The organism is Streptomyces fradiae (assembly GCF_041270065.1).
Lineage (GTDB): Bacteria > Actinomycetota > Actinomycetes > Streptomycetales > Streptomycetaceae > Streptomyces.
The window spans coordinates 3,141,552-3,369,015 of record NZ_CP065958.1 but is presented as its reverse complement, the minus strand read 5'-3'; the positions used below and the strand labels follow the sequence as shown (position 1 = coordinate 3,369,015).

Annotated in this window: 206 protein-coding genes, 3 tRNA genes and 1 pseudogene (2 of these 210 only partly in view); 127 read left to right on the top strand and 83 right to left on the bottom strand. The window is 71.9% G+C overall.

From position 1 onward, the window contains the following. The 8 genes from hemL to JAO84_RS15120 form a co-directional block, all read left to right on the top strand. Positions 1–491: the 3' portion of a glutamate-1-semialdehyde 2,1-aminomutase gene (hemL, locus tag JAO84_RS15155; protein WP_265866426.1), read on the top strand. 817 nt of this gene lie to the left of the window's left edge; only the last 491 of its 1,308 coding nucleotides appear in the window; the start codon falls outside the window, past its left edge; the stop codon is at positions 489–491. After that, entirely contained in the window at positions 488–1,192 is a 705-nt protein-coding gene (locus tag JAO84_RS15150; protein WP_370413365.1) for a histidine phosphatase family protein, read from the top strand. The genes hemL and JAO84_RS15150 overlap by 4 nt, the downstream gene beginning before the upstream one ends. A 212-nt stretch (positions 1,193–1,404) precedes the next feature. Further along, positions 1,405–2,658 (top strand): hypothetical protein, encoded by a 1,254-nt coding sequence (locus JAO84_RS15145; RefSeq protein WP_370413364.1) that lies wholly within the window; start codon positions 1,405–1,407, stop codon positions 2,656–2,658. 78 nt (positions 2,659–2,736) lie between these two features. Beyond that, positions 2,737–3,342 carry a TlpA family protein disulfide reductase gene (locus tag JAO84_RS15140; RefSeq protein WP_370413363.1) on the top strand — a complete coding sequence of 202 codons (606 nt, stop codon included), beginning with the start codon at positions 2,737–2,739 and terminating at the stop codon, positions 3,340–3,342. Between the two features lies 1 nt (position 3,343). Further along, a complete protein-coding gene (locus JAO84_RS15135) occupies positions 3,344–4,081 on the top strand; it encodes a cytochrome c biogenesis CcdA family protein (protein ID WP_370413362.1) in 738 nt (245 codons plus the stop codon). Positions 4,082–4,084: 3 nt separating this feature from the next. Further along, complete coding sequence (locus JAO84_RS15130; protein WP_370413361.1) at positions 4,085–5,830, top strand: cytochrome c biogenesis protein ResB; 1,746 nt, start codon at positions 4,085–4,087, stop codon at positions 5,828–5,830. Next, positions 5,827–6,915, top strand: coding sequence for a c-type cytochrome biogenesis protein CcsB (gene ccsB / locus JAO84_RS15125; RefSeq protein WP_265866420.1), 1,089 nt, complete (start codon positions 5,827–5,829; stop codon positions 6,913–6,915). Before JAO84_RS15130 ends, ccsB begins: the two co-directional genes overlap by 4 nt. Before the next feature lie 51 nt (positions 6,916–6,966). After that, positions 6,967–7,497 carry an SRPBCC domain-containing protein gene (locus tag JAO84_RS15120; RefSeq protein ID WP_370413360.1) on the top strand — a complete coding sequence of 177 codons (531 nt, stop codon included), beginning with the start codon at positions 6,967–6,969 and terminating at the stop codon, positions 7,495–7,497. Between the two features lie 32 nt (positions 7,498–7,529). On the opposite strand, the gene JAO84_RS15115 is transcribed toward JAO84_RS15120, so the two are convergent. The 5 genes from JAO84_RS15115 to JAO84_RS15095 all read right to left on the bottom strand — a co-directional run bounded on the left by JAO84_RS15115 (position 7,530) and on the right by JAO84_RS15095 (position 13,308). Continuing rightward, positions 7,530–9,089, bottom strand: a complete 1,560-nt coding sequence (locus JAO84_RS15115; protein WP_370413359.1) for a hypothetical protein — start codon at positions 9,087–9,089, stop codon at positions 7,530–7,532. A 4-nt stretch (positions 9,090–9,093) separates the two neighbouring features. Beyond that, positions 9,094–11,202 (bottom strand): hypothetical protein, encoded by a 2,109-nt coding sequence (locus JAO84_RS15110; RefSeq protein WP_370413358.1) that lies wholly within the window; start codon positions 11,200–11,202, stop codon positions 9,094–9,096. 99 nt (positions 11,203–11,301) lie between these two features. Next, positions 11,302–12,216 carry an isopenicillin N synthase family dioxygenase gene (locus JAO84_RS15105; protein WP_370413357.1) on the bottom strand — a complete coding sequence of 305 codons (915 nt, stop codon included), beginning with the start codon at positions 12,214–12,216 and terminating at the stop codon, positions 11,302–11,304. Next, complete coding sequence (locus JAO84_RS15100; RefSeq protein WP_370413356.1) at positions 12,213–12,674, bottom strand: nucleoside deaminase; 462 nt, start codon at positions 12,672–12,674, stop codon at positions 12,213–12,215. Before JAO84_RS15100 ends, JAO84_RS15105 begins: the two co-directional genes overlap by 4 nt. Before the next feature lie 31 nt (positions 12,675–12,705). Further along, positions 12,706–13,308 (bottom strand): flavodoxin family protein, encoded by a 603-nt coding sequence (locus JAO84_RS15095; RefSeq protein WP_370413355.1) that lies wholly within the window; start codon positions 13,306–13,308, stop codon positions 12,706–12,708. A gap of 194 nt (positions 13,309–13,502) precedes the next feature. Between JAO84_RS15095 and JAO84_RS15090 the strand changes: the two genes are divergently transcribed. After that, on the top strand, positions 13,503–13,994 hold the full coding sequence (locus JAO84_RS15090; protein ID WP_370413354.1) for a hypothetical protein: 492 nt from the start codon (positions 13,503–13,505) through the stop codon (positions 13,992–13,994). A gap of 1,865 nt (positions 13,995–15,859) precedes the next feature. On the opposite strand, the gene JAO84_RS15085 is transcribed toward JAO84_RS15090, so the two are convergent. Then, on the bottom strand, positions 15,860–16,249 hold the full coding sequence (locus JAO84_RS15085; RefSeq protein ID WP_370413353.1) for a VOC family protein: 390 nt from the start codon (positions 16,247–16,249) through the stop codon (positions 15,860–15,862). Between the two features lie 1,030 nt (positions 16,250–17,279). Beyond that, a complete protein-coding gene (locus JAO84_RS15080; RefSeq protein ID WP_370413352.1) occupies positions 17,280–17,696 on the bottom strand; it encodes a VOC family protein in 417 nt (138 codons plus the stop codon). Between the two features lie 138 nt (positions 17,697–17,834). On the opposite strand from JAO84_RS15080, the gene JAO84_RS15075 reads away from it, so the two are divergent. Next, on the top strand, positions 17,835–19,058 hold the full coding sequence (locus JAO84_RS15075; protein ID WP_370413351.1) for an FAD-dependent monooxygenase: 1,224 nt from the start codon (positions 17,835–17,837) through the stop codon (positions 19,056–19,058). Positions 19,059–19,163: 105 nt separating this feature from the next. On the opposite strand, the gene sigJ is transcribed toward JAO84_RS15075, so the two are convergent. Continuing rightward, positions 19,164–20,084 (bottom strand): RNA polymerase sigma factor SigJ, encoded by a 921-nt coding sequence (gene sigJ / locus JAO84_RS15070; RefSeq protein WP_370413350.1) that lies wholly within the window; start codon positions 20,082–20,084, stop codon positions 19,164–19,166. Between the two features lie 82 nt (positions 20,085–20,166). Between sigJ and JAO84_RS15065 the strand changes: the two genes are divergently transcribed. Together JAO84_RS15065 and JAO84_RS15060 are read left to right on the top strand one after the other, a co-directional pair. Next, a complete protein-coding gene (locus tag JAO84_RS15065) occupies positions 20,167–20,625 on the top strand; it encodes a hypothetical protein (RefSeq protein WP_370413349.1) in 459 nt (152 codons plus the stop codon). A gap of 10 nt (positions 20,626–20,635) precedes the next feature. Further along, on the top strand, positions 20,636–21,640 hold the full coding sequence (locus JAO84_RS15060; RefSeq protein ID WP_370413348.1) for a DMT family transporter: 1,005 nt from the start codon (positions 20,636–20,638) through the stop codon (positions 21,638–21,640). Here JAO84_RS15060 and JAO84_RS15055 read toward each other — a convergent pair. Together JAO84_RS15055 and JAO84_RS15050 are read right to left on the bottom strand one after the other, a co-directional pair. Next, positions 21,552–22,427, bottom strand: a pseudogene (locus JAO84_RS15055) (LysR family transcriptional regulator); the annotation flags it as partial. The gene JAO84_RS15060 and the pseudogene JAO84_RS15055 sit on opposite strands and share 89 nt — an antisense overlap. Positions 22,428–22,440: 13 nt before the next feature. Beyond that, positions 22,441–22,827 (bottom strand): PLD nuclease N-terminal domain-containing protein, encoded by a 387-nt coding sequence (locus tag JAO84_RS15050; protein ID WP_370413347.1) that lies wholly within the window; start codon positions 22,825–22,827, stop codon positions 22,441–22,443. A gap of 91 nt (positions 22,828–22,918) precedes the next feature. On the opposite strand from JAO84_RS15050, the gene JAO84_RS15045 reads away from it, so the two are divergent. The 3 genes from JAO84_RS15045 to JAO84_RS15035 are packed head-to-tail and all read left to right on the top strand — an operon-like array spanning position 22,919 to position 25,971. After that, entirely contained in the window at positions 22,919–24,370 is a 1,452-nt protein-coding gene (locus tag JAO84_RS15045) for a menaquinone biosynthesis decarboxylase (protein WP_370413346.1), read from the top strand. Continuing rightward, positions 24,367–25,269, top strand: a complete 903-nt coding sequence (gene mqnP, locus JAO84_RS15040; RefSeq protein WP_370413345.1) for a menaquinone biosynthesis prenyltransferase MqnP — start codon at positions 24,367–24,369, stop codon at positions 25,267–25,269. Before JAO84_RS15045 ends, mqnP begins: the two co-directional genes overlap by 4 nt. A 21-nt stretch (positions 25,270–25,290) precedes the next feature. Further along, entirely contained in the window at positions 25,291–25,971 is a 681-nt protein-coding gene (locus JAO84_RS15035; protein WP_370413343.1) for a UbiX family flavin prenyltransferase, read from the top strand. On the opposite strand, the gene JAO84_RS15030 is transcribed toward JAO84_RS15035, so the two are convergent. Further along, positions 25,968–26,108 carry a hypothetical protein gene (locus tag JAO84_RS15030; RefSeq protein WP_265866401.1) on the bottom strand — a complete coding sequence of 47 codons (141 nt, stop codon included), beginning with the start codon at positions 26,106–26,108 and terminating at the stop codon, positions 25,968–25,970. The two genes, JAO84_RS15035 and JAO84_RS15030, sit on opposite strands and share 4 nt — an antisense overlap. Positions 26,109–26,221: 113 nt before the next feature. On the opposite strand from JAO84_RS15030, the gene JAO84_RS15025 reads away from it, so the two are divergent. Both JAO84_RS15025 and mqnE read left to right on the top strand, forming a co-directional pair. Next, positions 26,222–26,677 (top strand): Lrp/AsnC family transcriptional regulator, encoded by a 456-nt coding sequence (locus tag JAO84_RS15025; protein ID WP_370413342.1) that lies wholly within the window; start codon positions 26,222–26,224, stop codon positions 26,675–26,677. A 59-nt stretch (positions 26,678–26,736) separates the two neighbouring features. Then, positions 26,737–27,900 (top strand): aminofutalosine synthase MqnE, encoded by a 1,164-nt coding sequence (gene mqnE / locus JAO84_RS15020; protein WP_265866399.1) that lies wholly within the window; start codon positions 26,737–26,739, stop codon positions 27,898–27,900. Positions 27,901–27,958: 58 nt separating this feature from the next. On the opposite strand, the gene JAO84_RS15015 is transcribed toward mqnE, so the two are convergent. Then, the gene (locus JAO84_RS15015) at positions 27,959–28,492 is read right to left on the bottom strand and encodes an N-acetyltransferase family protein (RefSeq protein WP_370413341.1); all 534 of its coding nucleotides are present in this window, start codon (positions 28,490–28,492) and stop codon (positions 27,959–27,961) included. 122 nt (positions 28,493–28,614) lie between these two features. Between JAO84_RS15015 and JAO84_RS15010 the strand changes: the two genes are divergently transcribed. From JAO84_RS15010 to JAO84_RS14995, 4 genes are all read left to right on the top strand, one after another. Then, complete coding sequence (locus JAO84_RS15010; protein ID WP_370413340.1) at positions 28,615–28,881, top strand: DUF4229 domain-containing protein; 267 nt, start codon at positions 28,615–28,617, stop codon at positions 28,879–28,881. 349 nt (positions 28,882–29,230) lie between these two features. After that, entirely contained in the window at positions 29,231–30,553 is a 1,323-nt protein-coding gene (locus JAO84_RS15005; RefSeq protein WP_370413339.1) for a dicarboxylate/amino acid:cation symporter, read from the top strand. A gap of 119 nt (positions 30,554–30,672) precedes the next feature. Beyond that, positions 30,673–31,269, top strand: coding sequence for a TetR/AcrR family transcriptional regulator (locus JAO84_RS15000; protein ID WP_370416768.1), 597 nt, complete (start codon positions 30,673–30,675; stop codon positions 31,267–31,269). Positions 31,270–31,320: 51 nt separating this feature from the next. Further along, a complete protein-coding gene (locus tag JAO84_RS14995; RefSeq protein ID WP_370413338.1) occupies positions 31,321–33,237 on the top strand; it encodes a long-chain fatty acid--CoA ligase in 1,917 nt (638 codons plus the stop codon). A 41-nt stretch (positions 33,238–33,278) separates the two neighbouring features. Here JAO84_RS14995 and JAO84_RS14990 read toward each other — a convergent pair whose 3' ends face one another. The 4 genes from JAO84_RS14990 to JAO84_RS14975 form a co-directional block, all read right to left on the bottom strand. Continuing rightward, on the bottom strand, positions 33,279–33,944 hold the full coding sequence (locus JAO84_RS14990; protein WP_370413337.1) for a pyridoxal 5'-phosphate synthase: 666 nt from the start codon (positions 33,942–33,944) through the stop codon (positions 33,279–33,281). Between the two features lie 60 nt (positions 33,945–34,004). Then, positions 34,005–37,409: a hypothetical protein gene (locus tag JAO84_RS14985; RefSeq protein WP_370413336.1), complete on the bottom strand. Its 3,405-nt coding sequence runs from the start codon at positions 37,407–37,409 to the stop codon at positions 34,005–34,007. Positions 37,410–37,524: 115 nt separating this feature from the next. Further along, a complete protein-coding gene (locus JAO84_RS14980; protein ID WP_370413335.1) occupies positions 37,525–38,808 on the bottom strand; it encodes an FAD-dependent monooxygenase in 1,284 nt (427 codons plus the stop codon). 112 nt (positions 38,809–38,920) lie between these two features. Next, complete coding sequence (locus JAO84_RS14975) at positions 38,921–40,090, bottom strand: acetyl-CoA acetyltransferase (protein WP_370413334.1); 1,170 nt, start codon at positions 40,088–40,090, stop codon at positions 38,921–38,923. A 113-nt stretch (positions 40,091–40,203) separates the two neighbouring features. Here JAO84_RS14975 and JAO84_RS14970 point away from each other — a divergent pair, with 113 nt between their 5' ends. Both JAO84_RS14970 and JAO84_RS14965 read left to right on the top strand, forming a co-directional pair. Next, entirely contained in the window at positions 40,204–41,493 is a 1,290-nt protein-coding gene (locus tag JAO84_RS14970) for an acyl-CoA dehydrogenase family protein (RefSeq protein WP_370413333.1), read from the top strand. Further along, positions 41,493–41,963 (top strand): nitroreductase family deazaflavin-dependent oxidoreductase, encoded by a 471-nt coding sequence (locus JAO84_RS14965; protein WP_370413332.1) that lies wholly within the window; start codon positions 41,493–41,495, stop codon positions 41,961–41,963. The genes JAO84_RS14970 and JAO84_RS14965 overlap by 1 nt, the downstream gene beginning before the upstream one ends. Positions 41,964–42,094: 131 nt before the next feature. On the opposite strand, the gene JAO84_RS14960 is transcribed toward JAO84_RS14965, so the two are convergent. Further along, positions 42,095–42,742 carry a TetR family transcriptional regulator gene (locus JAO84_RS14960; RefSeq protein ID WP_265866389.1) on the bottom strand — a complete coding sequence of 216 codons (648 nt, stop codon included), beginning with the start codon at positions 42,740–42,742 and terminating at the stop codon, positions 42,095–42,097. Positions 42,743–43,041: 299 nt separating this feature from the next. Between JAO84_RS14960 and JAO84_RS14955 the strand changes: the two genes are divergently transcribed. After that, complete coding sequence (locus tag JAO84_RS14955) at positions 43,042–43,917, top strand: VOC family protein (RefSeq protein WP_370413331.1); 876 nt, start codon at positions 43,042–43,044, stop codon at positions 43,915–43,917. Positions 43,918–43,998: 81 nt separating this feature from the next. Then, the gene (locus JAO84_RS14950; protein ID WP_370413330.1) at positions 43,999–46,479 is read left to right on the top strand and encodes a PQQ-binding-like beta-propeller repeat protein; all 2,481 of its coding nucleotides are present in this window, start codon (positions 43,999–44,001) and stop codon (positions 46,477–46,479) included. Positions 46,480–46,493: 14 nt separating this feature from the next. Here JAO84_RS14950 and JAO84_RS14945 read toward each other — a convergent pair whose 3' ends face one another. Further along, positions 46,494–47,090 carry a hypothetical protein gene (locus JAO84_RS14945; protein ID WP_370413329.1) on the bottom strand — a complete coding sequence of 199 codons (597 nt, stop codon included), beginning with the start codon at positions 47,088–47,090 and terminating at the stop codon, positions 46,494–46,496. Positions 47,091–47,239: 149 nt separating this feature from the next. On the opposite strand from JAO84_RS14945, the gene JAO84_RS14940 reads away from it, so the two are divergent. After that, positions 47,240–47,812 (top strand): hypothetical protein, encoded by a 573-nt coding sequence (locus tag JAO84_RS14940; protein ID WP_370413328.1) that lies wholly within the window; start codon positions 47,240–47,242, stop codon positions 47,810–47,812. Positions 47,813–47,904: 92 nt separating this feature from the next. Next, a complete protein-coding gene (locus JAO84_RS14935; RefSeq protein WP_370413327.1) occupies positions 47,905–48,408 on the top strand; it encodes a hypothetical protein in 504 nt (167 codons plus the stop codon). Between the two features lie 25 nt (positions 48,409–48,433). On the opposite strand, the gene JAO84_RS14930 is transcribed toward JAO84_RS14935, so the two are convergent. From JAO84_RS14930 to JAO84_RS14920, 3 genes are read right to left on the bottom strand one after another with little or no spacing between them, the layout of a single operon-like run. After that, on the bottom strand, positions 48,434–49,231 hold the full coding sequence (locus tag JAO84_RS14930) for an enoyl-CoA hydratase/isomerase family protein (RefSeq protein WP_370413326.1): 798 nt from the start codon (positions 49,229–49,231) through the stop codon (positions 48,434–48,436). Beyond that, positions 49,228–49,653, bottom strand: coding sequence for a Zn-ribbon domain-containing OB-fold protein (locus JAO84_RS14925; protein WP_370413325.1), 426 nt, complete (start codon positions 49,651–49,653; stop codon positions 49,228–49,230). Before JAO84_RS14925 ends, JAO84_RS14930 begins: the two co-directional genes overlap by 4 nt. A gap of 1 nt (position 49,654) precedes the next feature. Continuing rightward, entirely contained in the window at positions 49,655–50,809 is a 1,155-nt protein-coding gene (locus tag JAO84_RS14920) for a lipid-transfer protein (RefSeq protein ID WP_370413324.1), read from the bottom strand. Between the two features lie 154 nt (positions 50,810–50,963). Between JAO84_RS14920 and JAO84_RS14915 the strand changes: the two genes are divergently transcribed. After that, positions 50,964–52,511 carry a FadD3 family acyl-CoA ligase gene (locus JAO84_RS14915; protein WP_370416767.1) on the top strand — a complete coding sequence of 516 codons (1,548 nt, stop codon included), beginning with the start codon at positions 50,964–50,966 and terminating at the stop codon, positions 52,509–52,511. 409 nt (positions 52,512–52,920) lie between these two features. Here the strand turns inward: JAO84_RS14915 and JAO84_RS14910 are convergent, their stop codons facing one another. Next, positions 52,921–53,109, bottom strand: coding sequence for a hypothetical protein (locus JAO84_RS14910; protein WP_370413323.1), 189 nt, complete (start codon positions 53,107–53,109; stop codon positions 52,921–52,923). A 248-nt stretch (positions 53,110–53,357) separates the two neighbouring features. Next, positions 53,358–56,378 (bottom strand): BTAD domain-containing putative transcriptional regulator, encoded by a 3,021-nt coding sequence (locus tag JAO84_RS14905; protein WP_370413322.1) that lies wholly within the window; start codon positions 56,376–56,378, stop codon positions 53,358–53,360. Positions 56,379–56,544: 166 nt separating this feature from the next. Between JAO84_RS14905 and JAO84_RS14900 the strand changes: the two genes are divergently transcribed. The 7 genes from JAO84_RS14900 (at position 56,545) to JAO84_RS14870 (ending at position 65,947) form a co-directional block, all read left to right on the top strand. Next, complete coding sequence (locus JAO84_RS14900) at positions 56,545–57,762, top strand: amidohydrolase family protein (protein ID WP_370413321.1); 1,218 nt, start codon at positions 56,545–56,547, stop codon at positions 57,760–57,762. A 116-nt stretch (positions 57,763–57,878) separates the two neighbouring features. Then, complete coding sequence (locus JAO84_RS14895) at positions 57,879–58,805, top strand: TIGR03619 family F420-dependent LLM class oxidoreductase (RefSeq protein ID WP_370413320.1); 927 nt, start codon at positions 57,879–57,881, stop codon at positions 58,803–58,805. A gap of 17 nt (positions 58,806–58,822) precedes the next feature. After that, the gene (locus JAO84_RS14890; protein WP_370413319.1) at positions 58,823–59,584 is read left to right on the top strand and encodes an SDR family NAD(P)-dependent oxidoreductase; all 762 of its coding nucleotides are present in this window, start codon (positions 58,823–58,825) and stop codon (positions 59,582–59,584) included. Positions 59,585–59,690: 106 nt separating this feature from the next. After that, the gene (locus JAO84_RS14885; RefSeq protein WP_370413318.1) at positions 59,691–60,815 is read left to right on the top strand and encodes an LLM class flavin-dependent oxidoreductase; all 1,125 of its coding nucleotides are present in this window, start codon (positions 59,691–59,693) and stop codon (positions 60,813–60,815) included. A 127-nt stretch (positions 60,816–60,942) separates the two neighbouring features. Then, complete coding sequence (locus tag JAO84_RS14880) at positions 60,943–62,670, top strand: amidohydrolase family protein (RefSeq protein WP_370413317.1); 1,728 nt, start codon at positions 60,943–60,945, stop codon at positions 62,668–62,670. Further along, positions 62,667–64,142, top strand: a complete 1,476-nt coding sequence (locus JAO84_RS14875; RefSeq protein WP_370413316.1) for an aldehyde dehydrogenase family protein — start codon at positions 62,667–62,669, stop codon at positions 64,140–64,142. Before JAO84_RS14880 ends, JAO84_RS14875 begins: the two co-directional genes overlap by 4 nt. A 239-nt stretch (positions 64,143–64,381) precedes the next feature. Next, positions 64,382–65,947, top strand: coding sequence for an APC family permease (locus JAO84_RS14870; protein WP_370413315.1), 1,566 nt, complete (start codon positions 64,382–64,384; stop codon positions 65,945–65,947). Positions 65,948–66,041: 94 nt separating this feature from the next. Here the strand turns inward: JAO84_RS14870 and JAO84_RS14865 are convergent, their stop codons facing one another. Next, positions 66,042–66,269 (bottom strand): hypothetical protein, encoded by a 228-nt coding sequence (locus tag JAO84_RS14865; protein ID WP_370413313.1) that lies wholly within the window; start codon positions 66,267–66,269, stop codon positions 66,042–66,044. 58 nt (positions 66,270–66,327) lie between these two features. Between JAO84_RS14865 and JAO84_RS14860 the strand changes: the two genes are divergently transcribed. Beyond that, positions 66,328–66,870: an N-acetyltransferase family protein gene (locus tag JAO84_RS14860; RefSeq protein WP_370413312.1), complete on the top strand. Its 543-nt coding sequence runs from the start codon at positions 66,328–66,330 to the stop codon at positions 66,868–66,870. On the opposite strand, the gene JAO84_RS14855 is transcribed toward JAO84_RS14860, so the two are convergent. Next, the gene (locus JAO84_RS14855; protein WP_370413311.1) at positions 66,798–67,565 is read right to left on the bottom strand and encodes a GNAT family N-acetyltransferase; all 768 of its coding nucleotides are present in this window, start codon (positions 67,563–67,565) and stop codon (positions 66,798–66,800) included. The genes JAO84_RS14860 and JAO84_RS14855 overlap by 73 nt on opposite strands. Positions 67,566–67,638: 73 nt before the next feature. Here JAO84_RS14855 and JAO84_RS14850 point away from each other — a divergent pair, with 73 nt between their 5' ends. Then, the gene (locus JAO84_RS14850) at positions 67,639–68,172 is read left to right on the top strand and encodes a GNAT family N-acetyltransferase (protein ID WP_370413310.1); all 534 of its coding nucleotides are present in this window, start codon (positions 67,639–67,641) and stop codon (positions 68,170–68,172) included. On the opposite strand, the gene JAO84_RS14845 is transcribed toward JAO84_RS14850, so the two are convergent. Beyond that, a complete protein-coding gene (locus JAO84_RS14845; RefSeq protein WP_370413309.1) occupies positions 68,153–69,676 on the bottom strand; it encodes a CehA/McbA family metallohydrolase in 1,524 nt (507 codons plus the stop codon). The genes JAO84_RS14850 and JAO84_RS14845 overlap by 20 nt on opposite strands. Before the next feature lie 150 nt (positions 69,677–69,826). Here JAO84_RS14845 and JAO84_RS14840 point away from each other — a divergent pair, with 150 nt between their 5' ends. The 3 genes from JAO84_RS14840 to JAO84_RS14830 all read left to right on the top strand — a co-directional run bounded on the left by JAO84_RS14840 (position 69,827) and on the right by JAO84_RS14830 (position 74,576). Further along, entirely contained in the window at positions 69,827–70,666 is an 840-nt protein-coding gene (locus tag JAO84_RS14840) for an LLM class F420-dependent oxidoreductase (protein WP_370413308.1), read from the top strand. Positions 70,667–70,690: 24 nt separating this feature from the next. After that, positions 70,691–73,309 carry a bifunctional FO biosynthesis protein CofGH gene (locus JAO84_RS14835; RefSeq protein WP_370413307.1) on the top strand — a complete coding sequence of 873 codons (2,619 nt, stop codon included), beginning with the start codon at positions 70,691–70,693 and terminating at the stop codon, positions 73,307–73,309. Positions 73,310–73,457: 148 nt separating this feature from the next. After that, positions 73,458–74,576, top strand: a complete 1,119-nt coding sequence (locus JAO84_RS14830; protein ID WP_370413306.1) for an ADP-ribosylglycohydrolase family protein — start codon at positions 73,458–73,460, stop codon at positions 74,574–74,576. On the opposite strand, the gene JAO84_RS14825 is transcribed toward JAO84_RS14830, so the two are convergent. Together JAO84_RS14825 and JAO84_RS14820 are read right to left on the bottom strand one after the other, a co-directional pair. Next, positions 74,561–76,099 (bottom strand): sodium:solute symporter family protein, encoded by a 1,539-nt coding sequence (locus tag JAO84_RS14825; RefSeq protein ID WP_370413305.1) that lies wholly within the window; start codon positions 76,097–76,099, stop codon positions 74,561–74,563. The genes JAO84_RS14830 and JAO84_RS14825 overlap by 16 nt on opposite strands. Positions 76,100–76,273: 174 nt before the next feature. Further along, positions 76,274–77,056, bottom strand: coding sequence for an SDR family oxidoreductase (locus tag JAO84_RS14820; protein WP_370413304.1), 783 nt, complete (start codon positions 77,054–77,056; stop codon positions 76,274–76,276). An 82-nt stretch (positions 77,057–77,138) separates the two neighbouring features. Between JAO84_RS14820 and JAO84_RS14815 the strand changes: the two genes are divergently transcribed. Continuing rightward, the gene (locus JAO84_RS14815; protein WP_370413303.1) at positions 77,139–77,975 is read left to right on the top strand and encodes a hypothetical protein; all 837 of its coding nucleotides are present in this window, start codon (positions 77,139–77,141) and stop codon (positions 77,973–77,975) included. 106 nt (positions 77,976–78,081) lie between these two features. On the opposite strand, the gene JAO84_RS14810 is transcribed toward JAO84_RS14815, so the two are convergent. The 3 genes from JAO84_RS14810 to JAO84_RS14800 form a co-directional block, all read right to left on the bottom strand. Next, the gene (locus JAO84_RS14810; protein ID WP_370413302.1) at positions 78,082–78,282 is read right to left on the bottom strand and encodes a DUF397 domain-containing protein; all 201 of its coding nucleotides are present in this window, start codon (positions 78,280–78,282) and stop codon (positions 78,082–78,084) included. Positions 78,283–78,544: 262 nt separating this feature from the next. Further along, entirely contained in the window at positions 78,545–79,408 is an 864-nt protein-coding gene (locus JAO84_RS14805) for a helix-turn-helix transcriptional regulator (RefSeq protein ID WP_265866359.1), read from the bottom strand. 242 nt (positions 79,409–79,650) lie between these two features. Beyond that, positions 79,651–80,367, bottom strand: a complete 717-nt coding sequence (locus JAO84_RS14800; RefSeq protein ID WP_370413301.1) for a GPP34 family phosphoprotein — start codon at positions 80,365–80,367, stop codon at positions 79,651–79,653. Between the two features lie 170 nt (positions 80,368–80,537). Between JAO84_RS14800 and JAO84_RS14795 the strand changes: the two genes are divergently transcribed. The 3 genes from JAO84_RS14795 (at position 80,538) to lepB (ending at position 85,650) form a co-directional block, all read left to right on the top strand. Further along, on the top strand, positions 80,538–82,772 hold the full coding sequence (locus JAO84_RS14795) for a D-alanyl-D-alanine carboxypeptidase (protein ID WP_370413300.1): 2,235 nt from the start codon (positions 80,538–80,540) through the stop codon (positions 82,770–82,772). A 135-nt stretch (positions 82,773–82,907) separates the two neighbouring features. Beyond that, on the top strand, positions 82,908–84,773 hold the full coding sequence (locus tag JAO84_RS14790) for an MFS transporter (RefSeq protein ID WP_370413299.1): 1,866 nt from the start codon (positions 82,908–82,910) through the stop codon (positions 84,771–84,773). Between the two features lie 118 nt (positions 84,774–84,891). After that, complete coding sequence (lepB, locus tag JAO84_RS14785; RefSeq protein WP_370413298.1) at positions 84,892–85,650, top strand: signal peptidase I; 759 nt, start codon at positions 84,892–84,894, stop codon at positions 85,648–85,650. A 181-nt stretch (positions 85,651–85,831) separates the two neighbouring features. Here the strand turns inward: lepB and JAO84_RS14780 are convergent, their stop codons facing one another. Both JAO84_RS14780 and JAO84_RS14775 read right to left on the bottom strand, forming a co-directional pair. Next, positions 85,832–86,068, bottom strand: coding sequence for a hypothetical protein (locus tag JAO84_RS14780; protein ID WP_370413297.1), 237 nt, complete (start codon positions 86,066–86,068; stop codon positions 85,832–85,834). A gap of 344 nt (positions 86,069–86,412) precedes the next feature. Further along, positions 86,413–87,168: a GntR family transcriptional regulator gene (locus tag JAO84_RS14775; protein ID WP_370413295.1), complete on the bottom strand. Its 756-nt coding sequence runs from the start codon at positions 87,166–87,168 to the stop codon at positions 86,413–86,415. A gap of 78 nt (positions 87,169–87,246) precedes the next feature. On the opposite strand from JAO84_RS14775, the gene JAO84_RS14770 reads away from it, so the two are divergent. The 6 genes from JAO84_RS14770 to JAO84_RS14745 are packed head-to-tail and all read left to right on the top strand — an operon-like array spanning position 87,247 to position 89,131. Continuing rightward, positions 87,247–87,525 (top strand): hypothetical protein, encoded by a 279-nt coding sequence (locus tag JAO84_RS14770; RefSeq protein WP_370413294.1) that lies wholly within the window; start codon positions 87,247–87,249, stop codon positions 87,523–87,525. Positions 87,526–87,537: 12 nt separating this feature from the next. Next, entirely contained in the window at positions 87,538–87,726 is a 189-nt protein-coding gene (locus tag JAO84_RS14765) for a hypothetical protein (protein WP_370413293.1), read from the top strand. Further along, entirely contained in the window at positions 87,726–87,896 is a 171-nt protein-coding gene (locus tag JAO84_RS14760) for a hypothetical protein (RefSeq protein WP_370413292.1), read from the top strand. The genes JAO84_RS14765 and JAO84_RS14760 overlap by 1 nt, the downstream gene beginning before the upstream one ends. Then, positions 87,893–88,117 carry a hypothetical protein gene (locus JAO84_RS14755; protein WP_370413291.1) on the top strand — a complete coding sequence of 75 codons (225 nt, stop codon included), beginning with the start codon at positions 87,893–87,895 and terminating at the stop codon, positions 88,115–88,117. The genes JAO84_RS14760 and JAO84_RS14755 overlap by 4 nt, the downstream gene beginning before the upstream one ends. Positions 88,118–88,124: 7 nt before the next feature. Beyond that, a complete protein-coding gene (locus JAO84_RS14750; protein ID WP_370413290.1) occupies positions 88,125–88,790 on the top strand; it encodes a GntR family transcriptional regulator in 666 nt (221 codons plus the stop codon). Then, positions 88,787–89,131, top strand: coding sequence for a hypothetical protein (locus JAO84_RS14745; RefSeq protein ID WP_370413289.1), 345 nt, complete (start codon positions 88,787–88,789; stop codon positions 89,129–89,131). Before JAO84_RS14750 ends, JAO84_RS14745 begins: the two co-directional genes overlap by 4 nt. Before the next feature lie 93 nt (positions 89,132–89,224). Here the strand turns inward: JAO84_RS14745 and JAO84_RS14740 are convergent, their stop codons facing one another. The 3 genes from JAO84_RS14740 to JAO84_RS14730 all read right to left on the bottom strand — a co-directional run bounded on the left by JAO84_RS14740 (position 89,225) and on the right by JAO84_RS14730 (position 90,611). Then, the gene (locus JAO84_RS14740) at positions 89,225–89,473 is read right to left on the bottom strand and encodes a hypothetical protein (protein WP_370413288.1); all 249 of its coding nucleotides are present in this window, start codon (positions 89,471–89,473) and stop codon (positions 89,225–89,227) included. 86 nt (positions 89,474–89,559) lie between these two features. Beyond that, positions 89,560–89,847, bottom strand: coding sequence for a hypothetical protein (locus JAO84_RS14735; protein WP_370413287.1), 288 nt, complete (start codon positions 89,845–89,847; stop codon positions 89,560–89,562). Between the two features lie 245 nt (positions 89,848–90,092). Then, complete coding sequence (locus JAO84_RS14730; protein ID WP_370413286.1) at positions 90,093–90,611, bottom strand: hypothetical protein; 519 nt, start codon at positions 90,609–90,611, stop codon at positions 90,093–90,095. 392 nt (positions 90,612–91,003) lie between these two features. On the opposite strand from JAO84_RS14730, the gene JAO84_RS14725 reads away from it, so the two are divergent. Continuing rightward, on the top strand, positions 91,004–92,797 hold the full coding sequence (locus JAO84_RS14725) for a DUF262 domain-containing protein (RefSeq protein WP_370413285.1): 1,794 nt from the start codon (positions 91,004–91,006) through the stop codon (positions 92,795–92,797). Positions 92,798–93,370: 573 nt separating this feature from the next. Here the strand turns inward: JAO84_RS14725 and JAO84_RS14720 are convergent. Then, a complete protein-coding gene (locus JAO84_RS14720; RefSeq protein WP_370413284.1) occupies positions 93,371–93,847 on the bottom strand; it encodes a hypothetical protein in 477 nt (158 codons plus the stop codon). Then, positions 93,844–94,314, bottom strand: a complete 471-nt coding sequence (locus tag JAO84_RS14715; protein WP_370413283.1) for an NUDIX hydrolase — start codon at positions 94,312–94,314, stop codon at positions 93,844–93,846. Before JAO84_RS14715 ends, JAO84_RS14720 begins: the two co-directional genes overlap by 4 nt. An 18-nt stretch (positions 94,315–94,332) precedes the next feature. On the opposite strand from JAO84_RS14715, the gene JAO84_RS14710 reads away from it, so the two are divergent. The 11 genes from JAO84_RS14710 (at position 94,333) to JAO84_RS14660 (ending at position 101,415) form a co-directional block, all read left to right on the top strand. Continuing rightward, entirely contained in the window at positions 94,333–95,112 is a 780-nt protein-coding gene (locus JAO84_RS14710) for a GntR family transcriptional regulator (RefSeq protein ID WP_370413282.1), read from the top strand. A gap of 138 nt (positions 95,113–95,250) precedes the next feature. Further along, positions 95,251–95,607, top strand: a complete 357-nt coding sequence (locus JAO84_RS14705) for a hypothetical protein (protein ID WP_370413281.1) — start codon at positions 95,251–95,253, stop codon at positions 95,605–95,607. 2 nt (positions 95,608–95,609) lie between these two features. Beyond that, positions 95,610–96,956 (top strand): FtsK/SpoIIIE domain-containing protein, encoded by a 1,347-nt coding sequence (locus tag JAO84_RS14700; protein WP_370413280.1) that lies wholly within the window; start codon positions 95,610–95,612, stop codon positions 96,954–96,956. A gap of 89 nt (positions 96,957–97,045) precedes the next feature. After that, positions 97,046–97,684: a DUF2637 domain-containing protein gene (locus JAO84_RS14695; protein WP_370413279.1), complete on the top strand. Its 639-nt coding sequence runs from the start codon at positions 97,046–97,048 to the stop codon at positions 97,682–97,684. Positions 97,685–97,700: 16 nt separating this feature from the next. Beyond that, positions 97,701–97,877 carry a hypothetical protein gene (locus JAO84_RS14690; protein WP_370413278.1) on the top strand — a complete coding sequence of 59 codons (177 nt, stop codon included), beginning with the start codon at positions 97,701–97,703 and terminating at the stop codon, positions 97,875–97,877. 3 nt (positions 97,878–97,880) lie between these two features. Beyond that, positions 97,881–98,075: a mobile element transfer protein gene (locus JAO84_RS14685; protein ID WP_370413277.1), complete on the top strand. Its 195-nt coding sequence runs from the start codon at positions 97,881–97,883 to the stop codon at positions 98,073–98,075. A 13-nt stretch (positions 98,076–98,088) separates the two neighbouring features. Continuing rightward, positions 98,089–98,247 carry a hypothetical protein gene (locus JAO84_RS14680; RefSeq protein WP_370413276.1) on the top strand — a complete coding sequence of 53 codons (159 nt, stop codon included), beginning with the start codon at positions 98,089–98,091 and terminating at the stop codon, positions 98,245–98,247. Between the two features lie 26 nt (positions 98,248–98,273). After that, the gene (locus tag JAO84_RS14675; RefSeq protein WP_370413275.1) at positions 98,274–98,615 is read left to right on the top strand and encodes a SpdD-like protein; all 342 of its coding nucleotides are present in this window, start codon (positions 98,274–98,276) and stop codon (positions 98,613–98,615) included. 90 nt (positions 98,616–98,705) lie between these two features. Next, positions 98,706–100,076, top strand: a complete 1,371-nt coding sequence (gene repSA, locus JAO84_RS14670) for a replication initiator protein RepSA (RefSeq protein WP_370413274.1) — start codon at positions 98,706–98,708, stop codon at positions 100,074–100,076. Beyond that, complete coding sequence (locus tag JAO84_RS14665; protein ID WP_370413273.1) at positions 100,073–100,261, top strand: helix-turn-helix domain-containing protein; 189 nt, start codon at positions 100,073–100,075, stop codon at positions 100,259–100,261. The genes repSA and JAO84_RS14665 overlap by 4 nt, the downstream gene beginning before the upstream one ends. Next, positions 100,261–101,415 (top strand): tyrosine-type recombinase/integrase, encoded by a 1,155-nt coding sequence (locus JAO84_RS14660; RefSeq protein ID WP_370413272.1) that lies wholly within the window; start codon positions 100,261–100,263, stop codon positions 101,413–101,415. Before JAO84_RS14665 ends, JAO84_RS14660 begins: the two co-directional genes overlap by 1 nt. A gap of 68 nt (positions 101,416–101,483) precedes the next feature. Here the strand turns inward: JAO84_RS14660 and JAO84_RS14655 are convergent. Beyond that, positions 101,484–101,559 (bottom strand) — tRNA-Arg (locus JAO84_RS14655). 115 nt (positions 101,560–101,674) lie between these two features. After that, a complete protein-coding gene (locus tag JAO84_RS14650; RefSeq protein WP_370413271.1) occupies positions 101,675–103,507 on the bottom strand; it encodes an acyl-CoA dehydrogenase in 1,833 nt (610 codons plus the stop codon). 42 nt (positions 103,508–103,549) lie between these two features. On the opposite strand from JAO84_RS14650, the gene JAO84_RS14645 reads away from it, so the two are divergent. From JAO84_RS14645 to JAO84_RS14625, 5 genes are all read left to right on the top strand, one after another. Then, the gene (locus JAO84_RS14645) at positions 103,550–103,747 is read left to right on the top strand and encodes a hypothetical protein (protein WP_370413270.1); all 198 of its coding nucleotides are present in this window, start codon (positions 103,550–103,552) and stop codon (positions 103,745–103,747) included. 149 nt (positions 103,748–103,896) lie between these two features. Next, complete coding sequence (locus tag JAO84_RS14640; protein ID WP_370413269.1) at positions 103,897–104,586, top strand: ScbR family autoregulator-binding transcription factor; 690 nt, start codon at positions 103,897–103,899, stop codon at positions 104,584–104,586. A gap of 318 nt (positions 104,587–104,904) precedes the next feature. Continuing rightward, positions 104,905–106,284, top strand: coding sequence for a cytochrome P450 (locus JAO84_RS14635; RefSeq protein WP_370413268.1), 1,380 nt, complete (start codon positions 104,905–104,907; stop codon positions 106,282–106,284). A gap of 114 nt (positions 106,285–106,398) precedes the next feature. Next, positions 106,399–107,073, top strand: a complete 675-nt coding sequence (locus JAO84_RS14630) for a ScbR family autoregulator-binding transcription factor (RefSeq protein WP_370413267.1) — start codon at positions 106,399–106,401, stop codon at positions 107,071–107,073. 101 nt (positions 107,074–107,174) lie between these two features. Next, positions 107,175–108,869 (top strand): class I adenylate-forming enzyme family protein, encoded by a 1,695-nt coding sequence (locus JAO84_RS14625; protein WP_370413265.1) that lies wholly within the window; start codon positions 107,175–107,177, stop codon positions 108,867–108,869. Here the strand turns inward: JAO84_RS14625 and JAO84_RS14620 are convergent. After that, positions 108,856–110,130, bottom strand: coding sequence for a M6 family metalloprotease domain-containing protein (locus JAO84_RS14620; protein ID WP_370413264.1), 1,275 nt, complete (start codon positions 110,128–110,130; stop codon positions 108,856–108,858). The two genes, JAO84_RS14625 and JAO84_RS14620, sit on opposite strands and share 14 nt — an antisense overlap. A gap of 287 nt (positions 110,131–110,417) precedes the next feature. Between JAO84_RS14620 and JAO84_RS14615 the strand changes: the two genes are divergently transcribed. Both JAO84_RS14615 and JAO84_RS14610 read left to right on the top strand, forming a co-directional pair. Then, a complete protein-coding gene (locus JAO84_RS14615; RefSeq protein WP_370413263.1) occupies positions 110,418–111,128 on the top strand; it encodes a TetR/AcrR family transcriptional regulator in 711 nt (236 codons plus the stop codon). A gap of 152 nt (positions 111,129–111,280) precedes the next feature. Continuing rightward, positions 111,281–112,834 carry an MFS transporter gene (locus JAO84_RS14610; RefSeq protein ID WP_370413262.1) on the top strand — a complete coding sequence of 518 codons (1,554 nt, stop codon included), beginning with the start codon at positions 111,281–111,283 and terminating at the stop codon, positions 112,832–112,834. Between the two features lie 72 nt (positions 112,835–112,906). Here JAO84_RS14610 and JAO84_RS14605 read toward each other — a convergent pair whose 3' ends face one another. Then, entirely contained in the window at positions 112,907–113,395 is a 489-nt protein-coding gene (locus tag JAO84_RS14605) for a MarR family winged helix-turn-helix transcriptional regulator (protein ID WP_370413261.1), read from the bottom strand. A gap of 151 nt (positions 113,396–113,546) precedes the next feature. On the opposite strand from JAO84_RS14605, the gene JAO84_RS14600 reads away from it, so the two are divergent. Beyond that, positions 113,547–114,338 carry a dioxygenase gene (locus JAO84_RS14600; protein WP_370413260.1) on the top strand — a complete coding sequence of 264 codons (792 nt, stop codon included), beginning with the start codon at positions 113,547–113,549 and terminating at the stop codon, positions 114,336–114,338. Positions 114,339–114,678: 340 nt separating this feature from the next. Beyond that, positions 114,679–115,677 carry an RNA polymerase sigma factor RpoD/SigA gene (locus JAO84_RS14595; protein ID WP_265866345.1) on the top strand — a complete coding sequence of 333 codons (999 nt, stop codon included), beginning with the start codon at positions 114,679–114,681 and terminating at the stop codon, positions 115,675–115,677. Positions 115,678–115,986: 309 nt separating this feature from the next. Here the strand turns inward: JAO84_RS14595 and JAO84_RS14590 are convergent, their stop codons facing one another. After that, entirely contained in the window at positions 115,987–116,952 is a 966-nt protein-coding gene (locus JAO84_RS14590) for a helix-turn-helix transcriptional regulator (RefSeq protein ID WP_370413259.1), read from the bottom strand. A gap of 62 nt (positions 116,953–117,014) precedes the next feature. On the opposite strand from JAO84_RS14590, the gene JAO84_RS14585 reads away from it, so the two are divergent. Next, positions 117,015–118,607, top strand: coding sequence for an MFS transporter (locus tag JAO84_RS14585; protein ID WP_370413258.1), 1,593 nt, complete (start codon positions 117,015–117,017; stop codon positions 118,605–118,607). Between the two features lie 106 nt (positions 118,608–118,713). Here JAO84_RS14585 and JAO84_RS14580 read toward each other — a convergent pair whose 3' ends face one another. From JAO84_RS14580 to JAO84_RS14560, 5 genes are all read right to left on the bottom strand, one after another. Continuing rightward, positions 118,714–119,502, bottom strand: a complete 789-nt coding sequence (locus JAO84_RS14580; RefSeq protein ID WP_370413257.1) for a DUF6227 family protein — start codon at positions 119,500–119,502, stop codon at positions 118,714–118,716. A gap of 171 nt (positions 119,503–119,673) precedes the next feature. Continuing rightward, on the bottom strand, positions 119,674–120,771 hold the full coding sequence (locus tag JAO84_RS14575) for a P1 family peptidase (protein WP_370413256.1): 1,098 nt from the start codon (positions 120,769–120,771) through the stop codon (positions 119,674–119,676). Between the two features lie 48 nt (positions 120,772–120,819). Then, positions 120,820–121,671 carry an SDR family oxidoreductase gene (locus JAO84_RS14570; protein WP_370413255.1) on the bottom strand — a complete coding sequence of 284 codons (852 nt, stop codon included), beginning with the start codon at positions 121,669–121,671 and terminating at the stop codon, positions 120,820–120,822. Positions 121,672–121,791: 120 nt separating this feature from the next. Continuing rightward, complete coding sequence (locus tag JAO84_RS14565; RefSeq protein ID WP_370413254.1) at positions 121,792–124,407, bottom strand: BTAD domain-containing putative transcriptional regulator; 2,616 nt, start codon at positions 124,405–124,407, stop codon at positions 121,792–121,794. A gap of 94 nt (positions 124,408–124,501) precedes the next feature. Then, positions 124,502–125,680: a low temperature requirement protein A gene (locus JAO84_RS14560; protein WP_370413253.1), complete on the bottom strand. Its 1,179-nt coding sequence runs from the start codon at positions 125,678–125,680 to the stop codon at positions 124,502–124,504. 270 nt (positions 125,681–125,950) lie between these two features. Between JAO84_RS14560 and JAO84_RS14555 the strand changes: the two genes are divergently transcribed. From JAO84_RS14555 to JAO84_RS14515, 9 genes are all read left to right on the top strand, one after another. Continuing rightward, positions 125,951–127,375: an MFS transporter gene (locus JAO84_RS14555; RefSeq protein ID WP_370413252.1), complete on the top strand. Its 1,425-nt coding sequence runs from the start codon at positions 125,951–125,953 to the stop codon at positions 127,373–127,375. A gap of 45 nt (positions 127,376–127,420) precedes the next feature. Further along, positions 127,421–129,691, top strand: coding sequence for a formate C-acetyltransferase (pflB, locus tag JAO84_RS14550; protein WP_370413251.1), 2,271 nt, complete (start codon positions 127,421–127,423; stop codon positions 129,689–129,691). Between the two features lie 104 nt (positions 129,692–129,795). Further along, positions 129,796–130,596, top strand: coding sequence for a pyruvate formate-lyase-activating protein (gene pflA / locus JAO84_RS14545; protein ID WP_370413250.1), 801 nt, complete (start codon positions 129,796–129,798; stop codon positions 130,594–130,596). Between the two features lie 67 nt (positions 130,597–130,663). Beyond that, entirely contained in the window at positions 130,664–131,830 is a 1,167-nt protein-coding gene (locus tag JAO84_RS14540; RefSeq protein ID WP_370413249.1) for an MFS transporter, read from the top strand. Continuing rightward, positions 131,827–134,124 (top strand): molybdopterin oxidoreductase family protein, encoded by a 2,298-nt coding sequence (locus tag JAO84_RS14535; RefSeq protein ID WP_370413248.1) that lies wholly within the window; start codon positions 131,827–131,829, stop codon positions 134,122–134,124. The genes JAO84_RS14540 and JAO84_RS14535 overlap by 4 nt, the downstream gene beginning before the upstream one ends. A 7-nt stretch (positions 134,125–134,131) precedes the next feature. After that, positions 134,132–134,731: a 4Fe-4S dicluster domain-containing protein gene (locus tag JAO84_RS14530; RefSeq protein ID WP_362531622.1), complete on the top strand. Its 600-nt coding sequence runs from the start codon at positions 134,132–134,134 to the stop codon at positions 134,729–134,731. Beyond that, positions 134,728–135,414, top strand: a complete 687-nt coding sequence (locus JAO84_RS14525) for a Rieske (2Fe-2S) protein (protein WP_370413247.1) — start codon at positions 134,728–134,730, stop codon at positions 135,412–135,414. The genes JAO84_RS14530 and JAO84_RS14525 overlap by 4 nt, the downstream gene beginning before the upstream one ends. Then, positions 135,411–135,830 carry a hypothetical protein gene (locus JAO84_RS14520; RefSeq protein ID WP_370413245.1) on the top strand — a complete coding sequence of 140 codons (420 nt, stop codon included), beginning with the start codon at positions 135,411–135,413 and terminating at the stop codon, positions 135,828–135,830. Before JAO84_RS14525 ends, JAO84_RS14520 begins: the two co-directional genes overlap by 4 nt. A 105-nt stretch (positions 135,831–135,935) precedes the next feature. Then, complete coding sequence (locus JAO84_RS14515; RefSeq protein WP_265866330.1) at positions 135,936–136,148, top strand: hypothetical protein; 213 nt, start codon at positions 135,936–135,938, stop codon at positions 136,146–136,148. 43 nt (positions 136,149–136,191) lie between these two features. Here JAO84_RS14515 and mscL read toward each other — a convergent pair whose 3' ends face one another. From mscL to JAO84_RS14485, 6 genes are all read right to left on the bottom strand, one after another. Then, positions 136,192–136,713, bottom strand: coding sequence for a large conductance mechanosensitive channel protein MscL (mscL, locus tag JAO84_RS14510; protein ID WP_370413244.1), 522 nt, complete (start codon positions 136,711–136,713; stop codon positions 136,192–136,194). Between the two features lie 72 nt (positions 136,714–136,785). Then, the gene (locus JAO84_RS14505) at positions 136,786–137,322 is read right to left on the bottom strand and encodes a hypothetical protein (protein ID WP_370413243.1); all 537 of its coding nucleotides are present in this window, start codon (positions 137,320–137,322) and stop codon (positions 136,786–136,788) included. A gap of 252 nt (positions 137,323–137,574) precedes the next feature. Continuing rightward, the gene (locus JAO84_RS14500) at positions 137,575–138,459 is read right to left on the bottom strand and encodes an S-methyl-5'-thioadenosine phosphorylase (protein WP_370413242.1); all 885 of its coding nucleotides are present in this window, start codon (positions 138,457–138,459) and stop codon (positions 137,575–137,577) included. Positions 138,460–138,601: 142 nt separating this feature from the next. Next, positions 138,602–138,931, bottom strand: coding sequence for an FmdB family zinc ribbon protein (locus JAO84_RS14495; protein WP_265866326.1), 330 nt, complete (start codon positions 138,929–138,931; stop codon positions 138,602–138,604). 68 nt (positions 138,932–138,999) lie between these two features. Continuing rightward, positions 139,000–140,280, bottom strand: a complete 1,281-nt coding sequence (locus JAO84_RS14490) for an MFS transporter (RefSeq protein WP_370413241.1) — start codon at positions 140,278–140,280, stop codon at positions 139,000–139,002. A gap of 246 nt (positions 140,281–140,526) precedes the next feature. Then, positions 140,527–142,155, bottom strand: coding sequence for a potassium/proton antiporter (locus JAO84_RS14485; RefSeq protein ID WP_370413240.1), 1,629 nt, complete (start codon positions 142,153–142,155; stop codon positions 140,527–140,529). A gap of 177 nt (positions 142,156–142,332) precedes the next feature. Between JAO84_RS14485 and JAO84_RS14480 the strand changes: the two genes are divergently transcribed. Then, on the top strand, positions 142,333–145,071 hold the full coding sequence (locus JAO84_RS14480) for a penicillin acylase family protein (protein WP_370413239.1): 2,739 nt from the start codon (positions 142,333–142,335) through the stop codon (positions 145,069–145,071). A 21-nt stretch (positions 145,072–145,092) separates the two neighbouring features. On the opposite strand, the gene JAO84_RS14475 is transcribed toward JAO84_RS14480, so the two are convergent. After that, positions 145,093–145,659 carry a 5-formyltetrahydrofolate cyclo-ligase gene (locus JAO84_RS14475; protein ID WP_370416766.1) on the bottom strand — a complete coding sequence of 189 codons (567 nt, stop codon included), beginning with the start codon at positions 145,657–145,659 and terminating at the stop codon, positions 145,093–145,095. A 190-nt stretch (positions 145,660–145,849) separates the two neighbouring features. Between JAO84_RS14475 and galU the strand changes: the two genes are divergently transcribed. From galU to JAO84_RS14440, 7 genes are all read left to right on the top strand, one after another. Beyond that, positions 145,850–146,749, top strand: a complete 900-nt coding sequence (gene galU, locus JAO84_RS14470; protein WP_370413238.1) for a UTP--glucose-1-phosphate uridylyltransferase GalU — start codon at positions 145,850–145,852, stop codon at positions 146,747–146,749. Between the two features lie 157 nt (positions 146,750–146,906). Continuing rightward, the gene (glp, locus tag JAO84_RS14465) at positions 146,907–148,184 is read left to right on the top strand and encodes a gephyrin-like molybdotransferase Glp (RefSeq protein ID WP_370416765.1); all 1,278 of its coding nucleotides are present in this window, start codon (positions 146,907–146,909) and stop codon (positions 148,182–148,184) included. An 82-nt stretch (positions 148,185–148,266) separates the two neighbouring features. Then, the gene (moaC, locus tag JAO84_RS14460) at positions 148,267–148,761 is read left to right on the top strand and encodes a cyclic pyranopterin monophosphate synthase MoaC (protein ID WP_265866322.1); all 495 of its coding nucleotides are present in this window, start codon (positions 148,267–148,269) and stop codon (positions 148,759–148,761) included. Next, positions 148,758–149,393, top strand: coding sequence for a molybdenum cofactor biosynthesis protein B (locus JAO84_RS14455; RefSeq protein ID WP_370413237.1), 636 nt, complete (start codon positions 148,758–148,760; stop codon positions 149,391–149,393). The genes moaC and JAO84_RS14455 overlap by 4 nt, the downstream gene beginning before the upstream one ends. Further along, positions 149,390–150,007, top strand: coding sequence for a GNAT family N-acetyltransferase (locus JAO84_RS14450; RefSeq protein ID WP_265866321.1), 618 nt, complete (start codon positions 149,390–149,392; stop codon positions 150,005–150,007). The genes JAO84_RS14455 and JAO84_RS14450 overlap by 4 nt, the downstream gene beginning before the upstream one ends. Before the next feature lie 146 nt (positions 150,008–150,153). Further along, positions 150,154–151,248: a gephyrin-like molybdotransferase receptor GlpR gene (gene glpR, locus JAO84_RS14445; RefSeq protein ID WP_370413236.1), complete on the top strand. Its 1,095-nt coding sequence runs from the start codon at positions 150,154–150,156 to the stop codon at positions 151,246–151,248. A 73-nt stretch (positions 151,249–151,321) separates the two neighbouring features. After that, positions 151,322–151,395: transfer RNA gene (locus JAO84_RS14440), tRNA-Ala, on the top strand. Between the two features lie 69 nt (positions 151,396–151,464). Here JAO84_RS14440 and JAO84_RS14435 read toward each other — a convergent pair. Continuing rightward, entirely contained in the window at positions 151,465–152,451 is a 987-nt protein-coding gene (locus JAO84_RS14435) for a serine protease (protein ID WP_370413235.1), read from the bottom strand. 151 nt (positions 152,452–152,602) lie between these two features. Continuing rightward, a complete protein-coding gene (locus JAO84_RS14430; protein WP_370413234.1) occupies positions 152,603–153,094 on the bottom strand; it encodes a GNAT family N-acetyltransferase in 492 nt (163 codons plus the stop codon). A 68-nt stretch (positions 153,095–153,162) separates the two neighbouring features. On the opposite strand from JAO84_RS14430, the gene JAO84_RS14425 reads away from it, so the two are divergent. Further along, on the top strand, positions 153,163–153,966 hold the full coding sequence (locus JAO84_RS14425) for an exodeoxyribonuclease III (RefSeq protein ID WP_370413233.1): 804 nt from the start codon (positions 153,163–153,165) through the stop codon (positions 153,964–153,966). A 62-nt stretch (positions 153,967–154,028) separates the two neighbouring features. On the opposite strand, the gene JAO84_RS14420 is transcribed toward JAO84_RS14425, so the two are convergent. Next, positions 154,029–154,715 carry a MerR family transcriptional regulator gene (locus JAO84_RS14420; protein WP_370416764.1) on the bottom strand — a complete coding sequence of 229 codons (687 nt, stop codon included), beginning with the start codon at positions 154,713–154,715 and terminating at the stop codon, positions 154,029–154,031. Between the two features lie 235 nt (positions 154,716–154,950). Here JAO84_RS14420 and JAO84_RS14415 point away from each other — a divergent pair, with 235 nt between their 5' ends. From JAO84_RS14415 to JAO84_RS14395, 5 genes are all read left to right on the top strand, one after another. Next, the gene (locus JAO84_RS14415) at positions 154,951–156,474 is read left to right on the top strand and encodes a flavin-containing monooxygenase (protein WP_370413232.1); all 1,524 of its coding nucleotides are present in this window, start codon (positions 154,951–154,953) and stop codon (positions 156,472–156,474) included. 11 nt (positions 156,475–156,485) lie between these two features. Continuing rightward, entirely contained in the window at positions 156,486–157,385 is a 900-nt protein-coding gene (locus JAO84_RS14410) for an alpha/beta fold hydrolase (protein ID WP_370416763.1), read from the top strand. Next, complete coding sequence (locus JAO84_RS14405; protein WP_370413231.1) at positions 157,382–158,275, top strand: SDR family oxidoreductase; 894 nt, start codon at positions 157,382–157,384, stop codon at positions 158,273–158,275. Before JAO84_RS14410 ends, JAO84_RS14405 begins: the two co-directional genes overlap by 4 nt. Before the next feature lie 125 nt (positions 158,276–158,400). Then, positions 158,401–158,589 (top strand): hypothetical protein, encoded by a 189-nt coding sequence (locus JAO84_RS14400; RefSeq protein WP_370413230.1) that lies wholly within the window; start codon positions 158,401–158,403, stop codon positions 158,587–158,589. Between the two features lie 117 nt (positions 158,590–158,706). Further along, a complete protein-coding gene (locus JAO84_RS14395) occupies positions 158,707–159,294 on the top strand; it encodes a GNAT family N-acetyltransferase (RefSeq protein ID WP_370413229.1) in 588 nt (195 codons plus the stop codon). Here the strand turns inward: JAO84_RS14395 and JAO84_RS14390 are convergent. Then, positions 159,237–162,761, bottom strand: a complete 3,525-nt coding sequence (locus JAO84_RS14390) for a S41 family peptidase (protein WP_370413228.1) — start codon at positions 162,759–162,761, stop codon at positions 159,237–159,239. The genes JAO84_RS14395 and JAO84_RS14390 overlap by 58 nt on opposite strands. A 204-nt stretch (positions 162,762–162,965) precedes the next feature. Here JAO84_RS14390 and JAO84_RS14385 point away from each other — a divergent pair, with 204 nt between their 5' ends. Both JAO84_RS14385 and JAO84_RS14380 read left to right on the top strand, forming a co-directional pair. After that, entirely contained in the window at positions 162,966–163,541 is a 576-nt protein-coding gene (locus JAO84_RS14385) for a TetR/AcrR family transcriptional regulator (RefSeq protein WP_265866311.1), read from the top strand. Between the two features lie 100 nt (positions 163,542–163,641). Continuing rightward, on the top strand, positions 163,642–165,834 hold the full coding sequence (locus JAO84_RS14380; protein WP_370413227.1) for an MMPL family transporter: 2,193 nt from the start codon (positions 163,642–163,644) through the stop codon (positions 165,832–165,834). Positions 165,835–165,946: 112 nt separating this feature from the next. Here the strand turns inward: JAO84_RS14380 and JAO84_RS14375 are convergent, their stop codons facing one another. Next, complete coding sequence (locus JAO84_RS14375; protein WP_265866309.1) at positions 165,947–166,309, bottom strand: SsgA family sporulation/cell division regulator; 363 nt, start codon at positions 166,307–166,309, stop codon at positions 165,947–165,949. A 161-nt stretch (positions 166,310–166,470) separates the two neighbouring features. Here JAO84_RS14375 and JAO84_RS14370 point away from each other — a divergent pair, with 161 nt between their 5' ends. The 4 genes from JAO84_RS14370 to JAO84_RS14355 all read left to right on the top strand — a co-directional run bounded on the left by JAO84_RS14370 (position 166,471) and on the right by JAO84_RS14355 (position 170,329). Then, a complete protein-coding gene (locus tag JAO84_RS14370) occupies positions 166,471–167,526 on the top strand; it encodes an energy-coupling factor ABC transporter permease (protein WP_370413226.1) in 1,056 nt (351 codons plus the stop codon). Between the two features lies 1 nt (position 167,527). Beyond that, on the top strand, positions 167,528–168,289 hold the full coding sequence (gene cbiQ / locus JAO84_RS14365; protein WP_370413225.1) for a cobalt ECF transporter T component CbiQ: 762 nt from the start codon (positions 167,528–167,530) through the stop codon (positions 168,287–168,289). A gap of 2 nt (positions 168,290–168,291) precedes the next feature. Then, complete coding sequence (locus JAO84_RS14360) at positions 168,292–169,071, top strand: energy-coupling factor ABC transporter ATP-binding protein (protein ID WP_370413224.1); 780 nt, start codon at positions 168,292–168,294, stop codon at positions 169,069–169,071. 94 nt (positions 169,072–169,165) lie between these two features. After that, the gene (locus JAO84_RS14355) at positions 169,166–170,329 is read left to right on the top strand and encodes a serine hydrolase domain-containing protein (protein ID WP_370413223.1); all 1,164 of its coding nucleotides are present in this window, start codon (positions 169,166–169,168) and stop codon (positions 170,327–170,329) included. Here JAO84_RS14355 and JAO84_RS14350 read toward each other — a convergent pair. Genes JAO84_RS14350 through JAO84_RS14335 form a run of 4 tightly spaced genes read right to left on the bottom strand, consistent with a single transcriptional unit; the run spans position 170,274 to position 173,872 of the window. After that, positions 170,274–170,777, bottom strand: a complete 504-nt coding sequence (locus JAO84_RS14350; protein ID WP_370413222.1) for an NUDIX hydrolase — start codon at positions 170,775–170,777, stop codon at positions 170,274–170,276. The two genes, JAO84_RS14355 and JAO84_RS14350, sit on opposite strands and share 56 nt — an antisense overlap. 12 nt (positions 170,778–170,789) lie before the next feature. After that, positions 170,790–171,644 (bottom strand): EamA family transporter, encoded by an 855-nt coding sequence (locus JAO84_RS14345; protein ID WP_370413221.1) that lies wholly within the window; start codon positions 171,642–171,644, stop codon positions 170,790–170,792. Continuing rightward, positions 171,641–172,180 carry a YbaK/EbsC family protein gene (locus JAO84_RS14340; RefSeq protein ID WP_370413220.1) on the bottom strand — a complete coding sequence of 180 codons (540 nt, stop codon included), beginning with the start codon at positions 172,178–172,180 and terminating at the stop codon, positions 171,641–171,643. Before JAO84_RS14340 ends, JAO84_RS14345 begins: the two co-directional genes overlap by 4 nt. Positions 172,181–172,234: 54 nt before the next feature. Further along, entirely contained in the window at positions 172,235–173,872 is a 1,638-nt protein-coding gene (locus JAO84_RS14335; RefSeq protein WP_370413219.1) for a penicillin-binding transpeptidase domain-containing protein, read from the bottom strand. Positions 173,873–174,058: 186 nt separating this feature from the next. Between JAO84_RS14335 and JAO84_RS14330 the strand changes: the two genes are divergently transcribed. Further along, on the top strand, positions 174,059–174,742 hold the full coding sequence (locus JAO84_RS14330; RefSeq protein WP_370413218.1) for a hypothetical protein: 684 nt from the start codon (positions 174,059–174,061) through the stop codon (positions 174,740–174,742). Positions 174,743–174,749: 7 nt separating this feature from the next. Here JAO84_RS14330 and JAO84_RS14325 read toward each other — a convergent pair whose 3' ends face one another. Further along, positions 174,750–176,567: a dolichyl-phosphate-mannose--protein mannosyltransferase gene (locus JAO84_RS14325; RefSeq protein ID WP_370413217.1), complete on the bottom strand. Its 1,818-nt coding sequence runs from the start codon at positions 176,565–176,567 to the stop codon at positions 174,750–174,752. A 60-nt stretch (positions 176,568–176,627) separates the two neighbouring features. Here JAO84_RS14325 and rsmI point away from each other — a divergent pair, with 60 nt between their 5' ends. From rsmI to JAO84_RS14295, 6 genes are all read left to right on the top strand, one after another. Further along, on the top strand, positions 176,628–177,527 hold the full coding sequence (gene rsmI / locus JAO84_RS14320) for a 16S rRNA (cytidine(1402)-2'-O)-methyltransferase (RefSeq protein WP_370413216.1): 900 nt from the start codon (positions 176,628–176,630) through the stop codon (positions 177,525–177,527). 139 nt (positions 177,528–177,666) lie between these two features. After that, the gene (locus tag JAO84_RS14315) at positions 177,667–178,095 is read left to right on the top strand and encodes a hypothetical protein (RefSeq protein WP_370413215.1); all 429 of its coding nucleotides are present in this window, start codon (positions 177,667–177,669) and stop codon (positions 178,093–178,095) included. Between the two features lie 89 nt (positions 178,096–178,184). Continuing rightward, entirely contained in the window at positions 178,185–179,054 is an 870-nt protein-coding gene (locus tag JAO84_RS14310) for a TatD family hydrolase (RefSeq protein ID WP_370413214.1), read from the top strand. Positions 179,055–179,126: 72 nt separating this feature from the next. Beyond that, positions 179,127–180,284, top strand: a complete 1,158-nt coding sequence (locus tag JAO84_RS14305) for a ubiquitin-like domain-containing protein (protein ID WP_370413213.1) — start codon at positions 179,127–179,129, stop codon at positions 180,282–180,284. Between the two features lie 52 nt (positions 180,285–180,336). Continuing rightward, positions 180,337–181,224, top strand: coding sequence for a 16S rRNA (adenine(1518)-N(6)/adenine(1519)-N(6))-dimethyltransferase RsmA (gene rsmA, locus JAO84_RS14300; protein ID WP_370413212.1), 888 nt, complete (start codon positions 180,337–180,339; stop codon positions 181,222–181,224). After that, the gene (locus tag JAO84_RS14295) at positions 181,221–182,144 is read left to right on the top strand and encodes a 4-(cytidine 5'-diphospho)-2-C-methyl-D-erythritol kinase (protein ID WP_370413211.1); all 924 of its coding nucleotides are present in this window, start codon (positions 181,221–181,223) and stop codon (positions 182,142–182,144) included. Before rsmA ends, JAO84_RS14295 begins: the two co-directional genes overlap by 4 nt. A gap of 1 nt (position 182,145) precedes the next feature. Here the strand turns inward: JAO84_RS14295 and JAO84_RS14290 are convergent, their stop codons facing one another. Next, entirely contained in the window at positions 182,146–183,156 is a 1,011-nt protein-coding gene (locus JAO84_RS14290; RefSeq protein WP_370413210.1) for a hypothetical protein, read from the bottom strand. Between the two features lie 222 nt (positions 183,157–183,378). Here JAO84_RS14290 and JAO84_RS14285 point away from each other — a divergent pair, with 222 nt between their 5' ends. After that, on the top strand, positions 183,379–184,662 hold the full coding sequence (locus tag JAO84_RS14285) for an acyltransferase (protein WP_370413209.1): 1,284 nt from the start codon (positions 183,379–183,381) through the stop codon (positions 184,660–184,662). A gap of 21 nt (positions 184,663–184,683) precedes the next feature. Here the strand turns inward: JAO84_RS14285 and JAO84_RS14280 are convergent, their stop codons facing one another. Together JAO84_RS14280 and JAO84_RS14275 are read right to left on the bottom strand one after the other, a co-directional pair. Next, complete coding sequence (locus JAO84_RS14280; protein WP_370413208.1) at positions 184,684–185,844, bottom strand: hypothetical protein; 1,161 nt, start codon at positions 185,842–185,844, stop codon at positions 184,684–184,686. Beyond that, positions 185,841–186,635 (bottom strand): hypothetical protein, encoded by a 795-nt coding sequence (locus JAO84_RS14275; RefSeq protein ID WP_370413207.1) that lies wholly within the window; start codon positions 186,633–186,635, stop codon positions 185,841–185,843. Before JAO84_RS14275 ends, JAO84_RS14280 begins: the two co-directional genes overlap by 4 nt. Before the next feature lie 439 nt (positions 186,636–187,074). Here JAO84_RS14275 and JAO84_RS14270 point away from each other — a divergent pair, with 439 nt between their 5' ends. The 8 genes from JAO84_RS14270 to JAO84_RS14235 all read left to right on the top strand — a co-directional run bounded on the left by JAO84_RS14270 (position 187,075) and on the right by JAO84_RS14235 (position 197,860). Next, on the top strand, positions 187,075–188,880 hold the full coding sequence (locus tag JAO84_RS14270) for an ABC-F family ATP-binding cassette domain-containing protein (RefSeq protein ID WP_265866290.1): 1,806 nt from the start codon (positions 187,075–187,077) through the stop codon (positions 188,878–188,880). 134 nt (positions 188,881–189,014) lie between these two features. After that, complete coding sequence (locus JAO84_RS14265) at positions 189,015–190,832, top strand: PQQ-binding-like beta-propeller repeat protein (RefSeq protein ID WP_370413206.1); 1,818 nt, start codon at positions 189,015–189,017, stop codon at positions 190,830–190,832. A 115-nt stretch (positions 190,833–190,947) separates the two neighbouring features. Further along, entirely contained in the window at positions 190,948–192,735 is a 1,788-nt protein-coding gene (locus JAO84_RS14260; RefSeq protein WP_370413205.1) for a PQQ-binding-like beta-propeller repeat protein, read from the top strand. Positions 192,736–192,875: 140 nt separating this feature from the next. Beyond that, a complete protein-coding gene (locus JAO84_RS14255) occupies positions 192,876–193,562 on the top strand; it encodes a LuxR C-terminal-related transcriptional regulator (RefSeq protein ID WP_370413204.1) in 687 nt (228 codons plus the stop codon). Between the two features lie 144 nt (positions 193,563–193,706). After that, positions 193,707–194,759: a galactose-1-phosphate uridylyltransferase gene (gene galT, locus JAO84_RS14250; RefSeq protein ID WP_370413203.1), complete on the top strand. Its 1,053-nt coding sequence runs from the start codon at positions 193,707–193,709 to the stop codon at positions 194,757–194,759. Beyond that, on the top strand, positions 194,756–195,718 hold the full coding sequence (gene galE / locus JAO84_RS14245) for a UDP-glucose 4-epimerase GalE (protein ID WP_265866285.1): 963 nt from the start codon (positions 194,756–194,758) through the stop codon (positions 195,716–195,718). The genes galT and galE overlap by 4 nt, the downstream gene beginning before the upstream one ends. 3 nt (positions 195,719–195,721) lie before the next feature. Continuing rightward, positions 195,722–196,867, top strand: coding sequence for a galactokinase (gene galK, locus JAO84_RS14240; protein WP_370413202.1), 1,146 nt, complete (start codon positions 195,722–195,724; stop codon positions 196,865–196,867). Positions 196,868–197,119: 252 nt separating this feature from the next. Further along, positions 197,120–197,860 carry a LuxR C-terminal-related transcriptional regulator gene (locus JAO84_RS14235; RefSeq protein WP_370413201.1) on the top strand — a complete coding sequence of 247 codons (741 nt, stop codon included), beginning with the start codon at positions 197,120–197,122 and terminating at the stop codon, positions 197,858–197,860. Here the strand turns inward: JAO84_RS14235 and JAO84_RS14230 are convergent. Continuing rightward, complete coding sequence (locus tag JAO84_RS14230) at positions 197,819–198,316, bottom strand: MarR family winged helix-turn-helix transcriptional regulator (RefSeq protein ID WP_265866282.1); 498 nt, start codon at positions 198,314–198,316, stop codon at positions 197,819–197,821. The two genes, JAO84_RS14235 and JAO84_RS14230, sit on opposite strands and share 42 nt — an antisense overlap. A 163-nt stretch (positions 198,317–198,479) precedes the next feature. On the opposite strand from JAO84_RS14230, the gene JAO84_RS14225 reads away from it, so the two are divergent. Further along, entirely contained in the window at positions 198,480–199,313 is an 834-nt protein-coding gene (locus JAO84_RS14225; RefSeq protein ID WP_370413200.1) for a trans-aconitate 2-methyltransferase, read from the top strand. Then, the gene (locus JAO84_RS14220) at positions 199,313–199,435 is read left to right on the top strand and encodes a hypothetical protein (protein ID WP_370413199.1); all 123 of its coding nucleotides are present in this window, start codon (positions 199,313–199,315) and stop codon (positions 199,433–199,435) included. Before JAO84_RS14225 ends, JAO84_RS14220 begins: the two co-directional genes overlap by 1 nt. 53 nt (positions 199,436–199,488) lie before the next feature. Here JAO84_RS14220 and JAO84_RS14215 read toward each other — a convergent pair whose 3' ends face one another. Continuing rightward, entirely contained in the window at positions 199,489–200,178 is a 690-nt protein-coding gene (locus JAO84_RS14215; RefSeq protein WP_265866279.1) for a TetR/AcrR family transcriptional regulator, read from the bottom strand. Continuing rightward, the gene (locus JAO84_RS14210) at positions 200,175–201,155 is read right to left on the bottom strand and encodes an acyl-CoA desaturase (protein ID WP_370413198.1); all 981 of its coding nucleotides are present in this window, start codon (positions 201,153–201,155) and stop codon (positions 200,175–200,177) included. The genes JAO84_RS14215 and JAO84_RS14210 overlap by 4 nt, the downstream gene beginning before the upstream one ends. Positions 201,156–201,417: 262 nt before the next feature. Between JAO84_RS14210 and ppc the strand changes: the two genes are divergently transcribed. After that, positions 201,418–204,147 (top strand): phosphoenolpyruvate carboxylase, encoded by a 2,730-nt coding sequence (gene ppc, locus JAO84_RS14205; RefSeq protein ID WP_370413197.1) that lies wholly within the window; start codon positions 201,418–201,420, stop codon positions 204,145–204,147. Between the two features lie 78 nt (positions 204,148–204,225). On the opposite strand, the gene JAO84_RS14200 is transcribed toward ppc, so the two are convergent. The 9 genes from JAO84_RS14200 to JAO84_RS14160 form a co-directional block, all read right to left on the bottom strand. Then, entirely contained in the window at positions 204,226–204,948 is a 723-nt protein-coding gene (locus JAO84_RS14200) for an LPXTG cell wall anchor domain-containing protein (RefSeq protein ID WP_370413196.1), read from the bottom strand. A 132-nt stretch (positions 204,949–205,080) separates the two neighbouring features. Next, the gene (locus tag JAO84_RS14195) at positions 205,081–205,524 is read right to left on the bottom strand and encodes a hypothetical protein (protein WP_370413195.1); all 444 of its coding nucleotides are present in this window, start codon (positions 205,522–205,524) and stop codon (positions 205,081–205,083) included. Positions 205,525–205,565: 41 nt separating this feature from the next. After that, a complete protein-coding gene (locus tag JAO84_RS14190) occupies positions 205,566–206,090 on the bottom strand; it encodes a DUF4232 domain-containing protein (protein ID WP_370413194.1) in 525 nt (174 codons plus the stop codon). Between the two features lie 96 nt (positions 206,091–206,186). After that, positions 206,187–206,783, bottom strand: a complete 597-nt coding sequence (gene pth / locus JAO84_RS14185) for an aminoacyl-tRNA hydrolase (protein ID WP_370413193.1) — start codon at positions 206,781–206,783, stop codon at positions 206,187–206,189. A 115-nt stretch (positions 206,784–206,898) separates the two neighbouring features. Further along, entirely contained in the window at positions 206,899–207,498 is a 600-nt protein-coding gene (locus JAO84_RS14180; RefSeq protein WP_370413192.1) for a 50S ribosomal protein L25/general stress protein Ctc, read from the bottom strand. A 262-nt stretch (positions 207,499–207,760) separates the two neighbouring features. Beyond that, positions 207,761–208,735, bottom strand: a complete 975-nt coding sequence (locus JAO84_RS14175; protein ID WP_265866271.1) for a ribose-phosphate diphosphokinase — start codon at positions 208,733–208,735, stop codon at positions 207,761–207,763. Positions 208,736–208,856: 121 nt separating this feature from the next. Continuing rightward, positions 208,857–210,305, bottom strand: a complete 1,449-nt coding sequence (glmU, locus tag JAO84_RS14170; RefSeq protein WP_370413191.1) for a bifunctional UDP-N-acetylglucosamine diphosphorylase/glucosamine-1-phosphate N-acetyltransferase GlmU — start codon at positions 210,303–210,305, stop codon at positions 208,857–208,859. Between the two features lie 120 nt (positions 210,306–210,425). Next, positions 210,426–210,501, bottom strand: a tRNA-Gln gene (locus JAO84_RS14165). Between the two features lie 14 nt (positions 210,502–210,515). Further along, positions 210,516–211,376, bottom strand: a complete 861-nt coding sequence (locus tag JAO84_RS14160; RefSeq protein ID WP_370413190.1) for a hypothetical protein — start codon at positions 211,374–211,376, stop codon at positions 210,516–210,518. A gap of 153 nt (positions 211,377–211,529) precedes the next feature. On the opposite strand from JAO84_RS14160, the gene JAO84_RS14155 reads away from it, so the two are divergent. Further along, positions 211,530–212,891, top strand: a complete 1,362-nt coding sequence (locus JAO84_RS14155; protein WP_370413189.1) for a sensor histidine kinase — start codon at positions 211,530–211,532, stop codon at positions 212,889–212,891. A 100-nt stretch (positions 212,892–212,991) separates the two neighbouring features. Here the strand turns inward: JAO84_RS14155 and JAO84_RS14150 are convergent, their stop codons facing one another. Both JAO84_RS14150 and JAO84_RS14145 read right to left on the bottom strand, forming a co-directional pair. Then, on the bottom strand, positions 212,992–213,504 hold the full coding sequence (locus tag JAO84_RS14150) for an SUKH-3 domain-containing protein (RefSeq protein WP_370413188.1): 513 nt from the start codon (positions 213,502–213,504) through the stop codon (positions 212,992–212,994). A gap of 9 nt (positions 213,505–213,513) precedes the next feature. Beyond that, positions 213,514–214,038 (bottom strand): YwqJ-related putative deaminase, encoded by a 525-nt coding sequence (locus tag JAO84_RS14145; RefSeq protein WP_265866266.1) that lies wholly within the window; start codon positions 214,036–214,038, stop codon positions 213,514–213,516. 295 nt (positions 214,039–214,333) lie between these two features. On the opposite strand from JAO84_RS14145, the gene JAO84_RS14140 reads away from it, so the two are divergent. The 3 genes from JAO84_RS14140 to JAO84_RS14130 all read left to right on the top strand — a co-directional run bounded on the left by JAO84_RS14140 (position 214,334) and on the right by JAO84_RS14130 (position 218,963). After that, entirely contained in the window at positions 214,334–215,338 is a 1,005-nt protein-coding gene (locus JAO84_RS14140) for an SMI1/KNR4 family protein (protein ID WP_265866265.1), read from the top strand. Positions 215,339–215,345: 7 nt separating this feature from the next. Then, positions 215,346–217,928, top strand: coding sequence for an SUKH-4 family immunity protein (locus JAO84_RS14135; protein ID WP_370413187.1), 2,583 nt, complete (start codon positions 215,346–215,348; stop codon positions 217,926–217,928). Positions 217,929–218,063: 135 nt separating this feature from the next. Beyond that, positions 218,064–218,963: a cellulose-binding protein gene (locus JAO84_RS14130; RefSeq protein ID WP_370413186.1), complete on the top strand. Its 900-nt coding sequence runs from the start codon at positions 218,064–218,066 to the stop codon at positions 218,961–218,963. A gap of 3 nt (positions 218,964–218,966) precedes the next feature. Here JAO84_RS14130 and JAO84_RS14125 read toward each other — a convergent pair whose 3' ends face one another. Further along, positions 218,967–220,520, bottom strand: coding sequence for an MFS transporter (locus JAO84_RS14125; RefSeq protein ID WP_370413185.1), 1,554 nt, complete (start codon positions 220,518–220,520; stop codon positions 218,967–218,969). Between the two features lie 329 nt (positions 220,521–220,849). On the opposite strand from JAO84_RS14125, the gene JAO84_RS14120 reads away from it, so the two are divergent. From JAO84_RS14120 to mfd, 3 genes are all read left to right on the top strand, one after another. After that, positions 220,850–221,638, top strand: coding sequence for an ABC transporter ATP-binding protein (locus JAO84_RS14120; RefSeq protein WP_370413184.1), 789 nt, complete (start codon positions 220,850–220,852; stop codon positions 221,636–221,638). Beyond that, a complete protein-coding gene (locus tag JAO84_RS14115) occupies positions 221,635–224,238 on the top strand; it encodes an ABC transporter permease (RefSeq protein WP_370413183.1) in 2,604 nt (867 codons plus the stop codon). Before JAO84_RS14120 ends, JAO84_RS14115 begins: the two co-directional genes overlap by 4 nt. Before the next feature lie 157 nt (positions 224,239–224,395). Further along, positions 224,396–227,464 carry the 5' portion of a transcription-repair coupling factor gene (gene mfd / locus JAO84_RS14110; RefSeq protein WP_370413182.1) on the top strand. 468 nt of this gene lie beyond the right edge of the window, so 3,069 of the gene's 3,537 nt are visible here — the first part of the coding sequence; its start codon is at positions 224,396–224,398; its stop codon lies off the right edge, out of view.

Here is a 227,464-nt window from a genome sequence, read left to right as displayed (position 1 = left end):
TGGGCGGCGGCTTCCCGGCGGCGGCCTTCGGCGGCCGCGCCGACGTCATGGGCCACCTGGCCCCGGCCGGCCCGGTCTACCAGGCGGGCACCCTGTCCGGTAACCCGGTCGCCACCGCCGCCGGACTCGCGCAGCTGAAGCTGCTCGACCCCGCCGCGTACGAGAAGGTCGACGCGGTCTCGAAGGAGATCCAGGGCCTGGTCACCGGCGCGCTCGCCAAGGAGGGCGTGGCGCACCGGCTGCAGACCGCCTCCAACATGTTCTCCGTGTTCTTCACCGACGGTGAGGTGCGGAACTACGACGACGCGAAGAAGCAGGAGGCCTTCCGCTTCAACGCCTTCTTCCACTCGATGCTCGCGGACGGCGTCTACCTGCCGCCGTCGGCCTTCGAGTCCTGGTTCGTGTCCACCGCCCACGACGAGCGCGCGGTCGAGCGGATCGCCGCCGCGCTGCCGGCCGCCGCCCGCGCCGCCGCGGAGGCCACCGCATGAGCGACCTGACGAGCCTGCCGAAGAGCGACGAGGACATCACCGTCGTCCACCTGATGCGGCACGGCGAGGTGCACAACCCGGACGGCGTGCTGTACGGGCGCCGGGCCGGCTACCACCTGTCCGAGCTGGGCCGGCAGATGGCCGACCGGGTCGCCGAGCACCTGGCCGACCGCGACATCACCCATGTCGTGGCCTCCCCGCTGGAGCGGGCGCAGGAGACGGCGGCGCCGATCGCCACGACGCACGGTCTGGGCCTCGCCACGGACGCCCGGCTCATCGAGGCGGAGAACGTCTTCGAGGGCAAGACCTTCGGCGTCGGCGACGGCGCGCTGAAGAAGCCGGCGAACTGGAAGCACCTCACCAACCCCTTCAAGCCGTCCTGGGGCGAGCCGTACGTCGAGCAGGTCGTCCGGATGATGGGCGCCCTGGACGCGGCGAAGGACGCGGCGCGCGGCCACGAGGCGGTGTGCGTGAGCCACCAGCTGCCGATCTGGATCGTGCGCAGCTTCGTGGAGAAGCGGCGGCTGTGGCACGACCCGCGGCGCCGGCAGTGCACGCTGGCCTCGCTGACCTCGTTCACGTACCGCGGCGACAAGATCGTCTCCGTCGGGTACAGCGAGCCGGCCCTCGACCTGGTCCCCGTCCACCTGCGCGCGGGCGCGAAGCCGGTGCCGGGCAAGGCGAAGGCCTTCGGTGCGTAAGGCGTAAGGCGTAAGGCTTAAGGCGAAGGCTTCGGGGCGTAGACACCGAGGCTCCCGCCGCAGTACACCCTCAGGGCGGTCGGACGACAGCACGTCGTTCGACCGCCCTGAAATTTGTGCTATTTCCCGGAACCTCCGTGTTCCTCCCGTCATCTCACTCATTGTCGGTTTGGATGACGTTCAGGTCTTACGTCAGCGCGAATGGGGAAGTCATGCGCGGGATCAATCGGAGGAGTCTGCTCGGGGCGGGAGTCGGTGCCGCCGCCGCGATGGGGCTGGCCGCCTGCAGCACCAACAACAAGGACAACACGGGACGTTCCGGACCCGGCAAGGGGGGAGACGCCACCGGCGCCCCGGACCCCTCCGCCAAGCCCACCCAGGACGACGGCCGACCGATCGGTGACGGTTCCACCTCCGACACCGGAAAGCAGCCGAACCAGCCCGACGCCCCCGTCCCGCTCGAACCCGGTCAGACCCCGCCGCAGTTCGTCATCTTCTCCTGGGACGGTGCCGGCGAGGTCGGCAACGGCCTCTTCCCGCGCTTCCTCGAGCTCGCCAAGAACCACGACGCGGCGATGACCTTCTTCCTCTCCGGCCTCTATCTGCTGCCCGAGTCCAAGAAGGACCTCTACCGCCCGCCGAACAACCGCGTCGGCGCCTCCGACATCGGCTACCTCACCGACGACCACATCAAGGAGACGCTGAAGAACGTCCGGCAGGCCTGGCTCGACGGCCACGAGATCGGCACGCACTTCAACGGGCACTTCTGCGGCGGCTCCGGCTCCGTCGCCCACTGGACCCCCGCGCAGTGGCAGAACGAGATCGACCAGGCCGTGGGCTTCGTCACCCAGTGGCGGACCAACACCGGCTGGACCGACCTGCCGTCGCTGCCCTTCGACTACTCCAAGGAGCTCGTCGGCGGCCGCACCCCCTGCCTCCTCGGCCAGGACAACCTGCTGCCCACCGCCAAGCGCCTCGGCTGGCGCTACGACGCGAGCTCGCCCGGCGGCCGCCAGATGTGGCCGGTCAAGCGCGGCGGCGTCTGGGACCTGCCGCTGCAGGCCGTGCCCTTCCCCGGGCACTCCTTCGAGGTCCTGTCCATGGACTACAACATGCTCGCCAACCAGTCGAAGAACACGACCAAGGGCATGCCCTCGCGCTATCCCGGCTGGCGCAAGCAGGCCGCCGAGGCGTACCTCAACGGCTTCAACCGCGCCTACGAGTCCAACCGCGCCCCCTTCTTCGTCGGCAACCACTTCGAGCAGTGGAACGGCGGCATCTACATGGACGCCGTCGAGGAGGCCCTGAAGGGCATGGCCGGCAAGAAGGACGTGCGGCTCGTCTCGTTCCGCCAGTTCACCGACTGGCTGGACGTCCAGGACCCCAAGATCCTCGCCAAGCTGCGTACCCTGGAGGTCGGCCAGTCCCCGGCCGGCGGCTGGAACACGTTCCTCCGCCCGGCTTAGACGATCTTGACAAGGGGCGTTACGGGCACGTAGTGGGGGTGCCCAAGATCGGCGAAACGCCCATGCGAAACTTTTCACATGTGCCTCAGCCATGCCCCTCGTCGCGCCCTGCCGGCGGTCGCCCTCGTGGCCGCCGCGCTCGTGCTGACCGCATGCAGCTCCGACTCCAAGGGCAAGTCGGGCGGCGGCGGCGACACCAACTTCGTGACCAACACGGGGGGTATCGCCACCGTCGCCAAGGGCGAGCGCAAGGCGGTGAACGAGCTCGCCGGCGAGACCCTCGAAGGCAAGCAGCTCGACGTCGCCGGCTTCAAGGGCAAGGTCGTCGTCCTCAACGTCTGGGGCTCCTGGTGCGCGCCGTGCCGTGCCGAGGCGCCGCACTTCGCCAAGGTCTCCAAGGAGTACCAGGCCAAGGGCGTGGAGTTCGTCGGGATCAACACCCGCGACTTCCAGAAGTCGAACGCCGTCAACTTCGAGGCGGACTACGACATCACGTACCCGAGTCTGTACGACCCGGCCGGGAAGATCATCCTCGGCGCCTTCCCCAAGGGCTCGCTGCCGCCCCAGGCCATCCCCTCCACCATCGTCCTCGACAAGCAGGGCAAGATCGCCGCGCGCTCCCTCATGGCGCTCGACGAGGACAAGCTGAAGTCCGTGATCGACCCGCTGGTCGCGGAGAAGTGACGTGAACGAGACGGTCTTCAGCGGAGCGCTCCTCCTGGCGGTCCCCATCGCCGTGCTCGGAGGACTCGTCTCCTTCTTCTCGCCCTGCGTGCTGCCCCTCGTCCCCGGCTACCTCAGTTACGTGACCGGGGTCACCGGCACCGACCTCGCCGAGGCCCGGCGGGGCCGCATGGCGGGCGGGGCCGCGCTCTTCGTCCTCGGCTTCACCGTCGTGTTCGTCTCCGGCGGCGCCCTGTTCGGCGGCTTCGGCAGCGCCCTGCAGATGCACCGCGAGATCATCTCCAAGGTGCTCGGCGTCCTCACCATCGTCCTCGGCGCCTTCTTCATGGGCGCCATGCCCTGGCTGACCCGCCGCGAGTTCCGCTTCCACAAGCGCCCGGTGGCCGGCCTCCTCGGCGCCCCCATGCTCGGCGTGCTGTTCGGCCTCGGCTGGGTCCCCTGCATCGGACCCACCCTCGCCGCCGTCCTGGCCCTCGCCTCCAACGAGGCCAGCGCGGGCCGCGGCGCACTGCTCACCGTCGCCTACTGCGTGGGCCTCGGGCTGCCGTTCATCCTCACCGCGATCGCCTTCCGGCGGGCGCTCGGTGCCTTCGGCTGGGTGAAGCGGCACTATGTGTGGGTCATGCGCACCGGCGGCATCATGCTGATCGTCACCGGACTCCTGCTCGTCACCGGGGCCTGGGACGGAATCGTCTCCGCGATGCAGTCCTGGGCGGCCGACTTCACTCCGGGAATCTGATCCATGAGCAAGACCGAAACGAGCAAGACCGAGACGAGCCAGGCCGAGACGACAGGGCACACGGCGGAGCAGCAGGACGGCCTCGGCGCCGCCGGGGAACAGCTGTCCACCGCCCCCCGCGAGGAGACCGCGCTCGGCGGCCCCACCCTCGGCGTCATCGGCTGGATCCGCTGGTTCTGGCGGCAGCTGACCTCCATGCGGGTCGCGCTGATCCTGCTCTTCCTGCTCTCCCTGGGCGCCGTGCCCGGCTCGCTCATCCCGCAGACCAGCGCGGACGAGCTGAAGGTCGAGCAGTTCAAGCAGGCCCACGAGACGCTCACGCCGCTCTACGAGAAGCTCCAGCTCTTCGACGTCTACAGCTCGGTGTGGTTCTCCGCGATCTACATCCTGCTGTTCGTCTCCCTCATCGGCTGCATCGTGCCCCGCACCTGGCAGTTCGTCGGCCAGCTCCGCGGCCGCCCGCCGGGCGCCCCCAAGCGCCTCACCCGGCTCCCCGCGTACGCCACCTGGCGCACCGAGGCCGATCCCGAGGAGGTCAGGGCCGCCGCGCTCGCGACCCTCAAGGGGCGCCGCTTCCGCGCCCACATCGCGGGTGACGCCGTCGCCGCCGAGAAGGGCTATCTGCGCGAGGCGGGCAACCTGCTCTTCCACGTCGCCCTGATCGTCATCCTCGTGTCCTTCGCCGTGGGCCAGCTCTTCAAGTCCGAGGGCGGCAAGCTCATCGTCGAGGGCGACGGCTTCTCCAACACGCTCACCCAGTACGACGACTTCAAGTCCGGCTCCCAGTTCTCCGTCGAGGACCTGGCCCCGTTCGGCTTCAAGCTCGACAGCTTCACCGGCACGTACGAGAAGAACGGCCCCCAGCGCGGCACCCCGCGCACCTTCGAGGCGGCCGTCACCTACTCCGAGAACGGCGGCCCGGACAAGAAGGCGGTCATCCGGGTCAACGAGCCGCTGGAGGTCGACGGCTCCAAGGTCTATCTGATCGCCCACGGCTACGCGCCCGTCGTCACCGTCCGGGACGGCCGCGGCAAGGTCGTGACCAGCGGCCCCGTGCCGCTGCTGCCGATCGACAACAACATCACCTCGTCCGGTGCGATCAAGGTGATGGACGGCTACCGCGACAGATTCGGCAAGAAGGAGCAGCTGGGCTTCCAGGCCTTCTTCGTGCCGACCTTCGCCGGCGCCGGCAAGGGGACGATGTTCTCCCAGTTCCCGGCGCTCGACTTCCCGGTCATGGCGCTCACCGGCTTCCACGGCGACCTGCGGGTCGACTCCGGTCTGCCGCAGAACGTCTACCAGCTCGACACCGCGAAGATGAAGCAGTTCGCGGTCGCCGGCGGCACCGGCAAGGCCAACCGGCTGCTGCCCGGCGAGACCATGACGCTGCCCGACGGCGCCGGCTCGATCACCTTCGAGAAGGACATCAAGGAGTGGGCGAGCTTCCAGATCTCCCAGCAGCCCGGCAACGGCCTCGCGCTCACCGGCGCGGTCGCCGCCATCGCCGGACTCGCCGGCTCGCTGTTCATCCAGCGCCGCCGGGTCTGGGTCCGGGCGGTCCGCGGCGAGGACGGTGTCACCGTCGTCGAGATGGCGGGCCTCGGCCGCAGCGAGTCCGCCAAGCTGCCCGAGGAGCTGGCCGAGCTCGCGGCCACGCTCCACGCGAAGGCGCCCACGGCGCCGGAACCCGAATCCGCAGAAGACCCTGCCGCGGAACCTGCCGCAAAGTCCGAAGGGGCTGAGAAGTGATCCTCGCCGCCGAGACCAACGAGAGCCTGGCGCAGCTGAGCGACCTGCTCGTCTACTCGTCCATGGCCGTCTACACACTGGCCTTCTTCGCCCACATCGCCGAGTGGGTGTTCGGCAGCCGCAGCAAGGTCGGCCGCACCGCCGCCGCCCTCACGCAGCAGCAGCCGAAGGCGGCCGCCGCCGCCCCGGCCGTCCAGGTGAAGACGGCCGGCGGTGGCACCGCCGTGCTCGACAAGCCGCAGGTCGTCACCCGCTCCGCGGCCGGCGCCCGGGACGTCCCGGACGGCCCCGGTGCGGCCGGCGGCACCGTCCAGGGCGACCTGTACGGCCGGATCGCGGTCTCGCTGACCGCGCTCGCCTTCCTCATCGAGGCGGCCGGCGTGATCACCCGCGCGCTCTCCGTGCAGCGGGCCCCCTGGGGCAACATGTACGAGTTCTCCACCACCTTCTCCACGGTGGCGGTCGGCGCGTACCTCGGCTTCCTCGTCGCCAAGAAGAACGTGCGCTGGATCGGCCTGCCGCTGGTCACCACGGTCCTGCTCGACCTGGGCATGGCGGTCACCTGGCTGAAGACGCCCAGCGACCAGCTGGTGCCGGCGCTCGACTCGTACTGGCTGTGGATCCACGTCTCCACCGCGATCTTCTGCGGCGCCGTGTTCTACCTGGGCGCCGTCGCCACCCTGCTCTACCTGTTCCGCGACTCGTACGAGAACAAGCTCGCCACCGGCGGCAACCCCGGCTCCTTCGCCCGCTCCGTCCTGGAGCGGCTGCCCGCCGCGGCCAGCCTCGACAAGTTCGCCTACCGGGTCAACGCGGCGGTCTTCCCGCTGTGGACCTTCACGATCATCGCCGGCGCGATCTGGGCCGGCGACGCGTGGGGCCGCTACTGGGGCTGGGACGCCAAGGAGGTCTGGTCCTTCATCACCTGGGTCGGCTACGCGGCGTACCTGCACGCCCGCGCCACCGCCGGCTGGAAGGGCCGCAAGGCCGCGTACATCGCGCTCATCGCCTTCGCCTGCTTCCTCTTCAACTACTACGGCGTCAACATCTTCGTCAGCAGCAAGCACTCGTACGCCGGAGTGTGACCGCCGGCGTCTGAGCTGGCACCCGCCCCGCCCCGGGGCCACGCTGGAGGTATGAGCGAGATACCCCGGGGCCGGAGCGAGACCCACGACGGCGACGCGCACCTGCTGCGCTACGTGGTCGAGCTGCCACACCCGCCGATCGCGGTGTGGGCCGCCGTCGCCACCCCCGAGGGCCTGCCCGCCTGGCTGTGCGCCGCGGACCCGCTGGAGCCCCGGCTCGGCGGCCGGGTCACGCTCCGCTGGCTGAACAGTGACACGGTCGTCTCCGGGCAGGTCACCGCCTGGGACCCCGAATACGTCGCCGAGTACACGGTCGACCCGCCGCACGGCCGGATCCGCTTCCACCTGGAACCGGGCCCGGACCACGACGTGTCGACCGTGCTGCGTTTCACGGCCGAGTTCACCGGCCCGAAGGAGGCCATGCTCGACATGCTGGCCGGCTGGCACGAGCACCTGGAACGGCTGGTCAGGGCCCTGAACGGGCACCCCACGGACTGGCGCGACTGGACGCCCGACCGCTGGCGCGAGCTGCGGGAGCTGTACGAGCGGGACGAGGCGCCCTGGCCCAAGTGGGAGCCGTAGCCGGACCCGTATCCGTATCCGTATCCGTACGGTCAGCCCTTCTTCGGCGGCAGACAGCTCGTGGCCGGCGGGCCGCCCGCCGGCCAGGCGATCGCCACGAAGCGCTGGGTGCCGTCCCCGGCGAGCTCCACGATCGGGACCGCCTTGTTGTACGGGTTGCCGAAGTTGTCCAGACAGATCCAGCCGCTCGCCCCCTGCACCCGCAGCGAGCCCTTGACCTGCGGCCACTGGGTGGCCACGTCGTCCAGCTCCGGGAAGGCCGCGCCGTCCGGGGTGGCCTGGCGGATCGCGTGGACGGCGGTCGCCATCGCGTCGTACGCGACGATCGCCTGCCCGTCCGCGAGCGCCACCGGCTTCTCGTCCGCGCGGGCGATGTCCGTCAGGAAGGTGTCGTACGCGACCGTCGACCCGCCCGTCGCCGGCACCGGCCGCCCCGGCGCGGCCCGCCAGGCGTCCGGGTGCGCGAGCGAGGCGTAACGCACGGTGAGCCGCGCCTTGAGGGCCCGCCGGTCGAGCTTGGGGTCGGCGCCCAGGTAGGAGCCCTCGTCGCCGGTGAGGATGGTGAAGGAGCGCTCGGCGCAGCCGCGGGCGCCGAGCGCGTTGATGAACTGGCGCAGCTGGGTGTGCCGGCCCGCGAAGAACACCGTCTCGGCGCGGGTGTCGCAGATGAGGTGGGTGATCTGCCGGAAGGTGTTGGCGGTGGTGCCCTCCTCGGTGGGGTCGGCGGGCGAGGTGAACAGCTGCGGCTCGTAGGGGGCGCCCTGCAGGGACTTGGCGAAGGCCGACTTGAGGGTGTCGGTGTAGTGGTCGCCGGTGCGGGTGTCCTGGACGAGGAGGGCCTTGGCTGCGTTCACCCTGCCGAAGTGGGCCAGCGCGTCGGCCTCGTCGCTGTTGGTGGGGGAGACCCGGGCGAGGCCGGGGAAGCGGTTGTCGCCGGGGCCGGGGCCGTTGGCGATGTCGTCGGCGGTGATGGTGGTGCCGACGACGGCGAGGCCGGCCTCGTGGGTGAGGGCGGTGACGGCCTGGCGTACCTCGGTGGAGGAGGTGGCGACGCCGGTGACCGCGCGCAGCTGGTCCGGGGCGCCGGTCATGCCCTTGAGCTGGTCGACGGTGGCCCGCCAATGGGCGTTGTTCTTCCCGGTGTTGGCGAGGACCAGGCGGATCTTCGGGGTCTCGCTGTTGGACTCGTGGTTGGCCCGGTGCTGGCGGGCGTACGCGCCCTGGAGCTCGTGCAGCACCTTGACCCGCATGCCCGCGTCGGGCGAGGTGAGCGGCAGCAGGACGGCGACCGTGGCGTACTCGCCGGGCTTCAGGGTGGCGTTCTCGCGGCCGATAAGCCCGGCGATGTGGGCGAGTTCGGGGATCCGGAAGGCGAAGCCGTCGCCGTTGACGCCGACGCACTCGTCGGAGCCGGCGGGGCGGGCGACCCCCGCCGCACAGGAACGGTTCTCCGGAGTCGTCCAGGTCTTGATCGCCCAGCCGAGCGGCAGCCCGATCACGAGCAGGGCGAGCACGGCGGCGAAGAACCGCTGTCTCGGGGTGTAGAGATGGCGGGCGAGGAAACGGTTGCGCGGGTGCAGCGGGTCGGTCATCGCCTCAGACTCCGTCCTGGCGGCCCGGCGGCAGCGAGGGGCGCCGCCAGGCGTGAATGTCCCTGGGCCAGTGGGTGGCCGCGTCCCACAGCGGGCTGTTGCCCGTCAGATGGCGCCCGGACAGCTGCCGCAGCTCGTGCGCCAGCTTCTCGGTCACCTCCTCGTCGGGCAGCGCCAGCGGATCGGTCAGCAGCCACACGGCGTGCAGCAGCCGGCGTACGGACAGGTGCAGGGCGGTCGCGTCCGCGTCGAGCCCGGCGGGGAGCGGGTCCTGCGCCTGGCCGTCCGGTGCCTGGCGGCCGAGCGCGGCGGCCCGGCGCGGATCGGGCCCGCCGGCCGTCGGTCCGCCGCTGCCCGCCTCGCGCGGGTACGGGGCGGAAGCCACGAACCGCAGCCGCCCCAGCCAGCCCACCACGTCCGGCTCCGGGAACGTGGTCCGCAGATGCGTCACCGCGTCCTCGGTCCGGCCCAGGGCGAGTTCGTGGAACAGCCGGTACGGCAGCTCGGCGGCGGGCGCGCCGGCCCGCCCGTAATGCCGGTGCAGCGTCTCGTGCACCGCCCGCCAGGCCGCGTGCCGCGGATGGTCGGCGTCCTCGAAACGCAGCCGGTGCAGCAGCAGGGCCCGGAGCAGCGGGTCGGCGACGAAGTGCTCGGGGCCCTCCGCCCAGTCCTCGGCGCGCAGCCGGTCCCGTACGAGCAGCGCCATGTCACCGTCCCGGTTCTCGGCGCGCAGCCGGGTGTGGGCGAGCAGCCGGGCCGACTCCTCGTCGTGCGCGGCGGCGAGCACCGTGAACGGCTCCAGGCGCGGCTGCGGCAGCAGCGCCCCGAGCAGCGTCGGCGCGACCGGCACCGGGTGCGCGTCCTCGCGGAGTTCCACGGTCAGGTCGAGCAGCGCGCCCGGGGTGAGCCCGGGGCGTTCGGCGCGCGGCGCCTCGGCGGCGGCCCGGCCGAGCAGCACCACGCCGAGCGGCCGGCCGCCGGTCAGCCGGTGCACACCCCGGGCCAGGTCGGCGGGGGTGCGGCCGGACGGGTCGAGCCGGTCGAAGGCGGCCTGCGTCTGGCCCGGCGACAGCGGGGTGAGGTCGACCGCGAGGATGCCGGAGGTGACGTCGTCGCCGCGCGGGGCGGGCGCCCGGTGCGCGGTCTCCGGCAGCTTCAGGCGGTGCGCGTGCCGCAGGCCCTCGTGCTCACGGACCCGGGAGGCGGCGAACACCACCAGCTTGTCGCGGCGGCCCTCGTGACGGGCCCGCAGGATCGGCTCGACGAGCCGGCGGCCCAGCTCGCCGTGCGCGTTGTCGAGCAGCACGACGGGCCGGCCGCGCCGGGTGCCGACCCTGGTGAGGCCCTTGTAGGCCTGGCCCAGGTCCTCCACCAGCGCGCCGACCAGGAAGCCCTCGGCCTCCCGGCGGCGCCGGCCGCCCTGCTCGAAGTCGATGGCGAGCTGCTGGAGCCCGGCCTTGCCGCGCCCGCCGGCGTTGCGGTAACTCCCGTACCAGCCCTCCGACTTCTGCTGCACCCGCCCGAAGACCTCCTCCAGGACGGTCTCGACGGTCGCCTCCGCCAGCAGCCCGGCGAGCGGGGCCGCGGTCTCCGCGAAGGTCGCGGCGAGCTTGGTCAGCACCTTGGTGACCCAGTTCGCCGCCGCGCCCTTCGTGGCGTCGACGGTGGACAGCACCGGCCCGAGCCGCTGCAGATCCCGCTGCGCCCGCTCCTCGTCCTCCCGCGACCAGCCGGTGGAGGCGACCGCGACCAGACCGAGCGAGAGCCGCGGGAACTGCACCGGCTTCGCCCCCGTCACCCGCGGCGCCAGCTGCACCGCCAACTCGGCCAGTGCACCGGTCAGTTCGGTCCAGCCCGGGCCGTGGTCGGCGGGCGGCTCGATCCGGTCGCAGTCGAGCAGGGCGAGCGGAGTGGCGACCCTGTAGCTGTCGCGGAGCTGCTTGAGCAGGGCGGTCTTGCCCATGCCGCGCCCGCCGGTGAACACGACGACGGGCGGGTCGTCCCCGTGCTCGTACGGCACACGGCCGAGCCCCTCGCCCGCCAACCCGATGAGGCGCGCGGCGAGCCCCGTGCGCTGGAGCACCGCCTCGCGGCCGTACAGGACTCTCGGCACCCGTAATCCCCCGCATCCCGTCAGACGTGCCCCGTCACATCCTCAAGTCCGAATTATCGACGGGGAGTTGGTCATCGGCCAGGGTTTTCGGGGTTCCGTTCAACCGGCGCTGATCGCATCGAGCTTGGCCCGCAGATAGGAGTGGGACTCGATGCCGTTGATCGTGGTGCCCGGGGTGCACTCGTAGAAGTAGACGAGCGACATCAGCTCCTCGGCGGGCACGTCGACCGGCGGCGGCAGCACCCGGTGCCGCCCGGAGCGCCAGCGACCGCCCGTCCAACCCGCCATCAGATCCCCGATGTTGACGGTGAAGGCGTCGGCGTCCGCGTCGTACGGGGCGTCCTGCCAGCCGCCCTCGTCGGTGAACAGCTGCAACCCGCCCCGGCCCGCCTGCCGGTCCAGGATCGTCACGGTGCCGAAGTCGGTGTGCGGGCCGATCCGGAACTGCCCCGGCTCGGGCGGCCCGGTCCGCTCGGTCCCCGGATACCAGTTGATGTTGAAGCCGAAGGTGGGATGCCCGGTGTGCCGGGTGAAGAAGTCCTGCTCCTCGCCGAGGGCGAGCCCGAGGAGGTCGAGGACCTGGTCGGAGAGCTCCCGCATCTGGGCCAGGTATTCCTCGACCAGTGGCTTGAGGGTGGGCGTCTCATCGGGCCAGGTGTTCGGCAGGAACCACTCGGCGTCCACGGCCGGATCCCCGGTCGGCGTCTCCGCCGCGAAGGACAGCGACTCCTTGAGGTCGGGCGGGGTGGCGGTGCCCTCGGCGTAGCCGTTGGCCTCGGCGCCGGGCCCGAGCCAGCCGCGGCCGCCGACCTTCACCGCGTACGGCTCCTTGACGGCGGCCGGGAGGTGGAAGAAGCGGCGGGCGACGGCCCGGATCTCGGACCGGAGCCCGGGGTCCACCCCGTGGCCGCTGACCAGCAGGAACCCGGCCTTGCGGAGGGCGAGGTCGACGGCGGGCAGCTGCGGGCCGGGATCGCGGCGCAGATCGATGGTGGGCAGCCGGGCGTCGCTCATGCTTCGGGCTCCTCGCCGATGTCCTCGTTCCACAGGGCCGGGTGCTCCGCGATGAAGCCCCGCATCAGGGCGGCGCACTCGGGGTCGTCCAGGACCAGGACCTCCACCCCGTGCTCCGCGAGCCAGTCGTGCCCGCCGTGGAAGGTGCGGGCCTCGCCCACGACCACCCGCGAGATGCCGAACTGCCGGACCAGACCGGAGCAGTACCAGCAGGGCGACAGGGTCGTCACCATCGTCGTACCCCGGTACGAGCGCTGCCGGCCCGCCGCCCGGAACGCGGCCGTCTCCGCGTGCGCCGACGGATCCCCGTCCTGCACCCGCCGATTGTGCCCGCGCCCGAGCAGCGCCCCGTCCGGCCCGTAGAGCGCGGCCCCGATCGGCACCCCGCCCTCCGCGAGCCCGGCCCGCGCCTCGTCGAGCGCGGTGCTCAGCCAGCGGCGGCCTTGTTCCTGGTCCATGCGGGGAGCCTTCCCCGGGGCCGTGCCGAGATCACACGGCGGCGCCGGCCTCCACCTCGTAGGGGAAACGGGCGAGTGGCGGCTCACCCTGGAAGAAGGTCCGGGCGCGGTCCATCGCCCGCTCGTCGGCCCGCACCCGGCCGGGCCGGGAGCCCGTCCCGGTCAGCACCCCGCCGAACCGCATCCGCAGATACGCCGCCGAATGGCTCAGCCCGGTCACCAGACCGTCCGCGACGACATGGTCGCCGTCGGCCATGGCCGTCACCCCCCACAGCGTGCCGCCCGCCATCCGCTCCTTGAAGTCCGACCCCGGCACGTTCAGCCAGCCCGACCAGTAGTCCAGATACCGCTTGGCCTGCGCGGACAGGCTGTACCAGTACAGCGGCGAGACGATCACGACGTCGGTCGCCTCCGCCGTGGCGTGCCTCAGCAGCTCCTCGCTCGCCGAGCCCTGCCGGTCGCCGCTCTCGTGCCGCCCGTCCTGGAAGTCCGGCAGCACGTGTTCATTCAGATCCACCCAGCGCTGCGGCACGCCGGCCGGCAGGTGCGCGGCGGCGGCGCGGGCGAGTATCTCGGAGTTGCCGTCGGCGCGGGAGCTGCCGAGGACGAAGAGGAACGAGCGGTCGGTGGTCATGCCGGTGCCAACTCCGAGGTCGCCGGGGGTATTCCGGGAGTATTTCGGGACCGGGGCGCTAGAGAAGATACCCACCAGTAGATCTTCAACAGGGCCCGGTTACAGTGGTTTTGACTGACTGCCAGCGGAGTTCGAGGCTGGCGGGGGAACGTGCGCACGGCGGTATGCCGTCGTGCGCGGGAACGAAGGAAATCATGGGTTCGATTCACAAGCGCATCGGCGCGGTCATCGGTTCGGCCGCCCTGTTCGCCGGCGTGGCGCTCACCGCCGGGGCCGGAACCGCCAGCGCCGAGGAGACGGGCGACCTCGCGCCCGACAGCGAAGTCTCCCTGTCCATCACCGGGGTCTCGGAACGTGCCGCGATGGCATCGGACGGGTCGTTGACCATCCACATCAGCAGCCCCCGGGACGGCCACGACATGGGCTTCGTCCGGTGGAACGCGGACCCGCAGCCCGCGCCGAACATCCCGGGCGACTCCCTCATCGCCAAGGACATCAGCCCCGACGGCTGGGCGGTCGAGGCCGAGCTGAGCAACGGCCGCGTCGCCTCCACGCGCGGCCACAAGGCGATCTACATGAAGGTCGTCTCCGGCAACCTGCCCGAGGGGCACGCGTACAAGCTGCGCGGCTGCGTCGTGAAGGGCAGCGAGCGCCAGTGCACCCCGTGGCGCGCGGTCCACGCCTGATCGCCGATGGGCGGCCGGGCCGCTGAGCGGCCCGGCCTACGCCCGGGTAAAGACTCCTCCGCGGGCGCATTCCTTGGGCGAGGGTAGTCGGAGCACTGGCCTCGTCGTCCTGGTCCTGGGCCTTGGCCGGCGCCGCGACGCCTGGCCGGCCGCCGCGCCCGCTAGGCCCGGAGGGCCTGGTGCATTGGGTCGTTTCTACCGGGCGTCGACCCCGGGTGCCCCGCGCCTGCGGGGGCCGGAGCACTGGCCGCGCCGTCCGGATCTCGTCCGGGCCCGCGACTCTCCCAGCGCTTTGCCTGGGTGGGACCCCCGCCCGGCCTACGCCCGTGTAAAGGCCCGCGCCGCCTGGCCGGCCGTCGCGCCCCTTGGGCGCGGAGGGCTGGGGGTGCCCCGTGCCTGCGGGGACGGGGCATTGGGCCGGGTCGTCCGGGTCTCGGCCGGGCCCGCGACTCTCCCAGCGCTTTGCCTGGGTGGGATCCCCGGCCCGGCGCGCTCCCTGGGCCCTGCGGCCCGGGGCCACGCGCCTGCGGGGGCCGTTTCGCCAGGCCGGGTCGTCCGGGTCTTGGTTCGGCCCGCCACGCCTGGTCCGTGCCGCGCCCCGGGGCCCTCTGGGCCCGGGCGCTCCCCTTGCCGCTTCCCCTTGGCCCGGAGGGCCTGGAGAGGCCCTGAGTCGAAACGCTCCGGCGCCTTGCGATGTACCGCACTGGGGGTACGACCCCGGGCTGCGCCTCCACTGGTGGTGCCCCCACCCCAGGCGAAGCTCTGGGGCGCGGCGAGGCGAGGCGAGGCGAAGGCCCGCGCGGTGCGCGGGTGAAGGTTCTGCGGGTGGCCGTTTCCTGTGAGCTTCTGGTGCGGCCGCCCTCTCTCCGAGTGTGGCCCCCTCCACCACCGCGTCAAGGGCGCCTCCGGCGTCGCAAGCGATGGCCTACGGCCACCCTTGACCCGGCGCCTCCGGGGGCCTTTTCACACTCGGAGGGCGGCCGGGGGCCCGGCCACGCGGAAAGGCCCGGGTATCGGCCGGCCGCCGTAGGCGGGCGACGGGCCGGTGGTGGGCGGGCCCGGGTATCGCTCCCCCGAGTGGGACACTCCCGCCCGGTGGGCGGGGGCTCGGTTCCCGGCCGGGGCGGGTGGGGCCGTTCCCGCCGGTTCGGGGGTGCGCGGACGTGGAATGGGGCGGCCAATCCCGGCTCAGCGGCCGACCGCCGCCCTCGGGCAGGGGCACATGCCCCGCTGGATCACCCCCGGCGGGCGATACAAACCCCGCCCCCGCGAGGTCCTGGGCCACGACGGCCGCCCCTGAAGCCACACCCGCCTCACCCGCCCCATCGATGGCGGGGATTGCCGACTTTGTGCCGCCCGGAAGCGACCGATGGCGGTGACGGACGGGCAGAGTCCGCTCGCGCGAGGCCCTGAGTGCCGCAGATCACCACTGGCATCACACAAGTCCCACCCGCCCCATCTCAGGCGCGGATTGCCGACTTTGCACCGCCCGGACAGGACTCCGCCGGGGTGCCGGTCGTGCTAACCCCGCTGCCGCGAGGTCGTGCGTGCTGCAGGCCGCCACTGGCATCACAGGAATCCCACCCGCCCCATCGCTGGCGCGGATTGCGGACTTTGTGCCGCCCGGTAGGGGCCAATGGGGGCGAGCTGCGGACGCCGGCGGGGCGCCGGAGCCCTGCTCGGCGGAACGAAGTCGGGCATCCGCAGCCGCGATGAGGAGGATGTGAACTCCTGTGACTTCAGAGGCGGTCTGCGGCGCCCAACGCCTCGCACGAGCGGACTTTGCTCGGCCGCGAATACACGGGGTGCAAGCAGCGGTCGAGGGCCGCGCTCCGTGCTGGGAGTGCGGCCCTCGGTGCGTGCGGTTACGAGGTCCAGCCGCCGTACGGCACGGTGATGAGTTCCATCGCGTGGCCCGCCGGGTCCATGAAGTACACGCCGCGGCCGCCGTCGTTGCGGTTGATCGTGCCGGGCTGCTTCCGGTGGGGGTCGGCGTAGTGCTCGATGCCGCGCTGTTGGATCTGCGCGTACGCCGCGTCGAACTCCTCCTCGGAGATCAAGAAGGCGTAGTGCTGGGGGGTGATGCTGTCCGCGGGGATGGTGGCGAAGTCCAGCGTGACGCCGTTGCCCAGGCCGACCGCGATGAACGGACCCCACTCGGCGGTGATCTCAAGGTTGAGCAGGTTCGCGAAGAACTCTGCGGACTCCCGGTTGTCCCGGGCGTGGACGATCGTGTGATTCAACTCGACTGACAAGGAATGCCTCCGAAGGCATGTCCCGACACCTCCATGCCTCACCCAGCCGGTGACCGACACGCGATGTCGCCGTAGATCATAGTCGTATCTAGGGAGAAAGTCGACGGTAGTTGATGAGGTTGCGGCCCTACCGGCGAAGGTGAGTAGTGCTCGGCCTTGCGGGCGTAGCGCCGGCGCCCTGAGCCCGCAGGCCGGGATCGTCGACCCCGCCGCCCCCTGGATCGCGCGTCCCGACCAGGCCCGAGGATTGCGGACTTCGCCCGCCCGTCACCGCCATCGGCCCCTGCCGGGCGGCACAAAGCCGGCAATCCCCGCCAGCGATGGGGAGGGTGAGCGGGTGTGACTCCAGTGGCGGCCTGTAGCACCCAGGATCTCGCGCGAGCGGACTTTGCCCGCGATCCCTCGCCGGGGGTGCTTGCAGACCGCCCCGGCAGTCGCCCGACGGAGTCCTGCCGGGCGGTGCAAAGTCGGCAATCCCCGACAGTGGGCGAGGCACGTGGGACGTCTGTGACTTCAGTGGTGGTCTGTGGCGTCCAAGGCCTCGCGGGAGCGGGGTTTGTATCGCCCTCCGGCCGTGGCCAGCGGGGCATGGGTCCCGGCCCGATGACGGGCGTTGGTCGCAAGCCGGGAGTGGGCACCCCATTCCACTCCCGCGCACCCCGAGCCGGGGGGGGATACGGCTCACCGGCCCCAGCCACGAACCGAGCCCCCACTCACCGGCCCGTGAGGAATCCCCATCCGGAGCGATACCCGGTCCCACCACCCATGCACCCGCCATCCGCCTACGGCGGCCGGCCGATACCCGGGCCTGTCCGCGTGGCCGGGCCCCCGGCCGCCCTCCGAGTGTGAAAAGGACCCCGGTGGCGCCGGGTCAAGGGTGGCCGTAGGCCATCGCTTGCGACGCCGGAGGCGCCCTTGACGCGGTGGTGGAGGGGGCCACACTCGGAGAGAGGGCGGCCGCACCAGAAGCTCACAAGAAACGGCCACCCGCAGGACCTCCACCCGAGCGCCGCCCCGTACCGCCCGCCTCCTACTCGGCGCGCTCGGGCCAGACGGGGCGGCCTTCGGGGGTCCAGGTGACGCCCTTGTTGCGGCAGAGGCAGAAGGGGTGGCCGATGGGGTCGGTGTAGACGCGGAAGCCGTAGCCGTCGGGGTCGGTGCAGTCGCGCTGGAGGGTTGCGCCGAGGGACAGGACGCGGCGCTGTTCGGGCTCGATGTCGTCGACTTCGAAGTCGAGGTGGAACTGCTTGGGGTGCTCGCTGTCGGGCCACTGCGGGGCGTGGTAGTCGTCCACCCGGATGAAGGCCAGTTCGATGTCGCCGAGCTGGATGCCGGCCCAGTTCTCGTCACTGCCGGGCTTGACCGGGAGCCCCGTCACCTCGGAGTAGAAGGCTGCCAGCTTCATCGTGTCCGGGCAGTCGATGATGAAGTCGGTGAGTCGTAGCATCCGGCGATCTTGCCACAAGGTCGAATGACGTCGGTGCCCTGTCGGTGGCCGCAAGCGCGTTGTCGGCGGCCTGTCGGTGGGGGCGATCAGCCTCGTACGCAGGGAAGTTCCGCAGACGTACGAGGAGCGCACATGTCCATGCCCAGCGAATCGAAGAGCCCGAAGAGCATCAGCGTCCTGATCTCCGGCGCCAGCATCGGCGGGCCCACCCTCGCCTACTGGCTGAACCGGTACGGCTTCCGCGTCACGGTGGTCGAGCGGTTCAACGGCCTGCGGCCGGGCGGGCAGGCGATCGACGTACGAGGGCCGGCGCTTGAAGTCGCCGAGCGGATGGGGGTGTTGGAGGAGATCCGGCGCAGGAGTACCGACCTGCGCGGGATGTCGACCGTCGACGCCGACGGCAACGAGCTGTCCAGGACCACCGAACACACCATGAGCGGCGGGCAGATCGACAGCCCGGACGTGGAGATCCTCCGCGACGACCTCGCCCGGATCCTGTACGACGCGGGCGGCAGCGGCATCGAGTATCTCTTCGGGGACTCCATCGCCACCCTCGATCAGGACGAGGACGAGGTGCGGGTCGTGTTCGACAGCGGCACGTCACGCGCCTTCGATCTGGTCGTCGGCGCCGACGGCGTGCACTCCCACACCCGCGGACTCGTCTTCGGACCCGAGGAGAACTACCTGCGCCACCTCGGCGGTTACCTCGGTGTGTGGACGGTGCCCAACCATCTCGGTCTGGACCGCTGGGAGGTGATCTACCAGATGCCGGGGCGGGACGTCTGGGGTGCGATGGTGATGAGCGTGCGGGACAACTCGGAGGCCCGCGCCTTCATCGGGATCGAATCCGACGAGCCGCCCGCGACGTTCCTCCCGCGCGACACCGACGCGCAGAAGCGGCTGGTCGCCCGCGCGTACGAGGGCGCCGGCTGGGAGCTGCCGAGGCTGCTCAAGGAGATGTGGAACGCCCCCGACTTCCACCTCGACGCGCTGGCCCAGATCCACATGGACGCCTGGTCCCACGGCCGGGTGACCCTCCTCGGCGACGCGGGCTACTGCGCGTCGCCCGCCTCCGGCCAGGGCACCACGATGGCCATGACCGCCGCGTACGTCCTGGCGGGCGAGCTCGCCGCCGCACCCGGCGACCACCGCGCCGCTTTCGCCGCGTACGAAAGGGAGTTGCGCGACTTCGTCGCCGTCAACCAGGACCTCGCACTGATCAGCCGGGACGCCATGCGCGCCCAGCGGGAAGCGCCGGCGGACCAGGCCGAGCCGCCTGCCCGGCACGAGGACGGCGCGTTCGCGGAGGTCTTCGCCAAGCTCGGCGCCTTCCGGCTCAAGGACTACGAGGACGTCAGCTGATTGCCGGTCGGCGGCAGCCCGGCCCAGATCGCGAGGACTGGGTGCGCTCGCTCTTCCCCGCGTACGTGAAGGCAGAGGCCAGGCGGGTCGGCTGCGGGCCCGGGCTTACGCCCCTTCCTCCTCTGCCCGGGGCTGCCAGGGGCCCAGCTTCTCCGGGTTGCGGACGGCCCAGATGCGGGCGACCTGGGCGCCCGTGATCTCGAAGGCGGCGACCGTGACGGTGGTGCCGGTGTGCCGGGCGACCAGGCCGGGGGTGCCGTTGACGGTGCGTTCCAGGAGGGTGAGGCCGGGGGCCTTGGCGGCGATGAAGAGGAGGTAGTCGGCGATGCGGGCGGCGCCTTCGAGGGGGCGGAGGACGGCGCCGGCCAGGCCGCCGCCGTCGGCGACCAGAGTGGCGTCCGGGGCGAGGAGGGAGACCAGGGCGTCGATGTCCTTCGCCTCCCAGGCCCGCTTGAAGGCGCGCACCAGACCGGCCGGGGCCGGGGCCGCGGCCGGCGAGGAGGGGGCGGGGGCCGGGACCCGGCGGCGGGCCGCGGCCGCGAGCTGGCGGCAGGCGGCCGGGCTGCGGCCGAGCATCGCGGCGACCTCGGCGAAGGGGTAGCGGAAGACGTCGTGGAGGACGAAGGCGACGCGCTCGGCCGGGGTCATCGCCTCCAGGACCACCAGGAAGGCCATGTTCACCGACTCGTCCAGGGTGATCCGGTCCGCCGGGTCGACCGGGCCGGAGCCCGCCGAGCCACCGATCCACTCGGTGCGGTCGGGCAGCGGCTCCGGGATCCACTCGCCGACATAGCGCTCGCGCCGGGCCCGCGCCGAGCCCAGCTGGTCCAGGCAGACCCGGGTCGCGACCGTGGTCAGCCACGCGCCCGGGTTCTCGACCGCGTCCTGCCGCGCGGGCGTCAGCCCGTACCAGCGCGCGTACGTCTCCTGCACCGCGTCCTCGGCCTCCGTCACCGAACCGAGCAGCCGGTAGGCCAGGTTGGTCAGATGGCGCCGCTCGTCGATGACCTCGCTCGTGTACCCCACGTCCCCCGCCTCACATTTCGCCGTGCTGCCTCGTCGGGGATACGGAACACCCTCGGAGCGGCCCAGCGAAAAGGAATTCGTCATGAGCGAAAGAAGCACCACCAGCACCACCACCAGCACCAGCACCAGCACCAGCAGCACCAACCTCTTCACCCGCATCGCCGTCGCGCTCCAGACCCTCACCCTCTTCTTCCAGGCCACCACGGCCGGGCTGCTCCTCTCCACCTCCTACGGCGAGACGCTCCACAGCGTCGGCGCCCGCGTCATGTACGGGGCGACGATGCTGTACGTGCTCGCCGCCGTCCTCGCCTGGAAGCCCGGCGGCAGCTCGCCCCGACCGGTTCTGTACTCCACCGGGTTCCTCGTGCTCGCCTCGGCGCAGGTGATCCTCGGCATCGCCCACCAGCCCGCCGCGCACGTTCCCCTCGGGGTGCTCATGTTCGGCCTGAGCGTCCTCGACCTGGGGCGATCGGTGACACCGATGGCCCGATCGGCAGGACGCCCCACTGGCTCGTGGACCGGGACCCGCGCCCGTTCGTAGCGTCATGGGCATGAGAAACGAGACCAGCGCGAACCAGGCCAGGGGAAACATCGAACTGACCGCCGCCATGGTGCTCTCCGGCACCCTCGGCGTCTTCGTCGTCGAGTCGGGGGCCTCCCCGTTCGACGTCGTCTTCTTCCGGTGCGTCTTCGGGGCCCTCGCCCTCGGCGTCTACAGCCTGGCGCGCGGCTTCTTCACCGGCCACGGGTTCACCGCGAAGAAGCTCGGGCTCGCGGCGCTCGGCGGGGCGTTCATCGTCTTCAACTGGGTGTTCCTCTTCGAGGCGTACGAGGCCACCTCGATCTCCTTCGCCACCGTCGTCTACCACACCCAGCCGTTCTTCCTGGTGGTCCTCGGCGCGGCCGTGCTGCGCGAGCGGATCAGCGCCGGGAAGCTCGGCTGGCTCGCCGTCGCCTTCGCCGGCCTCGTCCTCGTCTCGGGCATCCGGCCCGGGGACACGGCGTCGCTGAAGGGCCTCGGGTTCGCGCTCGCCGCCGCCGTGCTCTACGCCCTGTCGACGATCGTGACCAAGCGGATCAGCGGCGTGCGGCCCCACCTCATCGCCCTCGTGCAGGTCACCACCGGCATCCCGCTGCTCCTGCCCTTCGCCGACTTCGGCGAGGCCGCGCGGCTCGGTGCCGGCTGGGGCTGGCTGGTCGGGCTCGGGATCGTCCATACCGGGGTGATGTACGTCCTGATGTACGCGGCGTACGCCAAGCTGCCCACCGCCCGGATCGCGGTGCTCGCCTTCACCTACCCGGCCGTCGCGATGGGCGTCGACTGGGCCGTGTACGGGCACCACATCGGGCTCGTCCAGGCGCTCGGCGTCCCGCTGATCGTGCTCGCCAGCCTCAGGGTGACTCTGGCGAAGGCCCCGCAGACTCCCCAGGCCCCGCAGACCCCCGCGACCCCCCAGGCCCCGGCGACTCCTCGCGCACGAGCCGCCGCGCCTGCTCCACGAACAGCCGCACATGCGCCGGCAGCCGCTTCCCCCGCCGCCACGCGATCTGCGTGAAGAGGGTGAAGGGCGGCTCCCAGTCGAGGGCCACCAGCGCCCCGGACGCCAGTTCCTCGCGGACGGCGATCCGGGGCAGCAGGGCGATCCCGAGCCCCGCCGCCACGCCCCGCTTGCTGGCCTCGATCGTGCCGTACTCGGTGAACACCGGCCCGTACGGCTTGAGTTCGGCCTCGAACAGGTCCCGGTAGGCGCAGCCGGGCTCCGTGCCCACGAGCGCGGCGCCCGAGAGCTCCCCGGCGGTGAGACCGGTGCGGCCGGCCAGCGGGTGGCGCGGTGAGGCCACCAGGACCAGCGGCTCCTCGGCGAGGACCTCGCTGTCCAGGCCCTCGTGCTCCGTCTCCCGCTCCATCAGCAGCCCGAGGTCGTAGGTGCCCTCGCGCAGCGCCTGCCGGGTCGCGTCGCCGAGGGTGGGGCGCAGGGCGAGCCGGATGCCCGGGTAGCGGTGGTGGAAGAGTTCGAGGAGCGGCGGCAGGCGGTAGGAGGTGAGCGACTCCATGGTGCCGACGGCGATCGTGCCGGCCGGTTCGCCGTCGCCGGTGACGGCGGTGCGGGCCTCGTCGGCGAGGGCGATGATCTGCCGGGCGTACGGAAGGAGTCGTTCACCGGCCTCGGTGAGCCGGATCCGGGAGCCGAGCCGCTCGAAGAGCTCGACGCCCAGCGAGGTCTCCAGGGCCTTGACCTGGCTGGTGACGCTGGACTGGGCGTAGGCGAGTTCGGCGGCGGCCCGGGTGAAGGAGAGGACCGTGGCGACCTTCTCGAAGGTGACGAGGAGCCGCAGCTCCATCAGCTCTCGGTCCTCAGCTCTCGGACTCTTCCCCGCGCTCGCGGCGCTTCAGCTCCTCCTCGCGGCGGCGCAGGTCGGCCTCCCAGTCCTTCAGGAGCGCCTCGTCCTTCTTGTTGTCCTCGCGCAGCGACTTCAGGAACTCGGGGTTGTCGTCCGGGGCGACCCACTCGTGGCGGTGGTTGCGGTGCCACTCGCTGGGCGTGCGGCCGCCGGCCGGGGCACGGCGCATCTTGCCGGCGGCGAACCAGACGATGGGTCCGACGATCCAGAAGAGCAGGATGATGATGACCCAGACCACCTTGGGCAGGTGCTTGGCCTCGTCCTCGGGGGTGTTGAGGCAGTCGATGAACGCGTAGATCGTCAGCGCCAGCGGCAGGATGTACATCAGCGCCCTGAGCATGTGGGACAGCCCCCTGGAAAGCATCGGCGGGCAGCGGTTTCGGCGGCCCCGGTGACGTGCCCAGCCTAGCCGGTGACCGATACTGACCCCTATGGCTTACGACGATCTCCGCTCGCTGCTCCGGGCGCTGGAGCGCGAAGGCGACCTCAAGCGCATCAAGGCCGAAGTCGATCCGTACCTGGAGGTCGGGGAGATCGTCGACCGGGTGAACAAGGCGGGAGGCCCGGCGCTGCTCTTCGAGAACGTGAAGGGCTCCGCCATGCCGCTCGCGATGAACGTCTTCGGGACGGACCGCCGGCTGCTCAAGGCGCTCGGCCTGAAGTCGTACGAGGAGATCAGCGAGAAGATCGGCGGTCTCCTCAAGCCGGAGCTGCCGCACGGCTTCGTCGGGGTCCGCGAGGCCTTCGGGAAGCTGGGCTCGATGGTCCACGTGCCCCCGAAGAAGGTCAAAGAGGCACCGGTCCAGGAGGTCGTGCTCACCGGCGACGACGTCGACCTCGACCGGCTGCCGGCCCTCTTCACCTGGCCGAAGGACGGCGGCTCCTTCTTCAACCTGGGGCTCACCCACACCAAGCACCCGGAGACGGGCGTACGGAATCTCGGCCTCTACCGGCTCCAGCGCCACGACAAGCGCACCATCGGCATGCACTGGCAGATCCACAAGGACAGCCGCAACCACTACGCGGTGGCCGCCGAGCGCGGTGAGCGGCTGCCGGTCGCGATCGCCTTCGGCTGTCCGCCGGCCGTGACGTACGCCTCGACGGCGCCGCTGCCGGGCGACATCGACGAGTACCTCTTCGCCGGCTTCGTGCAGGGCAAGCGGATCGAGATGGTCGACTGCAAGACCGTCCCGCTCCAGGTCCCGGCGCAGGCGGAGGTCGTGATCGAGGGCTGGCTGGAGCCGGGCGAGATGCTGCCGGAGGGGCCCTTCGGCGACCACACCGGCTTCTACACGCCGCAGGAGCCGTTCCCGGCGCTGAAGATCGACTGCGTCACGATGCGGAAGCGTCCGCTGCTGCAGTCGATCGTGGTCGGCCGGCCGCCGACCGAGGACGGGCCGCTCGGGCGGGCGACGGAGCGGTTCTTCCTGCCGCTGCTCAAGATCATCGTGCCGGACATCGTGGACTACCACCTGCCGGAGTCCGGCGGCTTCCACAACTGCGCGATCGTCTCGATCGACAAGAAGTACCCGAAGCACGCGCAGAAGGTCATGCACGCCATCTGGGGCGCGCACATGATGTCGCTGACCAAGCTGATCATCGTGGTCGACAAGGACTGCGACGTGCACGACCTGCACGAGGTGTCCTGGCGGGCCCTCGGCAACACCGACTACGCCCGCGACCTCACGGTCGTCGAGGGCCCGGTGGACCATCTGGACCATGCCTCCTACCAGCAGTTCTGGGGTGGGAAGGCCGGTATCGACGCCACCAGGAAGCTGCCCGAGGAGGGCTACACCCGGGACGGCGGCTGGCCGGACATGGTCGAGTCGGACCCGGCGACGGCGGCCCTGGTGGACCGCCGCTGGAAGGAGTACGGGCTGTGACCACCGCCGCCGTGCCCGGCGCCCAGCCGGGCCGTACCAAGGCGTTCCTCCGCCTCGTGATGATCGAGCACTCGGTCTTCGCGCTGCCCTTCGCGTACATCGCCTCGCTGACCGCGATGTTCCAGCTGGACCGGCGGATCCACTGGTGGACGCTGTTCCTGGTGACGGTCTGCATGGTGGGTCTGCGGACCTTCGCCATGGCGTGCAACCGGATCATCGACCGGGAGATCGACGCCCGCAATCCGCGTACCGCCAACCGCGAGCTGGTGACCGGCGCGGTGTCGGTGCGGTCCGCGTGGACCGGCGCCGGCGTGGCGGTGGTCGTGTTCCTGGGCGCGGCGGCGCTGCTCAACCCGCTGTGCCTGGCGCTCGCGCCGCTCGCCGTGATCCCGATGGTGGTCTATCCGTACGGGAAGCGGTTCACCAACTTCCCGCACGCGATCCTCGGTCTCGCCCAGTCCATCGGCCCGATCGGCGCCTGGCTGGCGGTGTCGGGGGAGTGGTCCTGGGACGCGGTGATCCTCGGCCTCGCGGTCGGCATCTGGATCGGCGGCTTCGACCTGATCTTCGCCTGCCAGGACGTCGCCGCCGACCGGGCGGAGGGCGTCATGTCGGTCCCGGCCCGCTTCGGAGTCCCGGCCGCCCTGTGGGGTGCGCGGGCGTCGGCGGTCGTGACCACGGGCCTGCTGGTCTGGTACGCGCTGGCCACGGACGCGGGTGTGTTCTTTTGGGCCGGACTGGTGATCGTGGCGGCGGCGTTCTGCTACGAGCACTCGATCGTGAAGCCGCACGACCTGTCCCGCCTGAACCGGGCGTTCTTCACCGTCAACGGTTTCATCGGCATCGCGCTCTTCGTGTGCGCGCTGCTCGACCTGCTGGTGCGCGGGCTGACGGTCTAGGCGCCGGATAGGCTCGGCGGCGTGGAGCCGAACAACAGCAAGCAGCGTCGTCCCTGGGTGGTCGGGGTGTCGGGGGCGTCGGGGACGCCCTATGCCGCCGCCGTGCTGCGGGGGCTGCTGGCCGCGGGGGAGGACGTCGACCTGATCGTCTCGCGGGCCTCGCGGCTGACGCTGCTCGACGAGACGGGGATCGCCTTCCGGGACGCGCACTGGCGCGAGGACCTGGCGGCGTGGCTGGCGCGGGGCGCCGACGGGAAGCCGGACACCTTCGACGCCGAGGTGAGCGGCGTGCGGTTCTGGCCGGCCGGTGACCTGGCGGCCGGGCCGTCCTCGGGCTCGTACCCCGTCAAGGGGATGCTGGTGGTGCCGGCGTCGACGGCCGCGGTGGCGGGGATCGCGCTCGGGCTTTCGAAGGACCTGCTGCAGCGGGTGGCGAGCGTGACGCTCAAGGAGCGCCGGCCGCTGGTGGTCGTCGTGCGGGAGACGCCGCTGAACGGGCAGACCCTCAGGCACATGGTGGCGCTGGACGAGGCGGGCGCCGTGGTGCTGCCCGCCTCTCCGGCGTTCTATACGGGGGCGACGCACATCCAGGACCTCGTGGACTTCGTCGCCGGGCGGGTGCTCGATGCGGCAGGGGTGCCGCACGAGCTGTACCGCCGGTGGGAGGGAGAGCTCGGTGGTGCCGCTCCCCGCCCGGACTAGCGCTTCTTGGCGGCGGCGCGCTTCTTCGCACCGCGCTTGGAGGCGGACGGCTGGTGGGCACGCGAGCGGTTGGCCAGGTCCTGCAGCTCGCGCATACGGGCGTAGGCCATCTCGATCGTGTACACGGTGAACACCACTCCTGAAAGATCGTCTTTGATCCACTGAAAGATTCACAGGGTGTCGGCCCCTGTGTACCTTAGATTCTATACCTAAACTCGCGGTACCGCTGGACAATGGAAGGTGTTTCCCTATGGACGCCGTGGACAGGCAGCTCATCCAGGCCCTGCGTGAGAACGGTCGCGCCTCGTACGCCGAACTCGGCCGGCTCGTCGGGCTCTCCGGCCCCTCCGTGACCGACCGCATCAACCGCCTGGAGGCCGCCGGTGTCATCACCGGCTACCGCGCCACCGTCGACGCGGCCTCCCTCGGCCTCGGCGTCACCGCGCTCATCGGCATCTCGCTCTCCGACGCCGCCGACCACGAGGACGTGGCCCGCCGCCTGAAGGACCTGGCCGAGATCGAGGACTGCTGGTTCATCGCCGGCGACGACTCCTTCATGCTCAAGGTCCGCGCCAACGACGTCGACGGCCTGGAGAAGACCATCCGCCGGCTCTCCGGCACCAAGGGCGTCTCCCGCACCCGCACCACGATCGTGCTCTCCACCAAGTGGGAGAACCGGGTCGGGGATCTGCCCGAAGAGGTCTGAGAGTACGGTTGGCAGGCCTGTTTCGGAGAAAAGGTCGGAGAACAAGGGAGGCGGCCGTGATGGACGTCGGGCTCAAGCGTGAGCTGGAGCAGAAGGTCCTCGCCGGCGAGCGGCTGAGCCGTGAGGACGGCATCGCCCTGTACGAGTCGGACGATCTGGCCTGGCTCGGTGGCCTCGCCCACGAGGTGCGGACGCGGAAGAACGGCGACGTCGTTCACTTCAACGTCAACCGGCACCTCAACATGACCAACGTCTGCACCGCCTCCTGCGCCTACTGCTCCTTCCAGCGCAAGCCGGGCGAGAAGGACGCGTACACCATGCGCATCGAGGAGGCCGTGCGCCTCGCGAAGGCGATGGAGAACGAGAACCTCACCGAGCTCCACATCGTCAACGGGCTGCACCCCAACCTGCCCTGGCGCTACTACCCGCGCTCGCTCTCCGAGCTGAAGAAGGCGCTGCCGAACGTCTCGCTCAAGGCCTTCACCGCCACCGAGATCCACCACTTCGAGACCATCTCCGGCCTCACGGCCTCGGAGATCCTCGACGAGCTGATCGAGGCCGGTCTGGAGTCGCTGACCGGCGGCGGCGCCGAGATCTTCGACTGGGAGGTCCGGCAGCACATCGTGGACCACAACACCCACTGGGAGGACTGGTCCCGGATCCACCGGCTCGCGCACGAGAAGGGTCTGAAGACCCCCTCGACCATGCTCTACGGGCACATCGAGGAGCCGCGCCACCGCGTGGACCACGTGCTGCGGCTGCGCGAGCTCCAGGACGAGACCGGCGGCTTCCAGGTCTTCATCCCGCTGCGCTACCAGCACGACTTCGTCGACATGCAGGACGGCAAGGTCCGCAACAAGCTCCAGGCGCGCACCACGATGGCGACCGGCGCCGAGGCCCTGAAGACCTTCGCGGTCTCCCGGCTGCTCTTCGACAACGTCCCGCACGTCAAGGTCTTCTGGGTCATGCACGGCGTGCAGACCGCCCAGCTGGCGCTGCAGCACGGCGCGGACGACATGGACGGCTCGGTCGTCGAGTACAAGATCACGCACGACGCCGACAACTACGGCACCCCGAACAAGCTGACCCGGGAAGACCTCCTGGAGCTGATTCAGGACGCCGGATTCCGGCCGGTCGAGCGCAACACGCGCTACGAGATCATCCGCGAGTACCCGGGCCCGGACGCGGAGCGCCGCGAGGCGCCGCAGCCGATGCGCCTCTGACGCGCCTCCGATGCGGCTCTGATCCGTCTCTGATGCTTCTCTGACGCTGCGGTACGGGCTACCGCAGCTGGAGCAGCATGATGATGTCGTCGCGGTCGTCGCCCGGGGCCACCCGGATGGCGGCCGGGACGCGTCCGACCTCCTTGTAGCCGGCCCGCGCGTAGAAGGCGTCGACGCCGGTGCCGCCCCGGCAGGTGAGCCGGATCGCCTCGACGTGCTCGAAGCCCTCGCCGGTCCGGGCGGCCTCCTCGACCGCCGCCATGAGGTCGAGCCCGTACCCCTTGCCCTGGTGCTTCGGGTGCACCATCACCGTGTACAGCCACACCCAGTGCCGCATCAGTGGGTGCCCGTTGGTCGTGTAGAAGGCGGTCGCGGCGACCTCGCCGTCCCCGTCCCGGCCGACGAGCAGCCGCGTGCCGCCGTCGGCCATCCCGACCAGGTGCTTGAGCAGCGCGGGCCGGATCTCCTCCGGCGTCACGGGCGGGACGAAGCCGACGGCGCCGCCCGCGTTGGACACGTCCGCCCAGAGGGCGATGACGCCGTCGCGCAGCGCGCGGTCGACGGCGGGATCCAGCTCAAAGGTAAGGGTCATAGACGGAGATTATCCCTTACGGATGGGTCGCTCAAGGGGATGTGACCGGACCCGCTCCCGGGCCGGGCCCGGCCCCGTGCTTCACTGGAGGGACGCTCGTCCGGTATGGGAGGGACACGCACATGCTCCGCTACACCCTGATGCGCCTCGGCATCTTCGCCGGCAGCTTCCTGGCGCTGTGGGGCCTGGTCTACGTCGGCGTGCTGCCGCGCGGCCTCGGCGACTCCAACTTCCTCTGGGTCCTGCTGCTCTCGCTCCTCGTCTCCGCGCCGCTCAGCTTCGTGCTGCTGCGCAAGCAGCGGGACGACATGAGCGTCCAGATCGTCGAGAAGGTGGACCGGGCGAAGACCCGCCTGGAGTCCAACCGCTCGGCGGAGGACGCCGCGTAAAGACTGCGTAAGCAGCCTCACATCTCCGCCCCTGGCGGGAGCTTCGAAGGCTCCAGCCAGGGGTTTTCTGTGTTCCGAAGGCTGAGACGGCCTCTGGCCTCAGGCCATCTCAAAGAACTGCTTTGAGGTTCTCAAAGTACAGGTGTTAACGTTCTCGCCATGACAACCGCAGTGCGCCTCCTCCAGGACCCGAGCACCCCGCTCGTGGCGCGCCTGCACGTCGATCTGTGCCGCTGTATGTCCGCGGTCTGTTGCCGCGCCTTCTGATCCGGCATCATGCAGCGGCCCGCGCGTGAGCGCGTGTGTGCCGCACCCCCGTCCCGTATTCCCCGATACGCACCAGTGGAGTGTGCCCGTGTCCGCGTCTTCCGCGCGTATACCCAAGGTCCCGTTCTGGGCCCAGATCGTCGCCGGTCTCGTCATCGGCGTCCTGCTCGGCTGGCTCGCCCGCAGCCAGGACGTCGGCTGGCTCAAGGAGACCCTGAGCCAGGTCGGCGGCATCTTCGTCCAGCTGCTCAAGCTGGCCGTCGCCCCGCTCGTCTTCTTCGCGATCCTCGTCTCCATCACCAACCTGCGGAAGGTCAACAACGCGGCCCGCCTCGCCGCGCAGACCCTCGTCTGGTTCATGATCACCTCGCTGATCGCGGTCGCCATCGGCCTCGCGATCGGCCTGATCACCAACCCGGGGGCCGGCACCGGCCTCACCCCGAAGGACGGCAAGCTCCCCGAGCACCAGGGCAGCTGGATCGACTTCCTCACCGGCATCATCCCGACGGACGTCATCACGCCCTTCACCGAGCTGAACGTCCTGCAGATCGTCTTCATGGCCGCCGTCGCCGGCATCGCCGCCCTCAAGCTCGGCGCCAAGGCCCAGCCGATCCTCACCCTCTCCGAGTCCGTCCTCGAACTGCTGCAGAAGGCCCTGTGGTGGGTCATCCGGCTCGCCCCGATCGGCACCGCCGGCCTCATCGGCCGCGCCATCGTGAACTACGGCTGGGACCTCATCGGCAAGTACGCCACCTTCACCGCCGACGTCTACATCGGCTGCGCCCTGGTCCTCTTCGGCGTCTACCCGCTGCTGCTCGCGACCGTCGCCAAGCTGAACCCGATCCAGTTCTACAAGGGCGCCTGGCCGGCCATCCAGCTGGCCTTCGTCTCCCGCTCCTCGGTCGGCACCATGCCGGTCACCCAGCGGGTCACCGAGCGCCTCGGCGTCCCGAAGGAGTACGCCTCCTTCTCCGTGCCGTTCGGCGCCACCACCAAGATGGACGGCTGCGCCGCGATCTACCCGGCGCTCGCCGCGATCTTCATCGCGCAGATCTTCGACGTGCAACTGGGCGTCAAGGAGTACCTGCTCATCGCCTTCGTCTCGGTCATCGGCTCGGCGGCCACCGCCGGCCTCACCGGCGCGACGGTCATGCTCACCCTGACCCTGTCCACCCTCGGCCTCCCGCTGGAGGGCGTCGGCCTCCTCATGGCGATCGACCCGATCCTGGACATGATGCGCACCGCCACCAACGTGGCCGGCCAGGCGCTGGTCCCGGTCCTCGTCTCCGCCCGCGAGAAGATCCTGGACCTCGCCGCCTACGAGTCCGCCTCGGCCTCCCCGGTCGACGACCTGGTGGACGTCCCCGCGGCCGAGCAGAAGACCCCGGTCTCCGCTGCCGCCTGATCCCGGCATCGTACGGACGAACGTCGTGAGGCCCGTTCCCCTTCGGGGGCGCGGGCCTCACGCGTGCCCGGGCCCGTACCCGTACCCGTAGGGTGGCCGGTGTGGCGGGGACGAGGAGGCTGCCGCGCGAGGTGCGCGAGCGGCAGATGATGGACGCGGCGGTGCTGACCTTCGGGCGGCGGGGGTACCAGGCGGCGTCGATGGACGAGATCGCGGAGCTCGCGGGGGTGTCCAAGCCGCTGGTCTATCTCTATCTGCACTCCAAGGAAGAGCTGTTCACCGCGTGCATCCGGCGCGAGTCCGAGGCGCTGCTGCGGGTGGTGGCCGGCGCCGTGGAGGGCGACGGTCCGGCCGAGGAGCGGCTGTGGGCCGGGGTGCTGGCCTTCTTCACGCACACCGCCGGACACCCCGACGCCTGGGCGGTGCTGAGCCGGCAGGCGCGGGCGCAGGGCGAGCCGTTCGCGACCGAGGCCGAGCGGATGCGGGACCGGATCATCGCGTACGTGGCGGAGCTCGTCGCGGCGGCCGCGCAGGAGCCGTGCGATGCCGAGGGGATCGCGCAGGCACTGGTCGGGGCGGCGGAGTCGCTGGCGAACTGGGCGAACGGGCGGGCCGGCGTGTCCCCGGAGCGGGCGGCGAAGACGCTGATGGGGCTTGTGTGGCGAGGCCTTGCCGACCTGGCGCCGGATCTGTCCAAAACCCTTTCCACGCCCTAGATTTACTCGGAAGTAAGGTTACTGTCCGGTTCTCCCCCTGAGGAGCCGCACGTGCCCGTCCCCGAGCCACCCCACGGGCCCACGCCCGAGCCGCCAACCGAGCCTCAGCCCGAGCTGGTCCGCGTCGACGGCGTCGTGCGGGAGGCCTCCGTACCCGCGCTCGTGCCGCCGCCGCGCCGCGGCTCCCTCGCCGACCTGCCGTACGAGACCGCGCGCGCCGAACCCACCGCCGCGCTCTTCTCCCGCAAGGGCCCCGACGGCACCTGGACCGACGTCACCGCCGCCGCCTTCGCCGCCGAGGTGCACTCCGTCGCCCGCGGGCTGGTCGCCCAGGGCCTACGCCCCGGCGACCGGCTCGCGCTGATGGCCCGGACCCGCTACGAGTGGACCCTGCTCGACTTCGCCGCCTGGGCCGCCGGACTCGTCACCGTCCCGCTCTACCCCACCTCGTCCTCGTACCAGATCCGCTGGATCCTGCAGGACTCCGGCGCCGCCGCCTGCGTCGTCGAGGACGCCGCACAGGCCCGCCTGGTCTCGAACGAACGCCGCCAGCTGCCCTCCCTCGGACACCTCTGGGTGCTCGACACCGGCGCCGTCGACCAGCTCCGCAAGGCCGGCGCCCGGGTCGCCGACGAGGCCGTCACCGCCCGCCGCGGACTGCTCACCCCGCAGACCCTCGCCACCCTCATCTACACCTCCGGCACCACCGGCCGCCCCAAGGGCTGCGCCCTCACCCACGCCAACTTCTTCGCCGAGGTCGACAACGCGGTCGCGCTCCTCCACCCGGTGTTCCGATCGGCGGCCAAATCGGCGACCAAAGAGCCCGCCTCCACTCTGCTCTTCCTGCCGCTCTCCCACGTCTTCGGCCGGATGGTCGCCGTCGGCTGCGTCCGCGCCCGGGTACGGGTCGGGCACGCGCCGAGCGTCGAGGGCGACGAACTCCTCGCCGACCTCGCCGGCTTCCGGCCCACCTTCCTCCTCGCCATCCCCTACGTCCTGGAGAAGGTCTTCCACACCGCCCGCGCCACCGCCGAACGCGCCGGGCGCGCCGCCGCCTTCGACCGCGCCGCCACGATCGCCGAACGCTACGGCCGGAGCACCGCCTCCGCCGCCCGCCCCACCCTCGGGCTGCGCGCCGCCCACGCCCTCTACGAACCGCTCGTCTACAAGCGCGTCCGGGCCGCGCTCGGCGGCCGCGTCCGGCACATCATCAGCGGCGGCTCGTCGCTCGGCGCCCGGCTCGCCGAGTTCTACTCCGGCGCGGGCATCGAGGTGTACGAGGGGTACGGCCTGACGGAGACCACCGCCGCGGCCACCGTCACCCCGCTCCACGGCCCCCGCCCCGGCACCGTCGGCCGCCCGCTGCCCGGCACCGCCGTACGGATCGCCCGCGACGGCGAGATCTGGCTCAAGGGCGGGCACATCTTCGCCGGCTACTGGGACGCCCAGCGCGGGGTCGCCCTGCCGTACACCGACGACGGCTGGTTCCCCACGGGCGACCTCGGCGCCCTCGACGACGAGGGCCATCTGCGGATCACCGGCCGCAAGAAGGACATGATCGTCACCTCCGCCGGCAAGAACGTGGCCCCCGCCCCGCTGGAGGACTGGCTGCGCGCCCACCCGCTGGTCGCCCAGTGCATGGTCCTGGGCGACGACCGCCCGTACGTCTCGGCGCTCGTCACCCTGGACCACGAGGGCCTGCTCCACTGGCGCCGGATGCGGCACAAGGACCACCTCGCGCTGTGGGAACTCGCCCGCGACCCCGAGCTCCTCGCCGTGGTCCAGCGCGGCGTCGACGACGCCAACCGGCTGGTCTCGCGGGCGGAGTCGATCCGCGCCTTCCGGATCCTGTCCACCGAGTGGACGGAGGCGAGCGGCCATCTGACGCCGTCGCTGAAGCTGAAACGGCGGGCGGTGCTGCGGGACTTCGCGAAGGAGATCGAGGAGATGTACGACAACCAGCGCTAGGGCCAGAGGAGTTACGGCCAGAGGGGTTACGCTCAGGGGAGTTACGGCCAGAGGAGTTCGCGCGTCCAGCCGGAACCCTTGGCCCTGCGGTAGCGGAGCCGGATGTGCCGGCGCCGCTCGTCGCCCTGGAAGAACTCCACCTCCTCGGGCTCCACCACGTACAGCGTCCAGCTTTCCGCGTGCGCCTCCGGCTCCCGCTGCGCCCGCTCCCAGGCCTCCTCGCTCGCCCCGGCCAGCTCGTCGAGCGAGCCGAGGGGTTCGCTCTGGTGCCCCACGAGCGCGGAGGCGAGCGCCCCGGTGGTCCGGGCGTGCAGATCCGCGTACGCCTCCTCGGCCGTCCCGGTCACCACCCGGCCCCGCACCCGCACCTGGCGGCCCTGCACGGGCCAGTAGAAGGTGAGCGCCGCCTCGGGCCGGGCGGCCAGCTGGCGGCCCTTGGCGCTGCCCGCGTGCGAGGCGAAGTGCCAGCCGCGCGCGTCCGCCCCGTGCAGCATCACGATGCGGGCGTCCGGCCGCCCCTCGCCGTCCACGGTGGCGAGCGCCATCGTGTGCGGCTCGACCGCCCCGGCCGCGACCGCCCCGGTGAACCACCCGTGGAAGAGCGCGACCGGCTCCTCCGGCACGTCCGCCGGATCGAAGCCGGGCAGCTCGGTGTCCCAGACCCGCACGGACCGCAGGGCCTCCTGAAAACGCCGTTCGTCGTCCATGGCGTCCATCATGAGGCCCTGCGGTGGTGGTGCTGGTGATCCGGTGGATCGGTTACCGGATCAGTCGGTGTAGAAGCCGGTCACGTCGGCGATGAGGTCGACGGTCCCGCTGTGGTTGTAGAAGGTGATCTTGCCGTCCTTGACCGGGACGACGACCCCGTTGGGCACGGTCTGCCCGGCGACGAAGTTGAGGTTCGACGCGGCGGGGCGGGCGGTGCCGTACGGGTAGACGGACACGAAGCTGGTGGCCGTCGGGTTGGTCGCGGTCACGTTCAGGACGACGGCCTTGTACTTGGTGCCGACGGTGAGGCTCACCGTCTGCCCCGCGCCGATCTTGGCCTTCGGCACGCCGGTGCCGTTACGGGTGTCCATCAGGCGCTTCGGCTGCATGCCGGTGAAGACGGCACCGGAGCCCTGCTTGAAGTACCCGGCGACGTCACCGATGAGGTCGACGGAGCCGGACCGGTTGTAGAAGGTGATCTTGCCGTCCTTGACCGGGACGACGACCATGTTGGGCACGGTCTGCCCGGCCGCGAAGTTGACGCTGGACACCTCGGGCCGGGTGGTCCCGTAGGGGTACGCGGAGACGAAGCTCGCCGAAGTCCCGTTGGTCGCCGTCAGGTTGAGGGCGACGGCGGTGACGCCGGGCTCGGCGACGGTGAGCGTCACCGTCTGCCCCGCGCCGACCTTGGCCTTCGGCACGCCGATCCCGGTGCGGGTGTCCATCAGGCGCTTCGGGGCGACCGGCTCGTAGGCGGAACCGGCCGTGCCCTCCTGGTAGAAGCCGGCGACGTCGGCCAGCAGGTCGACCGAGCCGTTCTTGTTGTACAGCTCGACCCAGCCGTTGACGACCGGCACGGTCACCAGGTTGGCCACCGTCTGCCCGGCCTTGAAGTTGAGGCTGGAGGCCGCCGTCCGCTGCGTCTCGTACGGGTAGACGGACACGAAGCTGTCCGCCGTGGCGTTGGTCGCGGTCACGTTGAGCACCACCGAGGTGAGCCCCTCGGCGGGCACCCCGGCCTGGCCGGCCACCTTGAACAGCACGGTGCCGTTCGGCCCGACCTTCGCCTTCGTCGCGCCGAGCCCGGACCGGGTGTCCAGGAGGCGGGCGGGGGTGACCGGCGTGAAGGTGCCGGGCAGGGTGGTGAGCGAGCTGCCGGTGACGTTGAACGCGCCGCTGAGGCCCTGGGGAGCCGTGCCGTCCAGCGGACGGGCGATCAGCTCCCAGCGGTACTGGCCCGACTCGATCCCGCGGCCCTTGCTGTCCTTGCCGTCCCACTGGACGCGGACGGCGGCGCCGTCGCCGCGGCTGCCGGTGAGGGTGCGGACGCCCTCGCCGTTGCCCTTGGCGATGCGCAGCTCCCAGGAGCCGACCGGCTTGGAGAAGCGGAACACCGGAGACCAGGTGGCGGGCGAGGGCTCGACGCCGGAGCCCTCGAAGCCCAGGTCCTCGACGGAGTGCACGAGCTGCGCGAGCGGGGCGCGGGGCCCGTCGATCCGCTTGACGTGGATCTCGTTCTTCGCGTCGACGAAGGCGACGTCACCGCCGAAGCGGTCCACGGTCCAGGTCTCCCGGCGGCCGGAGCCGGCCGCCGAGGCGGGCAGGTCCGCGAAGTCCGTGGTCTCGCCGGTGGCCGCGTCGGTGCGGCGCAGCTTGTCGCCCTCGTGGCGGACGACGAAGCCGTCGCCGAGCAGGGCCTCGCCGGTGGGCACGGCCACGCTCTTCTTCAGCGTGATGTCGTAGACACCGGCCTTGTCCGCGCCGCAGGCCCAGTAGAGCCAGTTGCCGACGGCCTGGAGCTCGGTGGGCCGGCAGTTCGTGGCGGAGTCCAGGTCGACGGCGGCGGAGGTCGTCTTCGTCTTCAGGTCGTAGGCGTTGACCTGGCCGGCCGTGGCGGTGGGCTTCCAGACCTTCGAGCCCCACAGGGCGGCGGAGGAGTCGGGGAGCGGGAGCACCACGTCCGAGGTGTCGGTGTAGTTCTCCAGGTCGGCGACGACCGTGCCCTCGGAGCCGGTGGCCAGGACGTAACGGCCGGAGGTGTCGGTGATCTTGTGGCCGGTCTGGCTGGACGGCACGTCGGCCGTGCGGAAGGTGCTGGTCGTGATCGGCGAGCGGAGCTGGCTGCCGGTGGAGTACACCGACTCGCCGTCGCCCAGCGACGCGAGGCCGCCGAAGGTCTGGCCGAGATTGGCGCGCAGCTTGGGCGCGGTCGCGGTGGGCGTGCCCGTCAGGCTGGTGTCGGAGTCGTAGATGCCCGATCCCGGTCCGGCCTGGGCATTGGCCCGGAAGCTCAGCCGGCCGCCGCCGAGCGCCAGGTCGGTGACCTTCGCGGCGACCGGCGGGATGTCGCGGACCTTGGTGATCTGCGGCGTGCCGTCGGCGCCGACGGTGACGCGCTGGAGGGCCCAGTCGGTCGCGCTGGTGCCGCCGACGGCGAGGAGGCTGCCGTCGGGGGCGGTGGCGAGCTCGGCCGCGGCGTGCGGCAGGAGGTCCTTGACCTCGCCGGTGCCGATGTGGACGGCCTGGAGCTTCTCGCCGGTGACGTACGGCTGCTTGTAGCCGGGCACGGGCCGGGTGATCACGATCCAGTCGCCGACCGTGCCGAACGGGCCGAGCCCGAGGGAGTCGCCGGGATCCGGCATCGGGGTCGTGACCCACTTCGCCGCGGAGTCGGTGCGCGGGACGCTCGCCACAGTGTCGTCGTACAGGTTGTGCTCGACGATGTGCGTGGCGCCGAGGTAGGGCTCCACCGCCTCGTCGCCGACCGGCGCCGGCTTGAGCGCGGCGGTGGCGTAGTCCAGCAGATACGTTTCGGGGAACTGGTCGCCCTCGCGGTAGAAGCGCAGCAGCGCGCCCTTCGCGTCCTGGGCGACGAGGTCCAGGCTGCCCTCGAAGACCTCGCTCAGACCGGTCACCGGGGTCGCGGTCTGCTTGCCGTCCTCGATGCGGAGCAGCTGGACCGAGACGATGCCGTGGTTCTCGTCGCGGCCGGCGGAGACGACGGTGTCGGCGTTGTACGCGCCGGTCCACTCGTTGTTGTTCGGGAGGACGACGTCGACGCGGGTGTCGCCGGTGGCGAGGTCGGTGACCTTGACGCGGTCGCCCGGCGCGTTCGGGTCCACCTCCTCCACGGCGTGGAGGCCGGAGTGGCCGTCGGTGGCCTGCGCCTGGGTGATCGGCTTGTCGGCCCCGGTGGCGAAGTCCGTCCAGGCCCAGCCGGCCGAGCCCTCCTGCTTGTGGGCGTAGCCGGTGGCACCGGCCTGGCCCAGGTCCTCGCCGCGCGGCAGGAAACGGCCCGGGTTCGGGACCACGACCTCGTCCGTGGCGGTCGTCGCGGCCGGGGCCGCCGGCGCGGCGGTGGCCGGGGCCGTCGTGGTGGCGCAGAGGCCGGCCGCGATGCCGAAGGTGGTCGCGACGGCGAGCGCTTTCTTCCGGTTCGCGCGGGCGCGCGTGTTCTCGCTCAAGAGATTCCCCTCCCATGGAGCGGGGGCCGGTGCGCCGCCCCCTGCGGCGGACCCCGCTCGAAGGCGTGATCGTAACAAGAGGGTCCGACAGGGGGAAGAGGATTTTCGAACCCGTTCAAAATCCCTTGGCCGCCCTGCTCGCCGCGGCGGGCACCGCCCCGTACTCCTTCAACGGCACCGCGTTCGCCGCCTTCTGGATGTCGTCGCGGATCTTCTTCGCGATCAGGTTCTTCCACGGGGTCTTCGGCAGGGTCCGCACCATGAACATCCGCAGCGCGATCTTCCGACGCGAGGACACCGTCATCTCCTTGGCGAAGGACGCCGCGAACCTCTGGTTCAGTTCCACGCCCGGCCGCATCACGCGCTCGTACGCCGCGAAGGCGCGCTCGTGGTCGCCGCCGGCCGCCGCGAGTTCGCCGGCGAGGACGTAGGCGCCGGTGAGGGCGAGGCCGGTGCCCTGACCGGAGGCGGGGGAGGCGCAGTGGGCGGCGTCGCCGAGGAGGACGACCCGGCCGCGCGACCAGCGGTCCATCCGGATCAGGGCGATCGAGTCGAAGTAGAAGTCCTCGGCACCGGCCGCGTCCGAGAGCAGCGCCGGGATCTCCCAGTCGTCGCCCGCGAAGGCCTCGGCGAGCAGCCGCTTCTGGGTGGCCGGGTCGCGGTGGTCGTAGGGGAGTTCGGCGGGGGAGGCGAAGACGAAGCAGTTCTTGGCGGTGCCGGCCTCCTCGCCGGCCGTCGCGTAGACGGAGACGAGCTTGTGCGGGCGGGCGTGGTAGGTCTCCCAGCGGGTCAGGCCGAGCCGGTTGGGCGCGGAGAAGATGGAGATGTACGCGCCGAGGTGCTGCCTGAACCGCCGCTCCTCGCCGAAGACGAGCCGCCGGGTGTGCGAGTGCAGACCGTCCGCGCCGACCACCAGGTCGAAGCGGCGGACGGTGCCGGATTCGAAGGTGACGGTGACCCCGCCCCCGCCCCCGTCCTCGTCCGCGTCCTCGATCAGGCTCGCGATCGAGTCGCCGAAGAGGTACTCGACGTCGTCGCGGGTGCGCTCGTACAGGATCCGGGCCAGGTCGCCGCGCATGATCTCGTCGTCGCCCTCCTCCCGGCCGCCGAAGATCTCGGCCGGCAGCTCGCCGATCGTGCGGCCGCGGGAGTCGACGTAGGAGCCGCCCGCCATGTCCGTGGAGTGGGCCCGCACCTCGTCGAGGATGCCCATCCGCGCGCAGATCTCGATGGCGCCGCCGCGCAGGTCGACCTTGTAGCCGCCGGTGCGCAGGGCGGGGGCCTTCTCGACGACGGTGGGGGCGAACCCGTAGCGGTGCAGCCAGAGGGCGAGGGCGGGGCCGGCGATGGAGGCGCCGGAGATGAGGACGGTCTTGGCGGGGCGGGTGGAGCTGGTCATGGCAGGACTCCTTGTCGGGTGGTGCGGGGCCGTGGACGGCCCCGCAGAGACGACTATACGGATGTCCTACACGCCTGTCTATGACGGTTGTATAGATCTGCGGGATGGGCGGTCAGCCCCGGCCCAGGACCACCGTTCCCGAGGAGCAGAACCAGCCCCCCGTCCCCGACGCCACCGCCAGCTCCGGCAGCGAGCCGTCCGGCCGCCGCACCTGCAACCCCGGTGCCTCGCCGCGTAGTTGGCGTACCGCCTCGACCAGCAGGAAGAGGCCGCGCATCCCGGGGTGGCAGGCGGACAGGCCCCCGCCGTCCGTGTTCACCGACACCCGCCGGTCCTTCTCGGCGACGTACGCCCCGCCCTCGCCCTTCGCGCAGAAGCCCAGGTCCTCCAGGGTCACCAGGGTCATGTACGTGAAGGCGTCGTAGATCTCGGCGACCTCGACGTCGGCCGGGCGCACGCCGGCCCGCTCGAAGGCCAGCCGGCCGCTGACCGCCGCCGGGGAGACGGTGAAGTCCGCCCACTCCGACATCGTGGTGTGCGAGACGTGCTCGCCGGTGCCGAGGATCCACACCGGCGCCTTCGCCGTGTCCGGTACGTACTCCTCCGCCGCGAGCAGCACCGCGCAGCCGCCGTCGCTGCGGATGCAGCAGTGCAGCTTGGTGAAGGGGTCCGCGATCATCGGGCCGTCGAGCACGTCGTCGACGGTGATCGGGTCGCGGAACATCGCCTCCGGGTTGAGCGCCGCGTTCGCCCGCGCCTGGACGGCGACCTCCGCGAGCTGTTCGAGCGTCGTGCCGTACTCGTGCATGTGGCGGCGCGCGGCCATCGCGTACTTGGCGATCAGGCTGTGCCCGTACGGCACTTCGAACTGCAGCGGCCCGCGCGCGCCGAACGAGAGGTTGCCGGTGCGGCGGCGCGCCCTGATGTCGGCGCGGGCGGTGGAGCCGTAGACGAGCAGGACGGCGTTGGCGTGCCCGGCGGCGATGGCGTCGGCGGCGTGCGCCGCCATGACCTCCCAGGTGGCGCCGCCCACCGAGGTGGAGTCCACCCAGCGCGGCCGCAGGCCCAGGTATTCGGCGACCTCCACCGGGGCGAGGGTGCCGAGGCCCGCCGAGGCGAGGCCGTCGATCACGGAGCGGTCCAGGCCGCTGTCGGCGAGCGCGCGGCGGGCGGCCTGGGCGTGCAGGGCGTAGGGCGTGGCCTCGTCGACCCGGCCGACGTCGGAGAGGGATATGCCGACGACGGCGACGCGACGGCGGCGGTCCGTTGAGGTGGTGGGCATGGATCTGACGGTACATCAGATTCGGCTCGATCCGGAGGTCCCGGCGGTCTGTGCTTCTGTCCCGCGCGGCTCTAGCATGACGGCCCGTCAGATACGGAGGGGAGCCCCAGCCCATGGACAGCGCCGCCGCCACCGACCCCGACACGGACCCCGGAACCGGCCCCGGAACCGGCACCGGAGGCATTCTCGGAACCGGAACCGGTCCCGGCACCGACCCCGGCACCGGCACCGAAGAGCAGCTGGAGATCCGGCGCACCCTGCGCGAGCTCCTCGCCAAACGCGCCGGACCCGCCGACGTCCGGGCCGCCGTCGCCACCCCCGAGGGATACGACACCGGGCTCTGGGCCACCCTGGCCGGCACCCTCGGCCTTCCCGGCCTCGCCCTCCCGGCCGCGTACGGCGGAGTTGGCTGCGGCCCCGCCGAACTCGCCCTCGCCTGCGAGGAGACCGGCCGCGTCCTCGCCCCCACCCCGCTGCTCGCCACCGCCGTCCTCGCCGCCCCGCTCGTCGCCGCCCTCGGCACCGAGGCACAGCGCGCCGCGCTGCTGCCCCGGATCGCCGACGGCACCCTGACCTGCGCCCTCGCCCTGCCCGGCGGCTCCCTCCCGCTCGCCCTCGGCCTCACCGGCGACAACACCGGCACGCCCTGGGCGGGCGGCGGCCGCGCCGGCGGCATCCAGGCCGTCCCCGCACCGGACGGCGAGGGCTGGACCCTGTACGGCGAGGCCGGCCACGTCCTCGACGGACACAGCGCCGGACTGCTCCTGGTCGCCGCCCACGCCGGCGGCTTCCCGCGCAGCCGTACGCTGCTCTTCCTCGTACCGGAGGACGCGGACGGGCTCGTACGGCACCGGGAACCCACCCTCGACCTCACCCGCTCCCAGGCGACCGTCCAACTGCGGGACGTGCGAGCCGAGTTGCTGGGGGAGGAGCCGCTCGACGTGCCGGGCGCGCTCGCCGCCGCCGGGCGGGGGGCCGCCGTCATGCTCGCCGCCGAGGCCGTCGGAGCCGCCCGCGGCGCCCTCGACCGGACCGTCGAACACGCCGCCACCCGCGAACAGTTCGGCCGCCCCATCGGCTCCTTCCAGGCGGTCAAGCACCGGCTCGCCGACCTGCTCGTCCAGATCGAGTCGGCGCGCTCGCTCACGCGCTGCGCGGCGACGGACGGTGACGGCGTCTCCGCCGCGCTCGCCCTCGCCCAGGCCCTGGACGCCCAGCGGGCGGCCGCCGCCGAGACGATCCAGCTGCACGGCGGCATCGGCATCACCTGGGAACACGACGCCCATCTGTACTTCAAGCGGGCGACCGCCGACGAACTCCTCTTCGGCCCGGCGGTACGGCTCCGGGCACGGGCCGCCGAACGCGGCGGGCTCTTCGGCGCGACCCCCGGAGAGGTGGCCTGATGCCCGTCGGACTGCGCATGCTGCAGAAGGTCTCCTCGACCCGCGCCTTCGCGAAGGTCGCGCCCCGCTTCATCCCCGCCATGGACCGCGCCGTGCACCGGCTCACCGGCGGAAAAGTGCTGCTCAGCGCCCGTATGCTGCCCGGCGTGGTGCTCACCGCCAAGGGCGCGAAGAGCGGACAGCCGCGCGTCACCCCGCTCGCCTGCATGCCCGAGCCGGGCGGCAGCTGGCTGCTCGTCGGCTCCAACTTCGGCCGCCCCGGCCACCCCGCCTGGACCGCCAACCTGCTCGCCCACCCGGACGCCGAGATCAGCTGGCGCGGCGAGAGCCTCCCCGTACGGGCCAGACTGCTCACCGGCGACGAACGCGCCGAGGCCTGGCGGGCGGCGCTCGTCTTCTGGCCGCCCTACGCCACGTACCAGGCGCGGATCGAGCGCGAGATCCGCCTCTTCCGGCTGACCCGCGTCTGATCCGCGATCCGCACGGCGCCGTACGGACAGACGCCGGCGGCGGCCTCCCGTACGGAACAGGTACGGGCGGGACCGCCGCCGGCGCGACAGGACGGGTGAAGGGAGCAGCGGAGCGCTCCCGGGGCACGGGGTTACTTCGTCGGCTTCTTGCCCGTGATCCCCAGGTGCACCAACAGGGCGAGGTTCGGCTTGAGTTCGGCCTGCTTCACGCCCCAGGTCTGGAAGCCCTTCTGGTGGCCGGCGACCGCCGCCAGCATCGCCACCAGCGAGCCCGCCATTGCCGCGGGGCTGACGTCCTTGTCGACCTTGCCCTTCGACTGGAGCTCCTTCACCGCGTCCGTGAGGGAGTTGGTGACCGAGTTCAGGATCTTCATGCGGATCTTGTAGAACCGCTTGTCGCCCTCCGCGGCCCCGAGGTCCACCACCCGCAGGATCGCGTCGTGCTTGCGCCAGAAGTCGAGGAATCCCTCGACCAGCTCCTCGGAGGTCTGCCAGCCGGCCTTGCCGACCCAGGACCGCCCGGAGACCAGTTCGGTCAACCCGGCGCCCTCCTTGGCCATTTCCTCCGCGATCTCGAGGACGGCACCCTCGACGTCAGGGAAGTACTGGTAGAACGTCGCGGGCGAAGTACCCGCCTTCCGGGCCACGTCGATGACCTTGACGTCCCGGTAGGGCGAGGAGCTGAGCATCTCACCGAGGCAGTCGAGCAGCTTCTGCCGCGTCGCCTGGCCGCGTCGTCCGGCCACGCGGCCGTCGACGGTGCGTACTTGTCCTGTCATGCCGTCAGCTTACCGAGGGGTGATCGACGCGCGATTCGGCCGACTGCAAATGGGGTGCACCCCCTCTGACGGGCCGCTGAGCGGGCCTTCGGGCGGGGCCTGCGGAGGGCCGGGGAGGGGTCTTCGGAGCCCGTGCGGCGGAGTCCGGGCGCGGGCGCGCACCTCATAAGGCTTATTAACAGGCTGTGGACAACTTCGGTGGACAACCCAAGCAGGACAAGGGCTCCGGCGCCCGAATGGGCACAATTGTTCGCTTTCGGGCGCGTGCGCGGCCGCCCGGGCCGACCCATTCTGGTGGCATGGCCGTATTCGCACAGGGCACCCCCTGCTGGGTGGACGCGCAGCTTCCCGACCTCGAAGGGGGGAAGCGCTTCTACGGTGAGCTCTTCGGCTGGAGCTTCGACGCCTCGCGGGACGAGGCGCTGCTGAAGGGGCGGCGGGTGGCCGGGCTCGTGCCCAAGCGGGACGGGCGGATGCCGACCACCTGGACCGTGTATCTGGCGGCCGACGACGCCGGGGCGCTGGCCGCCCGGGTGAAGGCGGCCGGCGGACGGATGGTGATGGAGCCGTACCCCGTCGGGCCCTTCGGGGTGCTCGCGCTTGCCGCCGACCCCGGCGGCGCCGTCTTCGGGCTGCGGCAGGCCGGCGACGCCGACGGCTTCGAGGTGACCGGCGAGCCCGGCTCCTTCTGCTGGCTGGAGGTGTACACCCGGCGGCCCGAGGCGGTCGACACCTTCTACGCGAGCGTCTTCGGCTGGCTCGGCCGCCAGGTCGACCCCGCCGAGGAAGGCCGCGCCGAGGGCTTCGACTACCGCGTGTGGTCGCCGCCCGGCTCCCGGCCCGGCGACGACACCGCCTTCGGCGGCCGCGCCGTGATCACCGACGCCTTCCCGGCCGAGATGCCGGGCCACGTGCTCGTCTACTTCGCCGTCCACGACTGCGACGAGGCCTGCGCCACCGCCGTCCGCCTCGGCGGCCGCGTCGCCGAAGGCCCCGTCGACACCCCCTACGGCCGCATCGCCGTCCTCCACGACAACCAGGGCGCCCGCTTCGCCGTTCTGGCCGAGCCGCCCGCCGAATCCGCCGCCGAGCCCGACCCGGCAGAGCGGGAGGAACCGGACGCGACACGCGGCGACACGCCCGCCGCTCCGGCCTCCGACACGCCTCCGAAATGAGATAGGACACCCCGATCCGCCCCCGGGTTCGCAACCACCGCCCCGGACAGGAACAATCAGGGGCCACGGGGCCGTAATCTCATGGCCCTACGGGGAGGTGGCAGGCAAGTGGAGCAGCTGACGCAGCACGACCCGAGAAGGATCGGGCCCTTCGAGGTGCTGGGCCGGCTCGGCGCGGGCGGAATGGGTCTCGTGTATCTCGCGCGCTCGGCGTCCGGGCGGCGCGTGGCGATCAAGACCGTGCGGACGGAGCTCGCCGAGGACCAGCTGTTCCGGGTCCGCTTCACGCGTGAGGTCGAGGCCGCCCGCGCGGTCTCCGGCTTCTACACGGCGGCCGTCGTCGACGCCGACCCGCGCGCCGCCGTGCCGTGGCTCGCGACCGCGTACGTGCCGGCGCCCTCCCTCGAAGAGATAGTGAACGAGTGCGGGCCGCTCCCGGCCCAGGCGGTGCGCTGGCTCGCGGCCGGTGTCGCCGAGGCCCTGCAGTCCATCCACGGCGCCGGGCTCGTCCACCGCGACCTCAAGCCGTCCAATGTCCTCGTCGTCGAGGACGGCCCCCGGGTGATCGACTTCGGCATCGCGTCGGGCGTCTCCAACACGCGCCTGACCATGACCAACGTCGCCGTCGGCACCCCCGCCTACATGTCGCCCGAGCAGGCCCGCGACTCGCGCAGCGTCACCGGCGCCAGCGATGTCTTCTCGCTCGGCTCCATGCTGGTCTTCGCGGCCACCGGGCACGCGCCCTTCCACGGCGCGAACCCGGTCGAGACCGTGTTCATGCTGCTGCGCGAGGGCCCGGACCTGGAGGGGCTGCCGGACGAGCTGCGGCCGCTGATCGACGCCTGTATGCAGATGGACGTCGCCCAGCGCCCCACCCCGGCCGATCTGCAGGCGATGCTCGCCCCGCACCTCTTCGGCTCGGGCGAGGACGACAGCGGCACCGCCGCGGCCTGGCTGCCGCAGAGCGCCGTCGCCATGATCGAGACCCGTCGCGGCGGGCGGCCCGCCCCGCAGGTCCCGGCGCAGCCGCCGATGCCGCCGCGCCCGCCGCGCGCCCCCGACGGGCAGAGCGCGCAGGGCGGCGGCGACCCGCGCTTCCCGGGCGGCCGGCACGCCGGTCCGGCCGGCGACCCCGCGCCGTCGCCCGCGCCCGCGCCCGTGTCCGTACCGGCGTCGGCATCGGCGTCCGATCCCGGTCCGGTACGGCTCGCCGGCGCCGCCGTGCCGATCGGCCCGGGCCCGCGGGTGGCCGACACCCGGGCGGCCGTCCGGGTCGGCCCGGGCTCCTCGCCCGACACGGCCACCGGCTGGATCCGGCCGCCCGGCGGCGCGAACGGCGCCGAGCCCGGCCCGCCGCCCGGCTCCCGCCCGCTGGGCGGGCCCGCCGCCCGTACCCCTGAGACCGGCGCCACCCAGGCGCCCGAGACGCCCGGCCACTGGCGGCCGTGGCGGTTCCGCATGTCGAACGACGTGTGGGGCACCCCCGTGGTCGACGGCGACCTGCTCTACGTCACCTCCTTCGAGGTGCACGCCCTGGACACGGCGAGCGGCCGGCGCCAGTTCAAGACCCGGGACGTCGCCTGGTCGATGGCGGTGTCCGGGGGCCGGATCCACGCCTCCGACGGCCCGACGCTGTACGCGCTCGACGCGCACGACGGCGGCGAGCGCTGGCGGCTGCACACGGACTCCTGGGTGTACTCCCTCCAGGTGGACCGGGGCACCGTCGTCACCGGCACCCGCGGCGGCGGAGTCCAGGCCTGGGAGGCCTCCAACGGCGCCAAGCTGTGGGAGCTCACCGGCGCCCAGACCGACTTCGAGACGCCGGAGGGCGGCCCGGCGGTGCACGGCGACACCGTGTACGTGTGGCGGGACGCCCGGCTGGCCGCGCTCGACGCCCGTACGGGCACGGAACGCTGGTCGTACCCGATCGGCGACGCCGCCTCCTGCGCCCATGTGCCGGTGCGGCTCGCCCCGGCCGAGGACGGCTGCGTGTACGTGGCGGCCGGCACCCGGGTGCTGTGCGTGGACATCGCGAGCGGACATGTCCGCTGGCACTTCGAGGCGCCGGCCGTGTTCCTGTCGCCGCCGGCGTTCGCGCCCGGCCCGGCGGTCACCGGCGGCGGGGTGTACCTCGCCGACCACCTCGGCACGGTGTACGCGCTCGACGCCACGACCGGCAAGGACCGCTGGCGGATCGCCACCGAGCAGCGCCAGTCGACCGAGCCGGTGCTCGTCGCCGCGGGCAACGTGCACGTCGGCAGCGGCAGCGCGCTCTACACCCTGGACGCGGTCACCGGCACCCCGAAGTGGCGGTTCGCGGCGGGCGGCGAGCTGATCGGCGCCCCGGTGGTCGCCGACGGCCGGGTGCACTTCGGCTCCGCCGACCACGTGCTCTACACGCTGGACGCGAGCGGCGGCCAGCTGCGCTGGAAGCTGGCGACCGGCGGCGAGATCACCGGCTCGCCGGTGGCCCGCAACGGTGTCGTGTACGCGTGCAGCAAGGACCGCTGCGTGTACGCGCTGGACGCGGTGAAGGGCACGGCGACCAACCGGGGCGCTTAGCCCGTACGGAAGGCCTAGGCCCGGTGCTCCGGGGGCGGCGGCGTCTCGTCGCGCCCGGGGTCCCACGGCACGTCCGAGGACGGCGGCGGGGCCTGCTCCGGCGGCGGAGGCGGCCTGTCGTACGTCTGGGTCGGCGGGCCGCCGTCCAGGGTCGGGTGCGTGGGTACGTGAGGCTGGTCGACCCGGGTGACGTGCGGTTTCGGGCGCCCCGACATGACGACCGCGCCGAGGAGCAGCAGGAAGCCGCCGCCGAGCGCGTTCGCGACGCCGTCGCCGAGGCCGCGCCCGTCGGAGCCGACGGTGAGACCGCCCTGGGCCTGGCCGACCCGGACCATCCACAGGATGGTGAAGCCGAGCACGACGAAGCCGGCGAGGGCGACCAGCCAGCGGAGGCGGAAGACGACCCCGGCGAGGGTGAGCACGGCGGCGAAGGCGAAGGGCAGCAGGATCGAGCCGATGACCTCGGCCTTGGCGTCGGTGATGCCGGCGAAGAGGTCCTCGATCGGATAGTCGCGCCCGTGACGGCCGTCGTACCAGGCACGGAAGGGGCTCCAGACGGCGGCCGTCGCTCCGGCGAGGGCCAGGACGGAGCCGACGATGTTGCGGATCACCGATCGGCCTCCCTTGGTCCGGCTCTCGCTGTCGACGCTACGCCGGGTGCGGGGGCCCCGCCATGCGGCGCCGGGCGGCGGGCGGCGGGGCGGCGCTAGGGTGACGCGCGCACGACGAATCCATGGGGAGACGGACAGGGGGCGCGGCGATGATCCGCACCAGGCTGAAGCTCGCGGCGACGCTCACGGTGGTGGTGCTCGCGCTGACCGGCTTCCAGACGAGCACGGGCGGCAGCCACGGCGGTGGCAAGAGCAAGAGCGGGAAGAGCCGGAGCAGCAGTGGCGGTGGCGGCGGCTGCTCCAGCTCCAAGAAGAGCAACCACGACTACGACGACGATGACGACGACGCCGGTTCGGGCGGCGGCTCGGGGTCGAACGGCTCCACGTACACGCCGGATCCCACCGTGTCCTCGTCGCCGACGGCCGACGTCGAGGCGTTCGTCGTCGACTGCGTCGAGCCCGCGCGCAAGAAGAGCAAGGGCCGGCCGGCCCGGAAGGCCGACACCACCGCCACGGTGAAGGTCGTCTCGCACACCTCGTACGCGCGGACGTTCAAGGTGGTCGTGGAGTTCGAGGGGACGGCCGGCACGGCGGTGGACCGGGCCGAGACCGTGGTCTCGGTCGACGGCAACGCCGCCAAGACGGTCGATGTTGCGATGCGGAACCCGAAGAGCGTCGGTCAGGTCAAGCGGTGTGAAATCGAGGGCGTCAGCGTCCAGTAGGGTGTCGTGCGCCTGTCAATGAACTTCACGGACGGGCACCTTCACTCTGCCTGTGCACCTGCACACACCACACACTCAACGGGGGTTGAAGCGTGAAGCTTCGTCATGTCCGTGCCATCGCCGTCTTCGGTCTCGCCGTCTTCGCCCTCACGGGCGCCCGCGGCTCCCACGGCGCCAGCTGCGGCGGCAGCAGCCACGGCTCCGGCGGCAGCTCCAGCCACTCCAGCAGCGGCTCCGACGGCAGCAGCACCAGCGGCTCCTCGGGCAGCGTCAGCGGCGTCGGCGGCTCGTCGAGGGACCGCGCCATGCGCGACATCAAGATCGACGAGTGCGCGCTCAGCGCGGACGGCAAGCAGCTGGTCGCCAAGCTGACCTTCACCAACAGCGACTCCTCGGCGTACCTGTACGACGCCACCCTGCAGTTCAAGGGCGCCGCCGGCAAGACCGTCGACCTCGCGATCGCGCAGGTCAGCGACCTGCGGGTGGAGGGCGGCGCCTCGAAGTCGACCGAGGCGAGCACCCCGTACACCGGCAAGGGCGACGGCTCCGAGTACACCCGCTGCGAGGTCGCCTTCGCCAACCGCACCATCGGCTGACGCACCGCGTTTCAGCCGGCGCGCCTCAGCGCACCCGGAAACCCCCGGCCCCGCCCCGGCCCCGACCGGTGAACAGCTCGGCCTGCCGCTCCGCCGGCAGGTTTCCGAGCGTCACCAGATGCGGGGCCTGGGCGAGGGCCTGGGACCTGGCGGGCCCCTTGGTCGTCCACAGGGCGCGTACGGTGCCCTGCACGGCCTCGGTCGGCGCGCCGGCGATCACCTCGGCGGCGCGCACGGCCGCGGCCAGCGCCCCGCCGCGCGCCGTCAGCTCGCTGACGAGCCCGGTCTCGTACGCCCGCCGGGCCGAGATCCGCTCGGCGCCGCCCATCAGGGCCATCCGGGCGACCTCGCCGAACGGCATCCGCTGCGCCATGTGGATGGTCTCGAAGGCGCTGACCATCCCGTAGGTGACGTGCGGGTCGAAGAACTCGGCGCCCTCGCCCGCGATCAGGAACTCGGCCTCGCCGAGCAGATAGAAGGCGCCGCCGCAGGCCATGCCCTCGACGGCGGCGATCACCGGTTTCCACAGGTCGTTGGCCTTGGGGCCGATGGAGATCAGCGGATCGTCGATCGTGTACGGGGACGAGGGCTGCGGCACCCGCCCGGCGTCGGCGCGGTCGATGCCGGTGCAGAAGGCCCGCCCGCCGGCCCCGGTGACGACGATCGCGCGGACCTCGTCCTCGTAACGGAAGCCGCGCCAGAGCTCGCCGAGCCGCCCGGCCATCTCCAGGGTGATCGCGTTGTGCTTCTCGGGCCGGTCGAGGGTGACGACGGCGACCCCGGTCTCCTTGTCCCGCTCTACGTGAACTCCCGAGGTGCTCATCCGCGCTCCAGGAGCCAGCGGGGCACGGTCACGCCGTCGATCTCGGTGAAGGCGACGCGCACGGCGGCGCCGATCCGCAGCCGGGCCGGGTCGACCGAGTCCAGGGGCGCGTCGGGGGCGGCGACGACATTGCCGGCGAGGCGGATGCGCGGGGCGTCGGCGAGTTCGACGAGGACCGCGTTGTAGGGGGCCTGGGCGGCGTAGTCGGGCAGCAGGGGCGGGTGGGGGAGGACGTACGACCAGATCCGGCCGCGGCCGGACATCAGCCGCCACTCGCTGTCGAAGGACCGGCAGTGCGGGCAGCAGGGGCGGGGCGGGAAGCGCAGTTCGCCGCAGTCCGCGCAGCCCTGAACGCGCAGCTCGCGCCGGGCGGCGAACTCCCAGAAGGGGGCGCCGTCTTCGTCGATGACGGGGGTCAGCATCTCAACTCCTCAGCAGAACGGCCGATGTGGGGACGCCCTCGCCGGCGGTGACGAGGCAGGTGGCGGCGTCCGGGACCTGGGCGGTGGAGACGCCGCGGAGCTGTTTCACGCCCTCGGTGATGAGGTTGAAGCCGTGGACGTACGCCTCGGAGAGGCCGCCGCCGCCGGTGTTGAGGGGCAGCCGGCCGCCGATCTCCAGGGCGCCGCCCTCGGTGAAGCCGGCCCCCTCCCCCCTGCCGCAGAAGCCGTAGCCCTCCAGGGAGAGCGGGACGAGCGGGGTGAAGGCGTCGTAGATCTGGGCGACGTCGACGTCCTCGGGGCCGAAGTCGGCGGTCTTCCAGAGGTGCCGCGCGGCGGTCCAGGCGGGCCCGGTGAGCGGGTCGTCGTTCCAGTAGTTGACCATGCCGTGGTGCTGGGCGGGCAGGCCCTGGGCGGCGGAGTGGACGTACACGGGCTTCTGCCGGCAGTCGCGGGCGCGTTCGGCGGAGACGACGACGCAGGCGAGGGCGCCGTCGGTCTCCAGGCAGTTGTCGAAGAGGCACAGGGGCTCGCTGATCCAGCGGGAGGTCATGTACATCTCGCGGGTCAGCGGGCGCTCGTACATGATCGCGTCCGGGTTCTGGTTGGCCCGGTTGCGGCAGGCGAGGGCGACGTTGAAGAGGTGGTCGCGGGTGGCGCCGTACTCGTGCATGTAGCGGCGGGCGAGCATGCCGATCTCGTCGGCGGGGCGGAGCAGTCCGAAGGGCCGGGTCCACTGGCCGGGGGTGGGCAGCTGGACCGCGGTGTTCTTCCAGGGGCGGGGGCCGGAGCCGCGCTTCCTGGACCGCCAGGCGACGCCGACGGAGGCCTGGCCGGTGGCGACGGCGGCGGCGAGATGGGCGACGGTGGCGCAGGAACCGCCGCCGCCGTAGCCGACCTTGGAGAAGAAGGTGACGTCACCGGCGCCGACGGCCTTGGCCACCTCCACCTCGTCCGTCTCCTCCATCGTGTACGAGGCGAAGCCGTCGACCTCGGACGGGTCGATCCCGGCGTCGTCGAGGGCGGCGAGGATCGCCCGGCAGGCGAGCGCCTTCTCGGACTCGGGGAGGTGTTTCGCGAAGGGTGTCTGGCCGATCCCGACGATGGCTGTGCGGTCCTTGAGCACGGCAACCCCCACGGTCTTCCACGCTGATCCGATGGCTGACAGCGCGTCAGGCTACAGCTAATCTGACGGATAGTCAGCTACGGGAGGTGGGGTCAGGATGGAGCACGGCTCGATACCGGAGGCGGACCCGGTGCCACGGGCGGACTCGATACCGGAGTGGGACTCGATGCCGGAGTCGGTCTCGATACCGGAGTTGGTGCGCCGGGCGGCCGAGCGGTACGGGCCGGGGGAGGCGGTCGTCGACGGCCGCACCCGCGTCTCGTACGCCGAACTCGGCGCCCGGGTCGAACGGGCCGCGGCCGCGTGCCTCGCCACCGGCGTACGCGCCGGGGACCGGGTCGCGATCTGGGCGCCCAACACCCTCGACTGGATCGTCGCCGCGCTCGGCGCGGTGAGCGCGGGCGCCGTCCTCGTCCCGCTCAACACCCGCTTCAAGGGCGCCGAGGCCGCCGACGTCCTCGCCCGCTCCCGGGCCCGGCTGCTCTTCGTCACCGGCACCTTCCTCGGCACCTCGTACGTCGCCTCGCTGCGCCGCGCCCGGGCCGAACTCCCGGACCTGCGACGGGTGGTGGTGTTCAGCGACACCGTGCCGGACGACCCGGCGTACACCACCTGGAAGTCCTTCCTCGCGGCGGGCGACGGAGTGGATCCGGCGCGGGTACGGGCCCGGGCCGACGCCATCGCCCCCTCGGACCCCTCCGACATCATCTACACCTCGGGCACCACCGGCCGCCCCAAGGGCGCCGTGATCACCCATGAGCAGACCCTGCGCTGCTACGAGGTGTGGAGCGAGCTCGCCGGGCTGCGCGCCGGCGACCGCTATCTGATCGTGAACCCCTTCTTCCACACCTTCGGCTACAAGGCCGGGATCGTCGCCTGCCTGCTGCGCGGGGCGGTGATGGTGCCGCAGCCGGTCTTCAGCGTGGACACCGTGCTCGCCAACATCGCGGCCGAGCGGATCTCGGTCCTCCCCGGCCCGCCGACCCTCCACCAGTCGCTGCTCGACCACCCGTCCCGTACCGCCCACGACCTGTCCAGCCTCCGCCTGGTCGTCACCGGCGCGGCGGTGGTGCCGCTGCGGCTCGTCGAGCGCCTGCGGTCGGAACTGGGCGTGGGCACGGTCCTCACGGCGTACGGCCTCTCCGAGGCGAGCGGCATCGTCACGATGTGCCGGCGCGGCGACCCGGCCGAGGTCATCGCGCACACCTCGGGCCGCGCGATCCCCGGCACCGAGGTCCGCCTCTCCGACGCCGGCGAGGTCCTGGTCCGCGGCTTCCACGTGATGCGCGGCTACTTCGAGGACCCGGAGGCGACGGCCGCGGCGATCGACCCGGACGGCTGGCTGCGCACCGGCGACGTGGGGGTCCTCGACGAGTCGGGCAACCTGCGGATCACCGACCGGATCAAGGACATGTTCATCGTCGGCGGCTTCAACGCCTACCCCGCGGAGATCGAGCAACTCCTCGGGCTCCACCCCGACATCGCCGACGTCGCGGTGGTCGGAATCCCGGACCGGCGCCTCGGGGAGGTGGGCAAGGCGTACGCGGTACGGCGCCCGGGCTCGACCCTGACGGCCGACGACCTGATCGCCTGGTCGCGCCGCGAGATGGCGAACTACAAGGTGCCGAGGGAGGTCGAGTTCGTGGACGCGCTGCCGCGGAACGCGAGCGGCAAGGTGGTGAAGGGCGAGCTCCGGGCCCGGGCCACCCCCTGACGGGGCGCCCGCCCGCACGCCAAGGGCCCGGACCGGTTCCCCGGCCCGGGCCCTCCCCCCTTGCGCGCGCGTGGCGTGCCGGCCGCTCCGACGGGCGGTCCCCACCGCCTGCCGTCCCGGCCGGATCCGATCATCACCCGAGGTCGAACGCGGGAGCGAGCCTTTCCCGCCGAATCCGTCAGGTCGCTGGCCGAAACGCGTCGGAACGCGTCGGAGGGGCCGGGCGGCTCGCCCGACCCCTCCGCATCCGGGTCCGTACGGACCGCGCGGACTCAGCCCCAGGTTTCCCCCCGGTCCCCTGAGGCGTCCCCCGAGCCCGCGCTCCCTACGTCCCCGCCCGGCCCCGGCGACTCCCCCGATGGCGCCGCCGGAACCGTCCCCCGCGATGGTGCGGCTGAGGAGCCCGGCGTCAGATCGTCTCGCCGGTGGCGTGCGAGTCCAGCGGCTTGATCGGCTCGCTGGTCGCGTGCGAGTCCAGCGTGGTGATGCCGGAGTTCGCGTCGAGCGGCTTGATCGGCTCGCTGGTGGCGTGCGAGTCCAGCGTGGTGATCTCCTCGCCGGTGGCGTGCGAGTCAGCGGGCTTGAGGTTGTCGGCCATGGAGTCGACTCCTGAAATTGTCGGACTGGCGGATAGAAGAGCCGTCCGCTCGGCGATTCCCCCGTGAACCGCCGGGCGGACGACGTCCAAAGCCGATCACCTTAACGGTGGGGCCTCGCGCCGATTCGTCTGCCCCCCGACACGACGGATCGACAACTCCGAGAGTGACGTGCGGCGATAAACGATTGATGAACGGCCTGTCCAGGCCTCCGCGACCGGGCTTGGCGGCGGAGGCCCGGCCGCTCCGGTCAGGCCGCGGCGGCCGGGTGGAGCAGGCCCCGGACCTCCTCGGCCTCGGGGGAGGCCAGCTGCTCGAAGACCGCGAGGGCGTCGCCCCAGCAGGCCCGCGCCCGGTCGATCTGCCCGAGCCCGGCCAGACTCCGGCCGAGGACGGTCAGGACGTTCGCCCGCCGCCAGTCGCCGCCGATGCCGTGGAGCACGGACAGGGCCAGCTCGGCGCTGGCCGCCGCCGCCGCGTGCTTGCGGTCGACGAGATGGACCTCGGCGAGCCGGAACAGGGTCATGCCGTGCCACAACTGCTGCCGGCTCTCCTGGAACACGGCCAGTGCCTCGGTCAGCACGTCCCGCGCCCGCGCGGTCTGCTCGGCGGCCGTGAGCGCCAGGCCCAGGGCGTACTTCCCGTTCGCGAGCCGCAGGGCGAGCCCGGCGTCGGCGGACTCGTAGATCGCGATGCCCCGCATCGCCAGGTCCACGGCACCCGCCACCCGGCCGGTCGCCAGGTGCACCCGGGAGAGGTTGCACAGCGCGCTCGCCTCGCCCGGGTGGTTCGCGTCGGCGCGGAAGGCCTCCCGCGCCTTCGACAGGTGGTCCTCGGCGTCCGCGTGCCGGTTCTCGTAGAGGGCGAGGATGCCGCGCTCGTTCGGGGCGTTCGCCGCCGTCCACGGGTCCGCGGACTCCTGGCTCAGCTCGTCCGCGATCCGGGCCTCCTCGGCGGCCTCCTCGAACCGGCCGGCGGTGCTGTACACCTGGCTGAGGGTGGTGCGGGCGCGGCCCTCCGAGTGGGCGTCGCCGAACCGGCGCGCGGCGTCCCGGACTGCCTTCGCGGCCGTCTCGTAGCGATGCGAGTTGGCGCCCGACTCGGCCAGGTCCTTGGCGGACATCAGCAGGTCCACGGCCCGGCGCAGGAAGGGCCGCCCCAGCGACTGCTGGGCGCAGGCCAGCACGCACTCGGCCTCGGCGTGCAGCCAGTCCAGGGCCTGGCCCGCGTCGGCGAAGGCGAGCCCGGCGCGGTCGGTGGTCTCCAGGTGGTCCACCGTGCGGTCGCCCGGCCGCTCGATCGCGTACACCCGCGCCGCCGTCGCCAGATAGAAGTCGAGCAGCCGCGACAGCGCCGACTCCCGCTCCGCGGGCGGCTGTTCGTCCCTCTCCGCGCACGCACGCGCGTAGAGCCGCACCAGGTCGTGGTAGCGGTAGCGGCCCGGCGCCGCGGACTCGACGAGCGAGGTGTCGACGAGCGCCTCCAGGAGGTCCTCCGTCTCCCACTCGGGGAGGTCCAGGACCGCGGCCGCCGCGGCGAGCGAGATGTCCGGCCCGTCGGCGAGGCCGAGGAGGCGGAAGGCGCGGGCCTGGGCGGGTTCGAGCTGGCCGTAGCCGAGCTCGAAGGTGGCCTTGACCGCGAGGTCACCCGCCTGGAGCTCGTCGAGCCGGCGCCGCTCGTCGCCGAGCTTGGCGGCGAGGACGGAGACCGTCCAGGTGCGGCGGGCCGCGAGCCGGGAGGCCGCGATGCGGATGGCGAGCGGCAGGAAGCCGCAGGCGGCGACGACGTCGAGGGCCGCCTCGCGCTCCGCCCGCACCCGCTCCTCGCCGACGATCCGGGTGAAGAGCTGCAGCGCCTCCTCCGGGGACATCACGTCCAGGTCCACCAGGTGCGCGCCCGCCAGGTCGACCATGCGGATCCGGCTGGTCACCAGGGCCGCGCAGCCCGCCGTGCCGGGCAGCAGCGGGCGGATCTGGGCGGCGTCGCGGGCGTTGTCGAGCAGCACGAGGACGCGGCGTCCGTCGAGCGTGGAGCGGTAGAGCGCGGCGCGCTCGTCGAGCGAGTCGGGGATCGCCGAGTCCGGCGTGCCGAGCGCCCGCAGGAACGCGCCGAGCACCGCCTCCGCCGCCGCCGCCCGCGCGCCCGCGCCCTGCAGGTCCACGTACAGCTGTCCGTCCGGGAAGTGCGGGCGGGCCTCGTGGGCGACGTGCACGGCGAGCGTGGTCTTGCCGACGCCGCCGATGCCGGCGAGCGCGGAGACGGCCATGACGGAGCCCTCGGCGGTGGCGAGCTGGTCGCTCAGCTCCCGTACGAAGGCGGCGCGGCCGGTGAAGTCGGGCACCGTGGCAGGGAGTTGGGCGGGGCGGGCGACGGGTGCGGCGGCCGGGGCGGGTTCCTCGACGGGCCGGGCGAGTTCGGCGTCGGCCTGGAGGATCCGTTGCTGGAGGCGGGAGAGTTCGGGGGTGGGGTCGACGCCCAGTTCGTCGGCGAGGAGGCGCCGGGTGTCGGCGTACACGGCGAGCGCCTCGGCCTGCCGGCCGGACCGGTAGAGCGCGAGCATCAGGAGCTCGCGGAGGCGTTCGCGCAGCGGGTGCGCGGCGGTGAGGGCGGTGAGCTCGGAGACGGCCTCGGCGTGCGCGCCGACCTCCAGGTCGAGGTCGAGCCGGCTCTCCAGGAGCTGCAGCCGCCACTCCTCCAGGCGGGTCCGCTGGGTCTCGGCGTACGGGCCGGGCACCGAGGCGAGGGCCTCGCCGTCCCACAGCGCGAGCGCCTCGTTGAGCCGGTCGCGGGCCTCCTGCCGCCGGCCGCCGCCGCGCAGCTTCTCGGCCTCGGCGGCCAGCTCGTGGGCGGCGGTCAGGTCGAGCGAGGTGGTGCGGATGGCGTATCCGCCGGACTCGCTGACGAGCACGCCCGGGTCGAGCACCTTGCGCAGCCGGGAGGCGTACGTGCGGACGGCGGCGAGCGCCTGGGAGGGCGGGTCCTCGCCCCAGATGGCGTCGATGAGCTCGCCGGAGGTGGCGGTACGCCCGTCCCGCAGCAGCAGGGCGGCGAGCAGCGCGCGCTGCTGCGGCGACCCGGTGGGCAGCGGTTCGCCGCCTCGCGCGGCTCGCACGGGCCCGAGCACGCCGAAGCTGAGCCCGGCGCCGGCGGCGCCGCTCCCGGCGGGGCCCGCGCCCATGTTCGTACTGGCGTCGGCGCTCCCGCCGTTGCCGCCCGAACCCGGGGCCGGTGTCCGCTGTCCCGGAACGCGCGGCCCGTTCTCACGGTCCATATGTCCCCCTGCCCGTACCGCTGGTTTCGCCCGAGACAGTCTGCCTTGTCCGGAGGGTGCGCGTCAGCATCGGGTCGGCCGATCCGGAGCGACGGGAACCGGTGGTGCGGCCTCCGTCCCCGCCAGTTTACTGACGGATCGTCAGATCGGCGCTACCGTGAAGCGCATGGAGAGCTTCCCCAAGATCATCTCGGTGGACGACCACACCGTGGAGCCCCCGCACGTCTGGCAGGACCGGCTCCCGTCCCGCTACCGCGACACCGGCCCGCGGATCGTCCGCGCCCCGTTGAAGGAAATGACCTTTCTGGGCGGAAAGTTCGCCCCCGTGATGGGCGCCAAAGGGGACGAAGGCCCCATCGGCGACTGGTGGGTCTACGAGGACCTGCACCGCCCGCTCACCCGGCTCGACACCGCCGTCGGCTACGACCGCGACGAGATACGGCTCGAAGTCATCACCTACGAGCAGATGCGCCCGGGTTCGTACAGCGTCCCCGAGCGGCTTGCCGACATGGACGTCAACCACGTCCAGTCCGCGCTCTGCTTCCCGACCTTCCCCCGATTCTGTGGACAGACCTTCACCGAAGCTTCCGATCGTGAACTCGGTCTGCTCGGCGTCCGCGCCTACAACGACTGGATGGTCGAGGAGTGGTGCGGCCCCGAGGCGCGGGGGCGGCTGATCCCGCTCACCCTGATCCCGCTGTGGGACCCCGAGCTCGCGGCCGCCGAGGTGCGGCGCAACGCGGCGCGGGGCGTGCGGGCGGTGGCCTTCTCCGAGATCCCGCCGCACCTCGGGCTGCCGTCGGTGCACACCGACCACTGGGACCCGTTCCTGCGGGCCTGCGACGAGACCGGCACCGTCATCGCGATGCACATCGGCTCGTCCAGCCGGATGCCGTCCACCTCGCCCGACGCGCCGCCGGCGGTCGGCTCCACCATCACCTTCGCCAACTGCTGCTTCTCGATGGTCGACTGGCTGATGAGCGGCAAGTTCGAGCGCTTCCCGAACCTGCGGATCATGTACGCGGAGGGCCAGATCGGCTGGATCCCGTACATCCTCGAACGCGCGGACGTGGTGTGGGAGGAGAACCGCGGCTGGGGCGGGGTCGCGGAGAAGGTGCTGCGCCCGCCGTCGGAGCTGTTCGCCGGGCACGTCTACGGCTGCTTCTTCGACGACGCCTTCGGGCTGCGCAACCTCGACGCGATCGGGGTGGGCAACGTCCTGTACGAGACGGACTACCCGCACTCGGACTCCACCTGGCCCAAGTCGCGCGAGGTCGGCGAGGCCCAGATGGGCCACCTGGCGCCGGACGTCGTGGAGCGGATCGTGCGCGGCAACGCGATCGAGCTGCTCGGGCTCACGGAGGACGGCCTCTGGGTGCCGTGACGGGGGCGGGCGCTGCCGGATACCCCGGTGCGACCCCTTGTCTGATGGAGCGTCAGCGGACAGCATGACTCCCCGATCGGAACTGACGGAACGTCAGATAGTGAGAGGGGAGTCCCATGAGTCCCACGGTCGTCTACGGGATCCAGCTGCCCGTCCAGTCCCAGAGCACCCTCTACGCCGAACCCTGGGAGGCCGCCGCCGGCCCCGACGACCTGCTCGCCGTCGCCCGCACCGCCGACGCCCACGGCTTCGACTACGTCGCCTGCTGCGACCACGTCGCCATCCCGCGCCGGCTCGCCGGGGCGATGAGCACCGTCTGGTACGACCCGGTGGCCACCCTCGCCTACCTCGCCGCCGCCACCGAGCGGGTCCGGCTGCTCTCCCACGTCGCCGTCGTGGGCCTGCGCCACCCGCTCGTCACGGCCAAGGCGTACGCGACCCTGGACCACCTCTCCGGGGGCCGGCTCGTCCTCGGGGTCGGGGCCGGACACGTGCAGGAGGAGTTCGAGGCGGTCGGCGCGGACTTCGCCGGGCGCGGCGGGGTGCTCGACGAGACGATCGACGCGCTGCGGGCCGCGCTCGGGCCCGAGGAGTACCCCGAGCACGCGGGGGAGCGCTTCGCCTTCCGGGACCTCGGCCAACGGCCCCGGCCCGCCCAGGACCGGGTGCCCGTCTGGGTGGGCGGCTCCTCGCCGGCCGCCGTGCGCCGGGCCGCGCTCAAGGGTGACGGCTGGCTGCCGCAGGGTGATCCGCGCGACCGGCTCGCCGGGCAGATCGCGAAGCTGCGGCGGCTGCGCGCGGAGGCCGGGATCGAGGCCCCGATCACGGTCGGCGCGATCACCGAGGCGCTGTACGTCGGCGAGCCCGGCTGGGACACCGGCCGGCGCGCCCTCACCGGCAAGCCGCAGGCCCTCGCCGAGTCGCTGCGCGCGTACGGGGCGATGGGCGTGGCGCAGATCCAGGTCCGGTTCCGCTCCCGGAGCCGTACCGAACTCACCGACCAGATGGCCGCGTTCGCGACCGAGGTCGCCCCCCATCTCTAGGCGTAAGGAGTACGGGCATGGGCAAGCTGGACGGACGCGTCGTCGTCATCACGGGCGCGGCGCGCGGGCAGGGCGAGCAGGAGGCGCGGCTCTTCGCCGCCGAGGGCGCGAAGGTGGTGCTCGGCGACGTCCTGGACGCCCCGGGCGAGGCGCTGGCCAAGGAGCTGGGGGAGGAGCGGGCGGCGTACGTCCACCTCGACGTGACGAGGGAGGCGGACTGGGCGGGGGCCGTGGCCGTCGCGAAGGACCGCTTCGGGCGGATCGACGGCCTGGTGAACAACGCGGGCATCCTGCGCTTCAACGAGCTGGTGTCGACGCCGCTCGAGGAGTTCCAGGCGCTGGTCCAGGTCAACCAGGTGGGCTGCTTCCTCGGCATCAAGTCGGTCGCCCCGGAGATCGGTGCGGCCGGCGGCGGCACGATCGTCAACACCGCCTCGTACACGGGCCTGACGGGCATGGCGGGCGTCGGCGCCTACGCCGCCACCAAGCACGCGGTCCTCGGCCTCACCCGGGTCGCCGCCCTGGAGCTGGCGCCGCGGGGCATCCGGGTCAACGCGGTGTGCCCGGGCGCGATCGACACCGCGATGAGCAACCCGGAGGGCGTGGACCCGGCGGCGACCGCCGAGCTCTACCGCGGTCTCGTGCCGCTGGGCCGGATCGGGCGGCCGGAGGAGGTGGCGGCCCTCGCGCTCTTCCTGACGGCCGACGACTCCTCGTACATCACGGGCCAGCCGTTCGTGATCGACGGCGGCTGGCTGGCGGGCGTGAAGCTCTTCTGAAGCGCTATCTGACGCATCATCAGCTATTGACACGACACCGGGCGCATCCAAGAATCTGACGATGCGTCAGGAACGCATCGAAAACTCACAAGGGCGGTGAACTTCCTTGGAATTCGGGATCTTCGTACAGGGATACGTCGGCAAGCGCGCCGAGACCGATCCCGAAGCCGAGCACAAGGCGCTCATGGAGGAGACCGAGTACGTCATCCAGGCCGACAAGTCGAACTTCAAGTACGCCTGGGCCTCCGAGCACCACTTCCTGGAGGAGTACTCGCACCTCTCCGCCAACGACGTCTACCTGGGCTACCTCGCCCACGCCACCGAGCGGATCCACCTCGGCTCCGGCATCTTCAACCCGCTCGCCCAGGTCAACCACCCGGTGAAGGTCGCCGAGAAGGTCGCCATGCTCGACCACCTCTCCGGCGGCCGCTTCGAGTTCGGCTCCGGCCGCGGCGCCGGCTCGCACGAGATCCTCGGCTTCTTCCCGGGCATCACGGACATGAACCACACCAAGGAGATCTGGGAAGAGACCATCGCCGAGTTCCCCAAGATGTGGCTCCAGGAGGAGTACGAGGGGTTCCAGGGCAAGCACTGGTCGCTCCCGCCGCGCAAGGTGCTGCCCAAGCCGTACGGCAAGTCCCACCCGGCCATGTGGTACGCGGCCGGCTCGCCCGCCTCGTACGCGATGGCCGGGAAGAAGGGGCTCGGGGTCCTCGGCTTCAGCGTGCAGAAGGTCTCCGACATGGAGTGGGTCGTCGAGTCCTACAAGAACGCGATCAAGGAGGCGAAGGCGGTCGGCGACTTCGTCAACGACAACGTCATGGTCACCTCGACGGCGATCTGCGCCGAGACCCACGACAAGGCCGTCGAGATCGCCGTCGGCGGCGGCCTCAACTACCTCCAGTCCCTGCTCTTCCGCTACCACGACACCTTCCCCCGGCCGGAGGGCGTCCCCGAGTGGCCCGAGCTCCTGCCCGAGTACTCCGCCGAGATCATCGAACTCCTCATCGCCGAGGAGCTGATGATCTGCGGCGACCCGTCGGAGGTCCTCGCCCAGTGCAAGCGCTGGGAACAGGCCGGCGCCGACCAGCTGTCCTTCGGCCTGCCGATCGGCATCTCCTACGAGGACACGATGACCACGATCAAGCTGATCGGCGAGCACGTGATCCCCAAGATCGACACGGACCCGGTCCACCGCACGACGCGCTTCCGGCAGTCCGCGGGGAGCTGACGCATCACAGCGCGGGGCGGTGTCTTCCCGGACCGCCGTCCCGTGACGGCCCCGGCCGGAGGTCGTTCCGCGGCGGCCCCGGGCCGGGGCGCACCCGCGTCCATGTGCAGAAAGGTCACGGATCGTCATGCTCGATCACCTCATCAAGGGCGCCACCGTCGTGGACGGCACCGGCGCCCCCGCCCGTACCGCCGACGTCGGCATACGCGACGGCCGGATCGTCTTCCCCGAGCCCGGGGAGGCGGCGACCACCACCGAGGACGCCACCGGCCTCGTCCTCGCCCCCGGCTTCGTCGACCCGCACACCCACTACGACGCCCAGCTGTTCTGGGACCCGTACGCCACCCCGTCCATGAACCACGGCGTCACCACCGTCGCCGGCGGCAACTGCGGCTTCACCCTCGCCCCGCTCCACCCGGACCGGCCCGAGGACGCCGACTACACGCGCCGGATGATGTCGAAGGTCGAGGGGATGGCGCTGAAGGCCCTGGAGGAGGGCGTCGACTGGGGGTGGTCGTCGTTCGCGGAGTACCTGGACGCCCTGGAGGGGCGGATCGCGGTCAACGCCGGGTTCATGGTCGGGCACTGCGCCCTGCGCCGGTACGTGATGGGCGCCGACGCGGTCGGCGGGCAGCCCACGCCCGAGCAGCTCGCGCGGATGACGGCCCTGCTCAAGGGGGCGATGGAGGCCGGGGCCTGGGGGCTGTCCACCACCCAGTCGTCGACGCACTCGGACGGCGACGGCGCCCCCGTCGCCTCCCGGCACGCCCGCCCGGAGGAGCTGATCGCCCTGTCGAAGGCGGTCGGCGAACACGAGGGCACCCAGCTCGAAGCCATCGTCGCCGGCTGCCTCGACCAGTTCTCCGACGCCGAGATCGAGCTGTTCGTCGAGATGAGCGCCGTCGCCGGCCGGCCCCTCAACTGGAACGTCCTCACCATCGACGCCACCGTCCCCGAACGCGTCCCGCGCCAGCTCCTCGCCTCCGAGCAGGCCCGCAAGTCCGGCGGCCGGATCGTCGCCCTCACCATGCCGATCCTGACCCCCATGAACATGTCGCTCGGCACCTTCTGCGCCCTCAACCTCATCCCGGGCTGGGGGGAGATCCTCGCCCTGCCCGTCCCCGAGCGGATCGCGACGCTGCGCGACCCGGCCGTACGGGCCGAGATGCTGCGCCGCGCCGACTCCAGGGAGGCCGGCGTCTTCCGGCGGCTCGCGCACTTCGGGCGTTACGTCATCGGCGACACCTACAGCCGCGAGAACGAGGGCCTGACCGGCCGGGTCGTCAAGGACATCGCCGCCGAGCGCGGCCAGGACCCCTTCCAGTGCCTCGTCGAGATCTGCGCCAACGACGACCTCAAGACCGTCCTGTGGCCGATGCCCACCGACAACGACCCGGCCTCCTGGGCGCTGCGCGCCGAGACCTGGCAGCACGAGGACGTCATGCTGGGCGGCTCCGACGCGGGCGCGCACCTGGACCGGATGTGCGGGGCCCCGTACACCACCCGCTTCCTCGGCGACTGTCTGCGCGGCCGCAAGCTGGTGCCCCTGGAGCAGGCCGTACGGATGCTCAGCGACGACCCGGCCCGGCTCTTCGGGCTGCGCGAGCGGGGCCGGATCGCCGAGGGCTACCACGCCGACCTGGTGCTCTTCGACCCCGAGCGGATCGACGCGGGACCGGCGACCCTCGTGCACGACCTGCCCGGCGCCAGCCCGCGCCTGGACTCGCGGGCGGTCGGCATCGTGTCCGTACGGGTCAACGGCGTCGAGACGATCCGCGACGACGAGGTCACGGGCGCGATCCCGGGGCGCGTGCTGCGCTCGGGCCGCGACACGAGGACGGTGAGCACCCGATGACGACGCACGAGGTCACCGAGAGGCTGTACATCGGCGGGGAGTGGGTCGAGCCCGACGGCGGGCACTACCCGGTGATCAACCCCGCCACCGAGGAGCTCGTGGGGCATGCGCCGGAGGCGAGTCGACAGCAGGTGTACGAGGCCGCCGAGGCCGCCCGTACCGCCTTCGAGGCCTGGTCCCGTACGACCCCCGAGGAGCGGGCCGCGATCCTCGACCGGGCCGCCGGCCTGATGGCCCGGGACGCCGCCGCGCACACCGAGCTTGCCCGCGCCGAGACCGGCGCCACCACGGCCACGGCCCGCGGGATGCAGGTCGCGGTCGGCGCCTCGCGCTTCCGGCGGTACGCGCGGGGCGCCCTGGAGCCGGTCGAGCAGGCGCTGCCGCCGCAGATCAACGAGGCCGGGCCGATGGGGAAAGCGGGCGTCTTCGGGGCGGTGGCGGTACGGCGCCCGGTGGGCGTGGTCACCTGCATCACCTCGTACAACAACCCCTGGGCCAACCCGGCCGGCAAGATCGCCCCGGCGCTCGCCATGGGCAACACGGTCGTGGTGAAGCCCGCCCCGCAGGACCCGCTGTCCGTCTTCGCGATGGTGCGGGCCCTGGAGGAGGCGGGGGTGCCGGCCGGCGTGGTCAACCTGGTCACCGGCTCGGCGCCGGCCGTGGGCGAAGCGGCCGTGGACTCCCCGGCCGTCGACATGGTCTCCTTCACCGGCTCCACGGCCGTCGGGCAGGCCATCGGCGAGGTCTGCGGCCGGGCGATGAAGCGGCAGCTGATGGAGCTCGGCGGCAAGGGTGCGGCCCTCGTCTTCGACGACGCCGACCTGGACGCCGCCGTCAGCGGCATCGGGACCACCTTCTCCTTCTACAGCGGCCAGATCTGCACGGCCCCGACCCGGGTGCTCGCCCAGCGCGCGATCCACGACCGGCTGGTCGAGAAGCTGGCCGCGTACACCGGCTTCCTGAAGGTCGGCGACCCGGCGGAGCGGGGCACGGTGGTCGGCCCGGTGATCTCGGCGGCCCACCGCGACCGGATCGAGGCGTACGTGGAGCTCGGCCGGAAGGAGGGCGCGCGGGTCGTCGCGGGCGGCGAGCGCCCGGCAGGCCCCGGCCTCGACCGGGGCTTCTACGTGGCGCCGACGCTGCTCGCCGACTGCACCAACGAGATGCGGGTGGTGCGGGAGGAGATCTTCGGCCCGGTGGTCGTCGTGGTCCCCTTCGACGACGAGGAGGAGGGCATCGCACTCGCGAACGACAGCGACTACGGACTGATCGACTACGTGTGGTCCGGCGATGTGGCCCGCGCCTTCCGGGTCGCGGCCCGGCTGCGGGCCGGCGGCGTCGGCGTGAACACCATCGGCCGGAACATGGAGGCGCCGTTCGGCGGCTTCAAGAAGAGCGGGGTGGGGCGGGACGTCGGCTCGTACGCGCTGCACGCGTACAGCGAGCTGCAGGCGGTCGTCTGGCCGGGGTGACACAGGGGGTGACGCACGTCACAGGGAAAGTCTGGAACGGGCGATTCCGGGCGCGGCTGCGGTTTCCGTATATCGGACACTCGGTTCCGTCCGGAGGCTTGGCTGGTTCACCTTGTCAGTCGATCTTTCAATCTTTGGCGTGAGTCCGATTCGACCCACGCAATGCAAGGCTGTGATCGCTCCGGTAGGCGGAATTCGATCATCCGGATGTGGAAAACGCAGCACTTAACGTCGAGTTCATGACTCAGGTGGACGTGCGGCCCCAGGCCGGAGACACGGTGCGGGGCGTCCCTGCCCAGGGCGGCACCGACGGCGTGCGCAGCAAGGGACTCGGCGGCAACTCCGTCGGCCTCCTCGGCAGCGCCGTCATCGGCATCTCCACCGTCGCCCCCGTCTACTGCCTGACCTCCACCCTCGGCTCCACCGCCGGCGAGGTCGGCCTGCAGATGCCCGCCGTCTTCCTCGCGGGCTTCCTGCCGATGCTGCTCGTCGCATTCGCGTACCGCGAGCTCAACAAGGTCATGCCGGACTGCGGCACCTCCTTCACCTGGACCGTGAAGGCCTTCGGCCCCAAGCTCGGCTGGATGTGCGGCTGGGGCCTGGTGATCGCCACGATCATCGTGCTCTCCAACCTGGCCGGCGTCGCCACCTCGTACTTCTGGCTGCTCGCCGGGGAGATCACGAGCAACCCCTCGATCGGCGCCCTGGACGACAACAAGGCCGTCCACATCGTCACCTGCCTCGCCCTGATCGCCGCCGCGACCGCGATCAGCTACCGCGGCATGACCGCCACCAAGGGCGTGCAGTACACCCTCGTCGGCCTCCAGCTCGTCGTCCTCGCCGTCTTCGTCGGCATGGCGCTGTCGAAGGCCGGCTCCTTCGAGAGCTCGGTCGACTTCTCCTGGTCCTGGATGAACCCCTTCGCGGTGCAGTCCTTCGGCGCGTTCACCGCAGGCCTCTCGCTGTCGATCTTCATGTACTGGGGCTGGGACACCTGCCTGACCGCCAACGAGGAGACCGTCGGCGCCGAGAAGACCCCCGGCCGCGCCGCGCTCATCGCGATGGTCGTCCTGGTCGGCTCCTACCTCGCCACCGGCGTCGCCGCCCAGATGGTCGTCGGCTCCGGCGACCAGGGCCTCGGCCTCGCCAACCCGGAGACCTCCGACAACGTCTTCGCCGCCCTGGCCGGCCCCGTCATGGGCCCCGCCCTCGGCATCCTGCTCTTCCTCGCGGTGCTCGCCTCGGCCGCCGCCAGCCTCCAGACCACCTTCATCCCGGTGGCCCGCACGGTCCTGGCCATGTCCGCGTACGAGGCCCTGCCCGCCTCGTACGCCAAGGTCCACCCGCGCTTCAAGACCCCCGGCAAGGCCACGATCGTGGCCGGCGTCGCCACCGGCGTCTTCTACACGGTGATGACCCTGGTCAGCGAGCACGTCCTGGTCGACACGATCTACGCGCTCGGCCTGATGATCTGCTTCTACTACGCGCTGACCGCCTTCGCCTGCGCCTGGTACTTCCGCCGCGAGCTGACCGCCTCCTTCCGCGACCTGGTCTTCAAGGGCCTCTTCCCGCTGCTCGGCGGGCTGCTCCTGTCGGCGGTCTTCGGCAAGACGCTGTACGACATGTGGGATCCGGCGTACGGCTCCGGCTCCGCGGTCTTCGGCGTCGGGTCGGTGTTCGTGATCGGCGTCGGGCTGCTGCTGCTCGGCCTGGTGATCATGCTGGTGATGCGCGCCAAGAGCCCCGCGTTCTTCCGGGGCGAGGTGCTCACCAAGGAGACGCCGTCGCTGGTCGTCGAGGACTGATGGACTCCTCGGCCGTCCGGTGACGGAGAACGACGAGGTGGCGGGCCCGTGGGGGGTCCCGCCACCTCGTCGTTCCGCTGTGTCTTCCCGTGGCTCAGTGCCGGCCGGGGAGCAGCCCCTCGACCAGCTTGTTGGCGCCCGGCATCTGCTCGGCGGCGGCCGGCTCGGCCTTGGGCATCAGGACACCGCTCAGCGGCACCACGGAGGGCAGGTTGGCGCCGCCGGTGTCGGCGGCGGCCGTCCCGGCGGCGGCGAGGCCACCGGCCACGGCACCGGTCACGGCGAAGGAGGTCAGGGCGACGGCGGTGAGGATCTTCTTCATGCCGCGTGAACGCCGCCCGGGCGGCCGGGGTTACGCACGCCCCTCCTACGATGCGCCCATGCCCACCTCGTACGACGACACGAACTGGTCGCCTCGCCCGGCGACCGCGGCGGACGTCGAGCCCGTCGCCGAGCTGAAGGCCGTGGTCATGCGGCCCGACCTGGAGCGGCTCGGCCGCTACGACACGCACCGGGTGCGGCAGCGGCTGCGCGACGAGTTCCGCCCCGCGTACACGACGGTGATCGAGGTCGCCGGCGCCTTCGCGGGCTGCGTCTCCTTCGCCCCGTACAAGGCGGGCCCCGGCTACTACATCGAGCACTTCTACCTCGCCCCCGAGACCCAGGGCCGCGGCCTCGGCACCACGATCCTCCGCACCCTCCTCGCCCGCGCGGACGCGGAGGGCGTCCCGGTCCGCCTCGTCGTGATCCGGGGCAGTGCGGCCCGCCGCCTCTACGAGCGCGAGGGCTTCACGGTCGAGTCCGAGGACCCGATCGACGTGCTGATGGTGCGGGAGCCTCCCGTCGGACCTCAGGCGGTGTCGGCCTCCGGCGCCTCCGCGATCAGTGCCGTGCCCACGGTACGGAAGCCCAGGCGGGCGTAGAGGCGGGCCACGGTGTCGTCCGTGGCGGAGAGGAAGACCGTCTCGACGCCGAGCGCGCGGGCGTCGGCGACGAGGGCGGCGGTGACCGCGAGGCCCAGGCCGCGGCGGCGGGAGTCCGGGCGGGTGCCGACGCCGACGACCTCGGTGACCGGGCCGACGGGCTGGTGCTGGCCGGCCGCGAGGGCGGTGCCGGCGGGGTCGAAGGCGGACGCGAGGCGGGTGAGGCCGGCTGTGAGACGGGCCGCGACCTGGGCGGTCGCGCCGGGCGTCGGGGTGGCGCCGAAGGCGGCGTACGGGGCGGCGACCGCGCTCGCCAGGTGCGGGTCGTCGGGGCCGACCATGCGGACGGTGACGTCCGCCGGCGGGGCCGGCAGCTCCTCCGCCTCCGCCGACAGCACCATCAGCGGGTGCTCGTGCACCACGAGCCCGCTCGCCTCGACCGCCGCCCGCAGCCCCGGCGTGGTCTCCGCGACCCACTCGAACGCCTCCGGCACCCCCAGCTCCCGCTGCCGCGCCCGCACCTTCTCCACCGCCTCGACCGGCACCTCCCCGGCCCCGCCGTGCCCGAGCGCGGGCCGCGCGTAGTACGGCCAGCCCGCCCCCTCCCGTACGAACAGGGTCAGCGGCCCGAACTCCTCGGCGCGGGCGGCGGACCGGGGCACGGAGTCGTAGTAGGTCTCAAGGCGCGTCAGCATGCGGGCCACCGTACGCACGTCGGCGGACGGGCACACCTGAATACGTGGTGCGGAGACGCGCGATGATGGGGGCATGACCGAGATCCTCACGCCCCGCCTGCTGCTGCGTCGCTGGAGCGACGACGACCTCGTGCCGATGGCCGAGATCAACGCCGACCCCGAGGTCATGCAGTGGATCGGCGACGGCTCCGTACGCGATCTGGAGCAGACCGCCGAGGCGATCGAGCGGATCGAGGAGGAGTGGGACGAGGAGGGCTTCGGGCTGTTCGCGGTCGAGCTCCTCGGGTCCGGGGAGCTGATCGGGTTCACCGGGCTCTCCGTGCCGGAGTTCCTGCCCGAGGTGCTGCCCGCCGTCGAGATCGGCTGGCGGCTCGGGCGGCCCTACTGGGGGCAGGGTTACGCCTCCGAGGCGGCGCACGCGGCCCTTGAGTTCGGGCTGCAGGACCGCGGGCTCGACCGGGTGATCAGCATCGCGCGGATCGGCAACACCGCCTCGGAGAACGTGATGCGCAAGCTCGGCATGGTCCCGGAGCGGGAGACCGTCCACCCGGTGTACGGGCACCCGCTGCGGGTCCACGCCATCGACCTCACCGAGTACCAGGTGTGAGCTCTTCCACGAAGGACAGGAACACCGGGTTCGTGAAGGCCGCGAGCGCGCCCGGGAGCGGCGGGGCCGTCACCGGGTGGCGGACCTCCGCCCGTACATAGGTCGCGTACGCGGCCGTCGTCGTCCAGTCGACGGAGTCCACGCCCGTGCCGGTGCTCTGCGCGGTGTGCAGCACGCCCTGGTCGGTGACCAGGCGCAGGGAGCCGCCCGCGGGCGCGCCGGTGACCCGGAGGCGGGCGGTCACCGGTTCGTCGGGCGGGACCACGAGGCGCTCGCCGAGCCCCGCGGACCGGCCCTGGGCGTCGGTGAGGGTGAAGTCCACGGAGACCGCGGACGACTCGGCGACGTACGAGCGCCCGGCCCGCAGCCCGTCGAGGATCGCAGCCCGGCTCAGCTCGTCGGCCAGGACCACAGTCTGCGGCGTGCCCACCCGGTCGGGGTCCCGGTGCGCATCGCTGTTCCCCATCGCCGGGGTGAACCGGCCCTGCGCAAGGGCCCCGTCCCAGCCCGCCAGGGCGACCTCGTCGTCCGGCGTGTAGGGGCCGTTCCACACCTCGACCGCGTCCGCGTCGCCGAAGCCGAACTTCCAGGCGCAGCCGATGCAGGTGGCCTGCGGGTGCGCGGGCACGACGAGACCGCCTGCCCGGCGGATCTCGCGGGCGAACCGGCCGAAGCGGTTCTCCCGGGCGCGGTAACGCCAGTCGACGAAGGTGCCGGGGGCGGTGCCGAGGGCGAGCACGTGACCGTTGCGGGTGGTGACCTCCTCGCCGAGCAGGATCAGCAGGTCGTCGCCGGCGTGCTCGGCCCAGGCGCCGTGCCCGGCGTGGGTGTTGTGCTCGGTGCCGGCGAGGAAGTCGAGGCCGGCGGCGCGGGCGAGCGCGGCGACCTCGGCCGGGGTGCGGCGCCCGTCGGAGTACACGGTGTGCAGATGGCAGTCGCCGCGGTACCAGTTCCGGCCCCGGCCGCGGGCCCGCTCCGGCGGGTACGCCGGGCGTACGGCGGGCGCGGAGGGGCCGAGCCGGAGGGTGATCGTCACGGTGTACGCGAGCCCCTGCGGCGCCACCGTGTACGGGCCGAGCGCCACGTACCAGGTCCCGGCCCGCAGTGGCCCGGCCACGTACCCGGGCGTGGCGTCGTCGGTGCGGACGAAGAACTCCTTGCGGGCGCCTCCCGACCAGCCGCGGAAGCCGTTGCCGCCGAGGGCGGTGCCGCGCTGGTCGAAGAGGCCGATGTCGAGGGCGTTGCCCTGGGTGCCGGCGGGCACGGCGGGCCGCTCGTACGCGTAGGCGACGTGCAGCTCGCGCACCCCGTGCGGCAGCTCCACCGGCAGGTACACGAAGTCGGGGGAGCCGGGCGGCAGGGTGCCGCGCACGGTGCGGGTGAGAGCGCCATCGGCTGTGGTGTCACCGTCGGCGGCATGCGCGAAGCTCACGGTGCCCAACGTAAACGCGGTCGCCGCGCCCGTCATGAGGAGCGCGCGTCGAGTCGTATCCGTCATGCCCATGACTGTGGCGCGCGGAGGTGAACACTGGAACAACGCGAGCGGCACCCCGGCACCCCGGCACCCGGCACCCATGGCGCGGGACCCGTGCCGTACACGTACACGTACCGCACGCCCCTCGGAATTCCACGCCCCACCCCCTACCGTGCCCCCATGCGGATCTCGACCACGATCTTCCTGACCGACGAGACCATCTCCCCCGTGCGCCTCGCCCGCGCCCTCGAAGAGCGCGGCTTCGCCGGGCTCTACCTCCCCGAGCACACCCACATCCCCGTCTCCCGGGAGTCCGACTACCCGTTCGGCGGTGGCGGCGGCGAACTGCCCCGCGAGTACGCCCGCACCCTCGACCCCTTCGTGGCACTCGGCCAGGCCGCCGCCGTCACCGAGCGCCTGCTCCTGGGCACCGGCATCACGCTGGTCGCCGAGCACGACCCGATCGCCCTCGCCAAGACGATCGCGACCCTCGACCACCTCTCCGGCGGGCGCTTCACCCTCGGCGTCGGCTTCGGCTGGAACCGCGAGGAGGCCGCCGACCACGGCGTCGACTGGCCGACCCGCCGCGAGCGCACCCGGGACGCCGTGCACCTGATGCGCGCCCTGTGGTCCGCCGAACCCACCCCGTACGAGGGCGCCTTCGGCCGCTCCGTCAGCGCCTCCGACGCCTGGCCCAAGCCCCCCGCCGGCGCCCCGCGCACCCTGGTCGGCGGCGCGGCCGGCCCCAAGCTCTTCTCCCACATCACCGACTACGCCGACGGCTGGATGCCCATCGGCGGCCGCGGCCTCTCCACCAACCTGCCGCTCCTCCGCGAGGCCTGGGAAGCCGCCGGCCGCACTCCGGACTCCCTCCAGGTCGTCCCCTTCGGAGTCCACCCGAACCCCGGCAAGCTCGCCCACTACGCGGACCTCGGCTGCCCGGAGGTGGTGCTGCAGCTGCCGCCTGGTGACGAGAAGGAGGTCTTGGAGGCCCTTGACGCATACGCGCGGTACCTCTGAGGCGTCCGCTCGTATGCTCGGTCCATGACGGATCACCAGGCAGCACGCGACGCCCACGACGCCCGTCCCACCGAGAACGCCATGCGCAGGGCCCTGAAGCGGGCCCGGGACGGGGTGGCGCTCGATGTGGGGGAGGCCGCCGTGCTGCTGAGGGCGCGCGGGGCGGATCTGGCGGAGTTGGTGGGGACGGCCGGGCGGGTGCGGGACGCGGGGCTGGAGGCCGCCGGGCGGCCGGGGGTCATCACGTACTCGAAGAGCGTGTTCATACCGCTCACCCGGCTGTGCCGGGACAAGTGCCACTACTGCACCTTCGTGACCGTGCCCGGCAAGCTGCGCCGGGCCGGCCACGGGATGTTCATGAGCCCGGACGAGGTCCTGGACATCGCGCGCAAGGGCGCCGCGCTCGGCTGCAAGGAAGCCCTCATCACCCTCGGGGACAAGCCCGAGGACCGCTGGCCCGAGGCCCGGGAGTGGCTGGACGCGCACGGGTACGACGACACGATCGCGTACGTACGGGCCATGTCGATCCGGATCCTGGAGGAGACCGGACTCCTCCCGCACCTCAACCCCGGGGTGCTCTCCTGGACCGACCTCCAGCGGCTCAAGCCGGTCGCGCCCTCGATGGGGATGATGCTGGAGACCACCGCGACCCGCCTGTGGTCCGAGCCCGGCGGCCCGCACCACGGCTCGCCCGACAAGGAGCCCGCAGTCCGGCTGCGGGTCCTGGAGGACGCCGGGCGCTCCTCCGTCCCGTTCACCAGCGGCCTGCTGCTCGGGATCGGCGAGACCCCGGAGGAGCGCGCCGAGTCGCTGTTCGCGCTGCGCCGGATCGCCCGCTCCTACCACGGCATCCAGGAGCTGATCATCCAGAACTTCCGCGCCAAGCCGGACACGGCGATGCGCGGCATGCCGGACGCCGAACTCGACGACCTGGTCGCCACCGTGGCCGTCGCCCGCCTCATCATGGGCCCCGCCGCCTGCCTCCAGGCCCCGCCGAACCTGGTCGACGCCGAGTACGAGCGCCTGATCGCCGCCGGCATCGACGACTGGGGCGGGGTCTCCCCGCTCACCATCGACCACGTCAACCCCGAACGCCCCTGGCCGCGGATCGAGGAACTCGCCGAGCACTCCCGCACCGCCGGCTTCGAGCTCCGCGAACGCCTCTGCGTCTACCCGGAGTTCGTACGCCGCGGCGAGCCCTGGCTCGACCCGCGCATCGTCCCGCACGTCCGCGCGCTCGCCGACCCCGAGACCGGCCTGGCGAACCCGGACGCGCCCGTCCGGGGCCTGCCCTGGCAGGAGCCCGACGAGGCCTTCAGCGCGAGCGGCCGCACGGACCTCCACGCCACCATCGACACCACCGGCCGCACCGGCGACCGCCGCGAGGACTTCGACCACGTCTACGGCGACTGGGACGCGCTGCGCGAGGCCGCCGCGCCCGGCCTGGTGCCCGACCAGCGCGCGCCCGAGCGGATCGACAGCGACGTACGGGAGGCCCTGGCCGTCGCCGCCGACGACCCGACCCGGCTCACCGACCCGCAGGCCCTCGCCCTGTTCCACGCCGACGGCCCGGCCCTCGACGCGCTCTGCGCGGTCGCCGACGACGTCCGCAGGACCGCGGTCGGCGACGACGTGACGTACATCGTCACGCGGAACATCAACTTCACCAACGTCTGCTACACCGGCTGCCGCTTCTGCGCCTTCGCCCAGCGCCGCACCGACGCCGACGCCTACACCCTCTCCCTCGACCAGGTCGCCGACCGGGCCGCCCAGGCCTGGGAGGTCGGCGCCGTCGAGGTCTGCATGCAGGGCGGCATCCACCCCGACCTGCCCGGCACCGCCTACTTCGACATCGCGCGCGCGGTGAAGGAACGCGTCCCCGGCATGCACGTGCACGCCTTCTCGCCGATGGAGGTCGTCAACGGCGCCGCCCGCACCGGCCTGTCCATCCGCGAGTGGCTCACCGCCGCCAAGGAGGCCGGACTCGACTCCATCCCCGGCACCGCCGCCGAGATCCTCGACGACGAGGTCCGCTGGGTCCTCACCAAGGGAAAGCTGCCCACCGCCACCTGGATCGAGGTGATGACCACCGCCCACGAGCTCGGCATCCGTTCCTCCTCGACCATGATGTACGGGCACGTGGACCAGCCCCGCCACTGGCTCGGCCATCTGCGCACCCTGGCTGGCATCCAGCAACGCACCGGCGGCTTCACCGAGTTCGTGACCCTGCCCTTCATCCACACCAACGCGCCCGTCTACCTCGCCGGCATCGCCCGCCCCGGCCCGACCACCCGCGACAACCGCGCCGTCACCGCCATGGCCCGGCTGCTCCTCCACCCGTACATCCCCAACATCCAGACCAGTTGGGTGAAGCTGGGCACGGAGGGCGCCGCCGCGATGCTGCGCTCCGGCGCCAACGACCTCGGTGGCACCCTGATGGAGGAGACCATCTCCCGTATGGCGGGCTCCAGTTACGGCTCGTACCGCTCGATCCGCGACCTGGAGGCCATCGCCGAGGCCGCCGGCCGGCCCTCCCGGCCGCGCACGACGCTGTACGGCGAGGTGCCCGAGGAGCGGCAGTCGGCGGCCCGCGCCTCGGACGGACACCTGCCGGAGCTGCTGCCGCTGCTGCCCCCGGAGTAAGAGCCCTCGGAGTAAGAAGAAATCTGGTCAAAAACGGCCTGAAGGGAGCCGGAACGCATAACGTTCCGGCTCCCGAATGAGCGCATCCGGTCTATTACAGTGCTGAGAGTGCCGAGCAGACCGGTCGGTGTACGGGGGAGGGCACGTCGTGACCACCACAGCCGCGGCCGTGTGGGGCCGCACCGAACAGCAGGACTTCCGCTCGCGGGTCCGCGGCTGCCTGCTCGGCGGCGCGGTCGGTGACGCCCTCGGCGCCGGGGCCGCAGCCCGCACCCTCGCCGAGCTGCGCACCGCGCACGGACCCGAGGGCCTGACCGAGCTCGCCCCCGCCTACGGGCGGCGCGGAGCGGTCACCGCCGCCACCCAGATGTCCCTGTTCACCGTGGACGGCCTGATCCGCGCCCAGGTCCGCCGCGACACCGGCCACTGGCACCCGCCCACCGATGTGCACCGGGCCCATCTGCGCTGGGCCGCCACCCAGCGCGACTGGGGCCCCGACGAACGGCGCACCGATCTCGGGTGGCTGGCCCGCGAGGAGTGGCTGTACGCCCGCCGGGACCCGGCCCGGGCCTGCCTCACCGGACTCGGCGACGCCCAGCTCGGCACGCTCGACCGGCCGAAGAACCCGCAGGCCGCCGACAGCGGCGCCGTGGTCCGCTCGGCGCCGTTCGGGCTGCTCGTCGGCTGGGAGCCGCAGCTGGTGTGCCAGCTGGCGGTGGAGTGCGCCGCCCAGACGCACGGCGACCCCGCCGCGTATCTGGCGGCCGGCGCGTTCGCGGTGGTCGTGCACGGCCTGGCCCGGGGCGGCAGCGTCGACGCGGCCGTCGCCACCGCGCTCGCCCAGCTCGCCGCCCGCCCCGGCCACCAGCGGGTGACCGAGGCCCTGGAGGCCGCGCTCGACGCCGTACGGCAAGGGGCGCCGGACGCCGAGCGGGTGACCGCGCTCGGGGCGGCCGAGGACCGGGCCGAGGGGCAGCTGGCGGCCGCCGTGTACTGCACGCTGGTCGGCGAGGACGTCCGGCACGGGCTGCGGCTCGCGGTCAACCACGACGGCCCGTCGGCGGCGACCGGCAGCCTCACCGGGGCGCTGCTCGGCGCCCTGCACGGCGAGACGGCCCTCCCGCCGGCCTGGGTGGCCGAACTGGAGGGCCGTGCGACGGTCCTGGCGCTCGCGGACGACTTCGCGATGGAGATGACCCAGGGGGCGGCCCTGCACGGCCCCGCCGACCTGGCCTCGGGCTGGCTGACCCGCTACCCCAGGGGCTGACCGCTGCGGTCGCCCGACTGCTGCGCGGGTACGGCCGCCGTGCCGTCGCCGCCGTCCAGCCGGTCGAGCAGCGCGTCGCGCTCCGGAGTCGCCTCGGGCTTCACGTACCCGATCAGGACGTAGAGGACCAGCGAGGTGGCGAGCGGGGCCACGATCTGGATCTGCAGCTCGACACCGTCCAGGCCGTAGTTGGTGAGCCAGAAGGCGAAGAGACCGGCCGCCCAGGAGACGAGCGCCGCCGTCGGGCCGGACTTCCGGAAGGTGCGCAGCAGGCCCAGCATGAACGGGATCGCGATCGGTCCCATGAGCCCGGCCACCCACTTGATCACGACGGTGATGATGTCCTTGAAGGTGGGGGAGTTGACCTGGGTGGCGACCGCCATCGACAGGGCGAGGAAGGCGACCGTCGACAGACGCGCGGCGAGCAGCCCGGCCCGCTGGGTCCAGGACCGGGCGGCCTTGCTGAGCACCGGCGCGATGTCCCGGGTGAAGACGGCCGCGATGGCGTTGGCGTCGGAGGAGCACATGGCCATGGTGTGCGAGAAGAAGCCGACGACCACCAGGCCGAGCAGGCCGTGCGGGAGGAGCTGTTCGGTCATCAGGGCGTACGCGTCGGAGGCGTCCGGCTTCGTCGGGTGGACGAGCAGCGGCGCGCACCACATGGGGAAGAAGAGCACGGCCGGCCAGACCAGCCAAAGGAGCGCGGACAGCCGGCCGGAGCGGGTGGCCTCGCGGGGGGTCGGGGTGGCCATGTAGCGCTGGGCCTGGTTCCACATGCCGCCGCTGTACTCGAAGGTCTTGATGAAGAGATACGCGAGGAGGAAGGTCAGCGTGTACGGGCCGGCCGTCGGCGCGGTGTGTCCCTGGAGCTCGGGCCGGTCCCACACCGTCCACAGCGCGTCGATCCCGCCGAGCTTGCCGAGCACCGCGACCAGCATCGCGAGTCCGGCCAGCAACTGGATGACGAACTGGCCGAGTTCGGTGAGCGCGTCCGCCCACAGGCCGCCGACCGTGCAGTAGATGCCGGTGATGATTCCGGTGATGAGGATGCCCTGGTTGAGCGAGATCCCGGTGAAGACGGACAACAGGGTGGCGATGGCGGCCCACTTGGCGCCCACGTCCACGATCTTGAGCAGCACCCCGGACCAGGCGAGGGCCTGCTGGGTGGGCAGGTTGTAGCGGTTCTTCAGGTACTCCAGCGGGGAGGCCACGTGGAGCCGGGAGCGCAGCCGGTTGAGCCGGGGCGCGAAGAGGTGGGCGCCGACGGCGATGCCGATGGCGATGGGGAAGGACCAGGTGACGTAGGAGGTGACGCCGTAGGTGTAGGCGATGCCGGCATAGCCGGTGAACATCACCGCGCTGTAGCCGGACATGTGGTGCGAGATCCCGGACAGCCACCAGGGCATGCGGCCGCCGGCCGTGAAGAAGTCCGAGACGTCGTCCACGCGCTTGTGGGACCAGACTCCGATCGCGACCATGACGCCGAAATAGCCGATGAGCACGACCCAGTCGAGACTGTTCATTGCCCGCCCTCCATGAGGTCCGGTCCGCCTTGTGAACGCCGTTCATGGTGTGGGGAGTTGGAAGGCGGGGACAATGCAGGGGAGGGTCAAGGGACAGTAAAATCGTTCGGTTTGCTGACCTGCGTTCAGGTATCTGAACCAGCTGGTTTTCTGCCCGCCCCGTCGGGCGGCGGCTCAGCGCATCAGCTCACCCGCGTTGACCAGCAGCGACTGCCCGGTGATCGCCCGCGCCCGGTCCGAGGCGAGGAAGACCGCCGCCTCCGCCACGTCCCCGTCCGTCGCGAGCTCCGGCAGCGCCATCCGCTCGGTCAGCCGGCCGAGCACCTCGGTCTCCGGCACCTGCTCGGTGTGCGCCGCGAACTGTACGTACGCCTGCACCGGCGGCCCCCACATCCAGCCCGGCAGCACCGTGTTGACCCGGATCCGGTGCGGCCCCAGCTCGTGCGCCAGCGAGTACATCGCCGAGGTCAGCGCCCCCTTCGACGCCGCGTACGCGGCCTGCCGCACCTGCGAGGGCGCCGCCACGGCCGACTGCGTGCCGATCAGGACCACGGAGCCGCCCCGCCGCTTCAGGGCGGGCAGGCAGGCCCGGGTCATCCGCAGCGTGCCGAGCAGGTTCACGTCCAGGACGCCCTGCCAGGTGTCGAAGTCGGCGTCCTCCAGGCCTCCGAAGTACGAGTCCCAGGCGGCCACGTGCACCACCGCGTCGATCCCGCCGAAGCGCTCGACGGCGAGCGCGGCGAGCGCCTCGCACTGGGCCTCGTCGGTGATGTCGGTGGGCAGGAAGGCCGTGCTTGTCCCGGTCGGATCGATCTCGGCGGCCGCCTTCGCGAGGTTCGCCTCCGTGCGCGCGCCGAGGACCGCGCGGCCCCCGTCCCGTACCACCGTCTCGGCCACCCTGTGCCCGAGCCCGGCGCCGACGCCGGACACCACGACCGTCTTTCCCTGGAGCAGCATGCGCGACCTCCCGGAGCCTGTTCATTTATCTGACGGCCCGTCAGAGTAGGTGCCTGTCACCGACAAGGGAAGGGGAGCGAGGATGAGCGAGGCGAGGGAGACGAGCGAGACGTACGGGGAGCTGGCCGCCGTCGGGCCGTACGGCACCCACCCGGGGCACGCCCTGATCACCATGGTCGAACCGCACCCGGGCCACGAGTACGCGTACAACCGCTGGTACGAGGACGACCACTACTACGCCGGCGCCATGGCCATGCCCTGGATGTTCGCGGGCCGCCGCTGGGTCGCCACCCGCCCCCTCCAGGAGCTGCGCGTCCCGGAGAAGTCGGCGGTCGCCCAGCCGGTCACCGCCGGCTGCTACCTCGCCACGTACTGGATCACCGACGGGCGCTACGACGAGCACATGAAGTGGACCGTCGCCATCAACAAGCGCCTCAACCGCGACGCCCGGGTCTACCACGACCGCACCCACGTCTTCACGTCGTTCCAGGACCACGAGACGACCGTCTACCGGGACGGTGCGGCCGGACCCCGGGACCTGCACGCGCTCGACCACCCGTACCGCGGACTCGTCCTGCAGGTGATCGACGCCGAGGGCCCCGAGGCGCGGGCGGAACTCCTGGAGCGGCTGCGGTCCCGGGAGCTTCCGCGTCGGCTCGCGGGCTCACCGGCGGCGATGGTGACCGTCTTCCGGCCCACGCCGCTGCCGGGCGACCGGATGACGTACGTGAAGCAGGTCGAGGGCGTCGACACCCGGCTGACCCTGCTGTGGTTCCTGGAGGAGGACCCCCGGGAGTGCTGGGCGGAGCACTTCGCGGACCTGGAGTCGCTGGGAGGGGGCGGGGGCCGGGTCGAGCTCGTGGCGCCGTTCATCCCGACGGTGCCGGGGACGGACCGCTACGTGGACGAGCTGCGCTGAGCCCTTCCGGGCGGGGCCGGGGCAAAGGCCGAGCCCCCTCGACCAGGACGGCGGACCGGGCGAGAGGGCTCATTCCTTAATGTGGTGCGTGGTGCGCGCGGGGTCGTCACAGGACCCCGACGCCCACCTCGCCCACGAACGCGTTCCACGACCCCGGTCCGAAAGAAATCGAAGGGCCCTCGGGGGCCTTCGAGTCACGCACGTCGATCGCGTTCACGACGGGGGACTTGACCTCGACGCAGGCGCCGTTGCCACCGGAATAGGAGGACTTCGTCCAGCTGTCCGTACCGCCCTGAATAATCGCCATTGTTCTCAACTCCGGTTTCTTCGAGTGCGAGTGATGCCAGTAGATGTCGCGCCAAGGTTCTTGCTTGCTTTGGCGTGATCGACGCTACTGCCCGGCCCCGTCGTGCGGGACCGGCGTTCACCCGACCGGATGGCATATTCCAAGTGGGCTTCCGCTGGAGCGAGTCGGGGGTGTACCGTACCGGCCTCTTCCCCCGGGCCCCGCGCCGAATAGCGGCATTCAGCTGCGTTTGGTTTGTGATGCGCAGGAAGCCCTGGACGTCCTATTTTCCGTCGGCGTACCGCTTCGCAATCTCCGTCACGAACTCGCGGGTGTCCTCCACATTCAGCGCCTGTGCCCGCAAGTGCTCGTACATGACGCTGTACTTCGCGACATCCTGGGCCTTCTCCAGATACAGGTCGCTCGTCACGCCCTCGATGTAGACGACGGACGAGTCGGAGGTGTCCGGGAATTCCAGAATCGCGTAATGCCCGCTGATGCCCGGATGCGCGCCCATGTGGAACGGCAGCACCTGCACGGTCACGTGCGGCAGGTGCGACTGCTCGACGAGGTGCTCCAACTGCTCCACCATCAGCTGGCGGTTGCCGACCAGCCGGCGCAGCGCGCCCTCGTCGATGACCGCCCACAGGCGCAGCGGACGCTCGTCGTCCTTGATGCGGTCCTGGCGGCGGGTGCGCACGGTGACCCGCTTGTCGATGTCCGCCGGGGTGGACTCGGGCAGCGCGCCGGCGATCACGGCCTCGGCGTACGCGTGGGTCTGCAGCAGGCCCGGGATGATCTGCGGCTCGTACACCCGCAGGCTCTCCGCGTCCGTCTCCAGACCGATGTAGACGCTGTACGGGATGTCGCCGAAGGCGTGCCACCAGCCCTGCTGGCGCGAGTCCTTGGCCATCTGCATCAGCGAGTCGACCACCCGCTCGTCCTCGACCTCGTACACCCCGCACAGGTCGCGGACGTCACGCTGGCTGATGGAACGACGCCCGTTCTCGAGGCGGCTGATCTTCGACTGGGAGACGAGCAGGCGCTCGGCGACCTGCTCGGCCGTCATGTTCTTCGCCTCCCGGAGCCGGCGCAGCTCCTGTCCCAATCGGCGTCGCCTGACGGTGGGGTTGACGTTGGACGCCACGGAAACTGCACCTCCGGCTGTCGGCTGCGTAGCTGTGAGTATCTACCGCTTGGCAGACTGCCACCAAAGGTGCTGTGTGCGCTGGCGAATGACCAGACACGGGCATATGCGCGTGCGTGGGTGTATGGGGGTGCGCGTACGAGTGCGCGTACGGGACGGCCGTGGGTGGCGGCCGTCCCGTACGTGGCGGTGCGGAGGTGGAGCGCTGTTCTTGTACGTGTACGTGCGTGGGCGCCCGTACGTCACATGGCGGCGCGCGCCATGGTGCCGCGGCGCGGCTGGGACGGCACTCCGCCGCCCGGGCCGCCCGCCGTGGCGCTCCGGCGGGGCTGGGCGCCCACACCGTTCTGGACGTCCATGACGGCGTGCGCCACGAGACCGCCCATCGGGTCGTGCCGGATCAGGTCGCGCAGCCGGGACCGCGACGACCTGCCTTCGTTGCCGGGGTACAGGTGCTTGCCGAGACCGACCGCGTGGGCCAGGGCGGCGAGCGCCGCGGTCCGCGGGTCCGGCGGTACGCCGGTGCGGATCGCACTGTCCAGCCGGGCCCTGATCTCCCGGCTGATGGCCGTGTCCGTCGCCTGGTAGCGAGTCGTCGGCAACACCCCGCACATCTGGCCCTCCACGGCATGCACCATGCCGCAGCGTTCCAGATGCGAGAGATACGTCTGGCGCAGCCCCAGTCGGGGCCCGCCGATCCAATGGACGGCCCGGACCGGACTGCCGCGTCGGCGCAGCAGTTCCAGTGCGGAGTCCAGAGTCGGATCTCCGGTCGGCCGTGGCATCACCACGGCGATACGATCCCCGTCAGGGGCTATCCGTCCTGCCAGAGCCAGCTCCACTAGCTGTGCTCCGGCCAGGCCGAGGTCGAGCGACTGCGGCTGCGCTGTGGTACCCGTGGCCGGGTCCAGAGCGAGCAGCAGAAGCTCCTCCGGAATAGTTCTGCGGCTCCTGCCCATCCATGCCTCCCCGCGTGGATGAATGACAGGGTGACCCCTCTCACATTCATCTGTCGAGAGTGCCTGGGTGCTTCGTACGGGAACCAGTAGGTATGTCGTTCTCGTCTAGCACCGGAGCCAAGGGGTTCACACAGGACACTGGTAGACGGTTCGGACGTAGGCATGAACGCATGAGCGATGGAGGAGGCACGGTGGCGGGCGAGTCCCCCGACAAGGCGGAGCAGCGGGAGAACGCGGTCGGCGGCGACGGCAAGGACCCCCGACTGTCCGTCCTCCAGGACCGCGTGGACGAGCCGACGGCCGTCTTCCGCGCCCTGGCCCCGCGGACGGCGCCGGAGGACGAGTCGTCGGACGCCGAGCCTTCCGGGGCGGAGGACGCGGCCGAGGGCGAGGCGGTTGCGGACGTGGACGCGGACGTGGACGCGGACGAAGCCGCCGACGCTGACGTGGACGACGACGCGACCGAGCTCGACCTTGAGGTCGACGTGCCGGAGGCAGAGGCAGAGGCAGACGTCGAGCCCGAGGACGAGGCCGACGAGCACGAGGCCGACAGGCCCGAGGGCGAGTCGTGGTTCGCCGCGCGCAAGCCGGCCGAGCCGAGGGCGGAGGAGAAGGCCGAGGCGGAGGAGAGCGCGGAGGAGAAGGCTGCCGAGGAGGAGCCGAAGCCCGCCGCCAAGCCGGTGGACCAGCCCACGGCGGTCTTCAAGGCGTTCACGCCGCCCGCCGCGAAGGCGGAGCCCGCGGAGGACAAGCCCGCCGCCGAGGAGCCCAAGCCCGCGGCGAAGCCGCCGGTCGACCAGCCGACGGCCGTCTTCAAGGCGTTCACCCCGCCCGCCGAGGCCAAGCCCGAGCCCACGCCCGAGGCCAAGCCCGCGGCTGAGGAGCCCAAGCCCGCCGCCAAGCCGGTCGATCAGCCGACGACGGCCCTGAAGCTGCCGCCGTCGACCTTCCGCCCGCTCAAGGGCGACATCACCCAGGAGCAGCCCAGACCGGCGCAGCCCGGGCCCGCCGAGCCCAAGCCGGCCGCGCCGAAGCCCGCCGAGCCCGCGGCCGCGGCGCCCGCGCCCGTACCGGCGGCGCTGGCCGAGCCGGAGCGGACCCGGCAGCAGCCGCTGCCGCCCCGCCCGCCGCTGGAGATCCTGGCGGAGCTGACCAACACCCCGCCGCCGCCGGAGACGCCGCTGCGGACCACGTTCCGCCGGTTCAAGATCTGGACCCCGCTGGTCCTGCTCCTCCTGGTCGTCTTTGCGGTCGTACAGTTCGTGCGCCCGCTCCCGGACCCCAAGCTGGTGCTGTCCGCCAACCCGACGTACACCTTCGAGGGCGGCCCGCTGCAGATGCCGTGGCCGTCCGAGGGCCAGGGCGCGGCCGAGGTCGAGGGCGTCGGTTCGCTCGGCACGTACGGCCCGCAGAAGCCGGCGCCGATCGCGAGCGTGGCGAAGACCATGACCGCGTACGTGATCCTCCGCGACCACCCGATCAAGGGGAAGGACGACGGTCCGGAGATCGAGGTCGACAAGACCGCCGGCGAGCAGGCGAAGGCCAAGGACGAGTCGACGGCCCCCATCAAGGAGGGCCAGACCTACAGCGAGAAGGAGCTGCTGGAGCTCCTGATGATCCCGTCGGGCAACAACGTGGCGCGGCTGCTCGCGCGCTGGGACGCCGGTTCCGAGGCCGCGTTCGTCGAGAAGATGAACGCCGCGGCCAAGGAGCTCGGCATGACCGGCTCGACGTACACGGACCCGTCCGGTCTGCAGTCGACCACCGTGTCGACCCCGCTCGACCAGCTGAAGCTGGCGAAGGCGGTCATGCAGTACGACGTGTTCCGCGAGATCGTCGACATGCCGAACGTGACGGTCGACGGCATCCCCGGCCAGATCGAGAACAACAACAACATCCTGCTCAAGCCGGGTGTGGCCGGCATCAAGACGGGTTCGTCGACCCCGGCCGGCGGCAACCTGCTGTGGTCGGCGTACACGGTCGTCGACGGCCAGAAGCGCCGCATCCTCGGCATCGTCATGGGAGCCAAGGACGCCCCGCAGCTGTGGCAGAAGCTGGAGCTGGCGATCCAGAACAGCCTCAAGCTCATCCAGAAGGCGCAGGCCGACGTCACCTCCGCCGCCGTGGTGAAGAAGGACCAGGTCGTCGGTTACGTGGACGACGGGCTCGGCGGCCGTACGCCGGTCGTGTCGACCAAGGACCTGAAGGCGGTCGGCTGGCCGGGCCTGAAGGTGAGCCTGCAGCTGGGTGACGGCGGCAAGAAGCCGCCGCACGCGGCCAAGGCCGGGGACGTCGTCGGCCAGGTGTCGATCGGCACCGGCGCGGGCGCGGTCAGCGCACCGGTGGCCCTCGCGAAGGACCTGGTGGAGCCCGGTTTCGGTCAGAAGCTGACCCGACTGGGCTGATCGGACGGGCGCCCGGGAGCTCCCCGGGCGCCCGCCTGTTAGCGTTCCCTGGGGGGAACGAGGAGAAGGGCAGCACGGGAGAGGGCCGCATTGAGCACCGCCGAGGGGACCCGTGAGGCCGGAGGCAAACCCGACGTGTCTTCACCTTCGCGAATAGAACTTCCGGCGCAGCGCCCGTCCGCGGAACAGCGGTCCGCCGCGGACCCGGGGGCCCCCGAGTCGCCCAGGTCTTCCGAGTCCGACGGGCGCCCCGAGCCGGACCGGCGCCCCTGGCGGCGCAAGCGCCGCTACCCGGTGCTCGTCGCGACCGCCGTGGCGGCCCTCACCCACGTCCTGTGGTTCTTCTTCTTCGCCAACAGCGGCGGGGACCTGGCCGCGCAGGACGCCTGGGCCGAGTTCGTCGGCCGGCACCCGGACTCGGCGTACAACCTCGCCTGGTACGGCGGCATGCACCCGGTCTCGTACAGCGTCGTCTCGCCGTACGTGATGTCGGTGCTCGGCGTCCGCTCCACGATGATGATCGCCGGGACGCTGTCGGCGGCGCTGACCGCGCTGATCCTGGTGCGGGTGCGGGCGGTGCGCAATCCGATGGCGTGCGCGCTCGCCGGTGTCTTCGCCTTCCTCTGCAACGCGCTCTCCGGCCGGGTCACCTTCGGCCTCGGCATGATGTTCGCGATCGGCTCGGTCGCGGCGGTGTTCTGCTGGCCGCACCGCTGGCGCTATCACCGCTGGGCGAAGGCGGCGGTGGCCGCGCCGCTCGCCGCGCTGGCGACGGCGTGCAGCCCGGTCGCGGGCCTGTTCCTCGGTGTGGTCGCGGCGGCGCTGTTCCTCAACAAGCGGCGCCCGGGCGCGTACGCCGTCGGGCTCGCCCCGGTCGCGGTGGTGGCCCTGTCGGCCTGGCTGTTCCCGTTCTCCGGCACCCAGCCGATGAGCCTGGGGTCGACCTCGCTGCCCTTCGCCTTCGGCGTCCTGGTCTTCCTGCTGGTCCCGAAGGACTGGCGGACGGTGCGCACGGCCGCCGCCGTCTACTCGGCCGGCACCTTCCTCACCTGGCTGATCGACTCGCAGATCGGGTCGAACGTCAGCCGGCTCGTGATGCTCTTCGCGGGGGTGGTGCTGCTCGCCGCCCTGCCGTACGCCCGGCCGCGTTCGCGCCGCTGGTACGCGCTCGTGCTCGCCTTCGCCGGTCTGAACGCGTGGATCGGCTTCAAGGGCGTCGACGACGTCATCCGCACGGCCCCGGACGCGTCCTGGGCGCGCGAGGTGGCGCCGCTGATCAACCAGCTCCAGGTGCGCGGCGCCGAGCAGGCCCGGGTCGAGGTCGTGCCGGCCTCCAGCCACCGCGAGTCCTCCGCCCTCGCCCCGTACATCAACCTGGCCCGCGGCTGGAACCGGCAGGCCGACCTCAAGCGCAACCCGCTCTTCTACGACGACACCCTGAACGCCGCGAACTACCGGGACTGGCTCGGCCGCTGGGCCGTCCATTACGTGGTGCTTCCGACCGGCGCCCCCGACTCGGGCGCGGAGCGCGAGGCGGAACTGGTCGACGACGGGCTGCCGTATCTGAAGCAGGTGTGGTCGGACGCGAACTGGCGCCTGTACGCGGTCACCGACCCCACCCCGCTGGCCGACGCGCCCGCCGAGGTGCAGCGCGCCGAGTCCGACGAGGTGGTGCTCCGCCTCGACCGTCCGGCCCGGATCAAGATCCGCGTCCCGTACTCGCCGTGGCTGGCGCTCCTCGACGAGAACGGCGGCAAGATCGAGCCGCCGCAGGAGACCGAGGCGTCGAAGCAGGCCCGCGAGGAGGCCGACGCCGCCGGGTCCGACGTGGAGGTCCCGAAGGTCTTCGCCAACAAGGAGGGCTGCCTCCTGAAGGCCGAGCCGGACGCGGAGGGCGACGAGTGGACCGAGCTCGTCGCCCCCAAGGCCGGCACCTACCGCCTGGGCGCCCCGTACAAGCTCTTCCCGCGCGGCACGGCCTGCCCGGAGGAACTCCGCTGACGGCCGCCGACGTCACTCGTACGTGGGGCACGAGGCGGTAGGGGACTCGGTGAGGTCCCCACGGGCATAGGGTCCCGTCCGTACGGATGTGACGTGGCGAAGTCGGCGGTGGACAGCAGTGGGCGACATGGCGGTGGACGCGCGAGCGGGCGCGCAGGACGAGACGACAGCCCCGAAGAGCAAGGGCAAGGACGCGGGCAAGGGCGCGGAGCGGAAGCGCCCGATGTGGGTGGAGATCCCGATCCTGGTCGCCGTCGCGCTGGTCCTCGCCTTCCTGATCAAGACCTTCCTGCTCCAGGCCTTCCTGATCCCCTCCGGTTCGATGCAGAACACCCTGCAGACGGACGACCGCGTCCTGGTCGACAAGCTGACCCCGTGGTTCGGCTCCGAACCGGAGCGGGGCGAGGTCGTCGTCTTCCGTGACCCGGCCGACTGGCTGGCGAACAGCCCGGTGCCCGAGCCCAACGCCTTCCAGAACGTCCTCGGCTTCATCGGCCTGATGCCGGCGGCCGGTGAGAAGCACCTGATCAAGCGGGTCATCGGCGTCGCCGGCGACACCGTCGAATGCAACGGCACGGGCCCCCTGAAGGTCAACGGCCACCCCCTCGACGAGCCCTACGTCTACGCCGGCAACACGCCCTGCAGCCAGGACCCCGCCGGCCAGTTCAAGGTCACCGTCCCGCCCGGCAGCCTCTGGGTCATGGGCGACCACCGCCAGGCCTCCCTCGACTCCCGCTACCACCAGACCGACCCCCACGCGGGCATGGTCCCCCTCACCGACGTCGTCGGCCGCGCCGTAGTCGTCGCCTGGCCCGTCCCCCACTGGTCCACCCTCCCGATCCCGGACACCTTCAACCAGCCGGGCCTGTCCCACTGACCGACTGACCCACCGGCGGGCACGCGAAAGGCCCCCTACCGAGACCGGTAGGGGGCCTTTCCGCTTGTGCCCCCGGCAGGATTCGAACCTGCGACACCCGCTTTAGGAGTTCGGTCGGGGCGTCGTTGGTGGGGGTGGACTGCTGCTCGCGGCTGCCGTGCGGAGCCGTGGTGGATTGCTGTCATCCACCGTCGTTGATGTCAGTTGTGGATGTCGGCGGTCGGCGGCCTGCGAACGGCCGGTGATAGTCCGAGGCCTCCCCGATCGGGGGATAGTCCCTGCCGAACATGACGTAGACGGGGAACTCGGGGTACCCGGCTTCCATCCTGGTGCAGATGTCCACGTCGTGGTTCGCGAACCGGTGCAGGTACTGAATGAAGAGCTTCAGCTCGTCGTCCGACAGCCGCTCGTTGTGCATGCTGCCCCCGCCAACTGCTCTGCTGATCGACCGGGTCGGACGATACCCGAGCCGTAGGCGCCATACTCGTCGCGTGCGCATAGATGGACATGCTCAGGTGGCCTTTCGGTGCGGTGTCTGGGTCGGTGCGACTCTCACCGCACCCCTGCTGCTGGTGGCCGGCGGTCCGGCGTACGAGCGCCTGATGCGACACCTGTGCCGCGACGAGGGTCCGGGGCTCCTGTCGAAGGAAGAAGGCTGGGTGCACCCGGGGTACTGGGTCGTGACCAACGGTCTGGTCCGAGCCCTGACCTGGCCGACCCGGCGTGATGGGATGTTGAGGGCAGGCCTGATGCGTTAGCCCTCTACCGGTTGATCGGGATCTCGTAAACGATCTCGCACAGGGCAGCCGGGACGACGATGTCCGCCGTCTCCACTGGCCGCCCTTCGGCGCTGTAGTAGGTCCGCCGGATGTGGGTGACGAGCGCGGCCTTCTGGATCCCGAGGAGTGAGGCCTCCTCGGCGGTGGCCTGCCGCGGCTCGGGCTGCTCGACGGCATGGCTGATGGTGACGCCAATCTGGGCCATCCGGTTCACGACGCCGGCCCCGGCGTGGGGGCCGCCTTCGGGAAGAACGACGAGCGTCCCACCGGTGAGGTCGTACGGTTCCCAGCTCGTCGACAACTGCACGGGCCGCCCGTCAGCCAGGAACTCGTACACGGTCCGTACGCACAGCTCGCCCGCACCGATCCCGAGCCGCGCAGCGATCTCCGCCGGCGCAGGCACCTTCGCATCGGTCCGGCTCTCCCAGCCGCCATTTCTGCCCACGGCCTTCATGTCGGCGCGGAACGGCGACCCGTTGGGCTGCTCGCGCGCCGCGGACCGAACCATCCGCACCCGCTGCCGGGGCTCGGAGACGTAGGTCCCCGACCCGGCCCGCCCCTCCAGGACACCCTGAGAGATCAGGAGCTCCTGGGCCCGACGGACGACGTTCTCGCCCACTCCGCACTCCTGGCCGATCTGGGCCCGAGAGGGCAGCCGGTCTCCAGGAGTCCACTCGTGCTCCGCGATCCGCCGCCGCAGTTCGTCGGCGATGCGGAGGTAAGGCGGCTGCTCAGGCATATGGAAAATCTAGTCCACTAGCTCTAATCTAGTTAACTAGCTTCACTGAAAGTGATCGCCGGTAACGGAGGCTGCCCTGTGCCTGCTCCCGAAGTAAGCGCGGAGGCCATCGCCGCCCGGCTGTCCGCCGTCGGGCTCACCACGCGCACGCAGGAGCACGCCCGACACACATCGATCGAAGCGGAGGTACCGGAATCCCTCCCTGCCGAGACATGGCGGGAGGTCCTGGAAGTCATGGCGACGGCAGACCGGTTCGGGCTCCTCGCCACCAGCCTGGGCGGCCGCACCTTGTGGGCCGTCGTACGCAAAGCGGTCCCCGCGACGGGCGATGTCCGGGGACCTGGCCATCAGCGATAGGAGCTGATCAGCGTGCTCAACCGTATCCGCCGTGCCATCGCGCGCACCAGAGAGCGGTACTCCCGAACACCCTGCCACCACGCGGTCTTACGGCCCGTCGGCCTGCCTCGTACGGACGCCATCCGAGGAGAGCAGATCGTTCTGGTCCGCCCGTACGTCCCGGCCATCGAGTACCTCCTCACGCCGGTGGAGGTCTTCTGATGGCACCCACCTCGTACCGCTCGACCCCCTGCCGGATCGGCACGCACCACGAGTGCCCCCACTCCTCCCCGGCAACGGCCCCGGTCGACGTCCCGGTCATCTACGAGGCGTGCGCCTGCCCCTGCCACGAGCCGGCCGCGCAACCCGCCTCCGCGGAGGTGACGGCATGAAGACCTGGACCCCGAACGGTGCCGTTGCCGGCCCCGTCGAGATCACCTCGACCAACGTGCAGCGTGGCGACGTCATCCAGATCGGCGGCCAGCCCTGCCGCGTCGCCGACCTTCGCCAACTTCCCCTCGGCGCCAAACGCCTCCTCTTCGAGTCGGGCGAGCAACTGACCATGCACCCCCGCACCCGACTCGTCGCACTCCGAGTCCTCAGAAGGTGGTGATCCACCCATGACGTCCCTCCGCGACACCATCGCCGCAGACCTCCGCACCCAGATCACCACCGGCCACCTCAAGCCCGGCGAGCGCCTCCCCTCGGAACCCCAACTCGCCGCCCACTACAAGGTCAGCACTCCGACCCTGCGCAACGCCTTGGCGTTCCTCCAGGCGGAGGGTCTGATCGACAAGCTCCACGGCAAGGGCAACTACGTCCGCCGCCCTCTCAGCCGGCTGACGTACGAGGGCGGCGCCCTCACGCCCACCCTCCACCTGACCGTCCGCACGACCCAACTCCGCGCCCAAGGCATGCTGGCCACCCTGCTCAAGGTCCCGTCGCGCACCCCGCTGACGGAATTCCTCTGCATCGGCCACGCGGACGAGTCCCCGCACAGCCTGGCCCGCATCTACATCCCCCGCGACCTCGCCGCTGCCGAACCGCCTTGGTGTCGTCAGCGGCCGGCGGAAGTCCAGGACAGAGTCACCGCCCGCCTCCCAACCTCCGAGGAAGCCGCAACCCTCCGCATCACCCCGGCCCTGGCCATCCTCGCCATCACCCGCATCTCGACCGACCCCACCGGCCGCGTCATCGAAGCAGCCCACCTGGTCCTCCCCGGCGACCGCGCCGAAGCCCTCTTCACCACCCACCACACGACCGAGAAAGGAGGTGCAGAGGGATGACAGCCCACAACGGCCTCCGCCTCCTCCCGTGGACAACCCTCGACGGCAACCCCTGCTACCTGAGCACCGACGACGCCAACAGCCACCTATCCCGCCTGGCAGACAGCACTGAAGCGACGCAACTCAACCAGGCGGCCGGCCTTGTGTCGCACGCGCTGGAAGTGCTCAATCGTGAGGAGATGGGTCCGGAGGAACTCCGAGACCTGTCCACAGAGCTGGTCGGAGCCCTACGGGACGCTCTCCGTGTAGCGACAAGCCGGGGCCATCGCCTGTCGCCCCTGCTGCCCTATGCTCAGGGAGGCGACGACAAGCCGCGATTGCCGGCAGCGGCCTTTGGATAGCGGCAGCCCACCAAAACGACAGAGCAGCCTCGGCTTACGTCTGGGGCTGCTCTGCTCTGTTTGGGTAGTGTCCTGAGCGTGCTAGATCCGCGACTACTCGTACATGGTCGCTGCTCGGAGTGCTCGGGCGAAGAAGCGCCAGTCACCGTTGGTTGGCAGTTCCAGGCCCGCGCTCTGGTGCCAACCGTCCGCGTCGTCGATCCATGCCGCCAAGGCCTCCAGGAACCCGGCAAGGTCCGCGTTGTCCCACGACTCACCAGGGTCGACATAGCTGCGGTGCAGCGATCTGACGAAGGACACCAGATCCTCTCTGCTGTCGACATGATCAGGAGAAGTGGTCATGTCCGGCACCCTACTTGGCATGCCGCATGTCGCAGCGCAACCTGAGCCCCCCCCTGTGCGGCCCAGGTACCTGCACGCCAGCGGAGCTACTCCTCGTCGCTTCGCTCCAGGACCAAGCCGACAGAACCCTCCTCCAACCCATTGCCGTCTTCGAGGTGCAGGTGAGCTCCGTCGGATACGCCGTCGCGGGCCAGGACGAGCAGGTGTCCAGCCAGCGTCCTGAGGCCCGCGGCATTCGCCTCGATGACAACCTCGCCCCCGAGGTTCCGCACCTCGATCCGTGAGTCCGCATCCCACGTGAAGACGAGTGCGGCACCATCCGTTGCCGTGACGCGGGTGCTCTCGATTGGGGCATGGACGGGTTGGGAAGTCATGGAGGCCATGATGCCGCACACGGCACACGGCTCCGGAGGCCCTGTGCGGTTCTTTGGTTTCGGCTGGCCAGCGCCTTCGCGTACGGCTGTTTCAAGGCTCCAGTCCACGAATAGGCCGCGACTCGTCGCTGGCCTCACGTGGCCGTAGGCCGGCTGGGCAAGCGTCTGGCAGGCGTCTCCAGTCGCAAGACTCAGGGCCGACGACGTAGAGGGCAATGCGAAGCGCCCCCGAAGAAATCCGCTGGTTAGCTACCTACGATGTCTCGTGCTACCTCGTCTAGCGCATCGAGTAGCTGACTCTTTAGATCGGCAGCTCTCTTATATTCTCCGACCAGGCCGATATCTCGCATCTGGCTGCGGAGGTTTTCCACAGCGGCGATTTCATCTCGGTACACCACTGCGTCGCGGCGACTGATTTTATCCTGACAGAAGTACGCCATGACGCGCTTGTTCGCGGTTCTAAACTGCTCGATCTCGTGAACTGTCCCTGACGCCCCGCTGTCCAAGGAGCCGCCGGGCTTCATCCAGAAGAGAGCGATACACAGATCCGACGATTGGACGAGCCTCTTATCAATCAAAGGTTGACCCGGAGCCGACAAATCCGGAAAAGCGTGCGTTTCCCAGCTCACGGGAATGAAGGCAACACCATTCGCCGGAGATGACCTCTTCGCATTCCACTGCCCCAGGGCCTCCCTGACCACGTTGCGCTCCCTCACGTCACCGGGTGAGCCAATGAACGTTCGGACGACTTTTGCAGTGAACATGGCTAGATCCTCGCCCGGGCCCCCTTCAGTCGCGACCCCTGTTAGTCCGCGTGGGTCCGGCGCAAGGTGCCGGCGATCCGTCCGGCCCGATCGGCTGGCAGGCGGATGATCGCCAGCTACGAGAACACCCCATCTCGCCTGACCGCCACCCTCAGGAGCGAACCAGTAGGTGGCACACCCCCTGACCTGCACGTTCCCAGGTCACCCTCATAGCCGACCTGTCACTGCCAACCTCTCCCCCGGTCACCCCCGAGCCCCCTCGCGCAGCCCACAGACGGCCCGACACGCCGGCGGACCTCCCGCCGGAGTGCACACTCGGCGCTGCCATATCTGGGTCAGGAGCGCGCCAGGCGCGCTACCCTCTCGCCCATCACTGAGCACGGGAGCGTCGAATGTCGACACCTACTGGCACGGAGTTGTCTGTTGAAGGCGAGAGCATTCAACAGCTCTACAATGATTACACGTCCAACAAATTCTTGGTGAACCGACGCTACCAGAGGAAATTGGTTTGGGGCGTTGAAGAAAAAGAGCGCCTCATTGATTCAGTAGTTCAAAAACTTCCGATTCCACTCATCCTTTTGGCCGAGTCCTCAGGGGACCATTTCGGGCGCCTTGAGGTCATCGACGGACTCCAGCGACTCAACTCCGTGTTCTCGTTCATTGAGAACGAGTTTTCACTAAACGGTGAATATTTCGACCTGGAAACGCTTGCAGACACGAAGATTCGCCTCGACACTGGAACCCTTACACAGAAGTCTCCCATCCTCGATCGGGACACTTGCCGAAAGATTGCCAACTATCGCCTCCCCGTTTCCATCTATCGGTCGGCAAGCGACGAATCAGTCGATGAAGTATTCCGAAGAATTAACTCTAGCGGACGCCACCTCAGCCCTCATGAAATTCGACAGGCTGGCGCAACCCAAACAATCGCCACTCTTGTGCGACGGCTAGCTTCCACCGTGCGTGGTGACGCTTCCTTTACAGACTTTGTCCCCCTTTCCGGCATGGCGAAGATCAGCATCACGAATCACGACCTGCCATATGGGATTTACGTTGAGGACATCTTCTGGGTTAAGCAGGGGATCCTGACTCGCGAGTCCGTGCGTGAATCAAGGGATGAGGAACTGATCCTCGATATCCTTCTGGACTTGCTACTGGAACGGCCGGCCGCAACAGGCCTCAGGTATCGTGACTCGGCCTACGGGGTCGAGAATGATCGAGCCGTCACGAGTGCAGACGTCGTTCACCGCAGGATCGCTTCACTGGGTGAGGTCGAACTCGAAGACCGTTTCGTCAACACGCTAGAGGTGATCCGGGCTGCTCTTGAGGAATCACCCAAACCGTTCGCAACTCTCACTGTGACCCAGCAGAACTACAGAGGAGTTCCAAGGCACTTCCAGGCGATCTTCGTCGCCATCAACCAGCTACTACACGAGGACAGCCTGGAGCCAAAGAGCAGCAAGGATCTACTCGATCTCCTCTCTGGATTTTGGGACGGAGACCTGAGCATCCCGTCGGGTGGCGGCGACTGGGGAGCCGAGCGAAAGAGCCAACTCCTGGAGATGGTGAAGGCAGCACTCCGTCCAGCATTCAAGCCAAAGGCTGACACTAAGAGCACTCACCTCAAGGATCATTCGATCCGTTTCGAAGCAGCTCTCTCAATGGCCCTGACGGAAGATGCCCTATTCGAAGTCAAGCAAGGGTTTTGCCGCATCAACAACAGCGGCACGTTCGACGATGCGAGCTTCGAGAAAATTCTTCGCACGGCGAGCGCTATGGCCAACCACGGCCGCGGCGCCAAGGGTGTTATCTTCATCGGCGTCGCCGACGATGAGGCCGACGCTAAAGCCGTAGAGCGCTTCGCCGGAATCGAGACCCTTAAGTACGAAGAGTTCTTCGTCACGGGAACCCAGCACGAACTATCGTCTCTCGGTAAGTCCCTGGACGAGCTTTGGCGTGAGTTGATTCAGAAAGTTAAGAGCTCAAAGCTCGACCTCGATTTCGCCGAGAGCCTGGCCCGAAGCCTAACGCCTTTCCGATACCAGGGTTACTTGGTATGGCGTCTTGATCCCGCGACTATTGGAAGGCCTGTCACGTATGACAACCGCTTCTACGAGAGGGTTGGTCCACAAACAGTAGAGGTCGTGGGTCAATCGATCATCAGCCTAGTGAATCGCTTCCAGTAGCAACTGGGTCGGCGGAGCGGGTCTGGTCGGCGGCCCGCCTAGGCTGACTTTGAGAATGACCAGAAGGCCGTACGCTGCCTGACAACGTGGCCTGCTCCTGAGCCAACCCGATACCGGGGCCGGCTTGCCAGCTGTGACTGCCCCCAGCTCCCATCCCGTCTGCCGTCGACCCACACACCGTGGAGCAGGCGCGGGTCCTGGCGTCCAGGTGGAGCGCGCCACTGTACGAACGACCTGGACGCCAGGACCCGTGTCTGCTCGGCTCTGCCTGGGTCGATGGCAGGCGGGATGGGAGCCCCCACCTCCACCACGACGCGGCCTGCGGACGCCCACGGGCCCCCTCCATCCCGGAGCCTGAGCGCCCTCGCCGGAGGCATCGTCCTGGCCCGCACCTCGCGTAGTCGCCCCGGCTACGCCGTGGTTCTTCCCGCCCATCAACCCAAGCTGCCAGGCGTGCGGCCGGCGGGTGGGCTGGAGCGGGGCGTAGACAGGAGCGCAGGCCCGGGCGACGGGCCGCGCGCGCCGCGCTGTGCGCGGCGGGTGCCTTGATGAAGTAGGGAAACTCTTACCGCGCTACTGCCTGGGGGTAGTGATGGTATTGGCGTTCGCGGCGATTCTCTGGGAGAGGTCCTCCAAAGTGCACTCGATTCGCGCGTTCGCTTCTGGGTCAAAGTCCGTAATCTCAGGGGCCGTTGTGAGGTAGTCGGAGGGAAGGAACGTCCAGCCGTTCACCCAGCTCCACCCTGCCTGCACATCGGCGTTGTGGCCGTCCGTGGACGTGACGCGGAGCCAGCCTGTGCACTCGTCGGAGAAGTCGTAGGGCAGGTAGGCGGTGCCCCCGGTGCCCTTCAACTCGTCGACTTGGCTCCTCCATTGCTCCAGGAGGCGTGCGAGATCTGTCCTGAGGTCTGACGAAGCCGTGGGGGAGTCGTCGATGTCCAGGTAGAACGAATCGCAGGTGTGGTGGTACGGCCCGAGGCGCAAGCGGAGGTTGTCGTGGGAGCTCTTGTCCGTCAGAACCTCGAAGCTGAGCGCGATAGAAGTCGTCACGCCGACCTGCCAACGAGGTGCCGGCCGTCGTGGCTGCGGACGTGGGGGCCCGCCTGGTCCAGGGCGTCCAGGAGGCGGATCGCGTAGACCTCGGTCATGCGCTCGGTGATCTCCTCCGGCGTGAGCCACTCAACCGCGGTCGACTCGGCGGACGTCTGCTCCGTGCCGCCAGCCGGCTTGCAGCGGAAGACCAGGGCGACGATGCCGCGCGTCGTGTTCTTGTAGACGCCGGTCAGCTCGTCGACCTCGACCTGGACGCCGGTCTCCTCCAGGACCTCGCGGATGACGCCCTCCTCGGGGGACTCGGTGAGTTCGAGGACGCCGCCCGGGAGTTCCCAGGTGCCGTTGTCCGCGCGGCGGATCGCCAGGAGGCGGCCGTCTTCGCGTACGACTGCGCCCGCGACGGACACGGAGTGCAGTGGCGTTGACGTCGTCTCTCGGGCGCTGTTACTCATGTACAGGAGCATAGGAGAGTGAGAAGGACTATGGGAACGCCCGCAGGAGGTGGCAGGGCCGTACCGCGGTACGTCCAGATCGCCGAAGAGATCGTGCAGCAGATCAAGGCGGGCGTTCTGAGGCCCGGGGATCTGGTGCCGAGTGAGTCGGAGCTTGTCGAGCGATACGGAGTAGCTGGCGGGACGATTCGCAAGGCGATGGTCGAGGTGCGGGCGAGCGGGCTCGTGGAGACGCGGCACGGCAAGGGGTCGATCGTGAAGGACCGCCCGCCCGTGCGGCTGCGGTCGTCGGATCGGTTCCGGGCCTCGCACAGGCGGGGCGGAAAGGCGGCCTATCTCGCCGAGTCCGCGCAGTCCGGGGCCACTGCCAAGGTGAGCGTCCTCTACATCGGGCCCGTGGAGGCTCCGGAGGACATCGCCGAGCGGCTCGGCGTCGATGCGGGGACGCAGGTGCTCGCGCGGCGGCGTCTGTACTTCCGGAACGGGACGCCCGTTGAGACCGCCTCGTCGTACCTGCCGTGGGACGTGGTCAAGGACATCCCTGAGCTCTTCTCCGAGAACCCTGGACCTGGTGGGATCTACGCCCGCCTGGAGGACGACGGACACGTCTTCACCGAGTTCGTGGAGACGCTGCAAGCCCGGCCGGCCTCCAAGGCCGAAGCTTCGGAGCTCGCCCTGAGCCCCGGTGCTCCGGTCATCCATCTGCTGCGGAACGCGGTCACTGAGACCGGCCGCGTGGTGGAGGTCTGCGACACCCTCATGGCCGCTGACCAGTTCGTTTTCGAGTACCGGATCCCCGCCGCCGACTGACGCACGCTCAACTCTTCTCAACCCGCCTCGACTTCTTCGTCCTGGCGGGTTGACTCATGTATAGGAGTGGTGCACTCTTCTTCATGTCACTCCTATACATGAGTGACAGAGTCCAGCACTTCTAGAGGAGTGATCTCTGTGCGTCAGATCCCCGTCGACACCTCCGCGGCCACCGTGATGGTCGCCCAGCCCCCGCAGCCCAAGGTGAAGGACCGCCGCACCGGCGAGCGCGCCATGGACGCCGAGACCGGCGCCGCGCTGTCGACCGTGGACGTGATGTTCGCGGCGAACGGCGACGTGGAGATCCTCACCGTGACCGTTCCGGAGACCGGCGTCTCCGCCGACCTGGTCATGGGAACCCCCGTCGCGATCACGGGCCTGATCGCCCGGCCCTGGGACAGCGAGTTCAACGGGCAGCGCCGGCACGGCATCGCCTTCCGGGCGGTCGCGGTGACCTCGCTCGTCAGCGGCGCCGCGAACACGAAGGCCGCCTGATCATGCGGTGGTTGATTGCCTCCGCCGTGCTGGTCGTCGCCATCGCGGGTCTCCTGCGGTGGCGGCGCCCCGCCTGGTACTGGCTGACCTTCGGAGTGACGCTCGCCACGTTCCGGGTTCTGGCCCGGTACAGGTCGGTCATGGACGCCTGCGGGCTGACGGTTCCCCCGCCGCGGTGGCGGTTGGCCATCGCCCGTATGGCCAACCGGCCCGCCCCCGAGCCGCGTGCCCCGCGCATCTTGCGGCTGCGGCCCACCCGAACTGGCCTCGTCTTACGCCTGGGGCTCCGGCCCGGACAGGACGCCTTCGACGTGGCGGCCTCGTGCGACCGGCTCCGGCACTCCTTCGCGATGTACGGAGTCACCTCGCGGGAGATCCGCTCCGGCGTTGTCGAACTCCGGATGACTGGTTACGACGTACTCAAGCGCGTCCACCTGCCGGCCAAGACCCAGCGCACGGTCATGCGCGTGCCGGTCGCGGTGCGCGAGGACGGAGCCGTCCACTACCGCGACTACCGCACCACCCCGCACGCTCTCACGATCGGAGCGACCAAGTCAGGGAAGTCCGTCTACCAGCGCAACCTCGTCGCCGAACTCGCCTCGCAGCACGTGGCCTTGGTAGGGATCGACTGCAAGCAGGGAGTCGAGCTGTTCCCCCTGGCCCGCCGCTTCTCCGCCCTCGCCGACAACCCCGACACCGCCGCCGGCCTCCTCGACGTGCTGATCGCGCACATGGAAGGCGTCTACCAACTCATCCGCGCCGAACAGCGCATCACTGCCGACACCCCGGACGCCGAGATCGCCGCCGACATCTGGGACCTGCCCGACCACCTGCGACCCGTGCCCATCGTCGTCCTTGTGGACGAGGTCGCCGAACTCGCCCTCTTCGCCACGAAGGACGAGGAGAAGCGCCGCGACCGGATCATCACCGCCCTGGCCCGGCTCGCCCAGCTCGGCCGCGCCGCCGGGATCTACCTCGAAATCTGTGGGCAGCGCTTCGGTTCCGAGCTCGGCAAGGGCATCACCATGCTCCGTGCCCAGCTCAGCGTCCGTACCGCCCACCGCGTCAACGACGAGACCAGCGCCAACATGGCCTTCGGCGACATTGCGCCGGACGCCGTTCTCGCCACCATCCAGATCCCCGTCGACAGCCCCGGCCTCGCGATCACCGGCGACGCCTCCGGCGGCTGGGCTCGAATTCGTACGCCGCACACCTCACTCCGTACAGCCGTCAACGCCTGCAACAAGCACGCGCACCTCACCCCGGATCTGCCCACCCTCGCCGCCTTCCGGCCCGCTGTCGAGCCGCCGGTGACCCTCGCCAAGATCCCGGCCCCGGCGACCGCCTGATCCTCCCCATCCCGTCCGGCCGGCGCGGCCGTCCCGCGCCATGTCCCTACCCCCGCCATGCCCAAAACGCCCGCCCAGGAGGTGCCGTCATGACCAGCAAGCTCCGCGTCGACGCCGTGCTGGTCCAAGCGCTGATCGCCGGTGCGCTGTCCTTCGCCCACCTGCACGACCTGGCCGCCGCTGCCGGACAGACCGGATGGAAGGCGTGGGCCTACCCCGTCTCCGTCGACCTGCTCCTGGTGGCGGCCTGGCGACGGCTCCGCGCGGACGGCTCGTCCCGGCTCGCCTGGTGCTGGTTCCTGATCTCGCTCTTCGCGTCGCTCGGCGCGAACGTCGCCACCGCCGGATTCCTCGACCTCGCCCATCCACCCGCCTGGCTGCGCTTCGGCATCGCCGGCTGGCCCGCCGTCGCGTTCCTCGGCGGCACGCTCCTCGCGCACTCCGCTGCCCCGACAGTCGAGCCGGGCCCGGAGCCCGCCGAACCGGAGTACGTCCCCGAGCCCGAAGCAGTCGTCGATCCCGAGCCCGAGCCGGATGCCCCGCCCGCCCCGCCGGCGCCCGCGACCACACCCGCTGTCCCCGTCCCCTCCGCGCTCGTCGAACACGCCCGCAAGATCGCCGCCGACCACCGCACCCGCACCGGCGAACCGATCGACACCGACACCCTGCGCGCCCGCCTTGGCGTCCCCGCGCCCATGGCCGACGCCATCGCCGCCCAACTCGCCTGAGAGGGAGACCGAGAAGATGCGCGACTCGACCAGACGTGCCTTGGAGCACGCCGCCGAACTGACCCGCAACAACCGTCTGGTGGAAGCCATGGCAACGGCCGAGCCGGTGATCCTCGCCGCCGACGAGTTCGAGTCGGACGAGATCCGCCAGTGGCTGGCCGACCACGCTGACGACTTCACCCCGGAGGACTGAGCGATGCCCGCCCGCGACCACTTCCACTCCGTGATGCGGATCGGTCCCGTGCAGATCGGCACCCACCGCGACCGTCACGGCCGCACGAAGTACGCCGCCGTCTGCACCGCCGACCGCTGCGGCTGGTCCTCCGACTACTCCAGCTCCGCCGCCGCCCAGCTCGCCGCCCGCACCCACCGCTGCCGCATCTCCGACTGAACGGATACCGCTCGTGGATGTACCGCTCTGGCTCGCCCTGCTCGTCGTCGGCGCCCTCGGGATCAAGCTGATCCGCCCGCCCTGGTGGCTCGTCGCAGTGATTCTCCTCGGCGGCTTCCTCCTCGCCGACAGCCTGCTGGCCCCCGTCATCGACCACGTCATCAGCAAGTGACCCGCCCCGGAAGGGAGAAGAGACCCATGTTCCGACCGAAGTTCCCGACCATGCCGATGCCGACCGGCCTCGTCACCCCGCCCTCGACCACCTCGACCACCTCGCCCGCCGTCGTCCAGCCGGCGGCGATTCAGCCCGCCCAGCAGCCCCTGGCCCCGCCCGCTCCTGCGGTCCCGGCGCCCCGCCTTGCCGTCCAGATCACGCCCGGCACGGCGCTCGCCGTCGTCGGCGCCGGCACCGCCGCCGTCCTGGTCGTCGGCACGGTCCTGGTCTCGATGCTCCTCGCGACCGCCATCACGGCCGCCTCGGTCGCCGTCTGCGCCGTCGTCGTCCGCTCGCTGCTCAGCTCCTCGGCCAAGCGCCGCTGACCGGCACCCGGGCGGCCTCGATACCGCCAAGCATCCGCCGCCCGGGCGCCGTACCCCTCGCCGATCTTGCAACCGGAAGGAACACCCATCATGGCTCAGCGCACCGCCGCCACCGCGGCGGGCGGCCTGGCCCCGGCCACCCTGCACGATGTCCTCCGGGTGGCCGCGGCCCCCGACTTCGACCGCTGGAAGGACCAGGTACACCGTACCGGCGGCTGCTCCGACCCCATCCACCTGACCGGCTGGACCCTCACCAAGGACCGCACGTCGGGGGAGACCCTGTGTCGCTACTCCACCGAGACCGAGCCCAGCGGACGCCTCCGCGTCGCCTGCGGCAACCGCCGCGCATCCCGCTGCCCCTCCTGCGCCCACACGTACGCCGGGGACACCTACCACCTCATCCGGGCGGGCCTGGCCGGCGACGAGTCCAAGGACATCCCCGCGACCGTCCGTGACCACCCCCGGGTGTTCGTCACCCTCACTGCCCCGTCCTTCGGGCCCGTCCACAACCGCCCCGACCGCGGGGCCTGCCGCTGCGGCACCCGTCACCCGGAGAACGACCCCGCCCTGGGCACGGCCCTCGACCCCAACTCGTACGACTACGCCGGCGCCGTCCTCTTCAACAACCACGCCGGACAGCTCTGGCAGCGCTTCACCAACCGCCTGCGCCGCGAGCTCGCCGCCCGTGCCGGACTCACGCAACGCGGGCTCAAGGACGTGCTGCGCGTCTCGTACGGGAAGGTCGCCGAGTTCCAGAAGCGCGGCGCCATCCACTTCCACGCCGTGATCCGCCTCGACGGACCGGACGGCCCCGGCACGGTCCCGCCCTCCTGGGCGAGCGTGCGGTTACTCGACGACGCCATCCGCGCCGCCGCCGTTCACGCGTACACCACCATCACCGTCCCGGCCGCCGGTGACCAGCCGCGCCGGCGCTTCCAGTGGGGGCGACAGCTCGACATCCGCCCGGTCAAGGCGTTCGGCGACGGCTCCGACATCACCGAACAGGCCGTCGCGGCGTACGTCGCCAAGTACGCCACCAAGGCGGCCGAGACCACCGGCAGCCTCGACCGCCGGATCGGCAACCGCGAAGTGCTCGACCTCCTCGACGTGGCCGACCACCCCCGGCGCCTCATCGAGGCCTGCCTCGACCTCGCCCCGCTCTACCCGGATCGCAAGCTCGCCGCCTGGGCCCACATGCTCGGCTTCCGCGGCCACTTCTCCACCAAGTCCCGCCGCTACTCGACGACCCTCGGCGCCCTCCGTCAGATCCGCGCCGACTACCGCGCCGCGCAGGACAGCCACACCGACCCGGACACCGTGCTCGTCCTCGCCTCCTGGCAGTACGCCGGCCACGGACACACCCCCGGCGAGGCAGCGCTCGCCGCCACCATCGCCCGGGACATCCACCTCAACCGCCAGACCGCGCGGGAAGTACTCCGCCTGGAAGGAGCCGCAGCATGACCACCGCCACCGCCGAACTCCTCACCGTCCCGGAGGTCATGGAGCGGCTCAAGCTCGGACGCTCGACCGTCTACGACCTCATCCGGTCCCGCCGCCTCACCTCGATCACCGTCGGCCGGGCCCGGCGCGTTCCGGTCGACGCCGTGCGCGACTTCATCGACCGCGAGATCGGGGAGGCCGCCTGATGCCCGCCAAGCGCAAGCGCAACCCGAACGGCGCCGGCACCATCACCAAGCGGTCGGACGGGCGCTATCAGGCAGCCGTCTACGTCCTCCAGCCGGACGGGACCCGCGCCCGCAAGTTCGCCTACGGCAAGACCTGGGAGGAGTGCGACGCCAAGCGCCGCGCCCTCCTCGACAAGGCCGACAACGGCATCCCCGTGCCGACCCGCTCCGCGAAGCTCTCCGAGTGGCTCCCGTACTGGCTCGACGCCTTCATCCGACCGCCGCGCCGCACGCTCGGTACGTATGACAAGTACGAGTCGCACGTCCGCCTCTATCTCGTCCCGATGATCGGCTCCAAGCGACTGGAGTCCCTCGGCGTCGCCGACGTCCGGCGCTTCCTCGTCCAACTGGAGAAGAAGACCACCGCCGCCACCGCCAAGGAGTCCCACCGCGTCCTGCGGACCGCCCTCACCGCGGCCTGCCGCGAGGAACTGATCACGCGCAACGTGGCCTCCCTCGTCGAGCCGCCCCGGACGAAGACGCGGGAGCTGAGCCCGTGGTCCCTGGACGAGACGCTCGCCTTCCTCGCCGCCGCCCGCCGCGACCCGCTGTACGCGGCCTTCGTCCTCGCCATCGCCATGGGGCTGCGCCGGGGCGAGCTGGTCGGGCTGCGCTGGGCGGACGTCGACCTCGACAAGCGCGTCCTGTACGTCCGCCAGCAGACCCAGCGCCGACGCGGGGTCCTGTACGACGACGATCCCAAGGGGCGCCGCCGGCGGGTCGTGCCGTTGCCCGCCCTGTGCATCGCGCCCCTCCGGTGGCACCGGATGAAGCAGAACGATCAGCGGGCCAAGGCGGGGGAGAAGTGGCAGGAGGGCGGCTACGTCTTCACCACGGGCACCGGCCGCCCCGTCGAGCCGCGCAACGTGTACCGCTCCTTCACCCGCGTCGCCGCCTCCGCCGGCCTCCGCGTGATCCGGCTCCACGATGCCCGGCACGGGACGGCGACCCTCCTCACCGCCGCCGGGGTCGCACCCCGGGTGGTGATGGAGATCCTCGGCCACAGCCAGATCAGCATCACGATGGACGTGTACACGCACGTCGTCCAGGACACGCAGCGTGAGGCGATCAGCCACATGGACCGGCTGCTCAAGAGGCGGCCCGACCGTGAGTGATCGCCGCCGTTGATGTCAGCCGTGGATGTCAAAGGGCACCTACCAAGATCGGTAGGTGCCCTTTTGGCTGGTGCCCCCGGCAGGATTCGAACCTGCGACACCCGCTTTAGGAGAGCGGTGCTCTATCCCCTGAGCTACGAAGGCGAGACCAGTGAACAGGGTAGCGGATGGAGACTGCCGGGGTCCGGCGGCTCAGCAGCCGGCGTTACGGGCGAGGTTTCGGGCCGCCTCGCGGAGCACCGTGGTGCTGGTGCGCGGTTCAGTCGTCGAACCGGTCCAGGTAGTCCGCGTTCGCGATCGGCGCCGTCGCCAGGAACTCGGCCGGGAGGTCGAAGGCGTTCACCAGGGGCAGCAGGTGCGGGGCGAGCGCGGCGATCGTGCGGTCGGTCGTCGGGTGCAGGGCCTCGACCTGGGCGGGGGTGAGATGGCCGGCGGCGAGCAGGTCGCCGGTGTGCGGGCGCAGTTCGTGGAGGAGGAAGAGCCGGGCCAGCTGCTCCAGGAGGAGCCGGCTGCCGGGGGTGGTCGCGCGGTCGACGGCGCCGAGGAAGGCGTCGGAGGCGGCCGTGCGGGCGTGTGCGGCGACCATTTCCAGGGCGGCGCCGGAGGTCTCGTTCCAGCGTCCGATCGGGTCGCCGGTCGGGCCGCCGCGCAGGGCGGCGCGGGCCCGGGTCTGCCAGATGCGCTCGACGTGGGCGTGCAGGTCGCGCAGGAAGCCGAGGTCGGTGAGGTCGGGGAGCCGGCCCTCGGCCCCGGCGGGGGCCCGGTCGGGGCCGGCCTCGTGGGCGAAGACCAGCTCGGAGGCGGCCTTGGCCCAGATGACCAGGTTGTCGCCCTCGGCGGTGATGCCGCCCTCGACGTTGAACGGCAGGTCGGAGATGCCGTTCGCGGGGAACAGGCCCTGCGCGCCGCAGCGTTCGCGGGCCTCGACGGTGATGTCGCGGGCCTGCCAGGTGATCCAGCCCTTGGCGACCGCGATCAGCCGCTCGACCTCCTCGCGCTGTTGCGGGTCGGTCGGGTCGTGGCCGCACCAGCGGTCGAGGACCTCGCGGTGCAGGAAGGTCATCGCGTAGGAGGTGGCGAGAGAGCGCAGCAGCCGCCCGTGGTGGGTGCGGTGCGCGCTCAGGGGTATCCGCTCGCCGGCCCTGGGCGCGGCGACCTGGCGGTGGTGGGCGTAACGGACGGCGATGGCGAGGGCGGCGCGGGCCATGCCGAGGGTGCCGCCGCTCATGCAGAGCTTGCCCATGGTGACCCGTCCGACGGAGCGCAGGAACCGCTTGCGCCGGTTGCCGAGGTTGCTGACGAGCCGTCCGTCCTTGTCGAGCCGGCCGTGGGCGGCCTCCAGCATGGCCTCGCGGGGCAGCCGGACGTGATCGAAGGAGGTGAGGCAGTGGTCGACCGGAGTGCCCGTGCGCTCCGGCAGAGGTCGTACCTCTATCCCCGGCAGGTGTCCGTCGGCGTCGCTGAGCGGGGTGAGGAAGAGGAAGACGCCCTGGTCCTGGTCGTCGACGAGCAGCCGGGCGGCGACCACGGCGGTCTTGGGGCCGCCGGTGAGGCTGGTGTTGGGCATGAACTTCCGGGCCCCGGGGTTCGGGGTGTGCAGCACGAAGCCGCCGGTCTCGCGGTCGAGGGCGGCGACGGTCTCCAGGGCGGCGACGTCGTTGCCGTGGGCGAGTTCGGTGCACAGGAAGGTGCCGGTCCGCTCCATGGACGTGTAGTCCGTCAAGTCGCGGCGGTAACCGTCGTGGTCGAGGAGGCTGCCGAGGAACAGGTTGTAGTGGATGCTGGCGAGCGTGCACACCCCGCCGTCGACGAATCCGGTCCACTCGTGCAGCGCGGCGAGCCGGCGCGCGTCGTACGCCAGGGCCTCCGCCGCGGGGCCGGCGACGGTGTCGTTGACCAGCCGCAGCCGCTCGTACGAGAGGGCGGCGCGCTCGGCGAAGGTGAGGCCGGGCCGGTGCGCGAAGGCGGCCCCGGCGATCAGCCGGCGCCATTCGCCGTGCACGCGTTCCCGTCCGTCGCCGTCGAAGAGGAGCCGGGAGAGCGCCTCCACCTCGGCGGACGCGTCGTCGACGGCACGGACATCGACACGCACATCGGCACGGACGTCGGCATCGGCACGGACGTCGTCGTCGACATGAACATCGAGATCGACATCGAGATCGGCATCGACATCGACGTCGTGTCTGAGTGGTGCCTCCGCGTGCTGGAGCATCGGCTCCCCCGAAAAGAGTGTGACCGGCAGGGAAGAGGTGACCTTGCCCGAACAAGATACGTACCAACCGGTTTTGTTTCAATTTCGCTTGTCAAACCGGCTAGCTGGTTTTATTCTTGAAATGTGGACGTGTGAAGAAACCGGGATCGCCGGGCTCACCCTACTGCCGGCGGGGTTCCAGCGGACCGGTCGCCGACTCATCACTCCATGTGAGCCGTTGGAATACCAGCCTCCCGGACTCCTTCGGGCCGTGAGGTACGGAGGATGTAGTGGCACAACAGGAACGAGCCATCCGCACGCGCCAGAAGATCGTGCTCGCGGCCGCGGAGCTGTTCGACGAGGTCGGCTATGAGGCCGCCACGATTTCCGAGGTTCTGAAGAGGTGCGGCGTGACCAAGGGCGCGCTCTACTTCCATTTCGCCTCCAAGGAGGAGCTGGCCCAGGAGGTGCTCGCCGGGCAGGTCGCGGCACTGCCGCCGGTTCCGGAGCGTGAGCTCTTCCTGCAGCAGCTCACCGACGAGGCGCTCGTCCTCGCGTACCTGCTGCACGTGGGCGACCCCATGGTGCGCGGCAGCGTGCGCCTCACCGTCGACCAGGGCTCGCCGTACGACGGCCTCGACCGCGGCGTACCGATGCAGGGCTGGATCAGCCACAACACGGACGTCCTGGCCCGCGCGAAGGCGGCCGGCGAACTGCTGCCGCACGTGGACATCTCCTCCGCCGCCACCCTGTTCACCGGCAGTTTCACCGGAGTGCAGGTGCTGTCGAAGATCATGACCCGGCACGCGGACATGGTGGAGCGGGTCGCCGACCTGATGCGGACCATGGTGAGCGCCATCGCCGTGCCCGGCGTGCTCGTCCGCCTCGACTTCACGCCCGAGCGGGCGAAACTGGCGTACGAGGAAGCCGCGCGGGTGCGCGAGACGGGCACCACCGCGCTCGCCGCCGCGTCGGACTGACGGTTCGCCGCCGGGTCGGACCGACGGCCTGCTGCCGCCTCGGACCGGCGAGCTGGGCGGGACGGTAGCGGAACCCGGCCGGCCGGTAGTAGAACCGTGCCGGGCGCTCGTCGACCGGAGGAACCCCGGATCGGGGGAACGCCACCAGGGCCGATCGGGCTCTACCAGGGGGAGGGGACGTCCTGTTCTCCTCGGCCGCGCGTGCGGGTGGGGGCACACGCGGACCGCGGACCGCAACGGAGCGGATCCGCGGCACCGCGGACCCGTGACGGCACGGCGCCGCAGAGACGTACCGATCCCGAAGACGGAGAACACCGCATGGACGAGCGCAGCGACATGCAGCAGGGCCTGCACCAGGACCAGGACCAGGGCCAGGGCCAGGTCCTGCACCAGGATCTGGACCAGGACCAGGGCCTCGGCCCGGACGGCAGTAGACATCTCGCGGCCGCGGGCGGCGGCTGCCCGTACGCCCTCGACGTGACCGGCCGCGACCTCGCCGGCGAGGCCGCCGCCCTCCGGGAGCAGGGGCCCGCCGTCCCCGTCGAGCTCCCCGGCGGCGTCGGCGCCTGGGCCGTGGTCCGCCAGGAGCACGTCGAGCGGCTGCTCGTCGACCCGCGCGTCTCCAAGGACGCCCGCCGCCACTGGCCCGCCTTCGCCGAGGGCCGGATCACCCCCGAGTGGCCGCTCTACCCCTGGGTCGCCAACGAGAACATGCTCTTCTCGTACGGTGCCGAGCACGCCCGGCTGCGCCGTCTGGTCGCCGCCGCGTTCACCGCCCGCCGCACCGCCGCGCTCCGCCCCCGTATCGAGGAGATCACCGCCACGCTCCTCGACGGCCTGGCCGCACGCCTCGCCGCCGGCGAGACCGCCGAACTGCGCACCGGCTACGCCGAACCGCTGCCGCTCCAGGTCATCTGCGAGCTCTTCGGCGTCGCCGAGGGCGCCGATCGCGCCGAGCTCACCGCCGCCCTGCGCACCGTCTTCAGCTCCAGCGTCTCCGCCGAGACCATGGAGGCCGCGCGCGGCACCGCCTTCCGGCTGCTCGGCGCGCTGGTCGCGGCCCGTCGCGAGGTGCCCGGCGACGACCTGACCTCCTCCCTCATCGCGGCCCGCGACGGCGACGGCGACGACGCCCTCACCGAGAACGAACTCCTCGGCTCCCTCTTCCTGCTGATCGCCGCCGGCCAGGACACCACCGCCGCGCTCGTGGTGAACGCCGCCGCCGCGCTGCTCGCCCACCCCGAGCAGCTCGCCCACGTCCGGGCCGGCCGCGCGGGCTGGGACGACGTGGTCGCCGAGACCCTGCGCACCCACGGCCCGGCCGCCTACTCGCCGCTCCGCTTCGCGGTCGAGGACATCGAGCTGGACGGGGTGAAGATCGCCCAGGGCGACCCGATCCTCGTCAACTTCGCCGCCGGCGGCCTGGAGACGGAGCGCCACGGCCCGGACGCCGGCCGCTTCGACGTGCTCCGCACCGACCGCGACCCGCTCGGTTTCGGCCACGGCGCGCACCGCTGCCTCGGGGCCCCGCTCGCCACCCTGGAGGCGACGATCGCCCTCGAAGCCCTCTTCGCGCGCTTCCCCGACCTCGAACTCGCCTGCCCGGAGGGCGAGCTGGCGCCACTGCCGACCTTCCTCCTGAACGGGTACGGGGCGCTGCCGGTCCGGCTGCCCGCGAGCGTGACCGCGACCGGCTGACGGTGCCCGGCCGAGGGCATCCGCGGTCTGTTTCGTTCTGCGGAAAACCGTCGATCCGGTTTGTTACAGTTGCGGAAAAGTGTCGGCACCCCCACGGTCGGTGACGGAGGTCCCTTGGCCAGGCAGGAGCGGGCGATCCGCACCCGCAATGCTCTCGTCGAGTCGGCGGCGGTGCTCTTCGACCGGGACGGTTACGAGGTCGCCTCGCTCGCGACCATCAGCGCCCGCGCCGGAGTGAGCAGCGGAGCCCTGCACTTCCACTTCCCCAGCAAGGCGGCGCTGGCCGACGCGGTCGTCGCGGCGGCCGGCGACCGGCTGCTGCGGATCACCCGGGAGCGCGAGGCGCTGCCGCTGCAGACCCTGATCGACGCCAGCCACGAACTGGTCCAGGGGCTCGGCTCCGACGCGGTGCTGCGCGCCGGCTTCGCGCTGAGCGCCGCCCCGGAACGGACCCGCACCGACCGGGACTTGAGGCGCCGGTGGCGCGAGTGGGTCGAGGGCATCGTGGTGCGGTCCGAGCGCGCGGGGCTGCTCGCACCCGATGTCACCGCCGGCGACGTCGCCGCGGCGGTCGTCGCGGTCGCGGCGGGCCACGAGGCCCTGGGCCACCAGGACCCGCGGTGGCTGGAGCGGGCCCCGCTCACCCGCTTCTGGGCCTTCCTGCTGCCGCGCGTGGTGGGCGCGGCGCGGGTGGGCCTGTTCGTGGCGGCCGGCGACCGGGAACGCGTACCAGGCGGTGACCAGGAGCCCGTACCGGCAGAGCTCCCTCAGGCGGAGCTCCCTTCCTGACCGCGGGCCCTGCCGGTGCTGGTAGCGTCGTCGGCAGCCGGGCTGAGCAAGCGCTTAGCGGCCCGTAGGAGAGAGCAGGGAACAGGGAAGAGGGGCGCGCAGTGGCCGACTCGTATTCCGACCCGTCCGTGGAGGGGGCGCTCGCTGCGCTCGCCTCACCCGGCGCGCCCTTCGCCGTCGCCGACGGCGTGTACACCGGCGGGCCGCGCACCCTGCGCGAGTTCGTGGAGGCCACCTGGGGCTACGGCGACCGGCCCTTCCTCGTCTCCGAGGACGGCGTGCTCGGCTACCGCGCCTTCTTCGACGCCGCCTGCGGCCTCGCCCGCCGCCTCGTCGACGTGCACGGACTGCGCCCCGGTGACCGGGCGGTGGTCGCGATGCGCAACCACCCCGAGTGGCAGATCGCCTTCTGGGCCGCCCAGCTCGCGGGCCTCGTCGCCGTACCGCTCAACGCCTGGTGGACGGAGCAGGAGTTCGCGTACGCGCTGGACGACTGTGCGCCGCGGGTGCTCCTGGTGGACGGCGAGCGGGTGCCGCGCGTCGCCGCCTGGGCCCGCGCCCACTCCGTACCCGGCATCGTCTTCCACGGCGGTTCAGACGGCGGTCCCGACGGCTTCGAGCCGTACGTCCCCGACACCGACCCGCACCTCGGGCCGCCGCCCGTCGACGTGCTGCCCGAGCAGGACGCGACGATCATCTACACCTCGGGCACCACGGGCCGCCCCAAGGGCGCCGTCGCCACCCATCTCGCGCAGGTCGGCGCGGCGATGCACCCGCGCTGGTTCGCCGCCGCGTCCGCGGTGCGCCGGGGCGAGCGGCCGGGCAGCGGGCCGGCGCCGGTCTCCCTCACCACGTACCCCTTCTTCCACGTGGCCGCCTTCACCTCCTTCTACTCGGTCATGGCGGCCGGCGGCACCCTCGTCCTGATGCGCAAGTGGGACCCGGCGAAGGCCCTGGAGCTGATCCGGACCCACCACGTCACCCACTACGCGGGCGTCCCCACCACCGCGCTCCAGCTGCTCGACCTCGCCGAGCGCACCGGCGACCCGCTGACCTCCCTCACGATGCTCAACACCGGGGGAGCGGCGGCCCCGCCGGGGATCACGGCGCGGATCGCCGCCGCGTACGGGGAGCGGATCGAGCCCCGCAACGGCTACGGCCTCACCGAGACCTGCGGCGGTGTGCTCGCCAACTTCGGCGCCGAGTACCGGGCGCACCCGGACAGCGCGGGCCGGCCCGCGCCGGCCGTGGAGCTGCGGATCGACCGGCCGGACGCCGGCGGGGTCGGCGAGCTGCTCCTTCGCGGCCAGTCCCTGATCCGCGGCTACTGGGGCGACGAGGAGGCCACCCGGGCCGCCTTCACGCCGGACGGCTGGTTCCGTACGGGCGACCTGGCGCGGGTCCGGGACGGCCGGGTCACCGTCGTCGACCGGATCAAGGACCTGGTCATCCGGGGCGGCGAGAACGTGTACTGCGGCGAGGTCGAGGGCGTGCTCCACGCCCACCCGGACGTCGCCGAGGCCGCCGTCCTCGGCGTGCCGCACCCGGAGCTCGGCGAGGAGGTCGCGGCCGTGGTCCGGCTCCGGGCGGGCGCGACGGGCGCGACGGGCGCGACGGCCGGCCCGGAGGAGCTGCGGGCGCACGTCGGCGCGCGGCTCGCCGCCTTCAAGGTGCCCGCGCACGTCCTCGTACGGGAGACGGAACTGCCCCGGAACGCCACCGGCAAGGTCCTCAAGCGCGAGCTGCGCGCCGAAGTCGCCGACTGGAGGGGCGAGTCAGTCGTCACGAACGGGTGATGCGGATCCGGTAGCCGCCGGTCTCCGGGTCCTCGTCGAGGACGCTGATCCGGATGCCGCTGGTCCGGTCGGTGAAGGTCTCGCCGGGGCCGAAGGGGGCGTCGGACAGTTCGGCGTGCACGTTGGGGCGCCGGGTGCAGCCTCCGCTGGAGCGGTCGCTGTCGGCGACGGTGACCGGTCCGTGCCCGGTGTCCACGTCGGTCTCGACCCGGTAGACGAGGACGCCGGTCTTGCAGACCGCCTCGTCGTTGCCCTCGCGGGTGCGCACCTCGGCCGCGTAGCCGGAGGTGCCGGAGAGGGGCACGAAGGCGAGTTTGGGGCCGCCGGTGGTGGCGAGCGGGGTGAGCGTGTACTCGAAGTCGCCGGGCCGGGAGGCGCAGCCGACCTGGTCGTTGTCGAGCCAGCCCAGCTTCCACTTGTGCCAGCCGAGCAGGTCGTTGTTGGCCCCCCAGTCCTCGGACATGATGTCCCAGTGTCCGACGGTGCCGCCGCCGTCGACGGTGTAGAGGTCGGGCAGTCCGAAGACGTGCCCGTTCTCGTGCGGCAGGACCCGGTAGCCGGTGTCGCCGTAGCTGCCGGAGCCGTCGTCCTGGCGGCTGTAGACGAAGGACGTGTTGGCGAGCGGGACGCCGTCCGCGTAGGGGGCGTCGTCGTTGCCGGAGAAGGTCACGGACAGCACGGTGTCGAGGGCCGAGGGCCCGGCGTTCGGGGTGACCAGGACGTTGATCAGGTCGTACGCGCTGAAGTCCACGCGGGCGTCGGCGGCCTTCACGATGTCCTGGACGAGCCCGCGGTAGCCCGGCTCGTACGGCGAGCCGCGCTCGAGCCCGTACGAGGAGAAGGGGCGGGGCATCCGCAGCCAGTCGGGTATCGGGGTCTCGGGCGTGTAGTGGAGGCGGCCGTAGGAGCTGACCCGGAACCAGTCGGCGGTCTGCGGGAAGAACTCGCGGAAGCGGCTCATAGCGGTGCCCTGTCCGGGGGCGTCCGGGAAGTCGACCATCAGGTTGAGGGCCTTGATCCGCCCGGTGGAGCGGGCGTAGCCGGGGGCGGTGGGCAGTCCCTCCGACATCTGCACACCCATCGTCGTGGCGATCCGGCACGGTCCCAGCGGTGCTTCCCCGGAGCCGGCGGCCACCGGGCCCGCCGAGGCGGGGGCCGGGCCGGGCAGGGTCGTGCTGGCCGTTGCCAGGGCGGCGATCGCGAGGGCGGCCGCCGAGGCCAGGGCGATGGGTCTGCGTATCCGTCGGCGGGTCTCCTGCATGCGGTGGCCTCTCTCCGGTCGGTCGTTGCGATCAGCCTGTGGCGGGTGATCGAGAGGCGCGCGCCGGGTGGCCCGACCGGGGGATGTGACGCAGGTCACAAGTCGGGCGGGAAATAACCGGGGAGCGAGTCCCCGTTTACCCCTGTGTTCGACGAAGTGGGGACTCGGTCCCCGGATCGCATCACTCGGATCGCATGACTCGGGTGACTCGGGTCGCATCACTCGGGTCGCATGGCTCGGGTCACGCCACTCGGGTCACATCACTTGGGAGAGGTACGGCAGTGAGCATGAGCCCCGCCGAAACGGCAGTCGCCGGCGCGCTTGCCGACGCCGACGCGCTTGCCGTGCCCGCCGCCCCGGCCCGCCGGATGCCCCGCCCCCGGGCGGACGCCCTCCGGAACCGCGAGCGGATCGTCACGGCGGCCCGCGAGATGTTCGTGGAGTTCGGCGCCCAGGTGCCGCTCGACGAGATAGCCCGCAGGGCGGGCGTCGGAAACGCCACGCTGTACCGCAACTTCCCCGAGCGCGCCGATCTCGTCCGAGAGGTCATCCTCTCCCTCACCGCCCGCATCACCGAGCGGGCGCACGAGGCCGCCGAGGAGGAGAGCGATCCCTTCGTCGCGCTCCGCCGCTTCACCCACGCCGCCGCCGACGAGCGGGTCGGTGCCCTGTGCCCGATGCTCGACGGCGACTTCGACAAGCACCACCCCGACCTGCTGGCCGAGCGCTCGCGCCTGGAGGAGGCCGTCCAGGGCCTCGTCGACCGGGCGCAGGCGGCCGGCCGGATGCGTACCGACGTCGGTGTCGGAGACCTCATGGTCGCGGTCTCGCAGCTGACCCGGCCGCTGCCCGGGACGGCCTGTCTGAACATGGACCGCTTCGTCCACCGCCATCTGCAGCTGTTCCTGGACGGCCTGGAGACGCCCGCGCGCTCCGAACTGCCCGGTTCCGCCGCGACCCTGGAGACCCTGAGGAGCGAGACCTGCGCGGGCCGCTGAGCGCCCCCGCCCCTGACCGAGACGCCCGCCGCTCTCGCGGCACCGCAGCCCGTAACTCCCTTTGTCATTTCCTTTGATGACTTAGCGACGACGTCCGACGTCCTTTTTCAGCGTCCTATTTCAGCCTTTTGCGCCAAGAGGTGGCCTCCCCCATGTCAAAAATCGCCCAGTCCCCGCCCGTGCAGGCGGACCCGAGCCGCTGGAAGGCCCTGGTCTTCATCGCGCTCGCCCAGCTGATGGTGGTGCTCGACGCCACGATCGTGAACATCGCACTGCCCTCCGCCCAGCAGGACCTGGGGATATCCGACGGCAACCGCCAGTGGGTCATCACGGCCTACGCGCTCGCCTTCGGCGGTCTGCTCCTCTTCGGCGGCCGGGTCGCCGACCTGTGGGGCCGCAAGCGCACCTTCGTGGTCGGTCTGATCGGCTTCGCCGCGGCCTCCGCCCTCGGCGGCGCGGCCACCGGCGAGGCGATGATGCTCGGCGCCCGCGCGCTGCAGGGTGCGTTCGGCGCGCTGCTCGCGCCCGCCGCCCTCTCCCTCCTCGCGGTGATGTTCACCGACGCCAAGGAGCGCGCCAAGGCCTTCGGCATCTACGGTGCGATCGCCGGTGGCGGCGGCGCCGTGGGTCTGATCCTCGGCGGCTTCCTCACCGAGTACCTGAACTGGCGCTGGACCTTCTTCGTCAACATCCCGTTCGCGATCGTCGCCGCGCTCGGCGCGTACTTCGTGATCCGTGAGCCGGCCGGCGGCCGCAACCGCTCGCCGCTCGACGTCCCCGGCGTGCTGCTCTCCACCCTCGGCCTGGTCTCCCTGGTCTACGGCTTCACGCGCGCCGAGTCCGACGGCTGGAGCGACCCGACGACCATCGGTCTGTTCGTCGCCTCCGGCGTGCTGCTCCTGGCCTTCGCCCTGGTCGAGTCGCGGGTGAAGAGCCCGCTGCTGCCGCTGCGCGTCGTCACCGACCGCAACCGCGGCGGTGTGTACCTCTCCCTTGGCCTCGCCGTCATCGCGATGTTCGGCCTGTTCCTGTTCCTGACCTACTACCTGCAGGTCGTGAAGGGGTACTCGCCGGTCAAGACGGGCTTCGCGTTCCTCCCGATGATCGCGGGCATGATCACCGGTTCCACCCAGATCGGTACGCGGCTGATGACCCGGGTCCCGCCGCGCTGGCTGATGGGCCCCGGCTTCCTGACCGCCGCCGTCGGCATGCTGCTGCTGACCCAGCTGGAGATCGGCTCCTCGTACGCCGGTCTGATCCTGCCGGCGCAGCTGCTGCTCGGCCTCGGCATGGGCACCGCCTTCATGCCGGCCATGTCGCTGGCCACCCACGGGGTCGACCCGCGGGACGCCGGTGTGGCCTCCGCGATGGTCAACACCTCGCAGCAGGTCGGCGGCGCCATCGGTACGGCCCTGCTGAACACCATCGCCGCCTCGGCGACCACCGCGTACCTGGTGGACCACGCGGCGGGCGCCACCACCCCGGCGGCGCAGAAGCTGCTCCAGCTCCAGGGCATGGTCGAGGGCTACTCGGCGGCCATCTGGTGGGCGGTCGGCATCCTGGTCGTCTCGGCGACCCTCGCCCTCACCCTGATCAACACCGGCAAGCCGGGCACCGGCGCGGTCGCCGGCTCGGGCTCGGGCTCCGGCAAGGACTCCGCGGCCGGCGTCGAGGACGAGGTGAAGATCCCCGTCATCGCGCACTGAGACACCGACCCGGGTCCCGGTCCGGCCGGGACCCGGGGGCCACCGATCCGGCGCATCCTGCCCTGGTTCCGCTCAGCGGAGCCAGGGCAGGTCCGCGTCCGGACCCGTGGGCTGCAGGCCCTCGGCGACGGTGCGCATGATCCCGCCCAGCTGCTCGACCTGCTCGGGGGAGAGCCGGTCGAAGAGGGCCTGCCGTACGGCGTCGACGTGACCGGGCGCGGTGCGGCGCAGCACCGCGTACCCCTCGTCCGTCAGCGCGGCGAACTGGCCGCGCTTGTCGGACGGGCAGTCCTCGCGGCTCACCCACCCGTTCTTCTCCAGGCGGGCGACGGCGTGCGAGAGCCGTGAACGGGTGATCTTGGCGTCCTTGGCCAGCTCCGTCATCCGCATCCGGCGCCTGGGCGCCTGGGAGAGCTTGACGAGCAGCCCGTAGTAGATGTGGGGCATCCCGGCGTCGCGCTGCAGCTGGCGGTCGAGATGGTCCTCCAGGAGGGTGGTGGCGTGGAGGTAGGAGCGCCAGACGCGCTGTTCCTCGTCGCTGAGCCAGCGGGGTTCGGTCATGGATCCATGGTACGGGCAATTCTTGAAAGTTGAACTAGATCGGGTCTAAGGTGGCTCGAGCCAAGCTTGAAACTTCAAGGATCATCGCTTGCATCACTTCAACCCTCAAGATCCCGTACTACCGGGAACGCGCGGTAAGGAGGCGGACGCCATGAACGACGCCACGCTGGAACGCATGCCGGCCCTCTATCTCTCGCACGGCGCCCCGCCCCTCGCCGACGACCCCGTCTGGCCCGGCGAGCTCGCCGCCTGGTCCGCCGGGCTGCCCCGCCCCAAGGCGATCCTGATGGTCTCCGCCCACTGGGAGGAGGCCCCGCTCGCCCTCGGCGCCACCGAGCCGGTGCCGCTCGTCTACGACTTCTGGGGCTTCCCCGAGCACTACTACCAGGTGCAGTACGCCGCCCCCGGCGCGCCCGGACTCGCCGAGGCCGTCCGCAAACTGCTGCGCGCGCCCGGCACGCCCGTGCAGGACATCCCCGACCGGGGCCTCGACCACGGCGCGTACGTGCCGCTCGTCGAGATGTACCCCGGCGCCGACATCCCCGTACTCCAGATCTCCATGCCCACCCTCGACCCGCGCCGGCTCATGGACATCGGCCGCAGGCTCGCCCCGCTCCGCGACGAGGGCGTGCTGATCGTCGGCAGCGGCTTCTTCACCCACAACCTGGCCGCCCTGCGGCACACCGGCCCGGGCGTGCCCGGCTGGTCGGCCGAGTTCGACGCCTGGGGCCGCGAGGCGCTCGCCGCGCACGACATCGACGCGCTGCTCGACTTCGAGCACAAGTCCCCGGCCGGCCGCCTCGCCCACCCGCGCACCGAGCACTTCGCCCCGCTCTTCGTCACCATGGGCGCGGCGGACGCGGCCGGCGACCTGGGCGACGAGCGCAGCGTCATCGACGGCTTCTGGATGGGGCTCGCGAAGCGCTCGGTCCAGTTCGGCTGAGCAACCGCGAGGGCGGCAGTGGCGTCTTCGACAGCGGAACGGGGCCGAAGGTGTCACCGCTCCGGATGTGACGGCCGTCTCATGGGTGCCGTGACGACGTCGCGGCGGCGGGCCCTGCGAGAGCGGCCGGATCGCCCGCTTTGCCCGCTCTGACCTGCGCGTCCGCGGGTCGCGGCGGACGGTCGGGCGGCATGCCGACGATGTGTCGGCGGCGCAGGATACTGCATGATCGCGAAAATCCATGTGCCGGGTGGGAATTCTGTCCTGATTCCAGTCGTTGTTTCCGTCGGATGCAGGGCACCCGCGAGGGTGTCGCGACCTACTCAGCAAGGGAGCACGCATGGCAACCCGTGCCGTCGCCCGTCGTCAGACCTCCGCCGCGAGCGGAGAGCGCCGGGCAAGCAGCGTTCGCGCCGTGGGCGGGGAGATCGCCGACCGCGACCTGGTCGGCATGTACCTCGACGAGATCGCGCGCACGCCCCTGCTCGACGCCGCCAAGGAGGTCGAGCTCTCCCAGACGATCGAGGCGGGCGTCTACGCCCGGCAGATCCTCGACGGACAGAGCGAGACCGAGACCGCGGCGACCCGCGAGGAGCTCGAGGCGCTGGTCGCCGAGGGCGAGCGGGCGAAGGACCTCTTCATCAAGTCCAATCTGCGGCTCGTCGTCGCCGTGGCCCGGCGCTACCCGCGCAGCGGCCTGCCGCTGCTCGACCTGATCCAGGAGGGGAACGCGGGCCTGGTGCGCGCGGTCGAGAAGTTCGACTACGCGAAGGGCTTCAAGTTCTCCACGTATGCGACGTGGTGGATCCGCCAGGCCATCACCCGCTCCATAGCCGACCAGTCCCGCACCATCCGGCTCCCCGTCCACCTGGTGGAGGAGCTGGGCCGCATCCGCCGGGTCCAGCGCGAGTTCAACCGCGAGCACGGCCGCGAGCCGGAGCCCGCCGAGATCGCCACCGAGCTGGGCTCGACCCCGGAGCGGGTCACCGACGTCCTCGACTGGGCCCGCGACCCGGTCTCGCTCAACATGTCCGTGGACGACGAGGGCGAGACCCAGTTCGGCGACCTCCTGGAGGACACGTCGGCGGTCTCCCCCGAGCAGTCCGTCCTCACCCTGCTGCGCAGCGAGGAGCTCGACGACCTGATCGACAAGCTGGACAACCGCACGGCCTCGATCATCCGCATGCGCTACGGCATCGAGGACGGCCGCGAGCGAACCCTCACCGAGGTTGGCAAGGAGCACGGACTGACCCGCGAGCGCATCCGCCAGATCGAGAAGCACGCGCTCCTGGAACTGAAGAAGATGGCCCGCGACACGGGCTTCGACGCGGTGGCCTAGAGCGGCCGGCAACGCGCCCCCGCCCGGCCCCCCACCGGGCGGGCGACCCGCGCGCACCGACCCACGGGAGCCCCCCGGGTCCCCCCCTCCCACCCCAGCCGGCGGGCCGGATTTCCGTTCACGGGAGCGGGGGACGTGTAGGGGGTCGCGTTCGGGACGTAAAGCGTGATTTGTGGCGCGGGGCGAGGGCGTCCGGCTTTCCAGTGCCTGGCCGCGCCGTAAATCATGCAGTCCCGGACGTGGCCACCGGAACGGCCCCGCGCACCCACCACGGCGGGCGCGCACCCCGTCAGGCCCCTGCCCGGCCCGTCAAACCTCCGTCGCCGCCGCCAACCGCACCGACAGCTCCCGCATGTACGTGATCAGCGGATCCGGCGCGTGCACGGTGAAGTCGACGTCCATCAGCGCGAGCCGCAGGGCCAGCCACTCCACCGAGTCGGCCACCCGGGCCCGCAGCCGGCACCGGTCCGCCCCGGTCGCGACCGGCACCAGATGCGCCGGCAGCCGCGCCACGACGAACTCCGCGGGCGCGGCGAACTCCACGTCCAGGTCCACCTCGCCCTGCGCCCGCGCCCGCGCCATCGACCGCGCCATGAACGCCGCCGCGTCCCCCGCCGGCAGCTCCCGCGGCGCGAACCGCGCCCCCGTCGGGAACGGCTCCGTGACCCGGTCGACCCGGAACGTGCGCCAGTCCTCGCGCCCCAGGTCGTACGCGACGAGGTACCAGCGGCGCCCCGTCGACACCAGCCGGTACGGCTCCACGAGCCGTCGGCTCTCCGTGCCGTCGCCCGCCCGGTAGCCGAAGCGCAGCTTCTCCTGCCCGGTCACCGCGCCGGCGAGCGCGGTCAGGGTCTGCGGCGCGACGGTGGCGCCGTCCCCGCGGGTGAGCGGGATCGTCGCGTTCTGCAGGGTGGAAACCCGGTGCCGCAGCCGCGACGGCAGCACCTGCTCCAGCTTGGCGAGGGCCCGTACGGAGGCCTCCTCGACGCCCTCGATGGCGTGCCCCGCCCCGGCCCGCAGGCCGACCGCGATGGCCACGGCCTCCTCGTCGTCGAGCAGCAGCGGCGGCATCGCCGTACCCGCCACAAGCCGGTAGCCGCCCACCGCGCCCTTGCTCGCCTCGACGGGATAGCCCAGGTCGCGCAGCCGGTCGATGTCCCTGCGGATCGTGCGCGGCGAGACCGAGAGCCGCTCGGCCAGCTCGCTGCCCGGCCACTCGCGCGGGGTCTGGAGGAGCGACAGCAGATTCAGGAGTCGTGCCGGTGTGTCCGTCATGTTATCCAGCATGCGGTGCAACTAGGACATGAGCTGACCTATATGGTCTCTAGTTTCCTCGTATGAGTTCACACGACGCCCTCCCCACGGCGGCTCCCGACGCGGCGGCTCCCGACGCGGCCGCACCCGACGCGGCCGCTCCCGGCGGTTCGGACCGCAGACGCTGGATCGCCCTGGCCATCGTCATGACCGCCGCCTTCATGGACCTGGTCGACGCCACGATCGTCAACATCGCGATCCCCAGCATCGAGCGGGACCTCGGCGCCTCCTTCGGCGCCATCCAGTGGATCACCGCCGGCTACGCGCTCGCGTTCGCCGCGGGCCTGATCACCGGCGGCCGCCTCGGCGACATCTACGGCCGCAAGCGCCTCTTCCTCACCGGCACCGCCGGCTTCACCCTCGCCTCCGCGCTGTGCGGCTTCGCCGCCAACCAGGAGATGCTGGTCGGCTCCCGCCTGCTCCAGGGCGCGGCGGCCGCGATGATGGTGCCGCAGGTCCTGTCGATCGTGCACGTCACCTTCCCGGCGCACGAGCGCGGCAAGGTCTTCGGCCTGTTCGGCGCGATCATCGGCCTCGGCGCGGTCTCAGGCCCGCTGCTCGGCGCGCTGCTGACCCAGTGGAACATCGCCGGCCTGGAGTGGCGTCCGATCTTCCTCATCAACCTGCCGGTCGGCATCGCCGCCCTGATCCTGGGCCGCCGCTTCATCACCGAGTCCAAGGCGCCGAAGGCGCTGAAGCTCGACATGGTCGGCGTGCTCCTGGTGACGGTCGCGCTGCTCATGCTGATCTACCCGCTGACCCGCGGCCGCGAGCTCGGCTGGCCGCTGTGGGGCCACCTGATGATGGCCGGCAGCGTCCTCGTCTTCGGCGCCCTCGTCGCGTACGAGAAGCACAAGACGAAGAAGGACGGCTCGCCGCTCGTCGAGCTGTCGCTGTTCAAGGTGAAGTCCTTCGCCGCCGGTATCGCCGTCCAGCTGACCTTCGGCGTCGTGATGGGCATCTTCTTCCTGGTCTGGACGCTCTACATGCAGATCGGACTCGGCTGGACCCCGCTCAAGGCCGGTCTGACCGGTGTGCCGTTCTCCATCGCCGTGTCCACCGCGGCGGGCCTGTCGGTCCAGCAGCTGGTGCCGCGCTTCGGCCGCAAGGTCCTCCAGGCGGGCGCCCTGACCATGGGCGCGGGCATCCTGCTCTACTCCTTCGTGGCCGGCCGCTACGGCACGGACATCCACCCCTGGCAGATGATCCCGGCCCTGGTCGTCATGGGTCTCGGCATGGGCCTCATCGTGGCGCCGCTGACGGACGCGGTGCTCTCCGAGGTGCCGCGCGAGCACGCCGGCTCGGCCTCGGGCCTGATCAACACCACCGGCCAGATGGGCAACGCGCTCGGCCTCGGCCTGGTGTCCGTGGTGTTCTTCGGGACCGTCGACGAGAAGCGGCTCGCGGCCCTCCCGCAGGAGACCGGCAAGGCCTTCACCGATGCCTTCCAGAACTCCCTGGGCTGGGCGGCCGTGGTGCTCGCCGGCATCTTCCTGGTGATGTTCGCCCTCCCCGCCAAGCCCAAGCAGCACCTGGAGGGCGGCGAGGACGACACCTCGGACACCCCGGGCGCCCCGGAGGGCCCGGTGACGAAGGAGCCCGCGCTGGCCTCCTGACCCGGCAGACCCAGGACGTCGAAGGACTCAACGGGGGTACGAGGAGGGGCGGTGCGCACCAGGTGCGCACCGCCCCTCCGGCGTTCCGTCCAGGGGCCCCGGGCCCTCAGAGGACCCGGCTCCGCCGGCTGCGGGACTCCATCGCGTCGCGCGCGGCGCGCTCCTCCTCGTACACCTCGCACATGTGGCGCCCGTCGGGGGTCGCCGTGTGCTCGACCTCCCACAGGCTCAGCTCGCTGCCGTCGACCAGCAGGAACTGGTGCTCGTAGAGGGTGAAGCCGGCGTCCCGGCCGCCCTCCGCGGGGCAGTGGCGCCCGAGCGCCTGCGTGATGTGGTGCGCGAAGGCGAGCCGCAGGCGGCGCGCCGTGGCCTCGCCGGGCCGGTCCGCGTTCTCCGCGCGGCGCAGCACCCGGCGCGCGTGGTCGGCGGAGTTGTCCGGCACGTACATCCTCGGCTGGGCCGGTATCGGGCGGGCGAGGAGGGCGCTGAGCAGCTCCAGGTCGTCGTCCTCCTCCAGGGGCGTGCCGTCGGCGCGCTCCACGGTCCAGCCGAGCGACGGACCGGCCGGCAGTCGCGACGCGGCGAGCCGGGCCTCGGCCTCCTCCACGTACAGCTCGTGCTGGTCGGCGCCGTCCCGGCCGGAGTTGTGGACCAGCTCCCACAGGCTCGGCGCCGTGCCGTCGGGGAGCAGATAGGTGTGACGGTAGGTGGTGCGGTGCAGCGACGCGCTGTGGTGCGAGGAGTACAGCGCGGTGGAGTGGGCGAGGGCCGACTCCAGGCGCTCGATCGTGGAGTCGGGCAGGTCGAAGGAGTTGAGCGCCCGGCCGAGGAGTCGCTCAAGATGGGTCTCGGTCGTCTCGTACGGATCGTGTGACTGATCCTGCGGATCGTTCAAGGGGGTCTCCAGGCCGTCGCCGCATGTCACTTGCTGCTTGCTAAACGTAGTCCCTGGGTCTGACATCGTGTCCGGCGTTCGGGAAAACGAACGGGGGCGCACAACGAGTTCCCACGCCCCTGTGGCATATTCCCCAACTCCCCTTGGTATACCGGCAGTCGGCGCCGCGGGCTAGCCGTCGTGCGCGCCGCCGTACAGCTCCCGATAGGCGGGGAAGTCCCCACCAGGCCCGTAGGCCCCGGCAGTGGGCGCGAGCACCGCCTGCACGATGGCCCGCGTGACGGTGTCCGCGCCTGCCGCGAGGATCTCGTTCATGGCGAGCGGACCCGGCGCGGAGGGCAGTTCGCGCGCCCCCGTGGCGAGCGCGAAGACCGTGTCGCCGTCGTTCAGGAGATGCACCGGACGGACGGCGCGCGCGATGCCGTCGTGCGCGGTCCCCGCGAGCTTGTGCGCCTGCGCCCGGGTCAGCGCCGCGTCCGTCGCGACCACCGCGAGCGTGGTGTTGAGCGGCGGCGGGGCGAGCTTCGCCCGCGCCTCGGCGAGCCGCCGCCGCGCCGCCTCGTGCACGGCCGGCTGGGGGTGTTCGGGACGCCCGCCCGCGAAGTACGCGCCGTAGGGCACGCCCGTCGCCGGATCGACCGCCGAACCGACCGCGTTGACCACCACGAGCGCGCCGACCGTGATCCCCGACTCCAGGACGGTGCTCGCCGTTCCCACCCCGCCCTTCAGACCGCCGACCACCGCCCCGGTGCCGGCGCCCACCGCGCCCGTCGCCACGCGCGCGTGCGGCTCGCTCGCGGCCGCCGCCGCCACCGCCGCCCGCCCCGTCGAGGCGTCCGGCCGGGCCGCGAAGTCCCCGCCCCGGCCCAGGTCGAAGACACAGGCGGCGGGCACCACCGGCACCACGTGCGCCGGATCCGGCCCCACCCGGACCCCGCGCCCCCGCTCCTCCAGCCAGGCCATCACCCCGCCCGCAGAGTCGAGCCCGTACGCGCTGCCGCCGGTCAGGACCACGGCGTCGATCCGCTGCACCACGTTGCGCGGATCCAGCGCGTCCGTCTCCCGGGTGCCCGGTCCGCCGCCCCGCACGTCCACGGCGGCCACCATGCCGCCCTCCGGCGCGAGCACCACCGTGGTGCCGGACAGCGCCCCTTCCCCCGCCACGCGCGCGTGGCCGACCCGGAGGCCGGCCACGTCGGTGAGGGCGTCGAGCGGTCCCTTGCGCTGCGGCTCGGCGTGCTGCTGCTCGGTGCGCTGCTGCTCAGTCATACGTCCTGGGTAGCACGGAAGTCGGCGGCAGGGGATGCGGTACGGACGTCAGCGCTTCGGCCCGAGGTAGGTGCCGCCCGAGGCATCGACCACCGTGCCGGTGATCCAGCGCCCGGCCGGCGAGGCCAGGAACGCCACCGGGTCGGCGATGTCCTCCGGCTGCCCCACCCAGGGCAGCGCCTGACCGGCGATCAGCAGCTCCTCCAGCTGCGGCACCGCCGCCATCGCGGCGGTCAGCGAGGCCGTCTGCGTCGGGCCCGGCGCGACCGTGTTCACGGTGATCCGGCGGGTGCCGACGACGTTCGCGAGCGTCCGCGTGAAGGTCTCCATGGCGCCCTTCGTCATCGCGTACGCCAGCTCGTCGGCGAGCGAGATCCGGGTGACGGCGGAGCCGATGTTCACGATGGCGCCCCCGTCCCGCAGCACCGGCAGCAGCTGCTGGACCAGGAAGAACGGGGCCCGCACGTTCACCGCGAAGAGGCGGTCGAACGCCTCGACCGTCTCCTCCTGAAGGTGCCCGCCGGACGTCGTGACGGCCGCGTTGTTGACCAGCACGTCGAGGCCGCCGTCCCCGGCGTGGGCCGCGAGCCCGGCCCGTACGCCCTCGACGAGCGCGAGCACGCCCTCGTGGGAAGCCAGGTCCGCCCCCACGGCGAACGCCCGCCCGCCCTCGGCGGCGATCAGTTCCACGGTCTCCTGCGCGGCGGCCGCGTCGGCCCCGTAGTGCACGGCGACGACCATCCCGTCCCGCGCCAGCCGCCGGGCGATGGCGCGCCCGATGCCGCGGGAGGCGCCGGTGACGAGCGCGGTGCGGGGGAGACGGCTGCCCCGCGCGTTGCTGCTCTCGGTGGTGTTCTCGGTGGTGTTCTCGGTGGTGCCGGACTGGTGCTGGTGCTGCATGGCGGATTCCTCCGGTCGGACTGCGGTGCCGGCGAACGGGCGTCCGCCGCGACAGGAGGAGAGTGGCGGTGCGCGCTGACGGACCGCGCACCGCACGCTGACCGCCGCTGACAAAGGGCGTCAGCAGGGCTCCGGGAGGCCCGCCCGCCGGGCCGTCTCCGCCGCCCGGGCGCGGTCGGCGAGGGCTGCCCCGGCCGCGCCGGCGGCCTCGTGAAGGGCGGCACGACGGCCGAGCAGATCGACGATGTCCTCGGCGACGCCCAGCGACTCGAAGAGGCCGAGGGCCTCGGCGAGCAGCGGGAACGGATCGGGGGAGAGGACCGCGAGCCCTTCGAGTGCGGTGGCCGTGCCCCAGCGGTCACCGAGGGCACGGAAGGCGGTGAGGGCTTCCGACAGGGCCCGTTGGGCCGTGTCCGTGGCTGTGTCCCGGTCGCCGTGCGCGAGCGCCAGATGCCCCTGCCCGGCCAGACCGAGGGCCCGGGACCAGGCATCTGCAGGGACCGGAAGACGGTCCTCCGGCCCGACGGCCGTCGCCCACAGGAACGCCGTGAACGGCTGCCGCAGCGGCTCCGCCTGCTCCGTCAGGAGCCGCCGCGCCCGGTCGAGCCGCTCCGGCCGCTCCCCGGCCGACGCCCCGGCGGTCAGCACGCAGAGCGCGTACTCCTCGCCGAGTCCGTCCGGGACCTCTCCCGCGACCTGGTCGGCCGTGTCCACTCTCTCCAGGAGCTCCGCCACCAGACCCGAGACCTGCCCGCGCCGCCCGCGCAGCCACCAGTACCCGGTGAGCGCGGCGACCAGACGCAGCCCGTCCGCCGGGCCCGCCCGGCGCAACGCGGCCCGCAGGTTCGCGTCCTCGGCGTCGAGCCGGGCGAGCCGGTCGAGCTGGTCCGGGCCGCGCAGTTCGGCGTCGGCGGCCCGGGCCAGGGCCAGGAAGTGGGCCGTGTGGGCGGCGTGGGCGGGATCGTCGGCGGGCAGCCGGCCCGCCGCATAGGCGCGCACGGTCTCCAGCATCCGGTAGCGGACCGCGCCCGTGTCGAAACCCGCCTCCAGCAGCGACTTCTCGGCCAGCGAGGCGAGCAGGTCCTCCGCGTCCGAGCGGTCCGTCCCCCACACCTCGGCCGCCGCCCCGGCCGTCGCCCCGCCCCGGAACACCGAGAAACGCGCCGCCGCCGTCCGCTCCTCCTCACCCAGGAGCTCCCAGCTCCACTCCACCACGGCGGCCAGCGTCCGATGCCGCTCCGGCGCCGTCCGGTCGCCCCGCGACAGCACCCGGAAACGGTCGCCAAGCCGGTCGCCCAGCCGGTCGCCCAATCGCTCCCCGAGCCGGTCGGCCAGCTCGTCGAGGGTCAGCGTCCGCAGCCGGGCGGCCGCCAGTTCCAGGGCGAGCGGCAGCCCGTCCAGCGCCGCGCAGACCTCCCGCACGCGCGCGCGTGCGTCCGGGGCGGAGTCCGGGCCGCCGACCGCCTCCGCGAACCCGGGCCGGGCCGCCGCCCCGCGCCGCAGGAACAGCTCCTGTGCCGCATCGGGCGCCAGCGCGCCCAGCGGCAGCAGCGACTCGCCCGTGATGCCCAGCGCCTCCCGGCTCGTCGCGAGCACCCGCAGCCCGCCGGAACCGGCCAGCAACTCCCGTACGAGCAGCGCCGCCTCCGCCACCACGTGCTCGCAGTTGTCCACGACGAGCAGCACCGGCCGGCCCGCGAGCGCCCGCAGAAGCGCGTCCGGGCCCGCGTCCCGTACCCCCAGCGCCCGCGCGCACGCCCCCGCCACCTCGCCGGGCCCGACCGCGCCCAGGTCCACGAAGACCGCCTCCAGGGTCCCCGGTTCCTCCCGCTGTACGAGTTCCAGGGCGAGCCGCGTCTTGCCCGCGCCGCCCGGCCCGACCAGGGTCACCAGGCGCGCGGCGACGATGAGCGCCCCCAACCGCTCCCGTTCGCGCTCACGCCCGACGAAGTCGGTCAGCGGTACGGGCGGCCGGGCGGCTGCCGCGGGCCGGTGGCCGCCCTCGTCGCCGCGCAGCACCGCGAGGTGCGCCGCGGCCAGTTCGGCCGACGGATCCGCGCCCAGCTCCTCCGCGAGCGCCCCGCGCACCTCCTCGTACACGGCGAGCGCCTCCGCCTGCCGCCCCGCCCCGGCGAGCGCCCGGATCTGGAGCGCCCGAAGCCGTTCGCGCAGCGGATGCGCCGTCGCCGCCTCCGCCAACTCCCGCACCAGCGGTACGGGATCACCGCCGGCCGCGAGCCGGGCCGCCGCCCACTCCTCCAGGGCGTCGAGCCGCAGCGCGTCGAGCCGGGCGGCCTGCCCCTCGGCGTACGGAGCCTCCCGTACGTCCGCGAGGGCCGGCCCCCGCCACAGCCCGAGCGCCTCGCGCAGCAGCCCCTCGGCCCGTACGGCGTCCCCGGCCGCCCCGGCCCGGGCGCCCTCCCGGGCCAGCCGCTCGAAACGCAGGGCATCCACGTCGTCGGGGGCGACCCCGGCCAGCCGGTAACCGGCGGCCGAGTGCTCCACGGTCACCCCGCCCGGCAGGGCCCGGCGCAGCCGGGAGACCTGCGACTGGAGGGCGTTCGCGGCCCCGGCCGGCGGCTCGTCCCCGTACAGCCCGTCGACGAGCCGCCCGGCCGGCACGATCCGGCCCGCGTCGAGGAGGAGCAGCGCGAGCAGCGCCCGTACCCGGGGACCGCCGGCGGCGGGCACGGGCGGATCGCCGACGGTGAGCGGACCGAGCAGCCGGAAGATCATGCGAGGCATTCTGGCCGAGGGGCGGGCGATCCGGCCCCGCCCGGGTCCGTCCTGCTCGGGGCCGGCTGTTCCGGTCCGGTCCGGTCCGGCCCGGTCAGGTGGCGCGGGGGCGGCGGGTGGCCGGGTTGGTGGCGGTCAGGGTCACGCCCACCGCCACGGTCGCGGCGGCCACCAGACCGGCCGCGAACACCGCCCAGTGCCCGGCGAAGGAGCACATCAGGATCGCCAGGGACGCCACCGGCAGCACGGCCTGCTGGGCGAGCCCGACCTTGAAGTAACGGGCGTGCAGCAGCCACACGCTCATCAGGAAGACCGCGGTCGGGATGGTCACGGCGGAGGCGGCGGCGAGGGTGGTGATGTGCGCCTTGCCGACCGCCTGCTCGACCGCGATCTCGATGCCCGCGCCGATCGCGGCGGCCGAGGCGAAGATCAGATAGTGGCCGTAGCCCCAGAGGAAGCTCTGCCGGTTGGAGGTCAGCCGGTCGTGGGCGGGCACGACGAAGTAGATCCACCAGGCGGCGAAGACGATGAGGAGCCCGCCGGCCGCGATCGGCAGCACCTCGCCGAGCGCGTCGTTCTCGGTGACGCCCGACTTCACGGCCACCGTCGCCGCCGCGATCGTCTCGCCGAGCACGATGATGGTGAACAGGCCGTAGCGCTCGGCGATGTGGTGCGGGTGCCACTGCGTGGTGACGTCCTTCTCCGCGTACACCGGCACCGCCATCTCCGCCAGCGCCATCACCAGGAACACCCACGGCCGCACGTCCTCCGGCACGAAGAGCAGCGCCAGCCAGCCCACCTGGCAGGCCATCACCCCGGCCGCGTAGCGGCGGCACATCGTCCGCTCGCCCGGGTCGGTGGCGTGGTGCGCGGCGCGCAGCCACTGCGAGGAGAGCGCGAGCCGCATCACGACGTATCCGATGTACACGACCAGGAAGTCGTGGTCCTCGAAGGCCCGTGACACCCCTGCCGCCAGGATCAGGACGCCGGCGATCTGCACCAGCGTGACCACCCGGTAGAGCACGTCGTCGTTGTCGTACGCCGAGGCGAACCACGTGAAGTTCATCCAGGCCCACCAAATGGCCCAGAACACCATCGCGTAGTTCAGGATCCCGGTCCCGGCGTGCCCCTCCGCGACGGCGTGCACGAGCTCCGCCCCGGCCTGGGCGACGGCCACGACGAAGCACAGGTCGAAGAAGAGCTCGAGGGGCGTGGCCGCCCGGTGCGCCTCGTCTCGCGAGCGTGCGGTGAGCGGAAGAAGAGGTTGCGTCATGGACGACAGAACAGCACGCGTGCCCGACCCGCGCACAGCACGACACCTGGTCGGGCTCCGTTATTCCCAGGGGCCGCCCTGCCCGTTCCGGACGTCCCTACGGCCCTGCCCGGACGGGACCTAGGCCCATCCGCACTGCCGACGATCGGCACTGACACCGCCCGGGGGCACGGGCGGAGCCTGGAAGGGCGGCACAGCGATCCCCTCGCGGCGATGTGCGCCCCCGTGCGGCGAAGTACGGGGAAAACCAGGGAAGTTCAGGGAAGTGTCATGGGTTCCGTAGTCCAGGACAGCAGAACGACGGGCGGGTCGTCGCCCGTCTCGTACGACGCGGAGCAGTACGGGCCCGGCCGGCCGATCACCGACTGGGAGCCGGAGAACGAGCTCTTCTGGAAGTCCATCGGCCGCAAGGTCGCGAACCGCAACCTGTGGATCGCGGTGCCGGCCCTGCTCGTGGCCTTCGTGGTCTGGCAGGTGTGGTCGGTCACCGCGACCAATCTGAAGGACGTCGGCTTCGGCTTCTCCACCTCCCAGCTGTTCTGGCTGACGGCCATCCCGGGCCTGACCGGCGGCACGGCCCGCATCCTCTACACCTTCCTCGGCCCGATGATCGGACAGCGGCGCTTCACCGCCCTGTCCACGGTGGTCCTGGTGGTGCCGCTGATCTGGCTGGGCATCGCGATCCAGGACCCGTCGACCCCTTACGGGGTGATGGTGGCCATCGCCGCGCTGTGCGGCATCGGCGGCGCGAACTTCGCCTCCTCCCTCGCCAACATCGGCTTCTTCTTCCCGAAGGCGAAGAAGGGCAGCGCGACCGGCATCAACGGCGGCCTCGGCAACCTGGGCGTCTCCGTGGTCCAGCTGCTGACCCCGATCGTCATCACCTGGTCGACGATCGCGATCGGCTCCGCCCAGCACAAGGCCGACGGCACCCCGGTCCACCTGCAGAACGCGGCCTTCGTCTGGGTCCCGGTCGTCCTGGTCCTGGCCGCCGTCGCCTGGTTCGGCCAGAACGACCTGAAGGTCGCCTCCACCCCGTTCAGCCGGCAGAAGGTCATCTTCCGGCGCAAGCACAACTGGCTGATGACCTGGCTGTACGTCGGCACCTTCGGCTCCTTCATCGGCTTCGCCGCGGCTCTGCCGATGCTGATCAAGACCACCTTCCCGGACTACTCCGTCGCCACCTACGCCTGGATGGGCCCGGCGGTCGGCGCCCTCGCCCGGTGGGCGGGCGGCTGGATCGCCGATAAGTGGGGCGGCGCGCGGGTCACGATCCTGTCCTTCGTGGGCATGGCGGCGGCCATCATCGGAGTCATCGGCTTCCTTCCCTCGGGCGGTGACGGCGGTTCCTTCCTCGGCTTCTTCCTCTGCTTCCTCGCGGCCTTCTTCTTCTCGGGCATCGGCAACGGCTCGACCTTCCGCCAGATCCCGGTGATCTTCCGCGGGACCCATCTGAAGGGCCTGACGGAGGGCACCCCGGAATACGCCGCGGCGCTCAAGCAGGCGGAGATGGAGTCCGGCGCCGTCACCGGCTTCACCTCGGCCATCGCGGCCTACGGCTTCTTCTTCATCCCGGCCCTCTTCGGCTCGATCGCGGTGACCAGCGCGATGTGGGGATTCGTCGGCTTCTATCTGAGCTGCATCGTCGTGACCTGGTGGTGCTACGCCCGCAAGGGCGCCGAAGCCCCCAGCTGACCGAAGTCCGAGAAGCCAACGAAGATCGAGAAGACGGTGAGGGAAATGACTGCGACCCCGGCTGAGACAACGGTGAACGACGGCGCCTGGAAAGGCTTCAAGGGCGGCCTCTGGCGCGACGCCATCGACGTCCGCGACTTCATCCAGCACAACTACACCCCGTACGAGGGCGACGACTCCTTCCTCGCCGGCCCCACCGAGCGGACCACCGCCGTGTGGCAGGCCATCACGGACCGCTTCCCCGAGGAGTGCGCCAAGGGCGTGTACGACGTCGCGTCCGACATCCCGTCCACCATCACCGCCCACGCCCCCGGCTGGATCGACCGCGACAAGGACCTGATCGTCGGCCTCCAGACGGACGCCCCGCTCAAGCGCGCGATCATGCCCAACGGCGGCTGGCGTATGGTCGCCGGCGCCCTGGAGACCTACGGCTACCCGGTCCCGGCCGACCTCGAGAAGGTCTTCACCGAATACCGCAAGACCCACAACGCCGGTGTCTTCGACGCCTACACCCCCGAGATCCGCGCCGCCCGCAAGGCCGGCATCGTCACCGGACTCCCCGACGCCTACGGCCGCGGCCGCATCATCGGCGACTACCGCCGGGTCGCCCTCTACGGCGTCGACCGCCTGATCGAGGTGAAGCAGGAGGAGAAGGAGGAGCTCAACTCCCTTCCCGCCGACAACCGTTCGCTGGAGGAGACCATCCGGCTGCGCGAGGAACTCGCGGAACAGATCCGCGCCCTCGGCGAACTGAAGACGATGGCCGCCTCCTACGGCCACGACATCTCCGGCCCCGCCCGCACCGGCCGCGAAGCCATCCAGTGGCTGTACTTCGCCTACCTCGCCGCCGTGAAGGAGCAGAACGGCGCCGCGATGTCCCTGGGCCGCACCTCCACCTTCGTCGACGTCTATCTGCAGCGCGACATCGAAGCCGGCCTCCTGACCGAGGAGCAGGCCCAGGAACTCGTCGACGACTTCATCATCAAGCTGCGCATCGTCCGCTTCCTGCGCACCCCCGAGTACGACGAGCTGTTCTCCGGCGACCCGACCTGGGTCACCGAGTCCATCGCCGGCATGGGCGAGGACGGCCGTCCGCTGGTCACCCGCACCTCCTTCCGTTATCTGCAGACCCTCTACAACCTCGGCCCGGCCCCCGAGCCGAACATGACCGTCTTCTGGTCGCCGCAGCTCCCGCAGGGCTTCAAGGAGTTCTGCGCCAAGGTCTCGATCGACACCTCCTCCGTGCAGTACGAGTCGGACGAGCTGATGCGACCCCGCTTCGGCGACGACACCGCCATCGCCTGCTGCGTCTCCGCGATGCCCGTCGGCAAGCAGATGCAGTTCTTCGGCGCCCGCGTGAACCTCGCCAAGACCCTCCTCTACGCGATCAACGGCGGCCGCGACGAGCGCTCCGGCGCCCAGGTCGGCCCCGACACCGGCGCCATCACCTCCGCCGTCCTCGACCACGACGAGGTGATGCGCAAGTTCGACGAGCAGATGGAGTGGCTGGCGAGCGTGTACGTCCACGCGCTGAACGTCATCCACTACATGCACGACAAGTACGCCTACGAGCGCCTCGAGATGGCCCTCCACGACCGCGACGTGCGCCGCACCATGGCCTGCGGCATCGCCGGCCTCTCGGTCGCCGCCGACTCGCTGGCCGCCGTCAAGTACGCCCGGGTCACCGTCCTGCGCGACGAGACCGGCCTGGCCACCGACTACGAGATCGAGGGCGAGTACCCGGCGTACGGCAACAACGACGAGCGCGCCGACGAGATCGCGGTGTGGCTGGTCGAGGAGTTCATGAGGAAGGTGCGCAAGCACCCGACCTACCGCGACGCCGAACACACCCAGTCCGTCCTGACCATCACCTCCAACGTCGTCTACGGCAAGAAGACCGGCAACACCCCCGACGGGCGCCGCGCCGGCGAGCCGTTCTCCCCGGGCGCCAACCCGATGAACGGCCGCGACACCCACGGCTATGTCGCCTCGGCCCTGTCGGTCGCCAAGCTCCCGTACGAGGACGCCGAGGACGGCATCTCACTGACCAACACCGTCACCCCCGACGGCCTGGGCCGCACCCCCGAGGAACGGATCCGGAACCTGGCCGGCGTCCTCGACGGCTACATGGCGAGCGACGGCTTCCACATGAACGTCAACGTCCTCAACCGCGACGTCCTCCTCGACGCCATGGCCCACCCCGAGAACCACCCACAGCTCACCATCCGGGTCTCCGGCTACGCGGTGAACTTCGTCCGCCTCACCCCCGAGCAACAGCTCGACGTCCTGAACCGCACCTTCCACGGCTCCCTGTAGCCCTCACCCGGCCGGGCCGGGCCGGGCGCGCTGGCCGCACCCCGCTCCCACACCCCCTCCCTCGATCCCCTCGACCTCGTTCCTCCCGGACAGGAGGCCCTGCCATGGCCGTACTCCCCGGCTCGGACATCCCGACCCGCCCCGTCACCCCGGCCGCCGCGGCGACCCACCGTCCCGCCGTGGGGTCGGTGCACTCCTGGGACCTGTCCACCGGCGTCGACGGTCCCGGCACCCGCTTCGTCACCTTCCTCTCCGGCTGTCCCCTCACCTGTCTCTACTGTCACAACCCCGACACCTGGCGGATGCGGAACGGCACGCGCACCTCCGCCGACGCCGTCATCGCCGAAGCGGCCAAGTACACCCGCTTCATCGCGGCCGCCGGCGGCGGGGCCACCGTCTCGGGCGGCGAGCCCCTGCTCCAGCCCGTCTTCGCCGGTGAGCTGCTGCACCGGATGAAGCACGAGCTCGGTCTGCACACCGCCCTCGACACCTCGGGCTTCCTCGGCGCCCGGGCCACCGACGCCCTGCTGCGCGACACCGACCTGGTGCTTCTCGACATCAAGTGCTGGGACCCGGACACGTACAAGAGGGTCACCGGCCGGCCGCTCCGCCCGACCCTGGACTTCGCCCGCCGCCTCGCCGACCTCGGTCAGGAGGTCCACGTCCGCTTCGTGCTCGTCCCCGGGCTCACCGACGCCCCTGCCGACATCGAGGGCGTCGCCGCCTTCGCCGGCGGCCTCGGCAATGTCTCCCGCGTGGACATCCTCCCCTTCCACAAGCTCGGCGAAGCGAAATGGCGAGCACTCGCCAAGCCGTTCACCCTCCACGACACCCCGTCCCCGACCTCGGACCGGATCGCCTCGGCCCGCGAGGTCTTCCGGTCTCACGGGCTGTACGCGGTCTGAGGGACCACGCTCACCCGCCAGCGGTGCAAAACGGGCATAGGGGGCTGTTCGGCCCTAGGGTGGCCGCGTGATCGAGCCACCGCAGGCCCCCGCCGCGCCGCCGCCCGTCGTCGCCGACCGGCCGCCGCAGACCCCCGCTCAGGTGCGTCGCCGCGCGACCCTCGCGGGGGTCGCCGTCTCCGTGCTGCTGATCCTCGCGATCGTGCTCGGCAGCCGGCTGCTGCGCGACTTCGACTCGGCCCTCCTCCCGTATGCGGTGGCCACCGTCTTCCTCGCCTTCGGCGTCGCCTACCGCTACACCGTGTGGGTCTCCGCCCCCGGCGCCCGGCGCCTGTTCAAACAGGGCTGGGGCGCCTTCTTCTCCGCCGGTAACTTCCGCAGGGCGCCCACCGCCCTGCCCCGGATGATCGCCACCTACCTCGGCTTCCAGAAGTTCCTCGGCGCCCGCTCACACGCCCGCTGGGCGGCTCACCAGCTGATCTTCTGGGGCTGTGTCCTGGCCGCCCTCATCACCTTCCCGCTGACCTGGGGCTGGTTCACCTTCACCTCCTCCACCGGCTCGGGGCCCGGCTACGAGATGCGGATCTGGGGCTTCAAGATCCTCGGCTTCGACGCGCTGAACGTCGTCGGCTGGCTCATGTTCCACGGCCTGGACATCGCCGCCGTCCTCGTCATCCCCGGCGCCTCCTACTTCCTGTGGCGGCGGATGAAGGACCGCGGCGCCATCACCGGCCAGCGCTTCGCCTACGACCTGGTGCCGCTGATCGCCCTCATCGTCATCTCCGTCACCGGTCTGCTCCTCACCTTCTCCTCGATCTTCCTGCACGGCGGCGGCTACGAGTTCCTGGCGATCCTGCACATGGTGTCGGTGGTCTTCACCCTCATCTACATCCCCTTCGGGAAGTTCTTCCACATCGTGCAGCGGCCCGCCGCCGTCGGAATGCAGCTGTTCAAGTACACCGCCCGCCGCAAGGGCGAGCCGGCCGCCACGGCCGGGGCCGTGACCGGGGCCGCCGCCGCGGCCGGAGCGCCCGGCGAGGTGAGCGCCGACGGCCTGCTCGGCTGCCGCCGCTGCGGCCGCCCTATCGACACCGCCCCCTACGTCGAGAACCTCCAGGGCACCATGCGCGATCTGAAACTCGACTTCGACGAATGGGCCGAGTACTGCCCCCGCTGCAAGCGCGTCCTGCGGGGCACCGCCTACCTCACCCACGTCAAGAAGGGCTTCAAGTGACCTCCCCGCTGCCTCTTGACCCCTCCGTCGCCCCGCCCGGCACCCGCAACTTCCGCGACGCCGGCGGCATCCCCGCCGACCGCTGGCACGCCGACCAGAACGGCGAGACCCTCGTCCCCACCCACTGCTGCTTCTGCGGCGTGCAGTGCGGCATGTATCTGCGGGTCGACCACCACGGCAAGGTCTTCGGCGTCGAACCCCGCAACCACGACATCAACCGGATGCGGCTCTGTCCCAAGGGCATCAACGCGTATCAGCAGGTCAACCACCCCGACCGGCTCACCGCCCCGCTCATGCGCCGCAACCGCGACGAACCCTTCCGCGAGGTCGGCTGGGACGAGGCGCTCGACTTCACCGTCGCCGAGATCCGCCGCATCCAGACCGAGTACGGCAACGACGCCTTCGGCCTGCTCGGCGGCGCCAGCCTGTTCTCGGAGAAGACCTATCTCGTCGGCAAGTTCGCCCGGGTCGCCCTGAAGACCCGGCACGTCGACTACAACGGGCGGCTGTGCATGGTCTCCGCCGCCGGAGCCAACAAGCTCTCCTTCGGCATCGACCGGGCCGGCAACCCCTTCTCCGACATCCTGCTCACCGACTGCCTGCTCATCGCCGGCTCCAACGTCGGCGAATGCTTCCCCGTGATGACCCAGTACCTCTGGGGAGCCCGGGACCGCGGCGCCACCCTCATCGTGGTCGACCCGCGCGAGACCGCCATCGCCCGCACCGCCGACATCCACGTCGCGCTCAAGCCCGGCACCGACTCCGCCTTCTTCAACGCCGTCCTCCACGTCGTCGTCGCCGAGGGCCTCACCGACGAGGCCTACCTCGCCGCCCACACGACCGGCTGGGAGGAGGTGAAGAAGACCGTCGCCGAATACCCGCCCGCCCGCTCCGCCGAGATCTGCGGCGTCCCCGCAGAACAGATCGTCCAGGTCGCCCGCATGTTCGCCGGCGCCGGCAAGGCCATGGCCTGGCACGCCCGCGGCGTCGAACACCACTCCCAGGGCGTCGAGAACTGCCTGACGATCATCAACCTGTGCGTCGCCACCGGGAACATCGGCCGCCCCGGCGCCGGATACGGCACCATCACCGGCCAGGGCAACGGCCAGGGCGGCCGCGAGCACGGCCAGAAGTCCGACCTGCTGCCCGGCGGGCGCTCCATCTCCGACCCCGAGCACCGCCGCCAGATCTGCGAGATCTGGGGCATCGCCGAGTCCGAACTCCCGCCCGCCGGCACCTCCATGATGGAGATGGTCTGGCAGATGCAGCGCCGCGAGATCCGCGGCCTCATCGGCATCTGCAACAACCCCTTCGTCTCCCTCCCCAACTACGCCACGGTGAAGGAGGGCTACGACACCACCGAGTTCCACGCCCAATTCGACTTCTTCCTCTCCGAGACCGCCGCCAACGCGCACGTCGTCTTCCCCGTCACCGTCTGGGCCGAGGACGACGGCGTCATGGCCAACGCCGAGGCCCGGGTCGTCAAGCACAACAAGGCCCAGGAACCCCCGGCCGGCGTCCGCACCGACACCTGGGTCATCTGCGAACTCGCCAAACGCCTCGGCGCCGGAGCCAAGTTCGCCTTCCCCGACTCCCGAGCCGTCTTCGAAGAACTGCGCATCGCCTCGGCCGGCACCGTCAACGACTATTACGGCATCACCTACGACCGGCTGGAGGAGACCGGCGGCATCGCCTGGCCCTGCCCCTCCACCGACCACCCCGGCACCCCCCGCCTCTTCGAGGACGGCCGGACCTACCACGCCGACGGCAAGATCCATATGCAGGTCGTCGAATGGCACCCGCCCATGGACCCGTACAGCGAGGAATACCCCCTCTCGCTCACCACCGGCCGCACCGTCGCCCACTTCCTCTCCGGCAACCAGACCCGCCGCCTGGGCGCCCTCGTCGAACAGACCCCGCGCCCCTGGGTCGAGGTCCACCCCTCCCACGGCTTCCGCAACGGCGACCCGGTCCGCGTCGTCACCCGCCGCGGCAGCGAGGTCTTCCCCGCCCTGGTCACCGAGGCCATCCGCCCCGACACCGTCTTCGTCCCCTACCACTGGCCCGTACCCACCGCGGCCAACGCGCTGACCATCGACGCCCTCGACCCCCGGTCGAAGATCCCCGAGTACAAGGTCTGCGCCGCCCGCATCGAGGCCGCCGAACGCATCGACGAGGTCCCCGCACCGCCCACCGCCCCCGGCCACGTCGCCTACCCCGAGACCCAGGTCTCCCGCGACGACCCCCTGCCGCCCACGTCCCCGCAGGGCCGTGGCACCTCGGAGAGGAGCTGAGCCGCACATGATGGGCCGCACGATCTTCATCGACCCCGGCCGCTGCATCGGCTGCCAGGCCTGTGTCTCCGCCTGCCGCGAATGCGACTCCCACCGCGGCAAGTCGATGATCCACCTCGACTACCCCGACGAGGGCCACTCCGTCGCCTCCCTCCCCACCGTCTGCATGCACTGCGAGGACCCCGTCGCCCCGTGCGCCGAGGTCTGCCCCGCCGACGCGATCCTGGTGACCGCCGACGGCGTGGTGCAGCAGGCCGACACCACCCGCTGCATCGGCTGCGCCAACTGCGTCAACGCCTGCCCCTTCGGCGTCCCGAAGATCGACCTCCAGGCGAAGCTGCAGATGAAGTGCAACCTCTGCTACGACCGCACCGCCTACGGCCTCGCCCCCATGTGCGCCACCGTCTGCCCCACCGGCGCCCTCTTCTACGGAACCCTCGACGAACTCCGCGCCGAACGCCCCGGCGTCGAGGTCGCCGACTCCTTCACCTTCGGGTCCACCACCATCTCCACCGGCGTGGCGATGGTCGTCCCCGCCGACCGAGTCCAGTGGCCGGTCCCCGGCGGTCTGCCCATCGTCGAAGTCAACGGAGTGGATGTCCGATGAGCCTCACCGAACCACCCCCGGACAACGGCGCCGGCGCGGCCACCGACCCGGACGACCCGAACCGGCCCGCCGACGCCGCCCACGCGGCCCTCCACGACCGGATCGCCGCCGACTCGCTCACCACCCGCCGCGACTACCTGCGGATCGTCGCCACCGTCTCCGGCGGCCTGGCCGCCGGCGGCATCGGCGTCGCCTCCGGCATCCTGCACCGCCACGGCGACAGCGACGACGGCGCACCCGAACCGAAGAAGATCGCGGACCAGCTCCTGCCCGGCGACTCGATCGCCTTCCGCTACCCCGACGAAGAGGACCGCGCCGTCGCCATCCGCCTCGCCGACGGAACCCTCGCCGGCTACTCCGCCGTCTGCACCCACCTCGCCTGCGCCGTGCTCTGGCGCAACGACCGGGGGAGCGAGGGCGAGCTGTACTGCCCCTGCCACGAGGGCGTCTTCGACGCCCGCACCGGCGAGGTCACCGCGGGCCCGCCGCCCCGCGGCCTGCCCAAGGTGCTCCTCGTCGAGGAGACCGACGGAAGCGTCTGGGCCGTGGGCACCACCCGCTCCGGAGAGAGCGTCCGCGAGGGCCTGTGCCGCCAGCTCGGCGGGGAACGCCCCGGCCTCGCCGAACGCCTCGGCTGCCCGGGCGCCGCCGGCCCCGCCGCCGAAGGGAGCCGACGGACATGACCGACACCCCGTTCCCCAAGGACCCGGGCGCCCCCGGCGACCCCGCCGCCGCTCCCGGGACCCCGCCGCCCCGCCCCGTCTACACCCCCGGCAGCGCCCAGCCGCGGCTCAACCGCCCCGTCCACGAGCGCTACCCGCAGATCCGTCCCACCAGCGGATACGGAGACCCCCGTATCCGCCACACCGGACCCGGCCCGGGTGCCGGCACCGAGCAGGAACCCGAGCGCTCCTCCAAGCTCTCCGCCCGCCTCGCCCTGGCCCTGACCGTGCTCATCGGCCAGCTGTGGGGGCTCACCATCGTGGTCGACGAGTGGATGTCCGGCAACACCGGGACCGCCTGGTGGGGCGCGGGCTTCCTGGTCCTGTCGTTCCTTGTCGTCCTCGGCCTCTGGCTGCTCGACCCCAAGGACCGGTGAACCGACCGGCGCGGGAGCCGATGGCGGGACGGATGAGCGGAATCCCGCAGATCAGACCCCGGATCGGGAGGGTCCGGGGTGGTGCTCCGGGCGTACCCTGAAAACATGAGCACCGCCCCCGCCCACGGACCGCGAGCAGCGAAGCAGTCCGACAACGATTCCGATTCCCGACCCCGGCCGGCACTGATCTTCGACGATCCGCTGGACCAGCAGTCCGCGGACGACACGGACCGCGGGTGGGGCGAGCGGCCTCCGGCCGGCGGCAGCGCCGCCGACCTCGCGCGCTTCCTCGACGAGAAGCCGCCGCACCACCTCTGACACCGACCGCGACGGTCGGTCAGGAGGTGGGGTGCGCCCCGCCTCAGGTGTTGGAACCGGCCGTCGAGCCCGAGCTCGGGCCGCGCTGGGCGATCAGGTGGTCGCGGATCTCCTTGAGCACCTCCAGCTCGCTGACCTCCAGGGTCTCCTGGACGCCTTCCTTCGCCTTGTCGTGCGCGGCACGCTTGGCGAGGATCTTGGCCATCGGCAGGACCATCAGGAAGTAGACGACGGCGGCCGTGATCACGAAGCTGAGGACGGCGCTGAGCACCAGGCCCCACTGGATCTGGATGCCCTGCATCTCGCCGTTCACGATCTTGCAGCTGTCCTTGATGCAGGACGCGTAGCCCTCCAGGTCCTTCGTGCCGAAGGCACCCACGATCGGGTTGATGATGCCCTTGACCACCGAGTTCACGATGTTGGTGAACGCGGCGCCGATGACGACCGCCACCGCCAGGTCGATCACGTTCCCGCGCATCAGGAAGGCCTTGAAGCCTCCCAGCAAGCTTTCCTTCTTCTCGGCCACCAAGGTGCCTTTCTTCGCGTGTGCAGTGTGCGGAGCCATTACGCCGTGCTTGGCGCGAAGGCGTCCAATCCGTACACACGGGACGGTGACTTGACAGTCCATCCGTGCGAATCAGCACAGTGTCACCGCCAGTTGGGACGTCATGCCCGCCCCGGCGAGCGCCGTCGCCGTCGACCGCGGAACGGACAGGACGACCAGGGCCCCGCCCTCCGATCGAGTCTCGCCCGGCTGTGGCACTTCGGCCACTCGGGCGCCCGAGGCGATCACGCGGGCCTCTCCCGCCACCCCCGTCACGGAGTTGGGCGCGGCGATCACGTCGACCCGGTCACCGCGCCGCAGCAGCCGCACGGTCGCCGCGTCGGCGATCCGCACCGGAGCGGACACGAGCGGCACGGCGGCCGGCCGGTGCGCCACCCGGGCGGGCGGTGGAGGGGGCTGCGGGGCCGGGTCGTCGGCCCCGGCGGCGCCGGCCGCCGCGAGGGTGACCGCGGTCATCGCGAGCACCGCGGCGGGCGCCCGCCGCTTGCGCCGCAGCGCCCGGCGCAGCCGTAGCCGCGCGCCGCGCACCCGCAGCGGGTCGAAGGAGGGAAGCCCGCACGGCGCGGGCACCGAGGCCGGGGTGTGGGTGAGGCAGGAGTTCGTGGTCATCGCGCAACCGCCTGTCGTGGCACGGCCGTTCACCGGACGGTCCGGCGAGCGGGGTCCACCTTCCGGCGAACCGGGTCCACCGTCCCGCACCTGCCGCGATCCCGCTCCGGCCTGTGGACAACCGGGCGTATGTGGATAACTTCCTCACTCCCGCGAGCGATTGCCGACGTGGCGCGGGGTCGGCGAACCTGGAACGTGTCCGGACCTCGCGGGCGGCCGGCCCTCACCCGGCCCGACCCCCGGCCCCGAGGCTCAGGGCAGTTCGATCCCCAGGTCCCACCCTTCGTGGGCCCGCGTGCACAGGCAGTCCCGGTCGACCGTCGCGGGGAGCGCGTCGACCGCGTCGAAGAGCACGTCGCGCAGCCGGCCGACGTTCTCGCCGAACACGCGGAGGACCTCGGTGTGCGAGACCCCGTCACCGGTCTCCGCACCCGCGTCCAGATCCGTCACCAGTGCGAGGGAGGTGTAGCAGAGTCCCAGTTCCCGGGCGAGGACGGCCTCGGGGTGGCCGGTCATGCCGACCACCGCCCAGCCCGCGGCCGCGTGCCAGCGCGACTCGGCGCGCGTGGAGAAGCGGGGGCCCTCGACGACGACCATCGTGCCGCCGTCGACCGGCTCCCAGCCCCGCCCCCGGGCGACCTTCAGGGCCACCCGCCGTCCGTCGGGGCAGTAGGGGTCGGCGAAGGTCACGTGAACCACGCGGGGCACGGCGCCGCCCCAGGCCTCGGGCAGCGGTTCACCGTCGAAGTAGCTCTGCGCGCGGGTCTTCGTCCGGTCGACCAGCTGGTCGGGCACGACGAGGGTGCCGGGGCCGTACTCCTCGCGCAGCCCGCCGACCGCGCACGGCCCGAGGACCTGGCGCACGCCCACCGAGCGCAGGGCCCAGAGGTTGGCGCGGTAGTTGATCCGGTGCGGCGGCAGCCGGTGGTCGCGGCCGTGCCGGGGGAGGAAGGCGACCCGCCGGCCGGCGACCTCGCCGAGGAAGAGGGAGTCGCTGGGGCTGCCGTACGGGGTGTCGACCGACACCTCGGTCACATCGTCCAGGAAGGAGTAGAACCCGGAGCCGCCGATCACGCCGATGTCCGCGAACGAGTCCGCCGCCGGGCCGGCCGTCCGATCAGTCCTGTGGGTCGCCATGGCCGTCACCCTAGCCACCCGGCCGGGCCGGCAGCCCAGGGGGTCCGAGGGGTGGCGGGCCTGGGGCCTGAGGACGTCCGAAAAACGCCGGTGCCCCGTCGCGGGAGCGACGGGGCACCGGGAAGAACGGGAGGTGCGGAGGTCAGGCCGCCGACGTGGAGCTCGAAGAGCTCGACGTGCTGGAGGACGACGCGGGCTTCGCGTCCGAGGAGGACGAGGAAGACGTCGTCGACGACGAAGAGGAGGTCGAGGCCGAGGAGGACTTCGACGAGGCCGGCGTGCTGCTGGACGACGAGCCGCGGCTGTCGTTGCGGTAGAAGCCGGAACCCTTGAACACGATGCCGACCGCGGAGAACACCTTCTTCAGGCGTCCCTTGCAGTTCGGGCACTCGGTCAGGGCGTCATCCGTGAACTTCTGCACCGCCTCGAGGCCCTCGCCGCACTCGGTGCACTGGTACTGGTAGGTCGGCACTTGTCTTCCTCCTGGCACTCACACTCATCGAGTGCTAACGACGATCCATAGTGACGTATTCCGCGGGTTCAGTCCACCGGCACGGGAACTCGGTGACCGATACCACGTGCCGCGACCCGGCTCGTCGCCTGGGGTGAGAGCCGCGAGCGCAGGGCCACCAGCGTGATCAGGGCCAGCAGGGTGCCGGCCATCGGCACCAGGAAACCGGTGCTCGCGCCGTGGGCGTCGGCCAGCCGGCCGGCGACGGTGACGGCCGCGGCCTGGCCCAGCGCCACGGCGCCGGTCAGCCAGGTGAAGGCCTCGGTGCGCGAGGTCGCCGGGACCAGGGTCTCGACGATCGTGTAGCCGGTGATCAGGGCGGGGGCGATGCACAGACCCACGACCAGGCCGAGGGCGCCGAGCAGCAGGACGGAGTGGGCGGACCACAGGAGGGAGGCGGCGACGGTGAGACCGGCGTAGCCGAGGATCAGCCGGCGGCGCGGGCCGATCTTCCAGGCGACGGCACCCATGGCGATGCCGGCGAGCATGTTGCCGGCGGCGAAGATGCCGTACAGCAGGCCGTTGGCGCCGGGGTTGCCGATCTCCTCGGAGAAGGCGGTGAGCGAGACCTGCATGCCGCCGAAGACCGAGCCGATGCCGAGGAAGGCGACGATCAGGACGCGGACGCCGGGGATGGACAGAGCCGAGTGGTGCGGCTCGCCGTCGGCGTGGCCGGCCGCGGCCGCCAGACCGTAGGCGGGCTGGGTGCCGCGCTGGGCGGCGAAGAAGAGGCCGCCGAGCAGGGTGAGCGCGGCCTCGGTGACCAGGCCGGCGGCCGGGTGGATGCCGGTGCACAGGGCGGTCGCGAGGACCGGGCCGACGACGAAGGTGAACTCGTCGGTGACCGACTCGAAGGCGGCGGCGGTCGGCATCAGCGGAGTGTTGTCCAGCTTTGCCGCCCAGCGGGCCCGGACCATCGGGCCGACCTGCGGCACCGAGGCGCCGGAGGGGACGGCGGCGAGGAACAGGGCCCACAGCGGGGCGCCGGAGAGCGCCAGCGCGACGAGGAGGGAGACCGAGGCGGTGTGGATCAGCACACCGGGGACGAGGACGGCCCGCTGGCCGAAGCGGTCGGCGAGCTTGCCGCTCTGCGGGGCGAACAGCGCCATGGAGACACCGGTGACGGCGGCGACGGCGCCGGCGCTGCCGTAGGAGCCGGTGGTGTGCTGGACGAGCAGGACGATGCCGATGGTGAGCATCGCGAACGGCTGGCGGGCGGCGAAGCCCGGCAGCAGGAAGGAGAGTGCACCGGGGGTGCGGAGGAGCTGTCCGTAGCCGGGTCGCTTCTCGGTGACGACCGTGGATGCCACGGTCCATGCCTTTCTGCCACCTGGTAGCGGGCCCGGGCATGGTGGTGCGGGCGTCGCCGAGAGCTGTCCTCTTGCGCGGAACTGCGGTAGATACCGGGGCCCACTGCGGAGGGCGCCTCGGCCGCCATACGGTCGCGCCAGCTCTGCGTCAGGCAGAGTTGGTTCGATCTGGTGTGCCTTCATGGTACAGGGAAGGGCGTCTTCCCGCCTGGGAAAACGCCCTCCGGTCCGAAATGATGCCTGGGATTAACCGGATGTTCGCCGTGGGGGCTTTCGGAAGGGCCGACGGAAGCCGGTCGCGGGGTGGTGCGGCGGGGCGGGGGCCGAGCCGCCGGTGCCGAGCCAGCCGGCCAGCTTGCCGCCCTGGCCGACCGCCCGGAGCCGGCGTTCGGCGGCGTCCCGGACCGGGTCGGTGGCGACCACGAGGAGTTCGTCGCCGCGCCGCAGCACGGTGGCGGGGCCGGGGACGAAGCTCTTCCCGTCGCGGACGACCAGGGTGACGGCGGCCCCGGCGGGCAGCCGGAGCTCGGCGACCTCGACGCCGTGCATCTTGGAGGCCTCCGGGACGGCCACGGAGAGCAGATGGCCGCGCAGCCGCTCCAGGGGCGCGGACTCGACGCCGAGGTCGGCGGCCTCGCCCTGGTCGCCGAGCTTCAGGGCCTTGGCCAGCCAGGGCAGGGTCGGGCCCTGGACCAGGGTGTAGACGACGACCAGCACGAAGACGATGTTGAAGATCCGTTCGCTGCCCTCGATCTCGGCCACCATCGGGATGGTGGCCAGGATGATCGGGACGGCGCCGCGCAGGCCGGCCCAGGACATCAGGGCCTGCTCCTGCCAGGGGATCCGGAAGGGGAGGAGGCTGACCAGGACCTCCATGGGTCGGGCGACCACGGTGAGTACCAGGCCGATGACGACGGCCGGCCAGAAGTCGCGGACGAGCTCATGGGGGGTGACGAGCAGACCGAGCAGGACGAACATGCCGATCTGGGCGATCCAGCCGAGGCCCTCGGCGAAGCCGCGGTTGGCCGGGGCGTGCGGCAGCTTGGCGTTGCCGAGCACCATCGAGGCCAGGTAGACGGCGAGGAAGCCGGAGCCGTGGGCCATGGCGCCGGCGGCGTAGGCGACGACCGCGATGGCCATGACGGCGATCGGGTAGAGGCCGGAGGCCGGCAGGGCGATGTGGCGCAGCGCGTAGGCGCCGAGGAAGCCGACCGAGAGGCCGATGGCGGCGCCGATGGCGAGCTCGAGCGCGATCTCGCCGACCAGGACGTACCAGGCGTCGACATGGCCGGCGGTGGAGAAGGCGACGACCAGGATGACGACGGGGGCGTCGTTGAAGCCGGACTCGGCTTCGAGGACGCCGGTGACGCGCGAGGGCAGCGGCACCTTGCGCAGCACGGAGAAGACGGCGGCGGCGTCGGTGGAGGAGACGACGGCGCCGATGATGAGGGCCTGCTGCCAGTCGAGCCCGACGAGGTAGTGCGCCCCGGCCGCCGTGATGCCCACGCTCACCGCGACGCCGACGGTCGACAGCACGACCGCCGCGGGCAACGCGGGTTCGATCTCCTTCCACTTGGTGCCCAGGCCACCCTCGGCCAGGATCACCACAAGTGCGGCATAGCCGATCACCTGGGTCAGTTCGGCGTTGTCGAAGGCGACGTTGCCGATGCCGTCCTGCCCTATGGCGATCCCGATCCCGAGGTAGAGCAGCAGGCTGGGGAGCCCGCTCCGGGAGGAGATGCGCACCGCCGCGACAGCGATCAGCAGCACGAGCGAGCAGATGAGCAGGAGTTCGTTGAGCTGGTGGACAGTCAGTGGCCGTTCCTTCCCCTCAAAGGCGATCCGGGCGCCGCGAACGGATCGTTCCTGCGGCACCGGTACTTCGTTACCTTACCTAATCTTTAACGCATCCTTGACGCCTTCTTGGTGTGTGATCGCACAACAGTGCGTATAAGAACGGATCTCTTCCTGACTCCGCGTCCGGGGCCTCCGGACGCTGCGCCTAAGGTTGCTCCCGTACTCCAGGACCACCCTGCCCCTCGAAGGACAGCGATGCCCTCCAACACGACCGCGCCCCCTGCCAAGAAGAAGAAGGGACGGCGAGCCCGCCTGATCGTCCTCGTCCTGGTGCTCGCGCTGGTCGCGGGCGTCGGGTACGGGGGCTACTGGGGCGTCAGCACCGTCCGCGGCTCGTTCCCGCAGACGACCGGCACGATCCGCCTCGACGCGCTCACCGGACCCGTCGAGGTCAAGCGCGATGCCGACGGCATCCCGCAGATCTACGCCGACAACGAGGCGGACCTGTTCCGCGCGCAGGGCTACGTCCAGGCCCAGGACCGCTTCTACGAGATGGACGTCCGCCGCCACACGACGGCCGGCCGCCTCTCCGAGATGTTCGGCAAGAGCCAGGTCGACACCGACGCCTTCCTGCGCACCCTGGGCTGGCGCAAGGTCGCGCAGGAGGAGTACGACAAGGTCCTGTCGGCGGAGACCAAGAAGAACCTCCAGGCCTACTCCGAGGGCGTCAACGCCTACCTCAAGGACCGGGACCCGGCCGACGTCTCCGTCGAGTACGCGGCCCTGGCCTTCACCAACGACTACACGATCGAGCCCTGGACCCCGGTCGACTCGGTGGCCTGGCTCAAGGCCATGGCCTGGGACCTGCGCGGCAACATGCAGGACGAGATCGATCGCTCCCTGATGACCAGCCGGCTGAAGCCCCAGCAGATCAAGGACCTCTACCCGGGGTACCCGTACGACCTGCACCAGCCGATCGTCGACCGCGGCGCCGTCGACAAGGTCACCGGCAAGTTCGACCCCGACGCCCAGCCGAAGGGCGACGACACCACCTCCGGCGGCACCGGCACCTCCGGCGGGCAGAACGGCATCCAGTCCCAGCTCGCCGCGCTCTCCGACGCCCTCGACGAGATCCCGGCCCTGCTCGGCCCCAACGGCAACGGCATCGGCTCGAACTCCTGGGTCGTCTCCGGGAACTTCACGACCTCCGGCAAGCCGCTGCTCGCCAACGACCCGCACCTCGCGCCGATGCTGCCGTCCCTCTGGTACCAGATGGGCCTGCACTGCCGCTCGGTCTCGGCGACCTGCCGCTACGACGTCGCCGGCTACACCTTCTCCGGCATGCCCGGCGTGATCATCGGCCACAACAACTCCATCGCCTGGGGCTTCACCAACCTCGGCGCCGACGTCACCGACCTCTACCTGGAGAAGATCGGCACCGACGGCTATGTCGTCGACGGCAAGACCAAGCCGTTCGTCACCCGCGACGAGGTCATCAAGGTCGCCGGCGGCGACGACCGCCCCATCACCATCCGCTCCACCGAGCACGGCCCGCTGGTCTCCGACCGCTCCACCGAACTGGAGCGGGTCGGCCAGACCGCCCCCGTCGGCAACGCCGCCCCCGACCGCGGCACCGGCTACGGCGTCTCCCTGCGCTGGACCGCGCTGCAGCCCGGCAAGTCCATGGACGCCGTCTTCGCGCTCAACCGCGCCAAGGACTTCACCGGCTTCCGAGCCGCCGCCAAGGACTTCGAGGTCCCGTCCCAGAACCTGATCTACGCCGACACCGCCGGCAACATCGGCTACCAGGCGCCCGGCAAGATCCCGGTCCGCACCAAGGGCGCGGCCTACGACGGCACCCTGCCGGCGCCCGGCTGGGACTCCTCGTACGACTGGAAGGGCTACATCCCGTACGCCGAGCTGCCCTACGAGTACAACCCGAAGCGCGGCTACATCGTCACGGCCAACCAGTCCGTCATCGACGAGAAGAAGTACCCCTACCTCCTCACCCGGGACTGGGGCTACGGCTCGCGCAGCCAGCGGATCAACGATCTGATCGAGTCCAAGCTCAAGGACGGCGGCAAGATCTCGCCGGACGACATGCAGACCATGCAGATGGACAACCGCAGCGAGATCGCGACTCTGCTCAACCCGCTCCTGCTGAAGATCGACATCTCCGACCCGCAGGTCCGCGAGGCGCAGAAGCTGCTCGAGGGCTGGGACTACACCCAGGAGCCGGACTCCGCCGCCGCCGCGTACTTCAACGCGGTCTGGCGCAACGTCCTCAAGCTCGCCTTCGGCAACAAGCTGCCCAAGGAGCTGCGCGTCGAGGGCGAGTGCATCAACGTCCGCGTCGCCGACACCACCGGCCCGGTCGACGAGCAGAACAAGCTCGTCCCCGAGTGCGGCGAGCGTGACCCCGACACCGCGCAGCCGGACGGCGGCGACCGCTGGTACGAGGTGGTCCGCCCGCTCCTGAAGCAGGAGAAGAGCGAGTGGTGGAACACCCCGGGCGACCGGCTGAACGCCGCCACCGAGACCCGTGACCAGCTGCTCGCGCAGGCCATGAAGGACGCCCGCTGGGAGCTGACCGCCAAGCTCGGCAAGGACGTCTCCACCTGGAGCTGGGGCCGGCTGCACCAGCTGACCCTGAAGAACCAGACCCTCGGCACCGCCGGCCCCGGCTTCGTGCAGTCCCTGCTCAACCGCGGCCCGTGGAACCTCGGCGGCGGCGAGGCCGCCGTCGACGCCACCGGCTGGAACGCGGCCGGCGGCTACGACGTGATCTGGGTGCCGTCCATGCGGATGGTGGTCAACGTCGGCGACTGGGACAAGTCCCGCTGGATCAACCTCTCCGGTGCCTCCGGCCACGCCTACGACAGCCACTACACCGACCAGACGGAGAAGTGGGTCAAGGGCGAGCTGCTCGACTGGTCCTACGGGCAGGCGGCCGTAGAGGCCACCACCCGGGACACCCTGAAGCTGGAGCCGTAGCGCCAGCCATGGCCCCAGTCCTCAAGGCCTGAAACGCCGGACCCCCTCCGGGGTCACCACCGCGTGCACGGGGTGGTCGTGCGGTTCCTCCGGGACCCGCGCGACCACCTCGTTCGCGTACAGGAGCACCACCAGAGCCGGATCCGCGCCCGACCGGACCAGCCGGGCCAGGACCCGGTCGTACGAACCGCCGCCCCGCCCGAGCCGCATGCCCCGCCCGTCGACCGCGAGCCCCGGAAGCAGCACCGCGTCCGCCCCGCACACCGCGTCCGGGCCGAGCCGTTCGCCGACCGGTTCCAGCAGCCCGCGGCCCGCCTTCGCCAGCCGCTCGGGGCCTTCGTACGGCGCCCAGTCGAGGTCGTTGTCGGGCAGCAGGACCGGCAGCAGCACCCGTACGCCCCGCTCGCGCAGCACGTCGAGCAGCGCGCGCGTGCCCGGTTCGCGCCCCACCGAGACATACGCGGCGACCGTGCCCGCCTCCGCCAGCTCCGGCAGATCGAGCGCGGCCGGCGCGAGCGCCCCGGCGGCCCGCTCGCGTTCCTCGGCGGTCAGGGCGGCGCGTGCGCCGAGCAGCGCCCGGCGCAACAGCGCCTTCTCGGTGGTGTTCTCAGGCGGTTCGGTGCCCGGCTTCTCAGGCGGTTCGGTCGTGGACCCGGTCGTCGACTCGGTGCTCAACGCGGCTCGTATTCCTCTTGTATCGGGCGGTAGCGGTACGAGGGTTGAGAAAGCTCATGTGATCCTTACCTTCCTCACATACCGAACGGCTAGGGTGCACCGCATGACTCAGACGCCGTCCATCACAAAGGCTGTCATCCCGGCCGCCGGTCTCGGCACCCGGTTCCTGCCGGCCACCAAGGCGACGCCGAAGGAGATGCTGCCGGTCGTCGACAAACCGGCCATCCAGTACGTCGTCGAGGAAGCCGTCGCCGCCGGGCTCTCCGACGTCCTGATGATCACCGGCCGCAACAAGCGCCCCCTCGAGGACCACTTCGACCGGAACTACGAGCTGGAAGAAGCGCTGACCCGCAAGGGCGACGAGGAACGGCTCGCCAAGGTCCAGGAGTCCAGCGACCTCGCCACCATGCACTACGTGCGCCAGGGCGACCCGCGCGGCCTCGGCCACGCCGTCCTGTGCGCCGCCCCGCACGTCGGCGATCAGCCCTTCGCCGTGCTCCTCGGCGACGACCTGATCGACCCGCGCGACCCGCTGCTCGCCCGCATGGTCGAGGTCCGCGAGCGGTTCGGCGGCAGCGTGATCGCGCTGATGGAGGTCGAGCCCTCGCAGATCCACCTGTACGGCTGCGCCGCCGTCGGCCCCACCGGCGAGTCGGACGTGGTGAAGGTGACCGGACTGGTCGAGAAGCCGGAGCCGGCCGAGGCCCCCAGCAACCTGGCGATCATCGGGCGCTATGTCCTCGACCCCGCCGTCTTCGCCATACTGCGCGAGACCGCGCCGGGCCGCGGCGGCGAGATCCAGCTGACCGACGCCCTGCAGAAACTCGTCCAGGACGAGCGGGTCGGCGGCCCCGTGCACGGCGTCGTCTTCAAGGGCCGGCGCTATGACACCGGCGACCGCGGCGACTATCTGCGTGCCATTGTCAGACTGGCGTGCGAACGTGATGATCTGGGGCCGGACTTCCGGACCTGGCTCCGCGGTTACGTCAGCGAGGAGATGTAGCACCTTGAGCAGCAGCGGTACGGCACCGGCGGACCACGGCCACGACCACGGCCCTGGTCCCGGCGACGACCACGGCCACGGCCACGAGCACGGCCACGACGGCAGCCACGGTCACGGCCATGGCCCCGGCGACCCCTGCGCCGGTCCGGCCAAGGGCCTGTGGTCCGTCGACGAGCACCTGGCCGACGTCCTCGCCACGGTCTCCCCGCTCGAGCCCATCGAGCTGCAACTGGCCGACGCCCAGGGCTGTGTGCTCGTCGAGGACGTCACGGTGCCGGTCGCGCTGCCGCCCTTCGACAACAGCTCCATGGACGGGTACGCGGTGCGGGTCGCCGACGTGGCCGGGGCGAGCGAGGAGTTCCCCGCCGTCCTGACCGTGATCGGCGACGTCGCCGCCGGCGCCGGCGGCCTGCCCGAGGTCGGCCCCGGCCAGGCCGCCCGGATCATGACCGGCGCCCCGCTGCCGCCCGGCGCCGAGGCCGTCGTCCCCGTCGAATGGACCGACGGCGGCACCGGCGGAGGCGCCGCCGGCGGGATGCGCCCGGCCAGCGCCGCCCCCGAGGGCGCGGCCGGCGAGGTCCGCGTCCACCGCCCCGCCGAGGCCCGCGCCCACGTCCGGGCCCGCGGCAGCGACGTCACCGCCGGCGAGCTCGCGCTCGCCGCGGGCACCGTCCTCGGCCCGCCGCAGATCGGCCTGCTCGCCGCGATCGGCCGCGGCACCGTGCGGGTGCGCCCCCGCCCGCGGGTGGTCGTCATCTCCACCGGCAGCGAGCTGACCCAGCCCGGCGAGCCGCTGGGCGAGGGCCAGATCTACGACTCCAACAGCTTCGCCCTCGCCGCCGCCGCCCGCGACGCCGGAGCCCTCGCCTACCGCGTCCCGGCCGTCGCCGACGACGCCGAGTCGCTGCGCGGCGCCATCGAGGACCAGCTGATCCGCGCCGACCTCATCGTCACCACCGGCGGCGTCAGCGTCGGCGCCTACGACGTGGTCAAGGAGGCCCTGACGGCCGACGGCGAGGTCGACTTCCGCAAGCTCGCCATGCAGCCCGGCAAGCCGCAGGGCTTCGGCATGATCGGCCCCGAGCACACCCCGCTGCTCGCGCTGCCGGGCAACCCGGTCTCCTCGTACGTCTCCTTCGAGCTGTTCGTCCGGCCCGCGATCCGTGCACTGATGGGCCTCGGCGACCGGCCCGACGCGCACCGGCCCCGGGTGCGCGCCGTGCTCAAGGCCGACCGGACGCTGTCCTCGCCGGCCGGACGGCGCCAGTTCCTGCGCGGGACGTACGACGCGGAGTCGGGCGCCGTCAGCCCCGTGGGCGGCTCCGGCTCCCACCTGATCGGGGCGCTCGCGCACGCGGACGCGCTGCTCGTCGTACCGGAGGAGGTGACCGAGGTCGAGCCCGGCGCGGAGCTCGACGTGCTGCTTCTCGGGTGACCACCGGCTGAACCTCGTCCGGTGCGCCGGCGCCGGTGGGGGTACCGTGTCGTCCCACACAGCGACCGGGAGTGTCACCGCCATGAGCACGCAGCAAGGACTCACCCACATCGACGAGGCCGGGGCGGCCCGCATGGTCGACGTCTCCGCGAAGGACGTCACCGCCCGCACCGCCCGCGCCAGCGGCCGGGTCCTCGTCTCGCCGCGCGTGATCGAGCTGCTGCGCGGCGAGGGCGTCCCGAAGGGCGATGCGCTCGCCACCGCCCGGATCGCCGGGATCATGGGCGCCAAGAAGACCCCGGACCTGATCCCGCTCTGCCACCCTCTGGCGGTCTCCGGGGTGACCCTCGACCTCGGGGTCACGGACGACGCCGTGGAGATCCTCGCGACGGTGAAGACCACCGACCGGACGGGCGTGGAGATGGAGGCCCTGACGGCGGTGTCGGTGGCGGCGCTGACCGTCGTCGACATGGTGAAGGCCGTCGACAAGGGTGCGGTCATCTCCGACGTGCGCGTCGAGGAGAAGACCGGCGGCAAGTCCGGCCACTGGACGCGGGGCGAACGGAGCCAGGCGTGACCCGCGCGGGCAAGGTGGCGGGGGCGCACGAGCACGGGGCCCACGAGCACGGGGCGCAGGCGCACGCGGCGCCCGCCCCGGCGGAAACGACGCACATCGCCCCGCACACCGGCCCGTACACCGCGCTCGTCGTCACCGCCTCGAACCGGGCGGCCGCCGGTGTCTACGAGGACAAGGGCGGCCCGCTGATCGCCGAGGCGCTGCGCGGGATGGGCTTCGCCGTGGAGGGGCCGCAGGTGGTCCCGGACGGCGCGCCCGTGGAGGCGGCGCTGCGCGCCGGGGTCGAGGCGGGCTACGACGTCATCCTCACCACCGGCGGTACGGGCATCTCGCCCACCGACGAGACGCCCGAGGTCACCCGGCGGGTCCTGGACCGGGAGATCCCGGGCATCCCGGAGGCGATCCGCGCGTACGGCCGGGAGAAGGTGCCCACGGCGGCGCTCTCGCGCGGCCTCGCCGGGGTCGCGCGGGGCTCCCGGGGCGGCGGCACGCTGATCGTCAACCTGCCCGGTTCGACGGGCGGGGTACGGGACGGCCTCGCGGTCCTGGAACCGCTGCTGGTCCACGCGGTGGACCAGATCCGTGGCGGCGACCACCCCAGACCGGCGGCGGAAGCGGGCCCGGCGTCATGATTCCGTCCTGGCCCGTGGTCCTGGTCGACGGCGACGTGCTGCTCCGCCCGATAAAGATGCGCGACCAGCGGGCCTGGCGCGAGGTGAACCGGCGCAACCGCGACTGGTTGCGCCCCTGGGAGGCGACCGTCCCGCCGCCCGGCCCGGCCGGCCCGGTGACGCAGCGGCCCACGTACCGTCAGATGGTGCGCCATCTGCGGGCGGAGGCGAACGCGGGGCGGATGCTGCCGTTCGTCATCGAGTACCAGGGGCGTCTGGTCGGTCAGTTGACGGTCGCGGGAATCACCTGGGGCTCGATGTGTTCCGGTCATGTGGGCTATTGGGTGGACCGGGACGTGGCCGGCCGCGGCGTCATGCCGACGGCGGTGGCGCTCGCCGTCGACCACTGTTTCCGCACGGTCGGACTGCACCGGATGGAAGTCTGCATTCGCCCGGAGAACGGCCCCTCGCGCCGCGTCGTGGAGAAATTGGGATTCCGCGAGGAGGGGCTGCGGCCCCGCTACCTCCACATCGACGGCGCCTGGCGTGACCATCTGGTCTTCGCGCTGACGGCGGAGGAGGTGCCGGAGGGCTTGGTGCGGCGTTGGCACGAGGCACGTCGGCAACACCAGTGATTGCAATAAGTGTTCGAATTCAATCGGCAGTTGAGCGCCAATCGATCTGAACAATCACAAAAAAGTTCAGTGATATCAGCCAGATCGTGCGACACACCGGCCCAATTGGCCGATGCCCTCACCCGAACCCCTCTACCGTGTGAAGCGTGAGCAGCAGCGGCCTCATCTACGCAGTCATTGTCGGGGCCTGGGCCGCCTACTTGGTGCCGATGTGGCTCCGCAGGCAGGACGAGCTGAACGAGGCCCGTCCGACGGAACGCTTCAGCACCGCCATCCGGCTGCTGTCCGGACGGGCGGGCATGGAGCGCCGTTACGCCAAGGAGCTCAGGGACCGGGACCGCGCGGCCGACGACCCGGCATCCGACGTCGACCCGGACGCGGTGACCGAGCATCTGAGCTCGGTCGACGTCCGGGACTTCTGCGCGCCCGCGGCCAGAACGGAAGCCCGCCTGGAACTGCCGGAGGAGGCCCCCAAGGCTCCCCAGGCCTCGAAGGCCGCCAAGGCTCCCAAGGCTGCCCAGGCTCCCGCGCGTCGTGGTGCGGGCGCGGGAGCGGGCGCCGGCGGTGGCGCCGCGGCCGAGCGGGCCCGCCGGAGCAAGGTCCTTGCCCGGCGCCGGCGCACCACGGTGCTCCTCTTCCTCGCCTTCACGCTCGGCGCGGTCGTCGCGGCCGTCGGCGGCCTCGCCTTCCTGTGGGCGCCCGCCGTCCCGGCCCTGCTGCTCAGCGCGTACATCGTCTATCTGCGCGTCCAGGAGCGGCGGCGCTTCGTGTACGTGATGGACCGCCGCAACGCCGAGGCCGCCGCCGCCCGGCTGCGCGAGAGCCGCCGCCCGGCCCCCACGCCCGAGCCGGAGCCCGCCGCGGCGCCGGCCGCCGAGGCGACCGTCTCCCCGCAGGAGGCCGACCGCCGGGCGCTGGTCGAGCAGACGGACCACGCCGAGTGGGTCGACCAGCAGCGCGAGCGCGGCCCGGTCCGCGGCGACAGCTGGGACCCGGTCCCGGTCCCGCTCCCCACGTACGTCACCGCCCCGGTCGCCCCGCGCGCCTCCGGCGGCGTCGACATCACGGACCCGGAGACCTGGAGCTCGGCCCGATCCTCCACGGCGGCCGACCCGGCCCCGACCCCCGCCCCGGCCCCGCGCCAGCGCACCGCCCGCCCGCAGGCCCGCCGCGACCACGGCCGCACCCCGCTCTTCGACCAGTACGCGGACGACGACCGCCCCCGCGCGGCCAACGAATGACCGGCTCGTTGACCTGCGGGGGAACGGATTTCCTCGTACTGCGCTCGGGATGCTAATGTTTCACACGTCGCAGGGGCCTGTGGCGCAGTCCGGTAGCGCACCTCGTTCGCATCGAGGGGGTCAGGGGTTCGAATCCCCTCAGGTCCACAGACACGAAGAACCCGTCCGATCAGCAGATCGGACGGGTTCTTCGCTATGTGCGGTCCTGTGTGCGCGTCAGGAGCTCTGGGCCTTGTCGTAGAGGTTCTGGGCGTCCGTGCCGAAGTACGGGCCGAACATGCGGTTGGGCAGGAAGGTGTAGCCGAAGCTGTTCACCGAGGCCTGGAGGCCGGTGCCCGTGGACTCGTCGAAGGAGGCGAACCAGGGGCCGCCGCTGGAGCCGCCGGTCATGTTGCAGCCGAGGGCGTGGTCCTGGGAGAACAGGAAGTCCTTCGAGGAGTTGCCCGAGCAGTAGACGAGCTTCGTGCCGTCGTAGGGCGAGGCGGCCGGGAAGCCGAAGGCGTACATCGGCTTGTTGTAGGCGCCGTTGAACTGGATGCCCTGGGCGCCGGTGACCGAGGTGAGGGTCTGGCCGTTCAGCGGGGCGACGACCGCCGCGCCGACGTCGTAGTTGATGTCCTCGCTGGCCTCCCACTGCGGGGTGGTGAGGGTCTTGGTGGCGGACCACTGGCCGTAGGGCGCGTTGCCGTTGGCGTAGGCCGGGACGAAGACCCAGTTGGTGTGCCAGGCGCCCTGGTACTTCACGCAGTGGCCAGCGGTGATGACGGTGCTGGCGTTCTTGCTGGTGACGGCGTTTCCGGAGCAGGAGGCCGTGCGGCCCTGGAAGGTGAAGAACACCCGGCCCGAGGTCTTCACGACCGCACCGCCGCCCGTCCACGCCCCGCCCGCCTGCGGGAAGGCGGTGGGGGAGACGGCGCTCCGGTCGACGCCCGTCGGGGCGATCGTCGTCGGGGCGGCCGCGCGCGGGACCCGGTGCAGCGCGCCCGGAGCGGCCGTCAGGTCCAGCGGGACGGCCGAGCGCATCCGTTCCGGGGTCCAGAAGGCGGCCGCCCGGTCCTGCTGGGCGGCGGTGAACGAGTGGCCGGTGTCACCGGCGGCCGGTGGCGCCGGGGCGGCCTGGGCCGCCCCGGTCGACGCGAGTCCGCCGGCGACGAGGGCGCCGACGGACAGCAGCACGGCTGTGGCGAAGCGATGGCGTCTCACGCATGTCTCCTTCTGCCGAGGCAGGTGGGGATGAGAACGGTGCGGATCGACGTGCGTGGGCAGAGTGCCAGAGCCGGGCGTGCTTGTCAGGGGCCTGTCACGGCCATTCTCGGGCCGGGGCCCGGGCGGAGTCGCACCCCCTGTGAGTGGGTCAGAGCGCCTTCGCGAAGCAGCGGCTGTTCGGGTAGTCCCGGTAGAAGCCGAACTTCTCGCAGGGCTCGTAGCCGCACGAGGTGTAGAGCGCGATGGCCTCCGGCTGCGCGGTGCCCGTCTCCAGGACCATGCGGGTCCGGCCGGCCTCGCGGGCGTCCGTCTCCAGGGTGGCCAGGATGCGCCGCGCGAGCCCCAGGCCGCGGGCCTCGGGCACGACGTACATGCGCTTCAGCTCGGCGTCGCCGTCGGCGTACCCCTCGTCGTTGGCGTCCTGGCTGCGCCAGCCGCCGGTCGCGACGGGGCGGCCCTGGGGGTCGTACGCGAGCAGGTAGAGGCCCTGTGGCGGGGCGAACATCGACGGTTCGAGGTGTGTGAGATCGCCCTCACCCTCACCGTCGTCGTCCGCGTAGCGCTCGGCGTATTCCAGCTGGACGGCGTCGTTGAGCTTGACGGCGTCGGGGTGGTCGAAGGGGGTGGGGCGAATGTCCATGCTGTCAATCGTATGTCTATGCGATGCGCCGAAGGAGTCCGGACGCCGGTTGTCGGTATTCTCCCGGGATGCTCACCGTCACGACAGCGAATGTCAATGGTCTCCGAGCCGCCGCCAAGAAGGGCTTCGTCGAATGGCTGGCCGGGACCTCCGCCGATGTGGTCTGCCTGCAGGAGGTGCGCGCCGAGGAGGCCCAGCTGCCCGCCGAGGTCCGCGGCCCCGAGGGCTGGTTCACCGTCCACGCGCCCGCCGCCGCCAAGGGCCGGGCCGGGGTCTCGCTCTACACGCGGCGTGAGCCCGACGCCGTACGCGTCGGCTTCGGCACGGCGGAGTTCGAGGACAGCGGCCGCTATGTGGAGGCCGACCTGCCCGGCGTCACCGTCGCCAGCCTCTATCTGCCCTCCGGCGAGGTCGGCACCGAGCGGCAGGACGAGAAGATCCGCTTCATGGACGCCTTCCTGCCGTATCTGAAGGAGCTGCGCGAGCGCGCCGCCGCCGACGGCCGCGAGGTCGTCGTCTGCGGCGACTGGAACATCGCCCACCGCGAGGCCGACCTCAAGAACTGGAAGGCCAACCAGAAGAGCGCCGGCTTCCTCCCCGAGGAGCGGGAGTGGCTGGGCCGTGTCCTCGACGAGGGCGACGGCGGTTACGTGGACGTGGTCCGCGCCCTCCATCCCGAGCAGGACGGCCCGTACTCCTGGTGGTCCTACCGCGGCCGTGCCTTCGACAACGACAGCGGCTGGCGCATCGACTACCAGGTCGCGACGCCCGGACTCGCCGCCAAGGCGGTCAAGGCGTACGTCGAGCGGGCCGCCACGCACGCGGAGCGCTGGAGCGACCACGCGCCCGTGACGGCGGTCTACAAGCTGTAGCGCACGCCCACCACGCGCACCACGCCCACCACGCCCACCACGCCCACCACGCGCAGGCGTTCTCAGACGCCGCCGCGCATCCGCCGGTCCAGGGCGAGGGAGAGTTCCGCCTCGACCACGCTCTTGGCCAGCGGGCGCAGCCGCTGCACGTCCTTCTCGGCGGCGTACTTCCCGAGCAGTTCGGCGAAGAGCTCCGCCAGTGCCTCGGCGTGCTCGCGGACCCGGCCGCCCGCCTCCAGGACGGCGGCCAGCGGGACGCCCTCGCGGACCAGGGCGGAGGAGACGTCGAGCAGGCGGCGGCTGACATGGACGATGTCCTCGCCGTCGGTGGCGAGGTAGCCGAGGTCGAGCGCGGCGGCGAGGTTCTCCGGGGTGACCTCGCCCGCGAAGTGGTCGGCGAGCTCCTCGGGGGTGAGCCGGACGGGCTCCTCCTCGGTGGGGGTGCCCAGCTCCAGGACCTCGCCGACGTTCCGGCCGGACTCGAAGGCGGCGGTGAGATCGGCGATGCCGTTGAGGGTGTGGCCGCGCTCCAGGAGGGCGGAGATCGTACGCAGCCGGGCCAGGTGGTGATCGTCGTACCAGGCGATCCGGCCCTCGCGGCGGGGCGGCGGGATCAGCCCGCGCTCGCGGTAGAAGCGGAGGGTGCGGACGGTGATACCGGCCGCGGCGGCGAGTTCGGCCATCCGGTACTCGTGGGGCGTGGGCCCGTCCGCGGCGCCCGTCGTCCCGGTCGGCGTACCCGCGGGCATACCGGTCGCCCCCGCGGGCTCCGCCGTGCCCGAAGCGCCCGTCGCGCCCGTCCGGTTCACCTGGTCCGCCCGGTCCGCCTGGTCTCCCGATCGTTCTGCCACGCCCGCCAGCCTATGTTGTACCGCCGGTAACTTTCCCCGGCCTTACCCCTACCGCTCGGTATGAGGCTGCTCTACAGTCCCGATTGTGCCAGTGATTGCTGGCGGAATCTTGGCCGGGCGCACGGGAGGCGGCATGGCGAAGCACGAGCACGTACGGGTGGCGGTGATCGGATCGGGATTCGGCGGCATCGGAGCCGCCGTCCGGCTGCGCCGCGAGGGAATCACCGACTTCGTCGTCCTGGAGCGGGCCGACTCCGTGGGCGGCACCTGGCGCGACAACAGCTACCCCGGCTGCGCCTGCGACGTGCCCTCCCACCTCTACTCCTTCTCCTTCGCGCCCAACCCCGACTGGCCCCGCACCTTCTCCGGCCAGCGCCACATCCGCGCGTATCTGGAGCACGTCACCGACACCTTCGGGATCCGGCCGCACCTGCGGCTGAACCACGAGGTCATGAAGACGGCCTGGAACGCGGACGAGCTGCGCTGGGACATCGAGACCAGCCGCGGCAGCTTCTCCGCCGACGTCGTCGTCTCCGCCACCGGCCCGCTCTCCGACCCCAGGATCCCGGACATCCCGGGGCTCGCCGACTTCACCGGCAAGGTCTTCCACTCCGCCCAGTGGGACCACGACTACGACCTGACCGGCAAGCGCGTCGCCATGGTCGGAACCGGCGCCTCCGCCATCCAGATCGTCCCGTCGATCCAGCCGAAGGTCGGGAGGCTCACCCTCTTCCAGCGCACGGCCCCGTGGGTCATGCCCCGCATGGACCGCGCCATCAGCGCCCCCGAGCGCTGGCTGCACCGGCAGCTGCCGTTCACCGCGACCGCCCGCCGCGGCCTCCTGTGGGGGATCCGCGAGCTGCAGGTCAGCGCGTTCACCAAGCGGCCCGACGAGCTCGGCCTGGTCGAGCGGCTCGCCAAGGCCAACATCGCCCGGGCGATCAAGGACCCGGCGCTGCGGGCCAGGCTGACCCCCTCGTACCGCCTCGGCTGCAAGCGCATCCTGCTGTCGAACACGTACTACCCGGCGCTCGCCCAGCCCAATGTGGACGTCATCGCCTCCGGCCTCAAGGAGGTCCGCGGAAACGTGGTCGTGGCCGCCGACGGGACCGAGACCGAGGTCGACGCGATCATCTTCGGCACCGGCTTCCACGTCACCGACATGCCGATCGCGCCGCGCGTCATCGGCGCCGACGGGCGCTCGCTCGCCGACCACTGGAAGAACGGCATGGAGGCGCTGCGAGGCGCGACCGCCGCCGGCTTCCCCAACATGATGACGATCATCGGCCCCAACACCGGCCTCGGGAACTCCTCGATGATCCTGATGATCGAGTCCCAGCTGAACTATATGGCCGACTATCTGCGCCAGCTCGATGTCCTGGGAGGGCGCACCGCCCTCGCCGTCCGCCCCTCCGCCGTCGGCGTCTGGAACCGCCGGGTGCAGAAGCGGATGGAGCGGACCGTGTGGAAGTCGGGCGGCTGCGAGAGCTGGTACCTCGACGCCAACGGCCGCAACACCACCCTGTGGCCGGGCACCACCGGCGAGTTCCGGCGCGAGACACGGACCGTCGACCTGTCCGAGTACGAGGTGCTGCGCGCGCCCGCGAAGCCCGCGGCCGGCCGCCGCGCCACCCGTAAGAAGGAGGCCGTGCAGTGACGCGCGATCTGATGGTGACCTCCGCCGACGGCTCGGCGATCCATGTCGAGGTATACGGCCCCGAGGGCGCCCCCGCGGTCGTCCTCGCCCACGGCTGGACCTGCTCCACCCGCTTCTGGGACGCGCAGATCCACGCCCTGTCCGCCGACCACCGGGTCATCGTCTACGACCAGCGCGGCCACGGCGACTCCCCGGCGCCCGCGCTCGACGCCGGTTCGCGAGACGCCGGCGGCAGGGGCTACTCCACCGAGGCCCTCGCCGACGACCTCGAGGCCGTCCTCACCGCGACCCTCGGCCCCGGCGAACGGGCCGTGGTGGCCGGCCACTCCATGGGCGGCATGACGATCATGGCCGCCTCGCGCAGGCCCGCCTTCCGGCAGCACGCCGCGGCCGCCCTGCTCTGCTCCACCGGGCCCTCGCGGCTCACCGAGGAGGCCCTGGTCGTACCGATGGCGCCGGGCCGGCTGCGCACCCGGCTGACCGCCGCCGTCCTCGGCGCGAAGGCGCCGCTCGGGCCCGTCACGCCGCTGTCGAAGAAGATCCTCAAGTACGCGACGATGGGACCGGGCTCGGCGCCCGAGAAGGTCGACGCGTGCGCCCGGATCGTGCACGCCTGCCCGCGCGGCGCCCGTCACGGCTGGTCGCAGGTGCTCGCCTCGCTCGACCTGGAGGTCGGGCTGCGCGAACTGAAGCTGCCGGTGGCCGTGCTCGTCGGCACCGACGACCGGCTCACCCCGGCGCGCCACTCGCGGGCCATGGCGGGCGCGCTGCCGCACTGCACGGGGCTCGTCGAGCTGGCCGGCATGGGACACATGACGCCGGTGGAGGCGCCGGAGGCCGTCACCGCGCAGATCCGCGAACTGACGCTCACCTACCTGGGCGTGAAGGAGAACGAGGAGGCAGGGGCATGAGCAGGGTGAGCCTGGAAGGGCAGGTCGCGGTCGTCACCGGCGGCGCGCGCGGGGTCGGCGAGCTCCTCGCCCGCAAGCTCTCGGCGCGCGGTGCGAAGATCGCGCTGGTCGGCCTGGAGCCGGAGCTTCTGAAGGAGGTCGCCGGGCGGCTGCACACCGAGGCCGACTGGTGGCACGCCGACGTCACCGACCACGAGGCGATGGCCAAGGTCGCGGCCGAGGTGAAGGAGCGGTTCGGCAAGGTCGACATCGTGGTCGCCAACGCCGGTGTCGCGGCGGGCGGTCCGTTCGTCGACTCCGACCCGGTCGCCTGGCGGCGGGTCATCGAGGTCAACCTGATCGGCGGCGCCGTCACGGCCCGCGCGTTCCTGCCGGTCCTCATGGAGTCCCGCGGCTACTTCCTGCAGATCGCCTCGCTCGCGGCGATGACCCCGGCGCCGATGATGACGGCGTACTGCGCCTCCAAGTCCGGGGTCGAGGCCTTCGCGCACAGCCTGCGCGCCGAGGTCGCGTACAAGGGCGTGAAGGTCGGCGTCGGCTATCTGTCCTGGACCGACACCGACATGGTGCGGGGCGCGGACCAGGACGACGTGATGCGCGAGCTGCGCTCCCGGCTGCCGTGGCCGTCCAACCGCACCTACCCGCTCGGCCCGGCCGTCGACCGGATCGTCGCGGGCGTCGAGCGGCGCTCGGCCCATGTGTACGCCCAGTGGTGGCTGCGCGGGATGCAGTCCACCCGTGGCTATCTGCCGGGCATCATCGCCTCCGTCGGGCAGCGCGAGATGCGGCGCTTCGAGCCGCGGCTCGGGAGCGTGGGCAAGGGGCTGGTCGGCGCGGGCGGCGCGGCGGACGAGGAGGAGCGCACGGAGCGCCGGTCCGCGAGTTCGTGACCGTCCGTCCTCGTGACTGTCCGTATCTGATCGAAATGCACGGGTTGTCCTGCCGTGTCAGTCTGGTCGAAGCCCAAGGGGCGACACGCCCCGTCTCCCTCACACCCTTCTAGGAGTGAACTTTCATGGGCATCAAGGACGATATGCAGGGCAAGGCGCAGCAGGTCAAGGGCAAGATGCAGGACGCGATGGGCGGGGCCAAGGACAAGGCCTCCGAGCGCGCGTCGCAGGCCAAGGACCGTGCGAAGTCCGAGGACGAGCGACGCCGGCAGCAGGAGGACCAGGACCGCCTCGACATGGACTACGACGCCTGACGCCGTCCTGTGAGGAAGGCGCACCCGGGACGCCGGGTGCGCCTTCGCGTTCTTTGCTCTCCGCTGCCTGTGGATAACTTCCTGCACGGAATCGCGGAGTTACGTACCGTGATCCTCATGTCCGAGACTGAGGCAACCCAGGCACCTGAGGCAATCGACGTGACGACGTGCGTACTTGAGCGGCTGCGACCCGACCACGCGCCCGCCGTGCTCGCCTTCGAGCGGGAGAACCGGGCCTTCTTCGCCGCGTCCGTGCCCGACCGCGGGGACGCGTATTTCGAGGAGGCGGAGTTCGCCGCCCGGCACCGGGCCCTGCTCGACGAGCAGGAGGCCGGGACGATCCTCTTCCATGTGCTGGTCGCGGGGGACCGGGAGATAGTGGGGCGGTTCAATCTGGTGGACATAGCCGACGGCAGCGCCGAACTCGGCTACCGGGTCGCCGAGAAGACCGCCGGCCGCGGGGTGGCGACCGCGACGGTACGGGAGTTGTGCGCGCGGGCCCGCGAGGAGTACGGGCTGAGCCGGCTCACCGCCGCCACGACCCTCGGCAACGGGCCGTCCCGGGCGGTGCTCGCCCGGGTCGGGTTCGGCGCGGTGGGCAGCGTGACGCTCGACGGCGAGCCGGGCACGGCCTACGAGCTGGACCTCTACGAGCTGGACCGGGGCGGCAGCTTGGGCCGGGAGCGGTCCGGCACCGCCTCGTAGCCGGGCGGGCTCGCGGGCGGGTTCTCGTCGAGCAGGGCCAGGGCGACGTGCACGGCGTCGTCGAGCTGGGCGTGCCGGCCCTCGGCCCAGTCGAGGGGGGTGCGCAGCACGGCGAGGTCGGGGGCGACGCCCTGGTTCTCCACGGACCAGCCGTATTCGGGGAACCAGGCGGCGTTCATCGGCACGGTGATCGTGGTGCCGTCGCCCAGGGTGTGGCGGCCCGTCATGCCGACGACGCCGCCCCAGGTGCGCTGGCCGACGACGGGGCCGAGGCCGAGCAGTTTGAAGGCGGCGGTGATCATGTCGCCGTCGGAGGAGGTGGCCTCGTCGGCGAGCGCGACGATCGGGCCGCGGGGGGCGTTGGAGGCGTAGCTGACCGGCTGGGCGTTGCGGGTGAGGTCCCAGCCGAGGATCTTGCGGGTGAGTTTCTCTATCACCAGCTCGCTGATGTGGCCGCCGGCGTTGCCGCGCACGTCCACGATGAGGGCCGGCCGGGAGACCTCCATCCGCAGGTCGCGGTTGAACTGGGCCCAGCCGGAGCCGCCCATGTCGGGGATGTGGAGGTAGCCGCAGCGCCCGCTGCTGATCTCGCGCACGACCGCGCGCCGCTTGGTCACCCAGTCCTGGTAGCGCAGCGGGCGTTCGTCGACGAGGGGGACGACGGCGATCCGGCGGGAGCGGCCCTCGCCGCCGGCGGGGGTGAAGGTGAGTTCGACGGTGGTGCCACCGGTGCCGGAGAGGAGGGGATAGGGACCGGCCACGGGGTCGACGGGACGGCCGTCGACATGGGTGAGGACGGCACCCTCGCGGATTCCGGTGCCCGCGAGCGGTGAGCGGGCCTTGGAGTCGGAGGAGTCGCCGGGCAGGATCCGCTTGACCGTCCAGCCGTCGTCGCGGGGCACGAGGTTGGCGCCGAGCAGACCCTGTGCGCGCTGGTAGTGGGCGGGGCCCTCGTTGCGGCGGGCGGGGCTGACGTACGCGTGCGAGGTGCCGAGCTCGCCCATCACCTCGCGCAGCAGGTCGGCGAACTCGTCGGGGGAGGCGACCCGTTGGACGAGCGGGCGGTACTGGTCGAGGACCGCCGTCCAGTCGACGCCGCCCATGTCCGGCTCCCAGAAGTAGGCGCGGACGATCCGGCCGGCCTCGTCGAAGGCCTGCCGCCACTCGGCGGCCGGGTCGACCTCGTGCACGATGCGCCGCAGGTCGAGGTAGACCGTCGAGTCGCTGTCGCCGGACTCGGTGGCGGGGACGGCCCGCAGCTCGCCCTCGTCGACCACGACGAGCCGGGAGCCGTCGCCGCTCACCGCGAACCAGTCGAGGTGGCCCACGAGTTCGGTCTTGCGGGCCTTGGGGATGTTGTAGTGCTCCAGCGTGGGGCGGGGGGAAGGATCGGAGGGGTTGGCGAAGGTCTCGCCGAGAGCGCCGGAGATCGGCCAGCGCAGCCACACCAGGCCGCCGCCGGCCACCGGCTGGAGGGCGGAGTACTTGGAGGCGGTCACGGGGAAGGGGTGGACCCGGTCGGGGAGTCCCTCGATCTCGACGGTGACCGTGCCGTCCCCGGCGCCCGCCTCCTCGTCGGCGGGGTCCATGCCGCCGGCGGCGGGCCGCCCGTCGGGAAGCAGCGCGAAGGGAGAGGGGGTCGCGGAGGAGAGCGGTACGAGATAGGGGCGGCAGCCCAGCGGGAAGGACAGGTCGCCGGTGTGCACGTCGTACACCGGGTCGAAGCCCCGCCAGGAGAGGAAGGCGAGGTAGCGCCCGTCGCGGGTGAAGACCGGGTTCTCGTCCTCGAAGCGCCCGTTGGTGACGTCGACGATGGCGGGCGCGCCGGGGCCGGAGATGCGGGCCATCTTGATGGAGCGCAGCGAGCGCCCGATGCCCGGGTGCGACCAGGTGAGCCAGGCCCCGTCGGGGGAGAACGCGAGGTCGCGGACCGGTCCGTTGAGGGAGCGGATGAGCTCGGTGACCTTGCCCTGGGGTGGGGTGCCGCCGGGGCCCTCGGGACTCTCGGCCCCGGGACTCTCGGGGCTGTCGGCGCCCTGGGCGGCCTCGGTGCTCTCGGCCGAGGCAGCGGTGCCGTCGGCCAGCGCGGTGGGCGCCTCGGCCGGCTGCTCGGTCACCTGGTCGGTCGGCTCGGCGGCAGGCTCCGTGAGGTCCGGTTCCTCGTCCTCCTCCGTCGCGTCGATCAGGAGGAGGCGGCCGTCGCTGGAGGCGATGGCGAGGCGTTCGCCGTCGGGGTCGGAGACGAGTTCCTCGACGCGGCCGAGTTGTCCGGAGGCGAGGCGGCGCGGGGGGCGGTCGCCGCTGGCGCGGGGGAGGTAGGCGATCTCGACGGCGTCCTCGCCCGCGGCGTCGGTGACGTAGGCGACCTGGCCGCCGCTGCCCAGCATCTCGGGGAGCCGGACGCGGACCCCGGGGGTGTCGGCGATGGTGCGGGCGGGGCCGTCGCGGTGGGTCAGCCAGTAGAGGCTGCCGCGCACCGAGACGGCGCTGGCCCGGCCGGTCTCGTCCACGGACAGGGCGTCCACGTGGTGGGCGGCGGGCACCTGGTAGGGGCGGCGGCCGGTGCGGGGGCCGCCGAGGCGGACGTCGAGGCGGCGCGGGCGGGAGCCGGCGGTGAGTTCGTCGACGATCCACAGCTCGCCGGCGTGCTGGTAGACCACCCGCTGCCCGTCGCTGGAGGCGTTGCGGGCGTAGAACTCGTCGTGGTCGGTGTGGCGGCGCAGGTCGGTGCCGTCGGGGAGACAGGAGTAGAGGTTGCCGATGCCCTCGTGGTCGGAGAGGAACGCGATCCGCGGGCCGCCCTCGCCGGGCGGGGCGGTGACGAACATCGGTGCGTCGAGGTGCCCGCCGAGGTCCGGGAGCAGCCGCCTTCCGTGCAGCCACAGGCGGCCCATGGCGCCGCCGCGGTAGCGCTTCCAGGAGGCGGGTTCGTGCGGCGGGGTGCCGGTGAGCAGCAGGGAGCGCCGCTGCGCCCCGGAGCCCTCGGCCTGGGCTTCGTCCTCGTCGAAGTCGGCGACGGCGATGTCGGTGACCGGGCCCCAGGGCAGCTTGGCGCCGGGGGAGCCGTCGGTGGGGACCGTGTAGGCCCAGGAGAAGTAGGAGAAGGGCTGGCCGTGGGAGGAGACCGCGAGGATGTCGGACCGGCCGTCCTGGTCGGGCGGGGACCAGCCGCAGACCCGGGTGTCGGTGGAGCCCCAGTAGCTGAGCCGCCGGGAGGGGCCGCCGTCCACGGGCGCCAGGTGGATCTCCGGATCGAGGCTGCGCCAGCTCGTATAGGCGATGTGGCGGCCGTCCGGGGAGAAGCGCGGGGGCCCGACCCGGGTCCGGTCGGCGGTGATCCGCCAGGCGCGGCCGGGCCGGTGGCCCTCGGGCACGAGGGGGGCGACCCAGAGGTCGTCCTCGGCCGCGAAGCACAGCAGCTCGCCGTGGAGGTGCGGGAAGCGGAGATACGCGACGTCGTCACTCACCTCCTCATGCTTTCCGCGGGAAGGGGGTGAGGCAACTCGTACGTCAGTGCAGAAGTGCCCGGAGCGCCGGTGTGCCACGACAACGCGTGTGTTCCACGACACGTACGAAACGGTTTCGTTTCGCTATACCGGGGGGTATCTTCGTTATGTCGACGTGTACGAAACCGTTTCGTTCGCTCGCCGGACGGAAGCAGGAGGCCGGCCATGGCAGTTCGCAGCAGGCTCACCCCCGAGCGGGAGGCCGAGCTGTACGAAGCCGTGCTCGACCTGCTGCGCGAGGTCGGTTACGACGCCCTCACCATGGACGCCGTCGCCGCCCGCACCCGATCCAGCAAGGCCACCCTCTACCGCCAGTGGGGGAGCAAGCCCGAGCTCGTCGCCAGGGCACTGCGCCACAACAAGCCGGTCTCGCTCGCCGAGATCGACACCGGCAGCCTGCGCGGCGACTTCGACGCGATCCTCGCGAACTCCGACGACTGCCAGATGGAGAAGGACTCCGCGCTGATGCGGGGCCTGGCCCATGCCGTCCACGACAACCCCGAACTGCTCCAGGCACTGCGCGAGCTGCTCGTCGAGCCCGAGATGACCGGCCTCGACGAAGTCCTCCAGCGAGCCGTCCGGAGAGGCGAGATCCGAGCCGACAACCCGGCCCTGAAGCTCGTGCCCCACATGCTGATCGGAGCGTTCATCGCCCGCCCGCTGATCGAAGACCAGCCGGTGGACTCCGCGTTCCTCCGCAGCTACATCGACGCCGTGGTGCTCCCCTCACTCGGCGCCTGACCCACCACCTGCCTCACCCGCACCACCTGACTGCGCACCGCTCACGCCGTCGGGCCGGCTCCCCATGCCCTGTCCCACTCAACACCGGGAGTACGCCCCCGTGGCCACGTTCCTCTACAAGCTCGGCCGCTCCGCCTTCCGGCGCCGCCGGCTCGTCGCCCTCCTCTGGGTGGCGTTGCTCGCGCTCGCCGGAGTCGGTGCCGCCACCGCGCCCGCCGCCACCTCCAGCTCCTTCTCCATCCCCGGCACCGAGGCACAGCGCGCCTTCGACCTGCTCGAACAGCGTTTCCCCGAGGCCAGCGCCGACGGAGCCACCGCCCGCGTGGTCTTCAAGGCCCCGGCCGGCCAGAGCATGCAGGACCCGGCGAACAAGGCCAAGGTCGCCAAGACCGTGGCCGCGCTGCAGTCCGGCTCCGACCAGATCGCCCGGGTCACCGACCCGTACACGGCCCAGGCGGTCTCCCGCGACGGTTCGACCGCCTACGTCTCCGTGGCGTACGAGGTCAACGCGATGGAGCTGACCGACGCGACCCGTGACGCGCTCAAGGAGACCGGCCAGGCCGCGCAGGGGCAGGGGCTGACCGTCGAGATCGGCGGCGACGCGCTCCAGACCATGCCGGAGCAGGGCGCGAGCGAGGTCATCGGCATCGTCCTCGCGGGCGTCGTGCTCGTCATCACCTTCGGCTCGCTCGTCGCGGCCGGGCTCCCGCTGCTCACCGCGGTCATCGGCGTCGGCATCGGCGTCTCGTCGATCACCGCGCTCGCGAACGTCCTGGACCTCGGCACCACCACCTCCACCCTCGCGTCGATGATCGGCCTCGCCGTCGGCATCGACTACGCCCTCTTCATCGTCTCCCGCTACCGCTCGGAGCTCGCCGAGGGCCACACGAAGGAAGAAGCCGCCGGGCGCGCGGTCGGCACGGCCGGCTCCGCCGTCGTCTTCGCCGGACTCACCGTCGTCATCGCCCTGGTCGGCCTGGCCGTCGTCAACATCCCGATGCTGACGAAGATGGGCTTCGCCGCCGCCGGCACGGTCGTGATCGCCGTCCTCATCGCGCTCACGCTCATCCCGGCCCTGCTCGGCTTCGCCGGCGACAAGGTCGTCAGCCGGAAGCAGCGCAAGGGCAAGGACAAGGGCAAGGGCGCGGCCGAGGCGAGCGACAAGCCCAACGGCGGCACCCGCTGGGCCCGCTTCGTCATCCGCCGCCCGCTGATGGTGCTCGTCGTCGGCGTCCTCGGCCTGGGCGCGATCGCCGTGCCCGCCGCCTCCCTGGAGATGGGCCTGCCGGACGACGGCGCGAAGCCCACCTCCACCAGCGAGCGCCGGGCGTACGACGCGCTGTCCGACGGCTTCGGCCCCGGCTTCAACGGCCCGCTGCTCGTCGTCGTGGACGGCGACAAGACCGCCGCAGACAAGACCGTCACCGCCATCAAGGGCGTCGAGGGCTGGGCGGCCGTCACACCGCCGACCCCGAACAAGGCCGGCGACGCCGCGATGATCACGGTCATCCCGAAGGACCGCCCGTCCTCGGCGGAGACCGAGCAGCTGGTGCACGACATCCGCGGCGCGACCGGCGACGACGTCCTGGTCACCGGCGCCACCGCGATGAACATCGACTTCTCGCAGAAGATGAACGACGCCCTGCTGCCCTATCTGGCCCTGGTCGTCGGCCTCGCCTTCCTGCTCCTCATGGTGGTCTTCCGCTCGGTCCTGGTCCCGCTGAAGGCGGCCCTCGGCTTCCTGCTCTCCGTGGTCGCCGCCCTCGGCGCGGTCGTCGCGGTCTTCCAGTGGGGCTGGCTGGGCAGCGTGTTCGGCGTCGAGCAGACCGGCCCGATCATGTCGATGATGCCGATCTTCATGGTGGGCGTCGTCTTCGGCCTCGCCATGGACTACGAGGTCTTCCTGGTCACCCGGATGCGCGAGGCGTACGTCCACGGGGCGCGCCCCGGCGAGGCGATCGTCACCGGCTTCCGGCACGGCGCCCGGGTGGTCACCGCGGCCGCGGTGATCATGATCGCGGTCTTCTCGGGCTTCATCGGATCCAGCGAGCAGATGGTCAAGATGATCGGCTTCGGCCTCGCCGTCGCCGTCCTCTTCGACGCCTTCGTGGTCCGCATGGCGATCGTCCCGGCCGTCCTCGCGCTGCTCGGCCACAAGGCCTGGTGGCTGCCGAAGTGGCTCGGCCGCGTGCTGCCGAACGTCGACGTCGAGGGCGAGGGCCTGGCGGCCGCCGCCCCCGCCGCGCGGCCTGTCGAGACCGACAAGGACGAGAAGGAGCTGGCCAAGGCCTGAGGCAGAGCCCTTGCCAGCCCTCTGAACTCCGGGGCCGCCGCTTGAGCGGGCGGCGCGCCCCGGAACGCGCCGGAACCTGTGGGGACGGGGAGCCGACGCGGCCCGTACGCCGTCAGCGCGCCGACATGGCCGTGCCGACGGCGTACGTGTGCTTGAGGAAGCGGAGCAGCGCGGTGGTGTCGAACTGGACGACGGCGACGCCGTCGGCCGTGTGGAACTCGACCACCGTCTGCACCCGGCCGCACGGCCACACGCCTATGTCGCCGCGCCGGGCGGGGGCGCGCAGGCCGGTCTCCAGGAGGCTGCGGGGGAAGGACCACTCGATGTTGCCGGGGAAGACGAAGCGCACGGTGGCGGGTTCGAGCCCCGGGTCGAAACGCAGGGCCACCGGCACCGGCCGCGAGAGCGGGGCGTCGCTGATGATCCGGCCTTTGGCGTGGTCCTCGACTTCTCGGTCATCGACGGCGCGGGGCATCGGGCGGCTCCTCACACTCGTACGCGACACACGTTCGCGCGGTTAGTCCTCAATGTCCCACTCTTCCGGGGCGCGCGCCCGGTCAGAGAAGGCTCCTTACTCCACTCCTGACCCCCACGCGCTCTTGCAAACAGTTCGCAGGAACGCTTTATCATTCGGGCGTGCATGTACCTGACGGATTCATCAACGCCCCCGTATCGGCCGCCGCCGGTGTCGTCGCCGCCGGCGCCGTCGCCGTCAGCCTGCGCGGAGCGCGTAAGGAGCTCGACGAGCGCACGGCCCCGCTGGCCGGCCTGGTCGCGGCATTCATCTTCGCCGTGCAGATGCTCAACTTCCCCGTCGCGGCCGGCACCAGCGGACACCTCCTGGGCGGCGCGCTCGCGGCGATCCTCGTCGGCCCGTACACCGGCGTCCTGTGCATCGCCGTCGTGCTGCTCATGCAGGGCGTCCTCTTCGCCGACGGCGGCCTCACCGCGCTCGGCGTGAACATCAGCGTCATGGGCGTAGTGACCGTCCTCGTCTCCTACGCGCTCTTCCGCGGCCTGGTCCTCGTCCTGCCGCGCACCCGGCGCTCGGTGACCGTCGCCTCCTTCGTGGCCGCCCTGGTCTCCGTACCGGCCGCGGCCACCGCCTTCACCGCGATCTACGCGATCGGCGGCACCACCGACGTACCGCTCGGCAAGGTGCTCACCGCGATGGTCGGCGTGCACGTCCTCATCGGCATCGGCGAGGCCGTCATCACCATGCTCACCGTCGGCGCGGTCATCGCCGTCCGCCCCGACCTCGTGTACGGCGCCCGCGGCCTGACCGCCCCGCTCAAGCTGCGCGTGGACGGCGAGCTCGTCGACGCCACCCCGGATGCCGGGCCCGCGGCCCGGCCGGCCGGCGCCCCGGTGGCGGCCCGCTCCCCGAAGAAGCTGTGGATCACCGGTGTCGTCACCGCGCTCGTCCTCGCCGGCTTCGTCTCCTTCTACGCCTCCGCCAGCCCCGACGGCCTGGAGAAGGTCGCCGCCGACAAGGGCATCGACAGCAAGGTCGAGCCGCACGCCGCCGCCGACTCCCCGCTCGCCGACTACGGCGTCAAGGACGTCTCGGACGCGCGCCTGTCCGGCGGCCTCGCCGGCGTCATCGGCGTCGGCGCGACCCTCGCCGTCGGCACCGGCGCGTTCTGGGTCGTGCGCCGCCGCCGTACCGCCGACGTCGTCGCGGAGGCCTGACATGGGGGGAGGGCACGCGCACAAGCTCTACCGGGGCGGGCAGTCGCCGGTCCACGCGCTGCCCCCGCACACCAAGCTCGTGGCCGTCTTCGCCTTCGTCGTCGTGGTCGTCGCCACGCCCCGCGAGGCGATGTGGGCCTTCGCCCTCTACGCGGTCCTGCTCGGCGCCGTCGCCGCGCGGGCCCGCGTCCCCGGCGGCTTCGTGCTCAAGCGGCTGCTCATCGAGATCCCGTTCGTCGCGTTCGCCGTGCTCATGCCCTTCGTGGTCCCCGGCGAGCAGACCCGGTTCCTGGGGATCTCGCTCTCCGTCCCCGGCCTGTGGGGCGCCTGGAACGTCCTCGCCAAGGGCACCCTCGGCGTCGCCGCCTCCGTGCTGCTCGCCGCCACCACCGAACTGCGCGAACTGCTCCTCGGCCTCCAGCGGCTCAAGCTGCCGCCGCTGCTCGTCCAGATCGCCTCCTTCATGATCCGTTACGGCGACGTGATCACCGACGAGATGCGCCGGATGTCCATCGCCCGCCGCTCCCGCGGCTTCGAGGCGCGCGGCGTACGGCACTGGGGCGTCCTCGCGAAGTCCGCCGGGGCCCTCTTCATCCGCTCCTACGAGCGCGGGGAACGGGTCCACCTCGCCATGGTCAGCCGCGGCTACACCGGCACCATGCCCGTCATCGACGAGGTCACCGCGAGCGCCGTCCAGTGGCGGCAGGCCGCCGCGCTGCCGCTCGCCGCCCTCCTGATCTGCCTCCTCGGATGGACCCTGTGACCATGGACCCCTCGCACAACCCGCACTCCGCGCACCACTCGCACCCCTCGCTGGACGTACGCGGCCTCGCGTACGCGTACCCCGACGGCCACCAGGCCCTCTTCGGCGTGAACCTGACCGTGGGACGCGGCGAGCGGGTCGCCCTGCTCGGCCCCAACGGCGCCGGCAAGACCACCCTGGTCCTCCACCTCAACGGCATCCTCACCGGCGGGGCGGGCGGCGTGACCGTGGCCGGCCTCCCGGTCGGGAAGAAGCACCTGGCCGAGATCAGGCGCCGGGTCGGCATCGTCTTCCAGGACCCCGACGACCAGCTGTTCATGCCGACGGTCCGCGAGGACGTGGCCTTCGGCCCGGCGGCCGCCGGGCTGCGCGGTGCCGAGCTGGAGGCCGTGGTCCGCAAGGCGCTGGCCCGGGTCGGCATGGAGGAGTTCGCCGACCGGCCCCCGCACCACCTGTCCTTCGGACAGCGGCGCCGGGTCGCGGTCGCGACCGTGCTCGCGATGGAGCCGGAGATCCTCGTCCTCGACGAGCCGTCCTCCAACCTGGACCCGGCCTCCCGGCGCGAGCTCGCCGACATCCTGCGCTCCCTGGACGTCACCGTCCTCATGGTCACCCACGACCTGCCGTACGCCCTGGAGCTCTGCCCGCGCTCGGTGATCCTCAGCGAGGGCGTGATCGCCGCCGACGGGCGGACCGCGGAGATCCTCTCCGACGAGGAGCTGATGGCCAGGCACCGCCTGGAGCTGCCGTTCGGCTTCGTGCCGAGCGCGGTCGACGTCTGACCCTTTCGAGCCGTACGCCCGACCCCGGAATCGGCGGGCGGCCCCCCGCGTTGCACGATGGGGGTCGTACGTACGAGAGGAAGCGTGGGTTCAGGTGGACGTCCGGGGCACGGTGGCGGCGGGATTCGAGCCGGTCAGGGACGCGTTCCTGCGCAACTTCGAGCAGCGCGGGGAGCGCGGCGCGGCCGTCGCCGTCTACCGCGACGGCTCCAAGGTGGTCGACCTGTGGGCGGGCACGCGTGACGTCGACGGCGAGGAGCCGTGGGCGGCCGACACCGCCCAGGTCGTGCGCTCGGCGACCAAGGGCGTCGCCGCGGCCGTCCCGCTCCTGCTCCACCAGCGCGGGCAGCTGGACCTGGACGCGCCGGTCGCCACGTACTGGCCGGAGTTCAAGGCCGCGGGCAAGGAGCGGGTGACCGTACGGCAGCTGCTCGCGCACCGCGCGGGCGTACCGGTCCTCGACCGGCCCCTCACCCTCGCCGAGGCCGTCGACCTGCCGACCGCGACGGCCGCGATCGCCGCCCAGGCCCCCGCCTGGGAGCCCGGCACCGCCCACGGCTACCACGCGCACACCTTCAGCTGGCTGCTCTCCGGCCTGGTCCACCGGGTCACCGGCCGCACCATAGGCAGCTGGGCCGCCGAGGAGATCGCCCGCCCGCTCGGCCTCGACCTGTGGATCGGACTGCCCGAGGCCGAGGCCCACCGGGTCGGCCGGCTCGGCCCGGTCGAGGAGAAGGAGCCCGCCGACAGCCCGGCGCTGCGGCTGCGCCCCAAGCCGGCCGTGACCGCCGCCTACGAGGACCCGCGGTCGCTCACCCGGCGCGCCTTCGGGGTGATCGAGCCGCGCCCCGACGAGAACGACCCGGTGTACCGGGCGGCCGAACTGCCCGGCTCCGCCGGCGTCGCCACCGCCCGCGCCCTCGCCCGCTTCTACGCCGCCACCCTCGGCCCGGTCGACGGCGGCCCCCGCCTCTTCGCCCCGGCCACCCTGGCCCTGGCCCGTACCGAGGAGTCCGCGGGCGCCGACCGGGTCCTCGTCGTCGGCACCCGCTTCGGCCTGGGCCACATGCTCCACGGCCCGGCCTCCCCGCTCCTCGGCCCCAGCTCCTTCGGCCACCCGGGCCGCGGCGGCTCCCTCGGCTTCGCCGACCCCGACTCCGGGATCTCCTTCGGCTATGTCACCAACGGCATGCGCAAGACGGTCACGGCCGACCCGCGCGCCCAGGCCCTGGTCCGGGCGGTCCGGGCGTCCCTCTGAGCATCCGCAGCGCGTCGGCCGTCGGCGGCGACAGGCGGTTCTCGGTGTCGAGGAGGGCCAGTTCGGTCAGCGGGATCCAGGTGGGGGCCTCGCTGGAACCGTCGGTCTCGGCGACGAGCGGGGCGGCCGCGGCGGCCCCGGTGAGGGTGACGGCGTAGAAGAGCGCCGTGAGGTGCCAGCGGGTACCGCCGCGCTCCGTGGTGTAGGTACGGGCGTCGAGCAGACGGACCTCGTCCGCGCCCACCGTCAGCCCGGTCTCCTCGCGCAGCTCGCGGACCAGCGCCTCCGCCGGCTGCTCGCCGGGATCGAGGCCGCCGCCCGGCAGATGCCACAGTCCGGGCGCGAAGACGGGTGACGTCGCGCCGAGCCGGGCGAGCAGCAGTTGGTCTCGGTCGACGACGAGGCCGTAGGCCGAGATCCTGGTGCGTACGTCAGACACTTCACCCATGGGCGTTCCTCCTCAACTCGCGTACAGCATCAGGCCGATGCCCACCACCATCAGGCCCGCCGCCGCGACCCGTGGCCCTCCGAAGCGTTCCTTGAAGAGCAGGGCGCCGATGGCGGCGCCGACGATGATGGAGGACTCGCGGAGGGCGGCGATCGGGGCCAGCGGAGCCTTGGTCTGGGCCCAGAGGACGAGGGCGTAGGCGGCGACCGACATCGCGGCGCCGAGCAGGCCGCGGGCGGCGAAGGGGCGGAGTTCGGCGGCCAGGACGGCGGGGCCGCGGCGGGTGACGGCGTAGACCGGGATGACCAGGCCCTCCAGGAGCATCAGCCAGGCGATGTAGCCGAGCGGGGTGCCGGAGGCGCGGACGCCGACGCCGTCGACGACGGTGTACGCGGCGATCGACAGGCCCGTCGTGCCCGCGGCGAGCAGCGCCGGCCAGTGCGGCCGGGCACCCTTGCCCCGGATGCCCCACAGGGCCAGGCCGGTGAGGCCCGCGCAGGCGACGGCGACGCCCGCGAGCTGCCCGGCGTCCGGGATCTCGCCGACGAAGAGCGCGGCGAGCAGGGTGACCACCAGCGGCGCCGTGCCGCGCGCGATCGGGTACATCTGGCCGAAGTCGCCGAGCGCGAAGGACTTCATGAGCAGCGCGTAGTACGCCACGTGCAGCGCCGCCGAGGCGATCAGATACGGCCACGCGCCGGCAGCGGGCAGCGGGGTGAAGCAGACGCCGACGATGCCGATGAGGGCCCCGCCGCCGGATATCAGCGTGAAGGAGAGCAGTTGGTCGTGGATGCGCGCGGCGATCGCGTTCCAGCTCGCGTGCGTCACGGCGGCGAGCAGCACCGCCGTGACGACCAGCGGCGTCACGCCGAACGCTCGGCGGAGGGCCCGTCGGCGGAGGGCCCGTCGGAGAGCTCGCCGGAACGCTCGCGGACGTCCACCAGCGTGCCGCCCGCGTGTGCGATCAGCGTCTTCGGGTCGAGCGCGAAGACGCTGTGCGGGGTGCCGGCCGCCGCCCACACCACCGCGTGGTCGAGCAGCCCGCGGTCGGCGAGCACCCGGGTCCGGCTGCGGTGCCCGAAGGGCGGGACGCCGCCGATCGCGTACCCCGTCGTCTCCCGGACGATCCGCGCGTCGGCGCGTGTGACCGCCCCGGCGCCCAGCTCCTGCCGTACCCTCTCCACGTCCACCCGCGAGGCGCCGTCCATCAGGACGAGCACCGGCACCCCGTCCGCCGCGAAGATCAGCGACTTCACGATCTCCGAGACCGCGCAGCCGATGGCCTCGGCGGCCTGCTGCGCGGTCCGCGTCTCGTCCGGGAACCGCCGGACCTCGACATCGAGGCCCAGCTCCTGCAGGGCCGCGGCGAACTGGGGATGGGCATCTGCGTGTGACGTCGTCATGGGCTCGCAGGCTAGCGGTACGTGTACGAGGCACGCGACCGGGTTACGGCACCGCTACCCGGCCCGCAGCACCTGCGCCACCACCGGACCGGCCGCGTCGCCGCCGTGACCGGCGCCCTCCACGAAGGCCGCCGCCGCGAGGTCGTCCGAGAAGCCGGTAAACCAGGAGTCCGAGGTCGCCTGGCCGTCGACCTCCGCCGAACCGGTCTTCGCGCCCTTGTCGCCGCCGACGGAGGACATGGCGCGCGTCCCCGTGCCGTAGCGCGCGGTCGCGGTGGTCCGCATCATGTCGCGCAGCTGCCGCGCGACCGACGCGGACAGCCTTCGCTCGGCCTGGGCGAACTCGCGGTCGTCCACGTCCGCCGCCACCAGGTACGGCTGCTTGAAGACGCCCGCCTTCGCCGTCGCCGTGATCGACGCGATGGTCAGCGGGTTCATCTGGACCGTGCCCTGGCCGATGTACTGGGCCGCGGCCTCGCCGCCGGTCGCGTCGGGGATCCTGCCGTCCATGGACCGGATGCCGGTCTTCCACTCCAGACCGATGCCGAAAACCTCCCGTGCCTCCTTGCCCAGGGCGGAGTCGTCGTGGACGTCGTCGATCTTCTTGATGAAGGCGGTGTTGCACGACTTGGCGAAGGAGTACCCGAAGGTCCTGCCCTCCAGCGCGAAGTTGTCGAGGTTGTGGAAGGTCCGGCCCTGGTACAGCACGTTCTGCGGACACTCCGTCACCTGGTCGGCCTTCACCAGGCCCTTGTCGAGGAGCAGCGCCGCCGTCAGGACCTTCAGCGTCGAGCCGGGCATCTTCGCGCCCTCGAAGGCCGCGTTGAAGCCGTTCGCCGGGCTGTTCGCCACCGCCCGCACCGCGCCCGTCGTCGGCTGGATCGCCACCACGGAGGCCGTCCCGTACCGCGCCACCGCCTTCTCCGCCGCCGCCTGCACGTCGGCGTCGATGGTCGTCTCCAGCTTGCCCGGCTCGCCCTTCTGGAGCGTCAGCAGCGTCGTGTCGGGCACGCCCTCCGCGCCGGAGTCGACGTACACCTCGATGCCCGGCTTGCCGCCCGTCGTCGAGCCGTAGCGCTCGCGCAGCTGGGCAAGGACGGGTCCGAGCGAGGGGTACTTCTCCGCCGTCAGGACCCGGCCCTTGCGGTCGACGGCCTCGATCTCGCCGGAGCTCGCGCCGCCGGTGCGCAGCGAGCCGCCCGCCGTGAGCTTCGGGTGCAGCACGGCCGGCTTCCAGTCGACCAGCGGCCGGCCGGTCGTGAGGCCGCGGACGACGGTGAGCTGCGAGGCGTACGTCCAGGGCTTGGACCCGCCCTCGTACGTGATGGTGGCCTTCACCGTGAAGGGCACCGTCGTCCCGGTCGGCGTGCCCGGGGTGATCTGCGCGGCGGAGACCTTCGCCTCCTCGCGGAAGCCGAGCAGCGCGGGGCCGGCGGCGACCGGGTTGTTCGTGAACTGCGCGGCCGCATCGGACTCGCCGCCGGCCCAGGCCGCGAGGAAGTCCTTCGCGGTCGCCGTGACCTCCTCGGCGGTGACCGGCCCTGTCTTCTTGCTGTTCGAACCGGACGCCGTCGTCGGCCCGCCGGAGCCTCCGCTGATCCCGTTCCAGAGGTTGTAGCCCCCGTATCCCACCCCGCTCGCCACGACGACGAAGACTCCGCCGACGATCGCGACCTTGGCACCACTGCGCATGGCTGCGCCTCCCTCCCCCAGGTATGGCCCCAGGGGGAGCCTAAGCGGCGGTCGCCCTGTCAGGAGTGAGAGCCGGGACGGTTGTTACCGGATAGCGATCCGCTCAGCCGACCGTGTGTCGGTGCGGGGCCGTACTCTTCAGCCTCTCGCTTACCACTCTTTTTGTTTCCCGGGGGGGAATTCACCATGTCCACACCGCTGTCCAAGCCGACCGGTCCCGCCGAGCCCACGCCGGCTCCCGCCGAGTCCGCCGTTCCCGAACTCCCCGCCGGCGGCTGCCAGGTCTGCGGCTCCCTGCCCGCCCTGCGCACCACCCTCCGCTCCCACCAGGGGCTCGTCGTCATCATGCGGACCTGCAAGAACCGCGCGACGCTCTGCCGGGACTGCGGGTTCGCCCTGTACCGGGAGATGACGGCCCGGACGCTCTATCAGGGCTGGTGGGGCCTCGCCTCGTTCTTCTACACGCCCGTCGTCCTGGTGCTCAACCTCGTCCAGCGGATCCGTCTCGGCCGGCTTGCCCCGCCCGCCGGTGGCGTGCGGCCCTCGGTGAACCCCGGCCGCCCGCTCCTCCGCCGGGTCGAGGCGCTCGGCGTCCTGCTGCCGTTCGCCATCGTCGGCGCGTTCGGGTACCTCTACGAAGGCAGCCCCGCCAGCGCCGAGGTCGGCTCGTGCGTCCACAACAAGGGCAACGAGCTCTTCCCGGACGTCGTGGTCGTCGACTGCTACTCCGACGAGGCCGACTACCGGGTGGCGGAGCGCCACGACAGCGGCCACGACCACTGCGACCTGACCCGCTACGCCGAGTACTCCGAGACCGGCCGCAGCGGCTTCACCCTCTGCCTCACCCCGCTGGGCGAGGAAGCCCCGTAGGGGCTCCCTACACCCACGTGTCCAGCCACATCCTGTTCCGCCACTGCTCCATCGGAATCGCCGTCCCGGTGTACAGCGGCCAGAAATAGATGAAATTCCAGACGATGAGGAGAACGAGCACTCCCGCCGCCACCGCACCGAAAGTGCGGCGTCTTTCCGAGGAGCCCGCGGGGCCCACGATCGCCCCGAGCATCATCGCCACCGCGAGGCACAGGAAGGGGACGAACACCACCGCGTAGAAAAGGAAAATGGTGCGTTCCTGATAGAGCAGCCAGGGCGCCCAGCCGGCCAGGACGCCGCAGGCGATCGCGCCCGCGCGCCAGTCGCGGCGGAAGGCCCAGCGCCACAGGATGTACAGGAGCGCGAAGCAGGCCGCCCACCACAGGAGCGGGGTGCCGAGGGCGAGGACCTCCTGGGCGCACTTCTCCCGGGCGTCGACCGGGCAGCCGGCGGTGCCGGGGGCGGGGGACTCGTAGAAGTAGGAGACCGGGCGGCCGAGGACCAGCCAGCTCCACGGGTTGGACTCGTAGGTGTGCGGCGAGCTCAGGCCCACGTGGAACTTGTAGACCTCGGTCTCGTAGTGCCACAGGCTGCGCAGCCACTCCGGCAGCCAGCCCCACGTCCCGCCACCGCCGAGCTTGTCCTGCTCGGCGGCCCAGTTCCGGAAGTAGCCCTTGTCGGTGAAGATCCAGCCCGACCAGGAGACCAGATACGTGGCGATGGCCACCGGCACGACCGAGACGAAGGCCGGCACGAGGTCCCGCCGGGCCACCGCCGCGTACGGGCGGACCGCGCCCGCCGTGCGCCGCGCGCCGATGTCCCACAACACCGTCATCAGGCCGAACGCGGCCATGATGTAAAGCCCGTTCCACTTGGTGCCGGCCGCCAGGCCCAGCATCACGCCCGCCGCGAGCCGCCACGGCCGCCAGCCGAGCCCCAGGCCCTCCGCGACCTCCGCGTCCGGCCGCAGCACGCCCGTACCCCCGTCGGAGTCCACCGGCAGCGCCCCGGCCAGCCGGGCCCGCGCTCGGTCCCGGTCGATCACCAGGCAGCCGAAGGCGGCGAGCACGAAGAACATCAGCACCTGGTCGAGCAGCGCCGTGCGGCTCATCACGAAGTGCAGACCGTCCACCGCGAGCAGCAGACCCGCCAGACAGCCCAGGAACGTCGAGCGGAAAAGCCGCCGGCCGATCCGGCACAGCATCAGCACCGACAGGGTGCCGAGCAGCGCCACCATGAAGCGCCAGCCGAAGGGCTCGAAGCCGAAGATCTTCTCGCCGATGCCGATGACCCATTTGCCGACCGGCGGATGGACCACATAGCCCGGCTCCGTCGGGACGAGCACCGAGTCCGGGTTCGCCAGGATCGTCTTGTCGATGTCCTTCGGCCACGCCCCCTCGTACCCCTGGTTGATCAGGGCCCAGGAGTCCTTGGCGTAGTACGTCTCGTCGAATATCACCGCGTTCGGCCTGCCCAGGTTCCAGAACCGCAGCAGGCCCGCGACCAGCGCGACGAGCAGCGGACCGGCCCAGGCGGCGATCCGCCACAGTTGGTGGGCGGCCTTGGGGCCGATGCCGAACAGCGACCACAGGCGCGGCGAGGGCCGGGTGTACGGCGGTACGAGCCGCTCCCGCAGCCCGATGGAGAGGGAGGCCGTCGGGTCGGGCCGGTAACCGAAGCGCCGCAGCCTGCGCAGCCACTCGGAGGACTCCGCCGCGGCGGGGGCCATGGAAGCCGCGGGATCCACGGGGGCCGTGGGGTCCACGTGAGCCGTGGGGTCCATGGGCTGCTGACCCTCCAGGGCCTCGGGTGCGGTTCTGGTCACCGCGCCATCGTAGGGAACGCGCCTGTGCGCGTCGCCTGTCCGGGCTGGGAGGATGCTCCTGTGACTGGAACGCTGGTACTCGCAGGGACCCCCATCGGCGACATCGCGGACGCCCCGCCGCGGCTCGCCACCGAGCTGGAGCGGGCGGACGTCGTGGCCGCCGAGGACACCCGCAGGCTGCGCGGGCTCACCCGCGCGCTCGGTGTGCACACCCAGGGCCGGGTGGTCTCCTACTTCGAGGGCAACGAGTCGGCCCGTACGCCCGAACTGGTGGAGGCCCTGGAGGGCGGCGCCCGCGTGCTGCTCGTCACCGACGCCGGGATGCCCTCGGTCTCCGACCCCGGATACCGCCTGGTCGCCGCCGCCGTCGAGCGGGACATCAAGGTCACCGCCGTGCCCGGCCCGTCCGCCGTGCTCACCGCGCTCGCCCTGTCCGGGCTGCCCGTGGACCGCTTCTGCTTCGAGGGCTTCCTGCCCCGCAAGGCCGGCGAGCGCCTGTCCCGGCTGCGCGAGGTCGGGCAGGAGCGGCGCACCCTCGTCTACTTCGAGGCCCCGCACCGGCTCGACGACACGCTCGCCGCGATGGCCGAGGTCTTCGGCACCGACCGGCGCGCCGCCGTCTGCCGGGAGCTGACCAAGACGTACGAGGAGGTGAAGCGCGGCCCGCTCGGCGAGCTGGTGGAGTGGGCGAAGGAGGGCGTACGCGGCGAGATCACCGTCGTCGTCGAGGGCGCCCCGGAGACCGGGCCCGCCGAGCTCGACGCCGAGGAGCTGGTGCGCCGGGTGCGGGTGCGCGAGGAGGCGGGGGAGCGGCGCAAGGAGGCCATCGCGGCGGTCGCCGCCGAGGCGGGGCTTCCCAAGCGCGAGGTGTTCGATGCCGTCGTGGCGGCAAAGAACGCGGCCGGGGTGGCAAAGGACCCGGCGGGACCGGGCTCTGGAAACGGTAAAGGACTAATCTGAAAGGCAAAGCGGAACCCGGTGACGGGGCTGCTCGAAGGCCTTTTGGGCAAGGAAACGCCAAAGAGCGTCCATGGTTCTTCCGGCGCTGATGCGTTCCGGCTCGAAAAGGCGTCCACTGGATCAGTGGAGAGGAGCTGGAATGAGTGAGATCACCGGCACCGGAACGCCCGTCGCTCACGAAGCGTATGCCTTCGCCTGCATGAGGTGCGGATACGGCTGGGAGCAGGCGTACGAGATCGAGCACCACACCGACGAGCACGGTCACGAGTACGTCGTCTACAAGGCCGACGGCCAGCGGGTCCCGTCCCCGCTGTCGCGTCCGACCTGCATGAACTGCGACAGCCACGTCGTCCGCATCATGCGTGCGGGCAGGGTGTCCTCGGTGCTCGACATGGTCGCGGCGACCGAGCACCACGGCCCGGGGGCCAAGGCGGCCAAGCCGGTGGGCATCGCCGGGCCGATCGGTCAGGAACTGACGGAGGACGTCCCCGTCGCGGGCGAGGAGCCGCCGCCGGTACCGCACCACTGGCACCTCTCCGACCTCTTCCACCGCCGGTCCCGCCGGTAAGCCCCGCCGGCGGTCCGCGCCGGTCCGGCCGGTAGTCCCCGCCGGTAATCCTTCGCCCTCGCACTCATGGCCCTCGTACGATCGGGGCCATGAGTGCCAAGGACGCCCCGCCGCCGCTGCCCGAGCCCCTGCCCGTCCCGGTCGCGGACTCGCACACCCACCTCGACATGCAGTCCGGCACCGTCGAGGAGGCCCTGGTCAAGGCCGCCGCCGTCGGCGTCACGACGGTCGTCCAGGTGGGCTGCGACATCAAGGGCTCCCAGTGGGCCGCCGAGACCGCCGCCGCGCACGAGCACGTGCACGCGGCCGTGGCCCTGCACCCCAACGAGGCGCCCCGGATCGTCCTGGGCGACCCCGACGGGTGGTCACGGCAAGGTGCGCGGGAGGCGGGCGGCGACGCGGCGCTCGACGACGCCCTCACCGAGATCGACCGGCTCGCCGCCCTGCCGCACGTCCTCGGCGTCGGCGAGACGGGCCTCGACTACTTCCGTACGGGCCCCGAGGGCATGGCCGCCCAGGAGCGGTCCTTCCGCGCCCACATCGAGATCGCCAAGCGGCGGGGCAAGACGCTCGTCATCCACGACCGTGAGGCCCACGCCGACGTGCTGCGCGTCCTCGACGAGGAGGGCGCGCCCGAGCGGACCGTCTTCCACTGCTACTCCGGCGACGCCGAGATGGCCGAGATCTGCGCCGCCAAGGGCTACTACATGTCCTTCGCCGGCAACGTCACCTTCAAGAACGCCCAGCCGCTGCGCGACGCCCTCGCCGTCGCCCCGCTGGAGCTCGTCCTCGTCGAGACCGACGCCCCCTTCCTCACTCCCGCGCCCTTCCGGGGCCGCCCCAACGCCCCGTATCTGATCCCGGTGACCGTGCGGGCGATGGCGGCGGTGCGCGGGATCACGGAGGAGGAGCTGGCCGGGGCGATCGCCGTGAACACGGCCCGCGCCTTCGATTACTGATCCATAACGGTTACGTGTCGTAGCCGGGTGATTTTGGAGAGTGACCGCGCGCGGGGCTAGGGTCCCGGCCTCGTGAGCACTTCGCACCGTTCCGGGGCTCGCCGGGCCGCCCGGCGCCGCAAGGCGAGCCCGCCCGCCGCCGAAGGGCTGCGGCGGATCGTCCCGCAGGCCCTCGTCGTCGCCTTCCTCGCCGGCGGCACCAGCGCCTTCGTCGCCGACGACAAGGCCGTGCAGGTCTCCGTCGACGGGGTCCCGCGCACCCTGCACACCTTCGCCGACGACGTCGAGGAGCTGCTCGCCGACGAGGGCCTCGTGGTCGGCGCGCACGACATCGTCGCGCCCGCCCCCGGCACCGCCCTGGGCAGCGGCGACGAGATCGCCGTCCGCTACGGGCGTCCGGTCTCCCTCACTCTCGACGGCCGGCGCCGCCAGGTGTGGACCACCGCCCGTACGGTCGACGGGGCGCTGCGGCAGCTCGGGGTGCGGGCGGAGGGCGCGTATCTGTCGGTGTCCCGGTCGGCGCCGATCTCCCGGCAGGGCCTCGCGCTCGACGTGCGCACCGAGCGGGCCGTCACCTTCCTGGCGGACGGGCGGGAGCGGACCGTGCGCACCAACGCGGCCACCGTCCGCGAGGCCGCCGAGGAGGCCGGGATCGCGCTCGCCGGGCAGGACACCACCTCGGTGCCGCTCGACTCCTTCCCGCGCGACGGGCAGACCGTCGCCGTGCTGCGGATCACCGGCACCCAGGAGATCCGCGAGGAGCCGGTGCCGTTCGCCGTCGAACGGACCCGCGACCCGGAGCTCTTCGCCGGCACCGAGCTGGTCGAACGCCAGGGCGTGCCGGGCGTGCGCCGCGTCACGTACGCCCTGCGGACCGTCAACGGGGTCCGGCAGCGGCCGCGCCGCATGGGCGAGGAGACCGTCCGTGAGCCCGTCTCCCAGCGCGTCCGGGTCGGCACCCGCCCCCTGCCCACCTCCGTGTCCGGCGCCGACGGCCTGAACTGGGGCGCCCTCGCCGCCTGCGAGTCCGGCGGCCGCCCCACCGCCGTCGACCCCTCCGGCACCTACGGCGGCCTCTACCAGTTCGACCCCGGCACCTGGCGCGCCCTCGGCGGCACCGGCGTCGCCCAGAACGCCCCGGCGGCGGAACAGACCTTCCGCGCGAAGAAGCTCTACGTGCAACGGGGCGCGAGCCCGTGGCCGCACTGCGGGCGGCGGCTGCACCAGTGACGTGTGCGGTGACGTGTGTATGGGGCCCGTCCGCGCCCCGTACGCTGTACCGGTGAGCACCACCACCGGCCCCGACAGCCCCGACTCCGCCCTCCTCGGCCCCGCCGACATTCGTGAGCTGGCCGCCGCACTCGGCGTGCGGCCCACGAAGCAGAAGGGTCAGAACTTCGTCATCGACGCCAACACCGTGCGGCGGATCGTCCGGACGGCCGAGGTGCGGCCGGACGACGTGGTCGTCGAGGTGGGGCCCGGGCTCGGGTCGTTGACCCTGGCGCTGCTCGAGGCGGCGGACCGGGTGACGGCGGTCGAGATCGACGACGTCCTGGCCGCGGCGCTGCCGGCGACGATCGCCGCGCGGATGCCGGGGAAGAAGGACCGGTTCGCGCTGGTGCACTCGGACGCCATGCACGTGCAGGAGCTGCCGGGCCCGGCGCCGACCGCGCTCGTGGCGAACCTGCCGTACAACGTGGCCGTGCCCGTGCTGCTGCACATGCTGGACCGCTTCCCGACCATCGAGCGGACCCTCGTGATGGTGCAGGCGGAGGTCGCCGACCGGCTGGCGGCGCGCCCCGGGAACAAGGTGTACGGGGTCCCCTCCGTGAAGGCCAACTGGTACGCGGAGGTCAAGCGGGCCGGCGCCATCGGCCGCAACGTGTTCTGGCCCGCGCCGAACGTCGACTCCGGCCTGGTCTCCCTCGTGCGGCGCACCGAGCCGATCGCCACGACCGCTTCCAAGGCCGAGGTCTTCGCGGTCGTCGACGCGGCCTTCGCGCAGCGCCGCAAGACCCTGCGGGCCGCGCTCGCGGGCTGGGCGGGGTCGCCGGCCGCGGCCGAGGAGGCCCTGGTGAAGGCCGGGATCTCGCCGCAGGCGCGGGGCGAGGCGCTGACGGTCGAGGAGTTCGCCCGGATCGCCGAGAACAAGCCGGAGGCGAAGGTATGAGCGGCGTGACCGTACGGGTGCCCGCCAAGGTCAACGTGCAGCTCGCGGTCGGCGGCGCCCGCCCCGACGGCTTCCACGACCTGGCCAACGTCTTCCTCGCCGTGTCGCTGTACGACGAGGTCACCGCGACGCCCGCCGAGACCCTGACGGTCACCTGCGAGGGCCCCGACGCCGACAAGGTGCCGCTCGACCGCAGCAACCTGGCCGCGCGCGCCGCCGAACTGCTCGCCGCCCGCCACGGCATCTCGCCCGACGTGCACCTGCACATCGTCAAGGACATCCCGGTGGCCGGCGGCATGGCCGGCGGCAGCGCCGACGGCGCGGGCGCGCTGCTCGCCTGCGACGCGCTGTGGGGCCTGAACACCCCGCGCGCCGAACTCCTCGACATCTGCGCCGAGCTGGGCTCCGACGTGCCGTTCAGCCTGGTCGGCGGCGCCGCGCTCGGCGTCGGCCGCGGCGAGCGACTGACCGAGCTGCCGGTCGGCGGTGCCGCCGGCGGTGCCGCCGGCGGCGCCTTCCACTGGGTGTTCGCGGTCGCCGACGGCGGTCTGTCGACCCCGGCGGTGTACGGCGAGTTCGACCGGCTCAACGAGGGCGTGGCCGTGCCGGAGCCGGCCGCCTCGCCCGTACTCCTCGACGCCCTGCGCACCGGCGACGCCACCGCGCTCGCGGGCGCCCTGGCCAACGACCTCCAGCCGGCCGCCCTGTCGCTGCGCCCCTCGCTGGCGGCCACCCTCGCGGCCGGCACGGACGCGGGCGCGCTCGCGGCCCTCGTCTCCGGCTCGGGCCCGACGACCGCGTTCCTGGTGAAGGACCCGGAGTCCGCCGAGTCGGTCGCCGCCGCGCTGATCGCCTCCGGCACCTGCCGGACGGCCCGCGTGGCGACCTCCCCGGCGGCCGGGGCGAGGGTCCTGGACTGACCTACAGCTTGTTCTTGGAGATCCGGGCGAGCAGCAGGTTCGGGTCCGGGTCCATCGTGTTGAAGTAGGCCGCGCTGTTCACGTAGACGGTCTTGGCGTGCACAGCGACAGAGGTCGGGTTGTCGAGCCCGTCGGCGGCGGTGAGCACGGTCTTGTGACTCCCGTCGGGGCGGACGAGCTCCAGCGCGTTCGCCTGGATCAGCGCGGCGAGGACGGTGTCGCCGTGCCCGGTGAAGGCGAAGTCGTCGATCCCGTCGAGCCCGGTCGCCCGCTCCTCGACCGGCCCGGCGGCCCGGTCGGGGCCGGGGCCGAACGGGATGCGCAGCAGGGTGCCCCGCGCGGAGTTGGAGACCCACACGGCACCGTTGTGGACCTTGAGACCGTTGGCGCCGAAGGGCAGCTGCGGCGTCGGTTCGAGGGCGTCTCCGGAGGCCCAGACCGTGGCCTGCGGGGTGGCGTCGCCCGTGTTCAGGGCCACGCTCCAGACCGCGCCGCGCGCCGAGTCGGCGACGTAGAGCGTGTCGCACTCCTTGTCGATGGCCATGCCGTTGGGGAACGTGTCGACGGGCAGCGCCACGATCCTCTCGGCCGTGCCGCCGCCGGGGGCGACCCGCCAGATGCCGTGGGTCGTCGCCTCGCCGGTGGCGTAGGCGACGTAGAGGGTGCCGTCGTGGGCGCGGGCGATGCCGAGGGCGATCGCGGCACCGACGGGGGTGTCCGGGTTCGCCACCGCGGGCAGGGTGGCGAGGATCTTCGTGTCGCCGTCCTTGGCGACGCGGGCGACCTGGTGGGCGAAGGCGAAGGTGATGTCGGCCGAGCCGTCGGGTTCGAGCGCGATGTTCTCGGGTGTCTCGCCCTCGCCGGTGAAGTGGGCGAGGAAGCGCGGATCGGTCACCGTGGGGTCGCCGCCGGCCGAGAGCGCGGGGCCCGCGCCGAGCACGGTGAGGGCGGCGGCGGTCGCGACGGCGGTGGCGAGCCGGGCCGGGCGGGAAGGACGGGGGAGCTGTGCCATGGGGTTCTCCTCGTGGGGGTGGGACACGAGAAGACGATGCGCCGCCGCCGCCCCGGGCCCGGCAGCCCGGGCCGTGGGTTCGCCCGCGCGGTGGAGCGCGCTCCCGCCATCCGGGCCGGGCCGTCCGGGCCGGGCGGCACTCGTGGGTACGGCTCGTACTCACGCGCGAGTTGAGTATCCGAGCGCTCCCGGCGCCCCGGGCCCGCCCGGCACCGTGCCCGTATGGGAATCAGTGCTCGGGAACTCGCCGCCGCCACGCCCGCGACCCGCGACCGCTACGTCGACCTGCTGCGGGTCGCCTCGCTCGCGGTCGTCGTGCTCGGCCACTGGCTGATGGCGGCCGTCACCGCCGACGGACAGGTCGGCAACCTGCTCGCCGTCGTGCCCGGCCTCCAGGTGCTGACCTGGGCGCTGCAGGTCATGCCGGTGTTCTTCTTCGTGGGCGGCTTCTCGCACGCCCTCGCCCACCGCTCCCGCCCCCGCTACGCCGCCTTCCTGCGGGCCCGGCTGCAGCGGCTGCTGCGGCCGACGATGGTCTTCATCGGGGTGTGGGCCGTGCTGGCCCTCGCCGTCCAGCTGCTCGGCGCGGACGGCGGGCTGACCGGGGTGGCGCTGCGGCTCGTCACCCAGCCGCTGTGGTTCATCGGCATCTACCTCGCCATGGTCGCCTTCACGCCGCCGCTCCTGAAGGCGCACGGGCGGTACGGCTGGGGCGCGTTCGGCGCGCTGGTGGCGGGCGCGGTCGCGGTGGACGTGCTGCGGTTCGCGGCGGGCGTGCCGTACGTCGAGTTCCTGAACTTCGCGCTGGTCTGGCTGGCCGTCCACCAGCTCGGCTTCCTGCGCGCCGACGGCATGATCCGCCGCCCGGCGCTCCTCGCGGCGGCCGGTCTGGCGGGCGCGGGGCTGCTGGTGGCCCTCGGCCCGTATCCGCTGTCCATGGTCGGCATGCCGGGCGAGCAGGTCTCCAACATGGCCCCGCCCACCCTCGCCCTGCTCTGCCACGGTCTGTGGCTGGTCGGCGCGGTCGAGCTCCTGAAGGGCCCCGGTGCCCGCTTCACGGCCCGCGCCCGGGTCTGGCGGGCGGTCGTCGCCGCCAACGGGATCGCCATGACCGCCTTCCTCTGGCACCTGACGGCGATGCTCGGCGTGTACGGCGCGCTGCTCACCCTCGGCGTCGACCTCCCCGCCCCCGCGACCGGCGCCTGGTGGGCCCAGGTCCCGCTCCGCCTCGCGGCGGCGGCCGTCCTCACCGCCCTCCTGGTGACCGTCTTCCGCCGCTTCGAGCACCCGGCCCCCGCCGCCCCCGCGACCGACACCGGCGCCCCCCTCGCCGCCCTCGGCATCACCCTGGCCCTCCTCGGCGTCCTCGGCCTCTCCATGACCGGCCTCGGCGGCCTCCTGGAGGGCCACACCGCCACCCTGATCGCCCTGAGGGTGACCGCCCCGGCGGCCATCGCGATGGCGCTCGCGGGCTGGTTCCTGGTGGAGCGGGCGGGCCGGGCGTAGCCGGTCGCCCCAGGGCCGGTCCTAGTCGATGTCGGGGTACACCGGCGCGGTGCCCGGGGCCGTGCAGCCGTGGGTCTGCGCCGAGCGGGCGGCGAAGGACCGCAGGGCCTTGCGCAGGGCGGGGTGGTCGAGGGCGGGGCCGGAGGTGGCGGCGCGGGTGCCCGAGTCGTCGGGGGTGACCGTGTAGGCGGCGAGCTGCGCCGCGCCCGGGCACTTGGCCCAGAGGACGTAGTGGCCCTTCGGGTCGACGTGCGTCGGCGGGGCGGTCAGGTCCCGCAGTTCCTCCCGCTCGTACCAGCTCAGGGCCGCGCCGTACTGGGCCTCGAACGCGTACAGTGGCGCGCCCTGCAGGCCGCCGAGCGTGCAGCCCTCCGTGGGCTTCGGGCCCGGGGCGGACTCGACGGCGGTGCGGACGCCCCAGCGGGCGGCGGTCGGGGCGTCGAGGAGGCCGGCGCAGCTGCCCGAGACGGAGGCGAACGGGCGGTAGTCCCAGGCGTTCACCGAGACGCCGACCTCCCGCACCGGCTCGCCCTCGGCGGGCGCGCAGTCGTGCTGCCGGGCGAAGGCCGAGGCCGTGCCGGTCAGGACCGCGGCGAGCCGGGTCCGGGTCTCGGGCAGGGCGAAGTCGGCGCGCGAGATCCGGGCGGTCACCTCGGCGGAGATCCCGGCGCCGGACTCGGCGCCGGACTCGGCGCCTGGCTTGGCGGCGCAGCCGAGGAGCAGTGAGGCCCGCGCCTCGCCCCGGTCGTCGGATCTGCTGTCCGGGTCGAACGTGAAGCCGCCGGTCCAGCCGTGGCCGAGCGGTGCGTCGGTGGCGGCCGATTCGAGATCGGCGTGGCGGTCGCCCGCCTCGTCCACCGTCACCCGCAGGTCGATCCGGCCGTCCTTCTCCCTGTCCGCCCCGCTCACCCGGCACTGCCACCAGGCCCCCGCGTCCAGCCTGGTCTCGGCGGTGACCTCGGCCCCGCCGAGCAGCTCCCGCAGCGGCCCGGCCGCGAGCGCGCCGTCGCACGCCGAGTCCAGGGCCCGGTCGTGGCGCCACTCGTCCCAGCCGCCGGACAGCCAGAACACGCCGCCCGCCACCAGCACCGCGCCGGCCGTCAGGCCCGCCGCGAGGCGGATCCTCCGGCGCCGCCGGAACCCTTCCACGGTCTGCCCGGCCGCTCCGGTCTCCCCGCTCATCCCCACACCTTCCCCAGAACCTCGATGCCGTCGCAGTCGCCCGACGCGTCCAGCGAGCGCGTGAGGAACGAGTCGGCGCGGGCGGCGAGCAGCGCGCGGTCCGTCCCCTCCAGGCTCAGCCGGTGCAGGGCCGGGCCGCCCGCGCACCGCGCCTCGGCCCACACCGCGAGCCGGTGGGCCCGCTTCTCCCCGGCCCGCTGTTCCCCGGCCTGCTGCTCGTCTCCGTGTCCGGCGCCCTTCCCGACGGCGGCGAGCTCCCGCCCGTACTCGACGCGCGCCTCCGGCAGCGCCTCGCCCCACCAGGTCGCGGAGCTCACCGCCACCGAGGACCGGCTCGTCCCGACGGTCGTGGCGCAGGCCCGGGCCCAGGCGTGGGTGCCGCCCTTCGCGGACCAGTGGGCGTCCTTCCAGGCGGGGCCGAGCAGCTCCGGGCGGAACCAGCCGCACTCCTCCTCCCCGTCCGGCTCCTCCTCCGGCGGGGAGGACCGCCACGACTGCACGGCTTCGTCCCGCACCGGCGCCCTGCCGCAGCGCGCGTCCTTCCGCACGTCCTCGGCGACGGCGGCCACCAGGCTGCCGAGCCACTCCCGGGCCTTCGCGTCCGTCGTCCCGTACACCCGGAACGTCGTGACGGGCCGCGGATAGCCGGGCAGCCCGTTCGGGCAGGGGACGGTGATCCGCTCGTCCGCCCGGGCGTAGTCCTCGGTCCACTCCGGGGGCTTCGCGTACGGGGTGTCGGAGACGAGATCGTCGACCCGGACGCCCTTCAGGGGCCCGTCCAGGACCGGCACGACCGCGCCGCCTTCGCCCCCTCCCGTGTGGGCATTCGTCCCGCAGGGCGGGACGGGTGGGCACACGGGACGGCGCCCATGCGGGCGCGTTCCGCACCTGCGCCTGGACCCGCACCACGAGCGCGGCGCCCTTGTGCTGAACGTACAGGCGCGGAAGCCTAGGCCCGGCAAGGGGGCGCCGTCCGTTGTGCCCACCCGTTCCGCCCCTGCGGAACGTATGCCCACAACGGAGGGGTGACCCACCCGTCATTCCGCCCCCGTTCCGTACGCCGTCCCGTACGCCCTCGCGCACGTCATCCCGTACGCGTCCCGTACGGGATCCCGCACGCCGTCCCCGTCTTCGCACGCGGTCGCACTCGCGAACGAATCACCGCACGCTATCCCACCCGCCCCACCCGTCTACCCTGGACGTCGACCGAACCCCCCGTACAGGAGTGAAATGGCCGTCAACCTGGTCAATGTCGAGTCCGTCAGCAAGGTGTACGGCACCCGTGCACTGCTCGACGGGGTGTCCCTCGGCGTCTCCGAAGGGGACCGGATCGGCGTCGTCGGCCGCAACGGCGACGGCAAGACCACCCTCATCCGGATGCTCGCCAAGCTGGAGGAGGCCGACACCGGCCGGGTCACCCACAGCGGCGGGCTGCGGCTCGGGGTGCTCACCCAGCACGACTCGCTCGACCCGACGGCGACCATCCGCCACGAGGTCATCGGCGTCATGGCCGACCACGAGTGGGCCGGCAGCGCCAAGATCCGCGACGTGCTCACCGGGCTCTTCGGCGGGCTCGACCTGCCGGGCTTCGAGAAGGGCCTCGACACCGTCATCGGGCCGCTGTCCGGCGGCGAGCGGCGGCGCATCGCGCTCGCCAAGCTGCTCATCGAGGAGCAGGACCTGATCGTCCTCGACGAGCCCACCAACCACCTCGACGTCGAGGGCATCGCCTGGCTCGCCCAGCACCTGCGCGAGCGGCGCTCCGCGCTCGTCTGCGTCACCCACGACCGGTGGTTCCTCGACCAGGTCTGCACCCGCATGTGGGACGTGCAGCGCGGCACGGTGTACGAGTACGAGGGCGGCTACTCCGACTACGTCTTCGCGCGCGCCGAGCGCGAGCGGATCGCCGCGACCGAGGAGGTCAAGCGGCAGAACCTGGTCCGCAAGGAGCTGGCCTGGCTGCGCCGCGGCGCCCCCGCCCGTACGTCCAAGCCGCGCTTCCGGATCGAGGCGGCCAACGCGCTCATCGCGGACGTGCCGGAGCCGCGCGACAGCAGCGAGCTGATGAAGTTCGCCAACGCCCGGCTCGGCAAGACCGTCTTCGACCTGGAGGACGTGACCGTCACCGCCGGTCCGAAGACGCTCCTCCAGCACCTCACCTGGCAGCTCGGCCCCGGTGACCGGATCGGTCTGGTCGGCGTCAACGGCGCGGGCAAGACCTCACTCCTGCGGGCGCTTGCCGATGCCGCCGTCACGGAGGGGGACATCCAGCCCGCCGCCGGCCGGGTCGTGGTCGGCAAGACCGTGCGGCTCGCCTACCTCTCCCAGGACGTCACCGAACTCCCCGCCGAGCTGCGGGTCCTGGAGGCCGTGCAGCAGATCCGCGACCGGGTCGACCTCGGCAAGGGCCGGGAGATGACCGCCGGGCAGCTGTGCGAGCAGTTCGGCTTCTCCAAGGAGAAGCAGTGGACGCCGGTCGGCGACCTGTCGGGCGGCGAGCGGCGCCGGCTCCAGCTGCTGCGGCTGCTCATGGACGAGCCGAACGTGCTCTTCCTCGACGAGCCCACCAACGACCTCGACATCGAGACCCTGACCCAGCTGGAGGACCTGCTCGACGGCTGGCCCGGCTCGATGGTCGTCATCTCCCACGACCGCTTCTTCATCGAGCGCACCACCGACCGCACCTTCGCGCTGCTCGGCGACAGGACCCTGCGGATGCTGCCGCGCGGCATCGACGAATACCTGGAGCGGCGGCAGCGGATGATCGAGGCCGCCGCCCCGGCGCCGGCCGCTCCCGCGGCCTCGGCGAAGTCCGGCGTCTCGGCCGCCGACGCCCGCGCTGCGAAGAAGGAGCTGCAGAAGGTCGAGCGACAGCTCGACAAGATCTCCGAGAAGGAGAGCAAGCTCCACACTCAAATCGCCGAAAACGCCACGGACTTCGAAAAGGTGGCCAAACTGGACGCGGAGCTCCGGGAACTCGCAGGTGAGCGCGAAGAGTTGGAGATGCGCTGGCTGGAACTCGCCGAAGACGCGTAGAGATGTCGTAGAGGACGCGTAACGCTGGCATCACGGACCGGTCCTCCCTTGGGAACAAGGGACGGACCGGTCGCTTTTGCGCCATCCGGTGAGTGGTAGAAAGAAAACCCGCTCACATCAAGGGGGAAGCGCTGATGACCCAGCCGCCCAGCAACCAGCCGCCGGGGGGCTTCGGCGCTCCGGACCCGAACGTCCCGCCGGTCCCGCCGATGCCTCCGCAGGCACCGCCGGTCCCGCCGCAGGCTCCGCCGACCGCCCCGCCCACCGCTCCGGCCCAGCCCGCAGCGCAGCCCGGCCCGTACGGGTACCCGCAGCAGGCACCTCAGCAGGGCCCGTACGGCTACCCGCAGGAGGCGCCGCAGCAGCCGGGCCAGCCCGGTCCGTACGGGTACCCGCAACAGCCCGGTCCGTACGCGCAGCAGCCCGGCCCCTACGGCCAGCCGCAGCCCGGCCCGTACGGGGCCTACCCGACGGCCCCGATGCCCCCGGCGCCCGGCGGTGGCGGCGGCAAGAACCCCTTCAAGGGCAAGCCCGGCATCATCGTGGCGGCCTCCGTCGCCGCGGCGCTCGTCATCGGCCTCGGCGCCTGGTTCGCCATCGGCGGCGACGACGAGAAGGACCCGGTCGCCGAGCCGACCCAGTCCGCGACCACCGGGCCGAAGCCGACCGAGTCCGTCGACAAGGGCGACGGCAGCGGCGACGGCGAGAACGGCGGTCCCGAGGACCTCAACGCCGGCCGCAAGGACGGCGAGGCCAAGATCAGCTGGCTGCTCAAGAACAACGTCGACCTGCCGCGCAACGGCTCCGACGTCTACGGCCCGTGGATCGTCGGCGACACCGTCGTCAAGGCGATGTACAAGGGCATCGACGGCTACAGCCTGGCCGACGGCTCCAGCAAGTGGCACATCGACGTGCCCAACGAGCTGTGCGCCGCGCCGCCGCAGCCGTCCGCCGACGGCATCATGGTCTTCGGCTACAAGGACTCCGCCGGCGACCGCGCCAAGTGCCTGGAGATGCAGCAGGTCGACCTCAACACCGGCAAGGCGGGCTGGAAGAAGTCCATCCCCAAGCCGACCGGCCTCTTCGCCTTCTCCGACAACACCCTCGCCATCAGCGGCAACACGGTGACGGCCTCCGGCTCCAGCTCCGCCTACGGCTTCTCCCTCGCCGACGGCAAGCAGCTCTTCACCGGCCCCACCAGCGGCTGCAAGCCGTACGCGTTCGCGGGCGGCAGCAAGCTGATCGCCGCCTCGCAGTGCCCCTCGGGCGACGTGAACAAGGAGCAGCACCAGATCAGCGAGGTCGACCCCACCACGGGCAAGACCAAGTGGACCTTCAAGCTGCAGGCGACCTGGGAGGTCGACAAGGTCTACTCGGTGGACCCGCTGGTCGTCTCCGCCACCCAGCGCGAGCAGAAGAAGTGGGCGATCTTCTCGCTCACCGCGGACGGCAAGGAGCGCTCGCAGATCCAGGGCGGCACCGACAAGTTCGCCCCGAAGTGCGGCGGCAGCTTCGTCATCTTCGGCAAGAACCTCCAGGGCTGCACCGGTGTCGCCGCCGACGCGAACACCTTCTACATGGCGACCGAGACCGCGTACGGCACGCCCAACGAGGTCATCGCCTTCGACCTGAACACCGGCAAGGCGAAGTGGCGTTCCAAGGCGCCCGGTGAGCAGCAGATGAGCCCGCTGCGCATGGAGGGCTCGGACGTCCTGCTCTACATCGAGCCGCGGTACGACACGGGCAGCGCGGTCGCGACGCTCGCGCCGACCGGTGGCGCGCCGAAGGTGCTGATCCAGGGCCAGGCCGAGGTCTCCTCGATGGAGACCTCCTTCTACAGCGCCAAGTACGCGTACTCCAACGGCACGTTCGTGATCGCGTCCGGCCGGGTCTCCGCCTCCAACGACAAGGAGGAGAAGGAGACCAAGACGATGATGGCGTACGCCAAGTGACGCCCGGGGGTCTGTCCGGCGCCGGCCGCCGGGCGGACCCCCGCCCGTTCCGTTCCGCCTGATCCGCCGTCCGTTTCGCCGTCCGCTTCCCGATCCGACCGAGGTGTCCTCAGCCATGACCCAGCCGCCCCCTCCGCCGAACCAGCCGCCGGGGCCGCCCCCGGGCGGGTTCGGCGCGCCGCAGGAGCCTCCCCACGGAGGCTTCGGGGCGCCCACGCCCCCGCCGCCCCCGGCGCAGCCGCCGTACGGCTACCCGCAAGAGCAGCCGCAGCCGCAGCCGCCCGTGCAGCCCCCGTACGGCCAGCCGCCACAGCAGTACGGCTACCCGCAGCAGCCGCAGCCGCCGCAGGGCCAGCCCCAGCAGCCGTACGGCTACCCGACGCAGCCGATGTACCCGCAGCAGACGCCTCCGCCGGCCCCCGGCGGCGGCAAGAAGCTGTCCGCGCAGATGCAGATCGTCATCGCGGCGGTCGTCGCCGTGGCGCTGATCGTCGGCGGCGGCATCTGGTACGCGAACTCCGGCGGTGACGGGGACGACACCGCCAAGGGCGGTTCGGGCGGGACCAGCGCCGGTCAGGACGGCGGCAAGGACGGCGCTGCGGGCGGCATCGGCGGGGGCGGCAAGGAGAAGGTGCCGGCGAACACCAAGTCCAAGCTCGCCTTCCAGTTCGAGGAGCCCCCGGTGTCGGACCTCACCGATGTCCCGGGCTCCTGGATCACCGACAAGGCGTACGTGAAGCCGGGCGTCAACTCGATCGTCGGCTACGACCTGGACAAGGGCACGGTCCTGTGGACCCTGCCCCTGACCGGCCAGGTCTGCGGCACCTCGCGCCACATGACGGCCGACTACAAGCTGCCGATCCTCTTCGAGGCCACCAAGCGCACGGCGCCGCGCTACTACCAGCCGTGCACCGAGGTCGGCCTGGTCGACCTGACCACTGGCAAGCTGGTGTGGCAGAGCTCGATCAGCGGCGGCGCCGTCGGCGACAAGAAGGCGGGCTTCGCGGAGGTCACCCTGCACGGCCAGACCGTCGCGGCCGGCGGTCTCGACGGTGGCGCCGCGTTCGACCTGGCCAACGGCAACCCCCGCTGGAAGCCGCAGACCAGCGCCGGGGACTGCGAGGACGTGGGCTACGGCGGTGGCGAAGGAGGCCTCGTCGCGGTCCGCAGGTGCGGATCGGTCGACGAGCCGACGATCACCATCCAGAACCTCAACCCGCTCACCGGCGCGCCGATCTCGCAGTACAAGATGCCTCCGGGCGTGGACGGTGCGAACGTCGTCTCCACCAAGCCTCTGGTGGTCGCGGCCGAGGTCGGCGGCTCCTCCGGCGACGGCAGCGGCGTCACGGACTTCTTCTCCATCGATGAGAAGACCGGGAAACTGAAGGCGAAGATCGCCGCGGACCCGGAGCGCTACGAGCCCCGCTGCTCCCAGGAGGTCGAGTCCTGCACGCACGTCCTCGTCGGCAACGGCCGGCTCTACGTGCCGACCGAGGAGCATGAGGGCAGCACGGGTGAGTACGGCGACGAGACCAACGAGATCGTCGGCTTCGACCTCGCCACGGGCAAGCTCGTGCCGGAGAAGGCCGACGCGGGCGACCGCTACAACCTCATCCCGCTGCGTATGGACGGCGGCAACCTCATCGCGTACAAGTGGCCGCCCTACGACAAGGGCGGGCAGGTCGTCTCCATCGACGGCGGCACGATGAAGTCGACGCTGCTGATGGAGAACCCGTCGGTCAAGTCCACCCGGGAGGTCGAGACCAGCTTCACCGCGACCAACGCCGAGTTCCGGTACGCGGACGGCCGACTGTTCATCGCGGAGCCGAGGGTGAGCAAGACGTCGACCCGCAGTTCCACGCTCAAGCGGTACCTGGCCGTGGCCTTCACCACGACCGGCTGAGACCGCTGACGTCCGTCGAGGGGCCCCTCCGATTTCGGAGGGGCCCCTCGTGCGATTGGGGCAAAGCGGGGCGGGGGAGTGTGTAGCTTGCCGGGCAGGGCGGCCAGGGGAAGGCCGGTCCGGGGATGGGGGAACGAACGATGGGCGTACGGCTCATGGTGGTCGACGACCACCGACTGCACGCGGAGGCACTGGCCTCGGCGCTGAAGCTGCGCGGGCACCGGGTGCTCGCCGCGGCGGCGCCCGTGGCCGGGGCCGCGGAGCTGGTGGTGAGCCGCGCACCCGAGGTCTGCCTGATCGGCACGGCGGCGCCCGCCGAACCGGGCACCTTCGACCCGGTCGTGCGGATCAAGCGCGAGCGGCCGCAGATCGCGGTGGTGGTGCTCGGTCCGGTGCCGTCGCCGCGCGGGATCGCCGCCGCGTTCGCGGCCGGCGCGTCCGGTTACGTCCGCCACGACGAGCGGATCGAGGGCGTCGAGCGCGCCCTGGTGAAGGCGCGCGCGGGCGAGGCCGCGGTGGCGCCGCAGCTGATCCAGGCGGCCTTCGCCGAGCTCCTGAACCCGGCCGCGCAGCCCGACGACGAGGGGCAGCGGCTGCTGCGGCTGCTGACCCCGCGCGAGGCGGAGGTCCTGGTCCGGGTGGCCGAGGGCGAGGACACCCGGGTGATCGCGGCGGGCATGGCGATCGCCCCGAGCACGGCGCGCACCCATGTGCAGCGGGTGCTCATGAAGCTGGGCGTGGGCTCACGTCTCGAGGCGGCGGCGCTCGCGGCGCGGACGGGGCTGCTGGACCGGGTGCCGGTGCGCGTGCCGGCGCCGCGGGCCTGACCCGTAACCCTCCTTCAACCCTGATTCAACCCTTCGTTGCTACCGATCCGTGGCACGGATCGGGTTGAGTGTTGCGCGTCGATGTTTGATTGTGCTTTTTTATGGGTGGTTCTGTTTGTTGGATGGCTGAGGGAGCCGCCCGCCGTGAAGAAGACCGTCACCCGTCTCGCCGACGGGCGCGAGCTCATCTACTACGACGTCGAGGACGCCGCCCGCGAGGGCGGAGCGCGCGACGCCGTCGACCCGCGCCCCCTCGACCCCGTCGTCTCCGCCTCCGAGATCCGCCTCGACCCGCTGCTCGGCGAGCACGTCGCCATCGCCTCCCACCGGCAGGGCCGCATCTACCACCCGCCCGCCGACAGCTGCCCGCTCTGCCCCTCCACCGAGGCCTGGCACAGCGAGATCCCGGCCGGGGACTACCAGGTCGCCGTCTTCGAGAACCGCTTCCCGTCGCTCTCCGGCGCCAACGGGCGCTGCGAGGTGGTCTGCTTCACCTCCGACCACCACGCCTCCTTCGCCGAGCTCGACGAGGAGCGCGCCGCCCTCGTGCTCGCCGCCTGGACCGACCGCACCGCCGAACTGTCCGCCCGCCCCGGCGTCGCGCAGGTCTACTGCTTCGAGAACCGCGGCGCCGAGATCGGCGTCACCCTCGCCCACCCGCACGGGCAGGTGTACGCCTTCCCCTTCACCACCCCGCGCACCGCCACCATGCTCCGCAGCGCCGCCGCGCACCGCGCCCGCACCGGCCGCAACCTCTTCGAGGACGTGCTCGCCGAGGAGCGGGCGGGCGAGCGGGTGGTGCTCGCCGGGGAGCACTGGACCGCCTATGTGCCGTACGCCGCCCGCTGGCCGTACGAGGTGCATCTGCAGCCGCACCGGCGGACCGCCGACCTCACCGGGCTCGACGCGGCGGCCCGCGCCGAGTTCCCGTCCGTCTACCTGGAGCTGCTCCGCCGCTTCGACCGGATCTTCGGCCCGGACGCGCCCCCGACCCCGTACATCTCCGCCTGGCACCAGGCCCCGGTCACCGGCGCGGGCCGCGAGGAGTTCGCGCTGCACCTGGAGCTTTTCACCGTCCGGCGGGCCTCTGGCAAGCTGAAGTACCTCGCGGGCACCGAATCCGGCATGGGCGCGTTCATGAACGACGTGTCGCCGGAGTCCGCGGCCGACAGACTCCGAGAGGTGGCAAGCAGTTGAGTAAGTACCTGGTGACGGGCGGAGCCGGCTATGTGGGCAGCACGGTCGCGGCCCACCTGTTGGAGGCGGGGCACGAGGTCACCGTCCTCGACGACCTGTCCACCGGCTTCCGCGCGGGCGTGCCCGCCGGTGCGGAGTTCATCGAGGGCCGCATCCAGGACGCCGCGAAGTGGCTCGACGCGTCCTTCGACGGCGTGCTGCACTTCGCCGCCTTCTCGCAGGTCGGCGAGTCCGTCGCCAAGCCGGAGAAGTACTGGGACAACAACGTCGGCGGCACCATGGCGCTGATCGCCGCCATGCGCGCGGCCGGCGTGCGCAAGCTGGTCTTCTCCTCCACCGCCGCCACCTACGGCGAGCCGGAGACCGTGCCGATCACCGAGGCCGCGCCGACCGCGCCCACCAACCCGTACGGCGCGACCAAGCTGGCCGTCGACCACATGATCACCGGCGAGTGCGCCGCGCACGGCCTGGCCGCCGTCTCGCTGCGCTACTTCAACGTGGCCGGCGCCTACAAGGAGTGCGGCGAGCGGCACGACCCCGAGTCGCACCTCATCCCGCTGGTCCTCCAGGTCGCCCTCGGCAAGCGCGAGGCCATCAACGTCTACGGCGACGACTACCCGACCCCGGACGGCACCTGCGTCCGCGACTACATCCACGTCGCCGACCTCGCCGAGGCCCACCTGGCCGCGCTCGACGCGATGACCGCGGGCGAGCACCTGATCTGCAACCTCGGCAACGGCAACGGCTTCTCCGTCCGCGAGGTCGTCGAGACCGTCCGCAAGGTCACCGGCCACCCGGTGCCCGAGGTCATGGCCGAGCGCCGGGCCGGCGACCCGGCCGTGCTCGTCGCCTCCGCCGACGCCGCCCGCGAGCGGCTCGGCTGGACCCCGTCCCGCCCGGATCTGGCGGCCATCGTCGAGGACGCGTGGGCGTTCGCGCAGAAGAAGGAGCAGGGATAACGGATGAACGGTGTTGCGGCGGAGTTCGGCGCGCTGTACGGGGCCGGGCCCGAGGGGGTCTGGGCCGCGCCCGGGCGGGTCAACCTGATCGGTGAGTACACCGACTTCAACGAGGGCTTCGTGCTCCCGCTGGCCCTGCCGCACACCACCGTGGCCGCGGTGTCCCGGCGCGACGACGGGGTCCTGCGGCTGCACTCCCGCGACCTGCCGGGCGGTCCGGTACGCCTGGACGTGACCGCCCTTGAGCCGGGCACGATCGACGGCTGGGCCGCCTACCCGGCGGGCGTGGTGTGGGCGCTGCGGGCGGCCGGGCACCCGGTGGGCGGCGCGGACGTGCACGTTGCGTCCACCGTGCCGACCGGCGCGGGTCTGTCCTCCTCGGCGGCCCTGGAGGTCGTCACCGCGCTCGCCCTGAACGACCTGTACGGGCTCGGGCTGAGCCGCCCCGAACTCGCCGTGGTCGCCCAGCGCGCCGAGAACGCCTTCGTCGGCGTGCCGTGCGGGGTGATGGACCAGATGGCCTCCGCCTGCGCCACCGAGGGCCACGCGCTCCACCTCGACACCCGTGACCTGTCGTACCGGCAGGTGCCCTTCGACCTCGCCGCGCACGGGCTGCGGCTGCTCGTCGTGGACACCCGGGTCAAGCACGCCCTCGGGGACGGCGCGTACGCGGAGCGGCGCGCCGGGTGCGAGGCAGGTGCGCGGGCGCTCGGCGTGCGCACGCTGCGCGAGGTGGATGCCGCGCATCTGCCCGCAGCGCTCGGGCGGTTGACCGATGAAACGGTTCGCCGGTACGTACGGCACGTGGTCACCGACAACGCGCGCGTCGCCCGCACCATCGCCCTGCTCGACGCGGGCGACCCGCGCGCGGTCGGCCCGCTGCTCGTCGAGGGGCACGCCTCGCTCCGCGACGATCTGCGGGTGTCCTGCCCGGAACTCGACCTCGCGGTCGCGGCGGCGGTCGGGGCGGGCGCGCTCGGCGCGCGGATGACGGGGGGCGGCTTCGGCGGCTCCGCGGTGGTCCTTGTGGACGAGTCGGCGGCCGAGAAGGTGGCCGGTGCGGTCGCGGAGGCGTTTGCTGCTGCCGGGTTCGCCGAGCCCCGGGTGTTCCCGGTCGTTCCGGGGGACGGTGCGCGTCGGCTTCGGTGACGCGCGGGCCGCTCCCGTGCGTGTCGCGCGTGCGGGGGGACTTCGGCGATTTCGCCGCGGGGCGTCGGGGGCGCCCCTAGTCTGGTCGCAGCGCCGGTGGGGGCCGGTGCTGATCAGGGGTATCGAGACCCGCCGGGTACGGCGCCCGGGGCGGGGGTATCTGTCTGGCACGGCGGCGGCCGTGCGAGTGGCGGCCCGCGCCCGGCGTCGTACCCGTGCCGGGGCCGTTCCTCGACCACATGAGGGGTGTCCGTGGCCCGTATCCGGGTTCTGGTGGTGGACGACCACCGTGTCTTCGCAGAATCGCTGGCCGCCGCCCTCGCGGCGGAGCCCGACGTGGAGGTCGCCGCAGCAGGAAGCGGGCCGGCTGCCCTGCGCTGCCTGGACCGGGCGGCCGCGGAGGGGCGGCGGTTCGACGTGATGCTCGTGGACGCCGAGCTGGGCTCCGGCGACGGGGTCGAGCTGGTCGGGCAGGTCCGGGAGGGCCGGCCGGGGCTGCGCAGCGTGGTGCTCGCGGAGCGGGACGACGCCCGCCGGGCGGCGCTCGCCCTGCAGGCCGGGGCCTGGGGCTGGGTGGCCAAGGACTCCTCGCTGCAGCGGCTGCTCGCGGTGGTGCGCGGAGTGCTGCGGGACGAGACGCATCTGCCGCCGGCGCTGCTCACCGGGGTGCTGCGGGAGCTGACGGAGGCCCGCCGGCACCGTACGGAGAGCGAGCGGCTCGTGGAGTCGCTGACGCCCAGGGAGCGGGAAGTGCTGCGGTGCATGGTGGCCGGGCTCGGGCGGAAGGCCGTCGCCGAGCGGCTCTTCCTGTCGCCGCACACCGTGCGGACGCACATGCAGAACGTCCTGGGCAAGCTCGGCGTGCACTCGACGCTCGCGGCGGTGGCGCTGGCCCGGCGGGCCGGCGTGGACCCGGCGGAGGAGCCGGCGCCGGTGCTCCCGGGGCCGGTGCTAGCCGGGGAGGTTGTCGAACGGGGCGGTCAACTGGCGTAGCAGATCGGCCAGTTCGCCGCGCTGGTTGCGGGGGAGGCGGGCCAGGATGGCGCGCTCCTGGGCGAGCAGTCCGGCCAGCGCCTGGTCGGCGCGGTCGCGGCCCTCGGGGGTGAGGCGGACCAGGACGCCGCGCCGGTCGCTGGGGTCGGGAAGCCGCTCCACCAGGCCCTTCTTGGCGAGCCGGTCGATGCGGTTGGTCATGGTGCCCGAGGTGACCAGGGTCTGGGTGAGCAGCTGGCCGGGGGAGAGCTGGTAGGGCGCGCCGGCCCGGCGCAGCGACGTCAGTACGTCGAACTCCCAGGGCTCCAGCTGGTGCTCGGAGAAGGCGAGTCGACGAGCGCGGTCGAGGTGGCGGGCCAGGCGTGAGACACGGCTGAGCACCTCGAGCGGTTCCACGTCGAGGTCCGGGCGCTCGCGACGCCATGCAGCGACCAATCGGTCGACCTCGTCCTCCATGACGATCAGTGTAGAGGGTCTGTTGACATAAAGTCTCTTGACGTCAAGTCTCTCGGTATCGAGTTTCTTGACATCGAGATATAGTCTTCTTGACTATGGGGAAGGGACCGGGCCGGAACTCCGTTCCGTTTCGGCAACTCGTTCCAGCAAGGGGGCTTCGAACATGCATTCCGTGGACTCCGCCGCACCGACGTGGGACCCACAGCAGTACCTGCGCCACGCGGGTCATCGCACCCGCCCGTTCCTCGATCTGCTCGCACGAATACCGCAGCTGCCGAACCACCCGCGCCCCGCCCGCATCGCCGACCTCGGCTGCGGACCGGGCAACGTCACGGTCCTCCTCGCCGACCGCTGGCCCGACGCGCACATCACCGGCTTCGACCTCTCGCCCGAGATGCTGGAACGGGCCGAGAAGGACTGGGCCGGCACCACGTCAGGGGGCGGCTGGCTCGACTTCCGGCAGGCCGACGCGGCGCACTGGACACCCGACGAGCCGTACGACCTGATCGTCTCCAACGCCGCCCTGCAGTGGGTGCCCAACCACCCCGAGTCCTTCGCCGTCTGGATCGACGGACTGCGGCCCGGCGGCACCTTCGCCTTCCAGGTCCCCGGCAACTTCACCTCGCCCAGCCACGCCCTGCTCGGCGAGCTGTGCGAAAGCCCCGAATGGCGGGACCGGATCGGCGACCAGGGGCGGCGCTTCGTACACATCCTGGAGCCCGTCGACTATCTGCAGCGGCTCGCCGACCTCGGCTGCGAGACGGACGTCTGGGAGACCACGTACATCCAGCTGCTCCAGGGCGAGGACCCGGTCCTCGACTGGGTCAAGGGCACCGCCCTGCGCCCCGTCCTCACCGCCCTGCGCGAGGACCCCGCGGCCACCGAGGCCTTCCTCGCCCAGTACCGCGACCGCCTCCGCGAGGCCTACCCGCCGGGCCCGCACGGCACCGCGTTCCCGTTCCGCCGGATTTTCGCCCTCGCGAGGAAGGCCGCCTGATGTCCTTATCCGCCGTCGACCACGTCCAGCTCGCCGCGCCGATCGGCAGTGAGGACCTCCTGAGGGCGCCCTACGAGGATCCGGTCGGCAGCCGGCCGGAATTCCTGGAGCCCTTGGAATGAGACGGGGGCGGGGCGCCGTGCACGGCGCCCCGCCCCCACCCCTTCGAAGATCCTCAGCTCTTGCGGTGCCCTATCAGGCGGGGCTTCTGCTCCAGGCCGTCCAGGCCGTGCCAGGCCAGATTGACCAGATGGGCGGCGACCTCGGCCTTCTTCGGCTTGCGGACGTCCAGCCACCACTGGCCGGTCAGGGCCACGCTGCCGACCAGGGCCTGGGCGTAGAGCGGGGCCAGCTTGGGGTCGAAGCCGCGGGCCTTGAACTCCAGGCCCAGGATGTCCTCCACCTGGGTGGCGATGTCGCTGATCAGCGACGCGAACGTGCCGGTCGACTGGGCCACCGGCGAGTCGCGGACCAGGATCCGGAAGCCGTCCGTATAGCGCTCGATGTAGTCGAGCAGCGCGAAGGCCGCCTGCTCCAGGAGCTCCCGCGGATGGCCCGCGGTCAGCGCGCCCGTCACCATGTCGAGCAGCTGGCGCATCTCCCGGTCCACCACGACCGCGTACAGGCCCTCCTTGCCGCCGAAGTGCTCGTACACCACCGGCTTGGACACCCCGGCCTTCGCCGCGATCTCCTCCACCGACGTGCCCTCGAAGCCCTTCTCCGCGAACAGCGTGCGACCGATGTCGAGGAGCTGCTCCCGGCGCTCGGCGCCCGTCATCCTCACCCGGCGGCCACGCCGGGGCTTCTGCTCGCTCGTGCTGCTCGCACTGCCTGTACTGCCGTCGATCGCCACGTCTTCCATCATGCCGCGTCGACGGGCGCGTCCTGGCGCCGGGCGTCGATCCGCGCCTGCGCCGGCCACCGCACGTCGGACGCCCAGCCCGCCAGCTCGAACCAGCGGATCAGCCGCGCGCTGGAGTCCACCTGCCCCCGCAGCACCCCGTGCCGCGCCGAGGTCGGGTCCGCGTGGTGCAGGTTGTGCCAGGACTCGCCGCACGACAGCACCGCCAGCCACCACACGTTGCCCGAACGGTCACGCGACTTGAACGGACGCTTGCCGACCGCGTGACAGATCGAGTTGATCGACCACGTGACGTGGTGCAGCAGCGCCACCCGCACCAGCGAGCCCCAGAAGAACGCCGTGAACGCCCCCCACCACGACATCGTCACCAGACCGCCCACCAGCGGCGGGATCGCCAGCGACACCACCGTCCACAGCACGAACTGGCGCGAGATCGTCCGGATCGCCGGGTCCTTGATCAGATCCGGCGCGTACTTGTGCTGCGGCGTCTGCTCCTCGTCGAACATCCAGCCGATGTGCGCCCACCACAGCCCCTTCATCAGGGCCGGCACCGTCTCCCCGAACCGCCACGGCGAATGCGGGTCGCCCTCCGCGTCCGAGAACTTGTGGTGCTTGCGGTGATCCGCCACCCACCGAACAAGCGGCCCCTCGACCGCCAGCGACCCCATGATCGCCAGCGCGATCCGCAGCGGCCGCTTCGCCTTGAACGAACCGTGCGTGAAATAGCGGTGGAAACCGATCGTGATCCCGTGGCAGCCGATGAAGTACATCGCCGTCATCAGCCCCAGATCCAGCCAGCTCACCCCCCACCCCCAGGCCAGCGGCACCGCCGCGACCAGCGCCAGGAAGGGCACCGTGATGAACAGCAGCAGCGTGATCTGCTCGATCGAACGCTTGTTGTCCCCGCCGAGCGTGGCGGAAGGCAGGTCCTGAGCGGTGACTTCCCGGGACTCCGAGGTCAACTCGGGGCTTGTGGTCATGACTGTCCCCTGGGGGGTGAGGGCGAGAGCGAGGAAACCGGGCGGAACGCACGGGCGCGCACGAAAACGGAGCCTTGGCTACGGCTCCGTAACCTACGGCGACGTAAGTATGGCAGCGCCGCGGCGCGCGGCAAGAGCGCCAAAGGCGGGGCGTGACCCGTGCCGCGGCGACGGACACCTATCCTGGGTGCGTCGGACAGCGCGGTCCGCAAGCCTCCAGTACCCCTCCAGACGTGCTCAAACACTGCAAGGAGCCGCACCTGTGAGCAGTGCCGACCAGACCTCCACCGCCAGCGCCGAGCTGCGCGCCGACATCCGCCGACTGGGCGACCTCCTGGGCGAGACCCTCGTCCGCCAGGAAGGCCCGGAGCTCCTGGAACTCGTCGAGAAGGTCCGCCGCCTCACCCGCGAGGACGGCGAGGCAGCCGCCGAGCTGCTGCGCGGCGTCGAGCTGGAGACCGCCGCCCGCCTCGTGCGCGCGTTCTCCACCTACTTCCACCTCGCCAACGTCACCGAGCAGGTCCACCGCGGCCGCGAGATGCGCGAGAAGCGCGCCGCCGAGGGCGGCCTCCTCGCCCGCACCGCCGACATGCTCAAGGACGGCGACCCCGCCCACGTACGCGAGACGATCAAGAACCTCAACGTACGGCCGGTGTTCACCGCCCACCCGACCGAGGCCGCCCGTCGCTCCGTCCTCAACAAGCTGCGCCGCATCGGGGCCCTCCTGGAGACCCCGGTCATCGAGGCCGACCGCCGCCGCGTCGACCTCCGCCTCGCCGAGAACATCGACCTCGTCTGGCAGACCGACGAACTCCGCGTCGTCCGCCCCGAGCCCGCCGACGAGGCCCGCAACGCCATCTACTACCTCGACGAGCTGCACGCCGATGCCGTCGGCGACGTCCTCGAAGACCTCGCCGCCGAACTGGAGCGCGTCGGCTTCGAGCTGCCCGCCGGCACCCGCCCGCTGACCTTCGGCACCTGGATCGGCGGCGACCGCGACGGCAACCCCAACGTCACCCCCCAGGTCACCTGGGACGTGCTCATCCTCCAGCACGAGCACGGCATCACCGACGCCCTCGAACTCGTCGACCACCTGCGCGGACTCCTCTCCAACTCCATCCGCTACGCCGGCGCGACCGAGGAGCTCCTGGAGTCCCTCCGGGCCGACCTGGAGCTGCTGCCCGAGATCAGCCCCCGCTACAAGCGCCTCAACGCCGAGGAGCCCTACCGGCTCAAGGTCACCTGCGTCCGCCAGAAGCTCCTCAACACCCGCGAGCGCCTCGCCAACGGCACCCCGCACCACGACGGCCGCGACTACCTCGGCACCGCCGAACTCCTCCGCGACCTCACCCTGATCCAGACCTCGCTGCGCGCCCACCGCGGCGGCCTGTTCGCCGACGGGCGGATGGACCGCACCATCCGCACCCTCGCCGCCTTCGGCCTGCAGCTCGCCACCATGGACGTCCGCGAGCACGCCGACGCCCACCACCACGCCCTCGGCCAGCTCTTCGACCGGCTCGGCGAGGAGTCCTGGCGCTACGCCGACATGCCCCGCGACTACCGGCAGAAGCTGCTCGCCAAGGAGCTCCGCTCCCGCCGCCCGCTGGCCCCCACCCCGGCCCCGCTCGACGCCGCCGGCGAGAAGACCCTCGGCGTCTTCCAGACCGTCAAGAAGGCCCTCGCCGTCTTCGGCCCCGAGGTCATCGAGTCGTACATCATCTCCATGTGCCAGGGCGCCGACGACGTCTTCGCCGCCGCCGTCCTCGCCCGCGAGGCCGGCCTCGTCGACCTGCACGCCGGCTGGGCCAAGATCGGCATCGTGCCGCTCCTGGAGACCACCGACGAGCTCCGCGCCGCCGACGTCATCCTCAACGACATGCTCGCCGACCCCTCCTACCGGCGCCTCGTCTCGCTCCGCGGCGACGTCCAGGAGGTCATGCTCGGCTACTCCGACTCCTCCAAGTTCGGCGGCATCACCACCAGCCAGTGGGAGATCCACCGCGCCCAGCGCCGGCTCCGCGACGTCGCCCACCGCTACGGCGTACGGCTCCGGCTCTTCCACGGCCGCGGCGGCACCGTCGGCCGCGGCGGCGGCCCCTCGCACGACGCGATCCTCGCCCAGCCCTGGGGCACCCTGGAGGGCGAGATCAAGGTGACCGAGCAGGGCGAGGTCATCTCCGACAAGTACCTGATCCCGTCCCTGGCGCGGGAGAACCTGGAACTGACGGTCGCCGCCACCCTCCAGGCCTCCGCCCTGCACACCGCGCCGCGCCAGTCCGACGACGCCCTCGCCCGCTGGGACGCGGCCATGGACACCGTCTCGGAGGCTGCCCACACCGCGTACCGCAAGCTCGTCGAGGACCCCGGCCTGCCGGCGTACTTCCTCGCCTCCACCCCCGTCGACCAGCTCGCCGACCTGCACCTCGGCTCACGGCCCTCGCGCCGCCCCGGCTCCGGCGTCTCCCTCGACGGACTCCGCGCCATCCCGTGGGTGTTCGGCTGGACCCAGTCCCGCCAGATCGTCCCCGGCTGGTTCGGCGTCGGATCCGGCCTCAAGGCACTGCGCGAGGCCGGCCTCGACGCGGTCCTCGGCGAGATGCACGAACGCTGGCACTTCTTCCGCAACTTCCTCTCCAACGTCGAGATGACGCTGGCCAAGACGGACCTGCGGATCGCCCGCCACTACGTCGACACCCTCGTCCCGGACGAGCTCAAGCACATCTTCGAGACCATCGAGGCCGAGCACGCGCTCACCGTCGCCGAGGTCCTCAAGGTCACGGGCGGCGAGCGCCTGCTCGACTCCAACCCGGTCCTCCAGCAGACCTTCGCCATCCGCGACGCCTACCTGGACCCCATCTCCTACCTCCAGGTGGCCCTCCTCGCCCGCCAGCGCACCGCCGCCGAACGCGGCGAGGACCCCGACCCGCTCCTCTCCCGGGCGCTGCTCCTCACGGTGAACGGCGTGGCGGCGGGCCTGCGCAACACCGGCTGATCCGGGCCCGATACGTACGACAGTGCCCCCGTGGATCTCTCCACGGGGGCACTGTCATGACGGCGCCGAGGCGTGACGTCAGTGCTGCTGGGCCTTGCGACGGCGGGTCACCAGGAAGGCACCGGCGGCCGCGAGGGCCACGGCGACACCGGCGATGATGCCGACGGGGGCGCTGGAGCCGGTCTCGGCGAGGTTGCCGGAGTCATCACCGTTGGAGCCGCTGTTGGCGCCACCGTTGGTGGTGCCGGCCGGGCTGGTCGCCGACGGGGTGCCGGACGGCGTGTCCGTGGAGCCGGGGGTGCCCGGGGTGCCGGTGGACGGGGTGCCGGACGGCGTACCCGACGGGGTGCCGTTGCTCGGGGTGCCCGACGGGGTGCCGGGGTTCTCCTCGTCCTCGCAGTCGACCCAGAACGCCTTGTGCTTGCCGGCGCCGTTCTCGTTGTCGAACTTCCAGGTCAGCTTGTAGTGACCGTCGGGGAGGGAGATGTCCGCCGTGCGCTCGTGGCCGGAGCCGTCGAGTGTCAGCGCACCCTTGGTGCCTTCCAGGTCCTTGGTCGGAGCCTGGCCCTTGATGACCCAGTCGACCTTCTGAGCGCCGTCGAACTTGAAGCCGTCCAGGTAGAACGTGCACACGTGCGGCTCGTTCTTCATGAGCTCTTCGCCGGTCTTGGCGTCGTGGATCTTGACGGTGCCGTTGTCGCCCTGGGGCTTGCCGTTGGCCGAGGCCACCGGGGCGAGCAGGAGAGAGGCCGCGGTGATGGTGCTGACGACCGTGGCGGCGGAAATGAGGGAACGTCGCATAGGGCTGCTGTCCATCTGATGAGGGATGCCGAGTGGGAGGTGGCGGGGGCAGCCTATCCATCGCTTTAAGTCACGTTTAACCCAAGGGGCGATAACGATTCGGCGGGAACCGGCCACAGTGTCTGAAAACGACTAGAGCGCGAAGAACGCCCCCAGCAACAACACCGCCCCCACCCCCGCCACCGACCACGCCGTCCGCACCAACCGCAGCCCGCCGCCCACCAACGGCGCCGCCAGCAACAGCGCACCGCCCAGCGGCAGCCACGCGTGCAGACCGCCGCCCCAGCCCGTACGGACCGCCTCGTCCGTACCCGGCTTGACGACCACCGGCAGCGTCTCGCCCTTCTCCGCCGCCACCGAATGCGCGATCGTCACCGTGTGACGCGACGAGGCCGGGTCGTCCGGCACATAACGCCCGCTGCACGTCTCGTCGTTGCAGCCCGTCACCGTCAACACGCCGTGCTCCCGGCCCTTCGAAAGCAGCACGTGCTGAGCCGTCTGCCAGGACGTCCACGCCCCGGCGACGACGAGAAGCAGGGCGACGAGGACCATGGCGGCGTTACGGGCATGCGTCATGACCCGCGATCGTACAGTCGTACCCCGAACGCGCCAGGCGCCTACCGCAGCCGGGCCGGGCCGATCCGGACGTCGTCCCCGCAGATCTGGGCGGGCACATGCCGGCCCTTCGCGTCGGTCAGCTCCGCCGGGGTGCCGTGGTCGTCCGGAGCCGGGTGCGGCGGATACACGTACAACGACGGGTCGAGAACACCGTCCATGAAGCAGTAGTCCGAGTCGGGCTCCGGGTCGTAGAACAGCGCGAAATCGGCCGTCTCGCCCGGCTCCAGGACCACACGGTCCGGCGTCTCCCTCCCCGGCTGCGGCTTCGCCGTCGTGCCCTGCGCCTTACCGACGTGGGCGTCGAGCTCCGGATAGCCGTCCAGGGCACACGGGGCGCCGCCCTTGTTCGTCGCGCTGAGCACGGCGGCCGGCTCCTCCCGACCGTCACCGGACGTACGGGTCGCCTTCCAGCGCAGGTCCGCCGTCCCGCAGTGCGCCGCGCCGTCCCGGCCGCCGCCACAGGCGACCGCTCCCGTCAGCAGCGCCATGCCAAGGACCACGACCGCGACCGTCCTCCGCGCCATCGGGCCGACCCGCCTTTCCCCCGGTGGGGCTCTCCCCGCCCCTCGCGGGCAGGAAGATGCGCCGTCACCCGCGAAGGTTCCGCCCCGGTCCGGCGGCTACGCGTTGTACGCCGACTGCGCCCGCTCCAACCCCTCCGTCACCAGGCACTCCACCGCGTCCGCCGCCCGGTCCACGAAGTAGTCGAGCTCCTTGCGCTCGGTCGACGAGAAGTCCTTCAGGACGAAGTCCGCGACCTGCATCCGGCCCGGCGGCCGGCCGATGCCGAACCGCAGCCGGTGGTACTCCGCGCCCATCGACTTCGTCATCGACTTCAGCCCGTTGTGGCCGTTGTCGCCGCCGCCGATCTTCAGCCGCAGCACCCCGTAGTCGATGTCGAGCTCGTCGTGGATCGCCACGACGTGCGCCGTCGGCACCTTGTAGAAGTCGCGCAGCGACGTCACCGGACCGCCCGACAGGTTCATGTACGACATCGGCTTCGCCAGTACCACCCGGCGGCCCGCCGGCCCGGGCGGGCCGATCCGCCCCTCCACGACCTGCGCCTGCGCCTTGCCCGCGCGCTTGAACTTGCCGCCGATCCGGTCGGCCAGCAGGTCCGCCACCATGAAGCCCACGTTGTGCCGGTTGCCCGCGTACTCAGGGCCCGGGTTGCCGAGGCCGACGATCAGCCAGGGGGCGTTCGCGTCGTCCGTCATCTGCGTCTCGTCTCCTCGTATTCGTACAGATCCATACCGGCACAGGCACAGGCACAGAGAAACGGGGTGGCGGGCCGTGGCCCGTCACCCCGTCACGTCAAGCAGAGCCTACGGCTCAGGCCTCGGCGCCCTCGGCGGCCTCGCCCTCGGCACCCTCGGCGGCCGGCTCCTCGGCCTGCGCGGCCAGGACCTGCAGGACGACGGCGTCGGCCTCGGTCACCAGGGTCACGCCGGACGGCAGGACGACGTCCTGCGCCAGGACGGAGGCACCGGCCTCCAGGCCCTCCACGGAGACGGTGAAGGACACCGGCAGGTGGGTGGCCTCGGCCTCGACCGAGAGGGTGTTCAGAACGTGCTCGAGCAGGTTGCCACCGGCGGCCAGCTCGCCCTCGGCGACGACCGGAACCTCGACGGTGACCTTCTCGCCGCGCTTCACGAGAAGCAGGTCGACGTGCTCAAGGAAGCCCTTCAGCGGGTCACGCTGGACGGCCTTCGGGATGGCCAGCTCGGAGCCCTTGCCCTCGATGTCCAGGGACAGCAGGACGTTCGGGGTACGGAGCGCCATGCCGGTCTCGTGGGTCGGCAGCGCCAGGTGGATCGGGTCAGAGCCGTGGCCGTACAGAACGGCGGGAACCTGGGCGGCGCGACGCAGCTGGCGGGCGGCGCCCTTGCCGAACGTGGTGCGGACGGACGCGGTGAGCTTCACCTCGGACATGTGCACTCCTCGTGTGGTGCGGTGACGGATGCGACTGTCACCCGGCCCGACTGGCGTGGGCCTGCTACGAAGAGCGCGTCGATAACGGACCGCCGGAACCGTGCGTACGCCGTACGCGCGTCCGGCCTCCCTCGCCGAGCAACCACGACAGTCTAACGGCGACGACTCCGGGGCCCAAATGGATCACCGCGGCCCCCATGGATCAACGGCGAAGGGCCGCCTCCCCGGAGGGAAACGGCCCTTCACCATCGCTCTAAGAGGCTCAGTGCTCCTCGAACAGGCTCGTCACCGAACCGTCCTCGAACACCTCGCGCACCGCGCGGGCGATCGTCGGCGCGATGGACAGGACCGTGATCTTGTCCAGCTCCAGCGAGCTCGGGTCCGGCAGCGTGTCCGTGAACACGAACTCGCTCACCTTCGAGTTCTTCAGCCGGTCCGCGGCCGGACCGGACAGAATGCCGTGCGTCGCCGTCACGATGACGTCCTCCGCACCGTGCGCGAACAGCGCGTCCGCGGCGGCGCAGATCGTGCCCGCGGTGTCGACCATGTCGTCCACCAGGACACACACACGGCCCTTCACGTCACCGACGACCTCGTGCACGGTCACCTGGTTGGCGACGTCCTTGTCACGGCGCTTGTGGACGATCGCCAGCGGCGCGTCCAGACGGTCGCACCAGCGGTCGGCGACACGCACGCGGCCGGCGTCCGGCGACACGATCGTCAGCTTCTCGCGGTCGACCTTCGCACCCACGTAGTCCGCGAGGACCGGCAGCGCCGACAGGTGGTCCACCGGACCGTCGAAGAAGCCCTGGATCTGGTCCGTGTGCAGGTCCACGGTCAGAATCCGGTCCGCACCCGCCGTCTTCAGCAGATCGGCCACCAGACGGGCCGAGATCGGCTCACGGCCACGGTGCTTCTTGTCCTGACGCGCATAGCCGTACGACGGCACGATCACGGTGATGCTCCGGGCCGAGGCCCGCTTCAGAGCATCGATCATGATCAGCTGCTCCATGATCCACTTGTTGATCGGAGCCGTGTGGCTCTGGATCAGGAAGCAGTCCGCGCCACGCGCCGACTCCTGGAAGCGGACGTAGATCTCACCGTTGGCGAAGTCGAACGCCTTGGTCGGAACGATGCCGACACCCAGCTGGTGTGCGACCTCCTCGGCCAGCTCGGGGTGGGCGCGGCCGGAGAAGAGCATCAGCTTCTTCTCGCCGGTCGTCTTGATCCCGGTCACAGCACTGTCTCCTCGACGGTTTCTCTGGCCGCGGATCCCCGCGCTCCCGTGCGCGCGTGCGAGCCAGCCGAATTTGTGTGCACGTATCACGGTACGCCGAGTTCGACGTACTCGTTTCCGGTCAGCTTTCGCCTGCGGACTTCTCTGTGGCATTCACCGCGGCCTGCGCGGCCGCGCTGCCAGGGCGCTTTCGAGCCACCCAACCCTCGATATTCCGCTGCTGGCCACGGGCGACGGCCAGGGCGCCGGGCGGCACGTCCTTGGTGATGACGGACCCGGCAGCGGTATAGGCACCGTCCCCGATGGTGACAGGAGCCACAAACATGTTGTCCGAACCCGTCTTGCAGTGCGAGCCCACCGTCGTGTGGTGCTTCGTCTCGCCGTCGTAGTTCACGAAGACACTCGCCGCACCGATGTTGGTGTACTCGCCGATGGTCGCGTCGCCCACGTACGACAGATGGGGGACCTTCGTCCCCTCACCGATGACGGCCGCCTTCATCTCGACGTACGTACCCGCCTTGGCCTTCGCGCCCAGATTCGTCCCCGGACGCAGATACGCGTATGGGCCCACCGAAGCGCCCTCGCCCACCACCGCCGTGTCCGCCACCGTGTTGTCCACGCGGGCGCCGCGCGCCACCGTAGTGTCCTTCAGGCGCGTGTTCGGACCCACCACCGCGTCCTCCGCGATGTGCGTCGCGCCGAGGAGAAGGGTGTTCGGCAGGATCGTCGCGTCCGCCTCGAAGGTCACCGTCACGTCCACGAACGTCGACGCCGGGTCCACGACCGTCACACCCGCGAGCATCGCCCGCTCGAGCAGCCGCGCGTTCAGCAGGGCGCGGGCCTCCGCCAGCTGCACCCGGTTGTTGATCCCCAGGATCTCCCGGTGGTCCGCCGCCACCGACGCGCCCACCCGGTGCCCCGCCTCGCGCAGGATCGACAGCACGTCCGTCAGGTACTCCTCGCCCTGACTGTTGTCCGTCCGCACCTTGCCGAGCGCGTCCGCGAGCAGCGCGCCGTCGAACGCGAACACGCCGGAGTTGATCTCCTTGATCGCGCGCTGCTCGTCCGAGGCGTCCTTGTGCTCCACGATCTCGGTCACCGCGCCCGACGCCGGGTCGCGCACGATCCGCCCGTAGCCCGTCGAATCCGGCACCTCGGCGGTCAGCACCGTCACGGCGTTGCCGTCCGCGGCGTGCGTGCCGGCCAGCGCGCGCAGCGTCTCGCCCGACAGCAGCGGCGTGTCGCCGCACACCACGACCACGGTCCCCTCGGGCGTCCGCCCCAGCTCCTGCAGCGCCATCCGCACCGCGTGCCCGGTCCCGTTCTGCTCCTCCTGCACGGCGGTCCGCGTCCCCGCGTACCGCTCGTCCAGGTGCCCCTTCACCAGCTCCCGCGCATGCCCGACGACCACGACCAGGTCCTCCGGCTCCAGCTCACGGGCGGCGGACACGACATGCCCGACGAGCGAACGCCCGGCGATCTCGTGCAGAACCTTGGGGGTCTTCGACTTCATGCGGGTGCCCTCACCCGCTGCGAGGACGACGACGGCGGCCGGGCGGTTGGCGCTCACGGGGATGCCCTTCGGCTTCGGGTGGCTGGACCACCGAAGGATACCGGGGGGTGTCGTGCGGGGAACGAGGAAGGGCCCCGACCTGGGAGGTCGGGACCCGAACCGAGGTCTTGTGTGCTGTGGCTCCCCCGCAAGGATTCGAACCTTGTCCTGCTAGATCCAAAATCTAGTGTGCTGCCAGTTACACCACGGGGGACAGCGCCTCAGACCTTACCGGAGACGTGCTTCGGCCTGGGTCACGATTCCGGCCCACCACCCCTCGATTCGGAGGTACAGATCTGCGCTCTTGGCCACGTCGACCACGAGGCAGCCGTGGTAGCCATCACCGGTGTTGTGGCGGACGGTCTTCGGGTTGTGCTTCTTGAGCGTCGGCTTCGAGAAGGCCGAAGCGTCGGTGCCGACGATGGAGGCCCAATATCGATGTGCTGCGTTCACATCGGCGGACTCGTGGATGAGGATCCGGAAGCCGAGTCGATCCTGGTCGATGCCGAGTAGATCGAGCCACGCGAGATAGAGCTTGACCACGCCAGGATCGCTGTTGACGAAGACGACCCGCTCTCGTCGGGAGTACGGCTTGCTCTTGGCGCCCTCCGCCCAGTACAGGGCTACGCCCGCCATGAACAGCTCGCGATCCGGGAGCTCTCCGACCTCGTGCCGGGCCGAAGACCTGATTCGCCCCCGCTCTTCGTCGCGTGCGCTTCGCAACTTCGCCAGCCCCTCGTTCATGAGGGCCCGCTGCTCCTCGGGCGTATAGCGAGCCGCCGGCTTCGGCAGGTCCCGTACCCACAGCGAGATCGAGCTCTTCGAGCAGCCCAGCTCGACCTGGATCTGGTCGTACGTCTTCCCCTCCAGGCGCAGCTCGCGGGCGCGGGCGCGGAGGTCGTCCTTGGCGTTGGGGCGGCGGGTCCAGTCCGGTGGCGGCTCGCCCTTCACCAGCCTGTGGAGCATGTCGTTGTTGTAGATCTGCAGGCGGTCGCGGATCTGGCGGAGGCTGAGGCCCTCGCGGCGCAGGGCGACGGCCCGCTCGCGAAGGCCTTCGAAGTCGGCGTACCGGCTCGTTTCGGGTGTCATGCGAACACCGTCGTCCGGAATGCGAACGTCCGGGTCGAAAACCCTGTCGATTCAATAGTTCGAGGGACTGGTGTCCACGCGTGTTGACGGGCGCCGCTCCCGGGCCCCGCAGCGGAGGGAAAAACGGTGGCCCTCGCCCGTAGGGTGGAAGGCATGACCACAACGGGGGCAGAGCGGGACGCGGCGGGCGTGGAAGGGGGGCGGCGGGGCTGGGGGTGGTGGGGGAGACGGCGTAGTGCCGTGCTTGATGTCTCGCTGGCCGTGGTGTCGGCGCTGGAGTGCGGGCTCGAGGGGGTCGGGTTCGCCGAGAAGGCGTCGTTGCCGGTGCCCCTGGGGGTGTTGTTCGGGCTCGTGGTCGGGTCCGTGCTCGTGGTGCGGCGGCGGTGGCCGATCACCGTGGTGCTGGTCTCGATCGCGGTCACGCCCGCCGAGATGGGCTACCTCATGGGCCTGGTCGGCCTGTACTCGCTGGCCGCGTCCGAGGTGCCGCGCCGGTTCACGGCGGCGCTCGCCGGTATGTCGACGGCCGCCGTGTACATCGTGACCGTGGTGCGGATGCGGGCGGACGTCGCGCAGGCCGATGTGGGGCAGGCGGATTTCGATCCGAGTGGCTGGTACGTGCCGGTCATGTCGCTGCTCCTCACCCTCGGGCTCAACGCCCCGCCGTTGCTGCTCGGCCTCTACATAGGGGCGCGGCGGCGGCTGATGGAGTCGTTGCGGGAGCGGGCGGACAGTCTGGAGCAGGAGTTGTCGCTGCTCGCGGACCGGGCCGAGCAGCGGGCGCAGTGGGCGCGGCAGGAGGAGCGGACGCGGATCGCGCGCGAGATGCATGACGTGGTGGCGCACCGGGTGTCGTTGATGGTGGTGCACGCGGCGGCGCTGCAGGCGGTGGCGTTGAAGGATCCGCAGAAGGCGGTGAAGAACGCGGCGCTGGTGGGTGACATGGGCCGGCAGGCGCTGACGGAGCTGCGGGAGATGCTCGGGGTGCTGCGCGAGGAGGCGCCGGCCGTGCCCGCGGCCCCCGTCGCGGCTCCGCTCGCCGCCGTCGGCCGGGCCGCCGCCGCTGCGGCGGAGGCGGCCGCGCAGGACGGCGGGCCCTGCCTGGACGCGCTCCCGGACCTGGTCGAGCAGTCGCGGCAGGCCGGTGCGGTCGTGGAGTTCGTGGTGATGGGGGAGGCCCGGGTGTACGGGGCCGAGGTCGAGCAGACGGCGTACCGGGTGGTGCAGGAGGCGTTGACGAACGTCCACAAGCACGCGGCGGGCGCCGAGGTCGTGGTGCGGCTCGCGCACCGGGAGGCCGAGGTCGCGATGCAGGTGGAGAACGGTCCTTCGGACGCGGGCGCGGCGGCCGCGGATCTGCCGAGCGGCGGGAACGGCCTGGTCGGCATGCGGGAGCGGGTGACCCGGCTCGACGGTGCGTTCGTGTCCGGGCCGACGGACGCGGGCGGCTTCCGGGTGAGCGCGGTGCTGCCGGTGGCGGCGGCCGCCGAGGTCGTACCTCAGCGGTCCGCGTAACGGCAGCCCGCGTACGTACGGACGGAGCTCGGTCCCGTAACGACGTAACGGCAGCCCTGCCCGTACGAGAAGGGCGCGCCCCCGCCCGTACGAGAGGCGCTCAGCCCCCCGCCGTCAGCCGCGTCGGCAGCGTCCCCGTGATCAGTGTCGCGAGCGCCGTGTCGATGTCCCGGCCCACGTACCAGTCGCCGGTGTGGTCGACGCTGTAGACCCGGCCCTCCATGTCCATCGCCAGGACCGCGCGCTGCTCGCTGTCTCCGCCTTCCTCGCCCAGCTCCTCGCCCAGGGGCGCCAGCTCGGTGTCGAGGGCGCGGCCGAGGTCGCCGAGGGTGCGGGCGAGGTGGAGGCCGGTGAGGGGGTCGAAGCGGAGGGTGGCGGGGGCTATCTGCCGGCCGTGGCCGGGGGCGGTGACGCGCAGGCCGCCGAATTCGGCCCAGGCCTCGACGACGGCGGGGAAGACGCTGTGCCGGTGGCCGCCGGGGGAGACGTGGCCGCGCAGGGTGTCGGCCCACTGTTCGGCGAGCTTTATGTCCCAGCGGCCGGGCTGCCAGCCGGCCTCGCGCAGGGCGGCGTCGATGTTGACCGGGAAGCGGGTGCTGCGGAGATCGGGCATGGGTGGCGGTCAGCTGTTCTGGGTGGTGGTCGGGTCGACCGTACGGACTCCGAAGTGCGCGAGCATCGCGCTGCACGAGCGGCAGGGCGCGGCGTAGCTGCCGTGCAGCGGGTCGCCGTCCTCGCGGATGCGGCGCGCCGTGAGCTTGGCGTGCTTGAGGGAGCGGCGGGCCTCGCTGTGGGTGAGCGGCTTGCGCTGGGCGCGCTTGGAGCGGGCGCCCTCGGTGGCGGTGAGGTGCCGGGACAGCAGGATGGCCTCGGGGCAGCGTCCGGTGAAGCGTTCGCGCTGGCTGCTGGTGAGGGTGTCGAGGAAGTCCTGGACGAGTGGGTGGAGGGTGGGTGCGGTCTCGCCGCGTGCGGCGGTGCACGTGAGGGTGGTCTCGCCGCGGACGGAGAGGGCGGCGCCGACGGTGGGCAGGATGCCGTCGCGGCGGTGGCGCAGTAAGGGGGCGCGAGCGGTGTCGGCGTCGTTGCCCCAGATGAGGCGTGGGTCACCCTGCGTGGGCGCTGGTGCTGGTGTGGTGCTTGCGTGCATGGTGCTGGTTTTCCCCTCCTGCAATCCCCCGAGTTGCGTGAACAGCCTGCCAAACGCGGTGCCCGATGGGGAAGCTGGGGCGCGGAAACGTGCTTTCGGTGTGTCGGAATCATGGTGGCGTCGTCATGCCGTCGTGACACTTGGTCACCGTTGGTGACGGTGCGGGGGGTGGGGGCGGTGGTGCCGGGGCGGGCCGGGTCGGCAGTCGTGGGCAGCGCTTAGGCTGTGCGGACCAGCCAGGGACAGTAGAAGCAGCCACGCACTAGCAGGCACAGCCACTCAGGGGGCAACCGCCATGACGACAGGTCGGCTCGGCCAGGACATCGCGCCGCCGCCGAACGCGGCGTACGCCGGTCAGGTCGTGCACTTCCCGGATCCGGTCCGGGCCTCCCGGCATCCTAGAGGGGTGCGGGTGGACGAGCGCGGCTTTCCGGACTTTTCTCCGTACGCGCGGGCGGCGGCGGAGATCGCCGATCCGCCGGAGGGCTTCGGTGTCGACGAACTGCGCCTGACGGACTACGTGTCGGCGAACGCGGCGCTCGCCGCGACCGGGCACGAGCTGTGGGACACGATTCCGGCGGTGGCGACGCCGCACGGCTGGACCTGGCACCACGTGGCGGGCACCCGCCGGCTCGAGCTGGTCCCGGTCGAGGTGAAGGCGCTGCTGCGGCACCACGGCGGGGTGGCGACGGCGGTCGGCGTGGACCAGTCGAAGCGCGGTACGCGTCCGCTGCAGGAGACCCGGCCGGTGCACTTCGGGCTGCCGAAGCGTGTGGTGGCGGTGTCGGAGCAGCAGGTGCAGGGCGTGGAGGAGGACCTGGGCTACCGGCTGCCGGGGGCGTACCGCTCGTTCCTGAAGGCGGCGGGCGGCAGTGCTCCGGTGGGCACGGCGCTCGACGCGGAGCTGGGTGTCCTGGTCGACCAGCCGTTCTTCACGCTGCGCGAGGAGGCGGGGATCAATGACCTCGTCTATGTCAACAAGTGTCTGCGGGACCATCTGACGAAGGACTATCTGGGCGTCGCCTTCGTGCAGGGTGGTCTGCTCGCGGTGAAGGTACGGGGTCAGGGCACCGGTTCGGTGTGGTTCTGCCCGTACGACGACGCCCGTGACGCCGGTGAGTTGGCGGCGGCGTGGACGGTGAACGAGCGGGTGGAGCGGCTGCTGCTGCCCTGCGGCGCGGATTTCGACGCCTTCCTGCAGCGGCTCGCGGGCAGTCCGCCGGAGCTGGAGACGGTGGCGAACCTGATGGTGGACGGCGGCTTCGCGCGCGCCGTTCCCGTGGTCCCGGTGGGGGAGTGAACTGGCTGTGGTGACGTTCGCGCAGGCGCAGGAGCGCGCCGAGGAGTGGATCAACGGCGACGTGCCGGCGTATCTGCACCGTGAGGTGCGGGTGCGGGAGTTCGGGCTCGGGTTCGTGGTCTGGGCGGAGGACCGGGAGGAGGCGCCGACCCCGGACGGGGGGCGCCAGCGCCTGGTCATCGCGCGGGACAGCGGTGAGGCGACGCTGTGGCCGGGGCTGCCGGTGGGTGAGGTGATCCGCCGTTACGAGGAGGAGTACGGGGCTTCCGCCGAGGCGGCGGCCCCGGCGGCGGCGCCGGCGGCGCGGGTCGATCTGAACCAGACGTCGTTCCTGCTGAGTCCGCCGGAGTGGCTGCAGGAGGCGGCGGACAAGATCGGTCTGCCGCCGGTGGAGTCGAACGCCTCGCAGGCGTCGGCGGGTGCCTCGTCGGAGAGCGCGTCGTCGACCCCGGCGGCGGGGCTTCCGTCCGCGGCGCCGGCGGCCGAGCCGTCGGAGGAGGCGTCGGAGCCGGTGGCGGCGGCGGCTCCGGTGGAGCCGGTGGTCGAGCCGGTGGCGGTGGAGCCGGTGGAGCCCGCTGAGCCTGCTGCGGTCGAGGCCGTGGAGGCCGTCGAGGAGTCGGGTGAGCCGGAGGCCCCGGCTCCGGCCGTGCCCGCGCCCGCGACGCCGGCGAGCCCGTGGGCGGACGCCAACGCCAGTTCGGGCGGCGCCGACGGAGCCGTACCGCTGCCGGCGACGGTGTTCGCGCCGCCGCTGACGGGCGCGGACGACGAGGACGCGCCGCCGCCGGTGGTGGGTGCGGACGCGCCCACGGCGCTGATGAAGGGCGGCAGCGCGCTGCCGGCGACCGCCATCGCCCCGCGCCTGAACCCGGACGGCAGCTTCGGTCAGGGCGGCCCGCTCGCCCCGCCGCCGGCGACCCCGCCCGCTCCCGCTACGCCGCCGGCGGCCCCGGCGGCCCCGGCGGCTTCCGCCCCGCCGGCTTCCGCCGGTGCGGCGGACATCGCCAACGCCGCGACCAGCAAGGCCACGCCGCCGCCCGGCGGTTATGTGCGCACCCAGCTGGTGTCGCAGCTGCCCGGCGGCACGCCGGTCCCGCCCGGTCCGCCCGGTGCGCCCGGTGCGCCGACGCCCCCCGGTCCGCCTGGTCCGCCGACGCCGCCGCCGGCCGTGCACCAGGCCGCGACGATGCTCGCGCACCCCGACCAGCTGGGCCCGGGTGGCCCGGCTTCGTCGGGTGGTCCGGGTACGCCGCCGCCTCCGCCTCCGCCGCCGGGTGTTCCGGGTGGGGGTACGCCTCCGGGCGGGGTCGCGCACGCGGCGACGATGCTGGCCCAGCCCAGCCAGCTGGGCCCGGGTGGTCCGGCTTCGTCGGGTGGTCCGGGTACGCCGCCGCCTCCGCCTCCGCCGCCGGGTGTTCCGGGTGGGGGTACGCCTCCGGGCGGGGTCGCGCATGCCGCGACGATGCTCGCGCAGCCCAGCCAGATGGGTGGCCCGGCCGGGCCGCCCCCGCCGCCGGGACCCGCGCCCGCGCCGCTCGGGCAGCCCGGGCCGCCGCCCGGACCGCAGCAGGCGGGCCCCGGTGGTGCGTACGGCTATCCGCAGCCGCAGCCGACCGGTCTGCCGACCGTCGGCCCCGGCTACCAGGCGGTGCTGCGCTACCGCGCGCCCGACGGTTCGGAGCAGCAGATCATCCGCCGCTCCGCGCCGGGCACCCCGCACCCCGAGTGGCAGATCCTGCACGAGCTGCGCGCCATGAACGTGCCGCCGCAGCAAGTGCTCGAACTGCACACGGAGTTGGAGTCCTGTGAGCTGCCGGGCGGTTACTGCGCGCGGATGATCCGGGAGACCTGGCCGCAGGCGCGGATCACCAACATCGCGCCGTACGGCCGGGATCACGCCGGACGTCAGCAGGGCATGCGCCAACTGCTCACCCATCAGGGCGAGTTGCACCAGGTCGCGGACGGCCCGGCGCGGCCCGCGCCGGTGCGGGCGCCGCTGCCGCAGGTGCAGCCGGCCCCGCCGCTGCCGCCGGACGGCGTGGCGCAGGAGCTGGCCGGGGCGTTCGGCCCGGGCATCCTGCGCTTCGACCAGCGCGCGGTGTCCCGGCAGGGCGTGCCGGAGGTGGTGGCGGTGACGCTCGTGTGGGCGGGTCTGCCGGCCGACTTCGGTCCGTTCTTCTGGGCGCAGCCGGCGATGCCGGTGGTGCCGACGCTGGCGGAGCTGGCGGCGCAGCGGCAGGTGCAGCCGGCGCCGGACGCGAGCTCGTACCTGGTGCTCGGTTCGGACTTCGGCCGGGCGATCTGTGTCCAGTACGGGACGGCGAACATCGTGGCCGTGCCGGTGGAGGCCGGTCCCGGCGGGCAGTCGGTGCCGCCGCAGTTCGTGAACACGGGGCTGCCCGAGTTCACGCGCTGCCTGGCGCTGCTCGGCCGGATGTGGCGGCTGCGGTTCGGGCTCAACCCCGAGCAGGCGGGCCGCTGGACGGTCGACTTCCAGGCGCAGCTGGCGATGCTGGACCCGGCGGCGCTCGCGTCGCCGGAGAACTGGTGGTCGGTGCTCCTGGAGCAGATGTGGGACGGCCTGCTCTGACCAGGACTGACGCGTCGGCGTAGACGCAATGTGATGAAAGGCGCTCGATGCGTATCCGTATCGAGCGCCTTTTGTCCGTTCTGATGCCGCATCCTTGATGTTTGAGGACATAAGGGAGTCGAAGGGGCGTCAGGGATGAGTTTCTCGGTCGGATTCTCCGGAGGATTCGGGCGCGGGCGCGGCTACCGGCCCGAGCAGGTCGACCGCTTCCTGGCCGCCCTGTCCGCGGAGCGCGACGCGGCCCATGAGCGGGCGGCCCGGCTCGCCGTCCTCGCCGAGGAGACGGAGGCGGAGGCGGCCCGGCTGCGCGAGGCGGTCGCGGCCCTCGCCCCGCAGCGCTACGAGTCCCTGGGGGCGCGGGCCCGCGAGATCCTGGAGCTCGCGGAGGCCGAGGACGAGGCGCTCGTACGGGACGCGGAGGCCGCGGCGCGGGAGCTCGCCGGGGCGGCTGAGGCGGCCGGCCGGGAGGCGGCCGAGGCGGCGCAGGCGTACGCGGAAGGGGTCCGCTCGGCGGCCGACGCGGCGGCCCGGGCGACCCTGAAGGCCGCCGCCGGGCGCGCCGAGGCGCTGACCACGGTCGCCCGCCGCGACGCCGACGAGCAGCGGGAGGAGGCCCGTACCGCCTTCGAGGCCACCGGGCGCGAGGCCGCCGCCCTCCTGGCGAAGCAGCACGAGGAGCACACGGCCCGGCGGGAGGAGGCCGACCGTGAGGCGGTGGCCCGGCTGGCCGCGCAGCAGGCCCGGCACGCGGAGCTCGACGAACGCGCCGAGGGCGTACGGGCCGAGGCCGACCGGCAGCTCGCCGAGACGGAGGAGGCGGCCCGGCACGGGCAGGAGGACGCGGACGCCGCCGCGGCGGAGCTGCTCGCCGCGGCGCGGCTCGAACGGGAGCGGATCGAGCGGGCGACGGAGCGGGTGCTGCGGGAGCACGAGGAGGCGCGGGACGAGATCCACGCGCACATGGAGCACATCCGGGCCTCCCTCGCGGCCCTGACGGGCCGGGTGGCGGGCCCGGACCCGGACCCCGAGGACTGAGGTCTACGGCTTGGGGCCGGCCGGCTCGGGATCCGCGGTCTGCTCCTTCAGGACCGGGAAGCGGCGCGGCGCGATCGTCAGGAGGACGACGAGGGCCAGGGCGGCCGCGCCGGCGGCGCCCAGGTAGACGTAGTCGACGGCGGTGTCGACCGCGCGGCGGATCCGGTCGGTGGTGTTCAGGGCGTGGGCGAGGGTGTCGAGGTCCGTGTCGGCGCCCAGGCGCGCGGCCAGGACGCCGTTGGCGACGGCGCCGAAGAGCGCGGCGCCCACGCTCTGGCCGACCTGGCGGACGAAGAGGACGGAGGCGGTGGTGGTGCCGCGCTCCTCGTACGGGACGGTCGACTGCACGCCGACCATCAGCGGCAGCTGGAACAGGCCGAGGGCCGCGCCGAGCAGCAGCATCAGGAGCGTGGGCTGCCAGGGCTCGCCGGGGAACGGCAGCAGCGGGAAGGCGAGCAGCAGGAGCAGGGCGAGGGAGATCCCCAGGATCGCCGTGTTGCGGAAGCCGATGCGGGTGTAGACCCGGTTCGAGAAGGCGGCGCTGATGGGCCAGCTCAGGGTCCAGGAGGACAGGACGAAGCCGGCGGCGATCGGGCCGAGGCCGAGCACGGACTGCGCGTACGTCGGCAGGAAGACGGTCGGCGCGACCATGAGCAGGCCGAGGGCGCCGAGGGAGAGGTTGACGGCGGCGATCGTGCGGCGGCGCCAGACCCAGCCGGGGATGATCGGTTCGGCCGCGCGGCGCTCGATCACGACGGTGAGGGCGGCGAGGGCGGCGGCCGCGCCGAGCAGGCCCAGGGACGGCGCGGAGAGCCACGGCCAGGCGACGCCGCCCTGGACGAGCGCGGTGATGAGCACGGCTCCGGTGGCGAAGATCGCGAGCGCCCCGGCCCAGTCGATCCGCACGCGCGCGTGGGGCGGGGCGCCGGCCACGCGCGCGTGGGGCGCGGTGCGGGCGGGTGCCGCCAGGTGGCGGGCGATCAGCCAGAGGGCGAGCAGGCCGACGGGCACGTTGACGAGGAAGATCCAGCGCCAGTCGGCGTAGCCGGCGAGCACGCCGCCGACGGCCGGTCCGGCCACCGAGGAGGCGGCCCACACGGAGGACAGGCGCGCCTGGATCCGCGGGCGTTCCTTCAGCGGGTAGAGGTCGGCGGCGATCGTCTGGACCGTGCCCTGGAGGGCGCCGCCGCCGAGGCCCTGGACGACGCGGAAGGCGATCAGGGAGCCCATGCTCCACGCGGAGGCGCACAGCACGGAGCCGATCAGGAAGAGCACGATGCCCGCGATCAGCACCGGTTTGCGGCCGAAGGTGTCGCTGAGCTTGCCGTACACCGGGAGCGTCACCGTCACGGCGAGCAGATAGCCGGAGAACAGCCAGGAGAAGACGGAGAGCCCGCCGAGGTCGCCGACGATCTGGGGGACGGCCGTGGCCACGATCGTGCCGTCGAGCGCGGCGAGCGCCATGCCCAGCATCAGGGCCGCGACGACCGGCCCGCGCCGGGTGCCGTCCGCCCCCGCCCCCTTCGCCGCCTGCCGTCTCGTGGTCGCCTCGGACACCCGGACCGCTCCTCTCCCGCCCCGTACGCCAGACGGATGCTTCGTACATCTAAGTGCGCCCGGATCAGCCTCTCACCCCGACCAGGGGTGGAGGAACCCCTAGGGGCATCTCCCCCATACAGCCCAGGGACGCTTCGTTCCGGCGGAGGACGAGCCGGAGCCCCTTCCGTCCTTAGCTTGTTCTTACGAAGAGCGGTGCTCCGCCGGTGCGGCCCTGTGGATATCCCCAGGACGAAGAGTGCGCCTGGCACCAGTGCCCCGGCCCCCGCTCCCCGACCAGACTCGAACGCGGAACACCACCGCGTATACGCAGACATAGGAGACATACCGTGACTTCGGCTGTGACCATCCCCGCGCACGGGGGTACGGGAGGGCGGACGGCCGTCGCCGCGCGGGCGCGACAGGTCGTCAAGGCCTACGGGACCGGCGAGACCCGGGTCGTCGCGCTCGACCACGTCGACGTGGACATCGACCGCGGCCGGTTCACCGCGATCATGGGGCCCTCCGGCTCCGGCAAGTCCACCCTCATGCACTGCCTCGCCGGCCTCGACACCGTGTCCTCCGGGCAGATCTTCCTCGACGAGACCGAGATCACCGGCCTCAAGGACAAGAAACTCACCCAACTGCGGCGCGACCGCATCGGGTTCATCTTCCAGGCCTTCAACCTGCTGCCCACCCTGAACGCCCTGGAGAACATCACGCTGCCCATGGACATCGCGGGCCGCAAGCCGGACCGGGAATGGCTGCGGCGGGTCGTCGACACCGTCGGCCTCGCCGGGCGCCTCAGCCACCGGCCCAACCAGCTCTCCGGCGGCCAGCAGCAGCGCGTCGCCGTGGCCCGCGCGCTCGCCGCACGCCCCGAGATCATCTTCGGTGACGAGCCGACCGGAAACCTCGACTCCCGCGCCGGCGCCGAGGTCCTCGGCTTCCTGCGCCAGTCCGTCGACGAGCTCGGCCAGACCATCGTCATGGTCACCCACGACCCCGTCGCCGCCTCCTACGCCGACCGGGTCCTCTACCTCGCCGACGGGCGCATCGTCGACGAGATGCACTCCCCGACTGCCGACCAGGTCCTGGACCGCATGAAGGACTTCGACGCGCGCGGGCGGACCTCATGAGCGGCACCGTCCTCAAGACCTCGCTGCGCAACTTCTTCGCGCACAAGGGCCGCATGGCGCTCTCCGCCGTCGCCGTCCTCCTCTCCGTCGCCTTCGTCTGCGGCACCCTGGTGTTCAGCGACACCATGAACACCACCTTCGACAAGCTCTTCGCCACCACCGCCTCCGACGTCACCGTCAGCCCCGCGAACGCCGCCGCGAACGACGAGATCCCGCAGACCGGCCGCCCCGCCACGCTGCCCGCCGCGCTCGTCGAGCAGATCAAGGGCGTCGAGGGCGCCCGCGACGTCCGGGGCGCGGTCAACTCGATGTCCGTCACCGTCGTCGACGCGGCCGGCGAGAACGTCGGACCGACCTCCGGCGCCCCCACCATCGCCGCCAACTGGACGCCCAACGAACTGCGTTCGGTCGAGATCGCCTCCGGCCACGCACCGCGCGGCCCCACCGAGGTCCTCGTCGACTCCGGCACCGCCGACAAGCACCACCTGAAGATCGGCGACGAGCTGCGCACCATCGCCGTCACCGGCGACTTCACCGCGAAGATCTCCGGCATCGCCGAGTTCAAGGTCACCAACCCCGGCGCCACCCTCGTCTGGTACGACACCGCCACCGCCCAGCGCGAACTCCTCGGCAAGGAGGGCCTGTTCACCCAGATCACGGTCGAGGCGGCGGACGGCGTCAGCGACGAGACCCTGAAGGCCGCCGTCGCGAAGAAGCTCGCCGACCCCAAGGCCGCTCCCCAGGGCGGGCACTACAAGCTGCAGACCGCCGCCGAGGCCACCGACGCCGGCCGCGAGGACGTCGCCGGCTTCCTCGACGTCATGAAGTACGCGATGCTCGGCTTCGCCGGAATCGCCTTCCTCGTCGGCATCTTCCTCATCGTCAACACCTTCTCCATGCTGGTCGCCCAGCGCACCCGCGAGATCGGCCTCATGCGGGCCATCGGCTCCAGCCGGCGCCAGATCAACCGCTCCGTCCTCGTCGAGGCGCTGCTCCTCGGCGTCGTCGGCTCGGCCGCCGGTGTCGCCACCGGCGTCGGCCTCGCCGTCGGCCTGATGAAGCTCATGTCCCAGATGGGCATGGAGCTGTCCACCCAGGACCTCACCGTCCGCTGGACCACCCCGGTCGTCGGCATCGTCCTCGGTGTCGTCGTCACCCTCCTCGCCGCTTTCGTGCCCGCCCGCCGGGCCGCCAAGGTCTCCCCGATGGCCGCCCTGCGCGAGTCCGGCACCCCCGCCGACGCCCGGGCCGGCAAGGTCCGCGGCGCCCTCGGTCTCGTCCTGACCGCCGCCGGCGCCGGCGCGCTGTTCGCCGCCACCCGCGCCGAGGAGTCCGCCCCCGGCTCGATGTGGCTGGGCCTCGGCGTGGTCCTCTCGCTGCTCGGCTTCGTCGTCGTCGGACCGCTGCTCTCCGGGGCCGTCGTCCGCGCCCTCGGCGTCGTCGTCCTGCGGATCTTCGGCCCGGTCGGCCGGATGGCCGAACGCAACGCCCTGCGCAACCCGCGCCGCACCGGCGCCACCGGCGCCGCCCTGATGATCGGCCTCGCGCTCGTCGCCTGCCTCTCCGTCGTCGGCTCCTCGATGGTCGCCTCCGCGACCGAGGAGCTCGACAAGTCCGTCGGCGCCGACTTCATCGTCCAGTCCACCAACGGCCAGCCCGTCGTCCCACAGGCCCAGGCCGCCGTCGAGAAGGCCGCCGGCCTCGACCACGTCACCGAGTACAAGTGGGTCGAGGTCACGGTGACCGACCCGAAGGGCAAGGCCGAGAAGACCGGCCTGGTCGCCGCCGACCCCTCGTACGCCCAGGACGTGCGCCGCGACACCACCGCCGGCACGCTCTCCGACGCGTACGGGCCGGGCGCCATGTCCGTCGGCAGCAAGTACGCCGGCGAGCACGGCGTGAAGCTCGGCGACCGCCTCACCGTCGCCTTCCCCGGCGGCCGGCAGGCGGCACTGCGGGTCGCGGCGATCACGTCCGACGACAACAACATCGACAAGGGCGTGAAGTACACCAGCATCGCCACCGCGGCGCAGTACGTGCCGGCGGAGCAGCTGCCCCGCAGCATGATCGTCTTCGCCACGGCCAAGGACGGCCAGGAGGAGGCCGCGTACAAGGCCCTGAAGGCCGCCCTCAAGCCGTACCCGCAGTACAAGGTCGCCGACCAGGCCGACTACAAGAAGGACCTCCAGGACCAGGTCGGCCAGCTCCTCAACATGGTGTACGGGCTGCTCGCCCTCGCGATCGTCGTCGCCGTCCTCGGGGTCGTGAACACCCTCGCCCTCTCCGTCGTCGAGCGGACCCGCGAGATCGGCCTCATGCGCGCCATCGGCCTCTCCCGCCGCCAGCTGCGCCGCATGATCCGCCTGGAGTCGGTCGTCATCGCCCTCTTCGGCGCGCTTCTGGGCCTCGGCCTGGGCCTGGGCTGGGGCACGGCGGCCCAGCAGCTCCTCGCCCTGGAGGGCCTGGGCGTCCTGGAGATCCCCTGGCCGACCATCGTCGGCGTCTTCGTCGGCTCGGCCTTCGTGGGCCTCTTCGCCGCCCTGGTCCCGGCCTTCCGGGCGGGCCGGATGAACGTCCTGAACGCGATCGCGACGGAGTAGACGACGGAGTAGGTACGGACGGGGACCGGCCCCGTTCCTCGGCGGGTGTCGGTGGGGCGACGTAGGCTGGGAAACCCCCGGCCCGTACGACGTGTCGGGCGGTTCGCGTTGCCCACACGCCGGGATGGCGTAGCCCACACGCCGGGATGGAAGACCCATGAGCCTGCACGGTCTGCTTGACGTCGTCGTCCGAGACGCCGCCCTCGCCGAGGCGGTGACGGCCGCCCGCGACGGCAACCGCATGCACGTCGACCTCGTCGGCCCGCCCGCCGCCCGCCCCTTCGCGGTCGCCGCGCTCGCCCGCGAGTCCGGCCGGCCCGTGCTCGCCGTGACGGCGACCGGCCGCGAGGCCGAGGACCTGGCGGCGGCGCTGCGCTCGCTGCTCGACCCGGACACGGTCGTCGACTACCCGTCCTGGGAGACCCTGCCGCACGAGCGCCTGTCGCCCCGCTCCGACACCGTCGGCCGCCGCCTCGCCGTGCTCCGCCGGCTCGCCCACCCGTCCGCCGACGACCCGGCCGCCGGGCCGGTCAGCGTCGTCGTCGCGCCCATCCGCTCCGTACTCCAGCCGCAGGTCAAGGGCCTCGGGGACCTGGAGCCGGTGGCACTGCGGACCGGACAGACCGCCGACCTGAACGAGATCGTCGAGGGCCTGGCGGCCGCCGCGTACTCCCGGGTCGAGCTGGTCGAGAAGCGCGGCGAGTTCGCTGTCCGCGGCGGCATCCTCGACGTCTTCCCGCCCACCGAGGAGCACCCGCTCCGGATCGAGTTCTGGGGCGACGACGTCGAGGAGATCCGTTACTTCAAGGTCGCCGACCAGCGCTCCCTCGAAGTCGCCGAGCACGGCCTGTGGGCCCCGCCCTGCCGTGAGCTGCTGCTCACCGACGCCGTACGGGAGCGGGCGGCGGCGCTCGCCGAGCAGCACCCCGAGCTGGGCGAACTGCTCGGAAAGATCGCCGAGGGCATCGCCGTCGAGGGCATGGAATCCCTCGCCCCGGTCCTCGTCGACGACATGGAGCTGCTGCTCGACGTCCTGCCCAAGGGCTCGATGGCCGTCGTCTGCGACCCGGAGCGGGTGCGGACCAGGGCCGCCGACCTGGTGGCGACCAGCCAGGAGTTCCTGCAGGCCTCGTGGGCGGCGACGGCGGGCGGCGGCGAGGCGCCGATCGACGTCGGCGCGGCCTCGCTGTGGGGGATCGCGGACGTACGGGACCGGGCGCGCGAGCTGGACATGATGTGGTGGTCCGTGTCCCCGTTCGCGGCGGACCTCGCCGACGAGACCGTGGGTGCGGACACGTTGAAGCTGGGCATGCACGCCCCGGAGACGTACCGCGGCGACACCGCCCGCGCGCTCGCCGACACCAAGGGCTGGCTGGCCGACGGCTGGCGCACGGTGTACGTGACGGAGGCGCACGGCCCGGCCTCCCGTACGGTCGAGGTGCTCGGCGGCGAGGGCATCGCCGCCCGCCTGGACGCGGACCTGGCCGAGATCGCCCCGTCCGTCGTGCACGTCGCCTGCGGCTCGATCGACTACGGCTTCGTGGACCCGGCGCTCCAGCTCGCCGTCCTGACCGAGACCGACCTGTCCGGGCAGAAGGCGGCCGGCAAGGACGGCCAGCGGATGCCGGCCAAGCGCCGCAAGACGATCGACCCGCTGACCCTGGAGGTCGGCGACTACATCGTGCACGAGCAGCACGGCGTCGGCCGCTATCTGGAGATGGTGCAGCGCACCGTCCAGGGCGCCACCCGCGAGTACCTGCTCGTCGAGTACGCCCCCGCCAAGCGCGGCCAGCCCGGCGACCGCCTCTACATCCCCACCGACCAGCTGGAGCAGGTCACCAAGTACGTGGGCGGCGAGGCCCCGACCCTGCACCGGCTCGGCGGCGCCGACTGGACGAAGACCAAGGCGCGCGCGAAGAAGGCGGTCAAGGAGATCGCCGCCGACCTCATCAAGCTCTACAGCGCCCGGATGGCGGCCCCCGGCCACGCCTTCGCCCCCGACACCCCCTGGCAGCGCGAGCTGGAGGACGCCTTCCCGTACGCGGAGACGCCCGACCAGCTGTCGACCATCGCCGAGGTGAAGGAGGACATGGAGAAGACGGTCCCGATGGACCGCCTGATCTGCGGCGACGTCGGCTACGGCAAGACGGAGATCGCGGTACGGGCGGCCTTCAAGGCCGTCCAGGACGGCAAGCAGGTCGCCGTCCTCGTCCCCACCACCCTGCTCGTGCAGCAGCACTTCGGCACCTTCTCCGAGCGCTACGGCCAGTTCCCGGTCAACGTCCGGGCGTTGTCCCGCTTCCAGACCGACACCGAGTCGAAGGCGACCCTGGAGGGGCTGAAGGACGGCGCGGTCGACGTCGTCATCGGCACCCACCGCCTGTTCTCCTCCGAGACGAAGTTCAAGGACCTGGGCCTGGTCATCGTCGACGAGGAGCAGCGCTTCGGCGTCGAGCACAAGGAGCAGCTGAAGAAGCTCCGCGCCAACGTCGACGTGCTCACCATGTCCGCGACCCCGATCCCGCGCACCCTGGAGATGGCGGTGACCGGCATCCGCGAGATGTCGACGATCACCACCCCGCCGGAGGAGCGGCACCCGGTGCTCACCTTCGTCGGCCCGTACGAGGAGAAGCAGATCGGCGCGGCCATCCGCCGCGAACTGCTGCGCGAGGGCCAGGTCTTCTACATCCACAACCGCGTCGAGTCCATCGACCGGGCGGCGGCGCGGCTGCGCGAGATCGTGCCGGAGGCGCGGATCGCGACCGCGCACGGCCAGATGTCGGAGCAGGCCCTGGAGCAGGTCGTCGTCGACTTCTGGGAGAAGAAGTTCGACGTGCTCGTCTCGACGACGATCGTCGAGTCCGGCATCGACATCTCCAACGCCAACACCCTCATCGTGGAGCGCGGCGACAACTTCGGCCTCAGCCAGCTGCACCAGCTGCGCGGCCGGGTCGGCCGAGGCCGCGAGCGCGGCTACGCGTACTTCCTCTACCCGCCGGAGAAGCCGCTCACCGAGACCGCGCACGAGCGGCTCGCGACCATCGCCCAGCACACCGAGATGGGCGCGGGCATGTACGTGGCGATGAAGGACCTGGAGATCCGTGGCGCGGGCAATCTGCTCGGCGGCGAGCAGTCCGGCCACATCGCGGGCGTCGGCTTCGACCTGTACGTACGGATGGTCGGCGAGGCCGTCGCCGACTACCGGGCGTCCCTGGAGGGCGGGGTG

What these genes read in the sequence shown, in the direction of transcription:
- JAO84_RS14955 (WP_370413331.1), top strand. Translation starts at nt 43,042, where the DNA reads ATGGCCGTATTCGCACAGGGCACCCCCTGCTGGGTGGACGCGCAGCTT.
- JAO84_RS14210 (WP_370413198.1), bottom strand. Translation starts at nt 201,155, where the DNA reads ATGACCACAAGCCCCGAGTTGACCTCGGAGTCCCGGGAAGTCACCGCT.
- JAO84_RS14970 (WP_370413333.1), top strand. Translation starts at nt 40,204, where the DNA reads ATGGACAGCGCCGCCGCCACCGACCCCGACACGGACCCCGGAACCGGC.
- JAO84_RS14740 (WP_370413288.1), bottom strand. Translation starts at nt 89,473, where the DNA reads ATGACCACTTCTCCTGATCATGTCGACAGCAGAGAGGATCTGGTGTCC.
- JAO84_RS14160 (WP_370413190.1), bottom strand. Translation starts at nt 211,376, where the DNA reads ATGACACCCGAAACGAGCCGGTACGCCGACTTCGAAGGCCTTCGCGAG.
- JAO84_RS14155 (WP_370413189.1), top strand. Translation starts at nt 211,530, where the DNA reads ATGACCACAACGGGGGCAGAGCGGGACGCGGCGGGCGTGGAAGGGGGG.
- JAO84_RS14385 (WP_265866311.1), top strand. Translation starts at nt 162,966, where the DNA reads ATGGCAGTTCGCAGCAGGCTCACCCCCGAGCGGGAGGCCGAGCTGTAC.
- JAO84_RS15095 (WP_370413355.1), bottom strand. Translation starts at nt 13,308, where the DNA reads ATGACCACCGACCGCTCGTTCCTCTTCGTCCTCGGCAGCTCCCGCGCC.
- JAO84_RS14295 (WP_370413211.1), top strand. Translation starts at nt 181,221, where the DNA reads ATGAGCGGCGTGACCGTACGGGTGCCCGCCAAGGTCAACGTGCAGCTC.
- JAO84_RS14180 (WP_370413192.1), bottom strand. Translation starts at nt 207,498, where the DNA reads ATGTCCGAGGTGAAGCTCACCGCGTCCGTCCGCACCACGTTCGGCAAG.
- JAO84_RS14675 (WP_370413275.1), top strand. Translation starts at nt 98,274, where the DNA reads ATGTTCCGACCGAAGTTCCCGACCATGCCGATGCCGACCGGCCTCGTC.
- JAO84_RS14290 (WP_370413210.1), bottom strand. Translation starts at nt 183,156, where the DNA reads ATGGCACAGCTCCCCCGTCCTTCCCGCCCGGCCCGGCTCGCCACCGCC.
- JAO84_RS14190 (WP_370413194.1), bottom strand. Translation starts at nt 206,090, where the DNA reads ATGGCGCGGAGGACGGTCGCGGTCGTGGTCCTTGGCATGGCGCTGCTG.
- JAO84_RS14395 (WP_370413229.1), top strand. Translation starts at nt 158,707, where the DNA reads ATGTCCGAGACTGAGGCAACCCAGGCACCTGAGGCAATCGACGTGACG.
- JAO84_RS14980 (WP_370413335.1), bottom strand. Translation starts at nt 38,808, where the DNA reads ATGACCAGCTCCACCCGCCCCGCCAAGACCGTCCTCATCTCCGGCGCC.
- JAO84_RS14925 (WP_370413325.1), bottom strand. Translation starts at nt 49,653, where the DNA reads ATGCTGACCCCCGTCATCGACGAAGACGGCGCCCCCTTCTGGGAGTTC.
- JAO84_RS15010 (WP_370413340.1), top strand. Translation starts at nt 28,615, where the DNA reads ATGCTCCGCTACACCCTGATGCGCCTCGGCATCTTCGCCGGCAGCTTC.
- JAO84_RS14215 (WP_265866279.1), bottom strand. Translation starts at nt 200,178, where the DNA reads ATGATGGAAGACGTGGCGATCGACGGCAGTACAGGCAGTGCGAGCAGC.
- JAO84_RS14425 (WP_370413233.1), top strand. Translation starts at nt 153,163, where the DNA reads ATGCTCACCGTCACGACAGCGAATGTCAATGGTCTCCGAGCCGCCGCC.
- JAO84_RS15140 (WP_370413363.1), top strand. Translation starts at nt 2,737, where the DNA reads ATGTGCCTCAGCCATGCCCCTCGTCGCGCCCTGCCGGCGGTCGCCCTC.
- JAO84_RS14500 (WP_370413242.1), bottom strand. Translation starts at nt 138,459, where the DNA reads ATGGCGACCCACAGGACTGATCGGACGGCCGGCCCGGCGGCGGACTCG.
- JAO84_RS14660 (WP_370413272.1), top strand. Translation starts at nt 100,261, where the DNA reads ATGCCCGCCAAGCGCAAGCGCAACCCGAACGGCGCCGGCACCATCACC.
- JAO84_RS14835 (WP_370413307.1), top strand. Translation starts at nt 70,691, where the DNA reads ATGACGGATCACCAGGCAGCACGCGACGCCCACGACGCCCGTCCCACC.
- pth (WP_370413193.1), bottom strand. Translation starts at nt 206,783, where the DNA reads ATGACGGACGACGCGAACGCCCCCTGGCTGATCGTCGGCCTCGGCAAC.
- pflB (WP_370413251.1), top strand. Translation starts at nt 127,421, where the DNA reads ATGACTGCGACCCCGGCTGAGACAACGGTGAACGACGGCGCCTGGAAA.
- galK (WP_370413202.1), top strand. Translation starts at nt 195,722, where the DNA reads ATGAACGGTGTTGCGGCGGAGTTCGGCGCGCTGTACGGGGCCGGGCCC.
- JAO84_RS14775 (WP_370413295.1), bottom strand. Translation starts at nt 87,168, where the DNA reads ATGCCTGAGCAGCCGCCTTACCTCCGCATCGCCGACGAACTGCGGCGG.
- JAO84_RS15025 (WP_370413342.1), top strand. Translation starts at nt 26,222, where the DNA reads ATGGACGCCGTGGACAGGCAGCTCATCCAGGCCCTGCGTGAGAACGGT.
- JAO84_RS14860 (WP_370413312.1), top strand. Translation starts at nt 66,328, where the DNA reads ATGCCCACCTCGTACGACGACACGAACTGGTCGCCTCGCCCGGCGACC.
- pflA (WP_370413250.1), top strand. Translation starts at nt 129,796, where the DNA reads ATGGCCGTACTCCCCGGCTCGGACATCCCGACCCGCCCCGTCACCCCG.
- JAO84_RS14420 (WP_370416764.1), bottom strand. Translation starts at nt 154,715, where the DNA reads ATGCCCGCGGGTACGCCGACCGGGACGACGGGCGCCGCGGACGGGCCC.
- JAO84_RS14850 (WP_370413310.1), top strand. Translation starts at nt 67,639, where the DNA reads ATGACCGAGATCCTCACGCCCCGCCTGCTGCTGCGTCGCTGGAGCGAC.
- JAO84_RS14225 (WP_370413200.1), top strand. Translation starts at nt 198,480, where the DNA reads ATGCATTCCGTGGACTCCGCCGCACCGACGTGGGACCCACAGCAGTAC.
- JAO84_RS14415 (WP_370413232.1), top strand. Translation starts at nt 154,951, where the DNA reads ATGGCGAAGCACGAGCACGTACGGGTGGCGGTGATCGGATCGGGATTC.
- JAO84_RS14200 (WP_370413196.1), bottom strand. Translation starts at nt 204,948, where the DNA reads ATGCGACGTTCCCTCATTTCCGCCGCCACGGTCGTCAGCACCATCACC.
- JAO84_RS14865 (WP_370413313.1), bottom strand. Translation starts at nt 66,269, where the DNA reads ATGAAGAAGATCCTCACCGCCGTCGCCCTGACCTCCTTCGCCGTGACC.
- JAO84_RS15120 (WP_370413360.1), top strand. Translation starts at nt 6,967, where the DNA reads ATGAGCGAGATACCCCGGGGCCGGAGCGAGACCCACGACGGCGACGCG.
- JAO84_RS14895 (WP_370413320.1), top strand. Translation starts at nt 57,879, where the DNA reads ATGAGTCCCACGGTCGTCTACGGGATCCAGCTGCCCGTCCAGTCCCAG.
- JAO84_RS14230 (WP_265866282.1), bottom strand. Translation starts at nt 198,316, where the DNA reads ATGGAGGACGAGGTCGACCGATTGGTCGCTGCATGGCGTCGCGAGCGC.
- JAO84_RS14335 (WP_370413219.1), bottom strand. Translation starts at nt 173,872, where the DNA reads ATGCGCAGTGGTGCCAAGGTCGCGATCGTCGGCGGAGTCTTCGTCGTC.
- JAO84_RS14530 (WP_362531622.1), top strand. Translation starts at nt 134,132, where the DNA reads ATGATGGGCCGCACGATCTTCATCGACCCCGGCCGCTGCATCGGCTGC.
- JAO84_RS14330 (WP_370413218.1), top strand. Translation starts at nt 174,059, where the DNA reads ATGTCCACACCGCTGTCCAAGCCGACCGGTCCCGCCGAGCCCACGCCG.
- JAO84_RS15145 (WP_370413364.1), top strand. Translation starts at nt 1,405, where the DNA reads ATGCGCGGGATCAATCGGAGGAGTCTGCTCGGGGCGGGAGTCGGTGCC.
- JAO84_RS15105 (WP_370413357.1), bottom strand. Translation starts at nt 12,216, where the DNA reads ATGAGCGACGCCCGGCTGCCCACCATCGATCTGCGCCGCGATCCCGGC.
- JAO84_RS14845 (WP_370413309.1), bottom strand. Translation starts at nt 69,676, where the DNA reads ATGGGCATGACGGATACGACTCGACGCGCGCTCCTCATGACGGGCGCG.
- JAO84_RS14810 (WP_370413302.1), bottom strand. Translation starts at nt 78,282, where the DNA reads ATGGCGATTATTCAGGGCGGTACGGACAGCTGGACGAAGTCCTCCTAT.
- JAO84_RS14990 (WP_370413337.1), bottom strand. Translation starts at nt 33,944, where the DNA reads ATGGACGACGAACGGCGTTTTCAGGAGGCCCTGCGGTCCGTGCGGGTC.
- JAO84_RS14430 (WP_370413234.1), bottom strand. Translation starts at nt 153,094, where the DNA reads ATGGACATTCGCCCCACCCCCTTCGACCACCCCGACGCCGTCAAGCTC.
- JAO84_RS14915 (WP_370416767.1), top strand. Translation starts at nt 50,964, where the DNA reads ATGCCGGAGTCGGTCTCGATACCGGAGTTGGTGCGCCGGGCGGCCGAG.
- JAO84_RS15150 (WP_370413365.1), top strand. Translation starts at nt 488, where the DNA reads ATGAGCGACCTGACGAGCCTGCCGAAGAGCGACGAGGACATCACCGTC.
- JAO84_RS14450 (WP_265866321.1), top strand. Translation starts at nt 149,390, where the DNA reads ATGATTCCGTCCTGGCCCGTGGTCCTGGTCGACGGCGACGTGCTGCTC.
- JAO84_RS14800 (WP_370413301.1), bottom strand. Translation starts at nt 80,367, where the DNA reads ATGGGCAGGAGCCGCAGAACTATTCCGGAGGAGCTTCTGCTGCTCGCT.
- JAO84_RS14815 (WP_370413303.1), top strand. Translation starts at nt 77,139, where the DNA reads ATGAGCGAGGCGAGGGAGACGAGCGAGACGTACGGGGAGCTGGCCGCC.
- JAO84_RS14405 (WP_370413231.1), top strand. Translation starts at nt 157,382, where the DNA reads ATGAGCAGGGTGAGCCTGGAAGGGCAGGTCGCGGTCGTCACCGGCGGC.
- JAO84_RS14940 (WP_370413328.1), top strand. Translation starts at nt 47,240, where the DNA reads ATGATCCGCACCAGGCTGAAGCTCGCGGCGACGCTCACGGTGGTGGTG.
- JAO84_RS14960 (WP_265866389.1), bottom strand. Translation starts at nt 42,742, where the DNA reads ATGACAGGACAAGTACGCACCGTCGACGGCCGCGTGGCCGGACGACGC.
- JAO84_RS14150 (WP_370413188.1), bottom strand. Translation starts at nt 213,504, where the DNA reads ATGCCCGATCTCCGCAGCACCCGCTTCCCGGTCAACATCGACGCCGCC.
- JAO84_RS14340 (WP_370413220.1), bottom strand. Translation starts at nt 172,180, where the DNA reads ATGACGACGTCACACGCAGATGCCCATCCCCAGTTCGCCGCGGCCCTG.
- JAO84_RS14410 (WP_370416763.1), top strand. Translation starts at nt 156,486, where the DNA reads ATGGTGACCTCCGCCGACGGCTCGGCGATCCATGTCGAGGTATACGGC.
- JAO84_RS14840 (WP_370413308.1), top strand. Translation starts at nt 69,827, where the DNA reads ATGCGGATCTCGACCACGATCTTCCTGACCGACGAGACCATCTCCCCC.
- JAO84_RS14710 (WP_370413282.1), top strand. Translation starts at nt 94,333, where the DNA reads ATGGGAACGCCCGCAGGAGGTGGCAGGGCCGTACCGCGGTACGTCCAG.
- JAO84_RS14685 (WP_370413277.1), top strand. Translation starts at nt 97,881, where the DNA reads ATGCCCGCCCGCGACCACTTCCACTCCGTGATGCGGATCGGTCCCGTG.
- JAO84_RS15075 (WP_370413351.1), top strand. Translation starts at nt 17,835, where the DNA reads ATGCCCAGCGAATCGAAGAGCCCGAAGAGCATCAGCGTCCTGATCTCC.
- mscL (WP_370413244.1), bottom strand. Translation starts at nt 136,713, where the DNA reads ATGGCTCCGCACACTGCACACGCGAAGAAAGGCACCTTGGTGGCCGAG.
- JAO84_RS14750 (WP_370413290.1), top strand. Translation starts at nt 88,125, where the DNA reads ATGACGTCCCTCCGCGACACCATCGCCGCAGACCTCCGCACCCAGATC.
- JAO84_RS14280 (WP_370413208.1), bottom strand. Translation starts at nt 185,844, where the DNA reads ATGAGCGGGGAGACCGGAGCGGCCGGGCAGACCGTGGAAGGGTTCCGG.
- JAO84_RS14480 (WP_370413239.1), top strand. Translation starts at nt 142,333, where the DNA reads ATGCCCTCCAACACGACCGCGCCCCCTGCCAAGAAGAAGAAGGGACGG.
- JAO84_RS14635 (WP_370413268.1), top strand. Translation starts at nt 104,905, where the DNA reads ATGGACGAGCGCAGCGACATGCAGCAGGGCCTGCACCAGGACCAGGAC.
- JAO84_RS14795 (WP_370413300.1), top strand. Translation starts at nt 80,538, where the DNA reads ATGAGCGATGGAGGAGGCACGGTGGCGGGCGAGTCCCCCGACAAGGCG.
- JAO84_RS14555 (WP_370413252.1), top strand. Translation starts at nt 125,951, where the DNA reads ATGGGTTCCGTAGTCCAGGACAGCAGAACGACGGGCGGGTCGTCGCCC.
- JAO84_RS14825 (WP_370413305.1), bottom strand. Translation starts at nt 76,099, where the DNA reads ATGAACAGTCTCGACTGGGTCGTGCTCATCGGCTATTTCGGCGTCATG.
- JAO84_RS15080 (WP_370413352.1), bottom strand. Translation starts at nt 17,696, where the DNA reads ATGCTACGACTCACCGACTTCATCATCGACTGCCCGGACACGATGAAG.
- JAO84_RS14350 (WP_370413222.1), bottom strand. Translation starts at nt 170,777, where the DNA reads ATGGGTGAAGTGTCTGACGTACGCACCAGGATCTCGGCCTACGGCCTC.
- JAO84_RS14905 (WP_370413322.1), bottom strand. Translation starts at nt 56,378, where the DNA reads ATGGACCGTGAGAACGGGCCGCGCGTTCCGGGACAGCGGACACCGGCC.
- JAO84_RS14220 (WP_370413199.1), top strand. Translation starts at nt 199,313, where the DNA reads ATGTCCTTATCCGCCGTCGACCACGTCCAGCTCGCCGCGCCGATCGGC.
- JAO84_RS14620 (WP_370413264.1), bottom strand. Translation starts at nt 110,130, where the DNA reads ATGCAGGAGACCCGCCGACGGATACGCAGACCCATCGCCCTGGCCTCG.
- JAO84_RS14875 (WP_370413316.1), top strand. Translation starts at nt 62,667, where the DNA reads ATGACGACGCACGAGGTCACCGAGAGGCTGTACATCGGCGGGGAGTGG.
- JAO84_RS14260 (WP_370413205.1), top strand. Translation starts at nt 190,948, where the DNA reads ATGACCCAGCCGCCCCCTCCGCCGAACCAGCCGCCGGGGCCGCCCCCG.
- JAO84_RS14585 (WP_370413258.1), top strand. Translation starts at nt 117,015, where the DNA reads ATGAGTTCACACGACGCCCTCCCCACGGCGGCTCCCGACGCGGCGGCT.
- JAO84_RS14560 (WP_370413253.1), bottom strand. Translation starts at nt 125,680, where the DNA reads ATGACGCAACCTCTTCTTCCGCTCACCGCACGCTCGCGAGACGAGGCG.
- JAO84_RS14375 (WP_265866309.1), bottom strand. Translation starts at nt 166,309, where the DNA reads ATGCCCCGCGCCGTCGATGACCGAGAAGTCGAGGACCACGCCAAAGGC.
- JAO84_RS14930 (WP_370413326.1), bottom strand. Translation starts at nt 49,231, where the DNA reads ATGAGCACCTCGGGAGTTCACGTAGAGCGGGACAAGGAGACCGGGGTC.
- mqnE (WP_265866399.1), top strand. Translation starts at nt 26,737, where the DNA reads ATGGACGTCGGGCTCAAGCGTGAGCTGGAGCAGAAGGTCCTCGCCGGC.
- JAO84_RS14880 (WP_370413317.1), top strand. Translation starts at nt 60,943, where the DNA reads ATGCTCGATCACCTCATCAAGGGCGCCACCGTCGTGGACGGCACCGGC.
- JAO84_RS14520 (WP_370413245.1), top strand. Translation starts at nt 135,411, where the DNA reads ATGACCGACACCCCGTTCCCCAAGGACCCGGGCGCCCCCGGCGACCCC.
- JAO84_RS14600 (WP_370413260.1), top strand. Translation starts at nt 113,547, where the DNA reads ATGAACGACGCCACGCTGGAACGCATGCCGGCCCTCTATCTCTCGCAC.
- JAO84_RS14140 (WP_265866265.1), top strand. Translation starts at nt 214,334, where the DNA reads ATGACGACAGGTCGGCTCGGCCAGGACATCGCGCCGCCGCCGAACGCG.
- JAO84_RS14975 (WP_370413334.1), bottom strand. Translation starts at nt 40,090, where the DNA reads ATGCCCACCACCTCAACGGACCGCCGCCGTCGCGTCGCCGTCGTCGGC.
- JAO84_RS14115 (WP_370413183.1), top strand. Translation starts at nt 221,635, where the DNA reads ATGAGCGGCACCGTCCTCAAGACCTCGCTGCGCAACTTCTTCGCGCAC.
- JAO84_RS15130 (WP_370413361.1), top strand. Translation starts at nt 4,085, where the DNA reads ATGAGCAAGACCGAAACGAGCAAGACCGAGACGAGCCAGGCCGAGACG.
- JAO84_RS14615 (WP_370413263.1), top strand. Translation starts at nt 110,418, where the DNA reads ATGAGCCCCGCCGAAACGGCAGTCGCCGGCGCGCTTGCCGACGCCGAC.
- JAO84_RS14965 (WP_370413332.1), top strand. Translation starts at nt 41,493, where the DNA reads ATGCCCGTCGGACTGCGCATGCTGCAGAAGGTCTCCTCGACCCGCGCC.
- JAO84_RS14890 (WP_370413319.1), top strand. Translation starts at nt 58,823, where the DNA reads ATGGGCAAGCTGGACGGACGCGTCGTCGTCATCACGGGCGCGGCGCGC.
- JAO84_RS14310 (WP_370413214.1), top strand. Translation starts at nt 178,185, where the DNA reads ATGAGTGCCAAGGACGCCCCGCCGCCGCTGCCCGAGCCCCTGCCCGTC.
- JAO84_RS14690 (WP_370413278.1), top strand. Translation starts at nt 97,701, where the DNA reads ATGCGCGACTCGACCAGACGTGCCTTGGAGCACGCCGCCGAACTGACC.
- JAO84_RS14130 (WP_370413186.1), top strand. Translation starts at nt 218,064, where the DNA reads ATGAGTTTCTCGGTCGGATTCTCCGGAGGATTCGGGCGCGGGCGCGGC.
- JAO84_RS14645 (WP_370413270.1), top strand. Translation starts at nt 103,550, where the DNA reads ATGAACATCGAGATCGACATCGAGATCGGCATCGACATCGACGTCGTG.
- JAO84_RS14255 (WP_370413204.1), top strand. Translation starts at nt 192,876, where the DNA reads ATGGGCGTACGGCTCATGGTGGTCGACGACCACCGACTGCACGCGGAG.
- JAO84_RS15100 (WP_370413356.1), bottom strand. Translation starts at nt 12,674, where the DNA reads ATGGACCAGGAACAAGGCCGCCGCTGGCTGAGCACCGCGCTCGACGAG.
- JAO84_RS14595 (WP_265866345.1), top strand. Translation starts at nt 114,679, where the DNA reads ATGGCAACCCGTGCCGTCGCCCGTCGTCAGACCTCCGCCGCGAGCGGA.
- JAO84_RS14400 (WP_370413230.1), top strand. Translation starts at nt 158,401, where the DNA reads ATGGGCATCAAGGACGATATGCAGGGCAAGGCGCAGCAGGTCAAGGGC.
- galU (WP_370413238.1), top strand. Translation starts at nt 145,850, where the DNA reads ATGACTCAGACGCCGTCCATCACAAAGGCTGTCATCCCGGCCGCCGGT.
- JAO84_RS14515 (WP_265866330.1), top strand. Translation starts at nt 135,936, where the DNA reads ATGAGCACCGCCCCCGCCCACGGACCGCGAGCAGCGAAGCAGTCCGAC.
- JAO84_RS14145 (WP_265866266.1), bottom strand. Translation starts at nt 214,038, where the DNA reads ATGCACGCAAGCACCACACCAGCACCAGCGCCCACGCAGGGTGACCCA.
- JAO84_RS15050 (WP_370413347.1), bottom strand. Translation starts at nt 22,827, where the DNA reads ATGCTCAGGGCGCTGATGTACATCCTGCCGCTGGCGCTGACGATCTAC.
- JAO84_RS14780 (WP_370413297.1), bottom strand. Translation starts at nt 86,068, where the DNA reads ATGCACAACGAGCGGCTGTCGGACGACGAGCTGAAGCTCTTCATTCAG.
- JAO84_RS14730 (WP_370413286.1), bottom strand. Translation starts at nt 90,611, where the DNA reads ATGTTCACTGCAAAAGTCGTCCGAACGTTCATTGGCTCACCCGGTGAC.
- JAO84_RS14700 (WP_370413280.1), top strand. Translation starts at nt 95,610, where the DNA reads ATGCGGTGGTTGATTGCCTCCGCCGTGCTGGTCGTCGCCATCGCGGGT.
- JAO84_RS14525 (WP_370413247.1), top strand. Translation starts at nt 134,728, where the DNA reads ATGAGCCTCACCGAACCACCCCCGGACAACGGCGCCGGCGCGGCCACC.
- JAO84_RS14265 (WP_370413206.1), top strand. Translation starts at nt 189,015, where the DNA reads ATGACCCAGCCGCCCAGCAACCAGCCGCCGGGGGGCTTCGGCGCTCCG.
- JAO84_RS14505 (WP_370413243.1), bottom strand. Translation starts at nt 137,322, where the DNA reads ATGACCACGAACTCCTGCCTCACCCACACCCCGGCCTCGGTGCCCGCG.
- JAO84_RS14195 (WP_370413195.1), bottom strand. Translation starts at nt 205,524, where the DNA reads ATGACGCATGCCCGTAACGCCGCCATGGTCCTCGTCGCCCTGCTTCTC.
- JAO84_RS14695 (WP_370413279.1), top strand. Translation starts at nt 97,046, where the DNA reads ATGACCAGCAAGCTCCGCGTCGACGCCGTGCTGGTCCAAGCGCTGATC.
- JAO84_RS14590 (WP_370413259.1), bottom strand. Translation starts at nt 116,952, where the DNA reads ATGACGGACACACCGGCACGACTCCTGAATCTGCTGTCGCTCCTCCAG.
- JAO84_RS14285 (WP_370413209.1), top strand. Translation starts at nt 183,379, where the DNA reads ATGGGAATCAGTGCTCGGGAACTCGCCGCCGCCACGCCCGCGACCCGC.
- JAO84_RS14855 (WP_370413311.1), bottom strand. Translation starts at nt 67,565, where the DNA reads ATGCTGACGCGCCTTGAGACCTACTACGACTCCGTGCCCCGGTCCGCC.
- JAO84_RS14900 (WP_370413321.1), top strand. Translation starts at nt 56,545, where the DNA reads ATGGAGAGCTTCCCCAAGATCATCTCGGTGGACGACCACACCGTGGAG.
- JAO84_RS14570 (WP_370413255.1), bottom strand. Translation starts at nt 121,671, where the DNA reads ATGCAGCACCAGCACCAGTCCGGCACCACCGAGAACACCACCGAGAAC.
- repSA (WP_370413274.1), top strand. Translation starts at nt 98,706, where the DNA reads ATGGCTCAGCGCACCGCCGCCACCGCGGCGGGCGGCCTGGCCCCGGCC.
- JAO84_RS15065 (WP_370413349.1), top strand. Translation starts at nt 20,167, where the DNA reads ATGAGCGAAAGAAGCACCACCAGCACCACCACCAGCACCAGCACCAGC.
- JAO84_RS14270 (WP_265866290.1), top strand. Translation starts at nt 187,075, where the DNA reads ATGGCCGTCAACCTGGTCAATGTCGAGTCCGTCAGCAAGGTGTACGGC.
- JAO84_RS14755 (WP_370413291.1), top strand. Translation starts at nt 87,893, where the DNA reads ATGAAGACCTGGACCCCGAACGGTGCCGTTGCCGGCCCCGTCGAGATC.
- JAO84_RS15115 (WP_370413359.1), bottom strand. Translation starts at nt 9,089, where the DNA reads ATGACCGACCCGCTGCACCCGCGCAACCGTTTCCTCGCCCGCCATCTC.
- JAO84_RS14725 (WP_370413285.1), top strand. Translation starts at nt 91,004, where the DNA reads ATGTCGACACCTACTGGCACGGAGTTGTCTGTTGAAGGCGAGAGCATT.
- JAO84_RS14950 (WP_370413330.1), top strand. Translation starts at nt 43,999, where the DNA reads ATGGCCCTACGGGGAGGTGGCAGGCAAGTGGAGCAGCTGACGCAGCAC.
- JAO84_RS14715 (WP_370413283.1), bottom strand. Translation starts at nt 94,314, where the DNA reads ATGCTCCTGTACATGAGTAACAGCGCCCGAGAGACGACGTCAACGCCA.
- JAO84_RS15060 (WP_370413348.1), top strand. Translation starts at nt 20,636, where the DNA reads ATGAGAAACGAGACCAGCGCGAACCAGGCCAGGGGAAACATCGAACTG.
- JAO84_RS14605 (WP_370413261.1), bottom strand. Translation starts at nt 113,395, where the DNA reads ATGACCGAACCCCGCTGGCTCAGCGACGAGGAACAGCGCGTCTGGCGC.
- JAO84_RS15045 (WP_370413346.1), top strand. Translation starts at nt 22,919, where the DNA reads ATGGCTTACGACGATCTCCGCTCGCTGCTCCGGGCGCTGGAGCGCGAA.
- cbiQ (WP_370413225.1), top strand. Translation starts at nt 167,528, where the DNA reads ATGGGGGGAGGGCACGCGCACAAGCTCTACCGGGGCGGGCAGTCGCCG.
- JAO84_RS14735 (WP_370413287.1), bottom strand. Translation starts at nt 89,847, where the DNA reads ATGACTTCCCAACCCGTCCATGCCCCAATCGAGAGCACCCGCGTCACG.
- JAO84_RS15015 (WP_370413341.1), bottom strand. Translation starts at nt 28,492, where the DNA reads ATGACCCTTACCTTTGAGCTGGATCCCGCCGTCGACCGCGCGCTGCGC.
- JAO84_RS15090 (WP_370413354.1), top strand. Translation starts at nt 13,503, where the DNA reads ATGGGTTCGATTCACAAGCGCATCGGCGCGGTCATCGGTTCGGCCGCC.
- JAO84_RS14745 (WP_370413289.1), top strand. Translation starts at nt 88,787, where the DNA reads ATGACAGCCCACAACGGCCTCCGCCTCCTCCCGTGGACAACCCTCGAC.
- JAO84_RS14665 (WP_370413273.1), top strand. Translation starts at nt 100,073, where the DNA reads ATGACCACCGCCACCGCCGAACTCCTCACCGTCCCGGAGGTCATGGAG.
- JAO84_RS14610 (WP_370413262.1), top strand. Translation starts at nt 111,281, where the DNA reads ATGTCAAAAATCGCCCAGTCCCCGCCCGTGCAGGCGGACCCGAGCCGC.
- JAO84_RS14575 (WP_370413256.1), bottom strand. Translation starts at nt 120,771, where the DNA reads ATGACTGAGCAGCAGCGCACCGAGCAGCAGCACGCCGAGCCGCAGCGC.
- JAO84_RS14315 (WP_370413215.1), top strand. Translation starts at nt 177,667, where the DNA reads ATGAGTGAGATCACCGGCACCGGAACGCCCGTCGCTCACGAAGCGTAT.
- JAO84_RS14760 (WP_370413292.1), top strand. Translation starts at nt 87,726, where the DNA reads ATGGCACCCACCTCGTACCGCTCGACCCCCTGCCGGATCGGCACGCAC.
- JAO84_RS14910 (WP_370413323.1), bottom strand. Translation starts at nt 53,109, where the DNA reads ATGGCCGACAACCTCAAGCCCGCTGACTCGCACGCCACCGGCGAGGAG.
- JAO84_RS14360 (WP_370413224.1), top strand. Translation starts at nt 168,292, where the DNA reads ATGGACCCCTCGCACAACCCGCACTCCGCGCACCACTCGCACCCCTCG.
- moaC (WP_265866322.1), top strand. Translation starts at nt 148,267, where the DNA reads ATGAGCACGCAGCAAGGACTCACCCACATCGACGAGGCCGGGGCGGCC.
- JAO84_RS14565 (WP_370413254.1), bottom strand. Translation starts at nt 124,407, where the DNA reads ATGATCTTCCGGCTGCTCGGTCCGCTCACCGTCGGCGATCCGCCCGTG.
- JAO84_RS14820 (WP_370413304.1), bottom strand. Translation starts at nt 77,056, where the DNA reads ATGCTGCTCCAGGGAAAGACGGTCGTGGTGTCCGGCGTCGGCGCCGGG.
- JAO84_RS14870 (WP_370413315.1), top strand. Translation starts at nt 64,382, where the DNA reads ATGACTCAGGTGGACGTGCGGCCCCAGGCCGGAGACACGGTGCGGGGC.